At 70.3% G+C, this 175,609-nt stretch carries 183 protein-coding genes, 4 tRNA genes, 1 rRNA gene, 2 pseudogenes and 1 riboswitch; of the genes and pseudogenes, 54 read left to right on the forward strand and 136 right to left on the reverse strand.

Annotated elements, in window-relative coordinates:
* Positions 1 to 88 precede the first annotated feature (88 nt).
* The 39 genes from map to ACIPPM_RS16990 form a co-directional block, all read right to left on the reverse strand.
* Entirely contained in the window at positions 89 to 925 is an 837-nt protein-coding gene (map, locus tag ACIPPM_RS16800; RefSeq protein ID WP_401448138.1) for a type I methionyl aminopeptidase, read from the reverse strand.
* A 102-nt stretch (positions 926 to 1,027) separates the two neighbouring features.
* The gene (locus tag ACIPPM_RS16805) at positions 1,028 to 1,693 is read right to left on the reverse strand and encodes an adenylate kinase (protein ID WP_401448141.1); all 666 of its coding nucleotides are present in this window, start codon (positions 1,691 to 1,693) and stop codon (positions 1,028 to 1,030) included.
* Positions 1,693 to 3,006, reverse strand: coding sequence for a preprotein translocase subunit SecY (gene secY / locus ACIPPM_RS16810; RefSeq protein ID WP_388996869.1), 1,314 nt, complete (start codon positions 3,004 to 3,006; stop codon positions 1,693 to 1,695). Before secY ends, ACIPPM_RS16805 begins: the two co-directional genes overlap by 1 nt.
* Positions 3,007 to 3,204: 198 nt before the next feature.
* A complete protein-coding gene (rplO, locus tag ACIPPM_RS16815) occupies positions 3,205 to 3,660 on the reverse strand; it encodes a 50S ribosomal protein L15 (protein WP_388996872.1) in 456 nt (151 codons plus the stop codon).
* Positions 3,661 to 3,662: 2 nt separating this feature from the next.
* Positions 3,663 to 3,842, reverse strand: coding sequence for a 50S ribosomal protein L30 (gene rpmD / locus ACIPPM_RS16820; RefSeq protein WP_052580766.1), 180 nt, complete (start codon positions 3,840 to 3,842; stop codon positions 3,663 to 3,665).
* On the reverse strand, positions 3,842 to 4,447 hold the full coding sequence (gene rpsE / locus ACIPPM_RS16825) for a 30S ribosomal protein S5 (RefSeq protein WP_350745509.1): 606 nt from the start codon (positions 4,445 to 4,447) through the stop codon (positions 3,842 to 3,844). The genes rpmD and rpsE overlap by 1 nt, the downstream gene beginning before the upstream one ends.
* A gap of 63 nt (positions 4,448 to 4,510) precedes the next feature.
* On the reverse strand, positions 4,511 to 4,894 hold the full coding sequence (gene rplR / locus ACIPPM_RS16830) for a 50S ribosomal protein L18 (RefSeq protein WP_018543917.1): 384 nt from the start codon (positions 4,892 to 4,894) through the stop codon (positions 4,511 to 4,513).
* A 3-nt stretch (positions 4,895 to 4,897) separates the two neighbouring features.
* Positions 4,898 to 5,437, reverse strand: a complete 540-nt coding sequence (gene rplF, locus ACIPPM_RS16835; RefSeq protein WP_401448145.1) for a 50S ribosomal protein L6 — start codon at positions 5,435 to 5,437, stop codon at positions 4,898 to 4,900.
* Positions 5,438 to 5,461: 24 nt separating this feature from the next.
* Positions 5,462 to 5,860: a 30S ribosomal protein S8 gene (gene rpsH, locus ACIPPM_RS16840; protein ID WP_026248232.1), complete on the reverse strand. Its 399-nt coding sequence runs from the start codon at positions 5,858 to 5,860 to the stop codon at positions 5,462 to 5,464.
* 212 nt (positions 5,861 to 6,072) lie between these two features.
* Positions 6,073 to 6,258: a type Z 30S ribosomal protein S14 gene (locus ACIPPM_RS16845; protein WP_003948630.1), complete on the reverse strand. Its 186-nt coding sequence runs from the start codon at positions 6,256 to 6,258 to the stop codon at positions 6,073 to 6,075.
* 5 nt (positions 6,259 to 6,263) lie between these two features.
* Positions 6,264 to 6,821 (reverse strand): 50S ribosomal protein L5, encoded by a 558-nt coding sequence (rplE, locus tag ACIPPM_RS16850; protein WP_030930495.1) that lies wholly within the window; start codon positions 6,819 to 6,821, stop codon positions 6,264 to 6,266.
* Positions 6,821 to 7,144, reverse strand: a complete 324-nt coding sequence (rplX, locus tag ACIPPM_RS16855; protein WP_161146652.1) for a 50S ribosomal protein L24 — start codon at positions 7,142 to 7,144, stop codon at positions 6,821 to 6,823. The genes rplE and rplX overlap by 1 nt, the downstream gene beginning before the upstream one ends.
* 2 nt (positions 7,145 to 7,146) lie before the next feature.
* Positions 7,147 to 7,515, reverse strand: coding sequence for a 50S ribosomal protein L14 (gene rplN, locus ACIPPM_RS16860; protein ID WP_003992364.1), 369 nt, complete (start codon positions 7,513 to 7,515; stop codon positions 7,147 to 7,149).
* Positions 7,516 to 7,652: 137 nt separating this feature from the next.
* On the reverse strand, positions 7,653 to 7,937 hold the full coding sequence (rpsQ, locus tag ACIPPM_RS16865) for a 30S ribosomal protein S17 (RefSeq protein WP_030811683.1): 285 nt from the start codon (positions 7,935 to 7,937) through the stop codon (positions 7,653 to 7,655).
* Positions 7,937 to 8,161, reverse strand: coding sequence for a 50S ribosomal protein L29 (rpmC, locus tag ACIPPM_RS16870; protein ID WP_007494763.1), 225 nt, complete (start codon positions 8,159 to 8,161; stop codon positions 7,937 to 7,939). The genes rpsQ and rpmC overlap by 1 nt, the downstream gene beginning before the upstream one ends.
* Positions 8,161 to 8,580 (reverse strand): 50S ribosomal protein L16, encoded by a 420-nt coding sequence (gene rplP, locus ACIPPM_RS16875; RefSeq protein ID WP_030811678.1) that lies wholly within the window; start codon positions 8,578 to 8,580, stop codon positions 8,161 to 8,163. Before rplP ends, rpmC begins: the two co-directional genes overlap by 1 nt.
* Before the next feature lie 5 nt (positions 8,581 to 8,585).
* A complete protein-coding gene (gene rpsC, locus ACIPPM_RS16880; RefSeq protein ID WP_388996883.1) occupies positions 8,586 to 9,416 on the reverse strand; it encodes a 30S ribosomal protein S3 in 831 nt (276 codons plus the stop codon).
* Entirely contained in the window at positions 9,416 to 9,763 is a 348-nt protein-coding gene (rplV, locus tag ACIPPM_RS16885; RefSeq protein ID WP_003974262.1) for a 50S ribosomal protein L22, read from the reverse strand. Before rplV ends, rpsC begins: the two co-directional genes overlap by 1 nt.
* Before the next feature lie 44 nt (positions 9,764 to 9,807).
* The gene (gene rpsS, locus ACIPPM_RS16890; RefSeq protein ID WP_401448150.1) at positions 9,808 to 10,089 is read right to left on the reverse strand and encodes a 30S ribosomal protein S19; all 282 of its coding nucleotides are present in this window, start codon (positions 10,087 to 10,089) and stop codon (positions 9,808 to 9,810) included.
* A 12-nt stretch (positions 10,090 to 10,101) separates the two neighbouring features.
* Positions 10,102 to 10,938: a 50S ribosomal protein L2 gene (rplB, locus tag ACIPPM_RS16895; protein WP_388996889.1), complete on the reverse strand. Its 837-nt coding sequence runs from the start codon at positions 10,936 to 10,938 to the stop codon at positions 10,102 to 10,104.
* A 38-nt stretch (positions 10,939 to 10,976) separates the two neighbouring features.
* Entirely contained in the window at positions 10,977 to 11,396 is a 420-nt protein-coding gene (gene rplW / locus ACIPPM_RS16900) for a 50S ribosomal protein L23 (RefSeq protein ID WP_393595887.1), read from the reverse strand.
* On the reverse strand, positions 11,396 to 12,052 hold the full coding sequence (gene rplD / locus ACIPPM_RS16905; RefSeq protein ID WP_393595888.1) for a 50S ribosomal protein L4: 657 nt from the start codon (positions 12,050 to 12,052) through the stop codon (positions 11,396 to 11,398). The genes rplW and rplD overlap by 1 nt, the downstream gene beginning before the upstream one ends.
* A 5-nt stretch (positions 12,053 to 12,057) precedes the next feature.
* Positions 12,058 to 12,702, reverse strand: a complete 645-nt coding sequence (gene rplC / locus ACIPPM_RS16910) for a 50S ribosomal protein L3 (RefSeq protein ID WP_030811658.1) — start codon at positions 12,700 to 12,702, stop codon at positions 12,058 to 12,060.
* A gap of 17 nt (positions 12,703 to 12,719) precedes the next feature.
* Positions 12,720 to 13,028: a 30S ribosomal protein S10 gene (gene rpsJ / locus ACIPPM_RS16915; RefSeq protein ID WP_003948644.1), complete on the reverse strand. Its 309-nt coding sequence runs from the start codon at positions 13,026 to 13,028 to the stop codon at positions 12,720 to 12,722.
* Between the two features lie 512 nt (positions 13,029 to 13,540).
* The gene (tuf, locus tag ACIPPM_RS16920; protein WP_031180867.1) at positions 13,541 to 14,734 is read right to left on the reverse strand and encodes an elongation factor Tu; all 1,194 of its coding nucleotides are present in this window, start codon (positions 14,732 to 14,734) and stop codon (positions 13,541 to 13,543) included.
* Positions 14,735 to 14,876: 142 nt separating this feature from the next.
* Positions 14,877 to 17,003, reverse strand: a complete 2,127-nt coding sequence (gene fusA / locus ACIPPM_RS16925; RefSeq protein ID WP_388996899.1) for an elongation factor G — start codon at positions 17,001 to 17,003, stop codon at positions 14,877 to 14,879.
* Positions 17,004 to 17,042: 39 nt separating this feature from the next.
* Positions 17,043 to 17,513, reverse strand: coding sequence for a 30S ribosomal protein S7 (rpsG, locus tag ACIPPM_RS16930; RefSeq protein WP_081218873.1), 471 nt, complete (start codon positions 17,511 to 17,513; stop codon positions 17,043 to 17,045).
* 2 nt (positions 17,514 to 17,515) lie between these two features.
* Positions 17,516 to 17,887, reverse strand: coding sequence for a 30S ribosomal protein S12 (gene rpsL / locus ACIPPM_RS16935; RefSeq protein ID WP_003948652.1), 372 nt, complete (start codon positions 17,885 to 17,887; stop codon positions 17,516 to 17,518).
* A 322-nt stretch (positions 17,888 to 18,209) separates the two neighbouring features.
* Complete coding sequence (locus ACIPPM_RS16940; RefSeq protein WP_401448158.1) at positions 18,210 to 18,698, reverse strand: DUF1707 and DUF4190 domain-containing protein; 489 nt, start codon at positions 18,696 to 18,698, stop codon at positions 18,210 to 18,212.
* A 306-nt stretch (positions 18,699 to 19,004) separates the two neighbouring features.
* Positions 19,005 to 22,904 (reverse strand): DNA-directed RNA polymerase subunit beta', encoded by a 3,900-nt coding sequence (locus ACIPPM_RS16945; protein ID WP_401448161.1) that lies wholly within the window; start codon positions 22,902 to 22,904, stop codon positions 19,005 to 19,007.
* 109 nt (positions 22,905 to 23,013) lie between these two features.
* Positions 23,014 to 26,499 (reverse strand): DNA-directed RNA polymerase subunit beta, encoded by a 3,486-nt coding sequence (gene rpoB / locus ACIPPM_RS16950; protein WP_393595890.1) that lies wholly within the window; start codon positions 26,497 to 26,499, stop codon positions 23,014 to 23,016.
* Positions 26,500 to 27,066: 567 nt separating this feature from the next.
* Positions 27,067 to 27,450, reverse strand: coding sequence for a 50S ribosomal protein L7/L12 (gene rplL, locus ACIPPM_RS16955; RefSeq protein ID WP_393595891.1), 384 nt, complete (start codon positions 27,448 to 27,450; stop codon positions 27,067 to 27,069).
* Positions 27,451 to 27,566: 116 nt separating this feature from the next.
* The gene (gene rplJ / locus ACIPPM_RS16960) at positions 27,567 to 28,097 is read right to left on the reverse strand and encodes a 50S ribosomal protein L10 (RefSeq protein WP_399720224.1); all 531 of its coding nucleotides are present in this window, start codon (positions 28,095 to 28,097) and stop codon (positions 27,567 to 27,569) included.
* 305 nt (positions 28,098 to 28,402) lie between these two features.
* Positions 28,403 to 29,269: a hypothetical protein gene (locus tag ACIPPM_RS16965; RefSeq protein ID WP_401448164.1), complete on the reverse strand. Its 867-nt coding sequence runs from the start codon at positions 29,267 to 29,269 to the stop codon at positions 28,403 to 28,405.
* Positions 29,270 to 29,428: 159 nt separating this feature from the next.
* Complete coding sequence (gene rplA, locus ACIPPM_RS16970) at positions 29,429 to 30,154, reverse strand: 50S ribosomal protein L1 (protein WP_401448166.1); 726 nt, start codon at positions 30,152 to 30,154, stop codon at positions 29,429 to 29,431.
* 96 nt (positions 30,155 to 30,250) lie between these two features.
* Positions 30,251 to 30,685: a 50S ribosomal protein L11 gene (rplK, locus tag ACIPPM_RS16975; RefSeq protein ID WP_018543896.1), complete on the reverse strand. Its 435-nt coding sequence runs from the start codon at positions 30,683 to 30,685 to the stop codon at positions 30,251 to 30,253.
* A 168-nt stretch (positions 30,686 to 30,853) separates the two neighbouring features.
* Positions 30,854 to 31,744 carry a transcription termination/antitermination protein NusG gene (gene nusG, locus ACIPPM_RS16980; protein WP_401448168.1) on the reverse strand — a complete coding sequence of 297 codons (891 nt, stop codon included), beginning with the start codon at positions 31,742 to 31,744 and terminating at the stop codon, positions 30,854 to 30,856.
* 80 nt (positions 31,745 to 31,824) lie between these two features.
* The gene (gene secE, locus ACIPPM_RS16985; RefSeq protein WP_030811625.1) at positions 31,825 to 32,109 is read right to left on the reverse strand and encodes a preprotein translocase subunit SecE; all 285 of its coding nucleotides are present in this window, start codon (positions 32,107 to 32,109) and stop codon (positions 31,825 to 31,827) included.
* 111 nt (positions 32,110 to 32,220) lie between these two features.
* Positions 32,221 to 32,293 (reverse strand) — tRNA-Trp (locus ACIPPM_RS16990).
* Between the two features lie 259 nt (positions 32,294 to 32,552).
* Here ACIPPM_RS16990 and ACIPPM_RS16995 point away from each other — a divergent pair.
* From ACIPPM_RS16995 to ACIPPM_RS17005, 3 genes are all read left to right on the forward strand, one after another.
* Positions 32,553 to 33,779 carry a pyridoxal phosphate-dependent aminotransferase gene (locus tag ACIPPM_RS16995; RefSeq protein ID WP_401448171.1) on the forward strand — a complete coding sequence of 409 codons (1,227 nt, stop codon included), beginning with the start codon at positions 32,553 to 32,555 and terminating at the stop codon, positions 33,777 to 33,779.
* 127 nt (positions 33,780 to 33,906) lie between these two features.
* Positions 33,907 to 34,950 carry an adenosine deaminase gene (locus ACIPPM_RS17000; protein WP_401448174.1) on the forward strand — a complete coding sequence of 348 codons (1,044 nt, stop codon included), beginning with the start codon at positions 33,907 to 33,909 and terminating at the stop codon, positions 34,948 to 34,950.
* Entirely contained in the window at positions 34,947 to 35,579 is a 633-nt protein-coding gene (locus tag ACIPPM_RS17005; RefSeq protein WP_401448176.1) for an NAD(P)-dependent oxidoreductase, read from the forward strand. Before ACIPPM_RS17000 ends, ACIPPM_RS17005 begins: the two co-directional genes overlap by 4 nt.
* Before the next feature lie 5 nt (positions 35,580 to 35,584).
* Here the strand turns inward: ACIPPM_RS17005 and ACIPPM_RS17010 are convergent, their stop codons facing one another.
* From ACIPPM_RS17010 to ACIPPM_RS17035, 6 genes are all read right to left on the reverse strand, one after another.
* Complete coding sequence (locus tag ACIPPM_RS17010; RefSeq protein ID WP_401448179.1) at positions 35,585 to 36,643, reverse strand: UDP-N-acetylmuramate dehydrogenase; 1,059 nt, start codon at positions 36,641 to 36,643, stop codon at positions 35,585 to 35,587.
* Positions 36,644 to 36,735: 92 nt separating this feature from the next.
* Positions 36,736 to 37,164 carry a MaoC family dehydratase gene (locus ACIPPM_RS17015; protein WP_401448181.1) on the reverse strand — a complete coding sequence of 143 codons (429 nt, stop codon included), beginning with the start codon at positions 37,162 to 37,164 and terminating at the stop codon, positions 36,736 to 36,738.
* Between the two features lie 5 nt (positions 37,165 to 37,169).
* The gene (locus tag ACIPPM_RS17020; protein WP_401448183.1) at positions 37,170 to 37,622 is read right to left on the reverse strand and encodes a MaoC family dehydratase N-terminal domain-containing protein; all 453 of its coding nucleotides are present in this window, start codon (positions 37,620 to 37,622) and stop codon (positions 37,170 to 37,172) included.
* A 133-nt stretch (positions 37,623 to 37,755) separates the two neighbouring features.
* Positions 37,756 to 37,920 (reverse strand): 50S ribosomal protein L33, encoded by a 165-nt coding sequence (rpmG, locus tag ACIPPM_RS17025; RefSeq protein WP_003948671.1) that lies wholly within the window; start codon positions 37,918 to 37,920, stop codon positions 37,756 to 37,758.
* 90 nt (positions 37,921 to 38,010) lie between these two features.
* Positions 38,011 to 38,083, reverse strand: a tRNA-Met gene (locus ACIPPM_RS17030).
* A 46-nt stretch (positions 38,084 to 38,129) separates the two neighbouring features.
* Positions 38,130 to 38,202 (reverse strand) — tRNA-Thr (locus tag ACIPPM_RS17035).
* A gap of 227 nt (positions 38,203 to 38,429) precedes the next feature.
* On the opposite strand from ACIPPM_RS17035, the gene ACIPPM_RS17040 reads away from it, so the two are divergent.
* Both ACIPPM_RS17040 and ACIPPM_RS17045 read left to right on the forward strand, forming a co-directional pair.
* Positions 38,430 to 39,665, forward strand: coding sequence for an amidohydrolase family protein (locus ACIPPM_RS17040; protein ID WP_401448185.1), 1,236 nt, complete (start codon positions 38,430 to 38,432; stop codon positions 39,663 to 39,665).
* A gap of 158 nt (positions 39,666 to 39,823) precedes the next feature.
* Positions 39,824 to 40,480 carry an SDR family oxidoreductase gene (locus tag ACIPPM_RS17045; protein ID WP_401448187.1) on the forward strand — a complete coding sequence of 219 codons (657 nt, stop codon included), beginning with the start codon at positions 39,824 to 39,826 and terminating at the stop codon, positions 40,478 to 40,480.
* A gap of 27 nt (positions 40,481 to 40,507) precedes the next feature.
* Here the strand turns inward: ACIPPM_RS17045 and ACIPPM_RS17050 are convergent, their stop codons facing one another.
* A complete protein-coding gene (locus ACIPPM_RS17050; RefSeq protein ID WP_401448511.1) occupies positions 40,508 to 40,729 on the reverse strand; it encodes a hypothetical protein in 222 nt (73 codons plus the stop codon).
* 358 nt (positions 40,730 to 41,087) lie between these two features.
* Between ACIPPM_RS17050 and ACIPPM_RS17055 the strand changes: the two genes are divergently transcribed.
* On the forward strand, positions 41,088 to 41,627 hold the full coding sequence (locus ACIPPM_RS17055; protein WP_401448190.1) for a lamin tail domain-containing protein: 540 nt from the start codon (positions 41,088 to 41,090) through the stop codon (positions 41,625 to 41,627).
* A 61-nt stretch (positions 41,628 to 41,688) separates the two neighbouring features.
* Here ACIPPM_RS17055 and ACIPPM_RS17060 read toward each other — a convergent pair whose 3' ends face one another.
* Positions 41,689 to 42,564 carry a toll/interleukin-1 receptor domain-containing protein gene (locus ACIPPM_RS17060; RefSeq protein WP_401448192.1) on the reverse strand — a complete coding sequence of 292 codons (876 nt, stop codon included), beginning with the start codon at positions 42,562 to 42,564 and terminating at the stop codon, positions 41,689 to 41,691.
* Positions 42,565 to 42,773: 209 nt separating this feature from the next.
* Positions 42,774 to 42,855: transfer RNA gene (locus ACIPPM_RS17065), tRNA-Tyr, on the reverse strand.
* A gap of 222 nt (positions 42,856 to 43,077) precedes the next feature.
* Here ACIPPM_RS17065 and ACIPPM_RS17070 point away from each other — a divergent pair.
* Positions 43,078 to 43,566, forward strand: a complete 489-nt coding sequence (locus ACIPPM_RS17070; RefSeq protein ID WP_388996956.1) for a YajQ family cyclic di-GMP-binding protein — start codon at positions 43,078 to 43,080, stop codon at positions 43,564 to 43,566.
* A 99-nt stretch (positions 43,567 to 43,665) separates the two neighbouring features.
* Here the strand turns inward: ACIPPM_RS17070 and ACIPPM_RS17075 are convergent, their stop codons facing one another.
* A complete protein-coding gene (locus ACIPPM_RS17075; protein ID WP_401448194.1) occupies positions 43,666 to 44,262 on the reverse strand; it encodes a hypothetical protein in 597 nt (198 codons plus the stop codon).
* Between the two features lie 178 nt (positions 44,263 to 44,440).
* Here ACIPPM_RS17075 and ACIPPM_RS17080 point away from each other — a divergent pair, with 178 nt between their 5' ends.
* A complete protein-coding gene (locus ACIPPM_RS17080; protein ID WP_217461841.1) occupies positions 44,441 to 44,701 on the forward strand; it encodes a hypothetical protein in 261 nt (86 codons plus the stop codon).
* A 7-nt stretch (positions 44,702 to 44,708) separates the two neighbouring features.
* Here the strand turns inward: ACIPPM_RS17080 and ACIPPM_RS17085 are convergent, their stop codons facing one another.
* The 13 genes from ACIPPM_RS17085 to ACIPPM_RS17145 form a co-directional block, all read right to left on the reverse strand.
* Positions 44,709 to 44,975 carry a GlsB/YeaQ/YmgE family stress response membrane protein gene (locus tag ACIPPM_RS17085; RefSeq protein WP_031180890.1) on the reverse strand — a complete coding sequence of 89 codons (267 nt, stop codon included), beginning with the start codon at positions 44,973 to 44,975 and terminating at the stop codon, positions 44,709 to 44,711.
* 105 nt (positions 44,976 to 45,080) lie between these two features.
* Complete coding sequence (locus tag ACIPPM_RS17090; protein WP_401448197.1) at positions 45,081 to 45,479, reverse strand: YccF domain-containing protein; 399 nt, start codon at positions 45,477 to 45,479, stop codon at positions 45,081 to 45,083.
* Positions 45,476 to 46,339, reverse strand: a complete 864-nt coding sequence (htpX, locus tag ACIPPM_RS17095) for a zinc metalloprotease HtpX (protein ID WP_401448199.1) — start codon at positions 46,337 to 46,339, stop codon at positions 45,476 to 45,478. Before htpX ends, ACIPPM_RS17090 begins: the two co-directional genes overlap by 4 nt.
* 144 nt (positions 46,340 to 46,483) lie before the next feature.
* Positions 46,484 to 47,983 carry an NADH-quinone oxidoreductase subunit N gene (locus ACIPPM_RS17100; RefSeq protein ID WP_401448514.1) on the reverse strand — a complete coding sequence of 500 codons (1,500 nt, stop codon included), beginning with the start codon at positions 47,981 to 47,983 and terminating at the stop codon, positions 46,484 to 46,486.
* A gap of 92 nt (positions 47,984 to 48,075) precedes the next feature.
* Positions 48,076 to 49,650 (reverse strand): NuoM family protein, encoded by a 1,575-nt coding sequence (locus ACIPPM_RS17105; protein WP_401448202.1) that lies wholly within the window; start codon positions 49,648 to 49,650, stop codon positions 48,076 to 48,078.
* 6 nt (positions 49,651 to 49,656) lie between these two features.
* The gene (locus tag ACIPPM_RS17110) at positions 49,657 to 51,651 is read right to left on the reverse strand and encodes an NADH-quinone oxidoreductase subunit L (protein ID WP_401448204.1); all 1,995 of its coding nucleotides are present in this window, start codon (positions 51,649 to 51,651) and stop codon (positions 49,657 to 49,659) included.
* Positions 51,648 to 52,028 carry an NADH-quinone oxidoreductase subunit NuoK gene (nuoK, locus tag ACIPPM_RS17115; RefSeq protein WP_329013761.1) on the reverse strand — a complete coding sequence of 127 codons (381 nt, stop codon included), beginning with the start codon at positions 52,026 to 52,028 and terminating at the stop codon, positions 51,648 to 51,650. Before nuoK (ACIPPM_RS17115) ends, ACIPPM_RS17110 begins: the two co-directional genes overlap by 4 nt.
* Positions 52,028 to 52,645, reverse strand: coding sequence for an NADH-quinone oxidoreductase subunit J (locus ACIPPM_RS17120; RefSeq protein WP_401448206.1), 618 nt, complete (start codon positions 52,643 to 52,645; stop codon positions 52,028 to 52,030). Before ACIPPM_RS17120 ends, nuoK (ACIPPM_RS17115) begins: the two co-directional genes overlap by 1 nt.
* Positions 52,642 to 53,202: a NuoI/complex I 23 kDa subunit family protein gene (locus ACIPPM_RS17125; protein WP_401448208.1), complete on the reverse strand. Its 561-nt coding sequence runs from the start codon at positions 53,200 to 53,202 to the stop codon at positions 52,642 to 52,644. Before ACIPPM_RS17125 ends, ACIPPM_RS17120 begins: the two co-directional genes overlap by 4 nt.
* Positions 53,202 to 54,170, reverse strand: coding sequence for an NADH-quinone oxidoreductase subunit H (locus ACIPPM_RS17130; RefSeq protein WP_401448210.1), 969 nt, complete (start codon positions 54,168 to 54,170; stop codon positions 53,202 to 53,204). Before ACIPPM_RS17130 ends, ACIPPM_RS17125 begins: the two co-directional genes overlap by 1 nt.
* Entirely contained in the window at positions 54,167 to 55,540 is a 1,374-nt protein-coding gene (locus ACIPPM_RS17135) for an NADH-quinone oxidoreductase subunit C (protein ID WP_401448213.1), read from the reverse strand. Before ACIPPM_RS17135 ends, ACIPPM_RS17130 begins: the two co-directional genes overlap by 4 nt.
* The gene (locus ACIPPM_RS17140; RefSeq protein WP_401448215.1) at positions 55,537 to 56,142 is read right to left on the reverse strand and encodes an NADH-quinone oxidoreductase subunit B; all 606 of its coding nucleotides are present in this window, start codon (positions 56,140 to 56,142) and stop codon (positions 55,537 to 55,539) included. Before ACIPPM_RS17140 ends, ACIPPM_RS17135 begins: the two co-directional genes overlap by 4 nt.
* Positions 56,133 to 56,549, reverse strand: a complete 417-nt coding sequence (locus tag ACIPPM_RS17145; RefSeq protein WP_401448217.1) for an NADH-quinone oxidoreductase subunit A — start codon at positions 56,547 to 56,549, stop codon at positions 56,133 to 56,135. The genes ACIPPM_RS17140 and ACIPPM_RS17145 overlap by 10 nt, the downstream gene beginning before the upstream one ends.
* Before the next feature lie 221 nt (positions 56,550 to 56,770).
* Here ACIPPM_RS17145 and ACIPPM_RS17150 point away from each other — a divergent pair, with 221 nt between their 5' ends.
* From ACIPPM_RS17150 to ACIPPM_RS17170, 5 genes are all read left to right on the forward strand, one after another.
* A complete protein-coding gene (locus ACIPPM_RS17150; RefSeq protein WP_401448219.1) occupies positions 56,771 to 57,970 on the forward strand; it encodes a sensor histidine kinase in 1,200 nt (399 codons plus the stop codon).
* 106 nt (positions 57,971 to 58,076) lie between these two features.
* The gene (locus ACIPPM_RS17155; protein ID WP_401448221.1) at positions 58,077 to 59,396 is read left to right on the forward strand and encodes a sensor histidine kinase; all 1,320 of its coding nucleotides are present in this window, start codon (positions 58,077 to 58,079) and stop codon (positions 59,394 to 59,396) included.
* Between the two features lie 67 nt (positions 59,397 to 59,463).
* Positions 59,464 to 60,123, forward strand: coding sequence for a response regulator transcription factor (locus ACIPPM_RS17160; RefSeq protein WP_279614292.1), 660 nt, complete (start codon positions 59,464 to 59,466; stop codon positions 60,121 to 60,123).
* 151 nt (positions 60,124 to 60,274) lie between these two features.
* On the forward strand, positions 60,275 to 62,203 hold the full coding sequence (locus tag ACIPPM_RS17165; protein ID WP_401448223.1) for a 2-oxoacid:acceptor oxidoreductase subunit alpha: 1,929 nt from the start codon (positions 60,275 to 60,277) through the stop codon (positions 62,201 to 62,203).
* Positions 62,196 to 63,254: a 2-oxoacid:ferredoxin oxidoreductase subunit beta gene (locus tag ACIPPM_RS17170; RefSeq protein WP_401448225.1), complete on the forward strand. Its 1,059-nt coding sequence runs from the start codon at positions 62,196 to 62,198 to the stop codon at positions 63,252 to 63,254. Before ACIPPM_RS17165 ends, ACIPPM_RS17170 begins: the two co-directional genes overlap by 8 nt.
* Positions 63,255 to 63,269: 15 nt before the next feature.
* Here ACIPPM_RS17170 and ACIPPM_RS17175 read toward each other — a convergent pair whose 3' ends face one another.
* Positions 63,270 to 63,668, reverse strand: a complete 399-nt coding sequence (locus ACIPPM_RS17175; RefSeq protein ID WP_401448227.1) for a winged helix-turn-helix transcriptional regulator — start codon at positions 63,666 to 63,668, stop codon at positions 63,270 to 63,272.
* A gap of 95 nt (positions 63,669 to 63,763) precedes the next feature.
* Between ACIPPM_RS17175 and ACIPPM_RS17180 the strand changes: the two genes are divergently transcribed.
* The 4 genes and pseudogenes from ACIPPM_RS17180 to ACIPPM_RS17195 all read left to right on the forward strand — a co-directional run bounded on the left by ACIPPM_RS17180 (position 63,764) and on the right by ACIPPM_RS17195 (position 66,142).
* Positions 63,764 to 64,627 (forward strand): SDR family oxidoreductase, encoded by an 864-nt coding sequence (locus ACIPPM_RS17180; RefSeq protein ID WP_401448230.1) that lies wholly within the window; start codon positions 63,764 to 63,766, stop codon positions 64,625 to 64,627.
* Between the two features lie 124 nt (positions 64,628 to 64,751).
* Entirely contained in the window at positions 64,752 to 65,708 is a 957-nt protein-coding gene (gene rarD, locus ACIPPM_RS17185) for an EamA family transporter RarD (RefSeq protein ID WP_401448232.1), read from the forward strand.
* 85 nt (positions 65,709 to 65,793) lie between these two features.
* Positions 65,794 to 65,895, forward strand: a pseudogene (locus ACIPPM_RS17190) (hypothetical protein); the annotation flags it as partial.
* Between the two features lie 166 nt (positions 65,896 to 66,061).
* A complete protein-coding gene (locus ACIPPM_RS17195; protein WP_401448516.1) occupies positions 66,062 to 66,142 on the forward strand; it encodes a hypothetical protein in 81 nt (26 codons plus the stop codon).
* Positions 66,143 to 66,190: 48 nt separating this feature from the next.
* On the opposite strand, the gene ACIPPM_RS17200 is transcribed toward ACIPPM_RS17195, so the two are convergent.
* Positions 66,191 to 66,409, reverse strand: coding sequence for a hypothetical protein (locus ACIPPM_RS17200; protein ID WP_401448526.1), 219 nt, complete (start codon positions 66,407 to 66,409; stop codon positions 66,191 to 66,193).
* A 174-nt stretch (positions 66,410 to 66,583) separates the two neighbouring features.
* Between ACIPPM_RS17200 and ACIPPM_RS17205 the strand changes: the two genes are divergently transcribed.
* The 5 genes from ACIPPM_RS17205 to ACIPPM_RS17225 all read left to right on the forward strand — a co-directional run bounded on the left by ACIPPM_RS17205 (position 66,584) and on the right by ACIPPM_RS17225 (position 70,911).
* Positions 66,584 to 67,987, forward strand: coding sequence for a hypothetical protein (locus tag ACIPPM_RS17205; protein WP_401448234.1), 1,404 nt, complete (start codon positions 66,584 to 66,586; stop codon positions 67,985 to 67,987).
* Entirely contained in the window at positions 67,929 to 68,822 is an 894-nt protein-coding gene (gene ribD, locus ACIPPM_RS17210; RefSeq protein WP_401448236.1) for a bifunctional diaminohydroxyphosphoribosylaminopyrimidine deaminase/5-amino-6-(5-phosphoribosylamino)uracil reductase RibD, read from the forward strand. Before ACIPPM_RS17205 ends, ribD begins: the two co-directional genes overlap by 59 nt.
* 263 nt (positions 68,823 to 69,085) lie before the next feature.
* On the forward strand, positions 69,086 to 69,937 hold the full coding sequence (locus ACIPPM_RS17215) for a methyltransferase domain-containing protein (RefSeq protein WP_401448238.1): 852 nt from the start codon (positions 69,086 to 69,088) through the stop codon (positions 69,935 to 69,937).
* A 102-nt stretch (positions 69,938 to 70,039) separates the two neighbouring features.
* On the forward strand, positions 70,040 to 70,513 hold the full coding sequence (locus ACIPPM_RS17220; protein WP_401448241.1) for a VOC family protein: 474 nt from the start codon (positions 70,040 to 70,042) through the stop codon (positions 70,511 to 70,513).
* 11 nt (positions 70,514 to 70,524) lie between these two features.
* On the forward strand, positions 70,525 to 70,911 hold the full coding sequence (locus tag ACIPPM_RS17225) for a hypothetical protein (protein WP_401448243.1): 387 nt from the start codon (positions 70,525 to 70,527) through the stop codon (positions 70,909 to 70,911).
* A 7-nt stretch (positions 70,912 to 70,918) separates the two neighbouring features.
* Here ACIPPM_RS17225 and ACIPPM_RS17230 read toward each other — a convergent pair whose 3' ends face one another.
* Positions 70,919 to 71,962: a hypothetical protein gene (locus tag ACIPPM_RS17230; RefSeq protein WP_401448245.1), complete on the reverse strand. Its 1,044-nt coding sequence runs from the start codon at positions 71,960 to 71,962 to the stop codon at positions 70,919 to 70,921.
* 186 nt (positions 71,963 to 72,148) lie between these two features.
* Between ACIPPM_RS17230 and ACIPPM_RS17235 the strand changes: the two genes are divergently transcribed.
* Positions 72,149 to 72,730, forward strand: a complete 582-nt coding sequence (locus tag ACIPPM_RS17235; protein WP_401448248.1) for a flavodoxin family protein — start codon at positions 72,149 to 72,151, stop codon at positions 72,728 to 72,730.
* Here ACIPPM_RS17235 and ACIPPM_RS17240 read toward each other — a convergent pair.
* The 4 genes from ACIPPM_RS17240 to ACIPPM_RS17255 all read right to left on the reverse strand — a co-directional run bounded on the left by ACIPPM_RS17240 (position 72,727) and on the right by ACIPPM_RS17255 (position 77,031).
* Positions 72,727 to 73,599, reverse strand: a complete 873-nt coding sequence (locus tag ACIPPM_RS17240; RefSeq protein WP_401448250.1) for an ABC transporter permease — start codon at positions 73,597 to 73,599, stop codon at positions 72,727 to 72,729. The genes ACIPPM_RS17235 and ACIPPM_RS17240 overlap by 4 nt on opposite strands.
* Entirely contained in the window at positions 73,586 to 74,548 is a 963-nt protein-coding gene (locus ACIPPM_RS17245; protein WP_401448252.1) for an ABC transporter ATP-binding protein, read from the reverse strand. Before ACIPPM_RS17245 ends, ACIPPM_RS17240 begins: the two co-directional genes overlap by 14 nt.
* A 38-nt stretch (positions 74,549 to 74,586) precedes the next feature.
* The gene (locus ACIPPM_RS17250) at positions 74,587 to 75,792 is read right to left on the reverse strand and encodes an outer membrane lipoprotein carrier protein LolA (protein ID WP_401448254.1); all 1,206 of its coding nucleotides are present in this window, start codon (positions 75,790 to 75,792) and stop codon (positions 74,587 to 74,589) included.
* A gap of 228 nt (positions 75,793 to 76,020) precedes the next feature.
* Positions 76,021 to 77,031 carry a polyprenyl synthetase family protein gene (locus ACIPPM_RS17255; RefSeq protein ID WP_401448518.1) on the reverse strand — a complete coding sequence of 337 codons (1,011 nt, stop codon included), beginning with the start codon at positions 77,029 to 77,031 and terminating at the stop codon, positions 76,021 to 76,023.
* Positions 77,032 to 77,579: 548 nt separating this feature from the next.
* A riboswitch (cyclic di-AMP (ydaO/yuaA leader) is annotated at positions 77,580 to 77,815 on the forward strand.
* 3 nt (positions 77,816 to 77,818) lie between these two features.
* Between ACIPPM_RS17255 and ACIPPM_RS17260 the strand changes: the two genes are divergently transcribed.
* A complete protein-coding gene (locus ACIPPM_RS17260; RefSeq protein WP_401448256.1) occupies positions 77,819 to 78,301 on the forward strand; it encodes a transglycosylase SLT domain-containing protein in 483 nt (160 codons plus the stop codon).
* Positions 78,302 to 78,372: 71 nt separating this feature from the next.
* Here the strand turns inward: ACIPPM_RS17260 and ACIPPM_RS17265 are convergent, their stop codons facing one another.
* The 3 genes from ACIPPM_RS17265 to ACIPPM_RS17275 form a co-directional block, all read right to left on the reverse strand.
* The gene (locus ACIPPM_RS17265; protein WP_401448259.1) at positions 78,373 to 79,200 is read right to left on the reverse strand and encodes an HAD family hydrolase; all 828 of its coding nucleotides are present in this window, start codon (positions 79,198 to 79,200) and stop codon (positions 78,373 to 78,375) included.
* 65 nt (positions 79,201 to 79,265) lie between these two features.
* Positions 79,266 to 80,468: an NAD(P)-binding domain-containing protein gene (locus ACIPPM_RS17270; RefSeq protein WP_401448262.1), complete on the reverse strand. Its 1,203-nt coding sequence runs from the start codon at positions 80,466 to 80,468 to the stop codon at positions 79,266 to 79,268.
* Positions 80,469 to 80,511: 43 nt separating this feature from the next.
* The gene (locus ACIPPM_RS17275) at positions 80,512 to 81,780 is read right to left on the reverse strand and encodes an ATP-grasp domain-containing protein (protein ID WP_401448265.1); all 1,269 of its coding nucleotides are present in this window, start codon (positions 81,778 to 81,780) and stop codon (positions 80,512 to 80,514) included.
* Between the two features lie 245 nt (positions 81,781 to 82,025).
* Here ACIPPM_RS17275 and fahA point away from each other — a divergent pair, with 245 nt between their 5' ends.
* Positions 82,026 to 83,243, forward strand: coding sequence for a fumarylacetoacetase (fahA, locus tag ACIPPM_RS17280; protein ID WP_401448520.1), 1,218 nt, complete (start codon positions 82,026 to 82,028; stop codon positions 83,241 to 83,243).
* 187 nt (positions 83,244 to 83,430) lie between these two features.
* Complete coding sequence (locus ACIPPM_RS17285; protein WP_401448267.1) at positions 83,431 to 84,369, forward strand: M56 family metallopeptidase; 939 nt, start codon at positions 83,431 to 83,433, stop codon at positions 84,367 to 84,369.
* A gap of 29 nt (positions 84,370 to 84,398) precedes the next feature.
* On the opposite strand, the gene recQ is transcribed toward ACIPPM_RS17285, so the two are convergent.
* A complete protein-coding gene (recQ, locus tag ACIPPM_RS17290) occupies positions 84,399 to 86,438 on the reverse strand; it encodes a DNA helicase RecQ (RefSeq protein WP_401448269.1) in 2,040 nt (679 codons plus the stop codon).
* 196 nt (positions 86,439 to 86,634) lie between these two features.
* On the opposite strand from recQ, the gene ACIPPM_RS17295 reads away from it, so the two are divergent.
* Genes ACIPPM_RS17295 through ACIPPM_RS17310 form a run of 4 tightly spaced genes read left to right on the forward strand, consistent with a single transcriptional unit; the run spans position 86,635 to position 90,255 of the window.
* Complete coding sequence (locus ACIPPM_RS17295; RefSeq protein ID WP_401448272.1) at positions 86,635 to 87,426, forward strand: SCO2525 family SAM-dependent methyltransferase; 792 nt, start codon at positions 86,635 to 86,637, stop codon at positions 87,424 to 87,426.
* Between the two features lie 22 nt (positions 87,427 to 87,448).
* Positions 87,449 to 88,396: an SCO2522 family protein gene (locus tag ACIPPM_RS17300; protein ID WP_401448274.1), complete on the forward strand. Its 948-nt coding sequence runs from the start codon at positions 87,449 to 87,451 to the stop codon at positions 88,394 to 88,396.
* Position 88,397: 1 nt separating this feature from the next.
* Positions 88,398 to 89,393, forward strand: coding sequence for an SCO2521 family protein (locus tag ACIPPM_RS17305; protein WP_401448277.1), 996 nt, complete (start codon positions 88,398 to 88,400; stop codon positions 89,391 to 89,393).
* A 13-nt stretch (positions 89,394 to 89,406) separates the two neighbouring features.
* The gene (locus tag ACIPPM_RS17310; protein WP_401448280.1) at positions 89,407 to 90,255 is read left to right on the forward strand and encodes a hypothetical protein; all 849 of its coding nucleotides are present in this window, start codon (positions 89,407 to 89,409) and stop codon (positions 90,253 to 90,255) included.
* A gap of 60 nt (positions 90,256 to 90,315) precedes the next feature.
* Here the strand turns inward: ACIPPM_RS17310 and nuoN are convergent, their stop codons facing one another.
* From nuoN to ACIPPM_RS17380, 14 genes are read right to left on the reverse strand one after another with little or no spacing between them, the layout of a single operon-like run.
* Entirely contained in the window at positions 90,316 to 91,965 is a 1,650-nt protein-coding gene (gene nuoN, locus ACIPPM_RS17315) for an NADH-quinone oxidoreductase subunit NuoN (protein ID WP_401448282.1), read from the reverse strand.
* Entirely contained in the window at positions 91,962 to 93,533 is a 1,572-nt protein-coding gene (locus ACIPPM_RS17320; protein WP_401448285.1) for an NADH-quinone oxidoreductase subunit M, read from the reverse strand. Before ACIPPM_RS17320 ends, nuoN begins: the two co-directional genes overlap by 4 nt.
* Positions 93,534 to 93,538: 5 nt before the next feature.
* On the reverse strand, positions 93,539 to 95,434 hold the full coding sequence (gene nuoL, locus ACIPPM_RS17325; protein ID WP_401448287.1) for an NADH-quinone oxidoreductase subunit L: 1,896 nt from the start codon (positions 95,432 to 95,434) through the stop codon (positions 93,539 to 93,541).
* 15 nt (positions 95,435 to 95,449) lie between these two features.
* Positions 95,450 to 95,749, reverse strand: a complete 300-nt coding sequence (gene nuoK / locus ACIPPM_RS17330) for an NADH-quinone oxidoreductase subunit NuoK (RefSeq protein WP_030742982.1) — start codon at positions 95,747 to 95,749, stop codon at positions 95,450 to 95,452.
* Positions 95,746 to 96,588 (reverse strand): NADH-quinone oxidoreductase subunit J, encoded by an 843-nt coding sequence (locus tag ACIPPM_RS17335; protein ID WP_401448290.1) that lies wholly within the window; start codon positions 96,586 to 96,588, stop codon positions 95,746 to 95,748. The genes nuoK (ACIPPM_RS17330) and ACIPPM_RS17335 overlap by 4 nt, the downstream gene beginning before the upstream one ends.
* Positions 96,585 to 97,187: an NADH-quinone oxidoreductase subunit NuoI gene (nuoI, locus tag ACIPPM_RS17340; RefSeq protein ID WP_401448293.1), complete on the reverse strand. Its 603-nt coding sequence runs from the start codon at positions 97,185 to 97,187 to the stop codon at positions 96,585 to 96,587. The genes ACIPPM_RS17335 and nuoI overlap by 4 nt, the downstream gene beginning before the upstream one ends.
* The gene (nuoH, locus tag ACIPPM_RS17345; RefSeq protein WP_393599232.1) at positions 97,180 to 98,541 is read right to left on the reverse strand and encodes an NADH-quinone oxidoreductase subunit NuoH; all 1,362 of its coding nucleotides are present in this window, start codon (positions 98,539 to 98,541) and stop codon (positions 97,180 to 97,182) included. Before nuoH ends, nuoI begins: the two co-directional genes overlap by 8 nt.
* Positions 98,538 to 101,042, reverse strand: coding sequence for an NADH-quinone oxidoreductase subunit G (locus ACIPPM_RS17350; RefSeq protein WP_401448295.1), 2,505 nt, complete (start codon positions 101,040 to 101,042; stop codon positions 98,538 to 98,540). Before ACIPPM_RS17350 ends, nuoH begins: the two co-directional genes overlap by 4 nt.
* Positions 101,039 to 102,388, reverse strand: a complete 1,350-nt coding sequence (gene nuoF, locus ACIPPM_RS17355; RefSeq protein WP_393599228.1) for an NADH-quinone oxidoreductase subunit NuoF — start codon at positions 102,386 to 102,388, stop codon at positions 101,039 to 101,041. The genes ACIPPM_RS17350 and nuoF overlap by 4 nt, the downstream gene beginning before the upstream one ends.
* On the reverse strand, positions 102,388 to 103,248 hold the full coding sequence (nuoE, locus tag ACIPPM_RS17360) for an NADH-quinone oxidoreductase subunit NuoE (protein WP_401448298.1): 861 nt from the start codon (positions 103,246 to 103,248) through the stop codon (positions 102,388 to 102,390). The genes nuoF and nuoE overlap by 1 nt, the downstream gene beginning before the upstream one ends.
* Positions 103,245 to 104,567 carry an NADH-quinone oxidoreductase subunit D gene (locus tag ACIPPM_RS17365; protein ID WP_401448299.1) on the reverse strand — a complete coding sequence of 441 codons (1,323 nt, stop codon included), beginning with the start codon at positions 104,565 to 104,567 and terminating at the stop codon, positions 103,245 to 103,247. The genes nuoE and ACIPPM_RS17365 overlap by 4 nt, the downstream gene beginning before the upstream one ends.
* Positions 104,564 to 105,307, reverse strand: a complete 744-nt coding sequence (locus ACIPPM_RS17370) for an NADH-quinone oxidoreductase subunit C (RefSeq protein WP_401448302.1) — start codon at positions 105,305 to 105,307, stop codon at positions 104,564 to 104,566. Before ACIPPM_RS17370 ends, ACIPPM_RS17365 begins: the two co-directional genes overlap by 4 nt.
* Complete coding sequence (locus tag ACIPPM_RS17375; RefSeq protein ID WP_401448304.1) at positions 105,304 to 105,858, reverse strand: NuoB/complex I 20 kDa subunit family protein; 555 nt, start codon at positions 105,856 to 105,858, stop codon at positions 105,304 to 105,306. Before ACIPPM_RS17375 ends, ACIPPM_RS17370 begins: the two co-directional genes overlap by 4 nt.
* Positions 105,859 to 105,872: 14 nt before the next feature.
* Entirely contained in the window at positions 105,873 to 106,232 is a 360-nt protein-coding gene (locus tag ACIPPM_RS17380) for an NADH-quinone oxidoreductase subunit A (RefSeq protein WP_030813697.1), read from the reverse strand.
* Positions 106,233 to 106,996: 764 nt separating this feature from the next.
* Between ACIPPM_RS17380 and ACIPPM_RS17385 the strand changes: the two genes are divergently transcribed.
* Positions 106,997 to 107,818, forward strand: coding sequence for a C40 family peptidase (locus ACIPPM_RS17385; protein ID WP_401448307.1), 822 nt, complete (start codon positions 106,997 to 106,999; stop codon positions 107,816 to 107,818).
* A gap of 76 nt (positions 107,819 to 107,894) precedes the next feature.
* Here ACIPPM_RS17385 and ACIPPM_RS17390 read toward each other — a convergent pair.
* Together ACIPPM_RS17390 and ACIPPM_RS17395 are read right to left on the reverse strand one after the other, a co-directional pair.
* Positions 107,895 to 108,128 (reverse strand): annotated as a pseudogene (locus tag ACIPPM_RS17390) (hypothetical protein); the annotation flags it as partial.
* A 13-nt stretch (positions 108,129 to 108,141) separates the two neighbouring features.
* Positions 108,142 to 109,425, reverse strand: a complete 1,284-nt coding sequence (locus ACIPPM_RS17395; protein WP_401448309.1) for a geranylgeranyl reductase family protein — start codon at positions 109,423 to 109,425, stop codon at positions 108,142 to 108,144.
* Positions 109,426 to 109,522: 97 nt separating this feature from the next.
* Here ACIPPM_RS17395 and ACIPPM_RS17400 point away from each other — a divergent pair, with 97 nt between their 5' ends.
* Positions 109,523 to 110,029 carry a GNAT family N-acetyltransferase gene (locus tag ACIPPM_RS17400; RefSeq protein ID WP_401448312.1) on the forward strand — a complete coding sequence of 169 codons (507 nt, stop codon included), beginning with the start codon at positions 109,523 to 109,525 and terminating at the stop codon, positions 110,027 to 110,029.
* Between the two features lie 119 nt (positions 110,030 to 110,148).
* Positions 110,149 to 110,457: a PASTA domain-containing protein gene (locus ACIPPM_RS17405; protein WP_401448314.1), complete on the forward strand. Its 309-nt coding sequence runs from the start codon at positions 110,149 to 110,151 to the stop codon at positions 110,455 to 110,457.
* Positions 110,458 to 110,490: 33 nt separating this feature from the next.
* On the opposite strand, the gene ACIPPM_RS17410 is transcribed toward ACIPPM_RS17405, so the two are convergent.
* The 7 genes from ACIPPM_RS17410 to ACIPPM_RS17440 all read right to left on the reverse strand — a co-directional run bounded on the left by ACIPPM_RS17410 (position 110,491) and on the right by ACIPPM_RS17440 (position 117,023).
* Positions 110,491 to 111,186: a demethylmenaquinone methyltransferase gene (locus ACIPPM_RS17410; RefSeq protein WP_401448316.1), complete on the reverse strand. Its 696-nt coding sequence runs from the start codon at positions 111,184 to 111,186 to the stop codon at positions 110,491 to 110,493.
* Between the two features lie 215 nt (positions 111,187 to 111,401).
* Positions 111,402 to 112,001, reverse strand: coding sequence for a hypothetical protein (locus ACIPPM_RS17415; RefSeq protein WP_401448318.1), 600 nt, complete (start codon positions 111,999 to 112,001; stop codon positions 111,402 to 111,404).
* Between the two features lie 7 nt (positions 112,002 to 112,008).
* Complete coding sequence (mqnC, locus tag ACIPPM_RS17420; RefSeq protein ID WP_401448320.1) at positions 112,009 to 113,223, reverse strand: cyclic dehypoxanthinyl futalosine synthase; 1,215 nt, start codon at positions 113,221 to 113,223, stop codon at positions 112,009 to 112,011.
* Positions 113,224 to 113,294: 71 nt separating this feature from the next.
* Positions 113,295 to 113,834 carry a hypothetical protein gene (locus ACIPPM_RS17425; RefSeq protein WP_401448323.1) on the reverse strand — a complete coding sequence of 180 codons (540 nt, stop codon included), beginning with the start codon at positions 113,832 to 113,834 and terminating at the stop codon, positions 113,295 to 113,297.
* Position 113,835: 1 nt separating this feature from the next.
* Complete coding sequence (locus ACIPPM_RS17430) at positions 113,836 to 114,552, reverse strand: prepilin peptidase (protein ID WP_401448325.1); 717 nt, start codon at positions 114,550 to 114,552, stop codon at positions 113,836 to 113,838.
* A complete protein-coding gene (locus ACIPPM_RS17435; RefSeq protein WP_401448328.1) occupies positions 114,545 to 116,119 on the reverse strand; it encodes a serine/threonine-protein kinase in 1,575 nt (524 codons plus the stop codon). Before ACIPPM_RS17435 ends, ACIPPM_RS17430 begins: the two co-directional genes overlap by 8 nt.
* Positions 116,120 to 116,174: 55 nt before the next feature.
* Positions 116,175 to 117,023, reverse strand: coding sequence for a menaquinone biosynthetic enzyme MqnA/MqnD family protein (locus ACIPPM_RS17440; protein WP_401448330.1), 849 nt, complete (start codon positions 117,021 to 117,023; stop codon positions 116,175 to 116,177).
* A gap of 285 nt (positions 117,024 to 117,308) precedes the next feature.
* Between ACIPPM_RS17440 and ACIPPM_RS17445 the strand changes: the two genes are divergently transcribed.
* Together ACIPPM_RS17445 and ACIPPM_RS17450 are read left to right on the forward strand one after the other, a co-directional pair.
* Positions 117,309 to 117,512, forward strand: coding sequence for a cold-shock protein (locus ACIPPM_RS17445; RefSeq protein ID WP_030813734.1), 204 nt, complete (start codon positions 117,309 to 117,311; stop codon positions 117,510 to 117,512).
* A 232-nt stretch (positions 117,513 to 117,744) separates the two neighbouring features.
* Positions 117,745 to 118,416 carry a class I SAM-dependent DNA methyltransferase gene (locus ACIPPM_RS17450; protein WP_401448331.1) on the forward strand — a complete coding sequence of 224 codons (672 nt, stop codon included), beginning with the start codon at positions 117,745 to 117,747 and terminating at the stop codon, positions 118,414 to 118,416.
* Here the strand turns inward: ACIPPM_RS17450 and ACIPPM_RS17455 are convergent.
* The 8 genes from ACIPPM_RS17455 to ACIPPM_RS17490 form a co-directional block, all read right to left on the reverse strand.
* Positions 118,398 to 120,362: an AMP-dependent synthetase/ligase gene (locus ACIPPM_RS17455; RefSeq protein ID WP_401448332.1), complete on the reverse strand. Its 1,965-nt coding sequence runs from the start codon at positions 120,360 to 120,362 to the stop codon at positions 118,398 to 118,400. The two genes, ACIPPM_RS17450 and ACIPPM_RS17455, sit on opposite strands and share 19 nt — an antisense overlap.
* Before the next feature lie 289 nt (positions 120,363 to 120,651).
* The gene (locus ACIPPM_RS17460) at positions 120,652 to 120,939 is read right to left on the reverse strand and encodes a DUF4229 domain-containing protein (protein ID WP_401448334.1); all 288 of its coding nucleotides are present in this window, start codon (positions 120,937 to 120,939) and stop codon (positions 120,652 to 120,654) included.
* Between the two features lie 106 nt (positions 120,940 to 121,045).
* The gene (locus tag ACIPPM_RS17465; protein WP_393599176.1) at positions 121,046 to 121,570 is read right to left on the reverse strand and encodes a GNAT family N-acetyltransferase; all 525 of its coding nucleotides are present in this window, start codon (positions 121,568 to 121,570) and stop codon (positions 121,046 to 121,048) included.
* Between the two features lie 51 nt (positions 121,571 to 121,621).
* Positions 121,622 to 122,785 (reverse strand): aminofutalosine synthase MqnE, encoded by a 1,164-nt coding sequence (mqnE, locus tag ACIPPM_RS17470; RefSeq protein WP_401448338.1) that lies wholly within the window; start codon positions 122,783 to 122,785, stop codon positions 121,622 to 121,624.
* A 63-nt stretch (positions 122,786 to 122,848) separates the two neighbouring features.
* Positions 122,849 to 123,304, reverse strand: coding sequence for an Lrp/AsnC family transcriptional regulator (locus ACIPPM_RS17475; RefSeq protein ID WP_018543802.1), 456 nt, complete (start codon positions 123,302 to 123,304; stop codon positions 122,849 to 122,851).
* Between the two features lie 67 nt (positions 123,305 to 123,371).
* Positions 123,372 to 124,019 carry a UbiX family flavin prenyltransferase gene (locus ACIPPM_RS17480; RefSeq protein WP_401448340.1) on the reverse strand — a complete coding sequence of 216 codons (648 nt, stop codon included), beginning with the start codon at positions 124,017 to 124,019 and terminating at the stop codon, positions 123,372 to 123,374.
* A gap of 288 nt (positions 124,020 to 124,307) precedes the next feature.
* Entirely contained in the window at positions 124,308 to 125,213 is a 906-nt protein-coding gene (gene mqnP / locus ACIPPM_RS17485) for a menaquinone biosynthesis prenyltransferase MqnP (RefSeq protein ID WP_401448342.1), read from the reverse strand.
* Complete coding sequence (locus ACIPPM_RS17490) at positions 125,210 to 126,667, reverse strand: menaquinone biosynthesis decarboxylase (protein ID WP_401448344.1); 1,458 nt, start codon at positions 126,665 to 126,667, stop codon at positions 125,210 to 125,212. Before ACIPPM_RS17490 ends, mqnP begins: the two co-directional genes overlap by 4 nt.
* Positions 126,668 to 126,743: 76 nt before the next feature.
* Between ACIPPM_RS17490 and ACIPPM_RS17495 the strand changes: the two genes are divergently transcribed.
* The 3 genes from ACIPPM_RS17495 to ACIPPM_RS17505 all read left to right on the forward strand — a co-directional run bounded on the left by ACIPPM_RS17495 (position 126,744) and on the right by ACIPPM_RS17505 (position 129,027).
* Positions 126,744 to 127,019, forward strand: a complete 276-nt coding sequence (locus ACIPPM_RS17495) for a PLD nuclease N-terminal domain-containing protein (RefSeq protein WP_393606949.1) — start codon at positions 126,744 to 126,746, stop codon at positions 127,017 to 127,019.
* Positions 127,020 to 127,027: 8 nt separating this feature from the next.
* Positions 127,028 to 127,486: a nucleoside deaminase gene (locus ACIPPM_RS17500; RefSeq protein WP_401448347.1), complete on the forward strand. Its 459-nt coding sequence runs from the start codon at positions 127,028 to 127,030 to the stop codon at positions 127,484 to 127,486.
* Positions 127,487 to 127,632: 146 nt separating this feature from the next.
* A complete protein-coding gene (locus tag ACIPPM_RS17505) occupies positions 127,633 to 129,027 on the forward strand; it encodes a condensation domain-containing protein (protein ID WP_401448349.1) in 1,395 nt (464 codons plus the stop codon).
* On the opposite strand, the gene ACIPPM_RS17510 is transcribed toward ACIPPM_RS17505, so the two are convergent.
* The 8 genes from ACIPPM_RS17510 to hemL all read right to left on the reverse strand — a co-directional run bounded on the left by ACIPPM_RS17510 (position 128,995) and on the right by hemL (position 137,173).
* Positions 128,995 to 129,420, reverse strand: coding sequence for a hypothetical protein (locus ACIPPM_RS17510; protein ID WP_401448351.1), 426 nt, complete (start codon positions 129,418 to 129,420; stop codon positions 128,995 to 128,997). The two genes, ACIPPM_RS17505 and ACIPPM_RS17510, sit on opposite strands and share 33 nt — an antisense overlap.
* 25 nt (positions 129,421 to 129,445) lie before the next feature.
* Entirely contained in the window at positions 129,446 to 130,546 is a 1,101-nt protein-coding gene (gene ccsB, locus ACIPPM_RS17515; RefSeq protein ID WP_401448354.1) for a c-type cytochrome biogenesis protein CcsB, read from the reverse strand.
* The gene (locus ACIPPM_RS17520; protein ID WP_401448357.1) at positions 130,543 to 132,231 is read right to left on the reverse strand and encodes a cytochrome c biogenesis protein ResB; all 1,689 of its coding nucleotides are present in this window, start codon (positions 132,229 to 132,231) and stop codon (positions 130,543 to 130,545) included. Before ACIPPM_RS17520 ends, ccsB begins: the two co-directional genes overlap by 4 nt.
* A 3-nt stretch (positions 132,232 to 132,234) precedes the next feature.
* Positions 132,235 to 133,008 carry a cytochrome c biogenesis CcdA family protein gene (locus ACIPPM_RS17525; protein ID WP_393606945.1) on the reverse strand — a complete coding sequence of 258 codons (774 nt, stop codon included), beginning with the start codon at positions 133,006 to 133,008 and terminating at the stop codon, positions 132,235 to 132,237.
* A 1-nt stretch (position 133,009) separates the two neighbouring features.
* Positions 133,010 to 133,600: a TlpA family protein disulfide reductase gene (locus ACIPPM_RS17530; protein WP_393599159.1), complete on the reverse strand. Its 591-nt coding sequence runs from the start codon at positions 133,598 to 133,600 to the stop codon at positions 133,010 to 133,012.
* 103 nt (positions 133,601 to 133,703) lie between these two features.
* The gene (locus ACIPPM_RS17535) at positions 133,704 to 134,990 is read right to left on the reverse strand and encodes a hypothetical protein (RefSeq protein ID WP_401448360.1); all 1,287 of its coding nucleotides are present in this window, start codon (positions 134,988 to 134,990) and stop codon (positions 133,704 to 133,706) included.
* 159 nt (positions 134,991 to 135,149) lie between these two features.
* Positions 135,150 to 135,806: a histidine phosphatase family protein gene (locus ACIPPM_RS17540; protein WP_399720496.1), complete on the reverse strand. Its 657-nt coding sequence runs from the start codon at positions 135,804 to 135,806 to the stop codon at positions 135,150 to 135,152.
* Positions 135,807 to 135,856: 50 nt separating this feature from the next.
* A complete protein-coding gene (gene hemL, locus ACIPPM_RS17545; RefSeq protein WP_401448363.1) occupies positions 135,857 to 137,173 on the reverse strand; it encodes a glutamate-1-semialdehyde 2,1-aminomutase in 1,317 nt (438 codons plus the stop codon).
* Between the two features lie 340 nt (positions 137,174 to 137,513).
* Between hemL and ACIPPM_RS17550 the strand changes: the two genes are divergently transcribed.
* Together ACIPPM_RS17550 and ACIPPM_RS17555 are read left to right on the forward strand one after the other, a co-directional pair.
* Complete coding sequence (locus ACIPPM_RS17550) at positions 137,514 to 138,236, forward strand: hypothetical protein (RefSeq protein WP_401448365.1); 723 nt, start codon at positions 137,514 to 137,516, stop codon at positions 138,234 to 138,236.
* Between the two features lie 99 nt (positions 138,237 to 138,335).
* Positions 138,336 to 138,488 (forward strand): hypothetical protein, encoded by a 153-nt coding sequence (locus tag ACIPPM_RS17555; RefSeq protein WP_401448367.1) that lies wholly within the window; start codon positions 138,336 to 138,338, stop codon positions 138,486 to 138,488.
* A gap of 8 nt (positions 138,489 to 138,496) precedes the next feature.
* Here ACIPPM_RS17555 and ACIPPM_RS17560 read toward each other — a convergent pair whose 3' ends face one another.
* Positions 138,497 to 139,753, reverse strand: a complete 1,257-nt coding sequence (locus ACIPPM_RS17560) for a hypothetical protein (protein ID WP_401448369.1) — start codon at positions 139,751 to 139,753, stop codon at positions 138,497 to 138,499.
* A 182-nt stretch (positions 139,754 to 139,935) separates the two neighbouring features.
* Between ACIPPM_RS17560 and ACIPPM_RS17565 the strand changes: the two genes are divergently transcribed.
* Both ACIPPM_RS17565 and ACIPPM_RS17570 read left to right on the forward strand, forming a co-directional pair.
* Positions 139,936 to 140,418: a hypothetical protein gene (locus tag ACIPPM_RS17565; protein ID WP_401448371.1), complete on the forward strand. Its 483-nt coding sequence runs from the start codon at positions 139,936 to 139,938 to the stop codon at positions 140,416 to 140,418.
* Between the two features lie 198 nt (positions 140,419 to 140,616).
* Positions 140,617 to 140,916 (forward strand): hypothetical protein, encoded by a 300-nt coding sequence (locus ACIPPM_RS17570; RefSeq protein ID WP_401448374.1) that lies wholly within the window; start codon positions 140,617 to 140,619, stop codon positions 140,914 to 140,916.
* A 12-nt stretch (positions 140,917 to 140,928) separates the two neighbouring features.
* Here the strand turns inward: ACIPPM_RS17570 and ACIPPM_RS17575 are convergent, their stop codons facing one another.
* The 4 genes from ACIPPM_RS17575 to ACIPPM_RS17590 all read right to left on the reverse strand — a co-directional run bounded on the left by ACIPPM_RS17575 (position 140,929) and on the right by ACIPPM_RS17590 (position 144,309).
* Positions 140,929 to 142,353, reverse strand: a complete 1,425-nt coding sequence (locus ACIPPM_RS17575; protein ID WP_401448376.1) for an ATP-binding protein — start codon at positions 142,351 to 142,353, stop codon at positions 140,929 to 140,931.
* Positions 142,353 to 143,057: a response regulator transcription factor gene (locus tag ACIPPM_RS17580; protein ID WP_401448524.1), complete on the reverse strand. Its 705-nt coding sequence runs from the start codon at positions 143,055 to 143,057 to the stop codon at positions 142,353 to 142,355. Before ACIPPM_RS17580 ends, ACIPPM_RS17575 begins: the two co-directional genes overlap by 1 nt.
* A 119-nt stretch (positions 143,058 to 143,176) precedes the next feature.
* Complete coding sequence (locus ACIPPM_RS17585) at positions 143,177 to 143,671, reverse strand: MarR family winged helix-turn-helix transcriptional regulator (protein WP_401448378.1); 495 nt, start codon at positions 143,669 to 143,671, stop codon at positions 143,177 to 143,179.
* 26 nt (positions 143,672 to 143,697) lie between these two features.
* Entirely contained in the window at positions 143,698 to 144,309 is a 612-nt protein-coding gene (locus ACIPPM_RS17590; RefSeq protein WP_401448380.1) for a hypothetical protein, read from the reverse strand.
* A gap of 111 nt (positions 144,310 to 144,420) precedes the next feature.
* On the opposite strand from ACIPPM_RS17590, the gene ACIPPM_RS17595 reads away from it, so the two are divergent.
* The 3 genes from ACIPPM_RS17595 (at position 144,421) to ACIPPM_RS17605 (ending at position 146,722) form a co-directional block, all read left to right on the forward strand.
* Positions 144,421 to 144,759 (forward strand): YnfA family protein, encoded by a 339-nt coding sequence (locus ACIPPM_RS17595; RefSeq protein ID WP_388997200.1) that lies wholly within the window; start codon positions 144,421 to 144,423, stop codon positions 144,757 to 144,759.
* A gap of 229 nt (positions 144,760 to 144,988) precedes the next feature.
* Positions 144,989 to 145,762, forward strand: a complete 774-nt coding sequence (locus ACIPPM_RS17600; protein WP_393606935.1) for an SDR family NAD(P)-dependent oxidoreductase — start codon at positions 144,989 to 144,991, stop codon at positions 145,760 to 145,762.
* A gap of 132 nt (positions 145,763 to 145,894) precedes the next feature.
* Positions 145,895 to 146,722: a hypothetical protein gene (locus tag ACIPPM_RS17605; RefSeq protein ID WP_401448383.1), complete on the forward strand. Its 828-nt coding sequence runs from the start codon at positions 145,895 to 145,897 to the stop codon at positions 146,720 to 146,722.
* Between the two features lie 2 nt (positions 146,723 to 146,724).
* On the opposite strand, the gene ACIPPM_RS17610 is transcribed toward ACIPPM_RS17605, so the two are convergent.
* Positions 146,725 to 147,918 carry an RtcB family protein gene (locus ACIPPM_RS17610; RefSeq protein WP_401448385.1) on the reverse strand — a complete coding sequence of 398 codons (1,194 nt, stop codon included), beginning with the start codon at positions 147,916 to 147,918 and terminating at the stop codon, positions 146,725 to 146,727.
* Positions 147,919 to 148,196: 278 nt separating this feature from the next.
* Between ACIPPM_RS17610 and ACIPPM_RS17615 the strand changes: the two genes are divergently transcribed.
* The 3 genes from ACIPPM_RS17615 to ACIPPM_RS17625 all read left to right on the forward strand — a co-directional run bounded on the left by ACIPPM_RS17615 (position 148,197) and on the right by ACIPPM_RS17625 (position 151,380).
* Complete coding sequence (locus ACIPPM_RS17615; RefSeq protein WP_401448387.1) at positions 148,197 to 149,039, forward strand: DUF3558 domain-containing protein; 843 nt, start codon at positions 148,197 to 148,199, stop codon at positions 149,037 to 149,039.
* Positions 149,040 to 149,161: 122 nt separating this feature from the next.
* Positions 149,162 to 150,043 carry a DUF3558 domain-containing protein gene (locus tag ACIPPM_RS17620; protein ID WP_401448389.1) on the forward strand — a complete coding sequence of 294 codons (882 nt, stop codon included), beginning with the start codon at positions 149,162 to 149,164 and terminating at the stop codon, positions 150,041 to 150,043.
* Between the two features lie 98 nt (positions 150,044 to 150,141).
* On the forward strand, positions 150,142 to 151,380 hold the full coding sequence (locus tag ACIPPM_RS17625; RefSeq protein WP_401448392.1) for a DUF2637 domain-containing protein: 1,239 nt from the start codon (positions 150,142 to 150,144) through the stop codon (positions 151,378 to 151,380).
* 70 nt (positions 151,381 to 151,450) lie between these two features.
* Here ACIPPM_RS17625 and lysS read toward each other — a convergent pair whose 3' ends face one another.
* Positions 151,451 to 153,193: a lysine--tRNA ligase gene (gene lysS / locus ACIPPM_RS17630; RefSeq protein WP_401448395.1), complete on the reverse strand. Its 1,743-nt coding sequence runs from the start codon at positions 153,191 to 153,193 to the stop codon at positions 151,451 to 151,453.
* A 146-nt stretch (positions 153,194 to 153,339) separates the two neighbouring features.
* On the opposite strand from lysS, the gene argS reads away from it, so the two are divergent.
* From argS to ACIPPM_RS17645, 3 genes are all read left to right on the forward strand, one after another.
* Positions 153,340 to 155,109, forward strand: coding sequence for an arginine--tRNA ligase (gene argS, locus ACIPPM_RS17635; RefSeq protein ID WP_401448397.1), 1,770 nt, complete (start codon positions 153,340 to 153,342; stop codon positions 155,107 to 155,109).
* Positions 155,110 to 155,269: 160 nt separating this feature from the next.
* Complete coding sequence (locus tag ACIPPM_RS17640) at positions 155,270 to 155,521, forward strand: hypothetical protein (protein ID WP_031183183.1); 252 nt, start codon at positions 155,270 to 155,272, stop codon at positions 155,519 to 155,521.
* 13 nt (positions 155,522 to 155,534) lie between these two features.
* Complete coding sequence (locus tag ACIPPM_RS17645) at positions 155,535 to 156,713, forward strand: flotillin family protein (RefSeq protein ID WP_401448400.1); 1,179 nt, start codon at positions 155,535 to 155,537, stop codon at positions 156,711 to 156,713.
* A gap of 78 nt (positions 156,714 to 156,791) precedes the next feature.
* On the opposite strand, the gene ACIPPM_RS17650 is transcribed toward ACIPPM_RS17645, so the two are convergent.
* The 7 genes from ACIPPM_RS17650 to ACIPPM_RS17680 form a co-directional block, all read right to left on the reverse strand.
* Complete coding sequence (locus tag ACIPPM_RS17650; protein WP_401448403.1) at positions 156,792 to 157,226, reverse strand: barstar family protein; 435 nt, start codon at positions 157,224 to 157,226, stop codon at positions 156,792 to 156,794.
* 134 nt (positions 157,227 to 157,360) lie between these two features.
* Complete coding sequence (gene hemB / locus ACIPPM_RS17655; RefSeq protein ID WP_401448406.1) at positions 157,361 to 158,353, reverse strand: porphobilinogen synthase; 993 nt, start codon at positions 158,351 to 158,353, stop codon at positions 157,361 to 157,363.
* 140 nt (positions 158,354 to 158,493) lie between these two features.
* Positions 158,494 to 160,197, reverse strand: coding sequence for a uroporphyrinogen-III synthase (locus ACIPPM_RS17660; RefSeq protein ID WP_401448408.1), 1,704 nt, complete (start codon positions 160,195 to 160,197; stop codon positions 158,494 to 158,496).
* Complete coding sequence (hemC, locus tag ACIPPM_RS17665) at positions 160,194 to 161,165, reverse strand: hydroxymethylbilane synthase (RefSeq protein WP_401448410.1); 972 nt, start codon at positions 161,163 to 161,165, stop codon at positions 160,194 to 160,196. Before hemC ends, ACIPPM_RS17660 begins: the two co-directional genes overlap by 4 nt.
* Positions 161,162 to 162,877: a glutamyl-tRNA reductase gene (locus tag ACIPPM_RS17670; RefSeq protein ID WP_401448412.1), complete on the reverse strand. Its 1,716-nt coding sequence runs from the start codon at positions 162,875 to 162,877 to the stop codon at positions 161,162 to 161,164. Before ACIPPM_RS17670 ends, hemC begins: the two co-directional genes overlap by 4 nt.
* The gene (locus ACIPPM_RS17675) at positions 162,874 to 163,638 is read right to left on the reverse strand and encodes a redox-sensing transcriptional repressor Rex (protein ID WP_388997246.1); all 765 of its coding nucleotides are present in this window, start codon (positions 163,636 to 163,638) and stop codon (positions 162,874 to 162,876) included. The genes ACIPPM_RS17670 and ACIPPM_RS17675 overlap by 4 nt, the downstream gene beginning before the upstream one ends.
* A 240-nt stretch (positions 163,639 to 163,878) precedes the next feature.
* A complete protein-coding gene (locus ACIPPM_RS17680; RefSeq protein ID WP_401448415.1) occupies positions 163,879 to 164,154 on the reverse strand; it encodes a glutaredoxin family protein in 276 nt (91 codons plus the stop codon).
* Positions 164,155 to 164,290: 136 nt separating this feature from the next.
* Here ACIPPM_RS17680 and ACIPPM_RS17685 point away from each other — a divergent pair, with 136 nt between their 5' ends.
* The 3 genes from ACIPPM_RS17685 to ACIPPM_RS17695 all read left to right on the forward strand — a co-directional run bounded on the left by ACIPPM_RS17685 (position 164,291) and on the right by ACIPPM_RS17695 (position 167,776).
* Positions 164,291 to 165,217, forward strand: a complete 927-nt coding sequence (locus tag ACIPPM_RS17685; RefSeq protein WP_401448418.1) for an HAD family hydrolase — start codon at positions 164,291 to 164,293, stop codon at positions 165,215 to 165,217.
* Positions 165,218 to 165,512: 295 nt separating this feature from the next.
* Positions 165,513 to 166,292, forward strand: coding sequence for an ECF subfamily RNA polymerase sigma factor, BldN family (locus ACIPPM_RS17690; RefSeq protein WP_401448420.1), 780 nt, complete (start codon positions 165,513 to 165,515; stop codon positions 166,290 to 166,292).
* Between the two features lie 245 nt (positions 166,293 to 166,537).
* Entirely contained in the window at positions 166,538 to 167,776 is a 1,239-nt protein-coding gene (locus ACIPPM_RS17695; protein WP_401448423.1) for a DUF5667 domain-containing protein, read from the forward strand.
* 62 nt (positions 167,777 to 167,838) lie between these two features.
* On the opposite strand, the gene ACIPPM_RS17700 is transcribed toward ACIPPM_RS17695, so the two are convergent.
* From ACIPPM_RS17700 to rrf, 10 genes are all read right to left on the reverse strand, one after another.
* Positions 167,839 to 168,855 (reverse strand): lysophospholipid acyltransferase family protein, encoded by a 1,017-nt coding sequence (locus ACIPPM_RS17700; protein WP_401448425.1) that lies wholly within the window; start codon positions 168,853 to 168,855, stop codon positions 167,839 to 167,841.
* A 14-nt stretch (positions 168,856 to 168,869) separates the two neighbouring features.
* Positions 168,870 to 169,931 (reverse strand): NAD-dependent epimerase/dehydratase family protein, encoded by a 1,062-nt coding sequence (locus tag ACIPPM_RS17705; protein WP_401448428.1) that lies wholly within the window; start codon positions 169,929 to 169,931, stop codon positions 168,870 to 168,872.
* Between the two features lie 154 nt (positions 169,932 to 170,085).
* Entirely contained in the window at positions 170,086 to 170,184 is a 99-nt protein-coding gene (locus ACIPPM_RS17710) for a 30S ribosomal protein bS22 (RefSeq protein ID WP_003948845.1), read from the reverse strand.
* A gap of 133 nt (positions 170,185 to 170,317) precedes the next feature.
* Positions 170,318 to 170,530 carry a helix-turn-helix domain-containing protein gene (locus ACIPPM_RS17715; protein WP_004984898.1) on the reverse strand — a complete coding sequence of 71 codons (213 nt, stop codon included), beginning with the start codon at positions 170,528 to 170,530 and terminating at the stop codon, positions 170,318 to 170,320.
* Between the two features lie 129 nt (positions 170,531 to 170,659).
* Positions 170,660 to 171,475 (reverse strand): phosphatase, encoded by an 816-nt coding sequence (locus ACIPPM_RS17720; protein WP_401448430.1) that lies wholly within the window; start codon positions 171,473 to 171,475, stop codon positions 170,660 to 170,662.
* Positions 171,476 to 171,564: 89 nt separating this feature from the next.
* Positions 171,565 to 172,737 carry an acetoin utilization protein AcuC gene (locus ACIPPM_RS17725; protein WP_401448432.1) on the reverse strand — a complete coding sequence of 391 codons (1,173 nt, stop codon included), beginning with the start codon at positions 172,735 to 172,737 and terminating at the stop codon, positions 171,565 to 171,567.
* The gene (locus ACIPPM_RS17730; RefSeq protein WP_401448435.1) at positions 172,688 to 173,893 is read right to left on the reverse strand and encodes an MFS transporter; all 1,206 of its coding nucleotides are present in this window, start codon (positions 173,891 to 173,893) and stop codon (positions 172,688 to 172,690) included. The genes ACIPPM_RS17725 and ACIPPM_RS17730 overlap by 50 nt, the downstream gene beginning before the upstream one ends.
* Positions 173,894 to 173,978: 85 nt before the next feature.
* Complete coding sequence (locus ACIPPM_RS17735) at positions 173,979 to 174,710, reverse strand: VC0807 family protein (RefSeq protein WP_401448437.1); 732 nt, start codon at positions 174,708 to 174,710, stop codon at positions 173,979 to 173,981.
* A gap of 92 nt (positions 174,711 to 174,802) precedes the next feature.
* The gene (locus ACIPPM_RS17740) at positions 174,803 to 175,447 is read right to left on the reverse strand and encodes an HAD family hydrolase (RefSeq protein ID WP_401448439.1); all 645 of its coding nucleotides are present in this window, start codon (positions 175,445 to 175,447) and stop codon (positions 174,803 to 174,805) included.
* A gap of 81 nt (positions 175,448 to 175,528) precedes the next feature.
* Positions 175,529 to 175,609 (reverse strand): 5S ribosomal RNA (rrf, locus tag ACIPPM_RS17745); the annotation flags it as partial.

The raw sequence follows: 175,609 nt of genomic DNA on the forward strand, positions 1-175,609 counted from the left end.
CCCTCTCGCGGGTTTCGGCGCCGAGGCGCCTCACATGCTTCGAGCGGCTGCGCCGGCCTCCGACCGGCGGCCCCGCCCCGGCCGCAGGTCAGGCCAGCGGATCGGGGGCGGCCGTGACTCCGTACTCCGCGAGCTTCGCCTTGCCGCCGTCCGGGGACGTGAGGACCAGCGGGCCCTGCTCGGTCAGAGCCACCGAGTGCTCCCAGTGGGAGGACCAGGTGCCGTCGGTGGTGATGACCGTCCAGTCGTCCTCGAGGACCTCGGTGCGGGGGGTGCCGAGGGAGACCATGGGCTCGATGGCGAGGCAGAAGCCGGGTACCAGCTTGGGGCCCTTGCCGCGGCGGCGCTCGACGTAGTTCAGCAGGTGCGGGTCCATGTGCATCTCGGTACCGATGCCGTGGCCGCCGTAGTCCTCGACGATGCCGTACTTGCCGCCGCCGGGCTTCGGCTGGCGGCGGATATAGGTCTCGATCGCGCGGGAGATGTCGACCAGCCGGTTGCCCAGCTTCATCGCGGCGATGCCCGCCCACATCGACTCCTCGGTCACCCGGGACAGCTCGATGAGCTCCGGGGCGTGGCCCGAGCCGACGAAGGCGGTGTAGGCCGCGTCACCGTGCCAGCCGTCCACGATCGCGCCGCAGTCGATGGAGATCATGTCGCCGTCCTTCAGGACGACCTTCTCGGAGGGGATGCCGTGCACCACGACGTCGTTCACCGACGTGCAGATGGTCGCGGGGAAACCGCCGTACCCGAGGAAGTTCGACTTCGCGCCGTGCTCGTCGAGCACCTTGCGCGCCGCCTCGTCCAGGTCCTTGGTGCTCGCGCCGGGCACCGCCGCCTCTCGGGTGGCCGCGTGGATCGCGGCGACGACCAGCCCCGCCGCCCGCATCTTCGCGATCTGCTCGGGGGTCTTGATCTGCACCATGGGGGGCCTGCGCTCTCCGTCACTCGGACCGACTGGGTTTACCTGCACAACACTACGGCCGCGACGCCCAGGCGGGCACCGCGGCCGTACGGACCGGGGGTCTTACTCGCTGCCGGCCTTCTCGCGCTTGAGGGCCTCCAGGGCCCGCTTGGTGATCTCGTCCACCGGACCCAGCGAGGAGATCGTCACGACGAGCCCCTGCGCCTTGTAGTAGTCGATGATCGGCTCGGTCTGGGTGTGGTAGACCTCGAGCCGCTTGCGGACGGTGTCCTCGGAGTCGTCGTCCCGCTGGTACAGCTCGCCGCCGCAGACGTCGCAGACGCCTTCCTTCTTCGGCGCGCTGTACGTCACGTGGAAGACGTGCGCGGAGTCGTTGCGGCAGATGCGCCGGCCGGCGATCCGCTTGACGACCTCCTCCTCCGGGACCTCCAGGTCCAGGACGGCGTCCAGCTTGATGCCCTCGCCCTGCAGCAGTTCGTCCAGCGCCTGGGCCTGGGAGACGTTGCGCGGGAAGCCGTCGAGCAGGAAGCCGTTCTCGGCGTCCGGCTGCTCCATGCGGTCCTTGGCCATGGCGATGGTGACCTCGTCCGGGACGAGGTTGCCCGCGTCCATGTAGGACTTGGCCAGCTTGCCGAGGTCCGTCTGCCGACTGATGTTGGCCCGGAACAGGTCGCCCGTGGAGATGTGCGGGACGACCAGCTTCTCAGCGAGGCGGACGGCTTGCGTTCCCTTACCGGCACCCGGCGGCCCGACGAGGACGATACGCATCAGCGGAGGAACCCTTCGTAATTGCGCTGCTGGAGCTGGCTCTCGATCTGCTTCACCGTCTCGAGACCGACACCCACGATGATCAGGATGCTGGTTCCACCGAAGGGGAAGTTCTGGCTTGCTCCGAAGCCCACCAACGCCATTGTCGGTACGAGAGCGATCAGACCCAGATACAGCGAGCCCGGCCAGGTGATCCGGTTGAGCACATAACTCAGGTACTCAGCGGTCGGCCGGCCTGCCCGGATGCCCGGAATGAAGCCACCATACTTCTTCATGTTGTCGGCGACTTCCTCGGGGTTGAAGGAGATCGCCACGTAGAAGAACGCGAAGAACACGATGAGGAGGAAGTACAGCGAGATGTAGATCGGGTGGTCGCCCTTGGTGAGGTTCGCCGTGATCCAGCGCTTCCAGCCCGAGTCCCCGCCCGCGAACTGCGCGATCAGCGCCGGGATGTAGAGCAGCGACGAGGCGAAGATGACCGGGATCACACCGGCCTGGTTGACCTTCAGCGGGATGTACGTCGACGTACCCCCGTAGGAACGGCGGCCGATCATGCGCTTCGCGTACTGCACCGGGATGCGGCGCTGGGCCTGCTCCACGAAGACCACGAGCGCGACCATGACCAGGCCGACCAGGATGACGGTGCCGAACTCGATCCAGCCGCCGGCCAGGGTGCCCTGCTTCTTGATGGCCCACAGCGCGGACGGGAAGGTCGCGGCGATCGAGATGAACATCAGGATCGACATGCCGTTGCCGATGCCGCGGTCGGTGATCAGCTCACCGAGCCACATCACCAGCGCCGTACCGGCGGTCATGCAGATGACCATGGTGATGGTGGTGAAGATCGCCTGGTCCGGGACGATGTTCCCGGCGACCGTGCAGCCGCTGAAGAGGGCGCCGCTGCGGGCGGTGGCCACCAGGCCGGTGCCCTGCAGGATGGCGAGCGCCACGGTCAGATAGCGGGTGTACTGCGTGATCTTCGCGGTACCGGCCTGCCCCTCCTTCTTGAGGGCCTCCAGACGCGGGATCACCACGGTCAGCAGCTGGAGAATGATGCTCGCCGTGATGTACGGCATGATGCCGAGGGCGAAGATCGTGATCTGGAGCAGCGCTCCGCCACTGAACATGTTGACCAGTCCGAACAGGCCCTGGTTGCCGGAAGCCTCGGTCACACAGGTCTGGACGGCCTTGTAGTTGACGCCGGGGATCGGGACGTGGGTACCGACCCGGTAGACCACGATGACGCCCAGCGTGAAGAGCAGCTTCTTGCGCAGGTCGGGCGTCCTGAACGCCCGGGCGAACGCGGTGAGCACGGTGCCTCCTGCGACCCCCGCGCAACTGCGTCAAGGGTGACGGTCTAGAGGTTCGACGAATAAGTGAAAGGGAACAGCGCAGCCACCTTACCGGCGACACCGCCTCCCTAGGAACGACCGACCGGGGATACCCCACTGTGGGGTATCCCCGGTCGGGATCGTTCTACGTCATCGAGTGACCTGAGGGACCCTGAGGTCTCAGACCAGCTCGGTGACCGTGCCGCCGGCAGCGGCGATCTTCTCCTTGGCGGAGCCGGAGACGGCGTCGACCGTCACCTGCAGCGCCACCGAGATCTCGCCCTGGCCCAGGACCTTGACGAGGCTGTTCTTGCGAACGGCACCCTTGGCCACCAGACCCTCGACGGTGACCTCGCCACCCTCGGGGTAGAGCGAGGCCAGCTTCTCGAGGTTCACGACCTGGAACTCGGTCTTGAACGGGTTCTTGAAGCCCTTGAGCTTCGGCAGACGCATGTGGAGGGGCATCTGGCCACCCTCGAAGCGCTGCGGAACCTGGTAGCGGGCCTTGGTGCCCTTGGTACCACGACCAGCCGTCTTACCCTTCGACGCCTCACCACGACCGACACGGGTCTTGGCGGTCTTGGCGCCCGGGGCCGGACGGAGGTTGTGGATCTTGAGCGGGTTGTTCTCCGCCATGATCAGACCTCCTCAACCGTCACGAGGTGGCGGACGGTGTGCACCATGCCGCGGAACTCGGGGCGGTCCTCCTTGACGACCTGCGTGTTGATGCCCTTGAGACCAAGGGACCGCAGGGTGTCGCGGTGGTTCTGCTTGCTGCCGATGTACGACTTGACCTGCGTGATCTTGAGCTGTGCCATTACGCACCAGCCCCGGCACGCGCACGGAGCAGAGCCGCGGGAGCGACGTCCTCGAGGGGCAGGCCACGGCGGGCCGCGACCTCCTCGGGACGCTGCAGGCCCTTGAGGGCCTCCACGGTCGCGTGCACGATGTTGATCGCGTTGGACGAGCCGAGCGACTTCGACAGGATGTCGTGGATACCGGCGCACTCGAGCACGGCACGCACCGGGCCACCGGCGATAACACCGGTACCGGGGGACGCGGGCTTGAGCAGAACGACGCCGGCAGCCTTCTCACCCGTGATCGGGTGCGGGATGGTGCCCTGGATACGGGGGACCTTGAAGAAGTGCTTCTTGGCCTCCTCAACACCCTTGGCGATGGCGGCCGGCACCTCCTTGGCCTTGCCGTAACCGACACCCACGGTGCCGTCACCATCGCCCACCACGACCAGCGCGGTGAAGCTGAAGCGACGACCACCCTTCACAACCTTGGCGACGCGGTTGATCGCGACGACGCGCTCAACGTACGCGGTCTTCTCGGCGGCAGCTGCGCCGCCGTCACGGCCCTTCCGGTCCCGCCGCTCGCCGCCACCGGCACCGCCACCGCGGCGCTGGGGTCCAGCCATTGGAATTACCTCTCTCTTTTTCCGCTAGCTACGCAGTGACATAAGTCGCTGCGCGACGGGGACTCAGAACTTGAGTCCGGCTTCGCGGGCGGCGTCCGCCAGGGCGGCGATGCGCCCGGCGTACTGGTTGCCACCACGGTCGAATACGACAGCCTCGACACCGGCGGCCTTGGCCCGCTCGGCGACAAGGGCGCCGACGGACTTGGCCTGCGCCGACTTGTCGCTCTCGCCGCCGCGGATCGAGGCGTCCAGGGTCGACGCCGACGCCAGGGTGTGACCCTTGATGTCGTCGATGACCTGGGCCACGATGTGGCGGTTGGAGCGCGTCACAACGAGACGCGGACGCTCAGCCGTACCCGAGATGTGCTTGCGGATCCGGATGTGGCGGCGCTTGATCGCGGCGCGCTTGTAGGCGTCGCCCTTGAGGATCTTCTGTCCGTATGCCATGGCTTACTTACCCGCCTTTCCGACCTTGCGGCGGATAACTTCGCCCTCGTACTTGACGCCCTTGGCCTTGTACGGGTCAGGCTTGCGCAGCTTGCGGATGTTCGCCGCAACCTCGCCGACCTTCTGCTTGTCGATGCCCTCGACCTGGAAGCGGGTCGGGGTCTCGACCTTGAAGGTGATGCCCTCGGGCGCCTCGACGGTGATCGGGTGGCTGTAGCCGAGCGCGAACTCGAGGTTCGAACCCTTGGCCGCAACGCGGTAACCGACACCGCTGATCTCGAGCTTCTTCACGTAACCCTCGGTCACGCCGGTGATCATGTTCGCCACCAGCGTGCGGGACAGGCCGTGGAGGGCCTTGTTCTGACGCTCGTCGTTGGGGCGGGTGACGTTCAGAACGCCGTCCTCACCCTTGGCGATGTCGATCGGCGCCACGACGGTGTGGGACAGGGTGCCCTTGGGGCCCTTGACCGAGACCGTACGGCCGTCGATGGTGACGTCCACGCCGGCGGGAACCGTGATGGGGAGCTTGCCAATACGCGACATAGCTGTTTCCTCCGTTCCCTTCCGTTACCAGACGTAGGCGAGAACTTCTCCGCCTACGCCCTTCTTGCCGGCCTGCTTGTCGGTGAGGAGCCCGTGCGACGTGGAGATGATCGCCACGCCCAGGCCGCCGAGCACCTTCGGCAGGTTGGTGGACTTCGCGTAGACCCGGAGACCGGGCTTCGAGATCCGCTTGATGCCCGCGATGGAGCGCTCACGGTTCGGACCGAACTTCAGCTCGAGGACGAGGTTCTTGCCGACCTCGGCGTCCTCGGTCTTCCAGCCGGTGATGAAGCCCTCCTGCTGGAGGATCTCCGCGATGTGAGACTTGATCTTCGACGCCGGCATCGTCACGGAGTCGTGGTATGCCGAGTTCGCGTTACGCAGACGCGTAAGCATGTCTGCGATCGGATCAGTCATGGTCATGAATTGGCCTTCGGCCTCTCTCGCCGGGGTTTCCTGGTGCGCCATCCCTCTCCCCGATCCGAGACGGGGCGGGTGCGGCGCGGTGGACCTACGGCGTAGTAAGTCGTACGGGCGCGACAGGCGCCCGACCCCACCAGCCTACGGCATGGTGGGACGGGCCCCTGTCGACCCAGTTGCTTACCGAGAGCTTCGGGAATCCCTGATTAGGGGGATTACCAGGAGCTCTTGGTCACGCCCGGCAGCTCGCCACGGTGAGCCATCTCACGAAGGCACACGCGGCAGAGGCCGAACTTGCGGTACACGGAGTGCGGACGGCCGCAGCGCTGGCAGCGCGTGTAGCCACGCACCCCGAACTTGGGCTTACGAGCAGCCTTGGCAATCAGAGCCTTCTTCGCCATCTCGCTTACGCCTCCTTGAAGGGGAAGCCGAGGTGACGGAGAAGGGCACGGCCCTCAGCGTCGTTGGTCGCCGTGGTCACCACGGTGATGTCCATACCCCGGACGCGGTCGATCTTGTCCTGGTCGATCTCGTGGAACATGACCTGCTCCGTGAGACCGAAGGTGTAGTTGCCACGGCCGTCGAACTGCTTGGGGGACAGGCCGCGGAAGTCGCGGATGCGCGGAAGCGCCAGCGACAGGGTGCGGTCCAGGAACTCCCACATGCGGTCGCCACGGAGCGTGACGTGGGCACCGATCGGCTGACCCTCACGCAGCTTGAACTGCGCGATGGACTTGCGGGCCTTGGTGACGGCCGGCTTCTGACCGGTGATCGTGGTGAGGTCGCGAATCGCGCCGTCGATCAGCTTGGAGTCGCGGGCGGCGTCGCCCACACCCATGTTGACCACGATCTTGACGAGGCCGGGGATCTGCATGACGTTCTCGTACTTGAACTCGTCACGCAGCTTGCCCGCGATCTCCTCGCGGTACTTCGTCTTCAGACGCGGAGTGGTGGTGGTAGCCATCAGATGTCCTCACCCGTCCGCTTGGCAACGCGGATCTTGTTGCCTTCGTCGTCGAAGCGGTAGCCGACACGCGTGACGACCTTGTTGCCATCCTTCTCAACGACCAGCTGGACGTTGGAGACGTGGATGGGCGCCTCGGTCGTGACGATGCCGCCCGCCTGCGAACCGCTGGCGGTGGGGCCGGCCTTGGTGTGCTTCTTGACCCGGTTGACACCCTCGACCAGGACACGCTCGTCGCGCGGGAAAGCGGCAATGACCTTGCCCTGCTTGCCCTTGTCCTTACCGGTGATGACCTGGACCAGGTCGCCCTTCTTGATCTTCATGCTTACAGCACCTCCGGCGCGAGCGAGATGATCTTCATGAACTTCTTCTCGCGCAGCTCACGGCCCACGGGGCCGAAGATACGGGTGCCGCGAGGGTCGCCGTCGTTCTTGAGAATGACAGCGGCGTTCTCGTCGAAGCGGATGTACGAGCCGTCCGGACGACGGCGCTCCTTGACGGTGCGAACGATGACGGCCTTGATGACGTCACCCTTCTTCACGTTGCCGCCGGGGATCGCGTCCTTGACGGTGGCGACGATGACGTCACCGATGCCCGCGTAGCGGCGACCGGAGCCACCGAGCACACGGATGCAAAGGATCTCCTTCGCACCAGTGTTGTCGGCGACACGCAGCCGCGACTCCTGCTGGATCACGTCTATCTCCTGATTGTCTGCCGGTTCCCGGCCGGGGTCCTGTCCCTAGGGACGGGGACCCCGACCGAGCCTGGCGGAACCTACCTGCGAGATTTTCCCCGCAGGAATACCTTGCTTGAGAAATTCCCTCGCGGGAATTACTTGGCCTTCTCGAGGATCTCGACGATGCGCCAGCGCTTCGTCGAGGACAGCGGCCGGGTCTCCGCGAGGAGGACACGGTCGCCGACGCCGGCGGCGTTCTGCTCGTCGTGAGCCTTGAGCTTGTTCGTACGGCGGATGACCTTGCCGTACAGCGCGTGCTTCACGCGGTCCTCGACGGCGACGACGACGGTCTTGTCCATCTTGTCGCTGACGACGAGACCCTCACGGGTCTTGCGGAAGCCGCGGGCCTCTGCGTTCTCAGTCACGTTCTTCTCGCTCATCAGGCGTTCTCCACCGTTTCGATGCCCAGCTCACGCTCGCGCATCAGGGTGTAGATCCGCGCGATGTCCTTGCGGACCGCCTTCAGACGGCCGTGGTTCTCGAGCTGTCCGGTCGCCGCCTGGAAGCGGAGATTGAACAGTTCTTCCTTGGCCTCGCGGAGCTTCGCAAGAAGCTCTTCGTTGCCCAGCTCGCGCAGCTCGGACGCCTTGGTACCGGCCGACATCACGCTTCACCTGCCTCGCGCTTGACGATCCGGCACTTCATCGGCAGCTTGTGCGCCGCACGAGTGAGGGCCTCACGCGCAATCTTCTCGTTGGGGTACGACAGCTCGAACATGACGCGTCCGGGCTTGACGTTGGCGATCCACCACTCCGGGGAACCCTTACCGGAACCCATGCGGGTCTCGGCAGGCTTCTTGGTGAGGGGACGGTCCGGGTAGATGTTGATCCAGACCTTGCCGCCACGCTTGATGTGGCGGGTCATGGCGATACGAGCCGCTTCGATCTGACGGTTCGTCACATACGCCGGGGTCAGCGCCTGGATGCCGTACTCGCCGAACGCAACCTGCGTGCCGCCCTTGGCCATGCCGCTGCGCTTCGGGTGGTGCTGCTTGCGGTGCTTGACCCTACGGGGGATCAGCATTTCGGTCAGGCCTCCGTTCCGGTGCTCTCAGCCGGAGCGGCGGCGGCGGGAGCCTCGGCCTTGGGGGCCTCGGCGCCGGCAGCCTGCTGCGGCTTACGACCACGCCCGCCACGCTCGCCACCACGGCCACCACGGGCCGGGCGGTCGGCGCCACCACGGGCCGGGCGGTTACCCGCACGGGCCGCAGCGTTCTCGGCGCGGACCTCGGCGATGTTCTTGACATCGCCCTTGTAGATCCAGACCTTCACGCCGATGCGGCCGAAGGTCGTCTTGGCCTCGAAGAAGCCGTAGTCCACGTTCGCGCGGAGCGTGTGCAGGGGCACACGGCCCTCGCGGTAGAACTCCGAGCGGGACATCTCGGCGCCACCGAGGCGGCCACCGCACTGGATCTTGATGCCCTTGGCGCCGGCCTTCATCGACGACTGCATGCTCTTACGCATGGCGCGACGGAAGGAGACACGCGAGGAGAGCTGCTCGGCGACGGCCTGAGCGACCAGCTGGGCATCCGTCTCGGGGTTCTTGACCTCGAGGATGTTCAGCTGGACCTGCTTGCCCGTCAGCTTCTCCAGCTGACCGCGGATCTTGTCGGCCTCCGCACCACGGCGGCCGATGACGATGCCCGGACGCGCGGTGTGGATGTCCACGCGGACACGGTCACGGGTGCGCTCGATCTCCACCTTGGAGATGCCCGCGCGCTCCATGCCCTGCGTCAGCATGCGACGGATGGCCACGTCTTCCTTGACGTAGTCCTTGTACAGCTTGTCGGCGTACCAACGCGACTTGAAGTCGGTCGTGACACCGAGCCGGAACCCGTGCGGGTTTACCTTCTGGCCCATTACCGGGTTCCTTCCTTGCTGCTGACGACCACGGTGATGTGGCTGGTCCGCTTGCGGATCCGGTAGGCACGGCCCTGGGCGCGCGGCCGGAACCGCTTCAGGGTCGGGCCCTCGTCGACGTACGCCTCGGAAATGAAGAGGCTGTCGGCGTCGGTGTGGTCGTAGTTGTGCGCGGCGTTGGCGATGGCGCTGTCGAGCACCTTGCCGACCGGCACGGAGGCTGCCTGCGGAGCGAATCGCAGAACAGCCTGAGCCTCCGTGGCATCCATGCCACGGATAAGGTCCACCACGCGGCGGGCCTTCATGGGCGTAACGCGGATGTACCGCGCCTGGGCCCTGGCTTCCATGGTTGTCCCTCTCAGTTACTTACGTGTCTGAATGCGATCCGCTACTAGCGGCGCTTCGACTTCCGGTCGTCCTTGACGTGGCCGCGGAAGGTGCGAGTCGGCGAGAACTCGCCGAGCTTGTGGCCGACCATCGCCTCGGTGACGAACACCGGGATGTGGGTCTTGCCGTTGTGCACCGCCAGCGTGTGGCCCAGCATGGCCGGGACGATCATCGAGCGGCGGGACCAGGTCTTGATGACGTTCTTGGTGCCGGCTTCGTTCTGGACATCCACCTTCTTGATCAGGTGGTCGTCGACGAAGGGCCCCTTCTTCAGGCTACGAGGCATCTCAACCCGTCCTTAGCGCTTCTTGTTCGTCTTGCGGCGGCGGACGATGTACTTGTTCGACGCCTTCTTGGGCGAACGAGTACGGCCTTCCTTCTTGCCCCACGGGGACACAGGGTGGCGACCACCGGAAGTGCGGCCCTCACCACCACCGTGCGGGTGGTCGACCGGGTTCATGACGACACCACGGACGGTCGGGCGAACGCCCAGCCACCGCTTACGGCCGGCCTTACCCCAGTTGATGTTGCTCTGCTCGGCGTTGCCGACCTCACCGACGGTGGCGCGGCAGCGCGCGTCGACGAGACGGATCTCGCCGGACGGCATGCGCAGGTGGGCCATGGAGCCCTCCTTCGCGAGCAGCTGCACCGAGGCACCGGCGGACCGGGCGAACTTGGCGCCGCCACCGGGACGGAGCTCGATCGCGTGGATCGTGGTACCGACCGGGATGTTGCGGAGCGCCAGGTTGTTGCCCGGCTTGATGTCGGCGCCCGGACCGTTCTCGACGCGGTCACCCTGCTGCAGGTTGCGCGGGGCGAGGATGTAGCGCTTCTCGCCGTCCGCGTAGTGCAGCAGCGCGATGCGCGCGGTGCGGTTGGGGTCGTACTCGATGTGCGCGACCTTCGCCGGCACGCCGTCCTTGTCGTGACGACGGAAGTCGATCACTCGGTAGGCGCGCTTGTGTCCGCCACCCTGGTGGCGAACGGTCACACGACCGGCGTTGTTACGGCCGCCCTTGCTGTGCAGAGGGCGGACCAGCGACTTCTCCGGCGTGGACCGCGTGACCTCGACGAAGTCGGCGACGCTGGCGCCACGACGGCCCGGCGTAGTCGGCTTGTACTTGCGGATTCCCATTTCTCAGTCCTCGTCCGATATCGGACGATCCGACCCGCTTACGCGGTCGGACCGCCGAAGATGTCGATACGGTCGCCCTCAGCGAGGGACACGATCGCGCGCTTGCTGCCGGCACGCTGACCGAAACCGGTCTTCGTGCGCTTGCGCTTGCCCTGGCGGTTGATCGTGTTGACCCCGGTGACCTTGACGTCGAAGACCGCCTGGACGGCCTGCTTGATCTGGGTCTTGTTGGCGTTCGGGGCGACGATGAACGTGTACTTGCCCTCGTCGAGGAGCGCGTAGCTCTTCTCCGAGACGACCGGCTTGAGCAGCACGTCACGGGGGTCCGTGAAGGACTTGCTCAGCGGGGTCTCGACCGTGTTCTTGCCCTCGGTGGCGTGACGCTTCGCCTTGGCGACGCGCGCGGCCTTGGCGGCCTTGGCGGCCTTCGAGGCGATGCTCGGGTGGCGCGTAGCCATCAGGCTTCGCTCCCTTCGGTGTCATTGGCCTTCGGGCCGGACACGAAGGACTCGAAAGCGGCCTGGGTGAAGACCACGTCGTCCGAGACGAGAACGTCGTACGTGTTCAGCTGGCCCGGCTCCAGGATGTGGACCTGGGGCAGGTTGCGCGCGGAAAGCAGCGCGGCCTCGTCGGAGCGCTCGATGACCAGGAGCACGTTCTTGCGCTCGCTGACCTTGCCGAGGAAGCTCTTCGCGGCCTTGGTGGAGGGGGTGTCGCCCTCGACCACGCCGGTGATGACGTGGATGCGAGCGTTGCGGGCCCGGTCGGTGAGGGCGTGGCGCAGGGCCGCGGCCTTCATCTTCTTCGGGGTCCGCTGCGAGTAGTCACGCGGGGTGGGGCCGTGGACGACGCCACCGCCGGCGAACTGCGGCGCACGGGTCGAACCCTGGCGCGCGCGGCCGGTGCCCTTCTGACGGTAGGGCTTCCTACCGCCACCGCGGACCTCGCCACGACGCTTGACCTTGTGCGTGCCCTGACGGGCGGCGGCCAGCTGCGCGACGACGACCTGGTGAAGCAGCGGAACGCTGATCTTCTCCACGTCGAAGATCTCGGCCGGGAGCTCTACGGTCCCGGCGTTGTCGCCGGAGGGCGACTGAATGTCAATGGTGCTCATAGTCCTCAGGCCCCCTTGGCCGCGGTGCGGACCAGGACGAGGCCGCCGTTCGGACCAGGAACCGCGCCCTTGATGAGGAGCAGGCCCTTCTCCGCGTCAACGGCGTGAACGGTCAGGTTCTGGGTGGTGACCCGCTCGTTGCCCATGCGACCCGCCATGCGCATGCCCTTGAAGACACGGCCGGGGGTGGCACAGCCACCGATGGAACCGGGCATGCGGTGCACACGGTGGGCACCGTGGGACGCCTTGCCACCCTTGAAGTTGTGGCGCTTCATGACACCGGCGAAGCCCTTGCCCTTGCTCTTCGCGGTGACGTCGACCTTGACGCCCGACTCGAAGACCTCGGCAGTGATCTCCTGACCCAGCGTGTAGTCGCTGGCGTCGGAGGTACGGAGCTCCACCAGGTGGCGGCGCGGGGTCACGTCGGCCTTGGCGAAGTGGCCCTTGAGGGGCTTGTTCACCTTGCGCGGGTCGATCTCGCCGAAGGCGATCTGGACCGACTCGTAGCCGTCGACGTCATTCGTGCGGACCTGGGTCACGACGTTCGGACCGGCCTTGACGACGGTGACCGGAACAACACGGTTGTTCTCGTCCCACACCTGCGTCATGCCGAGCTTCTCGCCCAGGATGCCCTTGATCTGCTTAGCCATTCTCAGATCACCGATCCCTAGAGCTTGATCTCGATGTCGACACCGGCCGGGAGGTCGAGTCGCATCAGGGAGTCAACGGTCTTGGGCGTCGGGTCGAGGATGTCGATCAGGCGCTTGTGCGTGCGCATCTCGAAGTGCTCGCGCGAGTCCTTGTACTTGTGCGGCGACTTGATGACGCAGTACACGTTCTTCTCAGTGGGCAGCGGCACCGGGCCCGCGACCGACGCACCAGTGCGGGTCACCGTCTCGACGATCTTCTTCGCCGAGGAGTCGATGACCTCGTGGTCGTAGGCCTTGAGCCGGATGCGGATCTTCTGTCCCGCCATGGCTACTCAGTAGTCCTGTCTCTTCTTACGCTCCGGAACCCGGCGGTTTCACACTGCCTTCTCTCCGACCCACGCGGTCGGGCGTGTCGCACTGCCGCTAAAACGGACGCCCATCGCTGGAACATCCCTCCAGGGAATGCACACGGCCCTGCCGGAACCGCGGGCCGGGGGCGGAAGGCCCACCGGGTGCCTGGTCGGTATTGCGCTCACGCTTCCCGGAAGATTCCCGTACGTCCAACCCGCAAGGGGTTGACGAGTACTGTGGGACTCGCTTCCGGTCCTCCCGGCGGGAGGCGCGCAGCATCAACGCTCGACCGAGCAACTCCGACAGTCTGCCATATGGCCCACCCCTCTGGCCAATCGAGCCGAGTAGATTACCCCGAAAGTGACGCAGGTCAAACCCATCGGGGCCATCGCGTGAGGGCAACGTCACAGGAACGGCGGAGAGGCCCGCACGACAGATGTCGTGCGGGCCTCTCCGGGTCAGTCAATGACCCTCAAGCAAGGGGTACTTACTTGACGATCTTGGTGACCTGGCCGGCGCCCACCGTGCGGCCACCCTCGCGGATGGCGAACTTCAGGCCCTCTTCCATGGCGACGGGCTGGATGAGCGAAACGGTCATCTCAGTGTTGTCGCCCGGCATGACCATCTCGGTGCCCTCGGGGAGGGTCACGACGCCGGTCACGTCCGTGGTACGGAAGTAGAACTGCGGGCGGTAGTTGTTGAAGAACGGCGTGTGGCGGCCACCCTCGTCCTTGGACAGGATGTAGGCCTGGGCCTCGAACTCGGTGTGCGGGGTGACCGAACCGGGCTTGATGATGACCTGGCCGCGCTCGACGTCCTCGCGCTTGATGCCGCGGAGCAGCAGACCGACGTTCTCACCGGCCTGGCCCTCGTCGAGCAGCTTGCGGAACATCTCGATGCCGGTGACCGTGGTGGTGGTCTTGTCCTGCTTGATACCGACGATGTCGACGGTCTCGTTGACCTTGAGGACACCACGCTCGATACGACCGGTGACGACGGTGCCACGACCGGTGATCGTGAAGACGTCCTCGATCGGCATCAGGAACGGCTTGTCGACGTCGCGCTCGGGCTGCGGGATGTTCTCGTCCACGGCCTTCATGAGCTCGAGGACGGTGTTGCCCCACTCCTTGTCGCCCTCGAGCGCCTTGAGCGCCGAGACCTTGACGACCGGCAGGTCGTCGCCCGGGAACTCGTACTCGGAGAGGAGCTCACGGACCTCGAGCTCGACGAGCTCCAGGATCTCCTCGTCGTCCACCATGTCGGCCTTGTTCAGGGCGACCACGATGTACGGAACGCCGACCTGGCGGGCCAGGAGCACGTGCTCCTTGGTCTGCGGCATCGGGCCGTCGGTGGCGGCGACCACGAGGATGGCGCCGTCCATCTGCGCGGCACCGGTGATCATGTTCTTGATGTAGTCCGCGTGACCGGGGCAGTCGACGTGGGCGTAGTGCCGCGTCTCGGTCTGGTACTCGACGTGCGCGATCGAGATCGTGATACCGCGCTGGCGCTCCTCGGGAGCCTTGTCGATCTGGTCGAAGGCCGAGGCCTCGTTCAGGTCCGGGTACGCGTCGTGCAGCACCTTGGTAATGGCGGCCGTGAGGGTCGTCTTACCGTGGTCGATGTGACCGATGGTGCCGATGTTGACGTGCGGCTTAGTCCGCTCGAACTTCGCCTTCGCCACTGGGTCCTCCTGTGGAGTGGTTCTGGTACGCCTTACTCATCGGCGCCAGGTGATCTTTGCTGGGATGCCGCCCGCCAGGGTCTTTCCGTGTGGTCCGACCCTGGCGGTCGGTGTCAAGCCTAAAGCGTGCGAACGGGGTGCGTTACTCGCCCTTGGCCTTCGCGATGATCTCCTCGGCGACGTTCCGCGGAACCTCGGCGTAGGAGTCGAACTGCATCGAGTAGCTTGCGCGACCCGAGGTCTTGCTGCGGAGGTCTCCGACGTAGCCGAACATCTCCGAGAGGGGCACGAGGCCCTTCACGACGCGGGCACCGGCCCGCTCCTCCATGGCCTGGATCTGGCCACGGCGGGAGTTGATGTCGCCGATGACCTCGCCCATGTAGTCCTCGGGCGTGGTGACCTCGACGGCCATCATCGGCTCGAGGAGCACGGGGGAAGCCTTGCGCGCGGCCTCCTTGAAGGCCTGCGAACCGGCGATCTTGAAGGCCAGCTCGGAGGAGTCGACCTCGTGGTAGCCACCGTCGAGAAGAATGACGCGGACGCCCGTCATCTCGTAGCCGGCCAGGATGCCGAACTGCATGGCCTCCTGCGCACCCGCGTCCACCGAAGGGATGTACTCCTTCGGGATGCGGCCACCGGTGACCTTGTTCACGAACTCGTACGAGGCGTCGCCGCCCTCGATCGGCTCGATCGCGATCTGCACCTTGGCGAACTGACCGGTACCACCGGTCTGCTTCTTGTGCGTGTAGTCGAGTCGCTCGACGGCCTTGCGGATCGTCTCGCGGTACGCGACCTGCGGCTTGCCGACGTTGGCCTCGACCTTGAACTCACGGCGCATACGGTCGACCAGCACCTCGAGGTGCAGCTCGCCCATGCCGCCGATGATGGTCTGGCCGGTCTCCTCGTCCGAGTGAACCTGGAAGGAGGGGTCCTCCTCCGCGAGACGCTGGATGGCGACACCCAGCTTCTCCTGGTCACCCTTGGACTTGGGCTCGATGGCGACCTGAATGACCGGCGCCGGGAAGTCCATGGACTCCAGGATGACCGGGTTCTTGTCGTCGGACAGCGTCTCACCGGTGGTGGTCTGCTTCAGGCCCATGACGGCGACGATGTCACCGGCGCCCACCGACTCGATCTCCTCACGCTTGTTCGCGTGCATGCGGTAGATCTTGCCGATGCGCTCCTTCTTGCCCTTGACGGAGTTCAGCACCGAGGTGCCGGACTCCAGGCGGCCCGAGTAGACCCGGACGAAGGTGAGCTTGCCGAGGTGCGGGTCGCTCATGATCTTGAACGCGAGCGCCGACAGCGGCTCTTCCTCGGACGGCTTGCGCTTGACGACGACCTCGGGGTCCTTGACGTCGTGGCCCTCGATGGCCTCGACGTCGAGCGGGGTCGGCAGGTAGCGCACGACCGCGTCGAGCAGGGGCTGGACGCCCTTGTTCTTGAACGCGGTGCCACAGAACACCGGGGTGACCGTGACGCCCTCGGACTTGCCGGACGCGATGGTGATCCGACGGATCGCCGCGTAGAGCTGCTCCTCGGTGGGCTCCTGGCCCTCGAGGAAGAGCTCCATGATCTCGTCGTCGTGCTCGGCGACGGTCTCGACCAGCTTGCCGCGGTACTCCTCGGCAGCCTCGACGTGCGTGGCCGGGATGTCGACGACGTCGTACATCTCGCCCTTGGCCGCCTCGGCGGACCACACGAGCGCCTTCATGCGGACGAGGTCCACAACGCCCTGGAAGTCCATCTCGGCACCGATCGGGAGCTGCATGATGATCGGGACCGCGCCGAGGCGGTCCTTGATCATGTCCACGCAGCGGTGGAACTCGGCGCCGGTACGGTCCAGCTTGTTCACGAAGCAGATGCGCGGCACGCCGTAACGGTCGGCCTGACGCCACACCGTCTCGGACTGCGGCTCGACACCGGCGACACCGTCGAACACCGTGACGGCACCGTCGAGGACGCGGAGCGAACGCTCCACCTCGACCGTGAAGTCGACGTGCCCGGGGGTGTCGATGATGTTGATCGTGTAGTCGTCGCCCTCGAGCGGCCAGTGACAGGTGGTGGCAGCAGAGGTGATCGTGATGCCACGCTCCTGCTCCTGCTCCATCCAGTCCATGGTGGCAGCGCCGTCGTGGACCTCACCGATCTTGTAGCTGACGCCGGTGTAGAAGAGGATCCGCTCGGTGGTGGTCGTCTTGCCCGCGTCGATGTGGGCCATGATCCCGATGTTGCGGACCTTGGCCAGGTCAAGTGAAGTGGTAGCCATAAGGCTTCAGTCTTCTCTCGGTCTCGATGTGGGTAGCGACTACCAGCGGTAGTGCGCGAAGGCCTTGTTGGACTCGGCCATCTTGTGCGTGTCCTCGCGCTTCTTGACGGCCGCACCGAGGCCGTTCGAAGCGTCGAGAAGCTCGTTGAGCAGACGCTCGGTCATCGTCTTCTCGCGACGGGCGCGGGAGTAACCGACGAGCCAGCGCAGCGCGAGCGTGCTGGCGCGACCGGGCTTGACCTCGATCGGCACCTGGTACGTCGCACCGCCGACGCGGCGGGACTTGACCTCGAGGGTCGGCTTGATGTTCTCCAGCGCGCGCTTCAGCGTGATGACCGGGTCGTTGCCGGTCTTCTCACGCAGACCCTCCATGGCGCCGTAGACGATGCGCTCGGCGGTGGAGCGCTTGCCGTTCAGCAGCACCTTGTTGATGAGGGAGGTCACCAGAGGAGAACCGTAGACCGGGTCGATGATGACCGGGCGCTTCGGGGCGGGGCCCTTACGAGGCATTCTTACTTCTCCTTCTTGGCGCCGTAGCGGCTGCGGGCCTGCTTGCGGTTCTTGACACCCTGGGTGTCGAGCGAACCGCGGATGATCTTGTAGCGAACACCCGGCAGGTCCTTCACACGGCCGCCGCGCACGAGCACGATGGAGTGCTCCTGCAGGTTGTGTCCCTCACCCGGGATGTAGGCCGTGACCTCGATGCCGCTGGTCAGACGCACACGCGCGACCTTACGCAGGGCCGAGTTCGGCTTCTTCGGGGTGGTCGTGAACACACGCGTGCAGACGCCACGACGCTGGGGCGAACCCTCGAGTGCGGGCGTCTTGTTCTTCTCGACCTTGTCCTGCCGGCCCTTCCGGACCAGCTGCTGGATCGTAGGCACTACTTCTCCGGTTTCTGTGTGCCGAATGGTGAAGCTAACCTGGAACGCTCCCGACCCACGCGGTCGGGTGTGTCGAACCCACGGACTCCCGCCGCAAAGGGAAGAGCGCGGATTTCGGTGGCCGCTTACGGCTCGCCGTGCGGTGAGAAGCACACACGGGAGCCAGGGCACACCCCAGGCACAAGGTCTGAGCGTACCTATCGCACGGACTTCGGTCAAAACAAATGCCAGGCGGCCACCCGCGAGGGACAGGTCATGTCAAGTCCCAACGCCGCCGACGATCTTCGATTTCACGTAGCGCACACACGGCGCCACGCTCCCGTCATCCGTCCAGCACGCCCACCATGATGATCAGCAGCCAGAACAGGGCCCAGCCGCCGACGGACAGCCAGCCCAGAACAAGGCCGGTCAGAGCCAGTCCGTCCCCGTCCTCGCCGGTGCGGCGGATCTCCGTGCGCGCGGTGTGCCCGAGCACCACCGCCGGGATTCCGGTGAGCCCCGCGGTCAGCAGACACAGCAGCCCGCACACCGCGGCCCCGACCGCCTTGCCGTTCGCCGCGGGCCGCGGTGTGGGCAGAAACACCTGCGGTACGGGCGCCACGGGCGCCGGATACGGCATCGGACCCTGCGGAAGGTCGGCCACCACCAACGCCAGCTCGCCGACCGTACGGGCCGTGTACACGCGGGCAACGCGGCGATCGAACTCGCCCTTCTCCAGCCGCCCTTCGGCGAACCCGGCGCGCAGCACGTCCACGGCCCGCTCCCGGTCGGCATGCGAGGCCAGCAGGAACGAGGCTCCCCCACCGGGCACCTGGGGCGGCGTCGGCCAGTGCGCGGGCGGCTGGGGCTGGAAAGGCCCCGGGAAGGGCGCCACAGGCCACCCCTGCGCCCGCTGCGGAGCCGGTGGTGTACCGGCGGCCGCCGGGTCGTTGTTGTCCGGCCACGACGGATGCCACGACGGTTGCGACGACGGATGCGACACCGAGCACCTCCCGAACCCCCGACCGGGGTCCTTCCATCATGCGCCCAAATGTCCGCCGGACGGGGGGAAAACGCCGAAGGGCGGCACCCCCGAGAGGATGCCGCCCTTCAGATCGAGCGCCTTTCGGCTGCTCGCCTACTGGTTGTACGGACCGTAGTCGTAGTCCTCCAGCGGAACGGCCTGGCCGGAGCCCGCGCCGAACGGCGAGTAGTCGATGTCGTCGTAGCCGACGGCCGAGTACATCGCGGCCTTGGCCTCCTCGGTCGGCTCGACCCGGATGTTGCGGTAGCGGGACAGACCCGTACCGGCCGGGATGAGCTTACCGATGATGACGTTCTCCTTGAGGCCGATCAGGGAGTCGGACTTGGCGTTGATCGCCGCGTCCGTCAGGACCCTGGTCGTCTCCTGGAAGGAGGCCGCGGACAGCCACGACTCGGTCGCCAGCGACGCCTTGGTGATACCCATCAGCTGCGGACGGCCGGAGGCGGGGTGACCGTTCTCCTGGACCACACGACGGTTCTCGGTCTCGAACTTCGACCGCTCGACCAGCTCGCCGGGCAGCAGCTCGGCGTCGCCGGACTCGATGATCGTCACCCGGCGGAGCATCTGCCGGATGATGATCTCGATGTGCTTGTCGTGGATCGACACGCCCTGCGAGTTGTAGACCTTCTGGACCTCGCCGACCAGGTGGACCTGGACGGCACGCTGACCCAGGATGCGCAGCACGTCGTGCGGGTTGGTGGCACCCACGGTGAGCTGCTGGCCCACGTCGACGTGCTCGCCCTCGCGGACCAGGACCTTGGCACGCTTGGAGATCGGGAACGCCGTCTCGTCGCTGCCGTCGTCCGGGGTCACGACGAGCTTCTTGGTCTTCTCGGTCTCCTCGATCCGCACGCGGCCGGAGGCCTCGGAGATCGGGGCGACACCCTTCGGGGTACGGGCCTCGAAGAGCTCGACCACACGGGGCAGACCCTGGGTGATGTCGTCACCGGCCACACCACCGGTGTGGAAGGTACGCATCGTCAGCTGGGTACCGGGCTCACCGATGGACTGGGCGGCGATGATGCCGACCGCCTCACCGATGTCCACCAGCTTGCCGGTGGCCAGCGAACGGCCGTAGCACATCGCGCAGGTACCGACGGCGGACTCGCAGGTCAGGACCGAGCGGGTCTTGACCTCCTCGACGCCGGCCGCGACCAGCTGGTCGATGAGGACGTCACCGAGGTCGACGCCCGCCGGGGCGAGCACCTTGCCGTCGACGACGATGTCCTCGGCGAGGCAGCGCGCGTACACGGACGTCTCGACGTTGTCCGCCTTGCGCAGCACGCCGTCGGCGCCGCGCTCGGCGATCGACAGCTTGAGGCCGCGCTCGGTGCCGCAGTCCTCCTCGCGGATGATGACGTCCTGCGAGACGTCCACCAGACGACGGGTGAGGTAACCCGAGTCGGCGGTACGCAGGGCGGTGTCCGCCAGACCCTTACGGGCACCGTGGGTGGAGATGAAGTACTCCAGCACGGACAGGCCCTCACGGAAGGACGCCTTGATCGGACGCGGGATGGTCTCGTTCTTGGCGTTCGACACCAGACCACGCATACCGGCGATCTGCCGCATCTGCATCATGTTTCCTCGGGCACCCGAGTCAACCATCATGAAGATGGGGTTCGTCTTGGGGAAGTTCTCGTTCATCGCCTCGGCGACCTCGTTGGTCGCCTTGGTCCAGATCGCGATGAGCTCCTGAGTGCGCTCTTCCTTGGTGATCAGACCGCGCTCGTACTGCTTCTGGACCTTCTCGTCCTGCGCCTCGTAGCCCTTGACGATCTCCTTCTTCGCCTCGGGAACGACGACGTCGGAGATGGCCACGGTGACGCCGGAACGGGTCGCCCAGTAGAAGCCCGCCGCCTTCAGGTTGTCGAGCGTCGCCGCCACGATGACCTTGGGGTAGCGCTCGGCCAGGTCGTTGACGATCTCGGAGAGCTGCTTCTTGCCCACCGAGTAGTCGACGAACGGGTAGTCCTCGGGCAGCAGCTCGTTGAAGAGCGCGCGGCCCAGGGTGGTGCGCAGCCGGAAGCTGTCACCCGTCTGGTACTCGGGCTCGCCCTCCTCGCGCGCCGGCGGCGTCCAGCCACGCGGCGGGATGGTGCCCACCGGGAAGCGGATGTCGATCGGCGACTGCAGCGCCAGCTCACCGGCGTCGAACGCCATGATCGCCTCGGCCGTGGAGCCGAACGCGCGGCCCTCGCCCTTGGTGTCACGCAGTTCACCGTCGGTGGTGAGGAAGAACAGACCGAGGACCATGTCCTGGGTCGGCATCGTCACCGGACGGCCGTCGGCGGGCTTGAGGATGTTGTTCGAGGACAGCATCAGGATGCGGGCCTCGGCCTGCGCCTCCGCGGACAGCGGCAGGTGCACGGCCATCTGGTCACCGTCGAAGTCCGCGTTGAACGCGGTGCAGACGAGCGGGTGGATCTGGATGGCCTTGCCCTCGACCAGCTGCGGCTCGAAGGCCTGGATGCCGAGGCGGTGCAGGGTGGGAGCACGGTTCAGCAGCACCGGGTGCTCGGCGATGACCTCTTCGAGGACGTCGTACACGACGGTGCGGCCGCGCTCCACCATGCGCTTGGCGCTCTTGATGTTCTGCGCGTGGTTCAGGTCGACCAGGCGCTTCATCACGAACGGCTTGAAGAGCTCCAGCGCCATGGCCTTGGGCAGACCGCACTGGTGCAGCTTCAGCTGCGGACCGACGACGATGACGGAACGCGCCGAGTAGTCGACTCGCTTACCGAGCAGGTTCTGACGGAAACGACCCTGCTTGCCCTTGAGCATGTCGCTCAGGGACTTCAGCGGGCGGTTGCCGGGACCGGTGACCGGGCGACCACGACGACCGTTGTCGAAGAGGGCGTCCACGGCCTCCTGGAGCATGCGCTTCTCGTTGTTCACGATGATCTCGGGCGCGCCGAGGTCGAGAAGCCGCTTCAGGCGGTTGTTGCGGTTGATGACACGGCGGTACAGGTCGTTCAGGTCGGAGGTCGCGAAGCGGCCACCGTCCAGCTGCACCATCGGACGCAGGTCCGGCGGGATGACCGGCACGCAGTCCAGCACCATGCCCTTGGGGCTGTTGCTGGTCTGCAGGAACGCGGAGACGACCTTGAGGCGCTTGAGCGCACGGGTCTTCTTCTGGCCCTTGCCGGTGCGGATGATCTCGCGGAGACGCTCGGCCTCCTCCTCGAGGTCGAAGGACTCCAGGCGCTTCTGCAGCGCCGCGGCACCCATCGAGCCGTCGAAGTACGTGCCGAAGCGGTCACGCAGCTCGCGGTAGAGCAGCTCGTCGCCCTCGAGGTCCTGGACCTTGAGGTTCTTGAAGCGGCTCCACACCTCGTCGAGGCGGTCGATCTCGCGCTGCGCGCGGTCGCGCAGCTGCTTCATCTCGCGCTCGGCACCCTCGCGCACCTTGCGGCGCACGTCGGCCTTGGCGCCCTCGGCCTCCAGCTCGGCCAGGTCGGTCTCGAGCTTCTTGGCGCGGTTCTCCAGGTCGGAGTCGCGGCGGTTCTCGATCTGCTGACGCTCGACGGAGACGTGCGCCTCCAGCGAGGGCAGGTCGCGCTGACGACGCTCCTCGTCGACGTACGTGATCATGTACGCGGCGAAGTAGATGACCTTCTCGAGGTCCTTCGGGGCGAGGTCGAGCAGGTAGCCCAGCCGCGACGGAACGCCCTTGAAGTACCAGATGTGGGTGACGGGAGCGGCAAGCTCGATGTGGCCCATCCGCTCACGGCGCACCTTGGCGCGCGTGACCTCGACGCCACAGCGCTCACAGATGATGCCCTTGAAGCGGACGCGCTTGTACTTGCCGCAGTAGCACTCCCAGTCCCGGGTCGGACCGAAGATCTTCTCGCAGAAGAGTCCGTCCTTCTCGGGCTTGAGCGTGCGGTAGTTGATGGTCTCCGGCTTCTTGACCTCGCCGTGGCTCCACTGACGGATGTCGTCAGCGGTGGCCAGACCGATCCGGAGCTCGTCGAAGAAGTTGACGTCGAGCACTATGCGTCAATCCCTCTCAGGGTTGTAAGTCATGGGGTCTGAAACGGGGGTCCTGGGGCCGGACGGGGGTCGGTTCCTTGCGGGACCGAGCCCCCGTACCGGACTCCCGTCAGACCTCTTCGACGCTGCTCGGCTCGCGCCGGGACAGGTCGATACCGAGCTCCTCCGCTGCGCGGAAGACGTCCTCGTCGGTGTCGCGCATCTCGATGGACATGCCGTCCGAGGACAGCACCTCCACGTTGAGGCACAGGGACTGCATCTCCTTGATGAGCACCTTGAAGGACTCGGGGATGCCGGGCTCGGGGATGTTCTCGCCCTTGACGATGGCCTCGTAGACCTTCACGCGGCCGGTGACGTCGTCGGACTTGATGGTCAGCAGCTCCTGGAGGGCGTAGGCGGCGCCGTATGCCTCGAGCGCCCACACCTCCATCTCGCCGAATCGCTGGCCACCGAACTGAGCCTTACCACCCAGCGGCTGCTGGGTGATCATCGAGTACGGACCGGTCGAACGGGCGTGCAGCTTGTCGTCGACCAGGTGGTGGAGCTTGAGGATGTACATGTAGCCGACCGAGATCGGCTCCGGGAACGGCTCACCCGAGCGGCCGTCGAACAGCGGTGCCTTACCGGTGGGGAGCACCATGCGCTCGCCGTCGCGGTTCGGGATCGTGTGCTCGAGCAGACCGGCCAGCTCGTCCTCACGCGCACCGTCGAACACCGGGGTGGCGACGTTGGTGCCGGGGGCGACCTGGTCGGCGCCGATCGCCTGGAGGCGCTCGGCCCACTCGTCCGCGAGGCCGGAGACGTCCCAGCCGCGGCTGGCGAGCCAGCCGAGGTGGATCTCCAGGACCTGTCCCGGGTTCATTCGGGACGGGACACCCAGCGGGTTCAGGATGATGTCGACCGGGGTGCCGTCCTCCAGGAACGGCATGTCCTCGATCGGCAGGATCTTGGAGATGACACCCTTGTTGCCGTGGCGGCCGGCGAGCTTGTCACCGTCGGTGATCTTGCGCTTCTGCGCGACGTAGACGCGGACCAGCTGGTTCACGCCCGGCGGCAGCTCGTCGCCCTCTTCGCGGTCGAAGACGCGGACACCGATGATCTTGCCGGTCTCGCCGTGCGGCACCTTCAGCGAGGTGTCGCGGACCTCACGGGCCTTCTCACCGAAGATCGCGCGCAGCAGGCGCTCCTCGGGCGTCAGCTCGGTCTCACCCTTGGGCGTGACCTTGCCGACGAGGATGTCGCCCGCGGTGACCTCGGCGCCGATGCGGATGATGCCGCGCTCGTCCAGGTCCGCCAGGACCTCCTCGGAGACGTTCGGGATGTCCCGCGTGATCTCCTCGGGGCCGAGCTTGGTGTCACGGGCGTCGACCTCGTGCTCCTCGATGTGGATCGAGGAGAGGACGTCGTCCTGCACGAGGCGCTGCGACAGGATGATCGCGTCCTCGTAGTTGTGACCCTCCCACGGCATGAACGCCACGAGCAGGTTCTTGCCCAGGGCCATCTCGCCGTTCTCGGTGGCCGGACCGTCGGCCAGGACCTGGCCTTCGATGATCCGGTCGCCCTCGTTGACGATGACCTTCTGGTTGACCGACGTTCCCTGGTTGGACCGGGAGAACTTGTGCAGGCGGTACGTGATGTACGTGCCGTCGTCGTTGGTCGTGGTGACGTAGTCCGCGGAGACCTCCTGGACCACACCCGCCTTCGTGGCCTTGACCACGTCGCCGGCGTCGACGGCGGAGCGGTACTCCATGCCGGTGCCGACGAGCGGGGCCTCGCTCTTGATGAGCGGCACGGCCTGACGCATCATGTTCGCGCCCATGAGGGCACGGTTGGCGTCGTCGTGCTCGAGGAACGGGATCATGGCGGTCGCGACCGACACCATCTGGCGCGGCGAGACGTCCATGTAGTCGACCTCGTCACCGGGGACGTAGTCGACCTCGCCGCCACGACGGCGGACCAGGACGCGGGCCTCTTCGAAGCGCATGTCGTCGCTGAGCGTGGCGTTGGCCTGCGCGATGACGAAGCGGTCCTCCTCGTCGGCGGTCAGGTAGTCCACCTCGTCGGTGACCTGGCCGTCGACGACCTTGCGGTACGGGGTCTCGACGAAACCGAACGCGTTGACCCGGCCGTAGGAGGCGAGCGAGCCGATCAGACCGATGTTCGGGCCTTCGGGCGTCTCGATCGGGCACATGCGGCCGTAGTGCGAGGGGTGCACGTCACGGACCTCGAAGCCGGCCCGCTCACGCGAGAGACCACCCGGACCGAGCGCCGACAGACGGCGCTTGTGGGTGAGACCCGACAGCGGGTTGTTCTGGTCCATGAACTGCGACAGCTGGCTGGTGCCGAAGAACTCCTTGATGGAGGCGACGACCGGCCGGATGTTGATCAGGGTCTGCGGCGTGATCGCCTCGACGTCCTGGGTGGTCATGCGCTCGCGCACGACACGCTCCATACGGGCGAGACCCGTACGGACCTGGTTCTGGATCAGCTCGCCGACGCTGCGCAGGCGACGGTTGCCGAAGTGGTCGATGTCGTCGGTCTCGACGACGATCGACTGACCGCTGTCGCCGACCGTCTCGGTCTCACCGGCATGCAGCTTCACCAGGTACTTGATCGTCGAGATGATGTCCTCGACGGTCAGGACGCCCGCGTTCAGCGGAGCGTCCGCACCCAGCTTCTTGTTGACCTTGTAGCGGCCGACCTTGGCCAGGTCGTAGCGCTTGGGGTTGAAGTAGAGGTTCTCGAGCAGCGTCTGCGCGGCCTCACGGGTCGGCGGCTCGCCCGGACGCAGCTTGCGGTAGATGTCGAGCAGCGCGTCGTCCTGGCCCTGGGTGTGGTCCTTCTCCAGGGTGGCGCGCATGGACTCGTACTCGCCGAACTCCTCGAGGATCTGCTCGGTGGTCCAGCCGAGCGCCTTGAGCAGTACGGTGACCGACTGCTTGCGCTTGCGGTCGATGCGGACACCGACCATGTCGCGCTTGTCGATCTCCATCTCCAGCCAGGCACCCCGGGACGGGATGATCTTGGAGGAGAAGATGTCCTTGTCGGACGTCTTGTCGATGGAGGAGTCGAAGTAGACACCCGGCGAGCGGACCAGCTGGGACACCACGACACGCTCGGTGCCGTTGATGACGAAGGTGCCCTTGTTCGTCATGAGCGGGAAGTCGCCCATGAAGACGGTCTGGGACTTGATCTCGCCGGTCTCGTTGTTGGTGAACTCGGCGGTGACGAAGAGCGGCGCGGCGTACGTGAAGTCGCGGTCCTTGCACTCGTCGATGGAGTTCTTCGGCGGCTCGAAGCGGTGGTCGCGGAACGTCAGCGACATCGACCCGGAGAAGTCCTCGATCGGGGAGATCTCCTCGAAGATCTCCTCCAGACCGGACTTGGTGGGGACGTCCTGACCGTTCTCGAGAGCCTTCTCGACGCGAGCCTTCCAGGCGTCGTTGCCGAGCAGCCAGTCGAAGCTCTCGGTCTGGAGCGCAAGAAGGTTCGGAACCTCGAGGGGCTCCTTGATCTTTGCAAAGGAGATGCGCAGCGGGGCAGTGCTGGCGCCGTTGTTCGTATTCGCGGTCGAGGCAGTGCGCGAGGCGGCCAAGAGGGGGTCCTTCCGAGGGCTCGGACTCACTACGCGCGTACCGGTCCCTCTCCCAGGCTCACGACGGGAAACCCCAGGTCAGGGAAGTTCGGTCGTCGGTGCTCGGGTGGGGGCAGACCCCTGGTGACGGGCAGGGGACAGCTAACAGGCAGCGCAAAGGGTCAGTGTAGCCACTTGGCACACTGATGTCCAGTGCGGGTTTTGGAGACCCTCGTTTTCCTCAACGCCCTCGTCTTCGACGCCCTCGGCATGCTCGCCCTCAACGCACGGTGATCCTGCCCTCTTCGCCGTCGATCCATGCCTCGGATTCGGATCGTTGTGACGACGCGTCCTGAGAATTGCGCGCTGCGTGCGGTTCGTCAAGGCCCCCCAGCCGGAATGGGGCCTTCCGGAGACACAACGAAGATCACCATACCCCTCGCCACGGCGAGCGCAAGGCAACCGTGGTCGTCCCCGGGTACGCCGAAGAGCGACCACCCGGATGGATGATCGCTCTTCGGTACGCTCGCGTTACAGCCTCAGGAGGCCGTGTTCACGCGTGTGAGGTTCGCGGAACCCCGTGAGGTGTTACTTGACCTCGACGGAGGCGCCGGCGGCCTTGAGGGACTCGGCAGCCTTCTCCGCGGCCTCCTTGGTGACCTTCTCGAGGACCGGCTTCGGGGTGCCGTCGACGAGGTCCTTGGCCTCCTTCAGACCCAGGGAGGTCAGCTCACGCACGACCTTGATGACCTGGATCTTCTTCTCGCCGGCGCCGGTGAGGACGACGTCGAACTCGTCCTGCTCCTCAGCGGCCTCGGCCGGGGCGCCGGGGGCGGCGGGGCCGGCAACGGCGACCGCGGCGGCGGCGGTGACGTCGAACTTGTCCTCGAAGGCCTTCACGAACTCGGAGAGCTCGATGAGGGTCATCTCCTCGAACTGGGCAAGCAGCTCGTCCTGGGTGAGCTTCGCCATGATGGCGGTCCTTCCACTCGATCGGCGGGTGCCGGATGTACTGGATGTGGCGGGCGTACTTAGGCCCGCTGCGACCCTGGCCGCATCAGGCGGCGAGAGTCAGAAAGCGAGCCGAATTACTCGGCACCGCCCTGCTCGGCCTGCTTGGCACGGAGCGCGTCCACGGTGCGGACGAGCTTCGAGGGCAGCGCCTGGAAGAGCTGAGCAGCCTGAGACTGCTTGCCCTTGAAGGCACCGGCCAGCTTGCTGAGCAGAACCTCGCGGGACTCGAGGTCCGCAAGCTTCTTGATCTCGTCGGCGGACAGCGCCTTACCGTCAAGGACACCGCCCTTGATGACGAGATTCGGGTTGTCCTTGGCGAAGTCACGGAGACCCTTCGCCGACTCCACCGGGTCACCGGTGACGAAGGCGACAGCCGTCGGACCGTTGAACAGGTCGTCCAGCGTCGTGATCCCGGCCTCGTTGGCCGCAATCTTGGTCAGCGTGTTCTTCACCACGGCGTACTTGGCGTTCTCACCGAGCGACCGGCGCAGGTTCTTGACCTGTGCCACGGTGAGACCGCGGTACTCGGTAAGCACGGCAGCGTTGGAGTTGCGGAACTGCTCCGTCAACTCGGCCACTGCGGCAGCCTTGTCGGGCCTCGCCATAGAGCCTCGGCCTCCTTCCGGGTGATTCTGACCGCGCGGACCCGAAGGAGGACTGGGAAAAACGAAACGCCCCGGCGCAAGCGCTCGGGGCGGACTCGACCGGTTGCTTACGCGTGGACGCGTCTGCTCCGGGAGTACTTCCACTCACACCTGCGCGGGTCGCCCACTTTGCAGTAGGTCCTTCGGCCACCACACCCTCAGGTGAGCGTGCGGCAACGACCAGCGGTCTTTGGCTTCTCGAGGAGAGTACGGGACTCGGGCGCCATCGAGCAAATCCGGTCGGAGCGGACCCCTCACCGGGGTGCTCAGCGGGCGCCGGTGACGCCCTTGGAGCGCGCCAGCTCCGTGAAGTCCTGGGTGTCGGCGGCCGGGGGCGCCTCGGCCACGACCCGGACGCCGTAGTCGCGGTAGTAGGCGGTGCTGACCAGGCTGCCCTGCGCGGTGTCGGCCCGCTCGACCTTCTTGACCAGCAGGTTCCGCTGGTCGATCCAGAGGTCGACGGTCTCCGTGGTGACCCCGGCCTGGTCCAGCTGGCGTTTGAGTCCGGTCAGCTCGCGGGCGCTGAGCCCGCTGTCCCGGCCCGCCAGGTCGGCGACCCGGACCCGGCCCCGGTAGTGCGTGGCCGCGGTGCCCTGGACCCGCTCGGCGCCGACCCGGCGCACGTCCCCGGAGGCCAGCAGCATCTTGACCGACTGGTTGGGGGTGGTGTTGCGCATCTGGTCCTTCAGGTACATCCCGAGACCCTCGCCACCGCGGGCGAGGTCGGCGTACGCGTACCTGATCCAGTGTCGGCCGCCGGACCGCTTCGCGAAGGTGTCGCTCATGCGCGCGTAGTAGGCGTCCGGGAGGTAGCGGGCCCGCAGGGAGGGGGTGCCGGCCTTGCGCATGGCGGCGGCGAGGGTGCCGCCGGTGTAGCTGATCGTGAGGTGGCCGGTGACGCCGTCGTCCCAGCGCAGGGCGCCGTCGGAGGAGAGGGAGAGGGCCTTGCCGTAGCTGAGCGTGGAGCGGACGCGGACCGACTCGGCGCGGTCGGTGGACCGCTCGGCGGTGCGCAGGGCGGTCAGCGAGCGGTCGTCCTGGCCGCCGTCCCGGGCGTCGCCACAGGCGGCCGGGGTGGTCAGCGCCAGTGCCAGCGCCGCGAACCCCGCCCGGCGCACGGTCGTGCTCCTCATCCGGCTCCCCCACCCCTGTACGCGCCCTCTGACCCGCACCGTAACCCAGGGCACGGGCGGCCGGAAGGAGAAGAAAAGGGGAGGACCCCGCACCTTGGAAAGGTGCGGGGTCCTCGACCTGCGTACGCGCCGCTGCCGCGGCTACCGGTTGAGCGAGGCTCAGACGGCGGCCGGGTCCTCGGCGACGAGGAGGTTGCGGGTGCGGTTCTGGTCCACCAGGATGCCGGGGCCCATCGTGGTGCTGATGGCGGCCTTCTTGATGTAGCGACCCTTGGCGGCGGACGGCTTCAGACGGAGGATCTCCTCCAGCGCGGCGCCGTAGTTCTCCACCAGCTGGGCGTCGTCGAACGACGTCTTGCCGATGATGAAGTGCAGGTTCGAGTGCTTGTCGACGCGGAACTCGATCTTGCCGCCCTTGATCTCGGTCACGGCCTTGGCCACGTCCGGGGTCACGGTGCCGGTCTTCGGGTTCGGCATCAGACCACGCGGGCCGAGGACGCGGCCGAGGCGGCCGACCTTGCCCATGAGGTCCGGGGTGGCGACGACGGCGTCGAAGTCCAGACGGCCCTTCGCGACCTCGTCGATCAGCTCGTCGGAGCCGACGATGTCGGCGCCCGCGGCGCGCGCGGCCTCAGCACGGTCACCGGTCGCGAAGACCAGGACCCGGGCGGTCTTACCGGTGCCGTGCGGGAGGTTCACGGTGCCACGGACCATCTGGTCGGCCTTGCGCGGGTCGACACCCAGGCGGAAGGCGACCTCGACGGTGCCGTCGAACTTGGTCGTGGAGGTCTCCTTGGCGAGACGGACGGCCTCGAGCGGGGCGTAGAGCTTCTCCCGGTCGACCTTGGCGTCCGCAGCGCGGAGAGCCTTGCTGCGCTTGCTCACAACTGCTCCTGTGTGTTCTGAAAGGAGTCGTGGTACGGGCCGAGCGGGCCCTGCCACGTGCGACCGGCTACGGCCGCATGACTACGAGGTGGGTGTTCAGCCCTCGACCGTGATGCCCATGGAACGGGCGGTGCCGGCGATGATCTTCGACGCGGCGTCCAGGTCGTTGGCGTTGAGGTCGGGCATCTTGGTCGTGGCGATCTCACGGACCTGCGCCTCGGTGATCTTGGCGACCTTGGTCTTGTGGGGCTCGCCGGAGCCCTTCTCGACGCCAGCGGCCTTGAGGATCATCTTCGCGGCCGGCGGGGTCTTGGTCACGAAGGTGAAGGAGCGGTCCTCGTAGACCGTGATCTCCACCGGGATGACCCAGCCACGCTGCGACTCGGTGGCCGCGTTGTAGGCCTTGCAGAACTCCATGATGTTGACGCCGTGCTGACCGAGCGCGGGGCCGACCGGCGGGGCGGGGTTCGCCGCACCGGCGTTGATCTGGAGCTTGATGAGCCCCGTGACCTTCTTCTTCTTGGGAGGCATAGCTCTCCGGGTCCTTTCGATTCGGGTCCTGCCCGCGTAAGGGGACCAACCCGGACGCAGGCATACCGCACAACGATAGCGGGTATAGATGTGCGGCTAAAAACCGTGCAGGTCAGACCGGCTGCGAGAGCCCGTCTGACCTGCACGGAAGCGTGTGCCCAGAGAGAACTAGTTCTTCTGGATCTGGTCGAAGCTCAGCTCGACCGGGGTCTCGCGGCCGAAGATCTCGACGAGACCCTTGACCTTCTTCGAGTCGGCGTTGATCTCGTTGATCGTGGCCTGGAGGGTGGCGAAGGGGCCGTCGGTGACGGTGACCGAGTCGCCGACCTCGAAGTCCAGCACCTGGACCTCGACCTTGCGCTGCGGAGCGGGCTTGCCCTCGGCCTCGGCGGCCTCACGGGCGGCCTTCTCCTCGGCCTCCGGGGCGAGCATCTTGACGATCTCGTCCAGGGTCAGCGGGTACGGGTCGTAGGCGTTGCCGACGAAGCCGGTGACACCGGGGGTGTTGCGGACGACGCCCCAGGACTCGTTCGTCAGGTCCATGCGGACCAGGACGTAACCCGGCAGCTTGTTCTGCTTGATCGTCTTGCGGTCGCCGTTCTTGATCTGGACGACCTCTTCCTGCGGCACCTCGGCCTGGAAGATGTAGTCCTCGACGTTCAGCGAGACGGCGCGCTGCTCGAGGTTCGTCTTCACGCGGTTCTCGTAACCCGCGTAGGTGTGGATGACGTACCACTCGCCGGGCAGCGTGCGCAGTTCCTCGCGGAGCGCGACGACGGGGTCGACCGGCTCGGCGGGCTCTTCCTCGACGATCTCGACGGCTTCGGCGGCCTCTTCGGTCTCGACGACGCCCTCGGCGTCCTCGTCGACCTCGGCCACGGCCTCGGCGTCACCGTCGACGTGCAGCGCGGCCTCTTCGGCGGGCTCGCCCGCCGCGGCCTCGGCAGCCTCGAACTCGTCCTGCTCGTCCGCGCCCTCGACGATGTCGAGCTCGGCGTCCACCGCCTCGGCGGTTTCACGGCCAGGCTCGGTGGCGTCGTTCAGGTTCGGGTCAGACACGATGGCTGCTTCTTCCTGGATACATAGGGGTGGAACATGCGAAAAAAGGCGCCGGTACCACGGCGCCCTTCGCTCTTGGCTCAGCCGAAGACGTACTTGGCCGCGTGGTTGAGGCCATAGTCAATCACGGTGACCAAGCCAATCATGATGACGACGAAGACGATCACAACGGTCGTGTACGACGTCAGCTGATTGCGGGTCGGCCAGACGACCTTGCGGAGTTCCGCGATGATCTGGCGGTAGAAGGTGGCAAGACGCTTCAGCGGGCCCTTCTTGGCACGCTTACCGCCCTTGCGGGGCTTCTTGGCATCCGACAGCTCGTCCTGGGCATCAGGCGTGTCGATGGAGCCCACGGCGTCCGTCATGCGTCCTCACCTGATCCCGGAATCGTGGCCGTGCCGCGCCCGGTGAATTCAGAGCCGCACGGCGGTGCATTGCTGTACGTACATGCGCACACATCCTGGCGGTGTGTGTAGCAGGGCCGGAGGGACTTGAACCCCCAACCGCCGGTTTTGGAGACCGGTGCTCTACCAATTGAGCTACGACCCTTTGGTGTCCCCCAACCTACCGCATCCGCCCGACCGCCCGGTGTGGAGCGTTCACGCGGTGGCTGCTGGAGGCCAACGAGGGATGAGTGTACGTGCTCCACGGCCCGGCGTCGAACAGAAAGTGCCCGGCCGGACGCCCGGAGTGGAAGATCGTCCTGGCCGCGCCCCGGATTCGGACCCTTGTTCCGTCGGCCGCCCGGTGCTGTTCAGTCTGTGAAACCCGTGTGCCCGCCGTGTTTCCGGTCTGGAACGATGGGCGTATGAGCGCTGCAACCCCTCCCACCGAGCGCCGGGTCTCCGCCCGAGTCGGCGCGATCTCCGAGTCCGCCACCCTCGCCGTGGACGCCAAGGCCAAGGCCCTCAAGGCCGCCGGGCGTCCGGTGATCGGCTTCGGCGCCGGTGAACCCGACTTCCCGACCCCGGACTACATCGTCGAGGCGGCCGTAGAGGCCTGCCGGAACCCGAAGTTCCACCGCTACACCCCGGCCGGCGGCCTGCCCGAGCTGAAGGCGGCCATCGCCGCGAAGACCCTGCGGGACTCGGGCTACGAGGTCGACGCCTCCCAGATCCTGGTGACCAACGGCGGCAAGCAGGCCATCTACGAGGCGTTCGCCGCGATCCTCGACCCGGGCGACGAGGTCATCGTCCCGGCCCCGTACTGGACCACCTACCCGGAGTCGATCCGGCTCGCGGGCGGTGTCCCGGTGGAGGTCGTGGCCGACGAGACGACCGGCTACCGCGTCACCGTCGAGCAGCTGGAGGCGGCCCGCACGGAGAAGACGAAGGTCGTCCTCTTCGTCTCCCCGTCCAACCCGACCGGCGCGGTCTACAGCGAGTCCGAGGCCGAGGCGATCGGCCGCTGGGCCGTCGAGCACGGCCTGTGGGTGCTGACGGACGAGATCTACGAGCACCTGGTCTACGGCGACGCGAAGTTCACCTCGCTCCCGGCGATCCTGCCCGAGCTGCGGGACAAGTGCGTCGTGGTCAACGGTGTCGCCAAGACGTACGCCATGACCGGCTGGCGGGTGGGCTGGGTCATCGGCCCGAAGGACGTGGTCAAGGCCGCGACCAACCTCCAGTCGCACGCCACCTCCAACGTCTCCAACGTGGCGCAGGCCGCCGCGCTGGCCGCCGTCTCCGGCGACCTGAAGGCCGTGGCGGAGATGCGCGAGGCGTTCGACCGGCGCCGCCGCACGATCACGCGGATGCTGAACGAGATCGACGGCGTGCTGTGCCCCGAGCCCGAGGGCGCCTTCTACGTCTACCCGTCGGTGAAGGACCTCCTGGGCAAGGAGATCCGGGGCAAGCGCCCCGAGACCACGGTCGAGCTGGCCGCCCTGATCCTGGAGGAGGCCGAGGTCGCGGTCGTCCCGGGCGAGGCGTTCGGCACGCCGGGCTACCTGCGGCTGTCGTACGCGCTGGGTGACGAGGACCTGATCGAGGGCGTCAGCCGGATGCAGAAGCTGCTGGCGGAGGCGCGGGACTGAGATCCCGCGGAAGCGGGGCCGCAACCGACTCACGTGAGTCGGTTGCGGCCCCGCTTCTGTGTGCGAGCAAGCCCACTAAAGGGGAACCGGCTACCAGTGTGGCGTCCTGGTGCGGCAGGATCTCTGGATGGAGCGTGTACGTGATCTCTCGGAGCTTCCCAAGGCCCATCTGCATCTGCACTTCACCGGCTCGATGCGGCCGGGCACCGTCCTGGAGCTGGCCGACAAATACGGCGTGCGGCTGCCCGAGACGCTGATCGAGGCCCTGACCAGCGGGGAGCCGCCGAAACTGCGGGCCACCGACGAGCGCGGCTGGTTCCGCTTCCAGCGGCTGTACGACGCGGCGCGCTCGTGCGTGAGGGAGCCCGAGGACATCCAGCGGCTGGTCCGGGAGGCCGCCGAGGAGGACGTCCGGGACGGTTCGGGCTGGCTGGAGATCCAGGTGGACCCGACCTCGTACGCCCCCCGGCTGGGCGGACTGATCCCGGCGCTGGAGATCATCCTGGACGCGGTGGACACGGCCTCCCGCGAGACCGGGCTCGGGATGCGGCTGCTGGTGGCCGCGAACCGGATGAAGCACCCGCTGGACGCCCGCACCCTGGCCCGGCTGGCGGTGCGGTACGCGGACCGGGGCATCGTCGGCTTCGGCCTCTCCAACGACGAGCGGCGCGGCATGGCCCGCGACTTCGACCGGGCCTTCCACATCGCCCGCGAGGGCGGCCTGCTGTCGGCGCCGCACGGCGGTGAGCTGACCGGCCCGGCGTCGGTGCGGGACTGCCTGGACGATCTGCACGCCACCCGGATCGGGCACGGGGTGCGCGCGGCGGAGGACCCGCGCCTGCTGAAGCGGCTCGCGGACCGGGGCATCACCTGCGAGGTCTGCCCGGCCTCCAACGTGGCCCTCGGCGTCTACGAGAAGCCCGAGGACGTCCCCCTGCGCACTCTGTTCGAGAGCGGTGTCCCGCTGGCCCTCGGCGCCGACGACCCCCTGCTCTTCGGCTCCCGGCTGGCCGCCCAGTACGAGATCGCCCGGCACCATCACGCCTTCACCGACGCCGAACTCGCCGAACTGGCCCGGCAGTCGGTACGTGGCTCGGCGGCGCCCCCGGAGACGAAGGAACGTCTGCTGGCGGGCGTCGACACCTGGCTGACCGAGCCGGTGAGCGCATGAGGCTGACCGTCTTCGGCGCCACCGGCGGGGTGGGTGGCGAGATCGTCCGGCAAGCCCTGGACGCGGGACACGAGGTGACCGCCGTGGTCCGCGACCCCGCCCGGCTCACCGTCACCGGGGAGCGGCTGCTCGTGGTCCGGGCCGACCTGTCCGACCCGGAGACGCTGCGCGGCGCCGTCGCGGGCCGGGACGCCGTTCTGTCGGGGCTGGGCGCGCGCTCCCGCAAGGAGGCCGGGGTGACCACCCGGCTGACCCGCGCGGTGCTGGCCGCGATGGCGGCGGAGGGGGTGCGCCGACTGGTGATCGTCAGCGCCGCCCCGGTGGGCCCGGCCCCGGCGGACGACGGCCTCCTGGACCGGGCGCTGCGGTCCGTGGTGTCGGCGGTCTTCAAGGACGTCTACGCCGACCTGCGCGAGACGGAGGCGGAGCTGGCCCGCAGTGCCGTCGAGTGGACGGTGGTACGCCCGCCGCGGCTGCTGGACCGGCCCCTGACCGGCCGCTGTCGCACGGTGGTGGGCGGCTCCCCGCGCGGCGGCCGGACCATCGGCCGCGCGGACGTGGCGCACGCGATGCTGGCGATGCTCGACGACCCGGCGACGGTCCGGCAGGGCGTAGGTGTGGCCTACTAGTCGGCCTACTGGAGGCTGACGCCCACGGTCACCGGCTCGTTGACCAGCGTCACGCCGAAGACCTCCTGGACCCCGGCGACGACCTCGCGGGCCAGGGCCAGCAGGTCCTCGGTGGTGGCGTCGCCCCGGTTGGTGAGGGCGAGGGTGTGCTTGGTGGAGATGCGGGCGGGCCCGGTGCCGTACCCCTTGGTGAAGCCGGCCTTGTCGATGAGCCAGGCCGCGGAGGTCTTCGTGCGCCCCTCCCCCGCCGGGTAGGCGGGCGGCGTCGCGTCCTCGCCGAGCCGCTCGCGCACCCGGACCTGGAACGCGGCGAACTGCTCGTCGCTCAGGATCGGGTTGGTGAAGAAGGACCCTGCGGACCAGGTGTCGTGGTCCTCGGCGTCGAGGACCATGCCCTTCCCCGCGCGCAGCCTCAGCACGGTCTCGCGGGCGTCGGCCAGCGGCACCCGGTCGCCCGGCTCGACGCCGAGGACGCGCGCGGTCTCCGCGTACCGGATCGGCGCCGAGAGCCCGGCCGCGTCCTCCAGTTCGAAGCGGACGCGGAGCACGATGTGGCGCTCGGGGTCGGCCTTGAAGCGGCTGTGGCGGTAGGAGAAGGCGCACTCCTCGCCGGTGAGCGTGACGGTCTCGCCCGCCCGGCGGTCGTAGGCGACCACCTCGGTGATGGTGGCGGAGACCTCCTGGCCGTACGCGCCGACGTTCTGGATCGGGGTGGCGCCCGCCGAGCCGGGGATGCCGGCCAGGCACTCGATACCGGCGAGCCCGGCCTCGACGGTGCGGGCGACGGCGTCGGTCCAGACCTCACCGGCGGCCAGTTCCAGGGTGGTGCCGCGCAGTTCGACACCACGGGTGGCGATGCGCAGGGCGGTGCCGTCGAAGCCCTTGTCGCCGATGACCAGGTTGGAGCCGCCGCCGATGACGAGCAGCGGGGTGCCGCTGTCGTCGGCCTCGCGGACCGCGGCGATCACCTCGGCGTCGGTGGTCGCGGTGACCAGCCGGGTCGCGGGACCGCCCAGCCGGAAGGTGGTCAGCGGGGCGAGGGGGGCGTCGTGGAGTACGTGCACGGGGCAAGACTACGAGACGCGGGAAACGGTAAGGGGCGCCCGCCATTACGGGACGCCCCTTACGTGTGCCGCTGTCGCTGTGGCGCTTCGCCTCAGGCCAGGCGGACGACCGCCCGGGACATGCCGAGCACCTTCTGCCCGGCGCTGGTCGCGGTGAGGTCGACGCGGACGGTGTGGTCGTCCAGCTTGGCCGCGACCTTGGCCGCGACCTCGATCAGCGCGCCCTTGTCGTCGTCGGGCACGGGGACCGGCTTGGTGAAGCGGACGCCGTACTCCACGACCGCGGCCGGGTCGCCGGTCCAGTCGGTGACGACGCGGATCGCCTCGGCCATGGTGAACATGCCGTGCGCGATGACGTCGGGCAGGCCGACCTCCTTGGCGAACCGCTCGTTCCAGTGGATGGGGTTGAAGTCCCCGGAGGCGCCCGCGTAGCGCACGAGCGTGGCGCGGGTCACGGGGAAGGTCTGCGCCGGGAGTTCGGTGCCGACCTCGACGTCGTCGTACGCGATCTTCGCGGTCATCCTGCTCAGACCTCCTCGGCCGCGCGGGCCACCAGCTTGGTCCAGGCGGTCACCACGTGGTCGCCGGACGCGTCGTGCACCTCACCCCGGATGTCCAGGATGTCGTTGCCCGCCATGGACTTGATGGCCTCGATGGTGGAGGTGACGGTGAGACGGTCACCGGCGCGCACCGGGCGGGTGTAGGCGAACTTCTGGTCACCGTGCACCACGCGGCTGTAGTCCAGGCCGAGCTGGGGGTCCTCGACGACCTGTCCGGCGGCGCGGAAGGTGATGGAGAACACGAAGGTCGGCGGGGCGATCACATCGGCGTGCCCGTAAGCCTTGGCGGCCTCCGGGTCGGTGTACGCCGGGTTGGCGTCGCCGACGGCCTCGGCGAACTCGCGGATCTTCTCGCGGCCCACCTCGTAGGGCGCGGTGGGCGGGTAGGTACGCCCCACGAAGGACTGGTCGAGCGCCATGGGCCCGGTACCTCCTGGTCTGGAGTGCTGAGTTGGCCGGAGAGCAGTGCCGGCCGGAGAGCGATGCTGGCCGGAGAAACGACTTGAGGCCGTCCCCCATACTGCTGGGGACGGCCTCAAGTACGAGCCTGATTTATCGCGTTTCGCGATGCGCGGTGTGCGCATTGCAACGCGGGCAGTGCTTCTTCATCTCCAGACGATCCGGGTTGTTACGCCGGTTCTTCTTGGTGATGTAGTTCCGCTCCTTGCACTCCACGCAGGCCAGCGTGATCTTCGGGCGGACGTCGGTGGCAGCCACGTGAGTGCTCCTAGGACGAACGGATGGGCTAGTTCAACGCATGTAAGAGTAGCCGATCGAAGGACCGACCCCGCAATCGGCTACTGTCAGTAGCGGTGACCGGACTTGAACCGGTGACACAGCGATTATGAGCCGCTTGCTCTACCGACTGAGCTACACCGCTTTGATGAGATCGGAACCCGCCTTGCGGCGGGAACCTCTCACACCAGAGCCCCAAAACGGAATCGAACCGTTGACCTTCTCCTTACCATGGAGACGCTCTGCCGACTGAGCTATTGGGGCGAGCGAGGAAGACATTACACGGTCCGCCGCCGTTCGCCCAAATCCGTATCCGGGCACCCATCACGGGCCGTCTCCCCGGCCCCTGGAGCCCCTCCGGAGCCGCTCCCGGCCCCGTGCCACGCCGGTACGACTATTGCCCTCCTCCGCGGTCCGGGCGGCCGCCGACCCTACGCTCGGACACTCTGCGTGATCTTGCTCCGTCGCCCTCCCCCGCCCTCTGGAGTCCGATGCCCGACAGCCCGCCGCCGCCTCCCGCCCCGGACCCGGGCGCCCTCGTGCTGTGCGGGGCACGGCTCACCGACGGGCGGACGGTGGACGTACGGCTGGGCGGCGGGCGCATCGAGGCGGTCGGTACGGCGGGCAGCCTGGCCCGCGGCCCCGCCCGGGCCGGCGCCCCACGGGTCGACCTGCGCGGCTATCTGCTGCTCCCGGCCCCCGCCGAGCCGCACGCCCACGGCGACACCTGTCTGACCGCCGAACCCCCCGGCCCGGCCTCGACCGCCCCCGAGGACGTGCAACGCAGAGTGACCGAGGCGACCTTGCTCCAGCTCGGCCACGGTGCGACGGCGGTGCGGGCCCAGGTGCGGATCGGCGATGTGCACGGGCTCGGCGCGCTGGAGGCGGTGCTCCAGGCCCGCCGTGCGCTGCGCGGGCTCGCGGAGCTGACCACGGTGGCGATGCCGAGGCTGCTGACCGGGGTCGCGGGCGCGGACGGGCTGGCGATGCTGCGGGACGCGGTGAAGATGGGCGCCTCCGTGGTGGGCGGCTGCCCCGACCTGGACCCCGACCCCATCGGCTATGTGGAGGCGGTGCTGGAGGTGGCCGCCGAGCAGGGCTGTCCGGTCGATCTGCACACCGACGCCGCCGACTCCGCCCGGCTGTCCCGGCTCGCGGCGATGGCGGGCGGGCTGCGCCCCGGTGTGGCGCTCGGCCCGTGCTCGGGTCTGGCCCGGCTGCCCGCCGAGACGGCCCACCGCGCGGCGGACCGGCTGGCGGCCGCCGGTATCTCCGTGGTCTGCCTGCCCCAGGGCGGCTGCGCGGGCACCGACCGCCGGGGCACCGCGCCGGTACGGCTGCTGCGCGCGGCCGGGGTACGGGTCGCGGCGGGCAGCGGCGCCCTGCGGGACGAGGCCAACCCGGTGGGCCGGGGCGATCCGCTGGAGGCGGCGTACCTCCTCGCCTCCAGCCACGGCATGCGCCCGGCGGACGCCTACGACTCGGTGAGCGCGTCGGCGCGGGCGGTGCTGGGGCTGCCGGAGGTACGGGTGGAGGCGGGCTTCCCGGCCGAGCTGCTGGCGGTGCGCGGGGACGAGCTGGCGGGGGCGCTGTCGCTGGCGTACAGCCGGATCGTCGTGCACCGGGGGCGGGTGGTGGCCCGGACGAGCGCGGTGCGGGAGTACTGCAACTCGGCGGCCGAGGCGGAGCTGGGGCTGCCTCGACAGGGGCGCGGGAAACTGTCGTAACAGCGTTTTATCTACGGCGAGTTGACCCTTTCGCGGGACGAGCGTGCGTGGTGTGCGCCCCCGGTTGCCGCCGTGCGCCGTGGCCCTTCGGGGGGATGCTCCCCGGTCGGCGCTGGCTCGTGGAGCGGACGGGATGCGGCGGGCGTACGGTCGTAGTCATGCGCATTGTCATCGCTGGAGGTCATGGTCAGATCGCGCTGCGGCTGGAGCGGCTGCTCTCGGCGCGCGGGGACGAGGTCGCGGGCATCATCCGCAAGCCGGAACAGGCGGCGGAGCTGCGGGCGGCCGGTGCCGACCCGGTCCTGCTGGACCTGGAGGCCGCGTCGGTGGAGGAGGTCGCGGAGGTGCTGCGGGGTGCCGACGCGGCCGTGTTCGCGGCGGGCGCCGGTCCGGGCAGCGGCAACGCCCGCAAGGAGACGGTGGACAAGGGCGCGGCGGTGCTGTTCGCGGACGCGGCGGTGCGGGCCGGGGTGCGCCGGTTCGTGGTGGTCTCCTCGATGGGCGCGGACCCCGCGCGCACCGGTGACGAGACCTTCGACGTGTACCAGCGGGCCAAGGGCGAGGCCGACGCGTACGTCACCGCGCAGCAGGCCCTCGACTGGACGATCCTGCGCCCCGGTTCGCTGACGGACGAGCCGGGCACGGGGCTGGTCAGGCTGGCGGCGCACACCGGCCGGGGCCCGGTCGCGCGGGACGACGTGGCGGCCGTGCTGGCGGACCTGGTGGAGTCCTCGTCGACGGCGGGGCTGACCCTGGAGCTGATCGAGGGGTCGACGCCGGTGGCGGTGGCGGTGAAGGCGGTCGCGGGGAACTGACGGCGTCTCAGCGGGGGTCCGGCTGTTTCAGAACAGCGGGAGCTGGCCGGGGAAGTCGGGGACGACGTAGCCGTCCAGCGTGGGCTGGGCCGCGCCGATCTGGGCGTGCTGCCGGGAGCCCGCGCAGGACACCATCTCCTGGCTCTCGCGCGCGCCGGGCGGGTCGTGGCGTGCGAAGCGACCGGCTACGACGGCGATTTCGCGGTGGCACACGGGACAGGTTCGGCGGCGCGAAGACGTCGGTGACATGGAGGCCATGAGGGCCAGTGTGCCTTGCGGGTCCGACAGCGCTGTTACTCACTTTCGGGTGACGCGTCCGGGGCGGCCGGGGTGGCGTGACCTGGCGAAAGAACGCTTCTGCCCAGTGATCACAAGGGTTCTGCCCGTTTCGGGGCGTCAACTTGGTGCATTCTTCCTATGAATGGACGTTACAGCCAAGAGTCACGGAAACATGGTCGATCGGTAACACGGTTCACGTTTCCACCACATCTCCTCCGCATCCCGCCAAAGTGGTGTCTGCGCGGCCAGCAGGTCGCCATCCGCACACCGCACGTTTTCCGCCCCCGGTTGCCCCGTGGGCGGGTGCCCGCACCTTGCAGGAGATCCTGTGACTTCGTCTTCCGTGACCGCCCGTCGCCTGGCCGCCGCCGCTCTCGCTGCCGGGGCGCTGGTCGGAGCGGCGGCCCTGCCGGCCACTGCCGCGGACCGCTCGCACCGCGAGAACGTCGAGATCAGCCGCGTGCAGTACGACTCCCCCGGCTGGGACAACGGCTCCAACCGCTCCCTCAACAGCGAGTGGGTGGAGATCACCAACAACTCCCGCCACCGGGTGAACCTCGACGGCTGGAGGCTGACGGAGGACCGGCGCGGGGTCACCTACACGTTCCGCCGCTTCAGCCTCGGCGGCCACGAGTCGGTGCGCGTCCACACGGGCGTCGGCCGTGACACCGCCGACGACCTGTTCCAGGACCGCCGCAACTACGTCTGGGACAACCGCCGCGACACCGCGACGCTCCGCAACGACAACCGCCGCGTGGTGGACAGCGTGTCGTGGGGCGAGCGCGGCCAGCGCTGGGACGACAACCGTGACCACGGCAACCGTGACCACGACGGCCGCGGCCACGGCCACAGCCACTTCCGCCGCTGACCCCTCCGACAAGCGGCGCGGCACCCCGCTCGGGGGGTGCCGCGCCGCTCGTCCGCGCTGCTCAGGGCTTCCCGAGTTCCGCTTCCAGCACCTCGGGCCAGTCCTCCATGGCCAGCCCACCCGCCACCAGCAGATCCCGCCAGTCGGTCCGCCCGAGCAGCACGGCGGAGCGCACGCCCCTGACCTCGCCCTGGGCGACCAGCAGCACGGCGGCCATCAGGCGCTCTGGACTCTGCCGCGAGTCCTCCAACTCCACCGCGAGCCCCCGCAACGCGCCGACGACCCCGCGAGCGACCTCCGCATCGGGAAAGTCCCGCCGAACCCGGCGGACGAGCCGCGCACCGACGACGTCGTCCCCCTCGTCGTCCAGCCGTCCGGAAGCCCGCCAACGACCTCGCGCCATGTCCCACTCACTTCCGCTTGCGACCAGAGCGCTGACCGCCCTTTCCGACTTACGGCCATTGAGCTGCCGAGAATTGGTGGCCGACCCAAGGGTGTCGTGATGGTCCTCACCCTGAACAGGGCGAGGACCAGACAAAGTGTTCTCAAGGACGGCAAGGGCAGCGGTGGCGGAGGTCTCGTCCAGACCGTGGAGATCGTTGCGCAGCTTCCCGGCCAGGTTGGCGGGAATGTCGTCGTCGGCCAAGGGCTCGATCACCACCGGAACGAGCCGCCCCCGCATCGCGAGGCTGGCCGTCCACTCCTCGTGGGTCCACCGTCTCGGGGCGAAGTAGTTCATGGAGAACAGGGCCACCACCGCGTCCACTTCGCCCGGAGCGGCGTTCATATTGTGGACGAAGTCGTCTCCGGTCCGCCGGCTCCACCGGTCCAGCTCGACCCGGTGTCCAGCCTGCTTGAGCTGCCGGCCCACCCACTCGGTCCAGGCCTGGTCGAGGCCCGCGTAACTGACGAAGAGACGCTGCGCGGTGTCGGCCATCGTCGACCCCCTGAATCCTCAGATGATCGTCACGTCATCCCATTGGGAGCTCGACGACCCAGGCGCCGAGGCCACTCACCACCACCGTCAGCGCGAACGACGGCGAGCCGTCCCACGACTCGCCCCTCACCCAGCCGAAACCGAGCCTTCAACGACTCAGGGCCCGTGACCTGCTGTGATAGCAGGTCACGGGCCCTGAGTTTCCCGTGTGGCGGCGCCAGGATTCGAACCTGGGAAGGCTGAGCCGGCAGATTTACAGTCTGCTCCCTTTGGCCGCTCGGGCACACCGCCGGGGGTTGTTGTAGGGGGCCCGCCTTGGCGGTGCTCCCTGGCAACGACGTAAACGATACCTGATGCGAGGGGGTGCTTCGCCACCCGGTTGATCGCCGTCCTCGGGGGCCGGGGGTGGCTAGGCTGGGGCGGATGCGGTCCGGCTGGATGCCGGGCTCGGCGGTCGGCGCCCCGGCGCACGGTCCGCCCCCGTTCCGCCCCCGATGCAAGGAGCCACAGGACATGGCCGACTCCAGTTTCGACATCGTCTCGAAGGTCGAGCGGCAGGAGGTCGACAACGCCCTCAACCAGACCGCCAAGGAGATCTCGCAGCGCTACGACTTCAAGGGCGTGGGCGCCTCGATCTCGTGGTCCGGCGAGAAGATCCTCATGGAGGCGAACTCCGAGGACCGGGTCAAGGCCGTGCTCGACGTCTTCGAGTCCAAGCTGATCAAGCGTGGCATCTCCCTGAAGTCGCTGGACGCGGGCGAGCCCCAGCTGTCCGGCAAGGAGTACAAGATCTTCGCGTCCATCGAGGAGGGCATCTCCCAGGACAACGCCAAGAAGGTGGCGAAGATCATCCGCGATGAGGGCCCCAAGGGCATCAAGGCCCAGGTCCAGGGTGAGGAACTGCGCGTCAGCTCCAAGAGCCGCGACGACCTCCAGACCGTCATCGCGCTGCTCAAGGGCAAGGACTTCGACTTCGCGCTGCAGTTCGTGAACTACCGGTGACCTCGGCCTGACGTCCTTGACGCCTGTGGCCGCGGCCCCGCATTCCTCCGGGAAGGCGGGGCCGTTCTCGTCGGTGGTGTCAGCCGGGTGGCCTGCGCTTCAGGACTTCGCCAGGGTCCACTCCTGGGGCTCGTCCAGCCCCGACGGCGCGTAGATGACACTCTCGGGTCGCTTGTCGCCCGGGACCGGGAAGGCGAGCTTGCCGCGAGCGCACTTGCCGGCCGTGAGGGTCACCTCGGCCGGGTACTCGGGCTTGGGGAAGTCGGCCCAGGTGCTGCTCGACGGTTCGACGCGGCTGCCATCCGCGTAGTACAGCGTCCAACTGGTGGTGGACTCGAGGTAGGAGCCCTCTGCGGCACAGGTCTTGATGTCCGCGTAGGCCCACTCGTAGCCGGGTTCGCCGCTCTCTTCACTGGCCTTCCCCACGGAGGTGAAGCCCTGCTTGTACCCGAGGACGGCCACGGACGCCTCGAAGACTTCATCGGCATCGGCTGTACTTCCGAACGCCCACTCGCCCTTGAGCGCGTGGACGTTCGAAGGCGGTGTCGACCCGTCGGCCCCAGAGCCCGAGCCAGGCGACGCGGTGACCGTCTGCGTCACGGTGACGCGAATGGTCTTGGGCTCGGCACCACTGCTGCACGCGGTGGCGGTAGCGGCGAGAACAAGTGCTGCGCAGGCAGCTTTGCGGATGGACATGGCCCCCCATGACTTTGATGTAAAGGATCATCATGAGCCATGTGAGGGGGAGAGGTGAAGACACTGTGTTCGGGCCGTGATGCACGGTAATGCTCGATGCCGTTTCACGGCACCTCCCCCGCGAACGCCCGCCCCGGCTTCCCCGGCGGCGGGGCTCGCCATGTGCGATCGTTCCCGCATGAGCAGTGACTACGACCGTGTCCGCACCGGTATCGAGTTCATGACTGCCTATGTCTCCGGGGACGAGCTCCTGACGGAGTATCTGGAGGAGCGGCGGCAGGAGGATCCCGCGGCCACGGACACGCTGCTGGACGGTACGGCGGCCCTGTGCGCGGCGCTGCTGCACACGCTGGCCCGTACGACGCGGCGGTCCGAGCACGAGATCCTCCAGGAGCTGGCCCGCGGCACGCATCGCAGCGAGCGCCGCTCCGAGGATTAGCAGCAGCTCAGTCGCGCGAGTTGCCGAAGATCACCCGGTACAGGATCAGCAGCACCAGCGAGCCGCCGATCGCCGCCGCCCACGTCGCGCCGTCGTAGAAGTGCTTGGAGACCGGGTGGTCCAGCCAGCGTGACGAGATCCAGCCGCCGAGGAAGGCGCCCGCGATGCCGATCAGGGTCGTGCCGAGGAAGCCGCCCGGGTCACGGCCCGGCAGCAGCAGCTTGGCGATGGCTCCGGCCAGCAGGCCCAGGATGATCCAACCGAGAATGCTCATGCCAGGAACCTGCCCTTCGGCGCCGCTTGCGCACACCCGCGCTCCGTAAGAAGCCGGTGTGCCTGTCCCCCGGCAAGACGCCCAGCGGGCGGGTTCCGGTTGCCGTCAGGTGATGCGTGCCCCGAACGGCTCGTCCGTGCGGACGATCTCGCGGCCCAGCGGGAGCAGGGACACCGGGATCAGCTTGAAGTTGGCGATGCCGAACGGGATGCCGATGATCGTCAGGCACAGCGCGATGCCCGTGGTGATGTGGGCCAGGGCCAGCCACCACCCCGCCAGCACCAGCCAGAGCACGTTGCCGACGCACGACGGCGCGCCCGCGTCCCGGCGCTCGACGGTGGTGTACCCGAAGGGCCACAGGGCGTAGACGGCGATGCGGAAGGCGGCTATCCCGAAGGGGATGCCGATGATCGTGACGCACAGCAGCACGCCGGCGAGCAGGTAGCCGAGGAACAGCCAGAAGCCGCTTAGGACGAGCCAGATGATGTTCAGTAGGGTCTTCACCGGTTTCGACCTGCCATCTTCTCCAGTCGGGCGATCCGCTCGGCCATCGGCGGGTGCGTGGAGAACATCCGCGAGAGTCCCTGGCCGGGCCGGAACGGGTTGGCGATCATCATGTGGCTCGCGGTCTCGATCCGCGGCTCCGGGGGCAGCGGGAGCTGCTGGGTACCGCCCTCCAGCTTCCGCAGCGCCGACGCGAGGGCCAGCGGGTCGCCGGTGAGCTGGGCGCCGGACGCGTCCGCCTCGTACTCGCGGGAGCGGCTGACGGCCAGCTGGATGAGGGTGGCCGCGATCGGGCCGAGCAGCATGGTCAGGAGCATGCCGATCAGGCCCGGCCTGTCGTCGTCGTCCGAGCGGCCGACCGGGATCAGCCAGGCGAAGTTGACGAGGAACATGATCACTGAGGCGAGGGCGCCTGCCACGGACGAGATGAGGATGTCGCGGTTGTAGACATGGCTCAGCTCGTGGCCGAGGACTCCGCGCAGCTCGCGCGGGTCGAGCAGGCGCAGGATGCCTTCGGTGCAGCAGACGGCCGCGTGGCGCGGGTTGCGGCCGGTGGCGAAGGCGTTGGGCGCCTCCGTGGGCGAGATGTACAGCCGGGGCATGGGCTGGCGGGCCTGCGTGGAGAGCTCGCGCACGATCCGGTACAGCTCGGGCGCCTCGAACTCGCTCACCGGGCGCGCCCGCATCGCGCGCAGGGCCAGCTTGTCGCTGTTCCAGTACGCGTACGCGTTCGTGCCGAGCGCCACCAGAACCGCGATGATCAGCCCCGTACGGCCGAAGAGGCTGCCGATGAGGATGATGATCGCCGACAGTGCTCCGAGGAGTACTGCGGTCTTGAGCCCGTTGTGCCGGCGGTGCACCCTGACCCTCCCGATCGTGCGGCGCGGGAACCCTTGGTCCAGTGGACCCTCCCGATCTGGTCAACGCCAGGCGAAGGCCGCGAGTTCCCAGGTGGGCGCGGTGGCGCGGACACCCGTACGAGTGAGCGGGGGGTGCCGCGCGCGTCAGAAGAGGGTGGTGGCGGCGAAGCGCAGCACCAGCTGGGGTGCGCCGGAGAGGGCCACGCCGACGGCCGCGGTGAGGGCGAGCGCGACGGTGAGCGGGGCGGGGACGCGGTGCCGTACGGGTTCGCCCTCGGGGGCGCGGAACAGCAGGGACGTCCACCGGAGGTAGTAGTAGAGCGCGATCACCACGTTGACGGCCATGAGGACGGCGAGCCAGCCGAGTCCGGCGTCCACGGCCGCGGAGAACACCGTGACCTTGGCGAACAGCCCGATCACGCCCGGCGGGAGTCCGGCCAGGCAGAGCAGGAAGAAGGCCAGGAGGACGGCGGTGACGGGGTTCGTGGCGTACAGGCCCCGGTAGTCGGCGATCCGGTTGAGCGGCTTCGTACGGCCCACCAGGGCGGCCACCGCGAAGGCGCCGAGGTTCACGGCGGCGTACATCAGGGCGTAGGCGACGGTGGAGCCGATCGCCTTCTGGCCGTCGCGGGTGTACCCGGCGGCGGCGATCGGCACCAGGAGGTAGCCGGCCTGGCCGATGGAGGACCAGGCGAGGAGGCGTACCGCGCTGTACGCGCGCGTGGCCCGCTGCCGCAGGGCGCCGACGTTGCCCGCGGTCATGGTGAGCGCGGCCAGGACGGCCAGGGCGGGGCCCCAGATGTCGGCGTACGACGGGAAGGCGATCACGGTGACGAGGATCAGGCCGGAGAAGCCGACCGCCTTGCCGACGACGGAGAGGTAGGCGGCGACCGGGAGCGGCGCGCCGACGTACGTCTCGGGGACCCAGAAGTGGAAGGGCACCGCCGCCGTCTTGAAGGCGAAGCCGACCAGGGTGAGGACGACGCCGGTCTGGACGAGGGTGTGGAGCTGGCCGTCGGTCTGGGGCAGGCGGCGGGCGATCTCGGTGAGGTGCAGGCTGCCGGTGGCGGCGTAGACGAAGCTGACGCCCATCAGGCTGACGGCGGTCGCGGTGACCGAGGAGAGGAAGAACTTCAGGGCGGCCTCGGCCGAGCGGGCCTCGCCGTGCCGGATGCCGACCAGGGCGAAGGCGGGCAGGGAGGCGACCTCCAGGGCGACGATCAGGGTGGCGAGGTCGCGGGAGGCGGGCAGCAGGGCGGCACCGGCCGCCGAGGAGAGCAGCAGGAACCAGAACTCCCCGGCCGGGACGCGCCGCCGGTCGTCCTGGACGCCGGTCACGGACAGCAGGGCCGCGAGCAGGGCGCCGCCGAGGACGAGGAGCTGGATGACGACCGTGAAGTGGTCGGCGGTGTAGCTGCACGCGCGCGTGGAGCCGGTCAGGCAGAAGGTGGCGCGGTCGCCGTCCCGCAGGGGCAGCAGCATGAGCGCTGCGGCGGCCAGGCCCGCGATGGAGAGCCGGCCGAGGAGCGGCTTGTGGCTGTCGGGCAGGAACAGGTCGGTGACGAGCACGGCGAGGGCGGTGACGGCGACGATGACGGGCGGGGCGATGGCCAGCCAGTCGACGGACTGGATCAGCGCGTTCACCGCGGGTGCGGCCAGGTGCTCCACCGCGGCCTGGGCGGCGGTGTGGAGCACGAAGTCGGCCGCGTGGCCGCCGAGGGACTGGGCCAGGGCGCTCATCGGGTGCCTCCTGCGAGGAGCTGCTGCACGGCCGGGTCGCTGAGGCCGAGCAGCGCCCTCGGCCAGAGTCCGGCGAGGACGGTGAGGATGACGAGCGGGGTCCAGGCGGCGAACTCGTAGCCGCGCACGTCGGCGAGTTCGGGCAGGTCCTGGCGCGGGTCGCCCAAGCAGACGCGGCGGACCACGACCAGCAGGTACGCGGCGGTCAGCAGGGTGCCGAAGGCGCCGATCGCCAGGAAGACCAGGTAGGCGGCCCGGCTGAGCCCGGCCGCGGGCTGGAACGCGCCGAACAGGGCCAGCATCTCGCCCCAGAACCCGGCGAGTCCGGGCAGCCCGAGCGAGGCGACGGCGCCGAAGGCGAGCAGCCCGCCGAGACGCGGGGCCCGGCCGTACAGGGCGCCGCCGCTGTGCGCGGCCAGGGTGTCGAGGTCGGTGCTGCCGGTACGGTCCTTCAGCGCGCCGACCAGGAAGAACAGCAGGCCGGTGATGAGGCCGTGGGCGATGTTGGCGAACAGGGCGCCGTTCACGCCGGTCGGGCTCATGGTCGAGATGCCGAGCAGCACGAAGCCCATGTGGCCGACCGAGGAGTACGCGATCAGCCGCTTCAGGTCGCCCTTCCCACCCCGCCTGGCGAGGGAGAGGCAGGCCAGGGACCCGTAGATGATGCCGACGACGGCGAACGCGGCGAGGTACGGCGCGAAGACCCGGAAGCCGTCGGGCGCGACCGGGAGCAGGATGCGGACGAACCCGTACGTGCCCATCTTCAGCAGGACACCGGCGAGCAGCACCGAGCCGACGGTCGGGGCGGCGGTGTGGGCGTCCGGGAGCCAGCTGTGCAGGGGCCACATCGGGGCCTTCACCGCGAGCCCGATCCCGATCGCCAGAACGGCGATGACCTGCACGGATGTGGTCAGGGACCGGCCGTTGTCAGTGGCGAGTGCCACCATGTCGAATGTGCCCGCTTTGATCCCGATCAGGAGCAGGCCGAGCAGCATGATCACGGAGCCGAGCAGCGTGTACAGGATGAACTTCCACGCGGCCCGGGTCCGGCCCTCGCCGCCCCAGCGGGCGATGAGGAAGTACATCGGGATCAGCACGGTCTCGAAGGCCAGGAAGAAGAGGACGAGGTCGAGCACGGCGAAGGAGGCGAGGGTGCCGCCTTCGAGCAGCAGGACCAGGGCGGTGAACGCCTTCGGGGAGGGTCCCGTGGGCGGCTTGAAGTAGGAGTAGAGCGCGCAGAGGAAGGTCAGCAGCGCGGTCAGGAGGAGAAGGGGGAGGGAGATGCCGTCGATGCCGAGGTGGATGCGCACCTGGAGTGCGGGAATCCAGCTGATGTCGGTCGTGGCCTGCATCTTCGAGGGGTGGTCGTGGTCGAAGCCGAGCGCGAGGACGATCGCGGCGATGAGGACCACACCGGTGACGGTCACGCCGTGCCGCAGCACTGCCTGCTCGGGGGACCTGCCCCTGAGTCCGGGCGGGGCGGGCAGCAGGGCGGCGGCCGCGCCGAGGAGCGGCACGGCGACGACGAACGCCAGAAGGAACTGCATCACTGATGCACTGATACCGATCACGCCCGCTCACGCTCCCGAGGCGACGAGGAGGACGGCGACCGTCAGGACGACGGTGCCGGCGAGCAGCGCGCTCACATAGGTCTGCACATTGCCGGTCTGCGCCCGCCGTACGGCCGCGCCGAGCAGCCGGGGCAGGGCGGCGGCGCCGCGTACGTAGGTGTCGACGACCTCGCGGTCCAGGAAGCGGACCAGGCTCGCGGCGCCCAGGACGGGGCGGACGAACAGCTTCGAGTACACGGCGTCGAGGTGGAAGCCCGCCGCGGCGGGCCCGTGCAGCGGGCCGAGCAGCAGGCGGCCGGGGTCGGCCGGGTCGGGGGCCTCGGCGATGTCGCCGTACGCCGGTTCATGGGCGGCGATGGCCTCGGCCTCGACCAGGCCCGCGTCGCCCTCCGGATGGGCGGCGACGGCGCCCAGCGGGACGCGGGGCGCGCGGGCGGCGGCGCGCTGCCAGGCGCCGTAGGCCAGCAGCCCGCCGACCACGGCGAGGCCGGTACCGAGGATGGAGGTGAGCAGGGTGGGCGCGAGGCTCACGCCGTCGAACCAGCCGGGCAGCGCCCGGTAGGCGAGCGCGCCGAAGGCCAGCGAGGGCACGGCCAGCACCCAGAGCACCACGGTCATGGTGAGCGGCTGACGGCCGTGGTTCGGGGCCTCGGCGCCCCGGCCCCGGAAGGCCAGCAGCCAGAGCCGGGTGGCGTAGGCGGCGGCGAGCAGGGCCGTGGCGAGCGCGGCGACGAGCACGATCCAGCCGGCGGCGCCCGGTGCCGGGCCGGGGTGGCCGGTGGCGAGGCGTTCGGCGGCGCCGAGGACGGACTCCTTGGAGAAGAACCCGCTGAACGGCGGGATCGCGGCCAGCGCGAGCAGCGCTACGGTCATCGTCCAGAAGGCGTCCGGGACGCGGTCGCGCAGGTGGCTCATCCGGGACATGGCGGCCAGCGAGTTGGTTCCGGCGGCGTGGATGACGGCTCCGGCGGCGAGGAACAGCAGCGCCTTGAAGGCGCCGTGCGCGAGGAGGTGGAAGACGGCGGCACCGCGGTCGCCGACGGCGAGGGCGCCGGTCATGTAGCCGAGCTGGCCGATCGTCGAGTAGGCGAGGACGCGCTTGATGTCGTCCTGGGCGAGCGCGGCGAGGCCGGAGCCGACCATGGTGACGGCGGCCATCACGGCGAGGACCGTCATCGCGGCGGCGGACGCCTCGAACACGGGGAGGAGACGGGCGGTGAAGTAGACACCGGCGGCGACCATCGTGGCCGCGTGGATCAGCGCGGAGACGGGCGTGGGGCCCGCCATCGCGTCGGGGAGCCAGGTGTGCAGCGGGAACTGCGCCGACTTGCCCGCGACGCCCGCGAGGAGCAGCAGCGCGATCAGGGTGGGGTGGTCGAGTCCGCCGCTCGCCACGGCGTCCAGGACGCGGGTGATGCGGAAGGACCCGGCGTCGGTACCGAGCGCGAACAGGCCGATCAGGAACGGCACGTCACCGAGCTTGGTGACCAGGAACGCCTTGAGGGAGGCGGCGCGGGCCTCGGGGGTGCCCCAGTAGTGGCCGACGAGGAAGTAGGAGCAGATGCCCATGACTTCCCAGCCGACCAGCAGCACGATCAGGTCGCCGGAGTAGACGACGAGGAGCATCGCGGAGGTGAAGAGGGAGACGAGGGCCGCGTAGGAGGGGTAGCGGGGGTCGTCGCGCAGGTAGCCGGTGGAGTAGATCTGCACGCAGGTCGCCACGAAGGCCACCAGGATCGCGACGAGCGCGGCGAAGCCGTCGATGTGCAGCGCCAGGTCGACCGGGACCGAGCCGGTGGGTGTCAGCAGGGTGTACGCGTCGACGGCCCGGCCGCCGCCCTGGCGGGCCGCGACCAGCGCGGCCAGCACGAGCGAGGCCAGCGGCGGCAGTACGGCGAGCGGGCGGACGAAGCCGGGCGCGGTGCGGCCCAGCAGGAGTCCGGCGACGGCGCCGAGGAAGGGCAGGGCGGGGACGAGCGCGGCGAGGGTGGTCGTGGTCACGCGGTGGCCTCAGCCTTCTCGGCCCCGGAGGCGTCGGGGTGGTCGGGGTCGTCGCCGGGGGTCTCGGCGGTGTCGCGGAGCTTGTCGATGTCGGCGGTGCCCCGGTCGCGGTAGACGGCGAGGACGATCGCCAGGCCGATGCCGATCTCGGCTGCCGCGATGGCGATGGTGAACAGGGTCAGCGCCTGGCCGGAGTGCAGGGTGTCCTTCGCGGCCCGGCTGAGCCAGACGTCGAAGGCGACGAGGTTGAGGTTGACGGCGTTGAGCATCAGCTCGACCGACATCAGGACCAGGATCGCGTTGCGGCGGGCGAGGACGCCGTAGAGGCCGGTGCAGAAGAGGAGGGCGGCGAGTACGGCGGGGTAGGCGAGGTGCATCAGCGGGCGCCTTCCTTCTCGCCGGGGGTCTTGATGAGGCTCGGGGCGTCGGCCGCCTGGTCCGCCTTGACCTTGCGGGACAGCACGATCGCGCCGACCAGGGCGGCGAGGAGCAGGACGGACAGCGCCTCGAAGGGCAGTACCCAGTGCCGGAAGAGGCTCTCGCCGGTGACGCGGGTGGTCCCGGCGGCCGGGCCGTCCAGGTCGATCCAGGTGGCGCGGAACGCGTCCGTCACCACCCAGACCAGGGCGCCCGCCGCGCCCACGGCGACGACGAGCGCGGGCAGCCGGTTGCCGGAGTCGGCGTCCGGGGAGCGGCCGATGGGGGCCCGGGTGAGCATCAGCCCGAAGAGAAGGAGGACGACGACGGAACCGACGTAGATGAGGACCTGCACCCAGGCGATGAACTCGGCGGTGAGCAGGAGGTATTCGACGGCCAGTCCGCCGAGGGTGACGACCAGCCAGAGGGCGGCGTGCACCAGCTGGCGGGTGGTGACGGTGATCAGCGCGGCGCCGAGGGTGACCAGGCCGACGAGGAGGAACGCGATCTCGACGCCGGTCGGGGACAGGAAGCCGTGCGGGGCGGTGGCGGCGAGGGCGGTGGCGGCGAGGCTCACTGTTCTCCTTCCTGGTTCTGGTCCTGTTCGGCGGCCTGGGCGGCGGCCAGTTTGTCGGCGCTCTTGCGGGCGGCGGCGATCTCCTTCGGCTCCTCCGCGTGCGGGTCCAGCGCGGGCGGGGCCGGGACGGTCCACATCCACTCGCGGAGCTTGTCGCGCTCGTGGGTCAGTTCGCGGATGTCGGTCTCGGCGTACTCGAACTCCGGGGACCAGAACAGCGCGTCGAAGGGGCAGACCTCGATGCAGATGCCGCAGTACATGCAGAGGGAGAAGTCGATGGCGAACCGGTCGAGGACGTTCCGGCTGCGCTCGCGGCCACCGGGGGTGGCGGCCGGGACGGTCTCCTTGTGGGAGTCGATGTAGATGCACCAGTCGGGGCACTCACGGGCGCAGAGCATGCAGACCGTGCAGTTCTCCTCGAACAGGCCGATCACGCCTCGGGTACGGGGCGGGAGGTCGGGCTGGACGTCGGGGTACTGCTCGGTGACCGTCTTCTTCGTCATCGTGCGCAGGGTGACGGCGAGGCCCTTGGCCAGGCCGGAGAGGGGGACGGACATCAGGCGGTCACCACCTTGACGACGCCGGTGAGGGCGATCTGGGCGAGGGCGAGCGGGACGAGGACGGTCCAGGACAGCTTCTGGAGCTGGTCCTCGCGCAGCCGGGGGTAGGTGACGCGGAGCCAGATCACCAGGAAGGCGAGGAGCGCGGTCTTCACCAGCGTCCACACCCAGCCGAGCCCGTCGGCACCCCAGGGGCCGTGCCAGCCGCCCAGGAAGAGCACGGTGGTCAGACCGCACAGGACGACGATGCCCGCGTACTCGGCGAGCAGGAACAGGGCGAAGCGCAGACCGGTGTACTCGGTGTACGCGCCGAAGATGATCTCCGAGTCGGCCACCGGCATGTCGAACGGGGGCCGTTGCAGCTCGGCGAGTCCGGCCACGAAGAACACCACCGCGCCGGTGAGCTGCCAGGGCAGCCACCACCAGTGGAAGGCAGAGACGATGCCGGGCAGCGAGACCGTACCGGCCGCCATCGCCACGGAGGCGGCGGCGAGCAGCATGGGGAGTTCGTAGGCGAGCAACTGGGCGGCGGTGCGCAGGCCGCCGAGCAGGGAAAACTTGTTGGCGCTGGCCCAGCCCGCCATCAGCGAGCCGAGGACGCCGACGCCCATCACCGCGAGGACGAAGAAGATGCCCGCGTCCAGTACTTGGCCGACGGCACCGGCGCTCGGTCCGATCGGGATGGCGAGCAGGACGAGGAGGTACGGCAACAGGGCTACCGCTGGTGCGAGTTGGAATACACGGCGGTCGGCTCCCGCCGGGACCACGTCCTCCTTCTGCGCGAACTTCACGCCGTCCGCGACGAGTTGGGCCCAGCCGTGGAAGCCGCCCGCGTACATCGGGCCGAGGCGGCCCTGCATGTGGGCCATCACCTTGTGCTCGGTCTGGCCGATGACCAGGGGGAGCGTCAGGAAGACGACGAACACGACGAGGAGTCGCAGGGCGACGTCCAGCACGTCGTTCACTGCGCGCCTCCTGTGGTGTCGTCGGGGGTGTCGGTGGGGTCCGGCTCGGGAGCGGGGGGTGTCTTCGGGGGCTCGTCGGCCTCGTCGGCCTCCGCGAAGGCCGGACGGGCGTGGTGCCAGGGCGCGTCCGCGCTGCGGCGCTGCGCTTGCTCGGTCGGCTTCTTCGGCTCGGTCTGCTGTACGGGTTCGGCAGGCTCGGTCGGTTCCGACGTCTCGCTCGGCTCTGCCGGCACCGAGGGCTCAGCGGGCTCGGGCGTCCCGGTGCGCTGCGAGGCCGACCCCTGCGAGGCGCTGCGCGACCTGCGCGGCCCCTGCGGCGCCTCGGCCGAAGCCTCCGTACCCTCCGGGGCCCCCTGGCTGGCCGATCCCTGCGAGGCACTCCGCATCCGCCGAGGCGGAGCCCCGGCACCCGGCTCCGCCGAACCCTGACTGGCCGAGCCCTCGCTCGCACTCCGCATCCGCCGAGGCCCCGCAGCCGCACCCGACTCCGGAGCCCCCTGGCTCGCCGAGCCCTCGCCCGCACTCCGCATCCGCCGAGGCGAAGCAGCCCCGGCACCGGGCTCCGGCGCGCCCGCCTGACTGGCCGACCCGTCGCCCGCACTCCGCATCCGACGCGGCGCGGCTGCTCCCGCACCCGATTCCGGAGCCCCCTGGCTCGCCGAGCCCTCGCTCGCGCTCCGAGCCCGTCGAGGCCGCACGGCCTCCTCCGCCGCAGCACCCGGCTCCCCCGCGGCGCGGGCCCGCCGAGCCGGGCGCTCTCCGGCCGTCGCGCCCCGCGCGGGACGCGACGGCGCGGGTGGCAGCTGGCCCTTCAGCGGGCCCCACTCGTTCGGGTCGGGCACCCCCGGCGGCAGCATCTGGCGGCGCTTGGGGCCGCCGTGCTCCGACTCCCCCGGTTCCTTCGCGCCCGGCCACGCCTTGGCGACGCGGGCGGCGAGGACGAAGTCCTTGCGGAGTGGGTGGCCCTCGAAGTTCTCCGGGAGGAGCAGGTGGTCCAGCGCGGGGTGGCCGGTGAAGTCGACCCCGAACATCTCGTGGGTCTCCCGCTCGTGCCAGGCGGCGCCCGCGTACACGCCGACCGCGCTGGCCAGCACCGGCGCCTCGTGCGGGACGGTCGTACGCACCAGCAGGCGGCGGACCGGGTGCAGGGCGACGACGTGGGCGGAGACCCGGAACCCGGTGCCGGGTTCGTCGACCGCGCTCAACCAGTCGAAGTAGGTGCAGGTCAGCGTCGTACGGGCCGTCTGAAGCGCGGTGAGCCACGCGGCGGGCGGCACGTCGACGGTGAGGACGTCGTACGACTCCTCGGCGGTGGCTTCGGGGCCGAAGAGTTCGTCCACGGGGGCGGGCAGCCAGCCGGGCGCGGTCATCGCGCGTCCCCCTCCGCGGAAGGAACGGCGGGCGGACGCACCAGGTCGCTCTGGAGCGCGGCGGCGGACGGCCGGTCACCGTACCGCTCCGCCAGGGACTCGCGGGCGATCTTCTCCTGGAGTTTCAGGATGCCCTGGAGCAGCGCCTCGGGGCGGGGCGGGCAGCCCGGCACGTACACGTCGACCGGGATGATCTGGTCGACGCCCTTGGTGACGGAGTAGGAGTCCCAGTACGGTCCGCCGCAGTTGGAGCAGGCGCCGAAGGAGATGACGTACTTCGGCTCGGGCATCTGCTCGTACAGCCGCTTCACGGCGGGCGCCATCTTGTCGGTGACCGTGCCGGAGACGACCATCAGGTCGGCCTGGCGGGGGCCGGGCGCGAAGGGGATGACGCCGAGCCGGATGAAGTCGTGGCGGGCCATCGACGCGGCGATGAACTCGATCGCGCAGCAGGCGAGGCCGAAGTTGAAGACCCAGAGCGAGTAGCGGCGGCCCCAGTTCAGGACGACCTTCATCGGCTCGGGGGCGAGCCGGGCCAGTGCGCCCAGACGCTTCGGCTCGGGCAGCAGCACCGGCTCGGGGGCGGCCGGGTTCACGTCCATGTCAGGACGCCCTTCTTGTAGGCGTACAGCAGGCCGACGGCGAGGAAGCCCAGGAAGATGAACATCTCCACCAGGGTGGCCGCGCCGTAGCCGGGGGCGGCGAAGACCGTCGCCCAGGGGAACAGGAAGATCGAGTCGACGGCGAAGATCACGTACAGGAAGGCGTAGACGTAGTACCGGACCTGGGTGTGGGCCCAGCCCTCCCCGACGGGGTCGACGCCGCACTCGTAGGTCAGGAGCTTCTCGGGGGTGGGCACCACGGGCCGCAGCAGGCGTCCGGCGCCGAAGGCGGCCGCGACGAAGAGCACGCCTACGACGGCGAGCAGGCCCACGACCGAGTAGGACCCGAAGTAGTCCGACGCGGTGCCGCCCGCGGCGACCGTCGTCACCCCCAACGTCTCCCGCACCGTCCGTCCCTCGCTCCCTGACCGGGTGTCCTCCGTGACCTCCGCGCACCGTGTGACGGGTGCGGCCGGAGGTTTGCGTACGCACGGGAGTCTAGGCCCTGATAAAGCGCCCGTAAGCAGGCCGTGACGCGCAGCGAGGCCGGGGGTGGGGTTTTCCCCAGGGGCCGGAAGGCGGTCCACCGCATGGCGTACGGGCCTCGGGGCACGGCAGGCTGACCGCCATGACCGCTCCCGCTCCCGCCGCCGGACCGGCCGGTGACACCGGCCGTCCGCCGCCCGCCCGGCTCGCCTTCGACGCGCACACCTGGAAGGAGATCGCGCATCTCCTGCTGAACCTGCCGCTGGCGGTGGTGGGCTTCGTCTACGCGGTCACCGTGCTGTCCGTGAGCGGGGGCCTCACCGTCACGGTACTCGGGCTGCCGCTGCTGGCGGGCTCCCTGCTGGGCGCCCGGCTGCTGGGCAGGCTGGAGCGGGCGCGGGTCCGGGCGCTGCTCGGGCTGCGGGTGCCGGAGCCGTCGCCGCTGCCGTTCGCCCGGAGCGGCAGCTTCGTGCGGCGGCTGTGGCTGGCGCTCAGCGACCCGGTGGGCTGGCGGTCGATGCTCTACGGCCTGATGCGGCTGCCCTGGGGCGTGCTGACCTTCTCCACCATGCTGGTCGCGCTCTTCGTGCTGTGGCCGGTGCTGGGTTACCTGGCGCGGGGTCTGGCGAACGTGGACCGGGCGCTGGCCCGCGCGCTGCTGGCGCCGTCGGACGAGCTGGAGCGCCGGATAGCGGAGCTGGAGTCGGACCGGGGTGTCGTCGTCGACACCGCCGCCGCCGACCTCCGCCGGATCGAACGGGACCTGCACGACGGGGCACAGGCCCGCCTGGTCAACCTCGCCATGGGACTCGGACTCGCCAAGGAAAAACTCCACCACGACCCCGAAACAGCCGCCCGCATGGTCGAAGAAGCCCACGGCGAAGCAAAAACCGCCCTCAAAGAACTCCGCGACCTCGCCCGCGGCATCCACCCCGCCATCCTCACCGACCGAGGACTCGACGCCGCCCTCTCCGCGATCGCCGCCCGCTGCACCATCCCCGTCACCCTCACCGTCGACCTCCCCACCCGACCCGCACCCGCCATCGAAGGCATCACCTACTACACCGCCAGCGAACTCCTCCAGAACATCAGCAAACACAGCCACGCCCACACCGCCACCCTCGACCTCCGGCACACCCCCCACCACCTCAAGCTCCAGGTCACGGACGACGGCATCGGCGGAGCCAACCCCGCCCACGGATCAGGACTCGCCGGACTCACCGAACGTCTCAGCGCCGTCGACGGGGTGTTCGTCGTGGACTCCCCGCCCGGCGGGCCGACGGTCATCACCGCCGAGCTGCCCTGGCGGGACCGCGACGACGAGCACAGCGCCCGGCGGTAGGGAAAACCCCCTGATCGAGACGGGGACGCACGCCATGGTCCGCACCGGGCCCCGAGCAGCAGTCTGATCAGGCAAGCCCACACGAGGAGAACGGGGAAGGACACCGATGGCCACGCACTACACGCCGTACCGGGAGGAGCGGGGCCGCCACCGCCTCCCCGCCGCGCTGCGGGCGCCGCTGGAGGCGCGGACTTGGCGGGAGCTGGGGTACGCGCTGACCGGACTGCCGGTGGCCATCGCCCTGTTCGTCTGGGCGGTCACGGTGATCTCGCTCGGCGCCGGGCTGCTGGTGACCTTCGTCGGGGTGCCGGTCCTCGCGCTGGGCCTGGTCGGCTGCCGGGGCTTCGGGTCGCTGGAGCGGGCGCGGGCCGGGGCGCTGCTGAAGGTGCGGGTGGCCGCGCCGGAGCCGCTCGAGCCCAGCGGACCGGGGCTCCTGCCCTGGCTCGGCGCGGTGCTCAAGAGCGGCTCGTCCTGGCGGCACCTGGTGTACGCGCTGGTCCACTTCCCGTGGGCGGTGTTCTCCTTCTCGCTGGCGATCAGCTTCTGGACGTACGGCTGGGCGCTGCTGACGTACCCGCTGTGGTTCTGGGTGTTCCCGATGTGGGCCGGGCAGGGCGGCATCCAGCTCTACGGGGACGACCACCACAGCGTCTACCTGGACAACCCCTTCGAGATCACCGTGACCGCGCTGATCGGGCTGGTGTTCACGCTGGTCACTCCGTGGCTGCTGCGGGGGCTCACCTCGGTGGACGGGCTGCTGGTGCGCGGGCTGCTCGGCCCCTCCCGGCTGACGGCACGCGTGGAGGAGCTGGAGTCGGACCGGGGTGTCGTCGTCGACACCGCTGCCGCCGACCTCCGCCGGATCGAACGGGACCTGCACGACGGGGCACAGGCCCGCCTGGTCAACCTCGCCATGGGACTCGGACTCGCCAAGGAAAAACTCCACCACGACCCCGAAACAGCCGCCCGCATGGTCGAAGAAGCCCACGGCGAAGCAAAAACCGCCCTCAAAGAACTCCGCGACCTCGCCCGCGGCATCCACCCCGCCATCCTCACCGACCGAGGACTCGACGCAGCCCTCTCCGCGATCGCCGCCCGCTGCACCATCCCCGTCACCCTCACCGTCGACCTCCCCACCCGACCCGCACCCGCCATCGAAGGCATCACCTACTACACCGCCAGCGAACTCCTCCAGAACATCAGCAAACACAGCCACGCCCACACCGCCACCCTCGACCTCCGGCACACCCCCCACCACCTCAAGCTCCAGGTCAAGGACGACGGCATCGGCGGAGCGGACGCCGGTCGCGGCACCGGCCTCGCGGGGCTGGCCGAACGCCTCAGCGCCGTCGACGGGGTCCTGGTGGTGGACTCGCCGCCCGGCGGACCGACCACCGTGACCGCGGAACTGCCCTGGCGCGCCTGACGAAGCTGGAATGCTGGGCCTCCTTGTCGGCAGGCGTGTGGGGGCTCGGGGAATCGTGGAGAACAAGGTGCGTGTGGTCATCGCCGAGGACTCGGTGCTGCTCAGGGAGGGGCTGACCCGGCTGCTGACCGACCTCGGTCATGAGGTGGTGGCCGGGGTCGCGGACGCGGAGGCGCTGCTCGCCACCATCGCGGAGCTGGCCGGGCGGGACGAGCTGCCGGACGTGGTGGTGGCGGACGTGCGGATGCCGCCGACGCACACCGACGAAGGGGTGCGGGCCGCCGTGGAGCTGCGCGGCCGCCATCCGGAGCTCGGGGTGCTGGTGCTGTCGCAGTACGTGGAGGAGCGGTACGCCACCGAACTGCTGGCCGGTTCCAGCCGGGGTGTCGGGTATCTGCTGAAGGACCGGGTCGCGGACGTGCGCGAGTTCGTCGCCGCGGTGGAGCGGGTCGCCTCGGGCGGTACGGCGCTGGACCCCGAGGTGGTGGCGCAGCTGCTGGGCCGCAGCCGCAAGCAGGACGTGCTGGCGGCGCTGACCCCGCGCGAGCGTGAGGTGCTGGGGCTGATGGCGGAGGGGCGGACCAACTCGGCCGTGGCCCGGCAGCTCGTGGTGAGCGACGGCGCGGTGGAGAAGCACGTCAGCAACATCTTCATGAAGCTCGGTCTGACCCCGAGCGACGGAGACCACCGGCGTGTTCTGGCGGTGCTGACCTATCTGAACTCGTGACGGCACCGAGACTGGGCGGCGCAGCAAGTCCATATAACGGGAGATACGCAGCGATCCTCGGAAGCCGACCCTAAGCGACGTAGGGTTGATCCTGGGATTGGTCCGGGGGAAGACCGCCCCCGGACGGCCGCCTCGAAGGAGGTCCAGTTCAGTGACCAGTCAGGTCAGCAGCCCAGCGGAGCAGGCCGACGAGCACGCCGTACGAGACCAGCGCAGACCGGGCGGAGCGAAGGACGTGCGGCGCCTGAACCGGGTGATCATCCGGTTCGCGGGGGACTCCGGTGACGGTATGCAGCTCACCGGGGACCGGTTCACCTCGGAGACCGCGTCCTTCGGCAACGACCTCTCCACCCTTCCCAACTTCCCCGCCGAGATCCGCGCGCCCGCCGGCACCCTGCCCGGCGTCTCCTCTTTCCAGCTCCACTTCGCCGACCACGACATCCTGACCCCGGGCGACGCGCCGAACGTGCTGGTCGCCATGAACCCGGCCGCGCTGAAGGCCAACGTCGGCGATCTGCCGCGCGGCGCCGAGATCATCGTCAACACCGACGAGTTCACCAAGCGCGCGCTGGCCAAGGTGGGGTATGCCGACTCCCCGCTGGACGACGGCTCGCTCGACGGCTATCACCTGCACCCGGTGCCGCTGACCACGCTCACGGTCGAGGCGCTGAAGGAGTTCGACCTGTCCCGCAAGGAGGCCGAGCGCAGCAAGAACATGTTCGCGCTGGGGCTGCTGAGCTGGATGTACCACCGGCCCACCGAGGCCACCGAGAAGTTCCTGACCACCAAGTTCGCCAAGAAGCCGGACATCGCGGCGGCCAACGTGGCCGCGTTCCGGGCGGGCTGGAACTTCGGCGAGACGACGGAGGACTTCGCCGTCTCCTACGAGGTGGCCCCGGCCGCGCGGGCGTTCCCGCCCGGGGTCTACCGCAACATCTCCGGGAACCTGGCCCTGGCCTACGGTCTGATCGCCGCGTCCCGGCAGGCGGATCTGCCGCTGTTCCTGGGCTCGTACCCGATCACCCCGGCCTCCGACATCCTGCACGAGCTGTCGAAGCACAAGAACTTCGGTGTGCGGACCTTCCAGGCGGAGGACGAGATCGCGGGCATCGGCGCGGCGCTGGGCGCGGCGTTCGGCGGTTCGCTCGCGGTGACGACGACGTCCGGGCCGGGGGTGGCGCTGAAGAGCGAGACGATCGGGCTGGCGGTGTCGCTGGAGCTGCCGCTGCTGGTGATCGACATCCAGCGCGGCGGGCCGTCGACGGGTCTGCCGACCAAGACCGAGCAGGCCGACCTGCTGCAGGCGATGTACGGGCGCAACGGCGAGGCGCCGGTCCCGGTGGTGGCCCCGCGCACCCCGGCCGACTGCTTCGACGCGGCGCTGGAGGCGGCTCGGATCGCGGTCACCTACCGCACCCCGGTGTTCCTGCTCTCCGACGGCTACCTGGCCAACGGCTCCGAGCCCTGGCGCATCCCGGAACTGGACGAACTCCCCGACCTCCAGGTGCAGTTCGCGCAAGGGCCGAACCACACGCTGGAGGACGGCACCGAGGTCTTCTGGCCGTACAAGCGGGACCCGCGCACGCTGGCCCGCCCTTGGGCGGTGCCGGGCACGCCGGGTCTGGAGCACCGCATCGGTGGCATCGAGAAGCAGGACGGCACGGGCAACATCTCCTACGACCCGGCCAACCACGACCTGATGGTCCGCACCCGGCAGGCCAAGATCGACGGCATCGACGTCCCCGAGATCGAGGTCGACGACCCGGACGGCGCCCGGACGCTGGTGCTCGGCTGGGGTTCGACGTACGGCCCGATCACGGCGGCGGTACGGCGGCTGCGCGCGGCGGGCGAGTCCATCGCGCAGGCGCATCTGCGGCACCTCAACCCCTTCCCGGCCAACCTCGGCGAGGTGCTGAAGGGGTACGACAAGGTGGTGGTCCCGGAGATGAACCTGGGGCAGCTGGCCACCCTGATCCGGGCGAAGTACCTGGTCGACGCCCGCTCGTTCAACCAGGTCAACGGCATGCCGTTCAAGGCGGAACAGCTCGCCACCGCGCTCAAGGAGGCCATCGATGACTGACTCCGCACGCGAGCTGCTCCAGCTGGTGCCCAAGGCCGAGGGCAAGCAGTCGATGAAGGACTTCAAGTCCGACCAGGAGGTCCGCTGGTGCCCCGGCTGCGGGGACTACGCGATCCTCGCGGCCGTGCAGGGGTTCATGCCGGAACTGGGGCTGGCACGGGAGAACATCGTCTTCGTCTCGGGCATCGGCTGCTCGTCCCGCTTCCCGTACTACATGAACACCTACGGGATGCACTCCATCCACGGCCGCGCCCCGGCCATCGCGACGGGGCTCGCGTCCTCGCGGCGGGACCTGTCGGTGTGGGTGGTCACCGGTGACGGGGACGCCCTGTCGATCGGCGGCAACCATCTGATCCACGCGCTGCGCCGCAATGTGAACCTGAAGATCCTGCTGTTCAACAACCGGATCTACGGCCTCACCAAGGGCCAGTACTCCCCGACCTCCGAACTCGGCAAGATCACCAAGTCGACGCCGATGGGGTCGCTGGACGCGCCCTTCAACCCGGTGTCGCTGGCGCTGGGCGCGGAGGCGTCGTTCGTCGCCCGGACCATCGACTCCGACCGCAAGCATCTGACCGAGGTGCTGCGGGCGGCCGCCGACCACCCGGGCACCGCGCTGATCGAGATCTACCAGAACTGCAACATCTTCAACGACGGTGCCTTCGACGCCCTCAAGGACAAGCAGCGGGCCGAGGAGGCGCTGATCCGGCTGGAGCACGGGCAGCCGGTGCGGTTCGGCGCGGACGGCTCGCGCGGTGTCGTACGGGACCGGACCGGGGATCTGACGGTGGTGACCGTGACCCCGGACAACGAGGCGGACCTGCTGGTCCACGACGCGCACGCGGCCTCCCCCACCACCGCCTTCGCGCTGTCCCGGCTGGCCGACCCGGACACCCTGCACCACACCCCGATCGGGGTGTTCCGGGCGGTGGACCGGCCGGTCTACGACAGCCTGATGTCCGAGCAGCTGGACAGCGCGGTCGAGCAGCAGGGCAAGGGCGATCTGGCCACGCTGCTGGCGGGCGGGGACAGCTGGACGGTCGTCGGCTGAGGTCTGCTTGGTGTTCTACGAGGCCCGGGAGCGTGCCTCCCGGGCCTCGTCGTATACGCGGCGGGCCTTCTCCACCTGTTCCAGCCGGTCCTCGGTCCACTGGGCCAGCGCCCTGACCTGCTCGGCGGCCTCGCGGCCGAGGTCGGTGAGGGAGTAGTCGACGCGGGGCGGGATGACCGGCTTGGCGTCCCGGTGGACCAGGCCGTCGCGCTCCAGGGTCTGGAGGGTCTGGGTGAGCATCTTCTCGCTGACCTCGCGCCCACCCCAGCGGCCGACCGCGCGCCGCAGCTCCCCGAACCGGTAGGAGCGGTCCAGCAGCTCGATGAGGACGAGCGTGCCCCAGCGGCTCGTCACATGCTCCAGCACCAGTCTTTGCGGGCACAGGGCGTCGCTGACCTCATTGCTTACCGTCATAGCAGTACCTTACTTGAAAGTGGGTACTGTCGTTTGGTTAGCGCACCTCCTAGGGTTAGTGACATACCCCGACGTTCCCCCTTAGGAGAGACCTCATGAGCATCGTCGTCACCGGAGCCACCGGACAGCTCGGCCGCCACGTCATCGCCCAGCTGCTGGAGCGGGTGCCCGCCGAGCAGATCACCGCCGTCGTACGGGACGAGGCGAAGGGTGCCGAGTTCGCCGCGCGCGGTGTGCGGCTCGCCGTCGCCGACTACAACACCCCCGAGACCTTCGACGGCCTCTTCTCGGCAGGCGACAAGGTGCTACTGATCTCGGGCAACGAGTTCGAGAAGGGCCGGGTCGCCCAGCACCAGGTCGTCATCGACGCGGCGAAGGCGGCGGGCGTGGCGCTGCTCGCGTACACCAGCGCGCCGGGCACCCTGACCGCGACGCTGGCCGACGACCACCGGGCCACGGAGCAGGCGCTGCTCGGCTCCGGGCTGCCGTACTCGCTGCTGCGCAACGGCTGGTACCACGAGAACTACACCGAGAACCTGGCCCCCGTGCTCGCCCACGACGCGGTGGTCACGGCGGCGGGCGAGGGCCGCGTCTCCTCGGCCGCCCGCGCCGACTACGCCGCCGCGGCGGTCGCCGTGCTGACCGGCGAGGGCCACGAGAACACCACGTACGAGCTGGGCGGCGACGTGGCGTGGGGCTTCGACGAGTACGCGGCCGAGCTGAGCGCGCGGACCGGGCGCACGATCACCTACCAGCCCGTCTCCGGGGAGACCCTCAAGGGCATCCTGGCGGGCGCGGGTCTGCCGGACGCGCTCGCGGAGATGCTGGTCGGCGTGGACGCGTCGATCGCGCGGGGCGAGCTGGTCGTGCCGGGCGGGGACCTGTCCCGCCTGATCGGCCGTCCCACCACCCCGCTCGCGGTGGCGGTGGAGGAGGGCCTGAAGGCGCAGCAGGGCTGAGCCGTTCCGGGTGCGCGCCGCCCCTCCCCTCTGGTCATGACCGTATGGCGATACGGGCATGACAGGCGGGGTGGGGCGGCGTTACCTTCGTTCTCGCGTGGCGGATCGCGAGAAGGAGGAGCCCGTGGCCGGGACGTCCAAGGGTGAACACCGAATAGGGCTGCTGAACGGCATCGCGGCGTACGGGATGTGGGGGCTCGTCCCCCTCTTCTGGCCGCTGCTGAAGCCCGCGGGGCCCATGGAGATCCTGGCCCACCGGATGGTGTGGTCGCTGGTCTTCGTCGGCGTCGCGCTGCTCTTCGTGCGGCGCTGGGCCTGGGCGGGCGAGCTGCTGCGTCAGCCGCGGAAGCTGGGCCTGATCGCGGTGGCCGCCGCCGTCATCACCGTGAACTGGGGCGTCTACATCTGGGCCGTGAACTCCGGTCACGTGGTGGAGGCGTCCCTCGGGTACTTCATCAATCCGCTGATGACGATCGCGCTGGGCGTGCTGCTGCTGAAGGAACGGCTGCGGCCGGTGCAGTGGGCGGCGGTCGGTGTCGGCTTCGCGGCGGTGATCGTACTGACCGTGGGGTACGGACAGCCCCCGTGGATCTCCCTCTGCCTCGCGGTCTCCTTCGCGACGTACGGCCTGGTGAAGAAGAAGGTCAACCTGGGCGGAGTGGAGTCCCTGGCCGCCGAGACGGCAATCCAGTTCCTCCCGGCCCTCGCCTACCTGATCTGGCTCGGCACCCACGGCGACCTCTCCTTCGCCACGGAGGGCCCCGCCCACGCCACCCTCCTCGCCTCCACCGGCATCGTGACGGCCCTCCCCCTGGTCTGCTTCGGCGCCGCCGCGATCCGCGTCCCCCTCTCCACCCTCGGCCTCCTCCAGTACCTGGCCCCCGTCTTCCAGTTCCTCCTGGGCATCCTCTACTTCCACGAAGCCATGCCCCCGGAGCGCTGGGCGGGCTTCGCCCTGGTCTGGCTGGCACTGGTGCTCCTGACCTGGGACGCGATGCGTTCCGCGCGCCGGGCCCGGGTGGTGGCGATGTCCCGCCGGACGGACCCGGCCGCGGCTGCGGTGGACGCGGTGGATGTCTGAGCGCCTCGCCGGACGCGGCGATTTCGACGCGGTGGTCATCAGGACCGACTACGCCGACGAGCAGGCATGGCGGGCCGTGGTGGCGATGCTGCCCGACCACGTCCACGTCGTCGACGACCTCGCGTGGTCCGGGGCGACCGTCGACGACGTCCTGCGGGCGACCCGCGACGCCGACGACCTGAGCGTCGTCTTCCTAGCGGACACCACCACGATGCGCTCCGATCCCCCCGCCCTCCTCGCTCACCACCCTGACCCCCGAGGACTGCGAGGACGCCGAGGACTACGCCCACCTGACCGAGCACGGCCCCACCTTCCGCACCACCCCGACCGGCATCCCCGACATCCACGCCAACCTGAGCCTCGGCAACCTGGGCTTCGAGGAGTACGCGGCTTGGGCGGGGGAAAGCCCGGACGGGGTCTACCGGCCGACCTGAGGCGCGGATCGCGGCGAGCACCCTGGACCGGGTGGGCAGGCGGCGGATTCATGCCCTCTTCCGCATGGCGCAGGCGAAGTGCCAGTAGGCGACCAGGGGAGCAGTGTCACGGCGGGCGAGCATCCCCCGTCGGCAGGCTTCGAGGCTCTGGATGGGCTGCCCGCAGCCGGGGCACGTCTCCCCGGTCGGCGCGTAGGTCGTGTACTCCCACTGCCGTGCGTCGGTGTCAGCACCTGCCGAACCGGCTCCGGTCGTAGTGTCGGTCACTGGCGTCAGCCTCCTGGTAATCCGCACGTGGAACGCTTCGATGGAGAGCTTCTGCCAGCGGGGAGATACCTGGGAACGACGAATGGGGAACCCCGCCTCCCTGTTTGGGGAACCCCGCCGTCGGGTGATGGCTACTGTGTCGAAGAAATCACTTCCGTCTCCGCGGGGGAGTTCATGGAAGACCGCTCGGCACAGCGCGACGGCTATGCGCTGACCATTCCTGACGCTCTCCTCCACAGCGACGTCATGCGCCGCGCCTGTGCGGAACGCGATTTCCAGGAGATCTTCCGTCTGGTCAACAGGCGCACCGGCTCCAGTTACGCGGTGATCGCGTCAGCCGTCGGCAGGATGACGACTTCACGGGTGAGCGACATCGTGCGCGGGGTGCGCGGCATTCGCGGACAGGGGGTCATGGAACGTGTGGCCGACGCGTTCGGTATTCCCGGTGCGATGCTGGGGCTTCCGGCGCGTCCCTGGGAGCGTGCTCCGAAACCGCTGAGCGACGGGCCACTGGGTGCCGACTCCCCCGACGTACTCCTGGTCACGGTGACGGTCGAGGGCCGGAGGCATGTGGTGCCCATCAGTCGGCGGACCTTGATCACCGGTGCGGCAGGGGTGGTTCTCCCTACTCTTCCGCCCACACGTGCGCGGGATTTCGCGGCCCCGAGGCGCGACGGAACGCGTATCGAGGCTGCCGTGGAACATCTGCGGGAGATGTGGCATTCGCTGGTCCGCGCCGACAACATCTTCGGTCCCGGACACGCCCTCGCTTCTGTACATCAGCAATTAGGCATTCTCGAATCCCTGCTCGAGCACGCGAAGGGGACTCAACGGCTGGAGGTACTGAGACTCGCGGCGCGATACGCGGAATCCGCCGCGTGGCTGCATGAAGACCTGGCCGATCTGCCGCAGGCCGTCACATGGACGGGCCAAGCCATGGAGTGGGCGATGGAGTCCGGCGAGGAAACCATGACGATCTGGACCTTGTTCCGCAGGAGCCAGCAGGCGACCACGCTGAAAAAGGCGGCGCAGACCATCGGACTCGCTCGAGCTGTTCAGCGTGATGCGGCCGCTCACCCCGCACCCGTGCGGGCAGCAGCTCTGCAACAGGAGGCACACGGGCACGCGTTGGGAGGTGCCGAGGTCGCCAGTCAGCGCTGCCTCGATGAAGCGCATGGGTTCGCCGCATCGCCCGAGACCAAGGGGGACGCACGGTCGGGGCATGGGGACTTCTGCACGGCGAGCTACATCGAGGTCCAACGGGCGACCTGCTGGCTCACCTTGGGCCGACCGGACCGGGCGGCGCCCCTCTTCGAGACCGGGCTCAGCAGCCTGCCGGACGCCTACCAGCGAGACCGGGGACTGGTGCAGGCTCGGCTGGCGATGGCCTACGCGGGTGTCCGGCAATACGATCAAGCCGCTGAAGCAGCGGGTGTGGCACTGGACATCGCGAACGGGACAGGCTCGAAGCGCACGCTGAACGAAGCGGTGGCCGCGGTGAATTCACTCGGAGCAGCGCATGACGCACGTGCCGTTTCCGGCCTGTTCGAGCGATTCGAGGAAGGGCGGGTTCCCTGAGGTGGAGGCGTGGGAGCTGGAGGCCATGCGGCGGGCGATCGTTGTCTCGGCTCAGGGGTTGGGGTCCGCCAGTCCCAATCCGCCCGTGGGGTGCGTGGTCCTGGATCGGGGTGGGCGGGTAGTCGGCGAGGGATTCCACCTGCGCAAGGGGGAGGCTCATGCCGAGGTCAACGCGCTTGCGGTGGCTGGTGACAGGGCGCTCGGTGGGACTGCCGTGGTCACCCTGGAGCCGTGTAATCACTATGGGCGTACTCCACCGTGCCGGGAGGCGTTGATCGAGGCGGGGGTGGCACGCGTCGTCATCGCCGTGATGGACCCGACCTCGCGTGGGGAAGGTGGGGCCGCGCTGCTGCGGGAGGCCGGGGTGGAGGTCGAGCAGGGGGTGCTCGCGGAGGAAGCCCTGCTGGTGCTTGGGCCTTGGCTGGCTTCACTGACCCTTGAGCGGCCGTTCATCACGTGGCTCCAAGGGCCGGACAGTGAGGCCCTGTCCACTGAGGCCGATCTGCTGCGGCAGTCACACGATCTCGTGGTGCGGGCCGGGGGCCATGTCGAGGAGGGGCGGCGGGGGAGCCATGGGGCCGGGGCCTTTCGGGTTCCGGACCGTCCGCTGGAGGGCGATGCCGGGCACGTGCTGAGGGTGCTCGGCGAAACGGGCGCGCGCTCCGTGCTGGTCATGGGGGACGCCGCTGTGCCGCACCTCGCACAACGCGCCGACCGGTTGATCCGGTACCTGCCGTTCGCGGCAACCTCGCAGGCGCCGCTGCCCCCGGGTTACCGGCTCAGTGAGGTCACGCGGGGTGTGGCCTACGCACGTGTGGTCGGGCTACGCATCTAGATCGTGTCTCCCCACTCCTATTGCGCACGGACACCTGAAGGTCTCCGCCGTACTCCTAGACTGACGACGTGGCATTCATGAGCACCCCGCACTGCTGCTTCCTGTGATGGGAAGGCGCTGAGGGCGACGCCGGACGGCGTCGCCCTCCTGGCTGTGCCTGCCACGCGAACCGCGTCCCGATGTTGCCCGTTCCTTTCTCCGGCAGTGACGCTCTGACTGCGCAGGCACGATCCCTTCCCTTCACCCCTTGCCAGGAGTGCCTCGTGCCTGTGCCGCTTCCCCCTGCCCTCGATCTCTCCCTCGACCTGCTGCGTTGCCCGACATGCCGTACCCGCCGACTGCACCCCGACCACGGTGCACTGCGTTGCCCGGTGGGCCATACCTTCGACATCGCCCGGCACGGCTATGCCGGCCTGCTGACGGGCACCCGCGCCATCAGTGGCGATGACACGGCCATGGTTCAGGCCCGGGAACGGTTTCTGTCCACCGGCGCCTACGCGCCCATCCGCGAAGTCGGGGCCCGCCTGGCGGCCGCTGCTGTGTCCGAGCACGGCACGGTGGTGGACGTGGGGTGCGGCACGGGCTACTACCTGGCCGGCGTACTCGACCAGCTGGCCGGCGCCCGCGGTCTGGGGCTGGACACATCGGTGCGCGCACTGCGCTCGGCAGCCCGTACCCACGACCGAGCTGCCGCGGTGGCCTGGGACGTCTTCCGTCCTTTTCCGCTGGCCGACGAGGCGGCCGATGTCGTGCTGAACGTGTTCGCCCCCCGAAACCCGACCGAATTCCACCGCGTCCTGCGCCCAACCGGTCGACTGATCGTGATTCGGCCCACCGGTCGGCACCTGGCCGAGCTGCGTAGCCAGATGCCTGCAATGGTCACGATCGACCCGACCAAGGAACAGCGCCTGCACCGAGCGCTCAACCCTCTCTTCGAGGCCCTCGTCACCGAGCAGGTGGAGTACTCCGTCCCCTTGACCAAGCTGGATGCCCTGGATCTGGCTGGGATGACGCCGAGTGCACGCCACATGAGCCCTGCAGACCTCGACGATGGCGGCGTCCCGCTCGATCAGGTCACTGTCTCCGTGCTGGCCACCGCCTACCGACCCCGGTGACCACGAGCGGGTCGACGTGACCATCACGAGAGACACGACCTAGGCGCGCGGAAGTGGGGTAACTCGCCATGTGGGACGGGCGGCGGCCCTATAAAGGGCTGCATGACGACTTCTTCATCGCGGTCCGAGCCGCTGCACTGGAAGGTTGTGGTCGACGCGGTCGACCCGCATGCGCAGGCCGACTTCTGGGGTGCCGCGCTGCACTATGAGCCCGAGGACAACAGTGCGTTGATCGAGCGGCTGTTGGCGGTGGGGGCGTTGGCCGGGGAGGCGACCGTGGAGTATCACGGGCGGCCGGCGTTCCGGGATCTGGTGGCGGTGCGGCATCCCGATGACCCGTACGACCCGGAGATGGGGACCGGGCTGGGGCGGCGGGTGTTGTTTCAGCGGGTGCCGGAGGCGAAGGGTGGGAAGAACCGGCTGCATCTCGATCTGCACGCCGGTCCGGAGCGGCGGAAGGACGAGGTGGCGCGGCTGACCGCGCTGGGGGCGACCGTGCTGCGTGAGGTCAGTGAGCCCGGGGGGTCGTGGACCGTACTGGCCGACCCCGAGGGGAACGAGTTCTGCGTCCAGTAGTAGACAGGGGCATGACCATCCGTGAGTTCCTGAGACCCGTCCTGGCCGTCGCCCTGCTGGCCTCGCTCAGCGCCTGCGCCGGGGCGTCCGCACCGGACCCCCGGCCGACGGCCACGTCGGCCACCCCTGCCCGCTCGAAGTCCGCCAACCCCCAGCCGGTCACCGCCACCATGATGGACATCATCGGCGGCAACGCCGGGCGTGCCGTCGAGCAGATGGGCCCCGACACCGAGGTGACCCTCAAGGACGTGAGCGGGAAGGGGCGTTCGGTGGACGACCCGACGGAGTGGAAGATCTGCCGGACCCGGCCGGGGCCGAATCAGCAGATCACCGACTACCCCGTGATCCTCGGCGTGGTGCGGGTCGCGGAGAGCTGCGAGGGCACGGCCCTGAAGTGAGCCGACCTCACGCGTCGGCCGCCGCCGCGCGGGCGGTCAGCCGGGTCATCCGGGTGTGGGCCGACTCCAGGGGGCGGGGGTCGGCGGCGGCCGGACCGGGCTTCGCCGCGAGCGCGGTCCAAACCTCGATCAGGTCCCGGCCCATCCGGAGCGCCTGCTCCGCGTCGCCCACCGAGCGCCAGGCGGTCGCCGCGCTGCGTACGTTGCCGTAGGCCGCCGCCGGGTCGCCCGACTCGGCGCGCTTGCGGGCCAGGTCCAGCGAGAGGTCGAAGGCGCGGGCCGGGTCACCGGTCAAGTACGCGATGTACGCGCACAGTTCGCGCAGATGCAGCACCTCGGGGTGCCGGGGGCCCAGCACGCCGGACGCGTCGGCCACCGCCCGGCTCGCCAGTTCGGCGGCCCGCTCGACCTCTCCGTCCCGTACGGCGTCCCCGACGCGTCCCAGCGCCGTCGTCCACACCTCGGCCCCGTCGGGCGTCTCCGCCACGGGGGCCTCCGCGAGCATCTCCTCCGCGATGGCGTCGAAGCGGCTCGGCGGGATGGGCTCGGGGTCCGGCTGGGGGGCGGCCTCCGGGGTCGGCTCGGGGCCGAGGACGAGTTCGGGTCCCGGCTCGGGAGCGGGCGCGGCCTCAGGTCCCGAACCGGGCTTCTGCTTCTTGTAGTTGATGGTCCGGTGCTTCGTGGTCCCGGGTATCCGCCCCGCCGTGGGCGCACCCCCCATGACCGGCGGCGGCCCGAAGACCCCCCGGGGCGGCTGCACGGTCCCCGGCGCCGCGGGCAGCCGGGTCGGGGTGCCCGTCACCCGGGTCGCGCCGTCGGGCGAGATCTCCAGCGGGACCAGGCAGCCCGCCGCGTCGTCGTGGATGGTGGCCCGTATCGGCGTGCCGTGGGCCGTGGCCAGGTGCTGGAGGTGGCTGAGCACGGCGTCGTGGATGTCCTCGTCCGGAGCCGGGAGGACCGGGGTGCCCGCGACCGACGCCGCGCCGGTGGCCGAGACGCGGACCTGGACCGTCCGGTCCCCGCGCCGCTTCTCGAAGCTCAGTCGGGACATCCGATTTTCCCCCACTCCCCTGGCGCCGCTTTCCGGTCGTACGCCTCCTGATGACCAGTCTCGCCGTCCGCCGCGCTTCGCGGGTCACCACGACGTCACAGCCTCGCACCAGCCACCCTTGCGGGAAGATGGTTGCATGTGCATAAGATGCATGCGGATTAAACTTCTCTCGTCCCTGGGGTCCTCATGAGCCGTCGTTTTCTCTTCGTCCTGGGCAGCGCCCGCACCGAGGGCAACACCGAGTTCCTCGCCCGCGCCGCCGCCGAGCAGCTGCCCGAGGGCGTCGAGCAGGAGTGGATCAGGCTGGCCGGGCTGCCGCTGCCCGAGGCCGAGGACCTGCGGCACGACAGCGACCACGTACGCCCCGCCGCCGACACCCCCGCCGGGATGCTGCTGGAGGCCACGCTCGCCGCCACGGACATCGTGATCGCCTCGCCGCTGTACTGGTACTCCCTCTCCAGCCTCACCAAGCGGTACCTGGACCACTGGTCGGGCTGGCTGCGCATTCCCGAGGTCGGCTTCAAGGACGCGATGGCCGGCCGGACCCTGTGGGGCGTGACCGCGCTCGCGGACCGGGACCCCTCGGTCGCCGAGCCCCTGATCGGCAGCCTGAACAACTCGGCCGCCTACCTGAAGATGCGCTTCGGCGGGGTGCTGCTGGGCAACGGCAGCGGCCCCGGCGACGTACGGAACGACACCGAGGCACTGACCCGCGCGAAGACCTTCTTCACGGGCGAGACCCCCCTCGCCCGCTTCCCCAACGGCTAGGCCGTGATGTCCTTCGCCGAGAACCGCGCCCACGCCGCCGTGCCGAAGACCGCCGCGTAGATCCCCTGGAGGACCAGGTTGCGGCGGAGGTCGTCCCAGAGGACCGGGTCACGCTGGAGGTCGGCGAAGGACAGCCAGTAGTGGGAGAACAGGTACGGCTGGATGGCGTGCAGCTGGGGGATCTGGTCGAGGATCTGGACCGTGATCAGCAGCCCCACGGTGGTGGCCATCGCCGCGATCCCGCTGTTGGTCAGCGTCGACACGAACAGCCCGAGCGCCGCCACCCCGATCAGCGAGGCCGCCACGGCCAGGGCGATCAGCAGCGCCCGGAGCAGGCCCTCGCCGAAGCCGATCCGGGTGCCGGAGATGGTCGTGACCTCGCCGAGCGGGAACAGCAGCGCGCCCACGGCCAGCGCGGACACCGCGACGACCAGGGTGGCCAGCAGGCAGAAGGCCAGCACGGTCGCGTACTTGGTCAGCAGCAGCCGGGTCCGGCCCGCCGGGGCGACCAGCAGATAGCGCAGCGTGCCCGCGCCCGCCTCCCCCGCCACCGCGTCCCCGGCGATCACCCCGACCGCCATCGGCAGGAAGAACGGCAGGGTCGCCGCGAGCGCGGTGAAGACCAGGAACAGGCCGTTGTTGGTGACCTGCGCGATGAAGGCGGGCCCCCCGCCGCCCCGGTCCGGGTCCCCGCCGCCGCCCGTCTCGACCCGCACCGCGATCCCGATCAGCACCGGCACCGCCGCCAGCACCGCGAGCAGCACCAAAGTGCGCCAGCGGCGCAGGGTGGTCACCAGCTCGCTGCGCAGCAGCCCGAAGGTCCACAGCGGCCGGGGCACGGCGGGGTACGTGGTCTCAGCCCGCGACATCGAAGCCCTCTCCGGTCAGTGCCACGAACGCGTCCTCCAGCGAGGCCCGTTCCAGCGTGAACCCCCGTACCCGCACGCCTGCCGCGACCAGGGCCGCGTTCACTTCGGCGAGGTCGCGGGCGGGCGGTTCCCCGGTGACCGTCTCGCCGGTCACCGCGAGGTCGGTGACGCCCTGCTCCTTGAGCACCCGGGCCGCGTCGGCCGGGTCCGGGGTGGTCACGGCGAGCCTGCCGCGCGCCCCGGCGGACAGGTCGGCCACCGCGCCCTGGATCACCAGGCGGCCGCGGGCCATCACCGCCGCGTGGGTGCAGACCTGCTCGATCTCGTCGAGGAGGTGGGAGGAGAGGAAGACGGTGGTGCCGTCGGCGGCCAGTTCGCGGATCAGGCCGCGGATCTCGCGCATGCCCTGCGGGTCGAGACCGTTGGTGGGCTCGTCCAGCACGAGCAGACGGCGCGGCCGGAGCAGGGCGGCGGCCAGACCGAGGCGCTGCTTCATGCCGAGCGAGTACGCCTTCGCCTTCTTGCCCCCGGCCGCGGCGAGCCCCACCCGCTCCAGCGCGGCGGCGGTGCGGGCGCGCCGGGTGCGGGGGTCGGCGGCCGGGTCGGCGGCGTCGTAGCGCAGCAGGTTGTCCCGGCCGGAGAGGAAGCCGTAGAGCGCGGGGCCCTCGATGAGGGCGCCGACCTCGGGCAGTACGGTCCGGGTGGCGCCCGGCATGGGGCGGCCCAGGACGTGTGCGGTGCCCGAGGTCGGGTCGATCAGGCCCATCAGCATGCGGATGGTGGTGGTCTTGCCGGAGCCGTTGGGGCCGAGGAAGCCGAAGACGCTGCCCGCCGGGACGGTCAGGTCCAGACCGTCCACGGCGAGCTGTCCGCCCCGGAACCGCTTGGTGAGGCCGCGCGTGGCGATGACCGGCGCGGCCTCGCCTCCGGTGGCGGACGGTGGCTCCATCGGTCCCCTTCGGATGTCGGGCGGCTGAAGCGGGCGGGCTACTTGTCCGCGTCGGCCGCCTTGACCAGGGCGTCCTTGGTGACGGCGCCCGCGTAGACCTTGCCGTCGTCGGTGATCAGGGCGTTGACCAGGCGGGTGGAGAAGACGGTGCCCTTGCCGAAGTCGCCGGAGACCGGGTCGCCCAGCGAGCCGAGGAAGCCACCCATCGCGCCGCCGCCCTGCTGGGAGGTCTTGTCGCCCTTGGCGCCGGTGTCGAACTTGGCGATGGTGGTCCAGCCCTCGCCGATGGTGTCGGCGCCGCTCAGGTCGCCCGGCGCGAACTGCCCGCCGAAGTCGGGGGCGTGCTCCCGCCGGTCGTCCTTGCCGGGCTTCTCCTCGGTGACCTTCGCGCCCTTGGGCGGGCGGAAGTCGAAGGTGGAGGCGGGCGGCGCGGCGAAGGAGACCTTGGTGAAGCCCGCGTCGAGGACGGGGGCGCCGCCGCTCTTCGGGGCGAGGGTGAACTTCAGCGGCAGCCCGGTCTTGGCGTCGACGCCGATGGTGACGTCCCGGACGGTGGAACCGGCCTGCTTGGGCTTGATCACCAGCTGGTAGGCGTCGCGGCCGGCGATCCGGGTGGTGCCGTCGACGGTGACCGAGGTGGTGTCGTCGACCGACTTCAGGGCCTCCTTGGCGAAGTCGTCGGGCGTGGCGGACGGCTGGTGGCCGCGCTTGTCGCCCTTCTCGCCGGAGTGCTGGTCGGTGGTGTGGAAGACCTCGTTGCTCGCGCTGTCGTAGCCCCACACGTCCTTGGCGTTGTGGATGAGGCTGTACTCGGCGTCGCGCTCCAGCAGCGAGACCTTCTGCTTCTCGGGGCCGTCGGCGGCCACCCGCAGGGTGTGGGTGCCGGAGGTCAGCTCGGTGAGCTTGGTCCGCGGGTCGGCGGAGGAACCGTCGCCGTCCTGGCCGGAGCCCATGGTGCCCTGGAGGCTGCCGAGGTCGGGCAGGCCGAGGTCGGTGCTGACCTTGACGGTGCCGGACATCCGCTGGACGTCGGACTTGGCGATCTTCTCGACGAGCTGCTGCGCGGTGATCTTCGGCAGGTCCGGGTCGCCGGAGGCGGCGAGCGCCGGGACCAGTCCGATGGTGGCGGCCGCGACACCCACCACCGCGACGGGCACGACGTACCGGGCGGCCTTGCGGCGGCCGGTACGCGGGTCCTCGTCGGGGCCGGTGCCGGTCACGTGGTCGGATTCGTACGGTGCCATGTCTGCCTTACCTCCGTCGTCGGCGGCGGCTGCGCTCTATGGGTTCCACCTGAGCCGCCATTCTCACCCGGATCGGTGAGGAGTGGTGGTTTCCCTGGTTCCCATCACACCAACTCGGCAGTCCTACGGCGTCAGCCCACGGAGCCAACTCGGCGTACACCTGCGGTATGACGTACGCACCGGGCGCCCGCACCGACCCGTAGGGGTCGCACGAGCGCCCATGGAGTGCTAGCCCGCCCGGTGCACCACGGCGTCGCACAGCTCGATCAGCGCCGACTTGGCGGTGCAGTCCTTCAGCGGGGCGAGGGCCGCGCGGGCCTCCTCCGCGTACCGCACCGCGTCACGGCGGGCCTGGTCCAGCGCGGGGTGGGCGCGCAGCGCGGTGAGCGCCTCGGCGAGCCGGGCGTCGTCGGTGAGGTCGGAGTCCAGCAGCTCGCACAGCGCGAGGTCGGCGGGGTCGCCGAGCCGGGCGGCGCGCTCGCGCAGCCGCAGCACGGGCAGCGTCGGGACGCCCTCGCGCAGGTCGGTGCCGGGGGTCTTGCCGGACTCGTCGGAGTCGGAGGCGATGTCCAGCACGTCGTCGGCGAGCTGGAAGGCGACACCGAGGCGCTCGCCGTACTGGGTGAGCACGTCGATGACGCTCTCGTCGGCGCCGGACATCATGGCGCCGAACCGGCAGGACACGGCGACCAAGGAGCCGGTCTTGCCGGAGAGCACGTCGAGGTAGTGCTCGACGGGGTCGCGGCCGTCCTGGGGACCCGCGGTCTCCAGTATCTGGCCGGTGACGAGGCGCTCGAAGGCGAGGGCCTGGACGCGGACGGCCTCGGGGCCGAGATCGGCGAGTATCTGCGTGGCGCGGGCGAAGAGGAAGTCACCGGTGAGCACCGCGACGGAGTTGCCCCAGCGGGTGTTGGCGCTGTCCACGCCGCGCCGCACGGCCGCCTCGTCCATGACGTCGTCGTGGTAGAGCGTGGCCAGGTGGGTCAGCTCGACGACGACGGCGGAGGGCACGATGCGCGGGGCGTGCCGGTCGCCGAACTGGGCGGACAGCAGCACGAGCAGCGGACGGAACCGCTTGCCCCCGGCCCGCACCAGATGCTGGGCGGAGCCGGTGATGAAGGGGACCTCGCTCTTGGTGGCCTCTAGCAGGCCCGCCTCGACAGCCGCCAGTCCGGCCTGGACATCGGCTTCCAGTGCCTGGTCCCGCACGCTCAGCCCGAACGGCCCGACGACGGTCACGAGGTTCTCCTGTCTGCTGGTGTCTGCTGGCGACTTCACGGCTTGTCGATAGGTCGCTGCCATCAGTCAAGTCAGCGTATCCGGTCCTCTTTGGATCACCGATCGCACCCACCGGTCCAGCTCACGAGGTATCGGTTTTCGTCCGTCATGTCCTGGATGGGCGGACAAGAGTCGATATGAGGGGAGTCGGTCGGACGATCCGGCACTCCGAGGTGCATGCCGGTCCAACGAACGGGAGTGCCCCAGAGGTTCCGCTCCCGGGGGACCGACACTCCCTAAAACCCACAGACGGCCCAAATCCACATAATCCCCCATGTCTGATTTTGCGTATTTTGCGATTCCGTGAGTTGGCTCACGCGGGCCACCCCCTCGCACCTACCCCCACGAACCCGCCTCTCACCCCCTTCTTACCGTGCCCGGTACGGAAGTTGGGGATTGGCGACCGCAAAGGATCAAGTGGGCCATTTGGGACAGATCAAGGTCAACTAGTACTTCGGGTGAATCCGGTACTTGTTCCGGACATGTGCGGTCGCATACGTTCCCGCCCTGTCAGGCGAACGCCGAATCCTGCCGCGCCTGACACACCCACTCACGAACTCATTCGTACGGCAGGAGCGGGGGACCCAGGTAAGCCGCCGGACCGGTGCGACCCATGTCGCGCCGGAACGGCTCGGGGTGAAGCCGAAATCGTCCCCGGTGTCCGACGGGCACCGGGGACGACGCGGCCGGGCACCTCCCCGCCCGAACCCGACAGCTCACCTCGCAGGCGACGGAGAGGAACTTCGACATGTCTGCTGTTGCTCAGCCGCGCCGTGCCCGCACCAAGCGCATCGTCCGCACGCTCGCCGTCACCGGTACCGGTGCCGCGATGTTCGCGCTCCCCCTCATCGGCGCCACCAGCGCCTCCGCCGCCCCGGCCGCCAAGCCCGCCGCCGCCTCCGCCGTGTACCCGAACAACCTCGACGGCTGGATCCGCCAGTCCCTGGCGATCATGGCCGAGAAGGGCATCCCGGGCACCTACAACGGCATCCACCGCAACGTGATGCGCGAGTCCTCGGGCAACCCGCTGGCCATCAACAACTGGGACATCAACGCCATCAAGGGCACCCCGTCCAAGGGCCTGCTCCAGGTGATCGACCCCACCTTCGCCACCTACCACGTGGCCGGCACCTCCTTCGACCCGTACAACCCGGTCGCCAACATCACCGCCGCCTGCAACTACGCGTTCCACCGCTACGGCTCGATCGACAACGTCAACGGCCCGTACTAGAAGGACCGGCCGCACGGCCTTCGCACCGCGCCCCCGTCGCACGCCTCGCGCGTACGGCGGGGGCCTCGGCGTCAGGGGGCGTAGAGCCGCTCCAGGACGACGGCCACCCCGTCGTCCTCGTTGGAGAGGGTGACCTCGTCGGCCACCGCCTTCAGCTCCGGGTGGGCGCCCGCCATGGCGACGCCGTGCGCCGCCCACTGGAACATCGGGATGTCGTTCGGCATGTCACCGAAGGCCACCGTGTCCCGGCGGGCGAGGCCCAGGTGCTCGGCGGCCAGCGCGAGACCGGTCGCCTTGGTGATCCCGCACGGCTGCAGCTCGACCGTGCCGGGGCCCGACATGGTGACCGTGGCCAGCGAGCCGACGACCGCGCGGGCCGTGGCCGCCAGTTCGTCGTCGGACAGGCCGGGGTGGCGCAGCAGCACCTTGCTGATCGGCGCGCGCCACAGCTCCGCGCGCCGCTCCACCCGTACGGCGGGCAGGGTCGGGTGCGGCATCCGGTAGCCGGGCTCGATCAGGGTGAGCCCGTCCACGCCGTCCTGGTCGACGGCCGCGTGCACCTGGCCCACCTCCGCCTCGATCTTGCCGAGCGCGGTCTCGGCCAGCTCCCGGTCGAGCTGGACCGACCACAGCAGGGTGCCGGTGGCGTCGTCGTAGACCTGGGCGCCCTGCGCGCACACCGCGAGCCCCGCACCGCCGAGCGCGGCCAGCAGGGGGCGTACGCGGGGCGCGGGACGGCCCGTGACCACCAGGTGCCGGGCACCGGCGCGGGCCGCCCCCGCGAGCGCGGCGAGCGACCTGGCGGAGACCGTGTCGTCGCCGCGCAGCAGCGTCCCGTCCAGGTCGGTGGCGATGAGCGCGGGACGGGAGAGCGGGGCGGGAAGGAGGGGTGCGGCCATGATCAGAGAATACGGACCGCGGGTCCCCCCGACTCACCCCGCGCGCACCGGAGTTGACGTCCCGCTCAGCTCCGCGCGCCGTGTGCCGCCGCCAGGTGCTTCGCCAGTCGCGGGGAGGCGAATTCCGTACCGCACACGAAGCGCATCACCGGCCCGTACGACGCCGCCGCGGGCAGTCCGGTGAAGTACAGGCCGGGCAGCGAGGAGACGTAGCCGGGGCCGAGGCGCGGGGCGCCCCGGGTGGCCGCGAGGCCGGTGCGCAGGCCGGGGCCGAGGAAGTCCAGCGCGCCCAGGTCGACCCGATAGCCGGTGGCCGCGATGACGTGGTCGGCGGTGAGCCGGTCGGTGCGCCCGCCGTGGGTACGCACGGTCAGCACCGGCGCGCCGTCCACCGCCTCGGCGGACACCACCCGCGCCACCTCCGTCACCCGCACCCGGCCCTCGAAGCGGTCCCGCAGCCACCAGGCGCCGAGCGGACCGAGCACCCGGCGGACCAGCAGGTGCCGGGTGGCCTCGGGCAGGTAGCGGTAGGGGTCGGCGTGGTAGCTGAGCGCCCACAGCGACCAGGCGCGGCCGAACGGCGACTCGGGCCGGAACCGGGGCTGCTTCCAGGGCGGCGCGCCGAAGGCGACCTTCCCCCGGCCGCGCGAGACGACCCGGACGCGCGCGCCCGCCTCGGCGGCCAGGGCGGCGGTCTCCAGCGCGGACTGTCCGGCGCCGACCACGATCAGCTCCTTGCCCGCGAACCGGCCGAGGTCGTGGTGCTGGGAGCTGTGCGAGACCAGCGCGGGCCCGCCCAGCGCCGCCCCGGCCAGCTCGGCGGGCAGGTGGGCGAAGCCGGTGAGACCGGTGGCGACCACCACGGCACGGGCGGCGAACTGCTCCCCCGAGTCGAGCTTCAGCTCGAACCCGCCGGGCCGCCCCCGCTCCACCGACACCACCCGGACCTGCTCCAGGTCCGGCACCAGCCGCTGCCGGAACCACTCCCCGTAGGCGATGAAGGTCTCCGCCGGGACGATGTCCTCGTCGGTGACCAGGCGCCGGACGCCCGCCGCGTCGCAGTAGTCGGCGAGGGTGTGGCCGGGCTGCGGGCAGTCGAAGTTCGAGGCGGCCGGGGTGGATTTCAGCAGCATCCCCTCCGGCATGTGCGCGCGCCAGCTGACCATGGGGTCACCGAAGACGCGTACGGGGATGCCGCGCGCCCGCAGATGGGCGGCGGTGGACAGGCCGTACGGCCCGGCCCCGATGACTGCAACCGGTCGGATCACGAAGTCCCTCCCAGGACGCGGTGCGCCACGTGCGTGGCCTTGCCTACTTCGTGGAGTGCGGAGTGCCGCCGCGGCGGCTGGTCCGCCAGAGCTGGTAGAGGTGCTTCGCGCCGGGGCGGCCGAAGCGGGCGAGCATCGTGAGGAACGGCATCGGGTCGTCGCCCGCGAACCACGCCAGCTCCGTGCCCTCGGCCCGCGCCGGGGCGGACGGGGTGGTGTAGCCGCTGCGCCGGTAGGCGAGCAGGGCGGGCAGGTCGATGTTCTCCACGACGAACCGCCGCCCGGCCCGCTGCTCGCTCTCGGGGACGGCCCGGCCGGTGAGGTGCAGATGCAGGGCCCGTACGACGTCCACGCCCGCCTCGCTCTCGAAGAGCCGGAACTGGGCGCCCATCCGGGGGTTGAAGTCCAGCAGCTTGTACTGGCCGTCGCGGCGGTCGAAGCGCAGGTCGAGGTCGACGACCCCGGCGAAGCCGAGCTGCTTCACGAACCTCGTCGCCAGGTCGGCGAGTTCGGGGTTGTCGACGACGTACGCGTGGGCGGTCATGCCCGCGTGCGGGGGCCAGGAGCGGACCTTGACGCCGGTGAAGACGGCGAGCGGGTTCGCGTCCGCGTCGAAGCAGGCGTGCACGATCCAGTCCTCGGCCGCCTCCCTCGGCAGGTACTCCTGGAGGATCACGCCGGGGTCGTCGCCCCAGTCACGGGCCAGGGCGAGCAGTCCGGCGCGGGTGCCGATCCGGGTGGTGCCGCCCACGGCGGGCCGGCTGCGCCGGACGAACGCCTCGCGGTTCTTGGCCACCACCGGGAACAGCGCCTCGTCCGCGAAGGCCACGACCTGGTCGTACGAGGTCGGGAAGACGGTGGCCGGGGTGGCGATGCCGTGCTCCTCGCACAGTTCGTGCAGCCCCTGCTTGCTGGCCAGCCGCCTCGGCAGGGCCGGGTCGACGCGCGGGAACAGGAAGGCGCCGGACAGCTCGTCCTGGTGCTCGGCGATGAGGACGGCCGCCTCCTCGTCGGTCGGGATCAGGACGGCCGGGCGGCCGATGCGGCGGCCGATCCTCCGTAACCCCTCGACCAGGTGGGCCGGTTCCTCGGCGCCGGTCGTCGGCCAGACGAACGCCCGCTCCAGATAGCGGGACGCGGCGGCCGGTGTGTACGGGTCCTCGGTGATGGCGTACATCGGCACACCCAGCCGACCGAGGCTGCGGATCGCGCCGACACCGCCGTGATGCAGCGGATATCCGCCGAACTTGACGATCAGGCCCGGCACTTCGCGGTCCGCCTCGATGGGCGCGCCAAAGCGTCCTCCGGCCACGGGTCCCCCCACGTGTCCCCCTTTTGGACCGGACCCACCCCGTCCGTGTCCCCCGAAGGACGCTAAGCCGGAACACATCCCTCCGACAAGCACTACTCGGACATTGCGAACTCTTTAGACACGGCCCCCATCAGCCGCCGCACCCTGCCCAACACACCGCCTCCGGCCGTAACGTGTGGCCCGACGCCATGGATCATCAACCCAGGCAGAAGCGGATGAGAGTGAGGCAGCACCCCATGCCCCCCGTGCCACCGTTCGACGTTCCCGAGGGCGACCCCTTCGGACCGCACAACCTGCCGTATGGCGTGTTCTCGCCCTCCGGCAGCAGTGATCGCCGGGTCGGTGTCCGGCTCGGCGACCATGTCCTGGACGCGGGAGCGGCCGCCACCGCGCTGGACTTCCCGCACGCGGACCTCCTCACCGCGCCGCCCCTCAACCCGCTGCTGGCCGCCGGGCCCGCTGTCTGGTCCGAGGTACGCGAGGCGCTCACCGAGTGGGTCACCCAGCCCCCGCACCGGGCCGCCGTGGAGCCGCACTTCCACGAGCTGTCGCAGGTCGCCCTGCATCTGCCGTTCGAGGTCGCCGACTACGTCGACTTCTACGCCTCCGAGCACCACGCCCGGAACGTCGGACAGATCTTCCGCCCCGACTCCCCCGACCCGCTCACCCCCAACTGGAAGCACCTGCCCATCGGTTACCACGGACGGGCGGGCACGATCGTGGTCTCCGGCACCGATGTCGTCCGCCCCTCCGGCCAGCGCAAGGCCCCCGCCGACCCGGCGCCGGTCTTCGGGCCCTCGATCCGGCTGGACATCGAGGCGGAGGTCGGCTTCGTGGTGGGCGTGCCCTCCGCGCAGGGCACCCCGGTGCCGCTGACCGGGTTCCGGGACCACGTCTTCGGACTCTGCCTGCTGAACGACTGGTCGGCGCGGGACATCCAGGCGTGGGAGTACGTCCCGCTCGGCCCCTTCCTCGGCAAGTCCTTCGCCACCTCCGTCTCGGCGTGGATCACCCCGCTCGCCGCGCTGGAGGACGCTCGGGTGGCCCCGCCCGAGCGCACCCACCCGCTGCTGCCCTACCTCGACGACTCCGCCCCCGGCGTCGAGCCCGGCGGCTACGACCTGCGGATCTCCGTCGCGATCAACGGCCAGGTGGTGGCCGAGCCGCCCTTCTCCACCATGTACTGGACCGGCGCCCAGCAGCTCGCCCACCTCACGGTGAACGGCGCCTCGCTGCGCACCGGCGACCTGTACGCCTCCGGCACGGTCAGCGGCCCGGCCGAGCGGCAGCGCGGCTCGCTGCTGGAGCTGACCTGGAACGGCCGCGACCCCCTCGAACTCCCCGACGGCAAGCGGGCGTTCCTGGAGGACGGCGACGTGGTGACCTTCACGGCCTGGGCGCCGGGGAAGGACGGGAGCCGGATCGGTCTCGGGGAGGTCGAGGGGCGGATCGTCAGCGGCTGAGGCGGGGCGGAGCGGGGGCGGGGGCGGGGGCTGGGCTCAAGGGGGCGCGTGTGGTGCCGTAAGCCTGTCCTCGCCGGGCCGGGGCGGTCATACTGACGGCATACGAACCGGGCGGCACGCACCCGCGTCCCAGCGGGCCGTACCCCTTTCCGACCAGGCACGCCCGACCAGGAACCGGAGCCCCGGCATGACCGTCTGCCTGCTCCTGCTGACCGTTCTCGCCCTGACGGCCGCCGTACCGGCGCCCCGGGCGCTGACCCGCGCCGACTGGCCGGAGCGGGAACCGGTGGTGGCGCTGTGGGTGTGGCAGTGCCTGGTCGCCACGGTGCTGCTGTGCTGCCTGACCGCGCTGGTCCTGGGCGCGGCGGCCGTCTTCCACACCGTCCGCGACCATGTCTTCGCCCCGGCGCCGCCCGCCGTCACCGCCGCCTACGACCTGTCCGCCGCGCCCGCCTGGGCCACCGCCCTCACCCTGCTGCTGGCCTCCGGCGCCGCGTGGACCACGGCGATGCTGGGCCGCGAGCTGACCGAGGCCCGGCGGCGGCGCGGGGCGGCCCGCGCACAGCTGCGGGAGCGGGCGCCGGACCTGCCCGCCGGGCTGCCCCCGGCGCGCGGTCCGCTGCTGGTGCTGGAGGACGAGTACCCGGACGCCTGGTGGATGCCCGGCCATCCGGCCCAGCTGGTGGTGACCACGGGGGCGCTGCACCGGCTCACCGGGCATCAGATCGACGCGGTCCTCACCCATGAGCGGGGCCACGCCCGCGCCCACCACGACTGGCTGCTGCATCTGTCGAGCGCGCTCGCCACGGGCTTTCCGCGCATCCCGCTCTTCGCCCACTTCCGCGACCAGACGCACCGGCTGGTCGAGCTGGCCGCCGACGACACCGCCTCCCGGCGCTGCGGTCATGTCACCACCGCGCTGGCCCTGATCGAGCTGAACCAGCACCGGGGCGTGCTGTCCTGCGCCTCCAGCCAGCGGCTGCTCGGGGAGCGGGTGGACCGGCTGCTGGAGCCGCCGCCCCGGCTGCGGCGCGGACACCGGGCGCTGACCACCGCCCTGGCCGCACTGGTGCCGTTGCTGCCGCTGCTGATCACCTTCGCGCCGGGGCTGACCGCGCTGGCGTGACCCTGCCGGTCAGGGCCGGACAGGGCCGGTCAGGACCAGTCCGGCTCCGGCTCCTCCTCGCCCTCGGGCCAGTAGAGGTCGGAGGCGGGGGCGGGGGCCGATGCGGGTGCCGGAGCGGCTGCGGGCGCGGGGGCCTGAGCCGGGGCCTCGGGTGCTGCCGCTTCCGGTGCGCCGGCCGGGGTGCCCTGGGCCTCGAGCACCGCGAGCACACCCTCCCCGTAGGTGGCGAGCTTCTTCTCGCCGACCCCGTTCAGCGTGCCCAGCTCGCGCACCGAGCGGGGGTGGCTGGTGGCGATCTCGCGGAGCGTGGCGTCGTGGAAGATGACGTACGCCGGGACGCCCTGCTCCTTCGCCTGCTCCGCGCGCCAGGCGCGCAGCGCCTCGAAGACCGGCACCAGCTCGGCGGGCAGCTCGGCCGCCGCGGACTTCCCCTTGCGCGTCTCCCGGCCGGAGGAGCGGGCCACGGTCGGCCGCTTCGGCTCCTTGCGCAGCGGCACCTCGCGCTCGCGCCGCAGCACCTCCCCGCTCGCCTCGGTGATCACCAGCGTGCCGTACTCCCCCTCGACGGCCAGCAGGCCCTGGGCGAGCAACTGCCGCACTACGCCGCGCCATTCGCCCTCGGCCAGATCGTCGCCGATACCGAAGACGGACAGCTGGTCGTGGTCGAACTGGATCACCTTCGCGGTGCGCTTGCCGAGCAGGATGTCCACGATCTGCACGGTGCCGAACTTCTGGCCGCGCTCCCGCTGGAGCCGGACCACGGTGGAGAGCACCTTCTGCGCGGCCACCGTGCCGTCCCAGGTCTCCGGCGGGGCGAGGCAGGTGTCGCAGTTGCCGCAGGCCGCCTGGTCCGGGTTCTGGCCGAAGTAGGCGAGGAGCTGGCCGCGGCGGCACCGGACGGTCTCGCACAGGGCGAGCATCGCGTCGAGGTGGGCACCGGCCCGGCGGCGGAACGCCTCGTCGCCCTCGCCGGACTGGATCAGCTTGCGCTGCTGCACGACGTCGTTGAGCCCGTACGCCATCCAGGCCGTGGAGGGCAGTCCGTCGCGGCCCGCGCGGCCGGTCTCCTGGTAGTAGCCCTCGATGGACTTGGGCAGGTCGAGGTGGGCGACGAAGCGGACGTCGGGCTTGTCGATGCCCATGCCGAAGGCGATGGTGGCGACGACCACCAGGCCGTCCTCGCGCAGGAACCGGGACTGGTGGTCGGCGCGCACGGCCGCGTCCAGGCCCGCGTGGTACGGGACGGCCGCGACGCCGTTGGCGGTGAGGAACTCGGCGGTGCGCTCGACCGAGTTGCGGGAGAGGCAGTAGACGATGCCCGCGTCGCCCGGGTGCTCCTCGCGGAGGAAGGCGAGGAGCTGCTTCTTGGGGTCGGCCTTGGAGATGACGCGGTACTGGATGTTGGGCCGGTCGAAGCTGGCGACGAAGTGCCGGGCCTCGGGGAGGTTCAGCCGGTGCGTGATCTCCTCGTGGGTGGCACGGGTGGCCGTGGCCGTGAGCGCGATCCTCGGCACGTCCGGCCAGCGCTCGCCGAGCAGGGAGAGGGAGAGGTAGTCGGGGCGGAAGTCGTGGCCCCACTGGGAGACGCAGTGCGCCTCGTCGATCGCGAAGACGGAGATCTTGCCGCGGGAGAGCAGATTGAGCGTGGCGTCCACGCGCAGCCGCTCCGGGGCCAGGTACAGCAGGTCCAGCTCACCGGCGAGGAACTCGGCCTCCACCGTGCGCCGCTCGTCGAACCCCTGCGTGGAGTTGATGAAGCCCGCCCGGACACCGAGGGCGCGCAGCGCGTCCACCTGGTCCTGCATCAGCGCGATCAGCGGCGACACGACCACGCCCGTGCCGGGGCGGACCATGGCCGGGATCTGGTAGCACAGCGACTTTCCGCCACCGGTCGGCATGAGCACCAGGGCGTCACCGCCCGCCACCACATGCTCGATGATCGCTTCCTGCTCACCCCGGAACGCGTCGTACCCGAACACCCGGTGCAGCGTGGCCAGCGCCTCACTCCGCTCCGCGCCCGGCCCCTCGGTCACCGTCGTCATCTCGCTGATCCCACCTGTCCCGCTCATCGCCATTCCCCGTGCGCCGTCCCTCGACCACCGCATCCACCATAGGCGCCGCCACGGACAGACCCGGAGTTTTCCACAGGCAGCACCCTGCCTCTCGGAATCGTCGTGGGACGAAATATGGACAGGCCCACGGCGAAAAGAGGTCGTGATCGGGACGGGCCGGACCAGGGCGCCCCGGCCGCCCTACTCTCGGATGATGGATCAGCGAAGCACGCGTAACGCGGCGGAGATCCCTGCCGTCGAGGTCGTCGGAGCACCTCTGTGGGAGGCTTTCGATCCGGCGGCGTACGTCGATGCCAACTACAGCCGGCTGCATGCGGACGACGCGTCGATCATGCGCATATGCGGTGATTTCTTCCGTCGGCACTTCGAGCGTCACGACGCGCTGTCCGCCCGCGCGGGCATCGACGTCGGTTCCGGGCCGAACCTGTACCCCGCCCTGATGCTGCTCCCCTGGTGTGCGGAGATCACCCTGCTCGACCTCTCCCCGGCCAACGTCGAGTGGCTTCAGCGGCACACCGGCGGCTACCCGGAGAGCTGGGACGCGTTCTGGGACGTACTGAACACCGCCAGCCCGTACCGGGAGATCACCGATCCGCGCGGCAGCCTGGGCGCGAGCGCCCGGGTCGAGCACGGGGATCTGTTCCTGCTGCCCGAGGGGCGCTGGGGTATCGGGACCATGTTCTTCACCGCCGAGTCCATGACGGACTCTCCCGACGTGTTCCGGGGTGGCGTGCGGCGCTTCGTCGAGTCACTGCTCCCCGGCGCGCCCTTCGCCGCCGCCTTCATGGCCGGTTCGCGGGGCTATCGCGTGGGCGGTCACTTCTTCCCGTCCTGCAGCGTGGACGAACGGGCGGTGGCCGCGAGCCTCGCCCCGTACGCGGCGGACGACCTGACGATCACGCGCCTGCACGACGGTCATGCGTTGCGCGAGGGCTACCTGGGAATGATCCTGGCCTGCGGCCGGCGCCGGGACGACACCCGTTAGCGGACGAGCACCTGGGGGATGCGTGATCGAGGACGTGTTCCGGGAGACCACGGCGGAGCCGCGCACCCAGTCCGTTCCGCTGTCCCATCTCTCGCTGGAGATAGGCCACCTCTATCTGGAGGACTTCGAACGCGGACCGGAGCGGCTGCGGGAGCACTTCGCCCTCGCCCGCCCCTGGGCGGACGCGGCGGCCGCGGCCGCCGCGGTGGGGACGGCCGGACGGCGGCCCCGGATCAGCACCTGCTTCCTGATCGACGACTACTTCTCCCGGTTCTCCTCCCCCGCCGACGTCGTGCCGCCGCTGCTCGCGGAGGCGGCCCGTGCGGGCCTGACCATCGACTACCTGGTGCGGGAGTCCGGCTGCGCGGTGGCCGACGGCTTCGAACTGGCCCGATCCGTGGCGGACCGGCTGGTCGAGTCGCCCCCGCCGGGCAGCAACGGCGGACGGCCGCCGGCCCGCCGGACCGGCTGGCTCGCCAACGGCAGACGCGGCCCCACCGGCCTGGTGGGCCACGAGACCTGGCAGCCGCCCGAGGAGACCCTGGCCCGGCGGCACTCGGTCTTCCTGGACACCGAACTCTGGGACGACGAAGGCCCGGTGCGCACCTGGTCCTGCGCCTTCCTGGCCGCCGTATGGCAGTTGCTCCGCCTCGGACTGCTGCGGCACGACGGCTCGCCGGTCCTGCGGCCCGCCCTCTGGGACGGGCGGACACTGCCCGGCGACTGGGACGAACTCCCGGCGCTCCTCCAGGTCGACGCCGCCGCCGAACCCTTCGCCGCCTACCGCACCTGCTCCCTGCTGCCGTACCGGTTCCTGCCCGTCGAGCACGCCGTCATGGTCGTCCTCGACCAGACGGACGTGGACCCCGTAGCCCTCGCGCAGACCTCGCGGCGTGCCGACGACGAGGGCATCGGCCTGCCCGCCTCGGTCGCCGAACGCGCCGGCTACGTCTTCTACCCCGGCCCCTGACATGGTGTCCGCCCCGAGCCTGGCGCCGGTGGTGCTCCGCTGCGGCGAGGTGCGGACCTGCCTGCTGCCCGCGTCCCGGCCGCTGTCCGCCGAGGACACCGCCCGGCTGCTGGGCCTGCGCCTCGGGGAACCCGTCACGCTCTCCGCGCGCCCCGACCGGCACGCGCAGTCCCCTTCCCTGCTCACCGGGGTCGACTGCGCCCTGCCCACCGCCGACGGCACCAAGATCCGCGCAGTGGGCACGGTGGTCTCCCGCGCCTCCGTCACCGAGGGACGGGTCGTCCAGGCCGACGCCTTCACCAGCGTGCCCCTCCTGGGCCCCGGCAGCCGCCGGCCGTGGTGGCACTACCTCGCACGGCCGGGCGTGGTCGAACCGCTCGGCAAACTCCCCGAACCGGCCGTCGCCCAGGGGCTCCTCACCACCTGCCGACCGGACGAACTGGACCTCGGTCTGATCGCGGAGGGGCTGCTCACCGAGGTCCTGGGCCATCCGCTGCTCGACCACCGGCCGCCTCTGCCGACCCCGTGCACCCGGCTGCGGTGGGTGGCGCTGCGGCCCGCCGACGGGTCCCCCGCGCCGACCGTCCGCTTCACCCTGGCCGGGGTCGGACACCGGACGGTGGAACTGCGTCTGCCCGCCGAGATCGAACCGCCCGTCATCGCCGCCTTCTGCGCGGACCTCGCGCTGCACGACTGGCTGCTGACGGTCCTGACCGGCCTGCTGGACGAGGCCCCGCCGGGAAGCGCGCCGGAGGAACTCCTGCGCGCGGCCGCCGCTCACCTGCTGCACCTGTGGATGCCGGCGGCCCGGCCGGACCCCCGGCTCCTGCCGCTGTGGGAGGCGCTGGAGCGGACGCCGGGGTTCAGCCGCCAGTGGCAGTCGCTCGCCCAGCGGGTCCGTGACCTGCTTGTTCTGTACTCGCTGCCGGGCACGGGCGTCCCCGGCGGGCCGCGACGCACCTCCCGGCGCCCACGTCAGCATCGTCGTCGACAGTGACATCGGGGGAGCCATGCGGCGGACGCGCCGGATATCCGAAGTAGTCGTAAGAGTCGCCGTCACCGCCCTGCTGGGCGGCGTCACCTACCTGATCACCAACCTCACGGACCAGCCCGAGATCTGGAAGATCACCCTGTCCGTGTTCATCGCCGGGGCGACCCTCATCGTCCAGCAGCTCGCGGACTTCGAACGGCGGCTGGACGACGGCCTCACCGGCTTCAACGACACGACCCGGCTGATCTCCCGGCTGGACACCTCTCCCGTGGGCTCCGGCGAGGTCACCCGCCTGGCACGGAACGTCGCGGAACTCGAACCTGGCCGTCCCGACCTCCTGTACACGTTCGTCCGGGCCGAGGTACGGCGATTGGCCAACCTCATGGAATCGCTACGGGGCAATCACGCGGACTACCCGGGCGAGGACCGCGACTGGCTGCTGGGCCTGGCCCGGTGCGCGGGGGCGTCCATCGACGCGGCGAGCACCTCGGTCGACCGGGACTTCTGGGGGACCGACCTCGGCCGCCACTACGTGACCGCCCAGGAGCAGGCGGTGTCACGGGGCGTCCGGGTACGGCGGCTGCTCATCCTCGGCACCCCGGCGGACCTCGACGCCGATGTGGAAGAGCTGCGGGCCTGGCAGCGGAGCCTGGGCTTCGAGATCCGGGTACTGGTGCTGTCCACGCTGGAGACCTGGGAGCAGCGGGAGGCGGTGAAGAACTTCGTCGTCTTCGACCGGGCCATCAGCTACGAGACCACTCCGGCGGACGGCGATCCGTCACGCGTCTACGAGACCAGCCTGACCGTGGGCGAACGCGTGGACGAGCGGGTACGACGGTTCGAGACCTGGTGGGAGAGGGGCGATTAGCGGTCCCCGCACACCACTGGGTCCGGCCCCCTTGTCGGAGACCGGACCCAGGAGCAAGGTTCAGCGGACGAACACCCCCGCCTGTCCCGCCAGGTCCAGGAAGTACTGGGGGGCCACGCCCAGCACGACCGTCACCGCGACGCCGACCGCGATGGCGGTCATCGTCAGGGGGGAGGGGACCGCGACCGTGGGGCCGTCCGGCTTGGGGTCGCTGAAGAACATCAGGACGATCACGCGGATGTAGAAGAAGGCGGCGATGGCCGAGGAGATCACGCCGACCACGACCAGCGGGGCCGCACCGCCCTCCGCCGCCGCCCGGAACACCGCGAACTTCCCCGCGAAACCGCTGGTCAGCGGGATACCGGCGAAGGCCAGCAGGAAGACCGCGAAGACCGCCGCGACCAGGGGTGAGCGACGGCCGAGCCCGGCCCACTGGGAGAGGTGCGTCGCCTCGCCGCCCGCGTCACGGACCAGGGTGACCACGGCGAAGGCGCCGATCGTCACGAAGGAGTACCCGGCGAGGTAGAAGAGGACCGCCGAGACACCGTCCTGGGTCGTGGCGATCACACCGGCGAGGATGAATCCCGCGTGCGCGATGGACGAGTACGCCAGCAGCCGCTTGATGTCGGTCTGGGTGATGGCGACGATCGCACCGGCCAGCATGGTGACGATCGCCACGCCCCACATCACCGGCCGCCAGTCCCAGCGCAGCCCCGGCAGCACCACGTACAGCAGCCGCAGCAGCGCGCCGAACGCGGCCACCTTGGTCGCCGCCGCCATGAAGCCGGTCACCGGGGTCGGGGCGCCCTGGTACACGTCCGGGGTCCACATGTGGAACGGCACCGCGCCCACCTTGAACAGCAGGCCCATCACCAGCAGCGCCATGCCGATCAGCAGCAGCGCGTCATTGCCCATGGTGTCCGCGAGCGCCGGGTCGACCCCGCTGACCGTGCCGTCCACGACGGCCGCGATGCGCGCGTACGACACCGAGCCCGCGTAGCCGTACAGCAGGGCGATGCCGAACAGGGTGAACGCCGAGGCGAAGGCGCCGAGCAGGAAGTACTTGACCGCGGCCTCCTGCGACATCAGCCGCTTGCGGCGGGCCAGCGCGCACAGCAGGTACAGCGGGAGGGAGAGCACCTCCAGGGCGACGAACAGCGTCAGCAGGTCGTTCGCCGCGGGGAAGACCAGCATGCCCGCGACCGCGAAGAGCAGCAGCGGGAACACCTCGGTGGTGGTGAACCCGGCCTTCACCGCCGCCTGTTCACCCGCACCGCCCGGTACGGCCGCGGCCTGCGCCGCGAAGGAGTCGACCCGGTTGCCGTGCGCCGCCGGGTCGAGCCGCCGCTCGGCGAAGGTGAACAGGCCGACCAGCGCGGCCAGCAGGATCGTGCCCTCGAGGAACAGCGCCGGTCCGTCCACCGCGACCGCGCCCATGGCCGCGATGTGCGCCTTGGTGGTGCCGTACCCGCCCGCCGCGAGGGCGACGACCGCGGCGAAAGCGGCGCACAGCGCGACGGCGGAGACGAACACCTGGGCGTAGTACCGGGAGCGGCGCGGCACGAACGCCTCGACGAGCACCCCGATGAGGGCGGCGCCGAAGACGATCAGCGTCGGCGACAATTGTCCGTATTCGATCTTCGGCGCGTCGATCTTGGAGATCGGATCGGCCGCCGTTGTCCACAGGCTGTGGACGGCTACTGCGCTCACTTGGCCGCCTCCACCGCGGGCTTGGGGTCCTTCTGATGGACGTCGGACATGGTCTGCTTGACCGCCGGGTTGACGATGTCCGTCAAGGGCTTCGGATAGACGCCCAGGAAGACCAGCAGCACGATCAGCGGCGCCACGACCAGCACCTCACGCATCCTCAGGTCGGGCATCGCCGAGACCTGCGGCTTCACCGGGCCGGTCATCGTGCGCTGGTACAGCACCAGCGTGTACAGCGCGGCGAGCACGATGCCGAGGGTGGCGATGATCCCGATCACCGGATACCGGCTGAACGTGCCGACCAGCACCAGGAACTCGCTGACGAACGGCGCCAGTCCGGGCAGCGACAGCGTCGCCAGGCCACCGATCAGGAACGTGCCCGCGAGCACCGGGGCGACCTTCTGCACACCGCCGTAGTCCGCGATGAGCCGGGAGCCGCGCCGGGAGATCAGGAACCCGGCGACCAGCATCAACGCGGCCGTCGAGATGCCGTGGTTGACCATGTAGAGGGTCGCGCCGGACTGGCCCTGGGTCGTCATCGCGAAGATGCCCATCACGATGAAGCCGAAGTGCGAGATCGACGCGTACGCCACCAGCCGCTTGATGTCCCGCTGGCCGACCGCGAGCAGCGCCCCGTAGACGATGCTGATCAGGGCCAGCACGAGGATCACCGGGGTCGCCCACTTCGACGCCTCCGGGAAGAGCTGGAGGCAGAAGCGGAGCATGGCGAAGGTGCCGACCTTGTCGACCACCGCCGTGATGAGCACCGCGACCGGCGCGGTGGACTCCTGCATGGCGTTGGGCAGCCAGGTGTGCAGCGGCCACAGCGGCGCCTTCACCGCGAAGGCGAAGAAGAAGCCGAGGAACAGCCAGCGTTCGGTGCTGGTCGCCATGGTCAGCGAGCCGTTGGCCCGCGCCTGGACGATCTCCTGGAGGCTGAAGCTCCCGGCGACGACATAGAGGCCGATCACCGCGGCCAGCATGATCAGGCCGCCGGCCAGGTTGTAGAGGAGGAACTTCACCGCCGCGTACGACCGCTGGGTGGAGGCCGCCTCCTCGCCCTGGCTGTGGGCCCGGTCTCCGAAGCCGCCGATGAGGAAGTACATCGGGATCAGCATGGCTTCGAAGAAGATGTAGAAGACGAAGACGTCGGTCGCCTCGAAGGAGATGATCACCATCGCCTCGACGGCCAGGATCAGCGCGAAGAAGCCCTGCGTGGGCCGCCACCGCTTGCTCCCCGTCTCCAGCGGGTCGGCGTCGTGCCAGCCCGCCAGCACGATGAACGGCATCAGCAGTGCGGTCAGCCCGATCAGGGCCACCGCGATGCCGTCCACGCCCAGCTCGTAACGCACCCCGAAGTCCCTGATCCAGGAGTGCGACTCGGTGAGCTGGTAGCGGGCGCCGTCCGGGTCGAAGCGGACCAGGACGACGATCGCCAGCGCGAGCGTGGCCAGGGAGACCAGCAGGGCCAGCCACTTGGCGGCGGTGCGCTGCCTCGCCGGTACGGCGGCCGTGGCCACCGCCCCGAGCGCCGGGAGTAGCGCTGTCGCTGTCAGGAGAGGAAAGGACATCGGTATCAGACCGCCCTCATCAGCAGCGTCGCGGCGACCAGGAGGGCCGCGCCGCCGAACATCGAGACCGCGTAGGAGCGGGCGAAGCCGTTCTGGACGCGGCGCAGCCGCCCGGACAGGCCGCCGAAACCGGCCGCCGAGCCGTTGACGACACCGTCGACCAGGGTGTGGTCGACATAGACCAGCGAGCGGGTCAGGTGCTCGCCGCCGCGCACCAGCACGACATGGTTGAAGTCGTCCTGGTAGAGATCGCGCCGGGCGGCGCGGGTGAGCACGGAGCCACGCGGGGCCACGGCGGGTACGGGCTTGCGGCCGTACTGCGCCCAGGCCAGGCCCACGCCGACGACCAGGCAGACCATGGTGGCTCCGGTGACGGTGAGCGCGCTCAGCGGGGAGTGGCCCTCGCTGTGCCCGGTGACCGGCTCCAGCCAGTGCAGGAAGCGGTCGCCGATGTCGAAGAAGGCACCGCCCGCCACCGAGCCGACGGCCAGCACGATCATCGGGATCGTCATGGTCTTCGGGGACTCGTGCGGGTGCGGCTCGTGGCCTTCCGCATCGGCCTGCCAGCGCTTCTCGCCGAAGAACGTCATCAGCATCACGCGGGTCATGTAGAACGCGGTGATCGCCGCGCCCAGCAGGGCCACCCCGCCGAGAATCCAGCCCTCGGTGCCGCCCTTGGCGAAGGCCGCCTCGATGATCTTGTCCTTGGAGAAGAAGCCGGACAGCCCCGGGAAGCCGATGATCGCCAGGTAGCCGAGGCCGAAGGTGACGAAGGTGATCGGCATGTACTTCCGCAGGGCGCCGTACTTGCGCATGTCGACCTCGTCGTTCATGCCGTGCATCACCGAACCGGCGCCGAGGAACAGCCCGGCCTTGAAGAAGCCGTGGGTGACCAGGTGCATGATCGCGAAGACATAGCCGATCGGGCCGAGGCCCGCCGCGAGGACCATGTAGCCGATCTGCGACATGGTCGAACCGGCCAGCGCCTTCTTGATGTCGTCCTTGGCGCAACCGACGATCGCACCGAACAGCAGGGTGACCCCGCCGACGACGGTGACGACGAGCTGCGCGTCCGGGGCGCCGTTGAAGATCGCGGCGGAGCGGACGATGAGGTAGACGCCCGCCGTGACCATGGTGGCCGCGTGGATCAGGGCCGAGACCGGGGTCGGGCCCTCCATGGCGTCACCGAGCCAGGACTGCAGCGGCACCTGGGCCGACTTGCCGCACGCGGCGAGCAGCAGCATCAGGCCGATCGCGGTGAGCCGCCCCTCGGACGCCTGGCCCGCGTTCTCCAGCACCGGGCCGAAGGCGAAGGTGCCGAAGGTGGTGAACATCAGCATGATGGCGATGGACAGGCCCACGTCGCCGACCCGGTTGACCAGGAACGCCTTCTTCGCGGCGGTCGCGGCGCTGGGCTTGTGCTGCCAGAAGCCGATCAGCAGGTACGAGGCGAGGCCCACGCCCTCCCAGCCGACGTACAGCAGGAGGTAGTTGTCCGCGAGGACGAGCAGCAGCATCGCCGCGAGGAACAGGTTGAGGTAGCCGAAGAAGCGGCGGCGCCGCTCGTCGTGCTCCATGTACCCGATGGAGTACAGGTGGATCAGCGAGCCGACCCCGGTGATCAGCAGGACGAACGTCATCGACAGCTGGTCGAGCCGCAGGGTGACGTCGGCCTGGAAGTTTCCGACCGAGATCCAGTTCCACAGGTGCTGGGTCCAGGTGCGGTGCTCGGGGTCCTCGCCGAGCAGCCCGGCGAAGAGGACGAGGCCGATCCCGAAGGAGGCGGTCGACAGCAGGGTGCCGACCCAGTGGCCGACGGCGTCCAGGCGCCGGCCACCGAGCAGGAGCACGACGGCTCCGAGCAGGGGCGCCGCGATGAGCAGCGCGATCAGGTTCTCCACGATTCTTCCGACCCCTTACAGCTTCATCAGGCTGGCGTCGTCGACCGAGGCCGAGTGGCGGGTGCGGAACAGCGACACGATGATCGCCAGGCCCACCACGACCTCCGCGGCGGCGACGACCATCGTGAAGAAGGCGATGATCTGGCCGTCGAGGTTGCCGTGCATCCGGGAGAAGGTGACGAAGGCGAGGTTGCAGGCGTTGAGCATCAGCTCCACGCACATGAACACCACGATCGCGTTCCGCCGGATCAGCACGCCGGTGGCGCCGATGGTGAACAACAGGGCCGCGAGATAGAGGTAGTTGACGGGGTTCACTGGGCCGCGTCCTCCGTCCGCTTGAAGGTGGCCGGTGCGTTCTCCGTGCGCTCCAGGCGGTCCTCGGCACGCTGTTCCAGCGCCTTGAGGTCGACCAGGGCCTGTGCGGAGACGTCCCGGATCTGGCCGCGTTCGCGCAGCGTCCGGCTGACGCTCAGCTCGGCGGGGGTGCCGTCGGGCAGCAGGCCCGCGATGTCCACCGCGTTGTGCCGGGCGTAGACGCCGGGGGCGGGCAGCGGGGGGACGTTCTTGTTCTCGCGGACCCGCTCGGCGGCCAGTTCGCGCTGGGTCTTGGCCCGTTCGGTGCGCTCGCGGTGGGTGAGCACCATGGCGCCGATCGCGGCGGTGATCAGCAGGGCGCCGGTCAGCTCGAAGGCGAAGACGTACTTGGTGAAGATGAGGGTCGCCAGGCCCTCCACGTTGCCGCCCGCGTTGGCCTGGCCGGTGCCGTTGAACTGGGTCAGGGAGGCGTTGGCGATGCCGCCCAGCAGCAGGACGCCGAACCCGAGCCCGCAGAGCAGGGCCAGCCAGCGCTGGCCCCTGATGGTCTCCTTCAGCGAGTCCGCGGCGGTCACGCCGACGAGCATCACCACGAAGAGGAACAGCATCATGATCGCGCCGGTGTAGACGACGATCTGCACGACCCCCAGGAAATAGGCGCCGTTGGCGAGGTAGAACACCGCCAGGACGATCATGGTCCCGGCGAGGCAGAGCGCGCTGTGCACGGCCCGCCGCATCAGGACGGTGCACAGGGCGCCGATCACCGCGACGCTGCCGAGAATCCAGAACTGGACCGCTTCTCCGGTGGAGGTGGAGTAGGCGGCGAGCTGTGTGCTCATGCCTCCACCTCCTTTTCCTCGGGCTTCTCGCCCTTGGAGGTGGCCACCTGCTGGACCGTGCCGGGGGCGGCCTCGGTCACCAGGCCCCGGTAGTAGTCCTGTTCGTCGGTGCCGGGGAAGATCGCGTGCGGGGAGTCGACCATGCCCTCGTCCAGACCGGCGAGCAACTGCTCCTTGGTGTAGATGAGGTTGGCCCGGCTGGAGTCGGCCAGCTCGAACTCGTTGGTCATCGTCAGCGCGCGGGTCGGGCACGCCTCGATGCACAGGCCGCACAGGATGCAGCGGGCGTAGTTGATCTGGTAGACGCGGCCGTACCGCTCGCCCGGCGAGTAGCGCTCCTCGTCGGTGTTGTCGGCGCCCTCGACATAGATGGCGTCGGCGGGGCAGGCCCAGGCGCACAGCTCGCAGCCCACGCACTTCTCCAGGCCGTCCGGATGGCGGTTGAGCTGGTGCCGTCCGTGGAAGCGGGGAGCGGTGGTCTTCTTCTGCTCCGGGTACTGCTCGGTCAGCCGCTTCTTGAACATGGCCTTGAAGGTCACGGCGAAGCCGGCCACGGGGTTCTGGAAACCGGGTGCGGTCTCCTTGGGCTCCTCAGCCATCGGACGCCTCCTTTCCATCCGAAGTTCCGTCACTGACAGTGTCCACTCCACCACTGACAATCAGTTCCCGCTCCTGGCGCGGACGGCGCCTGGGCACCGCGGGCAACTGCTGTCCGGGCAGCGGCGGTACGGGGAATCCGCCCGCCAGCGGATCGAATCCGGGTTCCGGGGCCGCTGCCTCCTCGGCCTTGGCCTTGTCGCGGAACATGTCGGCGATGAAGGAGATCAGCAGCAGGGCGAGCACGGCGCCGCCGACGTAGAGCGCGATGTCGGCGAAGTCGTAGTTCTCGTTGCGCAGCACCCGCACGGTCGCCACCAGCATCAGCCAGACCACCGAGACCGGGATGAGCACCTTCCAGCCGAGCTTCATCAGCTGGTCGTAGCGGACGCGAGGGAGCGTGCCGCGCAGCCAGATGAAGAAGAACAGCAGCAGCTGGACCTTGATGACGAACCACAGCATCGGCCACCAGCCGTGGTTGGCGCCCTCCCAGAAGGTGCTGATGGGCCAGGGGGCCCGCCAGCCGCCGAGGAAGAGGGTGGCGGTCACCGCCGACACCGTCACCATGTTCATGTACTCGGCGAGCATGAACAGCGCGAACTTGATCGACGAGTACTCGGTGTTGAAGCCGCCGACCAGGTCGCCCTCGGACTCCGGCATGTCGAAGGGGGCGCGGTTGGTCTCGCCCACCATCGTGATCACGTAGAGGATGAAGGAGACCGGCAGCAGCAGGATGTACCAGCGGTCGTGCTGCTGTTCAACGATGGTGGAGGTCGACATCGACCCCGAGTAGAGGAACACCGAGGCGAACGCGGCGCCCATGGCGATCTCGTACGAGATCATCTGCGCGCAGGAGCGCAGACCGCCGAGCAGCGGGTAGGTCGAGCCGGAGCTCCAGCCCGCCAGCACGATGCCGTAGATGCCGATCGAGGCGACGGCCAGGATGTACAGCATCGCGATCGGCAGGTCGGTGAGCTGCATCGTGGTGCGGTGGCCGAAGATCGAGATCTCGTTGCCGGCGGGGCCGAAGGGGATCACCGCGATCGCCATGCAGGCCGGGATGACCGCGACGATCGGCGCGAGGACGTAGATCACCTTGTCCGCGCGTTTGACGACGACGTCCTCCTTGAGCATCAGCTTCACGCCGTCGGCGAGCGACTGGAGCATGCCCCAGGGGCCGTGCCGGTTGGGGCCGACGCGCAGCTGCATCCAGGCGACGACCTTGCGCTCCCAGACGATGGACAGCAGCACCGTCAGCATCAGGAACGCGAAGCAGAACACCGCCTTGACGACGACCAGCCACCAGGGATCGCGGCCGAACAGCGAGAGGTCTTCAGCGGCGAGGAACGGGCTCATCCTCGAACCTCCTTGGGGGCCTCGTCGGCGAGCGCCGCCGGGCCGATACGGACGAGGGAGCCGGGCCGGGCCCCGGTGTCGGAGGCGACGCCGCGGCCGACCGAGTCCAGCGGGAGCCAGACCACCCGGTCGGGCATCTCGGTGACCTGGAGCGGGAGTTCGGTGGTCCCGGCGGGGCCGGTGACGGCGAGCGCGTCGCCGTCCTTGACGCCCGCCTCGGCGGCCGTCGCCGCGGACACGCGCGCGTGGGCGGCGTGCCGGGTCCCGGCCAGCGCCTCGTCGCCCTGCTGGAGGACGCCGAGGTCGAGCAGCAGCCGGTGTCCGGCGAGCACGGCCTCCCCGGCGGCCGGTCGGGGCAGCGCGGCCCCGTCGTGCAGCGGGTCGGCGGCGGTGGCCCCGGTCCAGGCGCCGAGCCGGTCGATCTCCGCGCGGGCGGTACGCAGGTCCGGCAGCCCCAGGCCGACGTCCATGGCGTCGGCCAGCATCTGCAGGACGCGGGCGTCGGCCGGGGCGAGGCGGCGGGTCATCTGGTCGGGCTTGAGCGCGGCCTCGAAGAAGCGGACCCGGCCCTCCCAGTTGAGGAAGGTGCCCGCCTTCTCGACCACCGCCGCGACCGGCAGCACCACGTCGGCCCGCTCGGTGACCTCGCTGGGCCGCAGCTCCAGCGAGACCAGGAAGCCGACGCTGTCGAGCGCCTCACGCGCGCGTGCCGGGTCAGGCAGGTCGGCGACCTCCACCCCGGCGACGAGCAGCGCGGACAGCTCGCCGGTGGCGGCGGCCTCCACGATCTGCTGGGTGTCGCGGCCGTAGCGGGCGGGGAGTTCGGCCAGCCCCCAGGCGGCGGCGACCTCCTCCCGCGCGCGCGGGTCGGTGGCCGGGCGGCCGCCCGGCAGCAGCGAGGGCAGCGCGCCCGCCTCGACGGCGCCGCGCTCCCCCGCCCGCCGGGGAATCCACACCAGCCGGGCGCCGGTCGCGGCGGCCATGCGCGCGGCGGCCGTCAGACCGCCCTCGACGCCCGCGAGCCGCTCGCCGACCACGATCACCGCGCCCTCGGCGCGCAGCGCCTCGGCAGCTCCGGTGCCCGCCTCCTCCAGGCCGACCCCACCGGCCAGCGCGTCCAGCCACTCGGGCTCGGTGCCGGGTGCGGCGGGCAGCAGGGTGCCGCCCGCCTTCGTCAGGCCCCGGGTGGCGTGCGTGGCCAGGGCGTACACCTTCTGGCCGCGCTTGCGCCACGCCTTGCGCAGCCGCAGGAAGACGCCGGGCGCCTCCTCCTCGGCCTCGAACCCGACCAGCAGCACGGCGGGCGCCTGCTCCAGCGCGGTGTACGTGACCCCGGTGCCGTCGAGGTCACGGCCCCGGCCCGCCACCCGGGCGGCCAGGAAGTCGGCCTCCTCGCCGCTGTGCACGCGGGCGCGGAAGTCGATGTCGTTGGTGTCGAGCGCCACCCGCGCGAACTTGCTGTACGCGTAGGCGTCCTCGACGGTCAGCCGACCCCCGGTGAGCACCCCGGCACGGGAGCGGGCGGCACCGAGGCCCCGCGCGGCCGCGTCCAGCGCCTCCGGCCAGGAGGCCGGTTCCAGCACGCCCTCGGCGTTGCGGACCAGCGGGGTGTCGAGCCGGTCGCGGAGCTGGGCGTAGCGGAACGCGAAGCGGCCCTTGTCGCAGACCCAGTCCTCGTTGACCTCCGGGTCGTTGGCGGCGAGCCGCCGCATGACCTTGCCGCGCCGGTGGTCGGTACGGGTGGCGCAGCCGCCCGAGCAGTGCTCGCACACCGACGGCGAGGAGATCAGGTCGAAGGGGCGCGACCGGAACCGGTAGGCGGCGGAGGTGAGCGCGCCGACCGGGCAGATCTGGATGGTGTTGCCGGAGAAGTACGACTCGAACGGGTCGCCCTCGCCGGTGCCGACCTGCTGGAGCGCGCCCCGCTCGATCAGCTCGATCATCGGGTCGCCCGCGACCTGGTTGGAGAACCGGGTGCAGCGGGCGCACAGCACGCACCGCTCCCGGTCCAGCAGCACCTGCGTCGAGATCGGCACCGGCTTGGCGTAGGTGCGCTTGCGGCCCTCGAAGCGGGAGTCGGCGTTGCCGTGCGACATGGCCTGGTTCTGCAGCGGGCACTCGCCACCCTTGTCGCAGACCGGGCAGTCCAGCGGGTGGTTGATGAGCAGCAGCTCCATCACCCCGTGCTGGGCCTTCTCGGCGACCGGCGAGGTGAGCTGCGTCTTCACCACCATGCCGTCGGTGCAGGTGATGGTGCAGGACGCCGTCGGCTTGCGCTGGCCCTCCACCTCCACGATGCACTGGCGGCAGGCCCCGGCCGGGTCCAGCAGGGGGTGGTCGCAGAAGCGCGGGATCTCGATGCCGAGCTGCTCGGCGGCCCGGATGACCAGGGTGCCCTTGGGCACGCTGAGTTCGATGCCGTCGATCGTCAGCGTGACGAGGTCCTCCGGCGGGACCGCCGCCTGCCCCCCTCCTGAGGGGGCATTCGTGGTCACGGTCATGCGTTCACCTCCGGGCGGTCCGCCCAGGCCGTCGACTTGGCCGGGTCGAAGGGGCAGCCCCGGCCCGTGATGTGCTGCTCGTACTCCTCGCGGAAGTACTTCAGCGAGGAGAAGATCGGCGAGGCCGCGCCGTCGCCCAGGGCGCAGAACGACTTGCCGTTGATGTTGTCGGCGATGTCGTTGAGCTTGTCGAGGTCGGACATCGCCCCCTTGCCCGCCTCGATGTCGCGCAACAACTGCACGAGCCAGTACGTCCCTTCGCGGCAGGGCGTGCACTTGCCGCAGGACTCGTGGGCGTAGAACTCGGTCCAGCGGGTGACCGCCCGCACCACGCAGGTGGTCTCGTCGAAGCACTGGAGCGCCTTGGTGCCGAGCATGGAACCGGCGGCGCCGACGCCCTCGTAGTCGAGGGGGACATCCAGGTGTTCGTCGGTGAACATCGGGGTGGAGGAGCCGCCGGGGGTCCAGAACTTCAGCCGGTGGCCGGGGCGCATGCCGCCGCTCATGTCGAGCAGCTGGCGCAGGGTGATGCCGAGCGGCGCCTCGAACTGGCCGGGGCTCGCCACATGCCCGCTCAGCGAGTACAGCGTGAAGCCGGGCGACTTCTCGCTGCCCATCGAGCGGAACCAGTCCTTGCCCTGGTGCATGATCGCGGGAACCGAGGCGATCGACTCGACGTTGTTCACCACGGTGGGGCAGGCGTATAGCCCCTCGACGGCCGGGAACGGCGGCCGCAGCCGAGGCTGGCCGCGGCGCCCCTCCAGCGAGTCGAGCAGCGCGGTCTCCTCGCCGCAGATGTACGCGCCCGCGCCCGCGTGCACGGTGAGTTCCAGGTCGAGTCCGCTGCCGAGGATGTCCCGGCCGAGGAACCCGGCCTCGTACGCCTCGCGTACCGCCTCGTGCAGCCTGCGCAGGACGGGGACGACCTCGCCGCGCAGGTAGATGAAGGCGTGCGCGGAGCGGATCGCGTAGCAGGCGATCACGATGCCCTCGATGAGGCTGTGCGGGTTGGCGTAGAGGAGCGGGATGTCCTTGCAGGTGCCGGGCTCGGACTCGTCGGCGTTGACGACGAGGTAGTGCGGCTTGCCGTCGCCCTGCGGGATGAACTGCCACTTCATGCCGGTCGGGAAGCCCGCGCCGCCGCGGCCGCGCAGGCCGGATTCCTTGACGTAGGCGATCAGGTCGTCCGGGGACATGGCGAGCGCCTTGCGCAGGCCCTCGTAGCCGTCGTGCCGCCGGTAGACGTCCAGCGACCAGGAGCGGTCCTCGTCCCAGAAGGCCGAGAGGACGGGGGCGAGCAGTTTCTCGGGGCTGGTGTCGTCCTTGACGTCGGTCACCACGGTCATCACTCCCCCTCCTCTGCGGTCGGGCCGGACGGGTGCGCCGGGTCGGAGGCCGAGGTGTCGACCGGGTCGTGGGAGCTGAGGCGCTCGGCCGGTGAGGGCTCGTGCACCGTGTCCTCCTCCTGCGGAGCGGCGTCGCGCGGGTGGACCACGCGCGCGGGATGCGCCTCGCCCTTGGCCAGGCGCAGGCCGACCAGGGAGGCGGGGCCCGCGCTGCCGCCCTCCTCGACGGCGCCGGGGCGCTCGTCGGGGAAGCCGGCCAGGATGCGGGCGGTCTCCTTGAAGGTGCACAGCCGGGCCCCGCGGGTGGGCTCCACCGGCTGTCCGGCGCGCAGGTCGTCGACGAGGCGGGTGGCGCTGGCCGGGGTCTGGTTGTCGAAGAACTCCCAGTTGACCATCACGACCGGCGCGAAGTCGCAGGCCGCGTTGCACTCGATGTGCTCCAGGGTGACCTTGCCGTCGCCGGTGGTCTCGCCGTTGCCGACGCCCAGGTGCTCCTGGAGGGTCTCGAAGATGGCGTCGCCGCCCAGGACCGCGCACAGGGTGTTGGTGCAGACGCCCACCTGGTAGTCGCCGGAGGGCTTGCGGCGGTACATGGAGTAGAACGTGGCGACCGCGGTGACCTCGGCGGTGGTCAGCTCCAGTACGTCCGCGCAGAACTTCATGCCGGTCCGGGTGACGTAGCCGTCCTCGGCCTGCACGAGGTGCAGCAGCGGCAGCAGGGCGGAGCGGGAGTCGGGGTAGCGCGCGATCACCTCGCGCGCGTCCGTCTCCAGCCGGGCCCGGACGTCGTCCGGGTAGGCGGGCGGGGGCAGTTCCGGCATGCCCAGGCCGACGCCCCGCTCGGAAGAAGAGGTGGTCACCGGTCGACGCCTCCCATCACGGGGTCGATGGACGCCACGGCCACGATGACGTCGGCGACCTGGCCGCCCTCGCACATCGCCGCCATGGCCTGCAGATTGGTGAAGGACGGGTCGCGGAAGTGGACCCGGTAGGGGCGGGTGCCGCCGTCGGAGACGGCGTGCACGCCGAGTTCGCCCTTGGGCGACTCGACGGCCGCGTACGCCTGGCCCGGCGGGACCCGGAAGCCCTCGGTCACCAGCTTGAAGTGGTGGATCAGGGCCTCCATGGAGGTGCCCATGATCTTCTTGATGTGGTCCAGGGAGTTGCCGAGCCCGTCCGGGCCGAGCGCGAGCTGCGCGGGCCAGGCGATCTTCTTGTCGGCGACCATGACCGGGCCCGGCTGGAGCCGGTCCAGGCACTGCTCGATGATCCGCAGCGACTGGCGCATCTCCTCAAGCCGGATCAGGAAGCGGCCGTAGGAGTCGCAGGTGTCGGCGGTCGGCACGTCGAAGTCGTAGTTCTCGTAGCCGCAGTACGGCTGGGCCTTGCGCAGGTCGTGCGGGAGGCCGGTGGAGCGCAGGATCGGGCCGGTGGCGCCGAGCGCCATGCAGCCGGCCAGGTCGAGGTGGCCGACGTCCTGCATACGGGCCTTGAAGATGGGGTTCCCGGTGGCGAGCTTGTCGTACTCCGGGAGATTCTTCTTCATCTTCTTGATGAACTCGCGGATCTGGTCGACCGCGCCGGGCGGCAGGTCCTGGGCGAGTCCGCCGGGGCGGATGTACGCGTGGTTCATCCTGAGGCCGGTGATCAGCTCGTAGATGTCGAGGATCATCTCCCGGTCGCGGAAGCCGTAGATCATGATCGTGGTGGAGCCCAGCTCCATGCCGCCGGTGGCGATGCACACCAGGTGCGACGACAGCCGGTTCAGCTCCATCAGGAGCACCCGGATGATGTCGGTGCGCTCGGTGATCTGGTCCTCGATGCCGAGGAGCTTCTCGACGGCGAGACAGTAGGCGGTCTCGTTGAAGAAGGACGTCAGGTAATCCATGCGCGTGACGAAGGTGGTGCCCTGCGTCCACGTGCGGTACTCGAGGTTCTTCTCGATGCCGGTGTGCAGATAGCCGATGCCGCAGCGGGCCTCGGTGACCGTCTCGCCCTCGATCTCCAGGATGAGCCGGAGCACTCCGTGGGTGGACGGGTGCTGGGGACCCATGTTGACGACGATGCGCTCGTCGTCCGCCTTGGCCGCGGACTGGACGACCTCGTCCCAGTCGCCACCGGTGACCGTGTAGACGGTGCCCTCGGTGGTCTCGCGCGCTGACGCGTGGGGAGTGCTCACGAGTAGGACCTCCGCTGGTCCGGAGCCGGGATCTGGGCGCCCTTGTACTCGACGGCGATGCCGCCGAGGGGGTAGTCCTTGCGCTGCGGGTGGCCCTGCCAGTCGTCCGGCATCATGATCCGGGTGAGGGCCGGGTGGCCGTCGAAGACGATCCCGAAGAAGTCGTACGCCTCGCGCTCGTGCCAGTCGTTGGTCGGGTAGACCGCGACCAGGGACGGGATGCGCGGGTCGGCGTCGGGGGCGCTGACCTCCAGCCGGATCAGCCGGTTGTGGGTGATCGAGCGCAGGTGGTAGACGGCGTGCAGCTCGCGGCCCTTGTCGCTCGGGTAGTGCGTCCCGCTGACGCCGGTGCACAGCTCGAAGCGGAGCGCCGGGTCGTCGCGCAGGGTGCGGGCGACGCGGACCAGGTGCTCGCGCTCGACGTGGAAGGTCAGTTCGTCGCGGTCGACGACGGTCCGCTCGATGGCGTTCTCGGGGAGCAGGCCCTGCTCCTCCAGCGCGCCCTCCAGCTCGTCGGCGACCTCGTCGAACCACCCGCCGTAGGGCCGGTTCGACGGGCCGGGCAGGCGGACGGAGCGGACCAGGCCGTCGTAGCCGGACGTGTCGCCGCCGTTGTTGGCGCCGAACATGCCGCGCTGGACGCGGATCTCCTCGCCGCCCTGGCCGCGCTGGCCGGGGAGGTTGGAGGCCGAGAGGTCCTTCTCGGGGTTGACGCCGTTGGTGCCCTTGTCGTCGCTCACCGCAGCAGCCCCTTCAGCTCGATCGTGGGCAGGGCCTTCAGCGCGGCTTCCTCCGCCTCGCGGGCGGCTTCCTCGGCGTTGACGCCGAGCTTGGTGCCCTGGATCTTCTGGTGGAGCTTGAGGATCGCGTCCAGCAGCATCTCGGGGCGGGGCGGACAGCCGGGGAGATAGATGTCGACCGGGACGATGTGGTCGACGCCCTGGACGATCGCGTAGTTGTTGAACATGCCGCCCGAGGACGCGCAGACGCCCATGGAGATGACCCACTTCGGGTTGGGCATCTGGTCGTAGACCTGCCGCAGCACCGGTGCCATCTTCTGGCTGACCCGGCCCGCGACGATCATCAGGTCGGCCTGGCGCGGTGAGCCGCGGAAGACCTCCATGCCGAAGCGGGCGAGGTCGTAGCGTCCGGCGCCGGTGGTCATCATCTCGATGGCGCAGCAGGCGAGTCCGAAGGTGGCCGGGAAGACGGACGCCTTGCGCACCCAGCCCGCGGCCTGCTCGACGGTGGTCAGCAGAAAGCCGCTCGGCAGCTTTTCTTCGAGTCCCATGACTTAAAGGCCCCTCAGTCCCATTCCAGGCCGCCGCGCCGCCATACGTACGCGTACGCGACGAAGACGGTGAGCACGAAGAGCAGCATCTCCACGAGCCCGAAGACCCCGAGCGCGTCGAAGGTGACGGCCCAGGGGTAGAGGAAGACGATCTCGATGTCGAAGACGATGAAGAGCATCGCCGTCAGGTAGTACTTGATGGGGAAGCGCCCGCCGCCGGCCGGCGTGGGGGTCGGCTCGATGCCGCATTCGTAGGCTTCGAGCTTCGCGCGGTTGTAGCGCTTCGGACCGATCAGCGCGGCCATGACCACGGAGAAGATCGCAAAGCCTGCCCCGAGGGCTCCCAGTACGAGGATGGGCGCGTACGCGTTCACCGCTCCTCGCTCCCTTCAGTCGGCATTGACTGGTGGCGGATCACGGGCTCACAGCCGCCTCTCCCGTCCCACTGACCCCACCCGTCCCGGCGAAGATCGAGAACATGTGAAGCAGGTCACAAGCCCAACTGCTCCGCATCCTATGCCCGACGCTCTGTGATCTGCGACACGGGGTATTGCACAAGCTTTGTGATCTCCACCACCTGACGAAGGATCATGAAGGCGGAGGATGGGTGATCTTCGTACGCGAAGCGTTCAGTTGATCACCAGAAGTGACAATCTTGCTCGTCCGCGCAGGCCAGAGGAGGTGCGGAGGGGGTGCCTCAATATCAAGAGAGTTCCGGCGCATGCAAATTGGTGCTGGACGCACCTGACTGCTAGTGCGGGACATTCACACCTCGGAGGGAGATCCGGGGCGCGATGTGGACGAGGCCGGAGCGCGTGCGCGCGTTCACGAACTCCGGCCGCGCGGCCGTTCGTCGCGGACGCGACCGCTCCGGTGACCGTTCCGTGACCTCCGCCACACCGGTACCGGCCGTTCCGGAACCGGGCTTGGCCATCGACCCCAACCGATGGTAAGCGCGGGGCAATTCGGACGTAATGATCAAAGACCGTGATCAACGGGCCAATGGGCCCCGTCCGCTATGTCCGTTACGGCGTCAATAAAGAGTGACGCGACCAGGTTTCGGGGAACCGATTGAACAATTGTGGCGCAGCACACGTTTGTTGAAGATATGAAGGAGCCCCTGGTACCGGTTGTTCCCATGTCCCACACCGCTCACATACGCAGCCACCGGAAGCCCCGCCGCAGCGCGTCGTCCATCGTCGTGCGGACCGGCGTCGCCGGCGGCGTTCTCAGCACCCTGGCGGTCGCCGGAGCGGCCGGCTACGCGAACGCGGCCGAGGCCGAGCCCGTGACGCAGACGCTCGAACTCCCCACCCTCACCGCCGACGTGGCCACCCAGGTCGCGCAGTCCGCGGACGCCACCCAGCAGGCGGCCGCGAACTACGAGCTGCAGGCCGAGCGTGACGCGGCCGCCGCCAGCGCCGCGAAGCAGGCCAAGGCGGACCTCGCCGAGGCCAAGCAGAAGGCCGAGGCGAAGAAGAAGGCGCAGGAGGAGGCCCGCAAGCAGGCCGCCGCCCGCGCCACCCGCAACGCCGAGCGCACCGTGCTGGCCGCGAGCGCGAGCACCGGCGCGAGCAGCACCATCACCGGCTCGTCCAGCGCGACCGGTTCGGCCGCGTCCATCGTGTCGTTCGTGAAGTCCCAGGTCGGCAAGGCGTACGTCTCCGGTGCCACGGGCCCGTCCGCGTACGACTGCTCCGGTCTGGTGCAGACGGCGTTCAAGCAGGTCGGCATCAGCCTGCCGCGCGTCTCCCAGGACCAGTCCACGGCCGGCACCCAGGTCTCCCTGGACAACCTCCAGCCCGGCGACATCCTCTACTGGGGCAGCGCGGGCAGCGCGTACCACGTGGGCGTCTACGTCGGCGACGGCATGTTCGTCGGCGCGCAGAACCCCTCCTCCGGCGTCGTGGAGCGTCCCCTCTCCTACGACCAGCCCACCGGCGCGGTCCGGGTCCTCTGACCCCCTCCGCACCCCGCACACGAAAGGCCGCTGCCCTCGGGGGGCAGCGGCCTTCGCGTTCTGTCGCCCCATACTGCCGCCGAGCCGCGCCCTCCGGCCACACAACATCGACGGGGAGCCCCGCGCTCCGGGCCTCCATCACGGCGACGAGCCGCTCGGCGCGTGCGAGGAGCATCCGGTTCGCGCTCTCGTACGCCTGCCGGTTCGCCGTCTCGTGCGGCATGACGAGCACCTCGTCGGCCGCCGCCCGCACCAGCGGCGCGGACTCGTCCGTCAGGTCCATGTGGCCGGTCACGACAATGGTGGTCATGGCCTACCCCTCACTACGCCTTCGGGGCCACCTTCGTCAGGCCGTTGATGACTCGGTCCATGGCGTCGCCGCCCGTGGGGTCTGTGAGGTTGGCGAGGAGCTTGAGGACGAACTTCATCAGGATGGGGTGGGTCAGGCCGCGCTGGGCGCCGATCTGCATGACCTTGGGGTTGCCGATGAGCTTCACGAAGGCGCGGCCGAGGGTGTAGTAGCCGCCGTAGGTGTCCTTCAGGACGCGCGGGTAGCGCTGGAGGGCGATCTCGCGGGTGGCCGGGGTCGGGCGGGCGTGGGCCTGCACGATGACGTCGGCGGCGAGCTGGGCGGACTCCATGGCGTAGGCGATGCCCTCGCCGTTGAAGGGGTTCACCATGCCGCCGGCGTCGCCGACCAGCAGGAAGCCCTTGGTGTAGTGCGGCTGGCGGTTGAAGGCCATCGGCAGGGCCGCGCCCCGGATCGGGCCCGTCATGTGCTCCGGGGTGTAGCCCCACTCCTCCGGCATCGACGCGCACCACGCCTTCAGCACCTCGCGCCAGTCCAGCTCCTTGAAGGAGTCGGACGTGTTCAGCACGCCGAGGCCGACGTTGGACGTGCCATCGCCCATGCCGAAGATCCAGCCGTAGCCCGGCAGCAGCCGGTCCTGGGCGCCCCGGCGGTCCCACAGCTCCAGCCAGGACTCCAGGTAGTCGTCCTCGTGCCTCGGCGACTCGAAGTACGTGCGCACCGCGACGCCCATCGGGCGGTCCTCACGGCGGTGCAGGCCCATCGCCAGGGAGAGCCTGGTGGAGTTGCCGTCCGCCGCGACCACGAGCGGTGCGTGGAAGGTCACCGGGCGCTTGTCGTCGCCCAGCTTCGCCGTCACGCCCGTGATCCGGCCCGTACGGTCGTCGATGATCGGTCCGCTGACATTGCAGAGTTCGAAGAGGCGGGCGCCCGCCTTCTGCGCCTGCCTCGCCAGCTGCTCGTCGAAGTCGTCGCGCTTCCGCACCAGGCCGAAGTTCGGGTAGGAGGCGAGATCCGGCCAGTCCAGCTGGAGCCGGGAGCCGCCGCCGATGATGCGCAGGCCCTTGTTGCGCAGCCAGCCCGCCTCCTCGGAGATGTCGATGCCCATGGCCACGAGCTGCTTGACCGCGCGCGGGGTCAGGCCGTCGCCGCAGACCTTCTCCCTCGGGAACTCGGTCTTCTCCAGCAGCAGGACGTCGAGTCCGGCCTTGGCGAGGTGGTAGGCGGTGGTGGAGCCGGCCGGCCCCGCCCCCACGACGATCACGTCTGCGGTGTTGTCGGAGAGGGGCTCAGTCACGGCGGGTTCTCCCCAGCTTGTGAATCTTCGTGCCGACGGGCACTGGACACAGGCAGTCTATTCAGCAGAATTGATCAACCGGCTGAAGGGCTGCTCCGTGAACCGAACTCACCCCGTAGTACGGCTGCGTGTGCCCACCGACGAGGACGCCTTCGTCTGGCACCGGGTCTTCGCCGATCCCGAGGTCATGCGGTTCCACGGGGGGCGGGCCGCCGAGCTGTCCGTGTACGAGGAACTCACCGCTCGGCAGCGGCGGCACGATGCTGAGCTGGGGTTCTGTCTGTGGTCCGTGCTCGACCCCTCGGGGGACGTCGTGGGGTTCACCGGGGCTCAGCCGTGGCCGCACGCGTGGGGGCCCGTCGGGGAGATCGAGATCGGGTGGCGGCTCGGGCGGGCGCACTGGGGTCTTGGGTACGCGTCTGTCGCCGCTCAGGATTGTCTTGAGCGGGTTCGTTCCGCTGGGGTTCGGCGGGTGGTCGCCATGGTCGACGCCGAGAACGAGCGGTCCATCGCTGTTGCCCAGCGGCTGGGGATGCGGCTCTCCGAGCGGTTCGTCACTCCCTCTTCCGAGCGGGAAGGGCATTGCTACGCCCTTGAGTTGTGACTTTCCGTAGTTCAATGTCACGGAAAGACAGCTTTCACTTCCGGGGTCGCCTCGGCGGAGTTACCCTTCCAGTACCACTGGGGGTGACATCAGTGCGAATTCCACCCAGAACGTCCGAGGTGCGAGTGCCTCGGCTGGTCGGGCTCATGGCTGTCGACGCCCGCGAGGCCGCTCGCTCGCGGGGGCTGTTTCTCAACTCGCCCGACCGGCCCGAACTCCCGCGTGTGGTCGTCGAGTACGTGGTGCGGCAGTATCCGCCCGCCGGTGCCGAGGTTCCGCCCGACTCGATGGTCTACGTGTGGTTCGACCTCGGGGACGGTGAAGGGGGTGGGGGTGTGCGGGAGCCCCGGCTTCCCGCGCCGCCCTCCGGGGGGCTTCAGCGGGAACTCGGGGAGCCTGGGGACGCGTTCGAGGTGATCGGGCGGTGAGGTGTGCGGGCGGGTGGGGCGGGGGCGGTTCTTTCAGAGCTGCTTGAAGCCCCTGTGCAGGGCCACCACTCCGCCCGTCAGGTTTCGCCACGCCACCTTTTGCCAGCCAGCCTTCTGCAGCTTCTCCGCCAGCGCGGGCTGGTTCGGCCAGGCTCGGATGGATTCCGCCAGGTACACGTACGCGTCCGGGTTCGACGACACCGAGCGGGCCACCGGGGGGAGCGCCCGCATCAGGTACTCCGTGTACACCGTGCGGAACGGGGTCCACGTGGGGTGCGAGAACTCGCAGATCACCACCCTGCCGCCGGGCTTCGTCACCCGGTACAGCTCGCGCAGCGCGGCGTCGGTGTCCTGGACGTTGCGCAGGCCGAAGGAGATCGTCACCGCGTCGAAGGTGTCATCCTTGAACGGGAGTTTCGTGGCGTCTCCCGCTGTGATCGGGAGCCACGGGTACTTCTTCTTGCCCACCTGGAGCATGCCCAGGGAGAAGTCGCAGGGGACCACGTAGGCGCCCGTGCGGGCGAAGGGCAGGGACGAGGTCGCCGTGCCCGCGGCCAGGTCCAGGACCTTCTGCGCGGGGCGCGCGTCGACCGCCTTCGCCACCTCCTTGCGCCAGCGCCGGTCCTGGCCGAGCGACAGCACGTCATTCGTCAGGTCGTACCGTTCCGCCACGTCGTCGAACATCTCGGCGACTTCGTGCGGCTGCTTGTTCAGGGAAGCGCGGGTCACCCCGTCATTGTTGCAGGCTCGGTCGCCGGGATTCCGTTCGGTGGGGGTGCCGGGTCCGTGCGTCGTGGGGCGGGGCCGCGCCGGGGGGTATCCGTCCTCGGTCCGGCGACTTCTGTTTCTACGATGCGCTGGACTTGCCTTCTCGCCGGCCGCTGCGGGCGGACACCCCCCGACACGTCCCCTCCGCGCCGTCTTCGGCCGTCCCGCCGTCTCGGTCAGCGGCTTCGGTGGACCAGTCGGCCCTCGATCACCGTCGCCACGCAGGTGCTCGCGCCTCGCTTCACCAGTTCGTCGCGCGTCGCCACGTCGAACACGGCGAACCTGGCCACGGCTCCCCGCTTCAGCGGCGGCATGAGGATCAGGGGGGTCGGGGAGAGGGATGGGGGGCCCGGCAGGCGAGGGGGGCGTTGGCCTATGGCCAGGTTTGCTCTGCGTACGACGTCCTGCACCGTGCGCGTGCGCAGGTCGCCTGCCACCGCCACCGTGCCGTGCGCCAGCATGCGTTGTACGCCCCTGCGTGCGCTCGCGCCCAGGCGGGTCGGGTCCCTGCGGAAGAGCGCCTGTGCGCGTTCTCCCGTGATCGGGTCCGTGCCCAGGGTCTCCGCCTCCCTGGGGTCCGGGTGGTACGTCGCTTCCAGGAGTTCCGGGGCGTACGGGTTGAGGAGGCCCGGTGTGAGGATGCCGGGCCAGTTGCGGACCCTGGCCTGAGGGACGGCCGCGGTCAGATCTTCGTACGGGGCTACGGCTGCCACCGTTGCGCCCTCGACCAGGACCGCGGTCTCCGGGGAGTTCTCTGCTACGTGAAGTGTCAGCACTGTGCGGCTAGTTGGAGGCGATCAGCTTCAGTTCGGGGTGGGCCGTGCCGCCCTCGATCGCCGTCGAGGAGATGTGCGAGACCACGCGGTCGTCCAACGGGTCGTTCGCCGGGTCGTCGTGGACCACGAGGTGTTCGTAGGTCGTCGCTCGCTGCGCCGGGGTGCGGCCTGCCTTGCGGATCAGGTCGATGATCTCCAGGCGGTTGCTGCGGTGCTTCGCGCCTGCCGAGGAGACCACGTTCTCCTCCAGCATGATCGAGCCCAGGTCGTCCGCGCCGTAGTGCAGCGACAGCTGGCCCACCTCCTTGCCCGTGGTCAGCCACGAGCCCTGGATGTGCTGGACGTTGTCCATGAACAGGCGGGCGATGGCGATCATGCGCAGGTACTCGAAGAGCGTCGCCTGCGTGCGGCCCTTCAGGTGGTTGTTCTCGGGCTGGTAGGTGTACGGGATGAAGGCCCGGAAGCCGCCCGTACGGTCCTGCACGTCCCGGATCATGCGCAGGTGCTCGATGCGCTCGGCGTTCGTCTCGCCCGTGCCCATGAGCATGGTGGACGTCGACTCCACGCCCAGGTTGTGGGCCGTCTCCATGATCTCCAGCCAGCGTTCGCCGCTCTCCTTGAGGGGCGCGATGGCCTTGCGGGGGCGGGCCGGGAGGAGTTCCGCGCCAGCGCCTGCGAAGGAGTCCAGGCCCGCCTGGTGGATGCGGGTGATGGCCTCTTCCACCGAGACCTTGGAGATGCGGGCCATGTGCTCGACCTCGGACGCACCGAGGGAGTGGATGACCAGCTGGGGGAACGCGTCCTTGATCGCCTTGAAGTGCGACTCGTAGTACTCGACGCCGAAGTCAGGGTGGTGGCCGCCCTGGAACATGATCTGGGTGCCGCCCAGTTCGACCGTCTCCGCGCAGCGGCGCAGGATGTCGTCGAGGTCGCGGGTCCAGCCCTTCTTGGTGTCCTTCGGGGCCGCGTAGAAGGCGCAGAACTTGCACGCCGTGACGCACACGTTCGTGTAGTTGATGTTGCGCTCGATGATGTACGTCGCGATGTGCTCGATGCCCGCGTACTTGCGGCGGCGCACGGCGTCGGCGGCCGCGCCGAGCGCGTGCAGGGGGGCGTCGCGGTAGAGGACGAGCGCTTCCTCGGGCGTGATGCGTCCGCCCGCTGCGGCTCGGTCCAGCACGGCTGCGACATCCAAAGAAGCGAGTTCGGCCTTCTCGGTCACCGGGCGTCCCTTTCGTCAAGGGTTGTGGACGGACTCAGTCAGCCTACGCCAGCGTCTTGGATCAACCGACTTCAGGCTGTGCGGGGGCGCTGAGGGTCAGGGGGGGCGCCCAGGGGTCGTGCGTCGCGTATCGCCGTTACGTGTGCGCTCTGGCCCGGGAAGAGGATCAGCAGTTTCAGGGGGCTCGTCGCCTCTCGGTGGGTGCTGTCCGTCCGGTGGGTGGCGTCCGTCCGGAGCGAGTCGGCTTCGTCCGTGATCAGGAGGTACCGGATGTGCGCCGTCTCGTAGCCGTCCCCCTGGCCCCGGCCCGTGTACAGCAGGGTCTCGGATGCGCCGAGGACGCGGATCGGCTCGTCCGCGAGTGCCCTGGTGACGGTGGTGGGGTCGTGCGGGTCCAGGCCCAGAGGGCCGCCGCTCAGGTGTTCCGGGCGGTCCCAGGTGCCGTCCTCCGTGCGCAGGGCGTAGTACAGCTCCTCGGCCATCACGCCGTCCTTCCTGCGGTGCAGGAGGAGTACGAAGCCGAGGTCGCCGTCCGTCCAGACGTCGGCCACCCCCTCGGCCGGCTGTCGGTGGAGGGCTGCTCGGGCCGTTTCGGCCAGGGACCTGGTCATGTCAGGAGGTGTACGCGCCCGCCAGTACGCCCAGCAAGGTGCCCGTCAGGAGGAAGGGGCCGAAAGGGATCGCCGACTTGCGGGTGGCTCGGCGGGTGAGGAGGAGGGCCGCACTGTAGAGGGCGCCTGTCGTGAAGGTGGCGAACGTGCCGAGCAGCAGGGTCGGCCAGCCGTACCAGCCGAGGGCCGCGCCCAGGGCCGGGGCGAGTTTCACGTCTCCGAAGCCCATGCCGGAGGGGTTGAGGAGGTGGAGGGCCAGGTAGGCGGCGCCCAGGGTCAGGGCTCCGTAGAGGGCCGTGCGGTAGGTGCCGGTGTGGTCGGGGAGTCTCGTCGCCAGGGCCAGCAACGTCAGGACCGCCGGGGTGAGGGGGAGGGTCAGGGGGTCCGGGAGGCGGTGGACGCGGAGGTCCACCGTGGTCAGGAGGGTTGCTACGGGGGTCACCGTCAGCCAAGCCGCCAGTTCCGGGCGGGGGCCCGTTGCCAGGGCCAGGAGGGTGCAGATCACTGCGGTGAGGAGGGGGAGGGTGGGCGCTGTTCTGCGGGGGCAGGCGGGGCACGGGGTCGTGCCCAGCCAGCCGGGCAACGGGTGGTCCGCCTCGCATGTCGTGCGCCAGGGGGTGCCCTGGGGGGTCGTGAAGCGGTACGCGGCTCTCGGGAGCAGGGCGCCCGTCAGCGCGCCCCACAGGGCGGCCAGTGCTGCCGGGAGCAGGTCAGTCATCGTCCGTCACCTTGGACAGGCGGGCCTCGGGGTTGCCCTCGGCCGCGCTGGTGGAGGTGTACGTCAGGTCGTCGCCGGTGGGGGTCAGCTCAACGTCGTGCGGGGCGGGGTCGCAGCCCTTGTGGTTGGTCCTGGCGCCGGTCGAAGTGGCCAGCAGACGGGTGGAGTTCACCTGTTTCAGGGTGAGGATGTCCACGCAGGTCCCGCCCAGTTGGTCCGTCTGGCGGAGGTTGCCCAGCTCCTTGCCCACCGTCGCCTGGTGGACCGTGACGCGGAAGGTGCCCATGGGGAGCGCGCCGCCCAGGCCGGTCGCCTTGCCCTCCCAGGTGCCCAGGTAGCGGGCCGGGATCGCGCCCGCGCGGTCGGCCGGCGCGGAGTGGGCCGGGGCGCTGCCCGCCGTGTCGTTGCCGTCGTGGGAGCCGGGGTGCAGCCACGTCGTGACGCCCAGGGAGATCGCCGCCAGCGCGCCTGCCACCGCGAGGGCCACCGTGCAGCTCACCCGGCGGCCGCGGCCCGTCGCGCCGGGTGCCGATGTCGCCGCCAGGCTCACGCTCACCTTGCCGGGGGCCGTGTCCGCGGCCACGGCCGGGGTCATCACCGGCGCCGGGCCGAACGCCCCCGTCACCGCCGGGCTGCTGAAGTCCACCGGGCCCGACGGGGCGTCGTCGGCGGACCCCTCCAGGTTGAGGATCTGGACCGCGCTCCTGCTGACCTGCTCGACCAGGGCGCCGGGGAGCCAGCCCCCTGCCATCACGGTGGCGGCGCCCTGCGGGGCGAGTCGGCGGGCGATGTCGGTGGGGGTGGGGCGCGGGGCGGGGTTCTTCGCCAGGCAGGCGGCCGCGATCTCGCGCAACTCACCATCCAGTGAACCGAGTTCCGGCTCCTCGTGGACCACCTTGTAGAGCAGGGCCGCCGAGGAGTCGCCGGGGAAGGGCGGGTTGCCGGTCGCCGCGTAGGCGAGGACCGCGCCCAGGGAGAAGACGTCCGCCGCGCCGGTGACCCGGCCGCCCAGGATCTGTTCGGGGGCCATGTAGCCGGGTGAGCCGACGGAGGCGCCGGTCGCGGTGAGGGAGGCGGTGCCCTCGGTGGCGCGGGCGATGCCGAAGTCGATGAGCAGCGGGCCGTCCAGGGTGAGCAGCACGTTGGACGGCTTCACGTCCCGGTGGACGAGGTCCAGCGCGTGCACGGTGGCCAGCGCCTCGGCGAGGCCCGCGCCGAGCGCCCGCACGGTGTGCTGGGGCAGCGGGCCGTGGGCGGTCACCGCCTGGGTGAGCGAGGGGCCCGCCGCGTACGCCGTGGCGGCCCAGGGCACCGGGGCGTCCGGGTCGGCGTCGAGCACGGGGGCGGTCCAGGCGCCGCCGACCCGGCGCGCGGCCGTCACCTCGCGGCGGAAGCGCGCCCGGAACTCCTCGTCCCGCGCGTACTCGGGGTGGACGATCTTCACCGCGACGGTACGGCCGCCCGCGCTGCGCCCCAGGTAGACCCGGCCCATGCCCCCGGAGCCGAGCCGGCCCAGCAGCCGGTACGGTCCGACGGCGGCCGGTTCGTCCGCTCCGAGCGGCTGCATGGCGACCCCTCCCCCGCGGGCTCCCCCGTAAAGCCGCGCCCTCGCAGCGTAGTGATTACGCCCCGAGCAGTTCCACCTTCACGTCCGCCGGGAAGCCCGTCGTGGGGCCGACGCGGCGGGCGAACTCCGCCACCGCCTTCAGCTGCGCGGGGCCGAAGGAGAAGTCCAGGGTGGTGAAGTACTGCTCCAGGGTCGCCTCGTCGAACGCCTCCCAGCGGGCGGCCTGCTCGGCGACCTTGCCGACCTCGTCCAGGGAGACGTTGCGGGAGGCGAGGAACGCCTCGTGCACCTGGCGGGTGATCTCCGGCTCGCGTTCGGCGTAATCGCGCCGTGCGGCCCACACCGCGAAGACGAACGGCAGGCCCGTCCACTCCTTCCACAGCGCGCCCAGGTCATGCACCTGGAGGCCGTAGCGCGGCGCGTCCAGCAGGTTGGCGCGCAGGGCCGCGTCACCGATGAGGACGGCGGCGTCCGCCTCCTGCATCATCAGGCTCAGGTCGGGCGGGCAGGTGTAGTACTCCGGCCGCACCCCGTACCGCTCGGCCAGCAGCAGCTGGGCCAGCCGGACCGAGGTCCGCGAGGTGGAGCCGAGGGCGACACGCGCGCCGTCGAGCTCGTCCAGGGGCACCTGCGAGACGATCACGCAGGACATCACGGGGCCGTCGCAGCCCACCGCGATATCCGGGAAGGCGACCAGGTCACCGGCGTTGCGCAGGAATTCCACGAGCGTGATCGGACCGATGTCGAGATCACCGCGCACCAGCTGCTCGCTGAGCTTCTCCGGGGTGTCCTTGGTCAGCTCGAAGTCGAGGAGCGTGCCGGTTCTCGCGAGCCCCCAGTACAGGGGCAGGCAGTTGAGGAACTGGATGTGGCCGACGCGCGGCCGGGTGCGAGAATTGTCCACATCGCGAGACTAGACCCCTTGCGTTACGTTGCCCCGACCGGGCCGTCGTCGGGGCGCCCGGGAAGGGGTTCAAACATTCGGGTGACGTGATCTTGACCTCTATTGCTTTCGGTGGCCTGCGTGCTAGGCTCGCCGCAAGTTGCAGTTTGGTTTCCCTTGCAGTACAGAGCCTGCGGAGCATGTGACCGCGGGCTCTCGTCGTTTTCAGATGAATGCAGTCGTGCAGCACCGTTCGCACTTGCAGGTTCTGGAGCAGGGCAACCCTTTTGGGCCCAAGGAGGGCTTATGGCTACCGGAACCGTTAAGTGGTTCAACGCCGAAAAGGGCTTTGGCTTCATCGCCCAGGAGGGCGGCGGCCCCGACGTCTTCGTTCACTACTCCGCGATCAACGCCACCGGCTTCCGCTCCCTCGAGGAGAACCAGCAGGTGAACTTTGACGTGACCCAGGGCCCGAAGGGTCCGCAGGCGGAGAACGTCACCCCCGTCTGATCACTGCCTGAGCGCAGAATCTGAGTGCAGTACCCAAGGAGCCCCACGCCTTCCGGCGACGGGGCTCCTGCCTTTTGTCATGACCTTCCTTGTCATGGCCTTTCGATGAATTCGGGGCGCATTCCGCGCCTGGCGCGCCGCGCAATGGCCGCCGGAGGCGTGCGAATTACGGTCCCGGAGATCTCCCCGAACGGCCGCGGGAAGTGATCGGAACCCCCTAGGGTCGCTCCGCATGACCGACTCCTCCGTCTCCCCCGACTTCCTCGCCGCCACCCGGACGTTCTACGACGCCATCGCCGAGGACTACGCCGATCATTTCCGGGACGCCCACATCTCCCAGCCCCTCGACCGGGCCCTGCTGCGCGTGTTCGCGGAGCTGGTGGGGGCGGGTGCGGCCGTGGCCGACCTGGGGTGCGGGCCGGGCCGGGTCACCGGGTTCCTCGCCGCCGAGGGGCTCGACGTGTTCGGGCTCGACCTCTCCCCCGCCATGCTGGCCGTCGCCCGCCGCGAGAACCCCGGTCTGCGCTTCGAGCAAGGCTCCATGCTGGAACTGGACCTCCCCGACGGGGAGTTGGCCGGTGTCGTCTCCTGGTACTCCAGCATCCACACCCCGGTGGAGCAACTGCCCGCGCTGTTCGCGGAGTTCCGCCGCGTGCTGGCGCCGGGCGGCCGGCTGCTGCTGGCCTTCCAGGCGGGCGACGAACCCCGGCGCCACGACCAGCCGTGGGGGCATCCGGTCAGCCTCGACTTCCTGCGCCGCGACCCGGACCGGATGGCCGCGCTGCTGGAGGAGGCCGGGTTCGCCGTCACGTCCCGTACGGTCCGCGCGCCGGGCCCCACCGAACCCGTCCCGCAGGCGTGCCTGCTGGCTCAACTCGGCCCCGATCAGGGCCCGGTGATCTGACCCGATCCCTCGTACAGACCCTCCACCGCGTCCGCGTAGTCCCGCAGGATGCGGGCGCGGCGGAGCTTCATGGACGGGGTGAGGTGGCCGGTGTGTTCGGTGAAGTCGCCGGGCAGCACGGTGAAGCGGCGGATGGACTCGGGGCGGGAGACGAGCTGGTTGGCCTGCTCCACGGCGTCCCACAGCACGGCGGTCAAGTCCGGGTCACCGACGAGGAGTTCGGCCGGGACCGGGTGCTTGCCGTTCATCTGGCGCCAGTGGGCCAGGCCGTCCGGGTCCAGGGTGATGAGCGCGCCGATGTAGGGGCGGCCGTCGCCGACGAGGAGGCAATGGGAGATCAGGGGGTGCTGGCGCAGCCAGTTCTCCAGCGGGGCCGGGGCCACCGACTTGCCGCCCGCCGTGATCAGCAGCTCCTTCTTGCGGCCGGTGATGGTGAGGTAGCCGTCGTCGTCCAGCTCACCCAGGTCGCCGGTGGCGAGCCAGCCGTCGCGGGTCGCGGGGACGACACCGCCCGCCTGCTGGTCCCAGTAGCCGCGCAGTACGTGGTCGCCGGAGAGCAGGATCTCGCCGTCGGCCGCGATCCGGACCCGGGTGCCGGGCAGCGGCCAGCCGACGGTGCCGAGGCGGGGCTTGAGGGGCGGGGTGACGGTGGTCGCACCGGTGGACTCGGTGAGGCCGTACCCCTCGAAGATCTCGATGCCCGCGCCCGCGTAGAAGGCGGCCAGGCGGCGGCCCAGGGGGGAGCCGCCGCAGATGGCGTAGCGGACCCTGCCGCCCATGGCGGCGCGCAGCTTGCGGTAGGCGAGCGGGTCGAAGAAGGAACGGCTCGCCTTCAGGGCGGCGCCCGGACCGCTGCCGGTGCCGGTCTGGCGGGCCTCCAGCGCCTCGCCGTAGCGCACGGCGGTGGCCGCGGCCCGGTCGAAGGCGGCGACCTTGCCGCTCACCTCGGCCTTCGCGCGGGCGGTGTTGTACACCTTCTCCAGCATGTACGGGATGGTCAGCAGACAGGTCGGGCGGAAAGCGGCCAGGTCCGGGAGGAGATGCTCGGGCTTGAGGCTGGGCGCGTGGCCCAGGCGGACCCGGGCGCGGACGCAGGCGATGGCGACCATGCGGCCGAAGACGTGGGACATCGGCAGGAACAGCAGCACCGACGCCTCGTCGCCGGTGGTCGCCTTGAAGACCGGGTGGAGCAGCTCGATGGCGTTGTCGACCTCGGCGAAGAAGTTGCCGTGCGAGAGGGCGCAGCCCTTGGGGCGGCCGGTGGTGCCCGAGGTGTAGATCAGGGTGGCGAGCGTGTCGGGGCCCAGCATGCCGCGGCGTACCGCGACCTCGCCGTCCGGTGTCCCGGCGCCCGCCTCGGCGAGCAGCTCCACATGTCCCTCGTCGATGACCCACACGTGCCGCAGCCCGGGGAGCTGGGACAGTTCCGGGGCGATGGCGGCGCCCTGGGCGGTGGTCTCGGTGATGAGGGCGACGGCGCCGGAGTCCTGGAGTATCCAGCGGGTCTGGTAGACGGAGGAGGTCGGGTAGACGGGCACGGTGACCAGACCGGCCGCCCACGCGGCGAAGTCCAGCAGCGTCCACTCGTAGCGGGTACGGGCCATGACGGCGATCCGCTCGCCGGGCATCAGCCCCTCCGAGACCAGCCCGCGCGCCACCGCCAGCACCTCGGCGGCGAACCGCTCCGCGGTCACGTCCTCCCACTCGCCGGAGGCGTTCTTCCGGCTCAGCACGATCGCGCCGGGCGCGGCCTCGGCGTTGTCGAACGGCAGGTCGGCCAGCGAGCCGTGCGTCACCGGGGGCGCGAACGGCGGCACCGCCACCTCGCACACGGCCCCGTCCAGGCGCCGGATCTCGGGCTCCACCAGCACGGGGCGGCCGTCGTAGTCGAGGGCCGAGACGTGCGGGGCGGCCGAGACGGGGGCGTTGGGGTACAGGGCGGTCACGGGCGGCTCCTGGGACGTGCAGCGGTGTACGGCTTGCTGCATGACATACGCGCCCCGCGCACCGGGGCGTTCACGGCGGCCTTCCGTGGACCCGGTGCGCCGCCGTTCAGGCTGGCGATCGTACGAGGCACCTGTGGTGACCCTGTGCGCACCGGGCGGTGGTCCCGCGCCGGGTGTGTGCAGTCCCGGAGGTTTCGTGAGGGATGTTCCGCTTCGCGGGCGGAGTCAGGAAGCCCGGCCCGAGGTCAGGAAGCCCGGCCCCGCCGGGGTCGGCGAGCCCGGCTTCGGCTCAGGAAGCCTGGTGCGACGCCTCGGCCGTGTCCTCCTGGCTGCGGCTGGCCTCCAGGTTGGCCTTCATCCGGTCCACCCGGCCGACGACCTGGACGGAGGCCCGGTCGCGCTCCTTGCGCAGCACCACCCAGCTGATCGGCGCCGAGAGCACCATGGCGAGCAGCACGACCCAGAAGAAGTTGGAGGCACCGAAGCCGCGCGGGAAGATGCCGGAGTAGACGGCTCCCCAGGCGACCACGAGGCAGCCGGCGAAGACGCCGAGGCGCATCAGCGTGTAGCGGAGCATCTCAATCCACTCTTCCGTGTCGTTATGGCCCGAAGACGTACCCAAAGACGTCCACCGTCCAGTGAAGCACGCGCCGCACCCGATCTTGACGGGGGGTTGAGTGGGCTCAGCCGAGGTCCAGCAGCATCGTGACGTCGTCCCGGTACTCGCCGGGGCCGACCCGGATGGCGCCCGGCACCCGGCCCACCTCACGGTAGCCGCAGGAGGCGTAGAAGCGCTCCAGGCCGAGGCCGCCCCGGCAGCCGAGCCGGATCGACTCGATGCCGTCGAAGCCGCGCGCGGCGTCGGCGGCGGCCGCCAGCAGATCGCGGCCGTACCCCTGGCCCTGGTGCTTGGGGTGGACCATCACCGTGTAGAGCCACAGCCAGTGGGTCATCAGCCGGTGGCTGTTGAAGGTGAGGAAGGCGCTCGCGGCGACCCGCCCCTCCTCATCATGTCCGACCAGCAGCCTGCTGTGCCCCTGGGCGAACCGGGCCAGCGAGCGGACCAGTTCGGGCCGTATGTCCTCGCGGGTGACGGGAGCGGTGAAGCCGACGGCGCCGCCCGCGTTGGTGACGTCCGCCCACAGGTCGAGCAGGCCGTCCCGCAGGTCGGGGGTGACGGCGGGGTCCAGGGTGAAGGTAAGAGCCACGGGGCCAAGGTAATCCTTACCCTGGCCCCGGCTCAACCAACATCCGTGCCGTCAGACGCGCATCGCCTGCGGGGTCTCGCGGCGCAGCGGGTCCGGGCCGTCGTACTCGCGGATGATCTCGTACCGGGTGTTCCGCTCCATCGGGCGGAAGCCCGCGTCGCGGATCAGGTCGAGCAGGTCCTCGCGGGTCAGCTTGTTCGGCGTGCCGTAGTTGTCCGCGTCGTGCGTGATCTTGTACTCGACGACCGAGCCGTCCATGTCGTCCGCGCCGTGCTGCAGGGCGAGCTGGGCGGTCTGCACACCGTGCATCACCCAGAACACCTTGACGTGCGGCACGTTGTCGAACAGCAGCCGGGAGACGGCGAACGTCTTCAGCGCCTCCGCGCCGGTCGCCATCTGGGTGCGCGCCTGGAGGCGGTTGCGGACCTTGCCGTCCTTCATGTCCACGAAGTCGTGCTGGTAGCGCAGCGGGATGAAGACCTGGAAACCGCCGGTCTCGTCCTGGAGTTCGCGCAGCCGCAGCACGTGGTCCACCCGGTGCCGGGGCTCCTCGATGTGCCCGTACAGCATGGTGCACGGGGTCTTCAGACCCTTCTCGTGCGCCAGCCGGTGGATACGGGACCAGTCCTCCCAGTGGGTGCGGTGGTCCACGATGTGCTGCCGGACCTCCCAGTCGAAGATCTCGGCGCCGCCGCCGGTCAGCGACTCCAGACCGGCGTCGATCAGTTCGTCCAGGATCTCGCTCGCGCTCAGCCCGGAGATCGTCTCGAAGTGGTGGATCTCGGTGGCCGTGAACGCCTTCAGCGAGACGTTCGGCAGCGCGGCCTTCAGTTCCTTCAGCGAGCGCGGGTAGTAGCGCCACGGCAGGTTCGGATGCAGGCCGTTGACGATGTGCAGCTCGGTGAGGTTCTCCGACTCCATCGCCTTGGCCAGCTTCACGGCCTCCTCGATGCGCATCGTGTACGCGTCCTTCTCGCCCGGCTTGCGCTGGAACGAGCAGTAGGCGCAGGACGCCGTGCACACGTTGGTCATGTTGAGGTGACGGTTGACGTTGAAGTGGACCACGTCGCCGTTCTTGCGCGTACGCACCTCATGGGCGAGGCCACCGAGCCACGCCAGGTCGTCCGACTCGTAGAGCGCGATGCCGTCCACACGGGTCAGCCGCTCACCGGAGCGGACCTTGTCCTCCAGCTCGCGCTTGAGTCCGACGTCCATACCCACACCTTTCCACGACAACCTGACCAACCGTACTCCCCCGAACCCGCGTTCCCCCCGCGGCTACACCTCTTCCGGCAGCTCCCCGACCCGGTTCTCCCACTTGGTGGAGAGCACGATCGTGGTGCGGGTGCGGGAGACGCCCTTGGTGCCGCTCAGCCTGCGGATCGTCTTCTCCAGACCGTCCACGTCGGAGGAGCGGACCTTGAGCATGAAGGAGTCGTCACCGGCGATGAACCAGCAGTCCTCGATCTCGGTGAGGTCCTTCAGCCTGCGCGCCACGTCCTCGTGGTCGGCGGCGTCGGACAGCGAGATGCCGATCAGCGCGGTGACCCCGAGGCCCAGCGAGGCCGCGTCCACCGTGGCGCGGTAACCGGTGATGACACCGGCCGCCTCCAGCCGGTTGATGCGGTCGGTGACGCTGGGTCCCGACAGGCCGACGAGGCGCCCCAGCTCCGCGTACGAGGCCCGGCCGTTCTCCCTCAGGGCCTGGATGAGCTGCCTGTCCACCGCGTCCATGCGATCGAAGCCTTCCGATGTGAAATTCGCCGTACTGATGTGAGGTACCGCTACTTGCCCTGCACGCCTACTCGTCCCGCGCGCCGCCGAGCTCGCCCTTCCAGCGCCGGTACAGGCCGTGCTCCACGCCCGCCGCGTCCAGCACCCGCCCGGCGACGAAGTCCACCAGGTGCTGGATGTGGGTGGCGCCCGCGTAGAAGGCCGGGGAGGCCGGGACCACGCTCGCCCCGGCGTCGTCCAGCGCGACGAGCTGGCGCAGGGTCTGCCCGTTCAGCGGGGTCTCGCGCACCGCCACCACCAGCGGCCTGCGCTCCTTCAGCGTCACGCTCGCCGCCCGCTGCAGCAGGTCCTTGGACAGCCCGAGGGCCACCCCCGCGACGCACGCGGTCGACGCGGGCACGATCAGCATGCCCTTGACCGGGTACGACCCCGAGGACGGTCCCGCCGCGAGGTCGCCCGCGTTCCAGTACCGCACCCGGCCGAGGTCCGCCTCGAAGGTGTCCGGCTTGCCGTCGGCGCCGCGCGCCAGCCAGTCCCCCAGGTCCTCGCGCCAGTGGGCGTCCCGGAACGAGATCCCCGTCTCGTCCAGCAGCGTCAGCCGCGAGGCCCGGCTGACCACCAGGTCGACATCCTCCCCGGCGTCCAGCAGCGCCCGCAGCACCGCCGCCGCGTACGGCGTCCCGGAAGCCCCCGAAACCCCCACGATCCAAGGCACGCGCTGCGTTTGTCCTGCGTTCACACCTTGAGAGTACCGGCGTGACGCACGGTGCTCAGGCCGGGTGGGTGCCCAGCGGCTCCGAACCCGCGTGACAGCGAAGGTCCGGCATCCTCGCAGGAGTTACGAGGATGCCGGACCCTACCCCGCGTCGGCGGGGACAACCGCCTGAACCGGGCGTTCTTGCACGTGAACGGCGGATCACCCCCGCCCTGGCGGGGAATGTCACGAAGCTAGCCGCTCTGCTGACTCCCGCTCCCGCCTTCGCCGCTCGATCACTCGATCGAGTCAGGGCGTGAGCCCACGGGTAAGCAGGTCGAGCAGCGCGCATACGAACAACGCGATACCGATCGCACCGTTCACCGTGAAGAAGGCCCTGTTCAACCGCGAAAGATCGTGCGGGCGGACGATGCGGTGCTCGTAGACGAAGGCGCCCGCGACAACGACCAGACCCAGCCAGAAGAACGGGCCCGCGTGGGTGAGGACCGCGTACCAGGCGAACAGGGCCATCGTGATGGTGTGGCAGGCCCGCGCGCCCCAGATCGCGGCCGGGATGCCGAAGCGGGCCGGGACCGACTTCACGCCGACCTCGCGGTCGGTCTCCACGTCCTGGCAGGCGTAGATGAGGTCGAAGCCGCCGATCCAGATGCCGACCGCGAGACCCAGGATCACCGCGTCCCAGGACCAGGTGCCGGAGATCGCCAGCCAGCCGCCGACCGGGCCCATCGCCTGCGCGATGCCGAGGATGGCCTGCGGGAAGTTGGTGAACCGCTTGCCGTACGGATAGACCACCATCGGGATCACCGCGATGGGCGCCAGCGCCAGGCACAGCGGGTTCAGCAGGGCGGCCGTGCCGAGGAAGACGACCAGCGCGATCAGCGCGCCGGTCCACGCGTGCCGGACCGACATCGCGCCGGTGACCAGCTCGCGCTGGGCGGTGCGCGGGTTCCGGGCGTCGATCTCGCGGTCGATGATCCGGTTGACCGCCATGGCGAAGGTGCGCAGGCCGACCATGCAGATGGTGACCAGCAGCAGCCGCGCCCAGTGGATGTTCTTGTCCCACTGGTACATGGCGGTGAGCGAGGCGATGTAGGCGAAGGGCAGCGCGAAGACCGAGTGCTCGATCATCACCAGGCGCAGGAAGGCTCTGGTGCGCCCCGGCTGCGGGAGCGCGGCAGCAGAAGGGGTGCTCACAGTCCGTACTCCTTCCAGCGCCGGTCGACCAGCGCCGCCGTGGCGGGGTCGGACAGGACCATCTCCGGCCAGCCCCCGTCCCTGGTGTAGCCCTCCTCGGGCAGCTTCTTCGTCGCGTCGATCCCCGCCTTGCCGCCCCAGAACTGCTGGTAGGAGGCGTGGTCGAGATGGTCGACGGGGCCCTCGGCGACCACCAGGTCGCGGGCGTAGTCGGTGTTGCCCAGCGCCCGCCAGGCGACCTCGTGCAGATCGTGCACGTCGCAGTCGGAGTCGACGACCACGATCAGCTTGGTCAGGGACATCATGTGCGCGCCCCAGATCGCGGACATCACCTTCTGCGCGTGCTTCGGGTACTTCTTGTCGATCGAGACGATCGCGCAGTTGTGGAAGCCGCCCGCCTCGGGGAGGTGGTAGTCCACGATGTCCGGGATGATGATCTTCAGCAGCGGCAGGAAGAAGCGCTCCGTGGCCCGGCCGAGCGGCCCGTCCTCGGTGGGCGGACGGCCGACCACGATCGACTGGAGCAGCGGCCGCTTCCGCATCGTCACGCAGTCGATCTTCAGCGCGGGGAACGGTTCCTGCGGGGTGTAGAAGCCGGTGTGGTCGCCGAAGGGGCCCTCGGGGAGCATCTCGCCGGGCTCCAGCCAGCCCTCGATGACGACCTCGGCGTTGGCCGGGACCTGCAGCGGCACGGTCTTGCAGTCGACCATCTCGATCCGCTTGCCCGCGATGAACCCGGCGAACAGGTACTCGTCGATGTCGCCGGGCAGCGGCGCGGTGGAGGCGTAGGTGACGGCGGGCGGGCAGCCGAAGGCGATGGCGACCGGGAGGCGCTCACCGCGGCGGGCGGCGACCGCGTAGTGGTTCCGGCTGTCCTTGTGGATCTGCCAGTGCATGCCGATGGTGCGCTTGTCGTGCCGCTGGAGCCGGTACAGGCCGAGGTTGCGGACGCCGGTGTCGGGGTCCTTGGTGTGGGTCAGCCCCAGGTTGAAGAAGGAGCCGCCGTCCTTCGGCCAGGTGAACAGGGCCGGGAGCATGTCCAGGTCCACGTCGTCACCGGTGAGGACGACCTCCTGGACGGGCGCGTGGTCGCCCTTGACCTTCTTCGGCGGTACGTGCGCCATCGCGCCGAGCTTGCCGAACGCCTCGCGGACGCCGACGAAGCCCTGCGGCAGCTCGGGCCGCAGCAGTCCACCGATCTTGTCGGAGATCTCCGCGTACGACTTCAGCCCGAGCGCCTTGAGCAGGCGGCGGTCGGTGCCGAAGACGTTCATCGCCAGGGGCATCGCGGAGCCCTTGACGTTCTCGAAGAGCAGCGCCGGTCCGCCGGCCTTCTGTACCCGGTCGACGATCTCACCGACCTCCAGATATGGGTCGACCTCGGCCTTGATGCGCTTGAGGTCTCCCTCGCGCTCCAGCGCCCGGAGGAGGGAGCGAAGATCGTCGTAAGCCATGTGTCCCAGTATCGGCCACCGGCTACGCTGACCCGGTCACCGGGGCCGTCCACACCGTGAAGGAGATCGCGCGACCATGCTCAGGTATCTGCCGTTCCTGCTGGTCCTGGCGCTGTGGATCTACGCGTTCGTGGACTGTCTGAACACCCCCGAGGACGAGGTCCGCCACCTGCCGAAGGTGGCCTGGGTGTTCATCGTGCTGCTCTTCGGCGAGGTCCTGATCGGCCCGCTGGCCTGGCTGATCACCGGCAAGGTCCGCCAGCCGTCCGGCCCGGCGCCGACCTGGGTGGCGCCCGACGACAACCCGGACTTCCTGCGCTCCCTGAAGAAGGACGAGCCGGACACGGAGTGAGGGCCCCCATGGAGCTGGAGCAGGCGCGGGAGTGGCTGCGTACCGCCGTCGCGGAGGCGCGGGCGGGAGGCGCGGAGGGCGGCATCCCGATCGGGGCCGCGCTCTACGGCCCGGACGGGGAGCTGCTCGGGCGGGGCCGTAACCGGCGGGTGCAGGACGGGGACCCGGCGACGCACGCCGAGACGGCGGCCTTCCGGGACGCGGGGCGGCGGCGCTCGTACCGGGGGACGACCATGGTGACCACGCTCTCGCCGTGCTGGTACTGCTCGGGTCTGGTGCGGCAGTTCGGGATCTCACGGGTCGTGGTCGGGGAGGCGGGGACCTTCAGCGGCGGGCACGCGTGGCTGGCCGGGCTCGGGGTGGAGGTCGTGCTGCTGGACGATCCGGAGTGCGCCGCGCTGATGCGGGAGTTCGCCGCGCGGAACCCCGAGCTGTGGCACGAAGACATCGGAGCCATCGGGGTCTGAAGGGCGCGAGGGGCGCACGGTCACGCGTTCGGCCCGCCATCCGTTCCGCTGAAAAGCCCCGCGCGGGCATGTCTCCACCGCGTGCGACGGCATTCCCTTGACGGGGGCCCCACCACACCGGGGTCCCCTTCTGCGATCGGAGACGCGTGCGAATCACTGACATCCAGCGCTGCGAGGTCCGGCCGGGGCGGCTCGTGGAGTGGACACTGAGTCCGGCGACCGTCGCCACGGCGCACGGGCTGCCGGAGGACTCCCGGCCGCCCGCCTACATCCAGGAGTCGCACATCCGGACGGCCCGGCACGTCCGGGAGGACGGCCTGTTCGTGCCGACCTGGCTCGGCACCTCCTTCGACCTGCCGGGACCGGTCGACCTCGATGTGCTCCAGGAGTCGCTGCGGGCCTGGACGGTCCGGCACGAGACGCTGCGCAGCGGCTTCCGCTGGGCGGGCGAGGACGGCGAGGAGCTGCGCCGCTTCACCCTGGACGCCGACGACGTCACCCTGCACCGGGAGGCGGCCGGCGACTTCACGGACGCGGCCGCGCTGACCGCCCATCTCCAGTCCCGGTTCGACACGGTCGCGGACGCTCTGCGCTGGCCCAACCTGATCTACGCGGCCGTGGTCCGGGACGACTCGGCCACCGTCTTCCTCGCCTTCGACCACAGCAATGTGGACGCCTACTCGCTGCACGGCATCCCGGCCGAGATCGAGGAGCTGTACAGCGCGGGTCTGGAGGGGCGCGGGCCGGTGGTGCGGACCCCGGCGGCCAGTTACGTGGACTTCTGCGAGATCGAGCGGGCGGACGCCGACCGGCTGGACGGCGGGCACGAGACGGTGGCCCGCTGGCGGGAGTTCATCCGGCGCTGCGGCGGCACGCTGCCCTCGTTCCCGGTCGAGCTGGGGGTGGAGCCCGGCGGCCCGCTGCCGCCGCAGCGGATGATCTGCGAGCCGCTGGTGGACGCGGAGGCGGCGGCCCGCTTCGAGGCGTACTGCCGGCCGTACGGGGGCAGCCTGGTCGGGCTGCTGGCGGCGACCGCGCTGATCGTGCAGGAGCTGGGCGAGCAGTCGGTGTACCGGACGGTGGTGCCGTTCCACACCCGGGTGAAGTCCCAGTGGAACGACTCGGTGGGCTGGTTCGTCGGGGGCGCCCCCATCGAGGTGCCGCTCGGCCACGCGCCCGACCTGGCCGCCACCCTGCGGGAGGTGCGCGCGCAGCTCCAGGCCAACCGCACGCTGGCCCGGATGCCGCTGGCGCGGGTGCTGAGCCTGCTCGGCGCGGACTTCAAGCCGACGTCGCCGGACCTGTACTCGATCGTCTCGTTCGTCGACACCCGCGGTATTCCGGGCGCGTCCCGCTGGGCGGAACAGAACGCGCACGCCCTGCTGCGGGTGTCGTACGGCGATCAGGTGTGCGTGTGGGTCAACCGGCTGCACGACGGCCTGTGGCTGGCCAGCCGCCACCCGGACACGGACGTGGCGGCGAAGAACATGGGGCTGTACGTGGAGCGGCTACGGGACCTGCTCACCGCTCCGCTCGTCTGATCCCCAGTAGCCGATCAGCCGCTCGAAGCGGTTCCGCCACTCCGCCTCCGACGCGCCCTCGCCCTGGTACTCGTGGGTGAAGCGCAGGGTGCTGCCGTCCTCGCCGTCGCGTTCGAGGTGGAACCGCAGCCTGCCGCCGCCCTCGACGGTGTACTCCGCGACCCGGTCCACGTCCCAGGCGGTGACCCGCCCGGCGCCCAGGTCGCGCAGCGCGACCGTGCCGTCGAGGCGGGGTTCGAGCACGTCGACCGGGGTGCACCAGGCGGACAGGCCCTCGGCGGCGGCCACCGCGGGCCACACCTCCTCCATGGACCTCGGCAGCCGCACCAGGAAGTGCCGGATGTGCGTGTTCCCGTGGGTCTGGCTCATGCCCTGTTCGATGGAACCGTGCATGACACCAGTGTCACCGACCGGGCGCTCACACGCCCGCGTACGAGTGCTTTCCGCTGACGAAGATGTTGACGCCGTAGTAGTTGAACAGCCAGCAGCCGAAGGCGATCAGGGCCAGGTAGGCGGCCTTGCGGCCCTTCCAGCCGGCGGTGGCGCGGGCGTGCAGGTAGCAGGCGTAGGCGACCCAGGTGATGAAGGACCAGGTCTCCTTGGGGTCCCAGTTCCAGTACCGGCCCCAGGCGTCGCCCGCCCAGATGGCGCCCGCGATGATCGTGAACGTCCACAGCGGGAAGACGGCCGCGTTGACCCGGTAGGCGAACTTGTCCAGCGAGGCGGAGGCGGGCAGCCGCTCCAGCACCGAGCGGGCGAAGGTGCCCGGGGTGCCGCCGTTCTCCAGCTTGTTCTCGTAGGAGTCCTTGAAGAGGTACAGGATCGTGGCGACCGCGCCGACGTAGAACACCGCGCCGCAGAAGATGGCGGTGGAGACGTGGATGTACAGCCAGTACGAGTGCAGCGCCGGGACCAGCTGGTCGCTGGCGGTGTAGAGCACGGTGACCGCGAGACCGAGGTCCAGCAGGACGGTGGTGATGAGGAACAGGCCGAGCCAGCGGACGTTCTTCTTCAGCGCGAGCAGGCCCAGGTACACGCCGACCGCGACCGTGGAGATGGTCAGGTTGAACTCGTACATGTTGCCCCAGGGGGCGCGCTGCACGGAGGCCGCGCGGGCGACCACACCGGCCAGCTCCACCAGGAAGGCGAGCACGGTGAGGGAGATGGCGATCCGGCCGTACATGTCGCCCTGGACGTCGCCGCCGTGGGCGCCGGGGCCGTCCGGCACGTCACGGGCACCGGCGGCGGAGCGCACGACGACCTGCGGGCGCTCCAGCACGGTGGTGCCGCCCGCCTGCTTCACGGTGACGGCCGGGGCGCCCTTGGCGGGCTTGGTGTCGGCGGTGAGCGCGGCGGCCGTGCGGCCCACCTTGCTGCGGCTGCCGAAGAGCCACTCGGCGATGTAGGCGAAGAAGGCCAGCGTGTACACGGCCATCGAGGAGTAGACCAGCGTGTTGCTGATGCTCGCCAGATGCTCGTTGGTCGCGGCGGCGAGGTCGGTTGCGGCGGCGAGAGTCACTTCTCAGCCCCTTCGGCAGGTACGGCGTGGGATGTGTCGTCGTGGGTGTCGGGGGCGCCCGGCGCCCGGTCGTAGAGGGTTCCGGCGAGGGCGCCCAGTTCCTCGGGGAGCTTGGCGGATTCGCTGCGGCCGAGCCCGGCCATCTCGACCACCGTGACCCCGTCGGCGCCGGTGACGGCCCGCACCCAGATCCGGCGGCGCTGGATGAAGAGGGAGGCGGCGAGGCCGAAGATCGCGACGACGGCGCCGCCCAGGGCCCAGACACCGCCCGGCTCCTGGACGATCTGGAAGCCCGCCCACTCCTTGACGTCCTTGCCGAAGGTGACGGTCCCGGCTCCGTCGGGCAGCTTCATGGTCTGCCCCGGCCTGAGGTTGACCCGCAGCTGCTTGCCCTTGGCGTCCTTGAAGCCCTTCATGTGCTTCTTGTCGAGCTGGTACACGCTCTGCGGCATCGCGTCGACGCCGAGGTCGCCGTGGTACGGCTCCAGGTTGAGCACCGGGTTCAGCAGCGCGGGGAACTGGGAGAGGACGTTGGCGCCGCCGCCGTAGGTCGGCAGGAAGAAGGCCCGGATGCCGAGCTGCTCCTTGACGCCCTTGGCGTCGTGGTAGCCGTCCATGACCTTGACGACGCCCTGCGAGGTGACGTTTCCGTCCAGCGGGAGCAGCGGCACGGCGTCCTGATAGACCACCTTGCCCTTGCCGTCGCGGACGGTGATGACGGGCGCGTAGCCGTGGCTGACCAGGTAGACCTTGGAGTCGTCGATCTTCAGGGGCTGGTTGACCTTGACGAGCGTGGAGCGGGTCTTCCCGTACGCGCCCTCGCTGTAGTCGATCTTCGCCTGGAAGGTGCGCGGGGTGCCGCGGTTGGGGCCGGACACCTCGTAGGTGCCCTTGAAGTCCTTCAGGTCGAAGCTGAAGGGCACCAGGTCGTCGTTGCGGAACAGGCTGCCGGACTTGAAGTCGTCGTACATCGGCAGCGCGTTGGAGAAGCCGTCGCCCTCGACCACCAGCTTGGTGCCGTCGGACTTGAACAGCTGGCCGGAGGCGAAGGCGACCAGCAGCACGATCAGCGCGATGTGGAAGGCCAGGTTGCCCAGCTCGCGCAGGTACCCCTTCTCGGCGGCGACCGCGTCACCGGCGGTGTGCGCGCGGAAGCGGCGCTTCTTCAACAGCGCGAGCGCGTCCGCGCGGACCTGCTCGGGGTCGGCGGTGGTGCGCCAGGTGGTGTACGCGGGCAGCCGGTCCAGGCGCCGGGGGGCGCCCGGCGGGCGGCCGCGGAGCTGGCCGATGAACTGCCAGGTGCGCGGGACGATGCAGCCGATGAGGGAGACGAACAGCAGGATGTAGATCGCGGAGAACCACACCGAGCTGTACACGTGGAACAGCCCGAGCTTGTCGTAGACGGGCGCGATCGTGGTGTGGGCCGCGCGGAACGCCTCGACCTTGCTGGCGTCGGCGCCGGTCTGCGGGATCAGCGAGCCGGGGATCGCGCCGAGGGAGAGCAGCAGGAGCAGCAGCAGCGCGACCCGCATGGAGGTCAGCTGCCGCCAGAACCAGCGGGCCCAGCCGATGACGCCGAGGCCCGGCAGCGCCGTCGTGTCCTCCTCGGGCGCGGTGGACAGCTGTGACCCGGCCGCGCCGAGTCCCTCCTGGTCCTGGCTCTTGTCGGTTTCGGTGTCGCTCATCGTTCAGATCCCCACAGAGAAGCCGTCGGACCAGGTCTGCATCTCCTGCACCAGGTGGTCCCAGGCGCCGGTCAGCAGCAGCACGCCGGTCACGATCATCATCGTGCCGCCCGCCCGCATCACCCAGACGTAGTGGCGTTTGACCCAGCCGAAGGCGCCGAGGGCCTTGCGGAAGGCGATCGCGGTGAGCACGAAGGGCACGCCGAGCCCGAGGCAGTACGCGACGGTCAGTATCGCGCCCCGGCCCGCGCTCGCCTGCTGGGAGGAGAGGGCGACGACGGAGGCGAGGGTCGGGCCGATGCAGGGCGTCCAGCCGATTCCGAAGAGGGCGCCGAGCACGGGCGCGCCGATCAGTCCGGTGGCGGGACGCTTGTGGAAGCGGAACTCGCGCTGGGTCAGCCAGGGCATCAGGCCCATGAAGAAGACGCCGAGCAGGATCATCAGGACGCCGAGGACCTGGGTGAGCACGTCCTTGTAGCCCTGCAGCGTCTGCCCGAAGTACCCGAACAGGGCGCCGCCGGAGACGAAGACCACGGTGAAGCCGAGTACGAAGAGGGCGGCACCGGCGGTCATCCGGCCGCGCCGGGCGTCGGCGAGGTCGGTGCCGGTGACGCCGGTCACGTAGGAGAGGTAGCCGGGGACCAGCGGGAGCACGCAGGGCGAGAAGAAGGAGACCAGCCCGCCCAGCACCGCGACGGGCAGGGCGAGCAGCAGGGCGCCGTTGAGCACGGTCTCGTTCCGGCTCGTCACGGCGGCGAGCGTCAGCAGGGCGCTCACGTCACTTCTCCGCCAGGACCGGCTTGAGCATCTTCAGCAGGGCGGTGTCGTCGAGCGCCTCCAGCGCCCGCGCGGCGACCTTCCCGTTCCGGTCCAGGACCAGCGTGGAGGGGATGAGCTGCGGGTTGAGCGTGCCCTTGGGGAAGCGGAGCATCAGCTTGCCGGTCGGGTCGTACAGGCTCGGGTACGCGATGTCGTGGGCCTTCTCGAAGGCGAGGGCCGGGGTGGTGCTGGTGTCGCGGGTGTTGATCCCGACGAACTGCACGCCCTTGCCCTGGTACGCCTTGGAGACCTGGGAGAAGTACTTGGCCTCCTCCCGGCAGGGCCCGCACCAGGAGCCCCAGACGTTGAGGACGACGACCTTGCCCTTGTAGTCGGCGACGTCGAGGGTCTTGCCGTCGATCGTCTTGCCGGACAGGTCGGGGGCGTCGGCGCGCTCGCCCTTGTCGGCGGTGTCCACGCCGTTGTCACCGGTGACGAAGTTGGTGTCGCCGCCACCGCCGGAGGTCCCGCCGCTGCCGCACGCGGACAGGGTCAGGGCCGCGGCGGCGGCCACGGCACCGAGCAGGGCGGCGCGGCTACGGGTACTCATGTGAAAAGTTTCGCATGGCGGTTCCGGCGGTTTCGCCCGCCCCCCTGCCGGGCCGAAAAGTACCTTTCAAGGAGCATTTACACCGGACATTCCGGACGTATCGTCACGCGGTGCCGAGGCTGGTGCTCTTCGTGCCCTGCGTTTCCGCCAGGAAGCCCTTCCAGCCCCCGGCGGGCTTCTGGCCGACCTCCAGGGTGCGCAGCTTCTCCAGCACCTCGGGCCGCTGCACGTCCAGCCAGTCGGTGAACTGCCGGAAGGAGACGAGCCGCACATCGGCGCCCTTCTCCTTCTCGCGCGCGATGTGCTTGAACGCCTCCTCGACGGAGTCCATGTAGATCCCGCCGTTCCACTCCTCGAAGTGGTTGCCGATGAAGAACGGCGCCCGGTTGCTCTCGTACGCCCGCTGGAAGCCGCTGATGTACGCCTGCGCCGACTGCTTGCGCCAGTGCGGATAGTTGTAGGAGGGGGCCTTGGTCGAGTTGACCGACTGGTTGGCCAGCATGTTGTAGTCCATGGACAGCACCTCGAAGGAGTGTCCGGGGAACGGCACCTGCTGGAGGGGCAGGTCCCAGATGCCCTGGCGCTTGACCGGCCACATCTGGCGGCCGCCGGGCGAGGAGGCGTCGTAGCGCCAGCCCAGCTCGCGGGCGGTGGGCAGCAGGTTGTCCTGGCCGAGCAGACAGGGGGTGCGGCCGCCGACCAGTTCCTTGTCGTAGTCGAAGGGCAGCGCGGGCAGGTCGGTCCAGCCGGTGTTGGTGCGCCACTCCTTGACGAACTTCTTGGCCTGCTCGATCTCACTGCGCCACTGGGCGGCCGTCCAGTGGCCGACCGTGCCGGAGCCGCCGCAGAAGTGGCCGTTGAAGTGGGTGCCGATCTCGTGGCCCTCGAGCCAGGCCCGGCGGACGTTGGTCAGCGTGGCCTTGACGTGCTCGTCGGTGAGGTAGCCGATGTCGGAGGCGCCGCGGGGGTTGTTCGGCGGGTCGTAGAGGCGCTTCTTCGACTCGGGCAGCAGATACAGCCCGGAGAGGAAGAAGGTCATGCTCGCGCCGTGCTCCTTGGCCAGGTCCAGGAAGCGCGGGAAGAGGCCGTTGCCGACCTCACCGGCGCCGTCCCAGGAGAAGACCACGAACTGGGGCGGGGTCTGACCCGGCTCCAGCGGCTCGGGGCGGGCGGGCTGGTGGGGCTGCCTGCCGGTGAAGGCGGTGGAACCGTCGCCGATGGGGCGGGCCTTGGCGGGGGCACTGCCACTGGGCGAGGGCGTGCCGCTGGTGCCGGAACCGCCCGGGTGCTTGCCGCCGCCCACGGATGCGGAGGTGCCGCAGCCGACGAGTCCGGCCGCCGCGGCCCCCGCGCCGAGGCCGATGATTCCCCGCCGGGTGATGGTCTGCATGAAGCTCCCCGATTCGTCACGCCCACTGGTATCACCCAGTCAGATGATGTGACGAACGGGGAGGTTCCTCGATCCGCAGCTCTCTCACGACGGACACGGCAAAGTCACACGAAGCACACCGAATGTGCGGATTCTGCTTGCTTCAGGCGCCAAGTTATTTCAGGCGCCGAACGCCTTGCCCTGCGCCTCGGCGCCCTTCTGCGGCTTGGCACCGGCGCGCAGGTGCGCCGGGACCAGGTCGATCGCGGGCTCGCTGTAGCCGACGGAGACGATCTTGTCACCGAGGTAGGTGAAGGACGTCAGCGAGGCCAGCGTGCACTGCCGCTTGCGCGGGTCGTGCCAGAGCCGCCGCCGCTCGACGTAGCTGCGCACGATCCAGATCGGCAGCTGATGGCTCACCAGCACCGCCTCGTGCCCGCGCGCCGCGTCCTTGGCCGCGTTGAGCGCGCCCATCATCCGCACCACCTGGTCGATGTACGGCTCGCCCCAGGACGGCTTGAACGGGTTGACCAGGTGCTTCCAGTTGTCCGGGTTGCGCAGCGCGCCGTCCCCGACCCCGAAGGTCTTGCCCTGGAAGACGTTGTCCGCCTCGATCAGCCGCGCGTCCGTGGCGAGGTCGAGCCCGTGCGCCTTGGCGATCGGCGTGGCCGTCTCCTGCGCCCGCTCCAGCGGGGAGGCGACGGCGTACGTGATGTCGCGCGGGGCCAGGTGCTCGGCGACCCGCTCCGCCATCTTCCGGCCCAGGTCGGAGAGGTGGTAGCCGGGCAGCCGCCCGTACAGCAGGCCGTCGGGGTTGTGCACCTCGCCGTGGCGCATCAGGTGGACGACGGTGACGTCCTTCTCACCGGTGTGGTTCTCGGGGGTGGTCACGCGGTCGCCTCCGCGGCGGCTCGGGCCGCCGCCGGGAGGGCGTCGGCGATCTTCTGGATGGCCCGCTCGTCGTGGGCCGTGGACACGAACCAGGACTCGAAGGACGACGGCGGCAGGTACACGCCGTTCGCCAGCAGCGAGTGGAAGAACGCGGTGAAGCGGAACGACTCCTGCCGCTTGGCGTCCTCGTAGGTGCGCACCTGCCGGTCGGTGAAGAACACCGAGAACATGTTGGAGGCGTGCTGCAGCCGGTGGGCCACGCCCTCCTTGGTGAGCGCCTCGGTGACCAGCGACTGGATCTGCGCGGACACCGCGTCGACCTTGTCGTACGCCGCGTCGTCCAGCAGCCGGAGCTGGGCCAGACCGGCGGCGGTGGCGACCGGGTTACCGGAGAGGGTGCCCGCCTGGTACACCGGACCGGCGGGGGCGAGGTGCGCCATGACGTCGGCACGACCGCCGAACGCGGCCGCGGGGAAGCCGCCGCCCATCACCTTGCCGAAGGTCATCAGGTCGGGCTTGACGCCGTCGACGCCGTACCAGCCCGCCTTGCTCGTGCGGAAGCCGGTCATCACCTCGTCGGAGATGTACAGCGCGCCGTTCTTGGCGCAGGCGTCCTTCAGGCCCTGGTTGAAACCGGGGTCCGGCGGGACGACGCCCATGTTGCCGGGGGACGCCTCGGTGATCACGCAGGCGATCTCGCCGGGGTGCCGGTGGAACGCCTCCTGCACGGCCTCCAGGTCGTTGTACGGCAGCACGATCGTGTCGCCCGCCTGCGCGCCGGTGACACCCGGGGTGTCCGGCAGCGCGAAGGTGGCGAGGCCCGAACCGGCGGCGGCCAGCAGGGAGTCGACGTGACCGTGGTAGCAGCCCGCGAACTTGATCACCTTGGCGCGGCGGGTGAAACCGCGGGCCAGCCGGATCGCCGACATGGTGGCCTCGGTGCCGCTGCTGACGAGGCGGACCTGCTCGACGGGCTCGACGCGGGCGACGATCTCCTCGGCGAGCGCGACCTCGCCCTCACCGGGCGTACCGAAGGAGGTGCCGCGCGCGACCGCCTCCTGCACGGCGCCGATGACCTCGGGGTGCGAGTGGCCCAGGATCATCGGACCCCAGGAGCACACCAGGTCGACGTACTCCCGCCCGTCGGCGTCGGTCAGGTACGGCCCGCTGCCCGAGACCATGAACCGGGGCGTGCCGCCGACGGCGCGGAAGGCGCGCACCGGGGAGTTCACGCCGCCCGGTGTGACGACGGAGGCTCGGTCGAAGAGCGCCTGCGAGGCGGGCGCGTCGTAGGGGTAGGGCGTTTCGCTCATGACGTGCGGCTTCTCCGACTTCTCGGACTCCGGTGGGCGGGTGACTCCCTCAGGGTAGGCGGAGCCGCCCGGCGACGGCGCCGTGGCCCGTCCGGGCAGCGGTTCCTCGCCCTTACGGGCCCGATCCGGCCGACCTTCCTGGCCGGTCTTTGCCGATCTGCGAGACTGACACCTGATACACACACGTCATACGGCACGTACTGATCAGAGACCGGGAAGGAACCCGCGGACTTCGGTTTCGCCGCACGTTTCGGCGAGCGGCCGTGGGGGAGGTCACTGACACGATGATCGGGTTGCGCGGCGGGGGCCACGCGTCCTAGAAAAGCACTCGGGTGGAGATATGCATCGCGGTGGCGGACTGGGCGAGGGGACTGATGACCTGGGTCCTCGGCGAGCCCGGCGGGGAAGGCACCGGCGCGAGGCGGAGGAAGCGACCGAGACACGTCAGGCCGACGCCCGTCAGGCACAGGGTCCGTCGAATGAGCCCGAGCGGGCCGACCGGCGGTTCGACCAGCCGCTGGACTTCCCGGACCCTGGTCCGGACCTGTCGGCCGATCTCTCGTCCGACCTCTCGTCAGACGGCAAGGCCGCCCGCCTCGGGGCGGAGAGCAGGAATGGTGGTCGGGTGGGGGTGACGTACAAATACTTCGGTGCGCCGGACGGCGCGACCGCGGCCCGCGTCCCCATCTCGATGCGTCCCGAGGAACTCGGCGGCGACGAGCTGGGCATGAACGGCATGTTCACCAAGATCAAGCCGGAGACGATGGCCGCGATGGTGCTGACCGGCATCGAGGGCGTGCCCCTGCACAAGGTGCCGCCGCTCGAACTGGTCGTCCTGCACCCCGACTACGCGGTCGTCAAGCTCCCCATGACCGTGGTCGACCCCCTCCGCGACATCGGCGAGGAAGCGGTCGGCGCGGCCGCCTTCATCTGGTCCACGGTCCCCGACCGCGGCGGCCCGCGCGACGCCTTCAACGTCTACCAACTCCTCCACGAGTGGCAGGACTTCAGCCACCGCTTGCACGAGGCGGGGCACCAGCCGTACTGCTTGGTGTGGCCGTAGGCCGGGTGTTCCGGGGCGGTGGCGGCGATCGTCTACTTCAGGAAAGAGTCCGAGGGGTCGGGGTCTGTCCGGTACGTCTTCGGGGATGACCCGGCGGAGATGCACCGCACCCTCTCCGTGGACACCGCCACACGTTCCAGCGAGCCCCTCGACGGCAGTGCCGACTACTCCTTCCTCAAGGCGAGCCGGAAGATCAACGCTCTCCGCGTGGAGCGGGGGAGTTGGCCGGAGCGCGGGATGAGTGTGAGCTGAGGCTCGTTTCAGCGCGCCCCCTCCGCCCCCAGGAAGTCCACCACCGCCAGCGCCAACAGCAGCGCCAGCGCGAGCCCCACCACCACCCACCCCGTCGGATGCGGCCACAGGACGAAGGCCACCGCCGCGCCCGCGACCAGGAGCCAGCCGAGCAGGACGCGGTGGCGGTGGAGGAAGGGGCCCACCGGGCCGGTGCGGAGGCCGAGGCGGTCGGTCTGGGTGCGGGCGGCGGTGATGCCCGCGTGCCAGATCTGACGGACGGCGCGGGCACGGCGGCCGGGGCCGCTGAGCCAGGCGGACAGGGCGAGGATCACACCGAGGGCCACGACGGCTCGTACCGCCGTGCGCAGGAAGCGGGTCAGGGTGTCGTAGACCGCGCCCGCGGCGGGCTGGGAGACCCCGGCGGGGAGCGCGTCCAGGTAGAAGGCGCGGAAGACGGTCAGGCCCAGGCCCAGCAGCAGGGCGGTGACGGCGAAGCCGAGGGCCGCCGTGACCAGGGCGCGGCGGCGGCGTACGGCGAGCAGGACACCGGCCACGAGGAACAGGGCGGCGACGACCGGCAGCCAGACGCCCGCCAGTTGGAGGAGGCGGAACCAGGAACGGAGGTCGGCGACCTTCTCGGTGCGCAGGACCGTGAAGTCGGTGTGCACGTCCGGGATCTTCGCTGCGGGCTTCAGACCGGCGTCCACCAGCCGGGACTTGACCTCCTCGATGACGGGGGCCAGATCGACGGTCACCGCGTCGCCCTCGATCCGCACCGCTCCCCCGCCGCTGCCGGTCAGCGCCTTGTCCACCGTGGTGTGGAGCCGCCGGTTGGCGTCCGTCCAGAAGCGGGCGAAGGTCTCGGAGGCGACGACCTCGCGCGTCTTGTCCCGTACGAAGCCGGACACCGCGTCGTCGAGCGAGCCTCCGAGGGCGCCGAGGGCCTTCTCCAGCAGGGGCCGGTCGGCGGGCGCGGCCTCCTTCAGCAGGTCGGCCAGGTCGAGGTACTTCATCAGCGCGCCGGTGATCCGGTCGGCGGCGGCGTCCTGGACGGCCGGGTCGCGGGCCAGGGGCGCGACGGTGGCGACGTAGCGGTCGGTGTCGTCGGCCAGGTCGGCCGTCCAGGTGGCGACCAGGGCGAGCGGGGCGATCAGGCACCCGAGGACGATCAGCACGACCGCGCACACCGAACGCGTCCGGTGCCGTACCGGCGGCCGGGACTCCAGCGCGTCGACCCGTTCCCGCAGCCGGGCCAGCTCGTCGCCCGGCTCCCGCTCCGCCATCGCCGGTCCGCCCTTCGCCCGCGTCTCGCGTTCCGTAGGGGCAGCACATCCCGCGCCCGGCGCCCGCGCGAGCGACGGTGGGCCGTTCAGGTGTCCGCCCTCCACGCCTGCCGCATCCGGCGTGCGGAGGCGGGTGACCGCGCCTTCACTGAGGGCAGCGGAGCCGAATTCAGGAGGCTGGCATGGCTGGGTGCGGGACACGGCGGGCGGCGGGTACGGCCCTGGTGGTGGCGCTCGGGATCGCGGTGACCGGCTGCTCGGACGGCACCGGCCCCTCCGACCAGGCCAGCAAGGCCGCCTCCGCCGCCTCCTCCCTCGCCTCGCGCGCCTCCGGCACCGTCGCCTCGGCCACGGCGGAGGCCAAGCGGAAGCTGGACCAGGTCAAGGGCGGGGTGAACGCCAAGAAGGACGTTTCGGTGGGAAAGGTCACCACCGGCCAGGACAAAGTCCCCGCGACCGAGGTGTCCGCGAAGAACACCACCGGCGAGCGGAAGTCCTTCACCGTGCAGGTCAACTTCCGTGACAGCAAGGGCGATCTGCAGGACACCGTGGTCGTGAACGTCGACGACGTGGCGGCCGGCGCCACGGGCCGGGCCACCGCCCGCAGCCACCGCGAGCTGACCGGCGACATACGGGCCGACGTGGGAACGGCGCTCCGGCACTGACCCGTCGGCCATGATGGAGGGGGCCGCCCGCGCGGCCTCGCTCGCCAGTCCGGACGCCAGAGCCGTCGCCCGGAGGGGCCGGCCGTCGTTGTCCACATCCAGGGAGCAACCGCACGGCAACCACGCCCGAACCGGGCCGACCCTACGTATCGTAGGTTTTCAACCGCCCCCAGCCACAAGCCAGTTCATCGGGGAGACATGCACCAGACACGATCCGAGACCGAACCGGCGGGGACCGCGCCGACGCCGGTCGTCGATGTGCGCGACCTCAAACCCACGCTGACCCTGCTCGTCGTCAGCCTCGCCATCGCGGCCCTCGGGGTCTACGAACTGTGCGGCTTCGGACTGCACACCCTCGCCCAGCGCCCGCATCTGTTCAGCGACGGCCTGACCACCGGCGGGGTGATCGTCGCCGCGGTGGCGGCCGGAGCGGCGGTCGGCAACCTGGCCTGGACCCTCTCGGCGGCCCGCAGGGGCTCCGAGGAGGACGCCTCCTAGCCTCCTAGCCTCCTAGCCCGCGTCCCCCACGACCCCGCCCACCGTGAACCCGATCACCGCGCCCCCGCCCTCCCTGCGGTAGGCGAAGGGGGCGCCACCGTGGGCCATGGCGATCTCCCGGACGATGGACAGCCCCAGCCCCGAGCCGGGCTGGGAGCGGGCGTCGGCGGCCCGGTAGAAGCGGTCGAAGACGCGCAGCAGGTCGCCCTCGGCGATACCGGGCCCCCGGTCCAGCACCTCCACCCGGACCGTCCCCGCCGCCGCCCCGGCCACCCTGACCTCGATGGGCTCCGTCCCCTCCCGGTCGAACTTGGCCGCGTTCTCCACCAGGTTCGACAGCGCCCGCTGCAGCAGCCCCGGCCGCCCCTCCGCGTACGTGTCCCCGCTCACCGCCAGCACGATCTCCCGGCCGGTACGGCGCCCCGCCAGCCCCACCACGTCCTCCGCGATGTCGGCGAGGTCCACCCGCTGCGGCGACTCCGAGTCGGACTGCCCGGCGGCCAGGTCCACCAGCTCGTTGACCAGGTCGGTCAGCTCCCGCGCCTCCAGCGTGAGGTCCGCCACCAGGTCCTCCCGCGTCTCCGGCGGCAGCTCGTCGATCCGGCGCAGCAGCGAGATGTTCGTCCGCAGCGAGGTCAGCGGGGTGCGCAGCTCGTGCCCCGCGTCCTGCACCAGCCGCCGCTGGTCCTCCTCGGACTGGGCGAGCCTGCCCAGCATCCGGTCGAAGGCACGGCCGAGCCGCCCCACCTCGTCCGGCCCGGTCACCGGAACCTGGATGCCCAGCCGGCGGGTGCGGGCCACGCCCTCGGCGGCGGAGGTCAGCAGCACCAGCCGCCGGGTGATCCGGCGGGCCAGCCACCAGCCGAACAGCCCGGCGCCCACCACCACGGCCGCCATCAGGATCAGCGTGCGCTGCTGGAGGGCGCGCAGCAGGTCCTCGGTGTCGCTGAACTCCTGCGCCACCTGCACCGCGCCCGCACCCCGTCCCAACGAGACGGTGGCGACCCGGAACAGGTCCTCCCCGACCCGTACGTCCTTGTGCTCGGCCAGCCGCCCCGCGCTCCGCGCCCCGGCCACCTCGCGGTCGAGGGCGGTGACGGGCAGGCCGGGCGAGCCGTGGTCCACGACCTCGCCGCCCGGCCCGAGCACCTGCACATCGGTACGGGCGGGCCGCACCAGATCATGGCCGGGCCGGGCGGCGGAGAAGTCGTCCGGGGTCATCGGATGCTGCCGGACCTCGGCCCGTACATCCCCCACCACCTGCGTGAACACCGACTGCTGATCCACCCGGACCAGCCGCGCGGCCGAACCGTACGACAGGATGCCGACCAGGATGGTGACGGCGGCGGTGACCGCCGCGAACGACACCGCGAACGTGGTGCGCAGCGAGCGCAGCCCGGTACGGGAGCCGCCCGGCAGCCGCCAGGGACGGCCCACTACTCCTCCCGCAGCACGTACCCCACACCGCGCACGGTGTGGATGAGCTGCGGGGCGCCGGGCGCGTCCAGCTTGCGGCGCAGATAGCCGACGTAGACGGCGAGGTTCTTCGAGCCGGGGCCGAAGTCGTAGCCCCAGATGCGGTCGTAGATGGTGGCGTGGTCGAGCACGATGCCCGCCTTGCGCACCAGCAGCTCCAGCAGCTCGAACTCGGTGCGGGTCAGCTCCAGTTCGCGCTCAGCGCGCCAGGCGCGGCGGGCCTGGAGGTCCATGCGGATGCCCGCGCCCTCGATCTGCCGGTCGAAGGGCTGCGTGTCGCGGGCCGGGCCGGGCTCGCTCACGGGCGCCGGGGAGGTGCGGCGCAGCAGGGCACGCAGCCGGGCGAACACCTCCTCGACGTCGAACGGCTTGACCACGTAGTCGTCGGCGCCCGCGTCCAGGCCCGCGATGCGGTCGGCGGTCTCCACCAGCGCGGTGAGCATCAGGATCGGGGTGCGGTCGCCCTCGGCGCGCAGCACCCGGCAGACCTGGAGGCCGTCGATGCCGGGCATCATCACGTCCAGCAGCAGCACGTCCGGCGGGGTGCGGTGGGCCTGCGCCAGCGCCTCGACGCCGTCGGCGACCGCCGTCACCGCGTAGCCCTCCAGGGTCAGGGCCCGCTCCAGGGCATGGCGGATGGCGCGGTCGTCCTCGGCGAGGAGCACGGTGGGGGGCGTGGTGGCGGGCGTGGGGTGGGGCACGGTCTGGGGCACGCCCCCAGTCTGCCAAGGGCGGCGGCGCTCCGGCCGGGGCCGGGGGTCCGGGGGCGCCCTTTTTACCCGGCTCACACCTCGCCCTCGGTGTCCCGACCCTCCCGCAGCCGGGCGATCCGCTCCCCGGTGAACTCCACCGTGCGCTGCATGTGCCCGATGATCACGGCGAGTTCGGTGTCGTCCAGCTCGCCGAAGATGCGCGACCAGTCCCCGGACAGCTCCGCCCAGGCGTGCCGGAACTCCGCGATCCGCTCCGGCACGGGGACGACCAGCACCCGCCGCCGGTCGCCCGCGTCCCGGTGCCGTACGACGTACCCGGCCCGCTCGAGACGGTCCACCAGCCGGGTCGCGGAGCCGGTGGTGAGCCCGGTCAGCGCGGCGACATGGCCGGTGGTGACCGGCTCGGGCTCCAGCGTGAGCAGGTTCAGGCACTGGAGGTCGGTGGGGTGCAGCCCGATGCGGTCGGCGACGGCCTGGGTGAACAGGGCGTACGAGGCGATGTAGCGGCGGGACACCGCGTCCAGCTCCGCCAGCAGCCTGGGCCGCGCGCTGTCGTTCCCGGCCATGCCGTCCACCTCCTCACGTCCGCCGGTCAGAACGAGTACTCGTCGCCGGTGGGCAGGACCAGCACCCGCAGCCGGTCGTTGGTGCGGTCGGGGTCGGCGACCCCGCCGTTCCACGCGGTCTCCACCTCCAGGGTCACCTCCGGCGCGGGCACCCGCAGCCGGACCCCCAGCCGGATCTCCTCCCCCGCCTGACCCGCGACGAGCGCGCCGGTACCGCAGACCACCGTCCGCTCCCCGGTCCGCGCGCACCCCGGCGACAGGGTCACCGCCCCGGCGGGACCCACCGACCACCGCAGCCGCACGCTCGCCTCCGGCACGGCGGCCGGGCCGTGGTCGCGCGGGGTGAGCCGGACCTCCATCCGGTCGCCGTCGATCACGGCGTGGCCGTGAAAGGCGAGGTCGGCGCGGGGAGCGGGGGCGGCCACCGGGCCGTTGTGGGGCAGGGAAGCGGGGGCGGCCACCGGGCCGGTGTGCGGCAGGGGAACGGCCGCGGGGCCGACGCCGGGTGCGGCCGCCGTCCCGCCGGGGCCGGGGGCCGGGGCGCCGGGTGGGGCGGCCGCCCGGGCCGGGCCCCCGGCCCACAGGACCGCGCCCCCGCAGCCGACCAGCAGCAGCCATGCCCTCGTTCGTACGCGCACGCCGACCACTCCCGTTCCCGTCACCGTTCCGCCCACCCGATGTATGCCACGCGAGCGGGGTCACAGGCGCCCTCCAACAGGTGAACGCGGGGCGCGTGCCAGGCTTCCGCCATGCTGATCCTGCGCTCCGCCGCCCTGTTCGTCGTCGCCGCCCTCTTCGAGATCGGCGGCGCGTGGCTGGTCTGGCAGGGCGTGCGCGAGCACCGGGGCTGGCTGTGGATGACCGGCGGGGTGCTGGCGCTGGGCGCGTACGGGTTCGTCGCCACCTTCCAGCCGGACGCCCACTTCGGCCGCATCCTCGCCGCGTACGGCGGCATCTTCGTCGCCGGGTCGATCCTGTGGGGCGTGGTCGCCGACGGCTACCGCCCCGACCGCTACGACCTCACCGGCGCCCTGATCTGCCTGGTCGGCATGGCCGTGATCATGTGGGCCCCGAGGAACGGCGGCTGAGGCTCGCCCAGGGCCTGTTGCGAAAGTCCCGTCGTCCGCCCGGAGGGCGGGCTCCGCGGCGTCCGGTGCGTGCGATCGCAAGGCGGAGGGTCGCCCTCGTACTGGGCGTACGAGGGCGATCCCGACAACGCGGCGAGCGTGCGTGCCGGGCGTCGCGGGGCAGGCGGGACTTTCGCAACAGGCCCTAGGCTGGACGCGAGTCCCTGACCTCTTCTCTTTGGAGCAGCCCATGGCCAGCGCCCCCTCCGCCGCGTCCCGTATCGCCGTCGTCACGGGCGCGAGCAGCGGTATCGGCGCGGCCACCGCACGGCAGCTCGCGGAGGCCGGGTACCGGGTGGTGCTCACCGCGCGCCGGGCGGACCGTATCGAGGCGCTGGCGAAGGAGCTGACCGAGGCGGGCCACTCGGCGACCGCCTACCCGCTGGACGTGACGGACCGGGCGGCGGTGGACGAGTTCGCCGGTGCCTTCCGCACCATCGGCGTGCTGGTCAACAACGCGGGCGGCGCGCTCGGCGCGGACCCGGTGGCCACCGCCGACCCGGAGCACTGGCGCACGATGTACGAGACGAACGTCCTCGGCACCCTCAACCTCACCCAGGCCCTGCTGCCCAAGCTGGAGGCCAGCGGCGACGGCACGGTGGTCGTCGTCTCCTCCACCGCCGGGCTCTCCACCTACGAGGGCGGCGCGGGCTATGTCGCCGCCAAGCACGCCGAGCACGTCCTCGCCGAGACCCTCCGTCTGGAGATCGTCGGCAAGCCGGTCCGGGTCCTGGAGATCGCCCCCGGCATGGTCAAGACCGAGGAGTTCGCCCTGACCCGCTTCGACGGCGACACCGACAAGGCGGCCAAGGTCTACGAGGGCGTCGCCGCCCCCCTCACCGCCGACGACGTCGCCGAGTCCATCACCTGGGCCGTCACCCGCCCCGCCCACGTCAACATCGACCTCATGGTCCTCCGCCCCCGAGCCCAGGCCAGCAACACGAAGGTCCACCGGGAACTGTGAGGCGCCCTCTTCGAGGCAACTGACCAGGTAACTCACACGAGGGAACCTCTTCGATAGCCCGCCCCACAGGCGAACTGGCGCCCTAGCCTCACGTCGAACGATCGATACGACGCGAGGAAGCAGAAGCTCCCCATGGCCTTCCGCGAGCAGGACCGCCGCCGGTTCATGGACCTCACGGTCCCCGAGTACGCCTATATGTTCGGCTTCTTACAGGCGGACGGGCACCTCGCGAAGGGCACCGGGCAGAAGGGTGCCCTGTCCGTCGAACTCAGCCTGCGCGACGCCGCGATCCTCCGCGCCTTCGGCGAACTGACCCCGTACCGGAGCAGCATCACCGAGCGCACCCGGTCCACCAACTTCGCCGCGACGCACACCTCGGCCACCTGGAAACTGTGCGCCCTCGAAGCCCGTACGAAGCTCAACGCGCTCGGCCTGCCGTACGGCAGGAAGTCGGGGGCGCTCGCTCCGCCACGCGTCGAGTTCTCCGGGCGCGACTATGTGAGAGGGCTGGTCGACGGTGACGGGTCGGTCGGCTTCACCGGGAAAGGGCATCCCTTTCTCGGGCTGACGACGGCCAGCACAGCCATCGCCGCCCATGTATGCGACTTCGGCGCCGAGACGACGGGAGTGGAGCGAACCGTCCGGCGCAACGCGCGGGACAGCATGTACAACGTCCTCTGGACGAACGAGGCGGCCCAGCGGCTGGCCGCCACCCTGTACTACCCGGGCTGCCTGGCCCTCGACCGCAAACGGACAGCCGCCCGGTCCATCGCCGGGTGGGCGCGGCCGGAGGGTATGCGGGCCGCGTACACCCCGCGCCGCTGGAGCCCCGACGAGGACCGGGTTCTGCTGAGCATCAACGCGCCTACGGCCGCCGCCGAAGCACTGGGGCGGACGACGCAGAGCTGCAACCTCCGCCTCTGGCGCCTCCGCACCGGCCAGGTCCCCAAGCCGACCTGACGTCAGCCCTTCACGCAGACGAACTGCTTCAGCTTGGCGACGACCTCGACGAGGTCCGTCTGCTGGGCCATCACCTGGTCGATGTCCTTGTAGGCGGCCGGAATCTCGTCCAGCACGCCCGCGTCCTTGCGGCACTCGACGCCCCGCGTCTGGGCCTCCAGGTCCCGCACCGTGAACCGCCGCTTCGCCGCCGACCGGCTCATCCGCCGACCGGCGCCGTGCGAGGCCGAGTTGAAGGACTTCTCGTTCCCGAGCCCCTTCACGACGTACGAACTGGTCCCCATCGAGCCCGGAATGATCCCGAACTCACCGGAGCCGGCCCGGATCGCGCCCTTGCGGGTCACGAGCAGGTCTATGCCGTCGTACCGCTCCTCGGCCACGTAGTTGTGGTGGCAGGAGATCTCCGCCTCGAAGGTCGGCTTCGCCTTCTTGAACTCCTTGCGGATGACGTCCTTCAGGAGCGCCATCATCAGGGTGCGGTTGTACTTGGCGTACTCCTGCGCCCAGTACAGGTCGTTGCGGTACGCGGCCATCTGCGGGGTGTCCGACACGAACACCGCGAGGTCGCGGTCGACCAGGCCCTGGTTGTGCGGGAGCTTCTGGGCCACCCCGATGTGGTGCTCGGCCAGTTCCTTGCCGATGTTGCGGGACCCGGAGTGCAGCATGAGCCAGACCGCGCCCTCGGTGTCCGTGCAGCATTCGATCAGGTGATTGCCGCCGCCCAGTGTTCCCATCTGCAAAGCCGCCCGCTCCCGCCGGAAGCGCACCGGCTGGGCCACCGAGTCGAAGCGGGACCAGAAGGTGTCCCAGCCGGAGGTCGGGAGGGCGTGGAAGCGGGAGGGGTCGAGGGCGGCGGTGTGCATGCCGCGGCCGACCGGGATCTCCTGCTCGATGCGGGAGCGCAGGCGGGAGAGGTCGCCGGGGAGGTCGTTCGCGGTCAGGGACGTCTTCACCGCGGACATCCCGCAGCCGATGTCGACCCCCACCGCGGCCGGGCAGACCGCGTCGCGCATGGCGATGACGGAGCCGACCGTGGCGCCCTTGCCGTAGTGCACGTCCGGCATCACGGCGAGCCCCTTGATCCAGGGCAGGGTGGCCACGTTCTGGAGCTGGCGCAGCGCGCCCTCCTCGACCGACGCGGGGTCGGCCCACATCCGCACCGGGACGCGGGCGCCCGGTATCTCCACGTACGACATGACTGATCAATCCCCCAAGGTCGACATAGCAACTCACATGCCGGGTAAGGAACATTGCTCACGGACGTCACCTGGACCGGCAGAACGCAAAAGCGGCGCCAGGGCCGGTGAAATGGGACAGGGAACCGGCGACCACCGCGGTGCGTGCGATACACATTGTGTCCAGCAGGCGCCCCGCCGCGGCAAGCGATTAACCAGCGGGGACACTGGAGCATCGACCGGGCGCCGCCGCCCTGTCGCACCCCGTCCTGTCGCACCCCGTCCTAAGGAGCCCGACCGTGCAGCGGAAGGCGTACATCACCGGCACCGCCGCCCTCCTCGCGGCCCTGCTGGCAGGCTGCAGCTCGGGCTCCGGCGGCGGCGCGCCCACCGACGACGCCAACCCGGGTGACTCCGCCACGACCGAGCCCGCCGCCCAGCCCGGCCGGTACCGCACGCTGCCCGAGCCCTGCGGCGCCATCGGCGAGGACACCCTGGGCACCATGCTGCCGGGCGTCCAGCAGCTCACCGACCCCGACCAACGCGACAAGGCGTACCGGGGCGTGCCCGCGCTGACCTACGACACCGACCGCAAGGTGGGCTGCCGTTGGAAGGTGGAGTCCACCCTCGCCACCGACCGCCTCGCGGTCGACTTCGAGCGCGTGGTGTCGTACGACAACGCGGTCAGCGACGACGCGCAGGCGCAGAAGCTGTTCCAGGGCATGGCGAAGGCCGCCGACGTGCCGCTGCCCTCCCTCTCCGCGTCCGCCTCCCCCAGTACGAGTGCGAGCACCAGCCCGAGCGGCAGCCCCTCCCCGTCCGCCGACCCCTCGGGCAGCCCCTCCGCCGACGCCTCCACCGACCCGGCGGCGGGCGGTTCCGGCAGCGCCGCGCCCACCGACCTCCAGCCCCGCGTGCTGCCCGACCTCGGTGACGAGGCGTACCTGGACGACCAGCTCGGCTCGTCCGGTTCGACGGCCGAGGCCCGCACGGTGACTGTGGTGTTCCGCACGTCCAACGTCGTCGTCACCATCGACTACGAGGAGCAGCCGATGGCCGTCGGCGCGGTCCCGGACAGCAAGGAATTGCAGGACAGGGCACGCGATCTGGCCTCTCAACTGGCCGACAAGCTGGACGGCTGACGCCCCCTCGCCCGCCCCCGGCCCCCTCCTCGAAGGCGCTCGACCGGCGACCGCGTGCCGCGCGTACCGCGTACGGTGGCCCCGGACCCGCATGAACACCGAGCGTCACGAGTGAAGGAACCATGCAGCGAGCAGCCCAGCGAGACGACCGTGCCCAGCGTGGACCGCGTGCCACGCGTCTGAGCCGTGCCCTGGTGTGCGCGGCAGCCGTTCCCGCGGTACTGATCACCGCGGCCTGTTCCTCGGACTCCGGAGACGCCCCGGGCAAGGCGGGCGCCTCCGCCAAGCCGTCCACGGGCAGCAGCTCCGAGCAGCCCTCGGCGAGCGCCTCCCCGACCGTGCAGGCGTCGGTGTTCCGCGAGCTGCCCGAGGCGTGCAAGGTGCTGGCGAAGAAGACGCTGGGCGACCTGGTGCCGGAGGCGGACACGGACGGCAAGAAGGGCGCCGGCGACGACCCCGCCGACCGTGCCTCCTGCTCCTGGACCAGCCTGGACAACAACGGCGTCAAGGGCTCCCAGTTCCGCTGGCTGAACGTCTCCCTGCTGCGCTTCGACTCCGACACCTCCCGCGGCAGCGGCAACGACCAGGCGCACGCGTACTACACGCGCCAGGTCGGCGACGCCAAGGGCGCCGCGGACGCGAAGAACGTCAAGACGGAGGCGCTCGGCGGCACCGGCGACGAGGCCACCGCCGTGCGCTACGACCTGAAGAAGAAGGAAGGCGCCTTCAAGCAGGAGACGGTGGTCGCGCGCGTCGAGAACGTCGTGATCACCCTCGACTACAACGGCGCCGGTCTCGCGGGCGACAAGACCCCGGACGCGACCGACCTCGACACCGACGCGAAGAAGGCCGCCAAGGAGGTCGTCACCTCCGTGGCCGGTGCCAACGGCCGTAAGACGGCGAGCACTTCGCCCTCCTCGCCGTCCACCGCCCCTTCCAAGGGCGCGTCCAAGTCCCCTGCTCCCAAGGGCTCGGCGTCGAGTTCCGCCGCCAAGAAGGGCTGACCGACACCACGTTCGGCGCACACCTGTGCCACTCTGTTGCGCGCAACAACACGCAAGGGAGGGGAGTACGAGTGGCCGCGCCAATGCAGCTGACTCGGATGCACCGCGTTCTGATCGGCGTGGTCGTCGCCGGTGCGCTGGTCATCGCCGGTATCGGCTTCGCCGGTTCGTACGCGGCCGTCCGGGAACTGGCTCTGAAGAAGGGCTTCGGGAACTTCTCGTACGTGTTCCCGGTCGGCATCGACGCGGGCATCTGCGTACTGCTCGCGCTCGACCTGCTGCTGACCTGGATGCGCATCCCCTTCCCGATGCTGCGTCAGACGGCGTGGCTGCTCACGGCCGCGACGATCGCCTTCAACGGCGCAGCCGCCTGGCCGGACCCGCTGGGCACGGGCATGCACGCGGTGATCCCGATCCTGTTCGTCGTCTCCGTCGAGGCGGCCCGGCACGCGGTCGGCCGGATCGCGGACATCACCGCCGACAAGCACATGGAGGGCGTCCGCCTCACCCGCTGGATGCTCTCCCCGCTGCCCACGTTCCTGCTGTGGCGGCGGATGAAGCTGTGGGAGCTGCGCTCCTACGAGCAGGTCATCAAGCTGGAGCAGGAACGTCTCGTCTACCAGGCCCGGCTGCGCTCCCGCTTCGGCCGCGCCTGGCGCCGCAAGGCCCCGGTGGAGTCCCTGATGCCGCTGCGCCTGGCCCGCTACGGCGTCCCGCTCGCGGAGACCGCCCCGGCGGGCCTCGCGGCGGCGGGCATCGAGCCGGTCCTGCTGGCCCCGGTGCCCGAACTCCCCCAGCCCGCCCCCGCCGCGCTCCAGGCCGCGCCCGTGCCCGTCCCGGCACAGACTCCGGCCCAGGCTCCGTCGCGGCCCTCCCCGGCCGAACAGCCGCCGCCGGAGGCCGAGGACGAGAACAGCCCCTGGTTCCAGACGCCCCCGCGCGATGTCGACTACCACGGCGGCTACGACCCGGCCTTCGACCCCGGCCCGGACCCCCAGTACTTCCCCGAGGAGCAGTACGGGGACTGGTACGAGGAGCAGCCCCCGGAGCAGTTCCAGCAGCCCTCCCCGGAGGAGACCGGCAGCTTCCCGATCCCGGTCGGCCCGGGCCGCACCCGTGAGCTGGGCGACGGCGGCGGACCGGCGGAGCCGGACGAGGAGGACATGTACCAGGTCTTCCGGCAGTCGATAGACGGCAGTTACCCGACCGGTCCCATGCTCGCCGACAACATCCACGCCACGTACGGGATCACCCTCGAGCCCGGCGTCGCGAAGGTGATGGCAGAGCGCTTCCAGGCGCGCCACTCCGCGGAGTTGGAGGAGTACCACTCCGCCTGACCCGCGCCACTCGTACGAAGGAGGGGGCGCCCGGTGCAATACCGTGCGCCCCCTCCTCACTTGTCCGGGCCTACTCCCCGAGCAGGGCCCGCACCCGCTCCTGACCGACCGCCAGCAGCAGCGTGGGCAGACGCGGGCCGGTGTCCCGGCCGACGAGCAGGTGGTACAGCAGGGCGAAGAAGGTCCGCTGGGCCGTCTTGATCTCCGGCGGCAGCTCCTTGGCCGTGGCGTCGGCGGAGAAGCCCGCGCGGACCTTCGGCACGCCGTAGACCAGGTGGGTCAGGCCGTCGAGGGACCAGTTGTCCGCGAGGCCGTCGGCCAGCAGGCGCAGGGACTCGCGGGCCTCGTCGTCCAGCGACTTCAGCAGCTCGGCGTCCGGCTCCTCGCGCACGATGGTGCGCTGGTCGGCGGGGACCTGGGTGTTGATCCACGCCTCGGCCTTGTCGTACCGGGGGCGGGCGTCGGCGAGGTCGGTGATCGGGTTCGCCGGGTCCAGCTCGGACAGGATGCGCAGCGCCTGGTCCTGGTGGCCCGCGGTGATGTCCGCGACCGAGGCCAGCGTGCGGTACGGCAGCGGGTGCGCGGTCTTCGGCAGTTCCCCGGCGGCGGTGCCGACGGCGCGGGTGTACGCGGCGACGTCACCGGGGAGCGCGGAGCCGTCCTCCACCTTTCCGGCGAGCTTGTCCCACTCGTCGTAGAGCCGCTGGATCTCCTGGTCGAAGGCGATCTTGAAGGACTGGTTGGGGCGGCGGCGGGCGTACAGCCAGCGCAGGAGCTGCGGCTCCATGATCTTCAGCGCGTCGGCCGGGGTGGGCACCCCGCCGCGCGAGGACGACATCTTGGCCATGCCGGAGATGCCGACGAAGGCGTACATCGGGCCGATGGGCTGCTCGCCGTCGAAGATCCCGACGATCTGGCCGCCGACCTGGAAGGACGAGCCCGGCGAGGAGTGGTCGACGCCGGAGGGCTCGAAGATGACGCCCTCGTAGGCCCAGCGCATCGGCCAGTCGACCTTCCAGACCAGCTTGCCCCGGTTGAACTCGCTCAGCCGGACCGTCTCGCCGAAGCCGCACGCGGTGCAGGTGTAGGCCAGCTCGGTGGTGTCGTCGTCGTAGGAGGTGACGGTGGTGAGGTCCTTGCCGCACTCGCCGCAGTACGGCTTGTACGGGAAGTACCCGGCGGAACCGGAGCTGCCGTCGTCCTCGGCGGCCGCGCCGGAACCCTCCTCGGCCTCCAGCTCGGCCTCGTCGACCGCCTTCTGCTGCGGCTTCTTCCCCGGCGCCTTCTTGGTGCGGTACTGGGCGAGGATCGCGTCGATGTCCCCACGGTGCTTCATCGCGTGCAGGACCTGCTCGCGGTAGACACCCGAGGTGTACTGCGCGGTCTGGCTGATCCCGTCGAACTCCACCCCCAGCTCGGCCAGCGCCTCGGTCATGGCGGCCTTGAAGTGCTCGGCCCAGTTCGGGTACGCGGAGCCCTCCGGGGCCGGGACCGAGGTCAGCGGCTTGCCGATGTGCTCGGCCCAGGACTCGTCGACGCCCGCGATCCCGGCCGGGACCTTGCGGTAGCGGTCGTAGTCGTCCCAGGAGATCAGGTGCCGGACCTGGTGTCCGCGCCGCCGGACCTCGTCGGCGACCAGGTGCGGGGTCATGACCTCGCGCAGGTTGCCGAGGTGGATCGGGCCGGACGGGGAGAGACCCGAGGCGACGACGACCGGTTTGCCGGGAGCCCGACGCTCCGACTCCTGGATGACGTCATCCGCGAAACGGGAGACCCAGTCGGTGGTCTCGGGGCTCTGAGCCACGATCGGCACGTCCTCTCGGTATGAGTCCGGCGGTTGCTCTCCGCCGACCTCCTCTCATAATCCCAGACACCCCCGCACGCGAAAAAACGGCTTTACCCCCCATGGGATACTGGCCGGGACCATCCATTCCCACGAGGAGAACGGCACCCCTACCTATGGCCTCGGTCACGTCCCTCAGCGACTCCGTCCAGCAGCACCTCGCCTCCGCCCTCTCGGCCGCTCTGCCGGAGGCCGCCGGTGCGGACCCGCTGCTGCGACGAAGTGACCGGGCCGACTACCAGGCCAACGGCATCCTCGCGCTCGCCAAGAAGGCCAAGGCCAACCCCCGCGAGCTGGCCACGCAGGTCGTCTCCGGGATCGTCACCGGCGAGGTGATCGCGGACGTCGAGGTCTCCGGCCCCGGCTTCCTCAACATCACCGTCGCGGACAGGGCGATCACCGAGAACCTGGCCGCCCGGTACGCGGACGACACCGGCCGCCTGGGAGTGCCGTTCGCCGCGCACCCCGGCACCACGGTGATCGACTACGCGCAGCCGAACGTGGCCAAGGAGATGCACGTCGGCCACCTGCGGTCGGCGGTCATCGGCGACGCGATGGTGCGGCTGCTGGAGTTCACCGGCGAGAACGTGGTCCGGCGCCACCACATCGGCGACTGGGGCACCCAGTTCGGCATGCTCATCCAGTACCTGGACGAGCACCCGCACGAGCTGGACCACAAGGAGTCCGAGGTGTCCGGCGAGGAGGCGATGTCCAACCTGGACCGCCTCTACAAGACCGCGCGCAGGCTGTTCGACTCCGACGAGGAGTTCAAGACCCGCGCCCGGCGCCGGGTGGTCGACCTCCAGGCGGGCGACGAGCAGACCCTCGCCATCTGGCAGAAGTTCGTGGACGAGTCGAAGATCTACTTCTTCTCCGTCTTCGACAAGCTGGACATGGAGGTCCGCGACCCCGACATCGTCGGCGAGTCCGGGTACAACGACATGCTCGCGGAGACCTGCCGCCTGCTGGAGGAGTCCGGCGTCGCGGTGCGCTCCGAGGGCGCGCTGTGCGTGTTCTTCGACGACATCAAGGGCCCGGAGGGCAACCCGGTCCCGCTGATCGTCCAGAAGTCCGACGACGGCTACGGCTACGCGGCCACCGACCTCTCCGCGATCCGCGACCGCGTCTTCAACCTCAAGGCGTCCACGCTGCTGTACGTGGTGGACGCCCGGCAGGCCCTGCACTTCCGGATGGTCTTCGAGACCGCGCGCCGGGCGGGCTGGCTGAACGACGACGTGAGCGCGGTCCAGCTGGCCTTCGGCACGGTTCTCGGCAAGGACGGCAAGCCGTTCAAGACCCGCGAGGGCGAGACGGTCAAGCTGGAGAACCTGCTCGACGAGGCCGTCGAGCGGGCCACCGCCGTGGTCCGGGAGAAGGCCGAGAAGGTCGGCCTGACCGAGGACGAGATCGTCGAGAACGGTCGGTACGTCGGCGTCGGCGCCGTGAAGTACGCCGACCTCTCCACCTCGGCGGTGCGGGACTACAAGTTCGACCTGGACCAGATGGTCTCGCTCAACGGCGACACCTCGGTGTACCTCCAGTACGCGTACGCCCGTATCCGCTCCATCCTCCGCAAGGCCGGCGAGGCCCGCCCCGTCGCCCACCCGGAGCTGGAGCTGGCCCCGGCCGAGCGCGCGCTCGGCCTGCACCTGGACCAGTTCGCGGAGACGGTCCTGGAGGTCGCGGCGGCCCGCGAGCCGCACAAGATGGCCGCGTACCTGTACCAGCTGGCCTCGCTGCTGACGTCGTTCTACGACCAGTGCCCGGTGCTGAAGGCCGACTCCCCCGCCCAGGTGGAGAACCGCCTCTTCCTGGTCGACCTCACGGCCCGCACCCTGCACCAGGGCATGGCGCTGCTGGGCATCCGGACGCCCGACAAGCTCTGACCGCACACCACCGAGAAAGGCCCGGCCCGCACCCCGCGGACCGGGCCTTTCCGTATACCCGCTCCTCCTTCGGAAGCCAGACAGAACCTTGGTGTACGCCCGTCATCGGCAGGTCTATCGTCGGACCGGAGGACCAGAAACGACGGGAGGCAGCCGGGCGATGGCACAGGACGAGGCCGTGATCGGCTGCACGGGGGAACTGCTCATCGGCACACGTGGGTCCGCCGGTCCCGGCGAGATCCTGGTGCGGGTCAGAGGCGGCTCCGAGACCTTCCTCGCCTGGTCGCAGGAGCCGCTGCCGCGCGGGGCGACCGTACTCGTGATCGAGTCGCGGGGCTTCCGTGAGGTCGATGTCATCGCGTGGGGCGATCCATTGGACACGCTGGGCGGGCTGTCCGCCGGCGTCGACTGAGGAGACGAGCAGTATGTTCGGTTACCGCGTTCCCGCCCCCGACGAGGCGATGCTGATCTCGGGTGGCAGGCGGGGACTGGGGGGCGCGCCGTTCCGGGTGGTGACGGGGCACGGGAAGTTCGTACTGCCCGTGTTCCGCAAGGTCCGCTTCCTCACGCTGTCGATGTGCGAGGCCGAGGTCACCGAGACCTGTGTGACCAAGCAGGGCATCGCGCTGCACGTCCGTGCCGTGATCGCGTTCAAGGTCGGCAACGACCCGGAGAGCATCATCAACGCCGGGCAGCGCTTCCTCTCCGACCAGGAGCAGATGTCGGTGCTGACCGGGCGGATCTTCGCGGGCCATCTGCGCGCGATCATCGGCTCCATGACGGTCGAGGAGATCGTCACCGAGCGGCAGAAGCTCGCGGCCGAGGTGCTGGACACCTCGAAGCTGGAGATGGCGAAGATCGGGCTGATCGTGGACTCGCTCCAGATCCAGTCGATCGACGACGGCAACACCGGGTACATCGACGCGATGTCCGCCCCGCACAAGGCCGCCATCCGGCGACAGGCCCAGATCGCCCAGGCCCAGGCCAACCAGGCGGCCGCCGAGGCGGAGCAGGTCGCGGCCCGCAAGCAGGCCGAGTACGCCCGGCAGACCGCGGTGGTCCAGGCGGAGTACTCGGCGCAGGTGGACCGCGCCCAGGCCGAGGCCGCGCAGGCCGGACCGCTGGCGCAGGCGCACGCCCAGCAGGAGGTACTGGCCGCGCAGACCGAACTGGCGCTGCGCCAGGCCAAGTTGCGTCAGCAGCAGCTGGTGGCGGAGATCGTGAAGCCCGCCGAGGCCGAGGCAGAGCGGGTCCGCGTCCTCGCCATCGCGGACGCCGAACGCATGAAGATCCAGGCCGAGGCCGCCGCCTCCCACGACCGCGTCGCCCTCGACCGCATGCTCATCGACCAGCTCCCCCAGATCGTGAAGGAGGCCGCGGGCGGCCTCAAGGGGGCCAACGTCAACGTCCTGAACGGCGCCGACGGCCTGGGCGAGATAGCCGCCGGGCTGGTCGCCCAGGGCCTGACGATCCTGGACTCGGTCCGCAACAACCTCAGCGGCCAGAACGCCACCCAGCCGTCCGACAACCCCCAGCAGAGCAACGGCCGCCTGGAGATCCAGGGCCCGCGCACCGCGGAGGGGAACGCGGCCGAGCCCAAGTAGTCGCTGAACACCACAGCAGCCCCTCCCGAAACGAATCGGGAGGGGCTGCTGCACGAGATCCGGTACATCGCGAGCTGTCTACGCGAACCAGACCTCGGGGTTCAACGTGACGGTGACGAACTCCTGGTCGCTGACGACCGTCAGGTCGGGATGCTCAAGCTTGCCGACGAAATCGACGGCTTCGACTTCATCCAGTGCGAAGAAGAAATGCTGGGCGATCGCAGGTCGGTCCAGTGCCTCTCCATCCAGATCCACATCAGAATTCGCACGATCCGCCCCCTGACAGAGAACAGACACGAGCAATTTCAGGGATTCCGAATCGAGCAGCACATCGGCGCCGTGGATCATGCCGACCATTCCAACTCCCCCTGTGACATCCGCACAGAGATCATCGAGACAGTCGACCATGGCATCCCAGTTCCTGCCGAAGTAGCCCGGGAACTTCAACTGCTGGGCGAACACCCGGAAGACGTCTTCTTCTCGGAGGAGATCCTCGGCCTGGAAGTCGCACACGCGTCCCCCCTTGGCCTCAAATGCGTCCAGCTGCCGAGCGACCACTTTCGAGCGCCGCGGCCCGAAGACGACCCAAGGCCCTCGGGTCCCACTCACATCGAATGCATTCACGAGCGTCATGTCCGCTCGCCCGCCTACCGCAGCTTCTGCGCCACCTCGGTCGCCCAGTACGTGAGGATGTTCCGCGCCCCGGCCCGCTTGATCCCCGTCAGGGACTCCAGGATCGCCCGGTCCCGGTCGATCCAGCCGTTCGCCGCGGCGGCCTCGATCATCGAGTACTCGCCGGAGACCTGGTACGCGGCCACCGGCAGGTCCACCGCGTCGGCCACGCGCGCCAGGATGTCCAGGTACGGGCCGGCCGGCTTGACCATGACCATGTCCGCGCCCTCGGCGAGGTCCAGCTCCAGCTCCCGCAGGGACTCGCGGAGGTTCGCCGGGTCCTGCTGGTAGGTCATGCGGTCGCCCTGGAGGGAGGAGCCCACGGCCTCCCGGAAGGGCCCGAAGAAGGCGGAGGCGTACTTCGCGGTGTACGCGAGGATCGCCACGTCCTCCCGCCCGATCTGGTCCAGCGCGTCCCGGACGACCCCGATCTGGCCGTCCATCATGCCGCTCGGGCCCACCACATGGGCGCCCGCGTCGGCCTGGACCTGCGCCATCTCGGCGTACCGCTCCAGCGTGGCGTCGTTGTCGACGTGGCCCTCGGCGTCCAGCACCCCGCAGTGCCCGTGGTCGGTGAACTCGTCCAGGCACAGGTCGGACATGATGAGCAGGTCGTCACCGACCTCGGCGCGCACGTCGCGCAGGGCGACCTGGAGGATGCCGTCCGGGTCGGTGCCCGACGTGCCGAGCCCGTCCTTCTTCGACTCCTCCGGCACCCCGAACAGCATGATCCCGGAGATTCCCGCCTCGACGGCCTCCAGCGCGGCCTTCTTCAGGCTGTCGCGGCTGTGCTGCACGACACCGGGCATCGCGGCGATCGGCACCGGCTCGCTCACGCCCTCCCGCACGAACGCCGGAAGGATGAAGTCGGCCGGATGCAGCCGCGTCTCCGCGACCATCCGCCGCATCACGGGCGAGGTCCGCAGCCGCCGGGGACGGGTACCGGGAAAAGATCCGTACTTCGACATATCCCCTACGCTACGCCCGCCGGGCCCCCGCCCTTGCCGACGCCATGTCGGACGGGAAAGCCGGGGAAGCCGGGGTAGCCGGGAGAACACGAGCGGGGCGCCCCCCGGAAGGGACGCCCCGCTCACACCGTCCAGAAACCTCAGGTCGTCGTACGACGCCTCCGCGCCCCCGGCCGCCGCTCGCTCGGCCGGGTCACCGGGTCGCCCGCCTCCACCGCGGACGCGCGCCGCTTCATGCCGAAGGCGGCCAGCGCCTCCGCCAGCTTGTGGACGGACGGCTCCGGGGCCATGACGTCGACCCGCAGCCCGTGCTCCTCGGCCGTCTTGGCCGTGGCGGGGCCGATGCAGGCGATGACCGTCACGTTGTGCGGCTTGCCCGCGATGCCGACCAGGTTGCGGACCGTGGAGGACGAGGTGAAGAGCACCGCGTCGAAGCCACCGCCCTTGATCGCCTCACGGGTCTCCTGCGGCGGCGGCGACGCGCGGACCGTGCGGTACGCGGTGACGTCGTCCACCTCCCAGCCCAGCTCGATCAGCCCGGCCACCAGCGTCTCGGTGGCGATGTCGGCGCGCGGCAGGAAGACCCGGTCGATCGGGTCGAAGACCGGGTCGTACGGCGGCCAGTCCTCCAGCAGACCCGCGGCCGACTGCTCACCGCTCGGCACCAGGTCCGGCTTCACACCGAAGGCGATCAGCGCGTTCGCGGTCTGCTCGCCCACCGCGGCCACCTTGATGCCCGCGAAGGCACGCGCGTCGAGCCCGTACTCCTCGAACTTCTCCCGCACCGCCTTGACCGCGTTGACCGAGGTGAACGCGATCCACTCGTAGCGGCCGGTGACCAGGCCCTTGACCGCGCGCTCCATCTGCTGCGGGGTGCGCGGCGGCTCGACGGCGATCGTCGGCACCTCGTGCGGCACCGCGCCGTAGGAGCGGAGCTGGTCGGAGAGCGAGGCGGCCTGCTCCTTGGTGCGCGGGACGAGGACCTTCCAACCGAACAGCGGCTTGGACTCGAACCACGAGAGCTGGTCGCGGCGGGCGGCGGCGGACCGCTCACCGACCACGGCTATGACCGGGCGGCCGCCGTCCGGGGACGGCAGCACCTTGGCCTGCTTCAGCGTCTGCGCGATCGTGCCCAGCGTCGCCGTCCAGGTGCGCTGGCGGGTCGTCGTACCGGCGACCGTGACGGTGAGCGGGGTGTCCGGCTTGCGGCCCGCCGAGACCAGCTCGGCGGCGGCGGCCGCAACGGAGTCCAGCGAGGCGGAGACGACCACCGTGCCGTCCGAGGCGCCCACCTCCGTCCAGCAGCGGCCCGAGGCGGTACGCGCGTCCACGAAACGCACGTCGGCGCCCCGCGCGTCCCGCAGCGGCACACCGGCGTACGCGGGCACGCCGGTCGCGGCCGCGACACCGGGGACGACCTCGAAGGGCACCCCGGCGGCGGCGCAGGCGAGCATCTCCTCGGCGGCGTCGGTGTCCAGTCCCGGATCACCGGCGACCGCACGGACCACCCGCCTGCCGCCCCGTGCGGCCTCCATGACAAGATGAGCCGCATCCTGGGCAGCGGCCGGGGCCACAGCGGGAGTTGACGCACCGTCAACGACTGTCAGCTGGGGTGCGCCCGGAAGCGCGTCCGAGGAGGAGACCGCCTCCGTCGGCACGACGGAGACGCCCTGCCGGGCGTGCGTCCGGATCACGTCGAGCACCTCGTGCTCGGCGACCAGGACGTCCGCGTGGGACAGCGCCTCCACGGCGCGCAGGGTCAGCAGTCCCGGATCTCCGGGTCCGGCACCCAGGAAGGTGACGTGCCCGTGCTCGGGACCGGCGGGAAAGGCGGTGGGGCTCAATGTGCTCGCTCCCCCATCAGACCGGCCGCGCCCTGGGCGAGCATCTCGGTGGCGAGTTCGCGCCCGAGTGCCATCGCCCCGTCGTGCGTCAGGGGCACGGAACCGGTGGTGGACTGCTGCACCATCCGCGAGCCGTCGGTCGTACCGACGACGCCGCGCAGGCGCATTTCCTTGATTACAGGCCCGTCGATCAAGAGGTCGGCCAGCGCACCCACAGGGGCGCTGCAGCCGGCCTCCAGCGCGGCGAGCAGTGACCGCTCGGCGGTGACGGCGGCCCGCGTGTGCGGGTCGTCGAGTTCGCCGAGCGCGGCGACGAGGGCAGCGTCTTGGGCGCTGTGCCCCGCCCTGCACTCGATCGCCAGGGCCCCCTGGCCGGGGGCGGGCAGAACCGTGTCGACCGACAGGAAGTCGGTCACCTCGTCGATCCGGCCGATCCGGTTCAGTCCGGCGGCCGCGAGCACGACGGCGTCGAGCCGCCCCTCGTGGACGTACCCGATCCGGGTGTCCACGTTGCCGCGGATCGCCACCGTCTCGATGTCCAGGCCGTGGGTGCGCGCGTACGCGTTCAGCTGCGCCATGCGGCGCGGCGAGCCGGTGCCGATGCGCGCGCCGCGCGGCAGGTCGGTGAACTTCAGCGCGTCGCGGGCGACGATCACGTCCCGCGGGTCCTCGCGCACCGGCACGGCGGCCAGCGCGAGCTCCTCGGGCTGCGTGGTCGGCAGGTCCTTGAGCGAATGAACCGCGAAGTCCACCTCGCCGCGCACCAGCGCGTCCCGCAGCGCCGTGACGAACACCCCGGTGCCGCCGATCTGCGCCAGCGCCTCCCGGGAGACGTCGCCGTACGTGGTGATCTCGACCAGCTCGACGGGCCGGCCGGTCACCCGGCTCACGGCGTCCGCCACCTGCCCGGACTGGGCCATGGCGAGCTTGCTTCGCCTCGTCCCCAGTCGCAGTGCCTTGTCAGTCATGCCGGTCGGTCCTTCTCGTCTGTGTTGTCCACGGCCCGCGAGACGGCGGCGACCGTCTCCGGGTCGAGGTCGAACAGGGTCCGCAGCGCGTCCGCGTACCCGGTGCCTCCGGGCTCGGCCGCGAGTTGCTTGACCCGTACGGTCGGCGCGTGCAGCAGCTTGTCCACGACACGGTGCACGGTCTGCCGGATCTCGCCGCGCTGGCGGTCGTCCAGGCCGGTCAGGCGCCCGTCGAGCCGCGCGATCTCGGCGGCGACGACATCGGCGGCCATGGTGCGCAGCGCGACCACGGTGGGGGTGATGTGCGCCGCCCGCTGTGCCGCGCCGAACGCCGCGACCTCGTCGGAGACGATACGCCGAACCTGGTCCACGTCGGACGCCATCGGGGCGTCGGCCGACGCCTCGGCCAGCGACTCGATGTCCACCAGGCGCACCCCGGCCAGCCGGTGCACGGCCGCGTCGATGTCGCGGGGCATGGCGAGGTCGAGGAGGAAGACGGCCGGGGCGGGGCGGGGGATCTCCGCCACCGGCTCGGGCCTGCGGTACTCGGGGACGCGGCCCGCGGTGGCGACGGCCTGCGCGAGCGCGGCGATCAGCTCGGCGTCGGCCTCGGGGGTGAACCGGCCGCCCGCGCCGGGCTCGCGGCCCTGCTCCAGCAGCGAGGTGCCCTCGCCGACCCAGGCGGCGTGCTGCTCCAGGGTCGCCGCGTCCATGCCCGCGACGGCGGCCTCGCCGTGCACGGAGAAGCCGGGCGTGCCCTGCACGGAGGCCAGGTCCAGCGGACAGTTCTCGTCGGTGCCGACGCTGGTCGGCGGCAGCGCGAAGGGCTCGGCGGGAGCCATGGCGGCGGTGTCGGCCGTCGGCTCCCCGGTGCGACCGGTCACGGCCTCGGCGACGGCGTCGGCCGTCAGCACCAGACCGGTCGCGCCGGTACAGGAGACGACGACGTCGGCACGTGTCAGTTCGTCCGGCACCGCGGCCATCCGGACCGCGCGGGCGGTGGTCGTACCGCCCTCGGCCTCGGCGAGGATGCCCGCGAGCCGCTCGGCGCGCTCGAAGGTGCGGTTGGCGACGACGATCTCGGCGACCCCGGCCCGCGCCAGCGTGGCGGCGGCCAGCGAGGACATCGACCCGGCGCCGATGACCAGCGCGGTACGGCCGCGTGCCCAGCCCGGCACGTCGGTGCCCGCGGCCAGCTGCTCCAGGCCGAAGGTGACCAGGGACTGCCCGGCGCGGTCGATGCCGGTCTCGGAGTGGGCGCGCTTGCCGACCCGCAGGGCCTGCTGGAAGAGGTCGTTCAGCAGCCGTCCGGCGGTGTGCAGGTCCTGGGCGCGGGCGAGGGCGTCCTTGATCTGGCCGAGGATCTGGCCCTCGCCGACGACCATGGAGTCCAGCCCGCAGGCCACCGAGAACAGGTGGTGGACGGCCCGGTCCTCGTAGTGCACGTAGAGGAACGGCGTCAGTTCCTCCAGGCCCACCCCGCTGTGCTGGGCGAGCAGCGTGGACAGCTCGGCCACACCGGCGTGGAACTTGTCGACGTCGGCGTACAGCTCGATGCGGTTGCAGGTGGCGAGCACCGCGGCCTCGGTGGCCGGGTCGGCGGCGACGGTGTCCTGGAGCAGCTTGACCTGGGCGTCCGCGTTCAGCGCGGCCCGCTCCAGCACGCTCACGGGGGCACTGCGGTGGCTCAGCCCTACGACGAGGAGGCTCATGCCGGCATCACGGCGGGCACGTCCCCGTCGGGTCCCTGGTCGGCGGCGCTCGCGCGCTTGGCGGCCGCGGGTACGGCGCCGTCACCGGCGGCGGTCTCCTCGCCGGCCTTGCGCTGCTCGTGGAAGGCGAGGATCTGCAGCTCGATGGAGAGGTCGACCTTGCGCACGTCGACGCCGTCCGGGACGGTCAGCACGGTCGGCGCGAAGTTCAGGATGGAGGTCACCCCGGCGGCCACCAGCCGGTCGCAGACCTGCTGGGCGGCACCGGCGGGGGTGGCGATGACGCCGATGGAGACCCCGTTGTCCTCGATGATCTTCTCGAGCTCGTCGGTGTGCTGGACCCCGATGCCCGCGACCGGCTTTCCGGCCATCGCGGGGTCGGCGTCTATCAGCGCCGCGACCCGGAAGCCGCGCGAGGCGAAGCCGCCGTAGTTGGCGAGGGCCGCGCCGAGGTTTCCGATACCGACGATGACGACGGGCCAGTCCTGGGTGAGGCCCAGCTCACGGGAGATCTGGTAGACGAGGTACTCCACGTCGTACCCGACACCGCGGGTGCCGTAGGAGCCCAGGTAGGAGAAGTCCTTGCGCAGCTTGGCGGAGTTGACTCCCGCCGCCGCGGCCAGCTCTTCGGAGGAGACCGTGGGGACCGAGCGCTCGGAGAGGGCCGTCAGCGCACGGAGGTACAGCGGAAGCCGGGCGACGGTGGCCTCGGGAATCCCTCGGCTGCGGGTCGCCGGTCGGTGAGTTCGGCCAGTTGCCACGGTGCTCCTGCGGGTAGAGCGGGGCTGCGAGCGGTCATGCTTCCCCGGACCGCCCCGTCGACATGAAGGCTATGCCTTTGTGAACGTGTGCACAAAGATGGTGTCCGATTTGCCCGGCCAACGTGACCGGGGTCACGCATGCCCGTTCCGGGCCCCTACCTGGGGTAGAAACCCGCACACTCACCGCGAATCCAGCCCCGCGGGCCCCTCGTGTTCCCCCTCCGCTCCCCTTCCGTACCCTCATCCGCCGGTCAGCGCCCGGCGCAGCCGTCCCTCGTCGACCCGCCAGAAGGTGTGCTGCTCGCCGTCGACCAGGACGACCGGGATCTGCTCCCAGTAGCGGTCGTGCAGTTCGCGGTCCCCGGTGATGTCCCGGCCCTCCCAGGGCACGCCGAGTTCCCCGCAGACCTTCTCGACCACTCTCTGCGCGTCGTCGCACAGATGACAGCCGGGCTTGCGGACCAGAGTGACCAGCCGCTCCTGGGGGGCGGCCTTGCGCCGGAAGAGGGGACTCATACGGACCATTCTCCCGCCTTCCCCCACCCTCCCTCCCCGTATCTCCCCGCCGCCGCGCCCGTGTGGTCGCCGAGAGTTCACATCCTCCGAACCTCTCGGCTCCGGAACCGCCGAACGGACTGGCTATGCTCACGCCATGGCCGCTCTTGGATGGCTCACCCCCCGTAGGCGCTCCGCCACGGCGCGGAGCGTGTTGGCAGGCGAGGCTTCCGCCGAGGCCGCCCGCAAGTCCTCACAGGAACAGACGGAGCCCGCCGGTGCCGAGCGGGAACCGGAGTTCCCCGTGCTCGGCGACGAACGGGCCGCCGCGTTCTTCGATCTCGACAACACCGTGATGCAGGGCGCCGCGCTGTTCCACTTCGGGCGCGGTCTGTACAAGCGGAACTTCTTCGAGACCCGCGACCTCGCCCGGTTCGCCTGGCAGCAGGCGTGGTTCCGGCTGGCCGGGGTCGAGGACCCCGAGCACATGCAGGAGGCCCGCGACTCGGCCCTCTCCATCGTCCAGGGCCACCGCGTGGCCGAGCTGGAGACGATCGGCGAGGAGATCTACGACGAGTACATGGCCGACCGGATCTGGCCCGGCACCCGCGCGCTCGCCCAGGCCCACCTGGACGCGGGGCAGAAGGTGTGGCTGGTGACGGCGGCCCCGGTGGAGATCGCCCAGGTCATCGCCCGCCGCCTCGGCCTCACCGGCGCGCTGGGCACGGTCGCGGAGTCCGTCGACGGCGTCTACACCGGCCGCCTGGTGGGCGAGCCGCTGCACGGCCCGGCCAAGGCGGAGGCGGTGCGGGCACTGGCCGCCGCCGAGGGGCTGGACCTGTCGCGCTGCGCCGCGTACAGCGACAGCCACAACGACATCCCGATGCTCTCACTGGTCGGCCACCCCTACGCGATCAACCCGGACACCAAGCTGCGCCGGCACGCCCGCGACAAGGACTGGCGGCTGCGGGACTACCGCACCGGCCGCAAGGCCGCGAAGGTCGGCATCCCGGCGGCCGCCGGTGTCGGCGCGGTGGCGGGCGGCACGGCCGCGGCGATCGCCCTGAGCCGCCGCCGCCGCTGAGCCGGGCACGGTCCCGTACGGGTCCCGCGCGCCCGAATTATGCATCTCGCCCTCGAACACGCCTCAGCTTTCACAGAAAACAGCCCAGTTTCGATCAACAGTCGATCAGGTTCGGCAACTTGAACAGTCGTCAATCGCTAACACAGGCGACCTAATCGACGATTTGAGCAACTGGGTGTAGCAGGGTCTATACGAAGCGTTATTCTCCTCAGACGCAAACCGGTACCCCTCCGTCGCTACGACGGGTGAAAGGGCCCGCACTGCACGTGATGGAAGCTCTGCCTCTGGGAGTCCCGTGTACCCACACGTCGGGGTTGACGCCTCGGGCCTGGCTACGCTGCGCGCAACGGTCGCGACGGTCAAAGACGCGCTGCGCGGCCTCGTCCCCACCGCGCACACCGTCCCCGCCTTCGCCGGCGCCGCGCCCCTGGGCCCGTGCTACGCACTGGCCGAACGCGGCGCGGCCGTCGGCAGACGAGCCCGCTCCACGGGCGCGCCCGCCGCCCGCCGCCCGGCCGCGGACAGTGACAGCGCCCGGATGATGGACCTGGTCGAACGCGCCCAGGCCGGAGAGGCCGACGCGTTCGGCCGCCTCTACGACCAGTACAGCGACACCGTGTACCGGTACATCTACTACCGGGTGGGCGGCAAGGCCACCGCCGAGGACCTGACGAGCGAGACCTTTCTGCGCGCCCTGCGCCGGATCGGCACCTTCACCTGGCAGGGCCGCGACTTCGGCGCCTGGCTGGTGACGATCGCCCGCAACCTGGTCGCCGACCACTTCAAGTCCAGCCGCTTCCGGCTGGAGGTCACCACCGGCGAGATGCTCGACGCCAACGAGGTCGCGCGCTCCCCCGAGGACTCCGTCCTGGAGTCGCTCTCCAACGCCGCGCTGCTGGACGCGGTGCGCCGCCTCAACCCCCAGCAGCAGGAGTGCGTGACGCTCCGCTTCCTCCAGGGCCTGTCGGTCGCCGAGACCGCGCGGGTGATGGGCAAGAACGAGGGCGCCATCAAGACCCTCCAGTACCGGGCCGTGCGCACCCTCGCCCGGCTCCTCCCGGAAGACGCACGCTGACCCCGGCCGCCCCGCGACGCAGAGCGACGCCCAACTCACGCTTCGTGAAAGCGAGTTGGTTTTGCGATCCGGCGGCCCGTCGTCCGTAACCCAAGTGCCGAGCCGCTCGTTGTGCGGGATACAGGCTCCCTGTGGTCACGTTCTGGCCCACTTGATCCCTCGATCGGGTGGATGTGGCCATGGGCGTGCAACCCTCAGGAGACCCCCTGGGGAGTCGACCGTCATGACGAGAGGAGGTGCCGCCAGTGATTGCGAACGTATCGGCGCACCGGCGGGCGAACGCCTTCGCCCAGGCCCTGGAGGAACAGTCCGACCGGGCCACGGCGGCCGAGCACGCGCACCGGGCGGGACCACCGCCCACCGAGGACAGATCCGGACAGGGCGAGCTGCTGGCCCTGGCCGAGGGCCTCGGTGAGCTGCCCAAGCCGCAGCTGGACCCGGAGGTCAAGGTCGTCCAGCGGGCCCAGCTGGTGGCCGCGATGGAGGCCATGCTCCAGGACGGCACCCTGGGCGCGGCCGCTCCGGCGGTACCCGGACAGCGTTCCCCCGGCCGCGGCGCACACCGGGCGAGCCCGCTGAGCAAGCTGCGCCCGAGGTCCCGGCTGGCCAAGGGGCTCACCGCGGGCGGGCTCAGTGTGGGCGTGGCCGCCGGTGCCTTCGGCGGAGTGGCGGCCGCCAGCTCCGAGGCGCTGCCCGGCGATTCGCTGTACGGACTCAAGCGCGGCATCGAGGACTTCCAGCTCAACTACCTCAGCGAGGACGACGGCGAGCGCGGCCAGGCGTATCTGGACCATGCCTCCACCCGCCTCAACGAGGCCCGCAGGCTGATGGAGCGCGACCGGAGCGGACAGCTGGACCACGAGTCCATCGGAGAGATCCGCCGCACCCTCTCCGGCATGCGCAACGACGTCACCGAGGGCCACCGCCTGCTCCACGCGGCCTATGAGGCGGACCCCGACTCGCTCGGCCCGATCCAGGCGCTCTCCGCGTTCTCCCGCTCGCACCGCGAGGTGTGGAGCACGCTGAGCGACCGGCTCCCGCTGCAGCTCGGCGATGTGAAGGACGAGGTCTCCTCGGTCTTCGACGCCATAGACGAAGAGGTCGCCCCGCTGGAGTCGCTGCTGCCGAAGCCGCCCGCCACCAAGGGCGACGACGGCCAGAGCGGCGAGCGTCCCGGCGTGGTTCCGACCGGCTCCGCGGGCACCCACCGGTCCGGCTCCCCGAGCACCGGTGGCACCCCGTCGGCGGAGAAGGACAGCAGCCCCGGCACCCCCAGCGGCTCCGCCACCGGCGACAGCGGTGACGGACTGCTCGGCGGCAGCACGGGCGGTCTGCTGGACCCGCCGAAGACCGGTGGCTCCGAGGGCGGTTCGCCGTCCGCGGGCAAGTCGTCCACCCCGCCGGGCAAGCCGGACGTCACCCTGCCGCCGCTCCTGCCGGGCCTGCTGCCCGGCCTGGGCATCGACAGCAAGGACGCCGAGTAGGCGTTGAGCGCGTACGACAGTGGGGCGCCCCCATCCGAGCGGGGGCGCCCCACTGTCGTTGCTCAGAAGAACACCGAACGCCGCTGCACCAGCAGCTTGTACAGCGTGTGCTGGATCTGTTCGCGGACCTGGTCGGTGAGGTTGAACATCAGCATCGGGTCCTCGGCCGCCTCCGGCGGATAACCGTCCGTGGGGATCGGCTCGCCGAACTGGATGGTCCACTTCGTCGGCAGCGGGATCGCCCCGAGCGGCCCGAGCCAGGGGAAGGTCGGGGTCAGCGGGAAGTACGGGAAGCCCAGCAGCCGCGCCAGCGTCTTGGCGTTGCCGATCATCGGGTAGATCTCCTCGGCGCCGACGATCGAGCACGGGATGATCGGCGCCCCCTGCCGCAGCGCGGTGGAGACGAACCCGCCCCGGCCGAACCGCTGGAGCTTGTACCGCTCGCCGAACGGCTTGCCGATCCCCTTGAACCCCTCCGGCATCACCCCGACCAGCTCGCCCTGGCCGAGCAGCCGTTCGGCGTCCTCGGTGCAGGCGAGGGTGTGACCGAGCTTGCGGGCCAGCTCGTTGACGACCGGCAGCGCGAACACCAGGTCGGCCGCGAGCAGCCGCAGATGCCGTCCGGCCGGATGCCGGTCGTGCACGGCGACCTGCATCATCAGACCGTCCAGCGGCAGCGTCCCGGAGTGGTTGGCGACGATCAGCGCGCCGCCCTCGGCCGGGATGTTCTCGATGCCCTTCACCTCGACCCGGAAGTACTTCTCGTACACCGGGCGCAGCAGGGACATCAGGACCTGGTCGGTCAGCTCCTCGTCGTACCCGAAGTCGTCGACGTCGTAGTCCCCGGTGAGCCTGCGGCGCAGGAAGGCGAGGCCGCGCGCGACGCGCTGTTCGAGGGCGTCGCCCGTCTCACGCGTACGTTCCCCGGCCGGGGGTTCCTCGTCGCGGGCGCCGCCTCTGGTGGGCAGCGGCTGGACCTGGGCGGGGCGGCCGCCCGTGCTGCGGCGGCGCTGCGGCCGCTGCCCCGCGCCCCCGCGGGACCGGTCGTCGTCGAACGGAATGACCTTGGCGTCCGCCATCGTTGCCGCTCTCCTCAGTTGGCGCCGGGCCGCGGCACACGGGCACCGCTCCCGGCGGTCAGCACGGCGACCCGGTCGACGGCCTCCGCGAGGGTCCCGGGCGGCAGCAGCCCCGGACCCTGTCCGCGCGCGAAGTCCGCGAACGTCTCCGCCGTCGTGTACGTGGGCGCGAACCCGAGGGTGTCGCGCATCTGGCCGGTCTCGACGACCCGGCCGTGGGTGAGCAGCCGGATCTGCTCGGGTGAGAAGTCCGTCATACCGAGAGTACGCACCAGCGACCCGGCCCAGGTGACCGCGGGCAGCGGCAGCGGCACGGTGGGCCGGCCGAGCCTGCGCGAGGCTTGCGAGAGCAGCAGCACTCCGTCCCCGGCGATGTTGAAGGTGCCGCTGTTGAGGGTGCCCCGGCGGGGTTCGTGCGAGGCGATCCGCAGCACCTCGATCACGTCGTCCTCGTGCACGAACTGCAGCCGGGGGTCGTAGCCGAACACGGTCGGCAGGACGGGCAGCGCGAAGTAGGAGGCGAGCGGGGTGTCCGCGGTGGGGCCGAGGATGTTGGCGAACCGCAGCACGCACACCGCGACATCGGGGCGGCGCCGGGCGAACCCGCGTACATACCCCTCGACCTCGACGGCGTCCTTGGCGAAGCCGCCGCTGGGCAGCGACTTGGCGGGGGTGGTCTCGGTGAACACGGCCGGATCGCGCGAGGCGGAGCCGTAGACGTTGGTGCTGGACTTCACCACCAGCCGCTTGACCGCCGGTGACTTCTGGCACGCGCCGAGCAGCTGCATGGTGCCGATGACATTGGTCTCCTTGACCGTGGCCCGGCTGCCGCCACCGAGCGCGGTACCGGTCACGTCCATGTGGACGACCGTGTCGGCGCCGGTCTCGGCGAGCACGCGGGCGACGGTCGGCTGCCGGATGTCGGCCTGGATGAACTCCGCGCCACCGAGATCGTGCGCGGGCGGTACGGCGTCCACGGCGATCACCCGGTCCACCTCCGGGTCCCGCTGGACGCGCCGCACGAACCGGCCGCCGAGCTGCCGGGCGACTCCGGTGACGAGCACGACCTTTCCCAAGACCAGCGCCTCTCTTCCGCGTCCACGTCCGCGTTCCCCGTGTGCGGCCAACCTATCGGGTGGATGTCACCGGAAGGTGACCCGGACATGCCGGTGGCCCCCCGCCCTTGTCGGACGGGGGGCCACACGGGGACGCGTCTGCGCGCGGTGCCGCTTACTTCTTGTTGCGGCGCTGAACGCGCGTGCGCTTCAGCAGCTTGCGGTGCTTCTTCTTGGCCATCCGCTTGCGCCGCTTCTTGATAACAGAGCCCACGACTACCCTCGCTCACTTCTCATGACTCGGTTGCTGGGCGCCATGGGCCCATACGACCTACGAGGGGTCAGCCTACCCGCCCGAGCGCCGTGGTCGTAATCGAGGGGTTGTTCCGGGATCTTCCGGACCGCCGTCAGGCCGTTTCCACCCCCACGTAGCTCTCACGGAGGTACTCGTGAACCGCTTGCTCGGGGACGCGGAAGGACCGCCCCACCCGGATCGCGGGCAGATGACCGCTGTGCACCAGCCGGTACACGGTCATCTTCGACACTCGCATCACCGAGGCGACTTCCGCCACGGTGAGGAACTGGACCTCGTTCAACGGCCTCTCGCCTGCTGCAGCCATGACACACCTGAACCTTCCGCACTCGACGGCCACCGGCTTCCCCTTCCGGTGACTCTTCGTCGTTGCGTGCTCACTCCCCAGACTAGGGGCGGGTGATGCGAATGGGGAAGAGGTGTCCCCATCGGCGGCCTACTGTGACAGACAGGCTCGTTTGAGTACGTAGCGGGTGAGCGGGCGGTAGTGACCAGACCGTACGGCGTCATCAAGCGGAACGACGACGGACACCGTCCCCTCGGCCTCGCCGACGAACGGCGCGGGGTCGTCGGAGTCGGCCAGCCCGATCGCCTCGAACCCCAACTGACCTGCACCGCAGATCCATCCGTGATCCCCGACCACCAGCCCGGGCAGCGGCCCGCCGGACTCCGCGGCGGCCGCCAGCGCGAGCCGAACCGGGAGCGGGGAATGGCTGTGCGCACCCGGCTCACCACCCCGGCGCCCGCTCGCCGGTTCCCGCACCAGGGCAACCCCTCGTACGTAGTCGAGGTGGTGCGTGCGTAGACCGAACCGGGTCAATATGTCGACACAGCGACCCTGCGCGGGGGTGAGAATCTCACATCCCGCCGCCGACACCGCGTCCGCGAGCGCGGCGTAGAACCCCAGGAGCTGCCGCGGATGCCCGGTGCCGAACAGCACGGGCACCCCCCGCCGGGCCGCGCCGGCGATCGCCCCCGCGAAGGCGTCCAGCGCGGCGAGCGTCCGCTCCGGGTCGATCACGTCCCGGCCCGAAGTATGCGACGGATCGGCCGAGACCCCGCACCGGTCCGCCATCAGATCGAGCAGTTCACGCTGCCCCCAGGAGCGTTCGGGATCGATCCCGATCAGCGCGCGGGGGTCGCGCGCGGCGAACAGCCGGTAGTTGCGGAGGCTGTCCTCCCGCGTGGTGGCGACCTCACCGGCGAGGTGGGCAGCCAGCAGGTGCGCGCGCAGGGCACCGGTGTCCGACACGGGTGCGATCGTGGCCCATCGGGCGGGCGCCCGGAGGCGGAACGGGCAAAGACCGCACGGTTGGCGTAACGACTACGCGCCGCGCCGGTTCAGGCCAGGAGCCCCCGCAGTGGGAACGCCGAGCGCCGGGTGGCCAGCACCGCCTGGTCGAGCCGGTCAGCGGGGTCGTACCCGGACTCCCAGGCCGCGTACCCCACCGGCCACCGCCCGTCCGTCATCCGCTGCGGCCCCAACTGCCGTGTCCGCGCGTACACTTCCTGCCGCCAGCCCTCCGGGATCACTGTCTCCGGCGCGATCTCCCGCCCGGCCGCGATCGCCACCAGATGCGTCCACGATCTCGGCACCACGTCCACCACTGCGTACCCGCCGCCGCCCAGCGCCAGCCACTTGCCGTCCGCGTGGGTGTGCGCCAGCTCATGGCAGGCCACCTGCACCGCGCGCTGCGCGTCCAGCGAGACCGCGAGATGCGCGAGCGGGTCCTCGAAGTGCGTGTCCGCGCCGTGCTGCGACACCAGCACCTGCGGCCGGAACTCCGCCAGCAGCTCCGGCACCACCGCGTGGAACGCCCGCAGCCACCCGGCGTCCCCGGTCCCGGCGGGCAGCGCCACGTTCACCGCCGAACCTTCCCCCGCTCCGGCACCCGTCTCCTGCGGCCATCCGGTCGCCGGGAACAGCGTCCGGGGATGCTCGTGCAGCGACACCGTCAGCACCCGGGGGTCCTCCCAGAACGCCGCCTGCACCCCGTCCCCGTGATGCACGTCGACATCCACATAGGCGACCCGCTCGACACCCAGCTCCAGCAGCCGGGCGATGGCGAGCGCCGCGTCGTTGTACACACAGAACCCGGACGCCCCGCCCGGCATCGCGTGGTGCAGCCCGCCCGCGAAGTTCACCGCGTGCAGGGCGTCCCCCCGCCACACCGCCTCGGCCGCCGCCACCGACTGCCCCGCGATCAGCGCGGACACCTCGTGCATCCCGGCGAACGCCGGATCGTCGACCGTCCCGAGCCCGTACGAACCGTCCGCCGCGCCCGGGTCCGCCGACGCGGCCCGCACCGCGTCGATGTAGTCCTCCCGGTGCACCAGCCGCAGCGTCGACTCCCCGGCCGGCTTGGCCGCGACGATCTCCAGCTCCCGGTCGAGGCCGAGGGCCGCCACCAGCTTCCGGGTCAGCTCCAGACGCACCGGGGCCATCGGATGGTCCGGGCCGAAGTCATAGCCCGTTACTGCCTCGTCCCACATCAGCTGTGCGCGGCCGCTCATGCCCGCCACCGTATCGGTCGCCCCCGGACGCGAACGACCGGGCGTACACCGTCGTCACCAGCACGAGCACCATCGGTACGAGCATCGCGCCCCGGTAGCTCCAGGCGTCCCCGAGCGCCCCCACGAGCGGCGAACCGACCAGGAAACCGACGTAGTTGAAGATGTTGAGCCGCGCGATCGCCGCGTCGGACGCCCCCGGGAACAACCTGCCCGCCGCCGCGAACGTCTGCGGCACCAGCACGCACAGCCCGATCCCCAGCAGAGTGAACCCGAGCATCCCCACCCACGCCCCCGGCGCCACCGCCACCACCGCGAACCCGCAGGCCGCGACCAGCGCGCCCAGCCGCACCACCGCCACGGCCCCGAACCGCCGCACCCCGAGATCCCCGACGGCCCGCCCCACCAGCGTGGTCACCATGTACACGTTGTAGGGAACGGTCGCCAGCTGCTCCGACCCGCCCAGCACGTCCTTCACGTACTTCGCGCTCCAGTTGGAGACCGTCGAGTCCCCGATGTACGCGAACGTCATCACCAGACACAGCGGCAACAGCACCCGGAAGGCGACCCCCTTGGCCTCGCCCACCCCTGCCGGCTCCGCCTCCCCGTCGACGTACCACCGGCTCCCCACCAGCACCGCGGGCAACAGCACCACCACGACCGGGAGATACGACACCCACAGCGTCAACTCCCCGTGTGCACCCACCCAGGCGAGCGACGCCCCGAGGATGCCGCCCAGACTGTACGCCGCGTGGAAGCTCAGCATGATGCTGCGCCGGTAGGCCCGCTGGAGACTCACCCCGAGCATGTTCATGGAGGCGTCCAGCATCCCCACGGACAGCCCGAACACCCCCAACGCCACGGCCAGCTCGGCCACTTGATCCCCGGCCCCGACGCCGAGCAGCGCCAGCAGCACCACCGGCTGGGACCAGCGCAGCATCCGGCTGGGCCGCACCCGGCGCACCAGCCGCTCGGTCGTCACACTCCCGACCCCGGCCAGGATCGGCACGGCGGCAAGGAAGACGGGCAGCAGCGCGTCGGAGACCCCGTACCGCTCCTGCACGGCCGGGATGCGCGTCACCAGCAGGGCGAAGGCGACGCCCTGCACGAAGAAACCGAACGCCAGCGAGGCCCTGCCACGCCGCAGCACGTCAGTCATGGCGGCGAGCGTAGGGCCCCGGCGGTGCGCTGAACAGATCCGGCCAAAGATGAGTTGTGCTCATCTTCGGCCGGAGAGCGTGCAATCAGGCCGCGACCCGCTCCCGGCCGACCGCCTCGGGCCCGGCGGCCTCCTCGCCCAGCATCCGCTGCATCGGCGCCACCGCGACCGCACCACTGACCACGAAGGTCACCACCATCATCACGGCCACCAACACCCCACCGAGCCACACCATCGTGTCGACGGGAACGGTGTACGCGCCCACCACCCGCGCCCCGCACTCGAGGAGCAGCGCCACACCCCACACGAGGGAGAACGCCCGCTCCCGGCGCCGGAAGTCGGCGGACCCGGCAGCGCTTCCCGAGGTGAGCCGCTGCCAGGCACCCGCCCTGGCGGCATCCCCTTTCACCAGGAAGGGCTTCATCCCCTCGGTCATCATCGGGCGCCCGAGGGCGACGGAGACCAGGATGCCGATGGCGACGGTGCTGCTGACCGCCCCGTCCTTGGCGAGCATCAGCCTCGGGTCCCCGGAGACGAAGCTGAGCGCCAGCCCGACCACGTTCACGGTCAGGATGAGCAGCGCGAGCCCATTGGCCGACCGCTCCCGCGCCAGACTCCACAGGGTCCGCAGCGCGGGCCCCACACTGCTCCAGGCGAGCGCGGCGAACGTGCTCATCCCGAAGGCTTCCCTGAAGACGTAGTACGAGCCGAGCGGCAGCGCGACGTCGATGAGCAGCGGCCTGAAGTTGTCCAGCGTGCTCGGCCCACGCCGCTGGTCCTGGCCCTGGTTCTTCGCGTCCTTCGCGTTCTTCGTCATGCCCTCAGCCTCGCGGCCGAGGGGCCCTCGCCGACAGAAACGAACGTCCGGAGACCGGCATGACATCCGTCAGGCCCGCCCGTCGACGAGGATCACACCAGCAGGTCAGCCAACTCGCCCATGCCGGCGAACAGTTGGGTGGCGTCCGCGAGCTTCTCCGGCGGGGTCATCGCGGTGAACCCGTACACGTCCATCCCGGCCGCCCGAGCCGCCTGTACGCCCAGCGGAGAGTCCTCCACGACGAGGCACCGCTCGGGGGCGACGCCCATCCGCTGTGCCGCGTACAGGAACAGGTCGGGGGCGGGCTTGCCCCGGCCGACGTCCTGCGAGCTGAAGATGCGGTCGTCCTGGAACCACCGGTCGAGCCCGGTCGCCCGGTGCCCGACCCGAATCCGCTCATGACTCCCGGAGGAGGCCACGCAGTACGGCGTCCCGTCGGCGGCGAGCTTCTCCAGCACTCCTTCGACACCGGCCACGGGCCGCAGCTCCTCCTGGAAGGCGGCGAACACCCGCGCGTGGAAGACGTCGTCGAACTCCGCGGGCAGCCGCTCTCCCGTCCGCTCCAGCACCAGGTCGTGCACGCGGTGCAGGGCGGCCCCCATGTAGTCCCGGACGGAGTCCTCGTACGTCGTCGGGTGTCCCAGCTCCGTCAGATAGGCGGCGAGGTGCCGGTTGGAGATCGGCTCACTGTCCACCAGGACACCGTCGTTGTCGAAGAGGATGAGGTCGTAGCGCATATCTCCGACCCTAAATGACGGGAAATGGTCCGGAACGCAGAAAACCCCCGCACCAATGGTGCGGGGGTTTCCCTAAAAATTGTTCGGCGGCGTCCTACTCTCCCACAGGGTCCCCCCTGCAGTACCATCGGCGCTGTGAGGCTTAGCTTCCGGGTTCGATAT

The sequence above is a fragment of the Streptomyces sp. NPDC090119 genome, assembly GCF_044747085.1.
Lineage (GTDB): Bacteria > Actinomycetota > Actinomycetes > Streptomycetales > Streptomycetaceae > Streptomyces.

Coding starts and splice junctions, on each gene's coding strand:
- ACIPPM_RS17540 (WP_399720496.1), bottom strand. CDS start 135,806: ATGCGCCACGGCGAGGTGCACAACCCCGACGGCCTGCTGTACGGGCGG.
- rplR (WP_018543917.1), bottom strand. CDS start 4,894: ATGGCATACGGACAGAAGATCCTCAAGGGCGACGCCTACAAGCGCGCC.
- ACIPPM_RS17610 (WP_401448385.1), bottom strand. CDS start 147,918: ATGTCGTACGTGGAGATACCGGGCGCCCGCGTCCCGGTGCGGATGTGG.
- ACIPPM_RS17015 (WP_401448181.1), bottom strand. CDS start 37,164: ATGACCGCGAAGATCGCGTACGACGACGTCGAGGTCGGCACCGAACTC.
- nuoF (WP_393599228.1), bottom strand. CDS start 102,388: ATGACCGTGGTGACCGACGTCAAGGACGACACCAGCCCCGAGAAACTG.
- ribD (WP_401448236.1), top strand. CDS start 67,929: ATGACGCACGTGCCGTTTCCGGCCTGTTCGAGCGATTCGAGGAAGGGC.
- ACIPPM_RS17220 (WP_401448241.1), top strand. CDS start 70,040: ATGACGACTTCTTCATCGCGGTCCGAGCCGCTGCACTGGAAGGTTGTG.
- nuoH (WP_393599232.1), bottom strand. CDS start 98,541: ATGAGCCCGTTCCTCGCCGCTGAAGACCTCTCGCTGTTCGGCCGCGAT.
- rplC (WP_030811658.1), bottom strand. CDS start 12,702: ATGGCTAAGCAGATCAAGGGCATCCTGGGCGAGAAGCTCGGCATGACG.
- ACIPPM_RS17555 (WP_401448367.1), top strand. CDS start 138,336: ATGCACCGCACCCTCTCCGTGGACACCGCCACACGTTCCAGCGAGCCC.
- ACIPPM_RS17285 (WP_401448267.1), top strand. CDS start 83,431: ATGACCGTCTGCCTGCTCCTGCTGACCGTTCTCGCCCTGACGGCCGCC.
- ACIPPM_RS17435 (WP_401448328.1), bottom strand. CDS start 116,119: ATGCAGCCGCTCGGAGCGGACGAACCGGCCGCCGTCGGACCGTACCGG.
- ACIPPM_RS17135 (WP_401448213.1), bottom strand. CDS start 55,540: ATGACCGCGCCCGGCTGGCTGCCCGCCCCCGTGGACGAACTCTTCGGC.
- hemC (WP_401448410.1), bottom strand. CDS start 161,165: ATGACTGACAAGGCACTGCGACTGGGGACGAGGCGAAGCAAGCTCGCC.
- ACIPPM_RS17260 (WP_401448256.1), top strand. CDS start 77,819: ATGTCTGCTGTTGCTCAGCCGCGCCGTGCCCGCACCAAGCGCATCGTC.
- rplV (WP_003974262.1), bottom strand. CDS start 9,763: ATGGAAGCCAGGGCCCAGGCGCGGTACATCCGCGTTACGCCCATGAAG.
- ACIPPM_RS17450 (WP_401448331.1), top strand. CDS start 117,745: ATGACCGACTCCTCCGTCTCCCCCGACTTCCTCGCCGCCACCCGGACG.
- ACIPPM_RS17430 (WP_401448325.1), bottom strand. CDS start 114,552: ATGACTGACCTGCTCCCGGCAGCACTGGCCGCCCTGTGGGGCGCGCTG.
- ACIPPM_RS17070 (WP_388996956.1), top strand. CDS start 43,078: ATGGCCGACTCCAGTTTCGACATCGTCTCGAAGGTCGAGCGGCAGGAG.
- fusA (WP_388996899.1), bottom strand. CDS start 17,003: ATGGCTACCACTTCACTTGACCTGGCCAAGGTCCGCAACATCGGGATC.
- ACIPPM_RS17240 (WP_401448250.1), bottom strand. CDS start 73,599: ATGTCGCGGGCTGAGACCACGTACCCCGCCGTGCCCCGGCCGCTGTGG.
- ACIPPM_RS17250 (WP_401448254.1), bottom strand. CDS start 75,792: ATGGCACCGTACGAATCCGACCACGTGACCGGCACCGGCCCCGACGAG.
- rplF (WP_401448145.1), bottom strand. CDS start 5,437: ATGTCGCGTATTGGCAAGCTCCCCATCACGGTTCCCGCCGGCGTGGAC.
- ACIPPM_RS17175 (WP_401448227.1), bottom strand. CDS start 63,668: ATGACGGTAAGCAATGAGGTCAGCGACGCCCTGTGCCCGCAAAGACTG.
- ACIPPM_RS17150 (WP_401448219.1), top strand. CDS start 56,771: ATGACCGCTCCCGCTCCCGCCGCCGGACCGGCCGGTGACACCGGCCGT.
- mqnE (WP_401448338.1), bottom strand. CDS start 122,785: ATGGACGTCGGACTCAAGCGCGAGCTGGAGGACAAGGTCCGCTCCGGT.
- rplW (WP_393595887.1), bottom strand. CDS start 11,396: ATGGCTACGCGCCACCCGAGCATCGCCTCGAAGGCCGCCAAGGCCGCC.
- ACIPPM_RS17735 (WP_401448437.1), bottom strand. CDS start 174,710: ATGACGAAGAACGCGAAGGACGCGAAGAACCAGGGCCAGGACCAGCGG.
- ACIPPM_RS17670 (WP_401448412.1), bottom strand. CDS start 162,877: ATGAGCCTCCTCGTCGTAGGGCTGAGCCACCGCAGTGCCCCCGTGAGC.
- ACIPPM_RS17625 (WP_401448392.1), top strand. CDS start 150,142: ATGCACCGCGTTCTGATCGGCGTGGTCGTCGCCGGTGCGCTGGTCATC.
- ACIPPM_RS17520 (WP_401448357.1), bottom strand. CDS start 132,231: ATGAGCGACACCGAAACCGACAAGAGCCAGGACCAGGAGGGACTCGGC.
- ACIPPM_RS17060 (WP_401448192.1), bottom strand. CDS start 42,564: ATGGCCGACACCGCGCAGCGTCTCTTCGTCAGTTACGCGGGCCTCGAC.
- ACIPPM_RS16965 (WP_401448164.1), bottom strand. CDS start 29,269: ATGAGGAGCACGACCGTGCGCCGGGCGGGGTTCGCGGCGCTGGCACTG.
- ACIPPM_RS17645 (WP_401448400.1), top strand. CDS start 155,535: ATGTTCGGTTACCGCGTTCCCGCCCCCGACGAGGCGATGCTGATCTCG.
- rplB (WP_388996889.1), bottom strand. CDS start 10,938: ATGGGAATCCGCAAGTACAAGCCGACTACGCCGGGCCGTCGTGGCGCC.
- rpsS (WP_401448150.1), bottom strand. CDS start 10,089: ATGCCTCGTAGCCTGAAGAAGGGGCCCTTCGTCGACGACCACCTGATC.
- ACIPPM_RS17640 (WP_031183183.1), top strand. CDS start 155,270: ATGGCACAGGACGAGGCCGTGATCGGCTGCACGGGGGAACTGCTCATC.
- ACIPPM_RS17585 (WP_401448378.1), bottom strand. CDS start 143,671: ATGGCCGGGAACGACAGCGCGCGGCCCAGGCTGCTGGCGGAGCTGGAC.
- ACIPPM_RS17600 (WP_393606935.1), top strand. CDS start 144,989: ATGGCCAGCGCCCCCTCCGCCGCGTCCCGTATCGCCGTCGTCACGGGC.
- rpsC (WP_388996883.1), bottom strand. CDS start 9,416: ATGGGCCAGAAGGTAAACCCGCACGGGTTCCGGCTCGGTGTCACGACC.
- ACIPPM_RS17020 (WP_401448183.1), bottom strand. CDS start 37,622: ATGGCGCTCGACCAGTCCTTCGTGGGGCGTACCTACCCGCCCACCGCG.
- ACIPPM_RS17570 (WP_401448374.1), top strand. CDS start 140,617: ATGCACCAGACACGATCCGAGACCGAACCGGCGGGGACCGCGCCGACG.
- ACIPPM_RS17170 (WP_401448225.1), top strand. CDS start 62,196: ATGACTGACTCCGCACGCGAGCTGCTCCAGCTGGTGCCCAAGGCCGAG.
- ACIPPM_RS17375 (WP_401448304.1), bottom strand. CDS start 105,858: ATGGGACTCGAAGAAAAGCTGCCGAGCGGCTTTCTGCTGACCACCGTC.
- rplP (WP_030811678.1), bottom strand. CDS start 8,580: ATGCTGATCCCCCGTAGGGTCAAGCACCGCAAGCAGCACCACCCGAAG.
- ACIPPM_RS17000 (WP_401448174.1), top strand. CDS start 33,907: ATGGAGCGTGTACGTGATCTCTCGGAGCTTCCCAAGGCCCATCTGCAT.
- ACIPPM_RS17685 (WP_401448418.1), top strand. CDS start 164,291: ATGGCCGCTCTTGGATGGCTCACCCCCCGTAGGCGCTCCGCCACGGCG.
- rpsJ (WP_003948644.1), bottom strand. CDS start 13,028: ATGGCGGGACAGAAGATCCGCATCCGGCTCAAGGCCTACGACCACGAG.
- ACIPPM_RS17320 (WP_401448285.1), bottom strand. CDS start 93,533: ATGTCCTTTCCTCTCCTGACAGCGACAGCGCTACTCCCGGCGCTCGGG.
- rpsE (WP_350745509.1), bottom strand. CDS start 4,447: ATGGCTGGACCCCAGCGCCGCGGTGGCGGTGCCGGTGGCGGCGAGCGG.
- ACIPPM_RS17700 (WP_401448425.1), bottom strand. CDS start 168,855: ATGGCGGACGCCAAGGTCATTCCGTTCGACGACGACCGGTCCCGCGGG.
- rpmC (WP_007494763.1), bottom strand. CDS start 8,161: ATGTCGGCCGGTACCAAGGCGTCCGAGCTGCGCGAGCTGGGCAACGAA.
- nuoK (WP_329013761.1), bottom strand. CDS start 52,028: ATGCACCTCGCCTACCCCGCCGTACTCGCCGCCCTCCTCTTCTGCACC.
- ACIPPM_RS17560 (WP_401448369.1), bottom strand. CDS start 139,753: ATGGCGGAGCGGGAGCCGGGCGACGAGCTGGCCCGGCTGCGGGAACGG.
- ACIPPM_RS17530 (WP_393599159.1), bottom strand. CDS start 133,600: ATGAGTACCCGTAGCCGCGCCGCCCTGCTCGGTGCCGTGGCCGCCGCC.
- ACIPPM_RS17075 (WP_401448194.1), bottom strand. CDS start 44,262: ATGTCCATCCGCAAAGCTGCCTGCGCAGCACTTGTTCTCGCCGCTACC.
- ACIPPM_RS17510 (WP_401448351.1), bottom strand. CDS start 129,420: ATGCACGGTTCCATCGAACAGGGCATGAGCCAGACCCACGGGAACACG.
- ACIPPM_RS17490 (WP_401448344.1), bottom strand. CDS start 126,667: ATGGCTTACGACGATCTTCGCTCCCTCCTCCGGGCGCTGGAGCGCGAG.
- ACIPPM_RS17155 (WP_401448221.1), top strand. CDS start 58,077: ATGGCCACGCACTACACGCCGTACCGGGAGGAGCGGGGCCGCCACCGC.
- hemL (WP_401448363.1), bottom strand. CDS start 137,173: ATGAGCGAAACGCCCTACCCCTACGACGCGCCCGCCTCGCAGGCGCTC.
- ACIPPM_RS17310 (WP_401448280.1), top strand. CDS start 89,407: ATGCGGCGGACGCGCCGGATATCCGAAGTAGTCGTAAGAGTCGCCGTC.
- ACIPPM_RS17500 (WP_401448347.1), top strand. CDS start 127,028: ATGGAGCTGGAGCAGGCGCGGGAGTGGCTGCGTACCGCCGTCGCGGAG.
- ACIPPM_RS17265 (WP_401448259.1), bottom strand. CDS start 79,200: ATGGCCGCACCCCTCCTTCCCGCCCCGCTCTCCCGTCCCGCGCTCATC.
- rplD (WP_393595888.1), bottom strand. CDS start 12,052: ATGAGCACCATTGACATTCAGTCGCCCTCCGGCGACAACGCCGGGACC.
- ACIPPM_RS17730 (WP_401448435.1), bottom strand. CDS start 173,893: ATGACTGACGTGCTGCGGCGTGGCAGGGCCTCGCTGGCGTTCGGTTTC.
- ACIPPM_RS17550 (WP_401448365.1), top strand. CDS start 137,514: ATGCATCGCGGTGGCGGACTGGGCGAGGGGACTGATGACCTGGGTCCT.
- ACIPPM_RS16845 (WP_003948630.1), bottom strand. CDS start 6,258: ATGGCGAAGAAGGCTCTGATTGCCAAGGCTGCTCGTAAGCCCAAGTTC.
- ACIPPM_RS17740 (WP_401448439.1), bottom strand. CDS start 175,447: ATGCGCTACGACCTCATCCTCTTCGACAACGACGGTGTCCTGGTGGAC.
- ACIPPM_RS17715 (WP_004984898.1), bottom strand. CDS start 170,530: ATGGCTGCAGCAGGCGAGAGGCCGTTGAACGAGGTCCAGTTCCTCACC.
- ACIPPM_RS17225 (WP_401448243.1), top strand. CDS start 70,525: ATGACCATCCGTGAGTTCCTGAGACCCGTCCTGGCCGTCGCCCTGCTG.
- rpsQ (WP_030811683.1), bottom strand. CDS start 7,937: ATGAGCGAGAAGAACGTGACTGAGAACGCAGAGGCCCGCGGCTTCCGC.
- hemB (WP_401448406.1), bottom strand. CDS start 158,353: ATGTCGAAGTACGGATCTTTTCCCGGTACCCGTCCCCGGCGGCTGCGG.
- ACIPPM_RS17305 (WP_401448277.1), top strand. CDS start 88,398: ATGGTGTCCGCCCCGAGCCTGGCGCCGGTGGTGCTCCGCTGCGGCGAG.
- ACIPPM_RS17460 (WP_401448334.1), bottom strand. CDS start 120,939: ATGCTCCGCTACACGCTGATGCGCCTCGGCGTCTTCGCCGGCTGCCTC.
- ACIPPM_RS16805 (WP_401448141.1), bottom strand. CDS start 1,693: ATGCGTATCGTCCTCGTCGGGCCGCCGGGTGCCGGTAAGGGAACGCAA.
- ACIPPM_RS17140 (WP_401448215.1), bottom strand. CDS start 56,142: ATGGACGTGAACCCGGCCGCCCCCGAGCCGGTGCTGCTGCCCGAGCCG.
- ACIPPM_RS17495 (WP_393606949.1), top strand. CDS start 126,744: ATGCTCAGGTATCTGCCGTTCCTGCTGGTCCTGGCGCTGTGGATCTAC.
- ACIPPM_RS17245 (WP_401448252.1), bottom strand. CDS start 74,548: ATGGAGCCACCGTCCGCCACCGGAGGCGAGGCCGCGCCGGTCATCGCC.
- ACIPPM_RS17335 (WP_401448290.1), bottom strand. CDS start 96,588: ATGAGCACACAGCTCGCCGCCTACTCCACCTCCACCGGAGAAGCGGTC.
- nuoI (WP_401448293.1), bottom strand. CDS start 97,187: ATGGCTGAGGAGCCCAAGGAGACCGCACCCGGTTTCCAGAACCCCGTG.
- ACIPPM_RS17385 (WP_401448307.1), top strand. CDS start 106,997: ATGTCCCACACCGCTCACATACGCAGCCACCGGAAGCCCCGCCGCAGC.
- rplK (WP_018543896.1), bottom strand. CDS start 30,685: ATGCCTCCCAAGAAGAAGAAGGTCACGGGGCTCATCAAGCTCCAGATC.
- ACIPPM_RS17425 (WP_401448323.1), bottom strand. CDS start 113,834: ATGACCAGGTCCCTGGCCGAAACGGCCCGAGCAGCCCTCCACCGACAG.
- rplO (WP_388996872.1), bottom strand. CDS start 3,660: ATGGCGGAGAACAACCCGCTCAAGATCCACAACCTCCGTCCGGCCCCG.
- ACIPPM_RS17180 (WP_401448230.1), top strand. CDS start 63,764: ATGAGCATCGTCGTCACCGGAGCCACCGGACAGCTCGGCCGCCACGTC.
- ACIPPM_RS17565 (WP_401448371.1), top strand. CDS start 139,936: ATGGCTGGGTGCGGGACACGGCGGGCGGCGGGTACGGCCCTGGTGGTG.
- ACIPPM_RS17005 (WP_401448176.1), top strand. CDS start 34,947: ATGAGGCTGACCGTCTTCGGCGCCACCGGCGGGGTGGGTGGCGAGATC.
- rplX (WP_161146652.1), bottom strand. CDS start 7,144: ATGAAGATCAAGAAGGGCGACCTGGTCCAGGTCATCACCGGTAAGGAC.
- ACIPPM_RS17045 (WP_401448187.1), top strand. CDS start 39,824: ATGCGCATTGTCATCGCTGGAGGTCATGGTCAGATCGCGCTGCGGCTG.
- ACIPPM_RS17230 (WP_401448245.1), bottom strand. CDS start 71,962: ATGTCCCGACTGAGCTTCGAGAAGCGGCGCGGGGACCGGACGGTCCAG.
- ACIPPM_RS17125 (WP_401448208.1), bottom strand. CDS start 53,202: ATGTCCGTCCCCCTCTCCGGCCTGGCCAAGGGCCTCGCCGTCACCCTG.
- recQ (WP_401448269.1), bottom strand. CDS start 86,438: ATGAGCGGGACAGGTGGGATCAGCGAGATGACGACGGTGACCGAGGGG.
- rpsH (WP_026248232.1), bottom strand. CDS start 5,860: ATGACCATGACTGATCCGATCGCAGACATGCTTACGCGTCTGCGTAAC.
- secE (WP_030811625.1), bottom strand. CDS start 32,109: ATGACGGACGCCGTGGGCTCCATCGACACGCCTGATGCCCAGGACGAG.
- rplJ (WP_399720224.1), bottom strand. CDS start 28,097: ATGGCGAGGCCCGACAAGGCTGCCGCAGTGGCCGAGTTGACGGAGCAG.
- ACIPPM_RS17205 (WP_401448234.1), top strand. CDS start 66,584: ATGGAAGACCGCTCGGCACAGCGCGACGGCTATGCGCTGACCATTCCT.
- ACIPPM_RS17535 (WP_401448360.1), bottom strand. CDS start 134,990: ATGCAGACCATCACCCGGCGGGGAATCATCGGCCTCGGCGCGGGGGCC.
- ACIPPM_RS17350 (WP_401448295.1), bottom strand. CDS start 101,042: ATGACCGTGACCACGAATGCCCCCTCAGGAGGGGGGCAGGCGGCGGTC.
- ACIPPM_RS17620 (WP_401448389.1), top strand. CDS start 149,162: ATGCAGCGAGCAGCCCAGCGAGACGACCGTGCCCAGCGTGGACCGCGT.
- ACIPPM_RS17080 (WP_217461841.1), top strand. CDS start 44,441: ATGAGCAGTGACTACGACCGTGTCCGCACCGGTATCGAGTTCATGACT.
- ACIPPM_RS17475 (WP_018543802.1), bottom strand. CDS start 123,304: ATGGACGCGGTGGACAGGCAGCTCATCCAGGCCCTGAGGGAGAACGGC.
- ACIPPM_RS17680 (WP_401448415.1), bottom strand. CDS start 164,154: ATGAGTCCCCTCTTCCGGCGCAAGGCCGCCCCCCAGGAGCGGCTGGTC.
- ACIPPM_RS16995 (WP_401448171.1), top strand. CDS start 32,553: ATGAGCGCTGCAACCCCTCCCACCGAGCGCCGGGTCTCCGCCCGAGTC.
- ACIPPM_RS17605 (WP_401448383.1), top strand. CDS start 145,895: ATGGCCTTCCGCGAGCAGGACCGCCGCCGGTTCATGGACCTCACGGTC.
- ACIPPM_RS17040 (WP_401448185.1), top strand. CDS start 38,430: ATGCCCGACAGCCCGCCGCCGCCTCCCGCCCCGGACCCGGGCGCCCTC.
- ACIPPM_RS17235 (WP_401448248.1), top strand. CDS start 72,149: ATGAGCCGTCGTTTTCTCTTCGTCCTGGGCAGCGCCCGCACCGAGGGC.
- ACIPPM_RS17595 (WP_388997200.1), top strand. CDS start 144,421: ATGCTGATCCTGCGCTCCGCCGCCCTGTTCGTCGTCGCCGCCCTCTTC.
- ACIPPM_RS17725 (WP_401448432.1), bottom strand. CDS start 172,737: ATGAGCGGCCGCGCACAGCTGATGTGGGACGAGGCAGTAACGGGCTAT.
- map (WP_401448138.1), bottom strand. CDS start 925: ATGGTGCAGATCAAGACCCCCGAGCAGATCGCGAAGATGCGGGCGGCG.
- argS (WP_401448397.1), top strand. CDS start 153,340: ATGGCCTCGGTCACGTCCCTCAGCGACTCCGTCCAGCAGCACCTCGCC.
- ACIPPM_RS17050 (WP_401448511.1), bottom strand. CDS start 40,729: ATGTCACCGACGTCTTCGCGCCGCCGAACCTGTCCCGTGTGCCACCGC.
- ACIPPM_RS17085 (WP_031180890.1), bottom strand. CDS start 44,975: ATGAGCATTCTCGGTTGGATCATCCTGGGCCTGCTGGCCGGAGCCATC.
- rplE (WP_030930495.1), bottom strand. CDS start 6,821: ATGGCTACCACCACCACTCCGCGTCTGAAGACGAAGTACCGCGAGGAG.
- rplL (WP_393595891.1), bottom strand. CDS start 27,450: ATGGCGAAGCTCACCCAGGACGAGCTGCTTGCCCAGTTCGAGGAGATG.
- rpmD (WP_052580766.1), bottom strand. CDS start 3,842: ATGGCACAGCTCAAGATCACGCAGGTCAAGTCGTACATCGGCAGCAAG.
- rpsG (WP_081218873.1), bottom strand. CDS start 17,513: ATGCCTCGTAAGGGCCCCGCCCCGAAGCGCCCGGTCATCATCGACCCG.
- ACIPPM_RS17445 (WP_030813734.1), top strand. CDS start 117,309: ATGGCTACCGGAACCGTTAAGTGGTTCAACGCCGAAAAGGGCTTTGGC.
- ACIPPM_RS17295 (WP_401448272.1), top strand. CDS start 86,635: ATGGATCAGCGAAGCACGCGTAACGCGGCGGAGATCCCTGCCGTCGAG.